We start from the raw sequence: 226,511 nt of genomic DNA, 5'->3' as shown, positions 1-226,511 counted from the left end.
GCCCCGCCGAAGTCCGTCTTCCTCGGCAGCACCGCCTTTGGCGGAAAGGTCACCTTCGTTGTGACCGGCTCCGGCCATATCGCCGGCGTCGTCAATCCGCCCGATAAGAAGAAGTACCAGTTCTGGACGGGACCGGCGCCGAAGGGCGAGTACGAGGAGTGGCTCGCAAAAGCCGAGGAGACGCCGGGCTCCTGGTGGCCGCACTGGCATGCCTGGATCGAGAAGCAGGACAAGCGCCGCGTTCCCGCCCGCAAGCCCGGTGGAACGATGAACACGCTGGAGGAGGCGCCTGGCTCCTACGTCCGGGCGCGGGCCTGAGGGGTGTCGCCAAGCGTCATGCCCGGCGACTGAGGCCATGGAATTTTCCCCACCGCTCGTCCCTGCCCGGCTCGTGTCGCGCTACAAGCGTTTCCTTTTCGATGCCGTGCTGGAAGATGGAAGTGCGATCACCGGCTTCTGTCCCAACACCGGCTCGATGCGCGGCCTGACGGCACCGGGGTCGCGGATCTATCTTTCGACCCACGAGACGGGGACGCGCAAATATCGCTACCAGCTGGAACTGGTCGAGGCCGATGGCACGCTGGTCGGCATCAATACCGGCCTGCCGAACCGGCTTGCGCTGGAGGCAATCCGGGCCGGCGTGGTCCCTGCCCTTGCCTCCCACGAAACGATCAAGGCCGAGCAACGCTACGCCGTGCAGTCGCGTATCGATTTCCTGCTGACCGATCATTCAGGCGCGCGGCTCTATGTCGAGGTGAAGAACGTCCATTTCTCGCGCAAGGCCGGGCTTGCGGAATTTCCCGACAGCCCGACGACCCGCGGCGCGCGCCATCTCGATGACCTCGCCGCCATGGTCGCGGAGGGGCATCGGGCGGCGATGCTCTACATCATCCAGCGCGGCGATTGCGAGCGGCTCGCCATCGCGGCCGATTTCGATCCGGCTTACGCACGGGCCTATAAGCACGCGCGGGCCGCCGGGGTGGAGGCCTATGCGGTGGCCTGCCGGGTTTCATCGCAGCAAATCAGCGCGTTGGACTTGATCCCGGTGGACGATCGGGCCATGACTGCTCTATGACATCCGCACCTTGCAGCGGGAAGTGTTCAGATGGTCACCTATATCGAGGCGGCGGCAGCGCCTCTCAAGAATACCGGCGTTATCCGCCTCTACGGGCCCGATGCCTTTGACGGCATGCGGCGCGCCTGTCAGCTGACCGCCCGGTGCCTCGACGCCCTCGTCGATATCGTCAAGCCGGGCGTGACCACCAACGAGATCGACCGTTTCGTCTTCCAGTTCGGCCTCGACAACGGCGCGCTGCCGGCAACGCTGAACTATCGCGGCTACACCAAGGCCTCCTGCACCTCGATCAACCACGTCGTCTGCCACGGCATTCCCGATGACAAGCCGCTGCGCGAGGGAGACATCGTCAATATCGACGTGACCTTCATCCTCGACGGGTGGCATGGCGATTCGAGCCGCATGTACCCGGTCGGGCAGGTCAAGCGGGCCGCCGAGCGGCTGATGGAAGTGACCTATGAATGCCTGATGCGCGGCATCGCAGCCGTCAAGCCCGGCGCGCGCACCGGCGCCATCGGCGAGGCGATCCAGATCCTGGCCGAAGCCGAGCGCTGCTCCGTGGTGCGCGATTTCTGCGGCCATGGCGTCGGCACGCTTTTCCACGATGCGCCGAACATCCTGCATTACGGCAAGGCAAGCGAGGGGCCGGAAATCCGCGAAGGGATGATCTTCACCATCGAGCCGATGATCAATCTCGGCCGCCCGCATGTGAAGGTGCTCTCCGACGGCTGGACTGCGGTCACGCGCGACCGGTCGCTCTCGGCGCAGTACGAGCACACGGTCGGGGTGACGGCCGATGGCTGCGAGATCTTCACGCTGTCGCCGGCCGGCCTTGACTGCCCGGGCCTCGCCGCACAGGCGGCCGCATGAGCAGGCAGCCGCCGGAAAAGGACGGGCTCGACACCGACGAACGCGGCTTCTTTGCCGAACAGAGGCCAAAGGCCGTATCCTCCGGACAAAAGGCGCTCGGCGGCGGCGTGGTCAAGGCGCGCCAGTCCCAGCCGGACGAGGCCCATTACCACGGCCATCGCGAGCGGCTTCGCACCCGCTACCGCGATCAGGGCGACGCGGCACTTGCCGATTATGAACTTCTCGAACTGCTGCTTTTCCGCCTCATTCCCCGCCGCGACACCAAGCCGATCGCAAAAGCCCTGCTCGACCGGTTCGGCACGCTTGCCGGTGTCTTCGGTGCGCCGCCTTCGCTTCTCATGGAGGTCAAGGGGGTTGGCGAGGCGGTGGCGACCGATCTCAAGCTCATTGCGTCGGTCGGCCAGCGCATGCTGAAAAGCGAGTTGCGCGGCAAGCAGGTGTTGAGTTCCTGGTCCTCCGTCATCGATTACTGCCACGCAGCCATGGCGCATGAACCGCGCGAGCAGTTCCGTATCCTTTTCCTCGACAAGCGCAACGCGCTGATCGCCGACGAGGTGCAGCAGACCGGCACCGTCGATCACACGCCGGTCTATCCCCGCGAAGTGGTGAAGCGGGCGCTGGAACTGTCGGCCACCGCGATCATCCTCGTCCACAATCACCCCTCCGGCGACCCGACGCCGTCGCGCGCCGACATCGAGATGACCAAAACGATCATCGACACGGCCAAGCCGCTCGGCATCACCGTGCATGACCACATCATCATCGGGCGAGACGGCCATGCCAGTCTCAAGGGGCTCAGGCTGATCTGAGGCCTTCGTCGTGATGCTTCCGACGCATCAAGCTCGCTGAAATGCCGCTGTCGCACATTGACCTTAAGGTTTTTGGCGTAGGACATTTGCGGCAGTGCACAATGATTCTCGCCCCGACCCTTACCAGCAGCGGACACCATCATGATGCAATTCGATCTCGTCGTCGTCGGCAGCGGACCTGCGGGCCGTCGTGGTGCCATTCAGGCCGCAAAGCTCGGCCGCAAGGTTCTCGTGATCGAGCAGGGCAAGCGGGTCGGCGGCGTCTCGGTGCATACCGGGACCATCCCGTCGAAAACGCTGCGCGAGACCGCGCTGAACCTGACCGGCTGGCGCGAGCGCGGCTTCTACGGGCGCGCCTACAGGGTCAAGCAGGAGATCAGCGCCGACGACCTGCGCCGCCGCCTGCTGATCACGCTCGACCATGAAGTCGAGGTGCTGGAACACCAGTTCGCCCGCAACCGTGTGCAGCACATGCGCGGCAAGGCACATTTCATCGATCCGGAAACGCTGGAGATCGTCAAGGATGACGGCGAAAGCGTGCAGGTGAAGGCGACCAGCATCCTGCTCGCCGTCGGCACCAAGCCGTTCCGGCCCGACTACATTCCCTTCGACCACAAGTCGATTCTCGACAGCGACGAACTCCTTGAGATCGAGCAGCTGCCGCGCTCCATGGTGGTCATCGGCGCCGGCGTCATCGGGATTGAATATGCGACGATCTTCTCCGCGCTCGACGCGCAGGTCACCGTCATCGATCCGAAGGCGACCATGCTCGACTTCATCGACAAGGAAATCGTCGAGGACTTCACCTACCAGCTGCGCGACCGCAACATGAAGCTCATCCTCGGCACCAAGGCCGACAAGGTGGAGAAGGATGCGGACGGGCGCTGCCGCATCACGCTCGACAATGGCCGCATCCTGCATTCGGAAATGGTGCTGTTTGCGGCCGGCCGCATGGGCGCGACCGATACGCTGAACCTTGAAGCCGCGGGGCTGACGGCCGACAGTCGCGGGCGCCTCTCGGTCAATCCCGAGACCTTCCAGACCAGCGTGCCGAACATCTATGCCGCCGGCGATGTCGTCGGGTTCCCGAGCCTCGCTTCGACCTCGATGGAACAGGGTCGCATCGCAGCGCGCGTCGCCGTCGGCGCAATCGCCAAGGAGCCGCCGAAATACTTCCCCTACGGCATCTATGCCGTGCCGGAAATCTCCACCTGCGGCCTGACGGAAGAAGAAGTCAAGCAGCGCGGCATTCCCTATGAATGTGGCATCGCCCGCTTCCGCGAGACCTCGCGCGGCCACATCATGGGGCTCGATTCGGGATTGCTGAAGATGATCTTCTCGCTGAAAACCCGCCGCCTGCTGGGTGTCCACATCGTCGGCGAAGGCGCGACCGAACTGGTCCACATCGGCCAGGCCGTGCTCAACCTCAAGGGCACCGTCGAGTATTTCGTCGAGAACACCTTCAACTATCCGACGCTCGCCGAAGCCTACAAGATCGCCGGTCTGGATGCCTGGAACCGGATGGGGGATCTGTCGCAGCCGGTGTGAGGCGGTGCAAGCCTGGAGCAGATATGCGTATCCTCTCCCTCAACTGCTGGGGCGGCGCGCTTTACGAGAGACTTTTGACGTATCTCGCCGAGGTGGATGCCGACGTGGTGTGTCTCCAGGAAGTGTCGCGCTCGCCGCGCGGCACTCCCGATTGGCTCGACTATGAGCATGACGGTGTCATCCTGCCGCAAAGAGCCAATCTTTTTGATGCCCTCAAAGCCTCGTTGCCGGACCACGACGCATTCTTCTTCCCGTTTGCACGCGGGCTGCTGCCCGCCGGATCCGGAATGCATTGGCAGTCCTTCGGGCTTGCGACCTTCGTACGCTCCTCTCTCGCCATCACGGGCCAGACGCTCGACTTCGTCCATGAGGCTTATTCGCCGAACGCATTCGGACCGCATCCGCGAGCGCGCAATGTTCACGGCGTCCGGGTCTTCGATCACGAAAGCCAGAAGAGCCTTGCCATCCTCCAATTGCACGGCCTCCGGGAGATTTCCGGCAAGGGCGATACAGCCGCGCGCGCCGGCCAAAGCAAACGTCTTGTCGAGATCATCCGGGCCTTCCAGAAGCCGAACGAGGCCGTTGTTCTATGCGGCGATCTCAACCTGTTGCCGGACAGCCAAACGTTCGATGACCTGAAGGCACTGGGTCTTGAAGACCTCGTGACGAAACTCGGTTTCACGGACACGCGCACCTCGCATTACGCGAAGTCCGGCCGGTACGCCGACTATCTCCTTGTGAACCCCCATGTTGAGTGGACAGCCTTCGATGTCGTGGCACAGCCCGAAGTGTCGGATCATCGCCCGCTTTTGCTGACGCTGCCTTGAGATGCTGGCAGACGCAAAAGGCCGCCCGGAGGCGGCCTTTTCGTCATCTCGTTGAAGTGCCGTTGATTATTCGGCGTCGCCTTCAGCGGCCTTCTTCTTGGCCGGGGCCTTCTTCTTCGGAGCCGGAGCTTCCTCGCCTTCGGCAGCGGCTTCGGTCGATGCGGCCTCGGCCTTGGCGGCCTTCTTCTTGGCGGGCTTCTTGGCAGCGGCCTTTTCGTCGCCGTCCTCGTCGTCAGCCATCAGCTCGTCCTTGGTGACGGTCTTGTCGGTGACGGATATTTCGGAGAGCAGGTGGTCGATGACCTTTTCTTCGAACAGCGGGGCGCGCAGCGAAGCGGCAGCGCCGGGCGTGTTGCGGAAGTAGTCGAGGATCTGCTTTTCCTGACCCGGGAACTGGCGCAGCTGTTCGAACAGCGAACGCTGCATTTCGTCTTCGCTCACCTCGACGCCGGCCTTCTCGCCGATTTCGGAGAGGACGAGACCGAGGCGGACGCGACGCTCGGCGAGCTTGCGGTATTCGGCGCGGGCTTCTTCTTCGGTCGTGTCTTCGTCAGCGAAGGTCTTGCCGGCCTGGGCGAGGTCGGTGTTGATCTGGCGCCAGATGTTCTCGAACTCGACATCGACCAGACGCTCGGGGGTCTCGAACTTGTACTGCTCGTCGAGCTGGTCGAGGATCTGGCGCTTGATCTTCTGGCGGGTGATCGAGCCGTACTGGCTTTCGATCTGGCCGCGGACGATTTCCTTCAGCTTGTCAGCCGATTCGAGGCCGAGCTTGGTGGCGAGTTCGTCGTTGATCTCGATGGCGCCGGGGGCGGCAACGTCCTTGACGGTGATGTCGAAGGTGGCGTCCTTGCCGGCGAGGTTGGCAGCCGGATATTCGGCCGGGAAGGTCACGGTGATGACCTTTTCGTCACCGGCCTTCACGCCGACGAGCTGGTCTTCGAAGCCGGGGATGAAGCGGCCGGAGCCCAGAACCAGCTCGGCATCTTCGGCCTTGCCGCCGTCGAAGGCAACGCCATCGACCTTGCCGAGATAGTCCATGGTCACGCGGTCGCCGTTCTCGGCCTTGCCCTTCTTGCTTTCGTAGGCACGGGCGCTTTCGGCGATCTTGAGGATCTGCTCGGTCACGTCCTCATCCGGAATCTCGACGACTTCGCGGGTAACCTTGATGCCGGAGACGTCGCCGAGCGTGATTGCCGGGATGACTTCATAAGCAACGGTGAATTCGAAATCGGCCTGGGCGGCGAGGATCTTTTCGGCTTCGGCCTGGTCCTCGGTCATCGCCACTTCGGGCTGCGTCGCAGACTTTTCGCCGCGCTCGTTGAGGATTTCGGTCGGCTTTTCGCGCACCAGCTCGTTGACGAGTTCGGCCATGACGGACTTGCCGTAGACCTTCTTGAGGTGCGCCATCGGCACCTTGCCCGGACGGAAACCGTTGATGCGGACGCGATCCTTGACCTCGACGAGGCGCTCGTTCATGCGCGCTTCCATGTCCTTGGCCGGGATGACGATCTTGAGTTCGCGCTTCAGCCCTTCAGCGAGCGTTTCGATAACCTGCATGTTCAAACCTTCATTTCACGTTGCGATGCCCAGGCGCTGGACGAGCGCGGGCATCTGGGCCGATCCTTTTGCCGGGTGTGGCTTTACGCATTTCACGGGCCGTTTTGCAAGCAAAATGCCTGCATACCCTCCGTCCGGCCACGGAAATCCATGCTCTGGCCTGCGCGAGCGCAGACCCAAAATGCCATCTTCCTGGAAGCACCGGAGGCGATCCCGGACATATCTGTTGTCCGCCGCCCTCCGTGCCCCGCCGGTCGCCATCGTGGGCGACCCATCATCTGGTGCGGGTAGAGAGACTTGAACTCCCACGCCTTTCGGCGCCAGAACCTAAATCTGGTGTGTCTACCAATTCCACCATACCCGCATGCGCCTGGAACCCTGCCCCGGCGCGGGCGTGTCTATAACACCGGCTCCGGTGGGCGCAAAGGAAAATCGTGACGGCACCATGACGGGGCTGCCGTGGACGGGCGATGTGTAGCGTCTGCGAAAATCAGAAGAGCGGTTCATCGTAGACGGGCTTGCCGTCGATCGACAGGGCGGCAATCTGCGCCGTCCCGGCGTCGGAAACCCGGACAGTGACGGCGAGCGAGCGCGCGATGACGGCATCTTCCAGCGCACGCCCCTCGCCTTCGGGCACGTAGTAGCGCTCGATACCGTAGGAGACAAAGTAGCTGGAGGTCGTGCCGGGCGCCGGCGGATACCAGGCGAAGGGTTCGGTGAGGAGAATGACGCTTCCCGGACGTTTCGCCAGAGGCTCGAACGAGGCTTCGCTCACCGTCCAGAAGCCATCCGCACCGGGCGCAATGCGCACATGCAGCCGCGCGGGCGTGGTGGCATCCGGCGTCGGGCCGACGATGCGATCGGAATCGATGGTGGCGATCTCGTAGGAGAGGACGACATAGTCGCCACGCAGGAGGTCGCGCGGATCGACGGGCGCCGTCTTTAGAACCACCGGATCACCCTGACGCAGGATCGTCGCGCGCTGGGCGATGGCCCAACCGACAATGCCGGTCTGCAGAAGTGCAACGACAAGGGCGGCAAGCAAGGGCGCAAGGAGGGGCTTGCGGGTTGCGGGGTCCGGGGCTGCTGTCGTCATGGTCATGCTGTCATCTCCTTGCGTCGGTCAGACAGTCTCTTTTCTATGCGCACGACGAGAAAGGCGAGCAGCGCAACGCCAAAGCCCGACAGAAGGAAGAAGCCGGAAGTGCCGAGAATGGAACCGACGGTTTCCGATGCCAGATAGAAGCATTCGACGGCGAAGATGAGGTAGGCGAGATAACGCACAGGCCCATTGAGGCGGCCCGCAAGAGCGATCCCGCCGAGCGCATAGACCAAGGTGACGATGCCCAGCCCGAGCATCGTCGAGCGGGCGGTTGATGCGAGATCGAAGGAGAGATGCAGCGCCAGCAGGCCAAGCGCGCCAAGGAGGTAGCTGTAGAAAGCCGGCGCAGCGCCCGTCCGGCTGGCAAGGCTCGAGAGGGGCGATACCGGCAGGACGGAAAGGAGAAAGCCGGCTGCGCCGATCGCTACATAGGCGATGGCCGTGCCTGCCGCATCGACTTCGGAATACAGCCAGCCAAACCAGGTGATCATGGTGAGGTAGACGATGTGGCGCGTGCGATCGGCGCCGGTGTAGCGCACCAGGGCAAGGACGATCACAAGCGCCAGCGGCACATACCAGGCGCCCTGCCCGGCGATCGCGATATAGGCGTCATCGAAGACCAGGGTCGCAAAAAGCGCGGCGAGCAGAACGGATGACAGCGTGGTGAGCGCCGGCATGCGGAACAGCGCGGCGGCAAGGCAGGACACGGCAAACCAGATTGCCAACGCATCGGCCGCGTCGCCCGACAGGTGATACATCTGTCCGACAAGCGCGATGGCACCGCCGAAGCTCACGGTGGCGACCAGTTGACAGCATTGGGCGAGCACGCGGGCACCCCGCATCTGGAAGACGGCACCTGCGCCGTAGCCGCACCAGATCAGCCCCAGGATAAGCCCCACCCGCAGCGGCCGGGAAATCGCCTCCCAGTTGGCAGCAACCAGCAAAAGGACAGACGCGGCGATCAGCAGGGCAGCGATCAGCATCAGCACGCGCCCCAGACTGAAACTCGATTCGCGTTGATCGAACTCGGTCAGCATGGCGGCGACAGCGGGTTCGGAAACCAGCCCGAGACCGGCCCAATGCCTCAGATCCTTCTCCAGCCTCGATCGATACATGGATGTTTCCGACCTTTCTGTCCTTCGCGCGCGCACCCGCCAGGGCGCATCGTCGGGACGTGAATCCCCTCGCCCGTCACGCGAATGGAAGCACTCCAACGCGACCGTGTCCACAGGAGCGCAGGAACGGTCATGCTACAAGCCTGAAATTGTTCAGAGTTGGCAATGCGACGCAACACAGCTCAACATCATGCAGAGAGCGCATGGCATCCATTCGCGTATTGCACTGCACAAACGGACTGGCATGGAATATGTATGACTTATCGAAACGGCGCCGACGATGGCGACGTAGACGAAGGGCCCGGTCAGCCCGCGAAAGCACAGGCCCCGGACTGAAAGGTTCGTGAATGAGTTTCGGGAGCGCGCACTCCTCCTCCTCCCAGCGCGCCCCGATTGGATCGGCGGCACTCCTCCTCCCAGTCGCCGATCATCCCAAATGACGCCCGCTGCTCCTCCCGCAGCGGGCGTTATTGTTTTGGGCCGCGGGCTGGCATGCGAGATGGCTGCCGATTTCAGGATCCCCGCGTTGGCCACTGGCAAGACTGGTCGCCTCGTTTCGCGCTGGAGCGGCACGCCAAGCAAAGCGACGAGGCTGCCCAAAGGCGTTCGCGACGGCGTGAGAGACGATCTTGATCTTTTTTTAAGCATTTTTTCTCGCGCGGCCACGCACCTATGCATTTGGCGCATAGGTGCCATTCTCAAACATCTCTGGAAAAATGCAGGGGTGCGCCTTATCTTCACATCATCTGCAAGCGCACTCCTCCTCCCAGCGCGGCCGATGGGACTGACAACGTTCCTCCTCCCAAGTTGTCAGTCGGAACAAGCGACGCCTGCCGGATCTCCTCCCCCGGCAGGCGTTGTTGCTTTCAGGCACCTGCTGACACGCTTCCGATCAACTGCCGCTGGCCGCCCACGCGGCGCCTAGCGCAGATCATCCTTAAAATCCGGTAAATCTTTCCTAAACAGAGATGCGCTCTCTGCATGGGTGCGATGCAGCATAAGCGCTGGGGAACGGCCATCACATCGATTATATTCAGTCCATCAGATGAGGCCAGCGAGAGATAAAAGGCTGGCGACGGATCTTGGAAAGGAAGAGATCATGAACCTGGCACGCTCCTTCAGCACCTGGCGCAAGTACCGTCAGACCTGCAACGAACTCGGCCGCATGACGGACCGCGAACTGAACGACCTCGGCATCGGCCGCGACGACATCCCGCAGGTTGCCCGCCGCGCCGTGAAGTAAGTCTTCTGGGTCAGCGACCCGCATTGCCTTCAAACGCCTGCCGGACTTGTCCGGCGGGCGTTTTTCGTTTGGCGCCGTAGTTGAGTTACGGAATGACTGCGCCGGCGTCACCCCCGCTCCGGACCGAAACGCCTGCAAGACCGCGCGCACCAACCCGCCCCGGCCGGCTGTCGCCGCCTCGACACCATCAGCGACCGCCGGAATTTCAATCACTCGGGATGTCTGCCTCGAATTCATGCATCGTCCTGCACATTTGCATGGCAGATGCCTTTTCTTTGCACTCCATCTGGCGTGCGGCCGCGCGTATAAGCACGGTCAAGAGAGCGCGCGGCGCTCCAACACGTCTTTCGAGGAAACATCCATGAACCCGATTCGCATTGCCAAGAGCTGGATCAACTACCGCCGTACGATGGCCGAGCTGGCCAGCCTGCCGACCCACACGCTCGCCGACATCGGCATCACGCGGTACGACATCCGCAACATCGCTTCCCGTTCGTTCCGCTAAGCAGCCGGACCGGGACTGACCGCTGCGGCGCCTTCGGGCGCCGTTTTGCGTTTCGGGCGTCTGTCTGTTCACGCAAACGCCATCGGCCGGCGTGCTGCGGCATCACAAATCGATTCCGCTTTCCGGGGCGTTGGTGTAGGAGGCTTGGCATGCAGAACACATCCTCCTTCGCTCCCATCCATGTCGTCGGCGGCGGGCTGGCCGGCTCCGAAGCCGCCTGGCAGATAGCCCAGGCCGGCGTGCCGGTCGTGCTCCACGAAATGCGCGGCGTACGCGGCACGGACGCCCACAAGACCGACGATCTCGCCGAACTCGTCTGTTCCAACTCCTTCCGCTCCGACGACGCGACCAGCAATGCGGTCGGCGTGCTGCATGCCGAGATGCGGCTGGCGGGTTCGCTGATCATGCAGGCTGCCGATCGCCATCAGGTGCCTGCTGGCGGGGCGCTGGCGGTCGATCGCGACGGATTTGCACAGGCGGTGACGGCCGAGATCGCGGCGCATCCGCTGATCACGGTCATGCGCGAGGAAGTCGCTGGCCTGCCGCCAGCGGACTGGGGTCTGTCGATCGTCGCCACGGGCCCGCTGACCGCGCCGTCGCTGGCGGAAGCGATCCGTGCAGAAACCGGCGAGGATGCGCTGGCCTTCTTCGACGCGATTGCGCCCATCGTGCATTTCGACACGATCGACATGGACATCTGCTGGTTCCAGTCGCGCTACGACAAGGTTGGCCCCGGCGGCACGGGCAAGGACTATATCAACTGCCCGATGGACGAGGCGCAGTATAATGCCTTTGTCGATGCGCTGATCGCCGGGGACAAGACCGGCTTCAAGGAATGGGAAGGCACGCCCTATTTCGACGGCTGCCTGCCGATCGAGGTCATGGCCGAGCGCGGCCGCGAGACGCTGCGCCACGGGCCGATGAAGCCGATGGGCCTGACCAATGCGCATAACCCGACGGTGAAGGCCTACGCGGTCGTGCAGCTTCGCCAGGACAATGCGCTCGGCACGCTCTACAACATGGTCGGCTTCCAGACCAAGCTGCGCTATGGCGCGCAGGCCGAAGTCTTCCGCATGATTCCCGGGCTCGAGAAAGCGGAGTTCGCGCGGCTCGGCGGCCTGCACCGCAACACTTACATCCACTCGCCCACCCTGCTCGATCCCACGCTGCAGCTCAAGTCGCGGCCTGGCCTGCGCTTTGCCGGCCAGATCACCGGCTGCGAGGGCTATGTGGAAAGCGCCAGCATCGGGCTCCTGGCCGGCCGTTTCGCCGCTGCCGAGCGCAAGGGGCTGACGCCCGTCGTCCCGCCGCAGACGAGCGCGTTTGGCGCCCTGCTCGGCCATATCACCGGCGGGCACATCGTTTCTGACGAGGAGCCGGGCAAGCGCTCCTTCCAGCCCATGAACGTCAATTTCGGCCTCTTCCCGCCGCTGGAGCCGGGTGCGATCACCCGGCCGGAAGGCGTCAAGCGGTTCCGGGGCAAGGAAAAGGCGGTCGTGAAGAAGAACCTGATGGCGGAACGGGCATTGTCGGACTGCGCCGCCTGGCTGTCAGCCAATCCAGTCTGATCGCGCAACCGGGAGCATCAGCAGGCCGGGAGCATCAGCCGGCCGGCTGCTCGCCGTTCCCATCGCCATCGGCCAGACCAGCGGGATCGCGGGGCACAAGCGTTTCCAGAAGCAGCAGTGACACTTCCGCCGCATCCGCCTCGCTGCGGAAGCGGTAGATACCGTCGAGATAGGCGAAATCCGGAAAATGGGCGCGGATCGACCGATCATCCGGGCCGGGGCTCACCTGCACGCTGCCGGGGCCCAGGAGATGGCAGAGATAGTGGGCACCGTGAGCCTGCATGAAGCCGGCCTTGCCGTCGTGCAGGCGCAGGAAATAGGCGCCCTCGTCTTCCGTCATGTGAATGGAGCGGATCGCTTCCTCGGGATAGGCGCGACCGAAATCGAGGATGGCAAGGCCGGTGTCCGCTTCGCTGGCATCGCGCGCCGCGCGGTTCAGCATGCGGTCACGGAAGAACAGCGCGCCGATCACCACCGCGGCCAGCAGGCCAATCCACAGGGTGGACTCCAGATCCAACCGTCTATCCTCTTTCCGGAAGGACGCCGCGCCGGTGCCGATGATCGGCGCAGTCCTTCCACTACCTGTTCCTGTCGCGCATGCAGGGATCAGAGAACCCGCAGCGCGGCGCGACTCCTGCCCCATTCTTGCGCCGTTGACAGGCATGCGGCAAGGGTCACGCCGTCAACGGCTCGAAACGTGCTTAAGGAAGACCGTCAACGACGACAGTGCAGGAGCATGCCCCACCCTACCAGCGGCCACTGCGCGCGGTCCGCCACATCCACCATTGCCGCCGCCACTGGGATGGGAGCGGGCTCTCCGTCAAAAGCCGGTGGCCAGCCTTCTCGGCCCGGTCCAGCACGTGGGCGATCGGACCAAGGACGGCAAAGGCGGCGCGATTGGCGGCACTGACTGTGCCGGCCGACCGGCGGCTGGCGGCCAGATGATCGCGTCCCAAGGCAACGAAGGCACGGATCGCCGTATCGATCGCCGACGGGTCATCGGCTGCGAGAAGGCGGTCGCGGTCAAGACCGATGGCTTCCAGCAGATCGGCCGGCAGGAAGACCTGCCCGCGGGCGCGGTGTTGCGGCAGAAGCAGCAGCGCGCCGGCAATCGCCTGTGCCACTCCGCCATGGCCGGCGGCATCCGATGAGGCTCCGGCGCCCTTGGGATCGAGGATCAGGCAGGCAAGCTGGATCAGCGCCGAGGCGGTCTCGCCGGCATAGGCCTCGAAGGTGGCGCGATTGCCCATGGGATCGTCGTAGAGATCGAAGACACGCGCGTCGATCATCGCGTGCAGGGCCGGCAGAGGCAGCGCGTGGCGGGCGATTGCGGCCCTCAGGGCATCGGCGATCGGGTGGCCCGTGCGCGTGCCCTCGGGACCATCGATGGCATCGCGCCACCACTGCAGGCGGATTTCGCCGGCCATGGGTTCGCGCACCACATCGCGCAGCCGGGCGATCTCGGCATTGAAGGCGTAGAGGGCGGCGAGATCGGCGCGATGGCCGGCGGGCGCCAGCAGGCAGGCGAGATACCGGTCCCGATCGAGATCGCGCAGCTCTGCCAGCATGTCGTCGCCGGCAACGGCCACCTTTGCGTCAGGCCCGCTCATACGGCGATCAGCGCGGCAGCGACGGCGCGCGATTCGGCGAGCATGACGTTGTAGGTGCGCACGGCGGCACCCGTGCTCATCGGGTCGGACGAGATCCCGGAGCCCTTGAGGACATCCTTCAGCGGCAGGGGCAGGCGACGCAGATCCTTGCCCGTACCGACCAGAAGAACCTCGATGTCGCGCGCCTCGTCGATCACGCGGCGGAAACGCTCGACGCCGAGCGGATCACCCTCCTCCGCCTCCCAGGCATAGATGCCCGACGGCAGAAGCAGGATGGAACCGCGATGCGACATGTCGGCAAAGCGGAAGCCGCCATTTCCATAGGCATCGATCGGTGCCCTGCCGGGAAAATGCGCCGCTTTCATTTCAATTCCGCTGGGCATTCGGGGTCAGGCCTTTCGCGTCTCGGTCGCGCTGTCCTTCGACCGGAGGCCGAAGAAGATCAGTGCGGGGCCGGCAACGTAGATGGAGGAGAAAGTGGCGACGGCAATGCCGAACAGCATGGTCAGCGCAAAGGTGCGGATGACCTCGCCGCCAAAGAGGAAGAGGGCCGCCAGCGCGATCAGCGTCGTGGCCGAGGTCAGCACGGTGCGCGACAGCGTCTGGTTGATGGAAGCGTCAATCAGCACCGGCAGCGGCATTTTAGGGAAGCGTTTCAGGTTTTCACGGATACGGTCATAGACGACCATCGTGTCGTTCAGCGAATAGCCGACGACCGTCAGGAGAGCCGCAACGCTGCCAATGCCGAATTCCATGCCGGTCAGCGCGAAGAGGCCGAGGATCAACGCAATGTCATGCAGGGTTGCGATCAGCGCGCCGGCCGCGAACTGCCAGCGGTACCGCACCCAGATGAAGGCCAGCAGCGCCGCAAGCGAGGCGACGATGCCGAGGGTTGCGGCGCGGGCCGTATCCAGCGAGGCCGAGGGCGCGATGACATCGATGCGGCGGAAATCATAGGCATCTTCCAGCTCGCCGCGCACCAGAATCAGCGAGCTCTGCTCCGCCTCCGGTCCGGCCTGCTGGGAGGGAATGCGTACGCGCGCGCCGGTCGCGCCGCCGCTTTCGCGCACGTCGATCGCGCCGAGATTGAGGCCCGCAAGCCTGTCCCTGATATCTTCGAGATCGGCATTGCCCTTCTTGGCGCGCAGTTCGATGATCGAACCGCCGCGGAAATCGGCGCCGAGATTGATGCCGTAGATCGAAGCGGCCGCGAAACTCGCGAAGGCGAGGACGGCGAGCGTGCCGAAGACCTGCCGGCGCAGCGACATGAAATGCAGGTGGATGCGGTCAAAGACGCGGGTGCGCAGGCCGGCGCGCAGTTCGCGTCCCGTGCCGTTGACGGCGACCCACAGTTCCACCAGCCAGCGGCTGAACAGGAAGGCCGAAAACAGGGTGGTGAAGAGACCGATGATCATGGTGGCCGCAAAGCCGCGCACCGCGCCCGTCATCAGTTCCAATACGATGAGGCCGGCCGCCAGCATGACGATCGCGGCATCGCGCACTGTCCGGAAGGCCCGGCCGAAGCCGCGGCGTACCGATTCGGCAAAGGTCGCACCGGCCTTCATTTCATCGCGCAGGCGCTCGTAGATCAGCACATTGGCATCCACACTCATGCCGACGGTCAGTACCAGGCCAGCAATGCCCGGCAGGGTCAGGGGAATGCCGAGAAGCGCCAGCAGGCTCAGCACCAGCGCGAGATTGGCAATAAGCGCCACGGAGGCGATGGCGCCGAGCACGCCGAAGAAGCCGATCATGAAGAGGGCGACGGCGATAATGGCGAAGATCGCCGACAGGAGGCCTGCGTCCATTGAATCGGCGCCGAGGCCGGGCGCGACCGTCCGCTGCTCGATAATGGTCAGCGGCGATGGCAGCGGGCCTGCGCGCGCCAGTGCGGCGAGATTGTCGACGCCTTCGAAGGCAAAGCCGCCGGAAAGCGTGAAGGCGTCTGCCTTGATGGCCTGCGGCAGATCGACGGCGGCGATCACGCCATTGTCGAGCACGAGCACAGCACGCTGCGTTCCCGCAGCCGCGGCATCGGCGAAGCGCTTGATCGCGGCCGGGGACAGGCTGAGAATGAGGGTCGGCTCGTTGTTTGCGGGATCGAGAACCGCGCGGGCATCGGTGATATCGGCCTCAGCCGCCAGCGGCTCGGCGGCGACGCGATAGGCAACGGGTGTCTCGTCCAGCGAGAAGAGCTGTTCGGAGCCGGCTGGCGCGGCCTGGGTGCCATCGGCATTCTGGCTGACGGGCAGCACGGCGCGGATCGAAAGGGCGCCGACCTGATCGAACATCAGACGCAGCCGCTCCGGGTCCGTCTCGCCGCTCAGATGCACCGTTACCTCGCCGCGCCGGCCGATGGCGATCTCGGGGATACCGAGGCCGGCTTCGGCAAAGCGCCGCTTCAGGGCTGCCGCGATATCGTCGAGCAGCGCGCGCGACGTCTTGCTCGCGTCCGGCGCACCGATGGCGAGCGTCAGGACGGCGGGATCGCCAGTCGCGGTCTGCGGCGGGGTGAGCGTGACGGGAAGCGCCGCTGCATCAAAGGCCTTGCGCAGCCGCTCGGAGGCCTCGCCCATCCGGGCCGGATCCTCGAGCGTCAGCAGCAGACCGTCATTGCTTTCGGCGAGATCGGCATAGGCGATGCCGGCATCATCGAGGGTCTTGGCGGTGAGGTCGATGACGGTGCGGCGCGTGCGATCGATGACGGCGCTGTCGTCCACCTTGACAACAACGCGGTTGCCGCCCTCGAGATCGATGCCGAGCGTCAGCGGACGTTCCGTCAGGATGGCGGGCAGACCGGCGCGGCCGGAGGGCGACAGGAAGGCGGGCAGCGCAAACAGAAAGCCCGCGATGACCACGAGAAGGATCAGCGCGCTCTTCCACCAGGAGAGAAATGGCATGGTCGGTCCGCCCGTTTGCATGGTTACGGCCGAACCGGGCATCCCCGCCCCTGTCGGCCTGCCGCCGGAAGTCTCAGAGAGCAGCGCCGCCCTGTCAATGCCGCACAGTCGGCGGCCGGGCAGCGGGAGGCGGAAGGGCCGTCGGACGCCTTCCGCCGTAGGGGCTTATTCCTTGACCGGCTCGCCCTTGACGCGGACTTCGGAGATGCCGCCACGCACGACGCGGATCTTCACGCCCTCGGCGATTTCGACTTCGAGTTCGTTATCGTCGATGACCTTCGTGACCTTGCCGACGATGCCGCCGCCGGTGACGACCTGATCGCCGCGGCGGATGTTCTTCAGAAGCTCCTCGCGGCGCTTCATCTGGGCGCGCTGCGGACGGATGATCAGGAAGTACATGACCACGAAGATCAGCAGGAAGGGGAGAACCGACATCAGGATATCGATACCGCCAGCGGCAGGAGCCGGTGCAGCGGTCTGCGCGAAGGCCTCGGTAATGAACATTCAAAACTCCATGATTCTCGAAAGGGCGGGCAGGATGAGCGACCGCCGATATATAGGAAGCGGCAAACCCCGTGCAACGTACTCAACGCCTTACGCGCCTCGCCTGTCGCCTGCCCTGCCCGGTTCTTTCTGCCTCTGACATGAAAAGAGGTGGCCGAGAAGTCTTTTCTGGCCGGAGCCGTCCTTTTCGCTGCCCTTTCCCCATGCTAGCCCAAGGCCCGCAGGCTTGGGAACGGAGGCGGAAATGGCACTTGCCGACACGAAAATCGACACGTTGATCGCGGAAGTGCGGCGCCTCTCGGATGCGCTGGAGCGACTGGCCGGGCCGAAGCCCGCCGATAACGATTTCGTCAACGCGGACTGTTTCGTCTGGTCCGCGCCCCGCCTGCATCTTGTGCCGGTCCCGCGTCCCAACCGGATCGAACTTTCGCTGATCCAGGGCGTCGATCACGTGCGCGATATTCTCTTCGACAACACCGACCGTTTCGCCGCCGGCTTTCCCGCCAACAACGTGCTGCTCTGGGGCGCGCGCGGCATGGGCAAGTCCTCGCTGGTGAAGTCCGTGCATGCGGCCGTGACGGAGACGGTGGACCACCGGCTGAAGCTCGTGGAGGTGCACCGCGAGGACATTGCCAGCCTGCCGGCCCTGATGGAGATCCTCAAAGCGGCTGACGAGCGCTTCATCGTCTTTTGCGACGATCTTTCCTTCGACCATGACGACACCGCCTACAAGTCGCTGAAGGCGGTGCTGGACGGCGGCATCGAGGGGCGGCCGGACAATGTGCTGCTCTATGCCACCTCCAACCGCCGGCACCTTCTGCCGCGGCACATGATGGAGAACGAGCAGTCCACGGCGATCAATCCGTCCGAAGCGGTGGAGGAGAAGGTGTCGCTCTCGGATCGCTTCGGCCTCTGGCTGGGCTTCTACAAGTGCAGCCAGGATGACTATCTGAAGATGATCGACGCCTATGCGGAGCGCTTCAAGCTGGCCGACGATCCGCTGACCCTGCATGCCGAAGCGCTGGAATGGGCGACAACGCGCGGCTCGCGTTCGGGGCGCGTCGCCTGGCAATATATCCAGGATCTCGCCGGCCGGCGCCGGGTGGCGCTTTCCTGAAACGCAAAGGGCGGCCCAGCGGCCGCCCCGGATCTGTCGTCTGCCGCGTAGCGACCACCCTATTCGAGGAAGGTGGTCGGGTTGACGGCGGTGGCGTTCTTGCGCACCTCGAAGTGAACCTGCGGCTGCGTGGCCTTGCCGGTCATGCCGGAGGAGGCGAGCGTCTGGCCACGCTGCACCTTCTGGCCGCGCTGCACCTTCAGTTCGGACGCATTGCCGTAGACGGTGACCGTCCCGTCGTCGTGGCGGACGAGAACGGCATTGCCGAGTTCCTTCAGGCTGCTGCCGGAGTAGATGACCACGCCGTTTTCGGCAGCCTTGATCGGCGTCCCCTCGGGTACGGAGATGTTGATGCCGTCATTGCGGTTGCCATCGACATTGGCGCCGTAGCCGGCGATCACCGCGCCGCGCACCGGCCAGCGGTACTTGTCGATGCCGGTGCCCTTCGGCGAAGCTTCCGTCACGTCGGACTTTTCTTCCGCTTCGGTGACACTCTGCTTCGGCTCGACCTTGGCGACTTCGACCGGTTTCTGCTGCTGGGCAGCCGGCTTTTGATCGGCGACGACCTTCTGCTGGCCAGCCGGAACGGTCGCGGTCTTCATCGGGTCGGGCTTGGCCGTATCGGCCTTCGTTTCGTTCTTGGCAACGACCGTGCCGGCGCCCGGAATGGCGAGCTTCTGACCGATGCGGATCGAGGCGTTGTCGAGACCATTTGCCTGCTTCAAGGCGTCGACGCTGATGCCGTGGGCCTTGGCGATCTTGTTGAGCGAATCGCCGGGCTTGACCTCGTAGCCGCCCTCGCCGGACGTGCCGGCATTCTGCTTGCCGGCTGCAACGTCCGTGCGGCCGCCGTTCTTGTCGCGCTGCTGCGACTGGCCGGGCAGGATCGCGACGTCACGCTGACCGGCCGGCAGCGGCGACGGCTTCTGCTTGTTGATATCGAGCGCCGTTGCCTGATCGGAGGCGGACGCCTTGGCGGCGCTTCCGGGCACGCCGAAGGTCGGCACTACGATGCGCTGGCCGGGTTCGATGGCAGACGCCGTCTTCAGCCCGTTCGCCTTCATCAGCTCCTTTTCCGGAACACCGAAGCGGCGCGCGATCGAAGCAACCGTGTCGCCCTGGCGAACCATGACGGACGGAGCGCCAGCCGTCGTCCAGCCGCTCTTCGACCCGCCCGTCGTCACCGGATCGGGCGTTGCCTGCTTGGCCTGTTCGGCAAGCGTATGGCGCGCAGCCGGCATTGGCTGCGCAAGGCTTTCCTGACGCGTCGATGTGACCGAGGAGGAAGACGGGTCGGCGAGCGCCACACGCTGGACGCTCACCGGCGTCGAGGCCATGCGCGCACCGGAGACCGGCGTCGTCGCGGTATTGACGGGATCATAACCCTGCTGCGGAACCGGATCCGGGAACGGCTGGTTCAGCGCCTCATTGCGCGCCATCTGCTGCTGCGGCGCGGCGTAGGAGCCGGCACCCGCCACATCCTCGGCCGGGATCGGCGCATTGCCACCACGGCCCGGAATGGACGCGGTGGTCATCGCATCGGGGCGGGAAAAGATGCCGCTGAAGCGCGACGTATCGGAACTGCAGCCGGCGGCGGAGCCTGCCAGAAGGACGGCCGCACAAAGGCGGATCAAAGACTTGGATGCAGTCGAAGAAACACGATGACGCATGACGCTTACCCACAAGGAACGCAACTTCATGGGATTTATTAAAACGCATTAGAGTTACCGCGCCGTTAAGGCGCAGCGCCGCTCAGGATTTTTTTGGCGTTTTGATAACCATGCCGGCAACGGTGTGGCGGCGCGATGCGCTTCCTGCTGGACGGTCGCGCGTCCTTGCGATGCTCAGAAGGTCTCGGAATAGAGCTTTACGAATTCCGAGACCCCGCTGCCCTTCTCGTTCGGATCAGCAAGGGTGATGCGCGTCGTATCCCAGGCGCGATAGGTGCCATCATCGTCGTTGCTGACGGGCGTCACCGTGTCATCCAGCGTCTTTTCGCTGTCGAGCATGACGCTGACGAGGCGGTGGAATTCCGGCTCGACGACCGAGCCGCTTTCGTCACTGTATTCGAAGGACCGCAGCCCGGCGACGGCGGCCTCGCGGGTACCGAAGTAACGCAGGCTATTCTGGTCCTCGCTGCGCAGCGAATCGTAATATTCGATGAAGGCACGGTAATAGGCCCTGTAGTCGCCGGTCTCTCCGAAGCGTCCGAAGGCCTGGTGCTCGCGGCGCGCCAGTTGCGGGGTCAGCACGTTGGACCACTCCTCGCGGGTCAGGGGCGGCTGGCGCTCGGCGGTGCGGCGGGTGCGGCTCAGATAGAGCAGCGCGTCAGCCGAAAGCTGGATGCGGCTCGGCGTTTCCAGATAGGCATTGGCGGCGGCAACGGCAGCGGCAGTCGTATCAGCCACGGCCGCGACTGGTGCCGGCTGTGCCTGACGACCGGATGGGTTACCGCGACCGTCGGCTGCCGTATTCGGGATCAATCTGCCATCGACCTGCATGAGCCTGCCTCACCATCTGACCGGAAAGCTCTGCGGCGCCCGGCGTCCTGACTTCAAGACTTTCCAGCATCATGGGTTGCGCCGCAAAGCTTGCGCGAGGCTGACCATTCCTAACAAAAGGTTAACGCGTTGAATTTCAGAAAGAAATGAAATGCAGGGATGCGCTGCGGCCTGCGCCGGCGTCCTGTCGGCCCGCAGGCCCGGCACGGAATCAGGATGAAAAGCGATCAAAGGAAGGCGGCGAGCTTCGGTACGATCGGCAGGTAGGGCGCGTCGAAGAGGTCTTCCCGGTCGAAACGGCTGCCGGTGCGCGAGAGCCGCACCATGCGGCAGGTGGTTTCCGACAGCATGATCGGCAGGATCAGCATGCCGCCGGAGACGATATGCTCGGAATAGACGCGCGGCAGGCTGTCGAAGGCGGCCGTGACGAGGATGCGATCGAAGGTCCCCTCGCCCAGAAGACCCGCGCTGCCATCGCCGTGGCGGGCCACGACGTTGCGGATACCGAGGCGGTCGAGGTTCTTCTGCGCGCCGTTGACCAGCGTGCGGTAACGGTCGATGGTCAGCACGCGCTCGACGATGCGAGCCATGACCGCGGCGGTAAAGCCGCTGCCCGTGCCGACTTCCAGCACCCGCTGGCCGGGTTTCAGGTTCAGCGCGTTGAGAAGTTTTACGGTGAAATCGAGGCCTTCCATGAAGGCCCCGCAATCAAGCGGCAGGGTACGCGAGGAATAGGCATCGGCCTGGAACTGGGAGAGCACGAATTCGCTGCGCGGGGTCTGCTCGACCGCATTGAGAAGCGCGGCCGAAGCAATGCCCTCTGCCCTCAGACGCAGCAGCAGAGAAGCCATGCCTTCCTGAACGGCGACCCGCTGCGGCATCAGGCGTCTTCACCTTCCAGGAGCGCGCGGGCGACCCTATCCTGAACCGCGTAATCGGTGAGGTCGAGTTTCAGCGGCGTGACCGAGATCTTCTTGTCGCGCACGACCTGGATGTCCGTGCCGGCGCGGAAATCGCCGATGCGTTCGCCAAAGCGTAGCCAGAAATACGGGTGGCCCCGGCCATCGGAGCGTTCGTCGATGGTCAGGCCGAAATCGAGCTTGCCCTGGCTTGTCACTTCCGTGCCCTTCACATCCTCGGGAAGGCAATCCGGGAAATTGAGGTTCAGGAAGGTCCAGTCGGGCAGTTCGATCTTCATCAGCTTGCGGATCAGCGCCGGCGCATGGGTTTCGGCCACCTCCCACGGAACCGGGCGCATGGTGCCGTGGCCGTAGGCCTGGCTGAGCGCAAAGGAGCGAACCCCTTGCAGCGTACCTTCGATGGCGCCGGCAACGGTGCCGGAATAGGTCACGTCATCGGCCATGTTGGCGCCGACATTGACGCCGGAGAGGACGAGATCGGGCGCGCGGTCCAGCACCTTGCGGATGCCCATGATGACGCAGTCGGTCGGCGTGCCGCGCAGCGCGAAGCGCTTGTCGTCGATCTGGCGCAGGCGCAGCGGTTCCGACAGCGTGAGCGAATGGGCAAGGCCGCTCTGGTCCGTCTCCGGCGCGACGATCCAGACATCGTCCGAAAGCGCCCGGGCAATGCGCTCGAGAACAGCCAGCCCTTCCGCGTGAATGCCGTCGTCATTGGTCAGAAGGATGCGCATGCCGCTTGCTCCTCAGGCTGCCTTTTCGATCCGGGTCAGGCCGCCCATGTAGGGCAGAAGAACATCCGGAATGGAGACGGAGCCGTCCTCGTTCAGGTAGTTTTCAAGCACGGCAATCAGGCACCGGCCGACAGCCGTGCCGGAGCCGTTCAGCGTGTGAACGAACTTCGTCGCCTTCTCGCCCTTGCCGCGATAGCGGGCATCCATGCGCCGCGCCTGGAAATCGCCGCAGACCGAGCAGGAGGAAATTTCACGGTAGGTATTCTGCCCCGGCAGCCAGACTTCGAGGTCGTAGGTCTTGCGCGAGCCGAAGCCCATGTCGCCCGTGCAGAGCGTCATGGTGCGGAAATGCAGGCCGAGGCGCTTAAGCACCTCTTCGGCGCAGGCGGTCATGCGCTCGTGTTCGGCAATCGAGCTTTCGGCATCGGTGATGGAGACGAGTTCGCACTTCCAAAACTGATGCTGGCGCAGCATGCCGCGCGTGTCGCGACCGGCCGATCCCGCTTCCGAGCGGAAGGACGGCGTCAGTGCAGTGAAGCGCAGCGGCAGCTTTTCCTGCTCGAGAATTTCCCCGGCGACCAGATTGGTCAGCGTCACCTCGGCCGTCGGGATGAGGTAGCGGCCATCGGTGGTCTTGAAGAGGTCTTCCTCGAACTTCGGGAGATTGCCCGTGCCATAGAGCGTCTCGGCCCGCACCATCAGCGGCGAGGAGACTTCCGTATAGCCGTGCTCTCCGGTGTGCAGATCGATCATGAACTGGCCGAGCGCGCGCTCCAGACGCGCAATCTGGCTCGTGAGCACGGTAAAGCGCGAGCCGGAAAGTTTGGCGGCGCGATCGAAATCCATGTAGCCCAGCGCTTCGCCGATCTCGAAATGCTCCTTGGCCGGATGGCTCCAGCGCGGCTTTTCGCCGACAACGCGGGCGATGACATTGCCCGTCTCGTCCTTGCCGACGGGGACGTCGTCATGGGGAATGTTGGGGATGCGGGCCAGAATATCGTTCAGTTCCGCTTCGAGCGTCCGGCTTTCCTCTTCCAGCGCCGGGAGCGTGGTCTTGAGGTCGGCGACCTCGGCCTTCAGGCTTTCGGCCAGCTCGGAATTCTTCGCGGCCATGGCGGCGCCGATTTCCTTGGAGGCGCTGTTGCGGCGCGACTGCTTGTCCTGAAGCTCCTGGAGGATGGCGCGGCGGCGCTCGTCCAGCGCAATCAGGCTTGCAGCCTGCGGCGCGGCACCGCGCTTGGCGAGCGCCGCATCCAGCGCGTCGGCGTTGTCACGGATCCATTTGATGTCGAGCATGATCGTTCCAGACGGTTCTTGGCCGGGCCCGCAAGGCCGTTTCCGGGCGCTACGGCGCGAACGGCGACCTGCCGGCTACGACATGAAAAAGCGATGCGGCATCCGCCGGGGTCGTGGCCGGATCAGGTCTCGGCCAGCTCCCGCGCGGCCGCTTCCTCTTCCCGCTTACGCTCCACGAGTCGGGCGGTGTAGATGGAAATCTCGTAGAGAATGAGCGCTGGCAGCGCAAGACCGATCTGGGAGACCGGATCCGGCGGGGTCAGCACGGCAGCGACGATGAAGGCGATGACGATCGCGTATTTGCGCTTTTCCCTGAGTGTTTGGCTGGTCAGGAAGCCGGTACGGGCGAGAAGCGTGGTGATGACCGGAAGCTGGAAGACCAGGCCGAAGGCAAAGACCAGTGACATGATCAGGCTCAGATACTCCGAGACCTTCGGCAGCAGCTGGATCGCAACCTGCCCTTCGCCGCCGCCCTGCTCCATGGACAGGAAGAACCACATGACCATCGGCGTGAAGAAGAAATAGACGAGCGCCGCGCCGAGCAGGAAAAGCAGCGGAGAGGCCACCAGAAACGGCAGGAAGGCGGCGCGCTCGTTCTTGTAGAGGCCGGGCGCCACGAACTTGTAGACCTGGGTCGCGATCATCGGGAAGGCGATGACGAGGGCGCCGAACATGGCGACCTTGATCTGCGTGAAGAAGAATTCCTGCGGCGCCGTGTAGATCAGTTCCACATTGCGGTGGCTGAGGCCTGCCCAATGCACAGCCCACTTGAAAGGCTGCACCAGCACGTTGAAGAGCTGCTTGGCGAAATAGAAGCACACGAGAAAGGCGACGAAGAAGGCGCCGACCGCCCAGATCAGGCGGGCACGCAACTCGATCAGGTGCTCGATAAGCGGCTGCGGCTTGTCGTCGATATCGCCGCTCATGCCTCATCTCCTGTCGTCGTCTTTGTCTTGCGGGGGGCACGCGGCTTTTTCACCGGCGGCTCTGCTAGGGACACCGTCTCGGCCGCGGGCTCGGCGACGGCCTTCTTTCGGCTGCGCGGTTTCTCTGCCTTCGGCTCGGCTTCCTTGGCGAGCTTGACGCTCTTGCGGCCGGCCTTGACCGGCTTGTCAGCGTCAGCCGTACCGGAAGCGATCGCAGCCGCCTCCGCCTCATCCAGGCGCTTCAACTGTTTTTCGGCAGACGCGCGTGCGGCGGCGGCGACCGTCTCGACCTTGGCGGGCTCACCCTTGATGGAGGGCGCGGCAGGCTTTGCAGCCTCGGCGGGCGCGCTGGTCGAGATTGCACCGGATGACAGCGGCATCGGATCGGAATGCAGCGTCTCTCCGACCGGCACTTCCGGCAGACCGAGACCCGCAGCAACGCTATCGGTTGTCAGGGCCTCAGGAGCAGCGGCAGGGGTTGCCGTCGGCGCAGCGGCCGGCGTGGTCGGACGCGCGGCGTTCTGCAGATCGTTGCGGATATCCTGTCCGGCCTGGCGCAGCGGGTTGATGGCCTCGCGAATGGCGTTGGCTGGATTGAGGCGCCGGGCATCGTCGATCGTCTTCTTGACGTCATCGAGTTCGGCTTCGCGCAGGGCCTCATCGAACTGCTGGCGGAAATCCGATGCCATGCCGCGCAGCTTGGTCGTCATTCGACCGAAGGCACGCAACATGGGCGGCAGGTCTTTCGGCCCGACCACCACGATAAGCACGATGGCAATCACAACCAGCTCGGTCCAGCCGATATCCAGCATGTCGAAGCATTCCTTGCGCGACGGCGGCCACCCGCGAGACGGGGTGGCCTATCCGTGAACCAAGACGAAGATCAGCGAACTTCGTCGGACTTGTGTTCCACGGTCTTGGCGTCCACGCCGGCCTGCGGGGTGGCGTCGTCGTCGTTCATGCCCTTCTTGAAGTTCTTGATGCCCTTGGCAACGTCGCCCATCAGTTCCGGAATCTTGCCACGGCCGAAAAGAAGCAGAACGACGACCAGAACGATCAGCCAGTGCCAGATGCTAAAGGAACCCATTACCTTATCTCCCAGTCAGGACCTTCACCCATATGGGGCGATCCCTGTTCCAATTACCAGTCGCTACGCGCCTGAATTCAACGATATTTCCAGCCTAGCGCATCGCCGCGAAGATCGAAATCGATTTTCACTGCGCGCGCTGCGCAGATTCAAGACGTTAGACCGTCATGCGGGCGTCCGGAAGGATGCATGTCGCTCTATGCGGTCACATTTGCTTTTTCAAACAGCAATATGTCCCTGTCGTCAACGGAAAGCGTAACCTCTCTCAGTCCCTGGGGCAGATCATCGGCGCGCACGCGGGCGCGAACGGGAGTCTCCGAGCCCGGAACGGCGAAATTAAGGAGTTCCACGACACCCAGGAAGCGACGTGACAAAATGCGCGCGGGAATGGCTCCGCCGCGCTCGCTGACGGTCACGCTCGACAGCCGCACCGCCGCCGACAGGGGAACACCCTCGGCAAAGCCGGGAGCCTGGACGGTGCCCAGCGGCGTTTCGACGCGCCCTCCCCTGACGACGCAATCGAACTCGTTGATCTCGGAAAAGAAGCCGGCGGCAAACAGGCTCTTCGGCTGGCGATAGAGCTCGTCGGCGGTGCCATGCTGGATCAGCCGCCCGTCCTTCAGAAGCGCGATTCGATCGCCCATGCGCATCGCTTCCTCCGCATCATGGGTGACAACGATTGCGGTGGCCCGAGTCTCACGCAGGATGGCGAGCGTATCGGCGCGGATCGTGTCCTTGAGGCGGGAGTCGAGCCCGGAGAAGGGCTCGTCCATCAGCAGCACGGCCGGACGCGGCGCAAGCGCACGGGCCAGCGCCACGCGCTGCTGTTCGCCGCCGGAGAGCACATGCGGGTAGCGATCGCCATAATGGGAAAGGCCCACGCGCTCCAGCGCCGCATCGGCTTCCGCAAGTGCAGCGGTCCGCGACATGGCGGTGAGACCGTAGCGGACATTGTCGCGGATCGTCAGATGCGGGAAAAGCGCAAAATCCTGGAACATCAGCCCCACGCCGCGTCGTTCCGGCGGCACGAAGACCTCGGGACCGGCAATCTCGAGCCCGTTCAGCCGAACGCGGCCGGCGGACTGGGCCTCGATGCCGGCGGCAATTCTCAGAAGCGTTGTCTTGCCCGAGCCCGAGGGACCGAGCAGGCACAACACCTCGCCGGCCTCGGCCGTCAACGATACGCCGCGAATCGTCTCGCGCTGGCCGTAGCGATGGTGGATGTCCTCGAACTCGAAGCGGCCGGCAAAGGTCACCCCGGCGGTACGTCGTGCCCGTGCGGTCTGCGCCCTTTGTGTTTCTGCCACCATCCCGACCTGCTACCCCGATTGCGCCACCAACGCCTGCCGGCCGTTTCGGGTCAGCAGAGTGGCAAAACAAGACACATTCAATCAGGTATGGTCTTCTGCCTCTTCCCCGCGCGGTGTCAAGAGGCCGAGTTCCTCAAGATCGAGCTGGGTAATGGGGTCTTCGTCCTCGGTGAGGTCGTCGTCGCGGGGCGACGGGATGGAGAGTGTCGGGGGAATGCGGCCGGAGAGCAGCCCTGCCCCTTTCAGCTCTTCCAGGCCTGGCAGATCACGAATTTCCTCCAGGCCGAAATGATCGAGAAAATCGCGCGTGGTGCCGAAGGTGACCGGACGGCCGGGTGTACGACGCCGGCCGCGAAAGCGCACCCAGCCGGCCTCCAGCAGCACGTCGAGCGTGCCCTTGGAGGTCTGGACGCCCCTGATGTCCTCGATTTCCGCACGGGTCACGGGCTGGTGGTAGGCGATGATGGCGAGCACTTCGAGGGCGGCCCGGGAGAGCTTGCGCACCTCACCTTCGTCGCGGCGCAGCTGGAAGCTCAGATCGGCGGCGGTCCGGAAGGCCCAGCAGTCTGCGACCTGGACGAGGTTGACGCCGCGGGAGGCGTAGCGCGCCTTCAGCCGCGCCATGATGTCGGGAACGATGACGCCCTTGGGCAGCCGATCGGCCAGGAAGCCTTCCGTCACCGGCTCGGCGGAGGCGAAGACCAAAGCCTCGGCAATGCGTTCGGCTTCGCTCAGCATGGCCTCGCGCACCGTCTCGGCGGCCGTCATGGCCTCGGTGTCGTCCTGCTCCATCGTCTCACTCATCGGCGGTTTCCAGCGCGGCGATTTCCGCAGGCGTCATCGGCCGCGGCCCCGTCTTCAGATAGATCGGCGCAAAGGCATCAGCCTGGCGGATTTCCAGGCGGCCTTCACGCACCAGTTCAAGCGTCGCGGCAAAAGAGCTGGCGAGCGCCGTTGCGCGCTGGCGCGGATCGGTGAGGTAACGCAGGAGATAGCTGTCGAGCGCCACCCAGTCGTGGCTCTCGCCGAGCAACCGGGCGAGCACGAGACGGGCGGAGGCGAGCGACCAGACCTGCCGCTTCTCGATGGTCACCTGGGTGATCGCCTGGCGCTGGCGCAGGCCTGCATAGGCCGAGAGCAGATCGTAGAGCGAGGCATCGAAGGCCTGCACGCGTTCGACCGGCACATGCTCGGGCGCGCCACGGGCAAAGATGTCCCGTCCCAGCCGGTTGCGGTTGACGAGACGGGCAGCCGCGTCGCGCATCGCTTCGAGCCGCTTCAGGCGGAAGGCAAGCGCCGAGGCCAGTTCCTCCCCCGACGGACCGTCATCCTTCGCCTGCTGCGGGATCAGCAGGCGCGATTTCAGGAAAGCCAGCCAGGCGGCCATGACGAGGTAATCGGCCGCAAGCTCGAGGCGGATGCTGCGGGCCTGTTCCACGAAGGCCAGATACTGCTCGGCAAGCGCCAGAACCGAGATACGGGCGAGATCGACCTTCTGGTTGCGGGCGAGATGCAGGAGAAGATCGAGCGGGCCTTCGAAGCCGGCGATATCGACCACCAGCGCTTCGTCCACCGTGTCGACGTCAGCTTCCGGAGACCAGAAGCTGTCCATCGGCGCTGCTGTCGCGGATCGCTTCTGCCCGTCTGACGCCGCCATGCCGCCTGCCCCCTGTTTCTGCCCATCGGATGAATGTGCCTCTTCATCCGATACGCCGAGTTTCAGGCGATGGGAAGAAGCGCGGCAAACTCGGCGCGCAAGGCGTCTTCATCGCTGTCGTCGGCCGGCCTGAAGGCGGCAAGGGCGGCATCGGCGCGACGCTTGCTGTCGCCGGAAAGCTCCGGTGCGGCGGCGGCCACCTGCACCATCTCCTCCATGATGCCATGGCAATGCAAGACCATGTCGAGGCCGGCCGCGTAGATGTCGCGCGCACGTTCGCCGATCGTGCCGGCCAGCGCATTCATGGAGACATCGTCGGACATCAGAAGGCCATCGAAGCCGATGAGGCCGCGGATGATCTCGCGAACCACCACCGGCGAGGTTGTCGCGGGGCGCTCGGGGTCAATGGCCGTGAAGAGGAGATGTGCAGACATGCCCATCTTCTCGTCCTTCATGGCGATGAACGGTCGGAAATCGGACTGTGCGAGAACATCGATCCCGACCTCGACCACCGGCAGTTTGTGGTGCGAATCGACCATCGTCCGCCCATGGCCCGGCATATGCTTCATGACCGGCATCATGCCGCCCGCCTTGAGGCCTTCCGCAGCGGCGCGTCCGAGCGCGATCACATCATCCGCGCTGGTGCCGTAGGAGCGGTTGCCGATGACGTCGTGGCCGCCTTCCACAATAACATCGAGCACCGGCAGGCAATCGACGGAAATGCCGAAACGGGTCAGATCGAAAGCATGCAGGCGCGACATCAGCCAGGCGGCGCGCAAGCCCTTCTCGTGATCCTGCCGGTAGAGCGCGCCAATCGAGGCTGCGTTCGGGTAGGCTGCGGCGATCGGTGGGCGGATGCGCTGCACGCGGCCGCCTTCCTGGTCAATCAGGACCGGGGCATCGGGCCGGCCAATGCTGTCGCGCAGCGCGGCGACAAGGTCGGAAATCTGAGAGGCCTCGCCGATGTTCCGGCCAAAGAGAATGAAACCCCACGGCCGCTCGTCGCGGTAGAAGGCGATTTCGTCTGCAGTGAGCGTCAGGCCTTTGCAGCCCGAGATGAAGGCTTTCGATTCGGTCATGCTGAAACCATAGGAAATGGCGCGTCTGCGCGAAAGATGGACGGGCGGCCCCCGGCCCGCGATCAGGCGCGGATCGGACACCGGATAAGAAAAGGGCGCCGTGTGGCGCCCTCATCGGTTGTCTGGCTGGCCCCTCAGCGGGTGACGAGGCAGCTGCCGCCGGCGCTCTTGTAGCGGGCGCAGAGCTGGTTGGCTTCTTCCTTCGAGCCGACCGGCACGCGGACGCGGTAGAAGGTGCCCTTGCCCTGAATGTCGGCGCGCTTGATATCGACGCCGCGGCCGCCAATCACGCTGCCGAACTTGGACGACAGGTTGTTGTAGGTCTTCTGGGCATCCGCTTCGCTCGGAACCGACGCGATCTGGATCACGTAAGTGCCGGGTGCAACCGTGGCGTTGGCTGCGGCAGCCGTCGCGGACTGCGACGGTGTTGCGGCGGCGACCTGCTGCTCGGCGGCGGCTGTCGGACGCAGATTGCCGTTCTCCGTCACGGTCCCGACGACATTGACGGGCTGCTCGGCCGGACGCATCTGCGGCACCGGCGTGTTGACAGGCGTGTCGACAACGGGGGTGGTGGTCGCGGCCGGCGCTGTTGCGGCTGCCTGCGTTGCAGCGGCGTCCGTTGCGGCGGTATCCGTTGCGTTGGGGGTCGCGGCCGTGGTCGTTGCTGCATCGCCGGTCGTCGGCTGAGCCAGGGCGACTTCGGCGCCTGTGGTGGCCGGGGTCGTCGCAGTGGCGGCGGGCTGGGTTGCGAGCGCAGGCGTCGCAGGCTCGGCGACGGTTTCCTCGCGGGCGACCAGCGTTCCGTCAGGCTTGACGATCATGGTGCGGACCTTGCGGGGTGCCACAGCCGGGCTCTGCTCGTCCTTGGCAACGTCGGTCGGGGCCTGCCCTTCCGGCAGGAGGCGGCTGTCGGCACCATCCGGAGCGGCATCGGCCGTTGCGGCTCCACCATCCTCTTCGTCGGGCAGCGGCAGGGTCTCGGGCGTCAGCGTACGCTGCACGACATCGAGCGGCTCTTCCTTGGTCGAGACCAGCGCGTCCTGGCGCGGTGCTTCGTCCTGCGTACCGGCGACGCGATCGTAGACGGCCTTGTCCTGGTTCGGGACGGTCTTGCCGCCCTTTTCCTCCGGAACGACCTTGACCGGATCCTTGTCTGCGAGGATCACCTTCGGGCCTTCCGCCGTCAGGGCAGCATCGCTGCCACCCATCCAGGCATAGACACCGACACCGCCGAGGAGCAGCAGGATGGCTGCGGCCGCCGCATAGATCGGCAGTCGCGACCGCTCCTTCTCCACGTGAAGCGGCGCAACGTCCGAATCCGTCTCGAAGCTGAAGGCATCGCCGCGCTGGGGGGCCTGGCCAAACTGTGCACGCTGGGCCTCGAAGGCACGGCGCAAATCTTCATCGATCTGGAGATCGAGGGAAGTAGCTGCGGGCGTGGCCTTGGCGAAGGGGGCAAAAGCCGCCGTCGCTTCGATCGCCTCGCTGCCAGTCGCGGCGCGGCTGACCGGTGCGGACTGATGCTCGGCAAAGAGCTGCGCCATCTCCGCGTCGAGATCGAGATCGAAATCGACATGCTGCGGGACAACGGGTGCCGGCTCCTCGTGCACGGGAAGCGCCGGTACATCCATTTCCGCAATGGGAGCGGGGTGCTCGTCTGTCTCGGCAATCATCGAGGGATCGAACGGAAGCTGCTCGTCGAGCGTCTCTTCCGGAACGAAAGGCTCGGCGAATGCGGCAGGCTCCTCGCGGCGCGGTTCCTGCACCACGTCCGGGCGGTCCTGCGAAACCACGGACGCATCGAACCCGTCGAGCGGCTCATCCAGGCTGTCGAAATCGAACTGGATGGCCGAGAGTTCCTGCTCGAAATTCGCCAGATCGAAATCAGGCTCCGCCTCGGAAGCCGAGGTCGGCGCAACATCCGGCTCGGGCAGTGATGGCGCGAAGGCTTCCGCTGCGACCGGGGCAGCCAGAGGAGCGGCAGCGGCTGCCAAAGGAGCCCGCGGCGTCTCGACCGGCATTTCCGCCGGTGCCGGTGTCGCATAGGAGCGCGCTCCGCTCGCGCCGGCAACGGGCGTCGCGCGGCTGAAGACGGGGGTGAAAGGATAGTTCTGCTTGCGACCGGGCTGAGCAGGCTCGGCCTGGACCGGAGCCGCAGCAGAGGCGCGCACCGGCGCCGGCGGCACCGGGAAGCGGGCCACGTCGGCAAGAAGCTTGTCGACTTCGCTGATATCAGGCTCTGCGCTTGCCGCAGGAGACGGCGGCGCAACAACCTCGGGGCGGGCAGCCGTGAACGAGATCGGCTGCTCGAAACTCGGCTCGACACGGCTTGCGACTGGCGCACCCTCAACCGGCACGGACCGGCGCTGCTCCGCAGGCGCGACCGCGACGGGCTCCGGCTCGGCATCGATGGCGACATCATCAAAGACCGACATGTCGAAGGCCGGCGCGTTGAAGACGGGCTCTTCGTCGAAAGCCGGCGACGCCGTCGTTTCGGCACGCATCGAAAGCTCGAGTTCACGGGCAAGATCGAAGACATCGGACGGATCTGCCGTCGGTGCCGGCGCAGCCGCAAGCTCGGGCTCAGCAATGAAGGCCGGTGCCGGTGCGAAAGACGGCTCCGCACGCGCGGCCACCGGTGCATGCGACGGCTCAACAACCGGCGCCGGGGATTCGTCCCCGGCATAGCGATCGAACTCGCGAAGCAGCTCCTCCTCCAGATTGAAGGGCGGATCGATCTTCACGGTTTCCTGATGGCGCTTGAGTTCCTTCAGCGTTTCCACGGCAGGGCGCGCATCGTAACCGACAATCCGCGCCAGCTCGCTCAAGGGATCATCCTCAGCGAGCGCCGCGAACTTGTCGGCTTCATTCCGGGCGAACTGTTTTTCTGCCATGCTGCTCCACTCACAACTCGCGTCTACTGACCTGCCAGCGCATTGTGGGGAATTGGTGACGCCGTTATCGCATTTCCTCGGGCGCAGCCGTGCCCGTAATGGACAGACCAGACCTCAGCACCGACGCGACGGCGTGCACCAGACCGAGCCTGGCGAGCGTGGATTCTCTGTTTTTATCATTAACAAAGCGTAAGTCTGGAAACTCTTTACCTTTATTCCAGTGCGCGTGGAAGGCGCTGGCGAGATCATACAGGTAAAACGCCACGCGGTGGGGCTCCTGTGCGGCCGCAGCGGCCTCGATCATGCGCGGATATTCGGCAAGCTTCGCAATGATCTGCAACTCGTTCGGATCACTGATCTGCCCGGCCACAGACGCGGAAAGATCAATCGAATCAATGTCGAGATCCGGGAAGGCCTCCTTCGCCTGCCGGAACACGGATGCGCAGCGCGCATGCGCGTACTGCACGTAGAAGACCGGATTGTCCTTGGATTGCTCAGTAACCTTCGCGAAGTCGAAGTCCAAGGGTTCGGAGTTCTTGCGGTAGAGCATCATGAAGCGCACCGAATCACTGCCGACCTCGTCAACCACCTCGCGCAGCGTGACGAAATCGCCGGAGCGCTTGGACATCTTCACAGGCTCGCCATCGCGGTAGAGCTTCACGAGCTGGCACAGAAGAACGGTGAGCTTGACGGAGCCGCCCGAGACGGCACGCGCCAGCGCCTCCAGCCGCTTCACGTAACCGCCGTGGTCGGCGCCGAGCACATAGACCATCTCGCTGAAGCCGCGCTCGTACTTGTCCTTGAAGTAGGCGACATCGGCGGCAAAATAGGTGTAGCTGCCATCGGACTTGATCAGCGGGCGATCGATGTCGTCGCCGACCTCGGTCGAGCGGAACAGCGTCTGCTCGCGGTCTTCCCAGTCTTCCGGCAACTGGCCCTTCGGCGGCGGCAGCGTGCCCTTGTAGACATGGCCCTTGAAGGTCAGGTCGTTGATGGCGGTGCGGATCGGGGTCGCATTGTCGGCATGCAGCGAGCGCTCCGAATAGAACACGTCGTGCCGCACGTTCAGCGCCGCCAGATCCTCGCGGATCATCACCATCATGGCATCGATGGTGCGGTCCTTGACAAGCGGCATCCACTTGGCTTCCGGCATGGCGCGCAGGCTCGAGCCGAATTCCTCGGCCAGGCTGCGGCCGACCGGCACGAGATAGTCGCCGGGATAAAGCCCGGCCGGGATCTCGCCGATCTCCTCGCCCAGCGCCTCGCGGTAGCGCAGGAAGGCCGAGCGGGCGAGCGTGTCGATCTGCGAGCCGGCATCGTTGATGTAGTATTCCTTGACGACCTCGTAGCCGGCGAAGGCGAGCAGATTGGCGAGCGCATCGCCGACCACGGCGCCACGGCAATGGCCGACATGCATCGGGCCTGTCGGGTTGGCCGAGACATATTCGACGTTGACCTTGCGCCCTGCCCCGACGGTGCCGCGGCCGTAATCGGTGCCGCTCGCGATCATGTCGGCGAGCAGCTTCTGCCAGTAACCGACCGACAGGCGCACATTGATGAAGCCGGGGCCGGCAACGGAAATCTCGGTAATTTCAGGATCGGCCTTCAGCGCCTCCACGATCTTTTCGGCAAGCGCGCGGGGATTGGTGCCGAGCGGCTTGGCCAGAACCATGGCGGCGTTCGTTGCGACGTCACCGTGGCTGGCATCGCGCGGTGGCTCCACGGCGACGCGGGACAGATCGACCGGCGTTTCGCTGCCTCGGACGAGATCCAGACCCTGAAGCGCGGTCGTGATCTTGTCCTGAAAGTCGCTGAAAAGGTTCATCGGTTCCATCCGCGCAGGCGTCTTGCGCGTCCTTCGGCCTGCCGGCCATCTGATCGTCTCGAATGGGGTTCAGACCCCGGTGAAATCGGCGCGGTCACTAACGCAAATCGGGGGTATGGTCAAACAAGCGCCTGTGAACCGTGACCGCAAAGGTGTCCGTCATCCCGGCGATATAATCGCCGACATGGCGCGCCTTGGCCGCTTCGGCCATGCCTGGCAACTGGTTCACCCAGTAGTGCCCTTCCATCAGGACGGGGTCGGCGATGAAGGCCTTGTAGAGATCGACGACGATTTCGGCGGCGTTCTGGCGCACGCGCATCACGTCCGGGTGACGGTAGATGCGCTTCATCAGCATTGCCTTGATCTGCCGATCGGTCTCGGCCATCGCCGCCGAAAAGGTCGCGATCGTGATCCCCGCCTGGCGCACATCCGTTGCGCTTTCCGGCCGCGCTTCGCGCAGATTGGCCTGGGCGACGGAAATGACGTCCTCGACCATGGCCGTGATCTGCCGGCGCATGATCTCGTGAGTGAAGCGCGAGGCCTCCAGCCCCGGATAGCGATCATGAACGATCCGCATCAGGCCCGCGAGGAAGGGAATGTCTTCCAGCATGTCGAAGGTGAGATAGCCCGAGCGCAGGCCGTCATCGATATCGTGGGTGTTGTAGGCGATATCGTCAGCGATGGCGGCCACTTGCGCCTCGAGGCTGGCGTGACTTGCCAGTTCCAGGTCATGCAGCGCGCAATAATCGAGGATCGGCTGCGGCACCGGGCCCTTGATGCCGGTTCCGTCGGATGTCATCAGCGGACCATTGTGCTTGACGAGGCCTTCGAGGCTTTCCCAGGTCAGGTTCAGCCCGTCGAACTCGGCGTAGCGGCGCTCCAGCTTGGTGACGATGCGCAGCGACTGGGCATTGTGGTCGAAGCCGCCATAGGGCTTCAGCATCTCGTGCAGCGCATCCTCGCCCGTATGGCCAAAGGGCGTGTGGCCGAAATCATGGACGAGCGCGACCCCCTCGGCGAGATCCTCGTCGAGCTTCAGGGCCCGCGCCAGCGCACGCGCGATCTGGGCCACCTCCACCGTGTGGGTCAGGCGCGTGCGGTAGTGATCGTGATCGGCGGCGATGAAGACCTGCGTCTTGTGCTTGAGGCGCCGGAAGGCCGTGGTGTGGACGATGCGGTCGCGGTCGCGCTGGAAGTCGGAGCGGGTCAGGCTGCTCGTCTCGGGATAGAGGCGGCCGCGCGAGCCCCAGGGGTCGGATGCGTAGATCGCCCGCTCGCCATAGCCGAACCCCAGAGATTTGCTGTCCACCGTCATTTGCATGTCCTGATCCGTACGCCCCATTGACGCCCTTTGGGGCCATTCATACCTATGGAAGAACACCGGGGGAAGAACGACCTTCGAAAGCCTTCATAGGCAAGCGATTTCAATGTGTTGACGATCGCGATTGAGAGATGGGGGCAGATCGTTCATGCTTCGGACACGGACAACAGGCGAATCTGCCCGCCTTGACCGGGCAGCAGGAGTAACATGATGAGCGAAACGACCGTTACCCTTTCCGATGCCGCCGCAAAGCGCATCGGCACGATCCTCTCCAAGGAGCCCGGCAAGGATGCCATGCGCGTTTCCGTCGAAGGTGGCGGCTGCTCGGGCTTTTCCTACAAGTTCGACCTGGTGTCCGGCGGTGCCGACGACGACATCGTCATCGAAAAGAACGGCGTGCGCGTTCTCATCGACAGCCTGTCGCTTGTCTATATGAGCGGTTCCGAAATCGACTTTGTCGACAACCTGCTCGGCCAGTCCTTTCAGATCAAGAATCCGAACGCAGTCGCAAGCTGCGGATGCGGAACAAGTTTTTCGATCTGAACGGACTTTTGCCCGACCTTGAGAAAATGAGTCCGGATATCAGGCCAAAAGGCTGATTTCGGACTCTTTTTCGTTTCTGCTTACAGGTAGGGCGAGCCGAGCCAGAAAATCCGGTCGATGAGGCGGACGAGGAAGGGACGGGCGCGCAGCTTCTCGACCGTCACCTCTTCCGCGCCACGCGCCAGATGGCGCACGCGTTCCTCGATCGTGCGGGCGAAGCCCGTGTCGTAGATCTCCAGATCAATCTCGAAATTGAGCCGCAGCGAGCGTGGGTCGATGTTGGAGGAACCGACGAAGCTCCAAGTCTCGTCGATCACGAAGAGCTTGGAGTGATTGAAGGCGCCTGCGGAACGGAAGATGCGGCAGCCGCCCGCAAGAATCTGCTCGAACTGAGCGGTCATCGCCCGGTCCACCAGCGTGAGATTGTTGACGGCCGGCACGATGATATCGACGGCCACGCCGCGCCGCGCGGCCGTGACCAGCGCCCCGATGAGTTCGCGATCCGGCAGGAAGTAGGGCGACATGATCGTGATCGACGCATCGGCAACGGAGATGGCGCCGCAGAGAAGCTTGTGGTTGGTTTCGTTGGCCTGGTCGGGGCCTGTCGCGACGGCACGTGCCAGAACCGGCGCCTCGCCCTCGGCATGACCAAGCGGCGAATAAGCCCAGGCCTCGCCTTGAAGCGGCCTGCCGCTCGCATAATGCCAGTCGTCGCCTGCGATGCGAAAAAGGTCGGCGACGACGGGGCCGGTCACGCGGAAATGGGTGTCAAGGGCGGCACCCGCGCCTGCACATTCCCGGGTGAATTCGGCGCGGATGTTCATGCCACCGGTAAAGGCGATGGCGCCGTCCACGATCATGATCTTGCGGTGCGTGCGCAGATTGGCATAGGGCAGTCGAAGACCCATGACGATGTTTCCGTTGAAGACGGCGACGTCAATGCCGGCATTGCGCAGCGCGCCGACGATGCTCGGAACGGAATAACGCGCACCGACCGCATCGATCAGCACCTTCACCTCCACGCCCCGCCGGCGTGCCGCGCCCAGAGCCTCCACGAAGCGGAGGCCGATGGAGTCGCGGGAGAAGATGTAGGTTTCGAGGAGCACGCTCCGTTTGGCCGCCGCGATGGCCGCCAGCATCGCAGCATAGGCCGTGTCGCCATCGAGCAGAGGGGTTACCACGTTGCCGTCGGTGAGCGGCGCGCGCGTCACCTTGTCGGAAAGCCGTTTCAGGGACCCCACGCGGCGGCCGAACTTCTCTGCCACAGTTGCTGCACCGATCGGCCCGGTGACGGTCGTGAGATCCGCGGTGCGGGCAAGCTGCATGCGCTGCTGTCCGACAGTGTGGCGGCGCATGCGGTTGATTCCGGCGACGGCATAGAGCAGCGCGCCGACGATCGGCGAAAGCAGGATGACGCCGACCCAGCCGACAGCGGAGCGCACCTCACGCTTCGTCATCGTCGCGTGAATGGCCGCCGGGACGCCCATCAGGACGGAGAGGACCGCAAGGACATGCGGCCAGTAGGCTGAGAGCGTGTCGAACATGGGTCTCATATAGGTTGTGGTCGAAAGCCGGCAACGGCGGGAACAGCTTGGCTGGCCGTCTGTGCATATCCGGAAGCCGATCTGGCCGCCGGTCGAAAAGCGATACCGCCGGCGGCGACAATCCGCTACAGGGAAGAACATGCCGCTACAGGGAAGAACGGAATGGCGCAGAGCGGGCGCCGGAAGGGACCATGGCATGAAGATCGCGACCTGGAACATCAACGGCGTCAAGGCGCGCATCGAAAACCTCGTCGCCTGGCTGAAGGAAAGCCAGCCGGACATTGCCTGCCTGCAGGAAATCAAGTCCGTCGACGAAGGCTTCCCGCGGCTGGAGATCGAGGCGCTCGGCTATCACGTGGAGACGCACGGCCAAAAGGGCTTCAACGGGGTTGCGCTTCTCTCGAAGATGCGCCCGGACGAGGTGTCGCGCGGCCTGCCGGGCGACGAGAGCGACGAGCAGGCGCGCTTCATCGAGGGTGTCTTCTCGGTCAAGGGTGGCGCGCTGCGTGTCGCCTCGCTCTACCTGCCGAACGGCAATCCGGCGGGCACCGAGAAATACAGCTACAAGCTCGCCTGGATGGATCGTCTTGCAGCGCACGCCCGGACATTGTTGGCGCTGGAGGAGCCCTTCGTGCTTGCCGGCGACTACAATGTCATCCCCCAGCCGCATGATTGCTGGGACCCGGCCGTCTGGGCGGAGGATGCGCTCTTCCTGCCGCAAACCCGCCAGCGCTTTCACGCGCTCGCCAATCTCGGCCTCACCGACGCTTTGCGCGCCTCAAGCGATGCCGTCCCGCTCTATACGTTCTGGGATTATCAGGCCGGCTGCTGGCCGAAGAACCAGGGTATCCGGATCGACCACCTGATGCTGTCGCCGGAGGCTGCCGACAGGTTGCGCGGTGCGTCTGTGGAAAAGCATGTCCGCGCCTGGGAAAAGCCGTCCGATCACGTGCCGGTCGTCGCGCATCTCGCCTTCGACCCGCTCTGACAGCGGGGATCATGCCGGGAACGCCTGGAAGAGACTGTCGGCTCAGTCGTCGTCGGAACCGGGATGAATGCCCTGCGCCATGCTGATCGCGGTCCGGCGCTCGTCCTCGGAAGCGATCGAGAAGGCCTGCTCCTGCATGGGCTGCAGCCAGGTCCGCTCCTTCGGGGCGCACTGGTTGAGCGCGGCCGTCATGTAGGCGAGCCCGCGCACGGCGTGTCCTTCATTGAAAAGGACGTTGCCGAAGACGCCCATGGCGCCGACATGGCCGCTCTTGCGGGCGCGGTTCAGCCATTTCTTGGCCTGCTGCACGTTGACCGCGCCGCCCTCCCCGGCCAGCAGCATGCGGGCCAGCTGGAACTGGGCTTCGGCCACGCCAAAGGTGGATGCCGCCTGGAAGTAGAGCTGGCGCGCCTGGGCGAGATCGACGGAAACGGGGCTGTCGGGAATGCCGCGGCGATAATAGCCTGCGAGCGAAATCAAGGCATTGACGAAGAAGCCGGTGTTTTCCGAGCCGGGTTCGACGCCTTCGCGAGCAATTTCGCTGTAGATCTTGAAGGCTTCGAGGTCGTTTTCGGCAACGCCGTCGCCGGCCGCATACATATTGGCCAGTGCCCAGCGCGAGCCCGTATGGCCCTTCTCGGCCGCATAGCGGTAGGCCTCGACGGCCTCGTCCTTGCGGCCATCCTTGTAGGCGGAAAAGCCGAACTTGAAGAGGGCGAAGGGCCCGGAATCCTTGTTGACGCTGTCCTTCGGGTCAAAGGCAAAACAGTGGGTGGACGCAAGCGGCACGGTGGCAATGAGTGCTGCACCGATCACAAAGGCCCTTGCCGAAAGAAAATCGCCAATGCGCATTTTTCCGCGTGTGTCCGTATCCACTGTTTGCCGGGCGTCCTGAAAACGAAAGCCCGCCATCACCCCGCCGCTGTCGTCAGCAACGCCATCCGCTGGCACCGAATCTTGCGATCCCGGCACGCCGGCACGGATGAATAGGGGGAGTTTGGTCTGTGTCCGTCTCATCAGGCCTCAACGCCGCAGGCGCAAAACATATTATGCAGGTTTGCCTGCCGCATGACCTGCGCTCCGTTTGTGGCGGGAAATGGACATCGGCCTCCCCGCCGATGCTGATAGCAAACCATAATGGAAAATGTGTTGCGGAATCGTCACATTGCTTTGACACAGACGCAATGGACAACCGCACCGGCGATGCGGAAGAAACCTTATGCTTATCAGAACATTAAAAGGCCCGGCATTTTCAGCCGAGCCTTTCTTCATGTCTGCCGATACTGGCTGAGGGTCAGAACTTGACCTTGAGCGAGGTCGAGACGGCGGTGACGATATCGGTGCCAAAGTCGTAGGAAAGGCGGCCACCGTAGGTGCGGCCGTCCTTCGTGATCTGGCCCGAAGAGCCGCTCGTCAGCAGGCCGACGGCACCCGCCAGGCGGAACTCGACGTTCTCGGTCGGGGTGTAGGAGACGCCGGTCCCGAGCGTCCAGGTGTCGGTGAGCGAACCGATACCGGTGCTCACGCCACGATCCCAGGTCAGGCTGACGGCACCGCTCCACTGATCGTTGAACTTGTGGCCAACGCCGCCGGTGACAGTCCAGCCGTCACGATACAGAAGATCGAGCGACGTTGCTTCCGGGCTAAGATTGGTGGGCGTCCGCGTCGTGCAGGCTGCGAGACCCTTCGTGGAGGTCGGGCAGAAGGGCACGCTCTGGAGCTGGCTCCAGTCGGTCCACTTGACAGAGCCGAAGACGAGCCAGCCGGGGGCCACGCCGGTCTGCATCTTGATTTCGAGGGAGTCCGGCATGCTGGCCGAGCCGTAGACCGGAATATTGGCCGCCGGAAGCGGTGCAACGACGGCGCCCGGAACCTGACGCAGGTCAAGGGTACCGGTAATGTTGTCCAGATCGACGGCGCTGTTGTACACGACGCTGGCGCGAAGCGCATATTCCGGGATTTCGTAGGCGACACCCGTGCGCCAGCCCCAGCCGTGACCTTCGAGCGACAGGCGGCCGACACCGGTCAGCGGTGCGCCGGCAGGAAGATCGAATACAAGGCGATCCTTGAAGCCGGAGACTTCCTGGTAGAAGGCACCGCCGAGAACGCGGAACTGACCCTGACCCAGATCGAAGGAATAGGAGCAGGTCGCGCCGTAATTATCGCTGTCGATCTTGGTTTCGATGTTGTCGTTGGCGCCGGCCCAGTTGCGGCCCGGATTGAGATGCGCACCCCAAGGCTGCGAATAGTCCAGAAGGCAGTCGACACGATCGCCGATGCCGGCCTTCAGGCCGATGCGCGGAACCCAGTAGCCCTCGGTATCGCGAACATCGTTGTTCTTCAGGCCATTCAGATTGCCATCTGCCGGCACGTTATCGCGCACGTTTTTGAGGTCGCGCTGCGGGTTGACGTAGGTTGCTGCCGCCTCGGCTGCATAGTCTGCGGGATCGAACAGGAGATCGATATTGTAGCCACCGCGCTCCAGACCGCCAGCATGCGCTGCCGTGGAAGCAAGAACTGCCGCAGCCGCAATCAGTACGCCGCGACGCATTTTGTTGTTCAGCATGAAGTCCTCCCAATGCCTGTAGGATGCGGCAGCCGCCACTGCCCTCATCCGAGACTTGCGAGTATCTTTGCCTTGTCGCAGGTTTGCAAACCGCGAAATATGGCGAGATCGGTCAAAATGCGCCCAGAAATTGACGTAAGAAATTCAAATCGGCGCCGCATTCCGTTCGTCTCGGAATAAAATTCCCCTCAAGCAACAAAATCAACGCCTCACTGAAATTTCATTCCAGATCACCCATGGGGTGTTACCATTCAACAACATTCATCATTTTTGCAGGTGACAACCGGCGACCTTGGAACCCGCGGGCGTTTCCGTGCGGGCCATCGCTTCCGCAGGAAATACAAGAGCCGCCCGCACCTTTCGGCGGGCGGCTCACTGGTCGATTCGGTCGCTTGCGAACGCTGGGCGAGCGTACCGCTCAGCCGGCTTCGGCCACGCGGGCGAGCGCGGTATCGAGCGCGGCTTTCTGGAGGTCGAGCTCGGCCAGACGCTCGCGTTCCGCCTCCACGACCTCGGGCTTGGCGTTTGCCACGAACTTCTCGTTCGACAGCTTCGACAGGATGCGGTCGCGCTCGGCATCGACCTTGGCGCGGGCCTTTTCCAGCCGCTGCTTCTCGGCCGCCAGATCGATCAGCGCGCCGAGCGGCAGGCAGACGATGGCCTCGCCCGAGACGATCTGGGCGCTGCCCTTCGGCGCTTCGGCAGCGTGGCTGATCGCCTCCACGCGTGCGAGACGGCCGATGGCGGACGCGTGGCGCTCCAGACGGTCCTTCGTCAATTGCGCGGCGCCAACGACGACCAGCGGCGCGGTCGCGCCCGGCGGCACGTTCATCTCCGCACGCACCGAGCGGATGCCGGAGACAAGATCGATCAGCCAGTTGATCTCTGCTGCGGAGGCATCATCGGCGTAAGACGCCGCCGGCCAGTCGGCATGGCAGAGCAGGCCGGCGCGCGGCTGCGCTTCGGGCGCGGTCTTTTCCCACAGCTCCTCCGTCATGAAGGGCATGAAGGGATGCAGGAGCTTGTAGATCTCGTCGAGAACATAGGCGACGGAGGCCTGCGATTCGGCCTTGGCGGCCTCGTCCGACCCGGCGAAGACCGGCTTCAGCAGTTCCAGATACCAGTCGCAGACCTGATTCCAGACAAAGCGGTAGAGGCTGCCGGCCGCATCGTTGAAGCGGTAGGCCTCGATCGCTTCCGTCACGTCGCGCACGGTGCGCGACAGTTCAGTGAGGATCCAGCGGTTGACCGTCAGCGTTGCCGCCTCCGGCACGAAGGCGGGATCGGCCTTCACGCCGTTCATGCCGGCAAAGCGCGTGGCGTTCCACAGCTTGGTGCCGAAATTGCGGTAGCCGGCGATGCGGGCCGGGTCTAGCTTCACGTCACGACCCTGCGCCGCCATGATGGCGAGCGTGAAGCGCAGCGCATCGGCGCCGTACTGGTCGATCAGTTCGAGCGGATCGATGACGTTGCCCTTCGACTTCGACATCTTCTGCCCGTTCTTGTCGCGTACCAGCGCATGGACATAGACGGTGTGGAAGGGTTCGACCGGCGTGCCGGCCTCGTCCTTCATGAAGTGCAGGCCCATCATCATCATGCGGGCGACCCAGAAGAAGATGATGTCGAAGCCGGTGACGAGCACGTCGGTCTGGTAATACTTCTCCAGTTCCGGCGTCTCATGCGGCCAGCCGAGCGTCGAGAAGGGCCAGAGCGCGGAGGAGAACCAGGTGTCGAGCACGTCCTCGTCGCGGGTCAGGATTTCGCCCGGACGGAAGTTCTCGATCTTCTCCTCGACCCAGGCCTTCCAGGGGCCTTCATGGGCGAGATAGTGCTGGATGGCCGCGTGCAGCGCCTCTTCTTCCGTCTTTTCGACGAAGACCTGACCGTCCGGACCGTACCAGGCGGGGATCTGATGGCCCCACCAGAGCTGGCGCGAGACGCACCAGGGCTGGATGTTTTCCATCCATTCGAAGTAGGTCTTTTCCCAGTTCTTCGGGACGAAATTGGTGCGGCCTTCGCGCACGGAGGCGATGGCGGGCTTGGCGAGCGTTGCAGCATCGACATACCACTGTTCCGTCAGGCGCGGCTCGATCGGCACGCCGCCGCGGTCGCCGTGCGGCACCATGTGCTTGTGCGGCTCGATCCTGTCGAGAAGACCGGCCTCCTCGAAGATCTCGACGATGATCTTGCGGGCCTCGAAACGGTCCTTGCCTTCCAGCCGGTCCCAGGCACCGTGGAGAGCGGCCGGATTGTCCAGCCCTTCCAGAAACTCCTCATTGTCCTTGATGGTGATCTTGCCATCGATGGTGAGGATGTTGATCTGGCGCAGGCCCTGGCGCTTGCCGACCTCGAAGTCGTTGAAATCATGGGCAGGCGTCATCTTGACGGCGCCGGTGCCGGCGGTCGGGTCCGGATACTCGTCGGCAACGATCGGGATCTTGCGACCGACGATCGGCAGGACGACGTGCTTGCCGACGATCGCCTTGTAGCGCTCGTCTTCGGGGTGAACGGCGATGCCGGTATCGCCGAGCATGGTTTCAGGCCGCGTGGTGGCGACGACGAGATAGTCGCGCGTTTCCCACTCCGTCGCCTTGCCCTCTTCATCGAAGGCGACCGGGTGCTGGTAGGTCACACCCTCTTCCAGCGGATAGCGCAGGTGCCAGAGATTGCCGTTGATCTCGACCTGCTCGACCTCGAGATCGGAGATGGCCGTCAAAAGCTTCGGGTCCCAGTTCACAAGGCGCTTGTCCTTGTAGATCAGGCCTTCCTTGTAGAGCGAGACGAAGACTTCGAGCACGGCCTCGGACAGGCCCTCGTCCATGGTGAAGCGCTCGCGCGACCAGTCGCAGGAGGCACCGAGGCGCTTCAACTGGTTGAAGATCAGGCCACCGGATTCGGCCTTCCACTCCCAGACCTTCTCGATGAAGGCCTCACGGCCCATCTCGCGGCGGCTCATGTTGGACTTGTCCTGCGCCAGACGGCGCTCGACGACCATCTGGGTCGCGATGCCGGCATGGTCCATGCCCGGCTGCCACAGCACGTCCTTGCCGCGCATGCGTTCGAAGCGGACCATGATGTCCTGTAGCGTGTTGTTGAGCGCATGGCCCATGTGCAGCGAACCGGTGACGTTCGGCGGCGGGATCACGATGCAGAAACTGTCGGCACCGGGCTTGGCGCCCGCACCGGCCCGGAACGCATCGGCCTCATCCCATTTGCGGGCGATGTCGGGTTCGATGGCGGCGGAATCATAGGTTTTATCGAGCATTGCCTTGCCTATCCGGGTCTTAAAGCGCTGTGCGTGCAGCAGGACGCACCAAGGACGCTTTATCACTTTGAATCTACATATCGTGCGTTCCGAAATTCGATGTCGATTTTCGCGCCGATGCTCTAAAGCGCGTCGCGATCTTTCGGATTCGCTCCTAACGCTTTCAGCCTTTTTTATCGCATGTCGTTATCGCAAAACCGCGGCACACTTTTGCGCGACATGCTCTAGAAAGTGGGTTCGTGTAAACCGGAACGGGGTTTGGCTGTCAACACGAACGACGAAAAAGCCGCGGCGTCATGCGCCACGGCTCTCAAGAGGCGTCAAACGAGCTTTCGAAAATCAGCGGCTGCCGCCGCGGGCCACGCGCTCGATCTCTTCGCGTACCAGACGCTCCACCAGTGTCGGCAGGTTGTCATCCAGCCACTCCTGCAGCATGGGGCGCAGCATCTCGCGCGCCATCTCGTCAAAGGAGGTGCGGTTCTTGTACTCGACGGCCTCGGCAAGGGCGCCGAAGGACTGTGCGACCTGGCTGCCGACGCTTGGCGAGACCAGTGCGCCGACGGAGGCAGTAAGTGCCGCGACGCCGGCGCCCGTTGCGGCCGGTGCAGGTGCAGGTGCAGCGGCGTCGCGGACGACAGGTTCGGCCACGGGCGCAACCGCCTGAGGCTTTTCGGCGACCACTGCCTGACGTTCGACGCTGCGTTCCTCGGCCTCGACAACCGTAGTCGCAATCGCAACCGCAGCAGGAACGGGCGCCTCTTCTACCACCGGGGCAATCTGCACTGCCGGCTGCTCATCGCGTCGCGTTTGCGCCGCAACGGACGCTTCGGCGACGGCGGCGGATTCTGCCTCCTGACGCGTGGCTTCGGCATCGTCGAGGGCGCCAGCAACCGCCTCTTCCGCGGCTTCGGCGAAGCTTGCGAGCACGGCCGCCAGCTGGTCTTCCATTTCCTCGCCGGTACTGTTCGGTTCGTCGTCGAAATCCGCCACGCTCTCCAACGCATCGAATGCGTTGCGCGGGGTTGGCGTCTGTTCGCGGGATACTGGCTGAGGCGCAGCCGCAACGGGGGCGACGCCCGGGGCCGGCTCGCCAGAAACGACGGTGGCGCGTCCCTGCTCGGGAGCAGCAGCGACCGGTACGGTTCCTGCCGAAGGCGCGGCTTCCCGCAGCGCGCTTGCATTGCGCTCGGAGGCGGCACGGACGCGCGCGGCGATGTCGGCGAGCGAGAGGGGCGACTGCTGCGAGGTTCCCGGTGTCCGGGCCGGTTCAGCCGACTGCGCGCGGGCGGCCGGCGTCACCGCCGGCTTGTCCATCTGCGGCGCCTGGCCGGAAAAATCGTGAGCCAGCAGAGCGTCGTCGATCGTAAGGCCGATCTCCTCGTCGCGTCGCCGATCCTCGATTTCGATCTGCGGCTGCGGGCGGCTTGTGGAAGACCCCTGGGTGGTGTTGCGGGCGGAAATCTCGATCGCGGCCTGCGCCGGCTCGTTGCTTTCGATGATCTTGCGGATCGACGCAAGGATTTCATCCATCGACGGTTCACGCGCTACATTCGGCTGTGCCATGGTCATCCTCGTTGATTGCGCCTGCCCTCGCCGCTCGCTTCATCGACAGACACCCGGACTCTAGGCGACTTCATTCCACGGGGAAATCGCCACGAATCACGCACTTCCGATCATGCACAGATTTGTTGCAAGCGTCACGGCTCTTTCCCGTGATCGGCCAGGGGCTCATGAAGACGGGGGATTTGCAGCCCGGGCAAGAAAAATGGCGCGGTCCGGAGAACCGCGCCATGGTGTCAGGCCGTGATCGGCGAGACGTGACAGCGTCAGAACACAAATTCCGGCGTCGGCGCAAAGCCCGGCAGCGACTTGACGGCGGTGTTGAAGACCGGGCGGCTGGCAATCACGCCGCGTTCCTTGATGAACAGCGTGGCGCGCGAGGCATTGCCTTCGCCGATCACGGCCACCAGACGCCCGCCATCGCGCAGCTGGTCGAAGAGGGCCTGTGGGATCAGAGCGACAGCGCCGTGCAGGAAGATGACATCGTAGGGCGCCTCGGCCTTGTACCCGGCTTCCAGCGGACCGGTCACGACAGCGACGTTGTCGTAGCCGAGGCGCGAGAGGTTACCCGTTGCGGCGGCGGCCAGCGCCTCGTCGCTTTCCAGCGCCACGACGGCGGTTGCGAGCGTCGATAGAACAGCCGAGCCGTAGCCGGTATTGCAGCCGACTTCGAGGACAACGTCCTCCTTGCGGATCGTCGCCATCTGCAGAAGCTTGGCGAGCGGCGACGGCTCCATCACGTAACGGCCACCGCCAACGGCGATGTCGGTGTCGATATAGGCCAGCGGCTTCTTGTCGGCCGGCACGAATTCCTCGCGCGGCACCGACAGGAAGGCGGAAAGGATCGAATGCGAGGTGACGTCCGTCGGGCGAATCTGGTTGTCGACCATCTTCACGCGCTGCGCTTCGTAATTGATCATGTCGTCCTCTTTGCCCTGCCGGAGGGAGATGGAATGTGTCGGCGCTTCGCCGCCCTCACCATCGCTCTTAATTCCGCAGGCAGCGGGATTCAAGACCGCATTCCCGCAAGCAGCCCGCAGCGCACAAAAAGCCGACCTGTACGGTCAGTTGGCAGGCGCCCCTTCGAGGCCCACAAGCGCGATCTTCGCATAGCCGGCCCGCTGAACGAGGTTCATGACCGTCATCAGTTCGCCATAGGGCACCGCCTTGTCGGCGCGCAACAACACGCGCGTGTCGCGGTTACCGCCGGTGATGGTCTGAAGAGCCGTGACGAAACCGGCGCGCGCCGTCTCCTCATTGCCGATGGCGAGCGTCAAATCCGGCTTCAGCGTCACGAAGACGGGCTTGTCGTCGCGCGGCGTCGGGCGGGCGGCGGATTGCGGCAGGTCCACCTTCATGTCGACCGTCGCAAGCGGGGCGGCCACCATGAAGATGATGAGGAGAACGAGCATGACGTCAATGAAGGGTGTGACATTGATGTCTGCAGTCTCAGGCAGCTCATCCTCGCTGCTATCAGAAATCTTCGTAGCCATGGCGACTATCCAATCCGGGCGATCGCGGCTTCGGCGCGGCGCTCGCGCGGGCGGCTTGCGGCGCGGAAGTCGAGGTCGCGGCTGACAAGGCGCTCGACAGCGGCGCGAGCGTCGGCGAGCGCGGCACGATAGCCGCCGATGGAGCGGGCAAAGACATTGTAGATCACCACCGCCGGAATGGCGGCGACGAGGCCGATCGCGGTCGCGAGCAGCGCTTCGGCAATGCCCGGCGCGACAATTGCAAGATTGGTCGTCTGGGACTGACTGATGCCGATGAAGGAATTCATGATGCCCCAGACGGTGCCGAACAGGCCGACGAAGGGCGAGATGGAGCCAATGGTGGCAAGAATGCCCGTACCGATGGCGATTTTCTTGCCAGCGCCGACCTCGATGCGTGCCAGGCGGGAGGAAACCCGTTCCTTGACCCCGTCGGCCGGTACGTGATCGAGGGCGGCATCCGATTTTGCCAGCTCGTCTGCGGCGGCGACCAGCATGGTGCGGGCCGTGCCCTCGCCTGCCAGCCGCTCGTCGGCGGCGCGCAGGCCCTCCGAATGGGCCAGGACATGGGCGGCGAGACGGATGCGGTGGCGGGCCACCGCGACCTCGATCCCTTTCAGCACCAGCACGGCCCAGGTGACGACGGAGGCGGCGGCCAGAAGCAGCATGACGCCCTTCACCACAATGTCGGCGGCCATGAACATGCCGATCGGCGAGAGATCATGCGGGAGCGTCGCTGTCGGGACCGCTCCGCTCGCGACCAGGGGCTCCGGCTGCACCGGCTCCGCCTGAACGGACATCGTTCCCGTCTCTGATATCTGCATCGCCTCGCCAACAGGTGTCGGTATCGGGTCACCTGCTGCGGCCGGCATGGGCTGAGGCTGAGCGGTCGTCTGGGCCAATGCGGGCAGGCCGGCGAGTACGATCATCGTCGCAATGACGAAAGACAGACGCATCGGTTCGCTCCTTGAAGAGAGAATGCGGGTTTCGCGCCGTCGCAGGCGGCACCTCGAGCCCCGGAATACCCGGCTCTTACGCGGATCGCGGCCTTGGCGCAATATTCTTGATTATAAAAATCATGTTTATCGATCGTCGCCTTCCGGCACGTCTTGATCGGAGAAGCGGCCTGTGCGCCAGTCATAGGCACGGTGCCGCTGCCAGCTTCGGGCTAGGCCCTGGAACACGGGGCGAATCGAAGGATGGCCATCCTTGTCGGAAAGGATTTCGAGGGCGCCGGTGAGACGCAGCGTTCGGGCGGTGAAGAGCTGCGCACCGCTGCGGCAGGTCGTGAGCCGCAACGCCCGGCCCGTCACCACGATCCGAGCGGCATCGCAGGCCGCGCCGAGAAGGGCTGGATGGTCAAGGGTGACGATGGTCCAGCCTTGAGGCGTCACGGCCGCACAGGCCAGATCTGCCCGACAGGCGAAGCGCTTTCGGTCCGATGCAGCCTTTGCGAGGAGATCCGCGAGGATGGCGCGGGCCTGTTGCGGCTCGATATCGGGGCTGTCCTGAGGCCTCGCCCCACCATCCGCCGGGACCGCTCCGGGCTTTGGCTTCTCGTCACCCGAGGGTTTCGTGACGGTATCGACCGCCAGCGCGGCGGTCCACTGGTCCAGAACGAAGGCCGGTGGACGCGAGCGGTTCAGCGCTATCGTCGCTCCGTCGATGAAACCGAGCAGACGGCCATCCTCGGAAATCGCCAGGGCCGGGCGCGGCAGCGGAATGGCGACGATGCCGGCGAGGCCGAGGGCTGCCAGAACGAGCCCGAGCGCCGCAAGCCGCGTGCGCAGGATGCAGACGACCACGCCGCCAACGGCGATCAGCGCGACACCCGGAAGCCAGAGCCGTCCTATGGCAAGCGGAGCGCCCCAACTGGCGACCAGTTCGGCGGCCGCGACCATCCAGTGGATACCCAATGCCATCAGCCAGAGAAAGGGCTGGTCGAGACCGAAGGGCATGGCGAGCATCGCCGCCACGCCCGCCGGCATGACCACGGCGCTGACGACGGGCATGGCAAGGATGTTGCCGGCAAGACCGTAGAGGGTGACGGTGTGGAAATGGGCAACCGAATAGATCATCGTCGAGATGCCGCCGAGAAGCGACGTGGCGACGAGGCCGCCCGTGAAGCGGGCTGCGAAAGCGAGGCCCGGAACGGCGTCGATCAGGGCATTTCGGTCGCGTGGCGGCCGGGCACGCCAACGCTCGTAGCCAGCCACCAGCGCCAGTGTCGCGGCAAAGGACATCTGGAAACCGGGACTGAGGACTGCCGATGGCGTGACGACGATGATCAGCAGCGCAGAAAGAGCGATGTTGCGCAGGCTGATCGATGGGCGATCGATCAGGACGGCAACGAGCATGATGGAGATCATGATCCAGGCACGCACGGCCGACACGGCGCCGCCCGACAGGAGGCCATAGAAACCGACCATGACGAGCGCACCGAGGGCGGCGATCTTGCGCACGGGCAGACGGTGGGCAAGACCGGGGACCATGGCGAGAAGCGTGCGCGCGCCAATTAGGAAAGTGCCGGCGGCGAGGACCATGTTGAGACCCGAGATCGCCAGCACATGAGCCAGACCCGCCGTGCGCAACGTCTCTACCGTCTGCCGGTCGATCGCGCGTTCCTCATTGGTCACAAGCGCCGCGGCGATCGCCCCCGCATCGCCCGGAACACTTGCGCGGATCCGGTCGCCGATCGCCTGGCGCAAGCGCGCCGTGGTCTCCAGCAGCCATCCGACACGATCCGTCTTGCCGGCGCTATCGGCATCGGGCGGCGGAACGCCAAGGGGAATGCCATAGGCAAAGCCAAGCGCGCCGATACCGCGCATGTAGGAATCAAAGGCAAAGTCGTTGAGGCCGGGCAAGGCGGGGCCCGACGGCGGCGAAAGCCTTGCACGCACCCGCATCCAGGCACCGGGTGAAAAACCCTGGTGGCGGGCCCGGACGATAAGGGTGATCCGCTGCGGCGCGCGCTTCACCACCGGTGCTGCCGTTGCTACGACATCGAGCACATAGCGAAGGCTGCCCCGCGCCGCGACCTCGCGCGAGACAACGCGACCCACGATCTCCGTCGTGACGGGACTGTCGAGAAGGACGGTGCCGCGCCGGAAATCCTCCAGCGCGGCGAGCGCCATGCCAAGGCCGAATACCAGCAGGGCCGCGGATCCCGCAAGCAAAGGGGCGGCCGCCGCCCCTGCCCGCACCGATCTGTATCCAAGTGCCAGACCCATGAGAGAAACGCAGATCAGCAATGCAACAGACGCATGGGGTGGCGCGACAGGCATCGTGAACCATGCGGCTGCGCCAAGCGCCAAGACAAGCGGCAGCAACAGAAAGCGGTGGCCGTAGTCTGCCTCGACCGCCCAGGCAGCCGCGATGGCGGAGGCGCAGAAGTGAAGGCTCGAGGATGGGCTCGTGCGACTGTAAGACCCGGAAAAGACCGGCAATGCGGGCGGCGTCTGCGGACGTGAAGACAACGGGTGGACCTGCCGGGCGGGCACGGGCTGTGCTGCTGTTTCGTCAACACGCACAGCCTGCCAGAAGCCATCCTCGACATGCCTCGCCAAATGCCTGCCCCATGCATAACCGGCTGCCCCGCTCGCCCAGACTGCGCGCCTTTGCAATCGAATACAACCCTGGGATAAGCGCCTAAAATTTCAGCAGAAGCCGTCCCCAAAGTGGCGACCATGGCGAAAATCGGACAAGTTGGTGGTGGACAACTCCTTCAAACATGTAATTATTGCGCCGCCGCACATGCGGTACCGCAACGCACAAATCGCCTTTCGTTGAACTTGGCAGTTCGCTGTAAATCAATTAGCAAATTCACGAGCTTAAATTGGGCGCCAAACGGTGTCTGAAATACTGCAAACGGAGGATCCCATGGCGGATAAAAGCGCAGTCGTCACACTCGACAGCAAAACGGTCGAACTGCCGGTACGATCGGGGTCCATCGGTCCCGATGTCGTTGACATCGGTTCGCTGTACAAGCAGACGGGTGCCTTCACCTACGACCCCGGCTTCACCTCGACGGCATCGTGCGAGAGCAAGATCACCTATATCGACGGCGATGCCGGCGTGCTGCTGCACCGCGGCTACCCGATCGACCAGCTCGCCGAACATGGCGACTTCCTGGAAGTCTGCTACCTGCTGCTCTACGGCGAACTGCCGACCAAGGCGCAGAAGGCCGACTTCGACAACCGTGTCACGCGCCACACCATGGTGCATGAGCAGATGAGCCGCTTCTTCACCGGCTTCCGCCGCGACGCACACCCGATGGCCGTCATGTGCGGCACGGTTGGCGCGCTCTCGGCCTTCTACCATGACTCGACCGACATCACCGATCCGCACCAGCGCATGGTCGCGTCGCTGCGCATGATCGCGAAGATGCCGACGATCGCCGCCATGGCATACAAGTATCATATCGGCCAGCCCTTCGTTTACCCGAAGAACGACCTCGACTACGCGTCCAACTTCCTGCGCATGTGCTTTGCCGTGCCGTGCGAAGAGTACCATGTGAACCCGGTTCTGGCGCGCGCCATGGACCGCATCTTCATCCTGCATGCCGACCACGAGCAGAACGCCTCGACCTCGACCGTTCGCCTCGCCGGCTCTTCGGGTGCCAACCCGTTCGCCTGCATCGCGGCCGGTATCGCCTGCCTCTGGGGCCCGGCCCATGGCGGCGCCAATGAAGCGGCGCTCAACATGCTCGCCGAAATCGGCTCGGTCGACCGCATTCCGGAATACATCGCCAAGGCCAAGGACAAGAACGATCCCTTCCGCCTGATGGGCTTCGGCCACCGCGTCTACAAGAACTACGATCCGCGCGCCAAGATCATGCAGAAGACCTGCCACGAGGTCTTGAGCGAACTCGGCATCAAGGACGATCCGCTGCTCGACGTTGCCGTGGAACTGGAAAAGATCGCGCTGACGGACAGCTACTTCATCGAGAAGAAGCTCTATCCGAACATCGACTTCTATTCCGGCATCACGCTGAAGGCGCTGGGCTTCCCCACGACCATGTTCACCGTGCTCTTCGCGCTTGCCCGCACCGTCGGCTGGATCGCGCAGTGGAACGAGATGATCGAGGATCCGGAACAGCGCATCGGCCGCCCGCGCCAGCTCTATGTCGGCGCCCCCGAGCGCGACTACGTGCCGGTCTCCAAGCGCTGATCGGTTTTCGAACGCCAGACGACAAAGCCCGGCCATCGCGCCGGGCTTTTTTGTTGGAGGTTATGGGAGGTATGGTCTTGAGCCGCAGCGTGCGGCGTGTGGGTCAGCGGCGCGCCTCAAGCAGCGCCAGAACCACCTCTGCCGCCCGTTCGCCGGCTGGGACCTCCGTTGCCATCAGGGCTTCCACCCTGTCGAAGCCATTCAGCATGGCAGCACGTTCCGGCGTGTCGGCTATCAGCCGCTCCACCCAGCGCACAAGGCTGCCGGGGCGGATCGCTTCGTTCAGATATTCCGGGATGAAGGGGTAATCGGCGATGAGGTTCGGGAGGGCGCCGGTCCATGTCTTTATCCGGGTATGCATGAACCGGATCAGAATATCGACCTTGTAGGTCGAAACCGTGGGAATGCGGCAGAGGCCGAGTTCGAGGATGACCGTGCCGGAGGCGGCGATGGCGGCGTCGGCCTGTGCGAAGGCGCTCCACTTGCCGGCAGTGCCGACGCGGATGTCCGGCTGCTCCGGCCAGGTGGCGACGATGGCGCGAATACGGGCTTCCTGGCGTGGCACGGCCGGCAGCACGAAGCGCATGTCAGGGTGGCGGCGGCGCAGCTCCTGCATCGTCTCGCCGAAAACCGGCAACAGCTTGTCGATTTCGCTACCCCGCGAGCCGGGAAGCAGGAGGCAGGTGGGCGCGCGGCGGCCGGCGGCGGGGGTTCGAGCCCTCTGCGCATCGCGAACCGCCTGCACATCGGCATCCGCGACCAGGCGATGGCCGACATAGGTGGTTGGCGGGCCGCCAAGCGCCCGCATCGCTTCCGGCTCGAAGGGAAGCACGGCGAGCACGTGATCGACATAACCGAGCATCTTCGTCGCCCGTTCCGGCTTCCACGCCCAGACGCTCGGGCAGACGTAGTTGACGACAGGCAGGCCCGGCAGCGCCTTGCGCACCCGCCTTGCGACCCGGTGGGTGAAATCCGGGCTATCGATGATGACAAGCAGGTCGGGCTTTTGCGCAATGATGCGCTCGGCCGTCTGGCGGATGCGGGCCAGCAGTTGCGGTAGGCGCTTCAGCACCTGCGCGATCCCCATGATCGACAGTTCGGAATAATCGAAGAAGGAAGAGAGCCCTTCGGCTTCCATCGCCTCGCCGCCGACGCCGACGAAGCTGAGGGCGCCGCCGTGGCGGCGCTTCAGCGCCGCCATCAGGTCCGCGCCGAGGAGGTCGCCGGAGACCTCGCCGGCAATCATCGCGATCGTCAGGGGGCGCTCCGCGTCCGTCATGCCATCGTCTCCCGTTCGATACCGGCGAGGAAAAGGCCGAGGCGGTCTGCCGTCCCGATCACGGCGCGGCGGTCCAGCACCAGCGCCCTGCCCGCCTCCACCACCACGCCGGCCAGTCCGGCCGCATGGGCATTCTCGATCGTGGCCGGCCCCACCGACGGAAGATCGGCGCGCACATCCTGTTGCGGCTTGCAGAGCTTGACGAGCACGCCGCGCCGGCGGGCGGAAATGCGGCCCTCCGCCTTCAGGCCGGCAACGCGCGCCAGCATCGCATCGGTTCCTTCCGGCCCCTCCAGCGCCACGACGCGGCCGCCGACGGCAATGGCGCCCTGACCGATATCGAGGCGGCCAAGCGCGGTTGCGGCCTCTGACGCCGCCCTGATGTCGGCAAGAGCCGCGTCATCCGGCGAAACGGCGCCGATCGGCCCGGTCTCGGCCAGGAGCGAGGGAAGGATGTCCTGCACGCCGACGACGCGGGCGCCGGCCGATTCGATAAGGTCGATCACCATTTTCAGCACGGTGTCGTCGCCGCCCTTCAGAAGGGTGCTGACGACGCGCGGCATACGGAACAGAAAGGGGATCGTCGGGCGTATGCCGCGCCAGTCCGGCCGCCGGCGCACGCCGCCCGAAAGGACGACGCGATCCACACCACGGGCGCGGAAGGCCCGTGTGACGCCTGCGAAATCGCCGACGAAGAGCGGTTCGTGATCAAAGCCCGTCCAGTCGCCGTCCGCCTCACCGGTGAGCGGGATGATGAAGGGATCTTCGCCCGCCTCCCGCGCGGCTTCCGCCACGTGATGGGGCAGCCGCCCGCCACCGGCGATGATGGCGAGGCGTCCGCCGGTCGGCGTCATCGGCTCAGGCCTTGCCGCGATTGGGCGAGGACAGGGCGCGATCACTGTCGACGGCGATGAAATCGAGGATTTCCATGGCCTGCGGGCAATCGGCATAGTCGTCGCGGATGGCGGCGGCATTGGCGCGGATGGAGCCCTCGCCTTCGAAGATCTGCTTGTAGGCGCGGCGAACGCGGTGCAGCGTCGGCTTGTCCATGCCGGCGCGCGTCATACCGACGATGTTGAGGCCGCTGAGCACGCCCGGATTGCCGTTCAGCATGCCGTAGGGAATGAGATCGTAGCTGACGGCCGAGAGGCCGCCGACAAAGGCCTGCCGGCCGATGCGGGTGAACTGGTGGACGGCCGAACCGCCGCCAAGGATGGCGCGGTCCTCGACCGTCACATGGCCGGCAAGCATCACGTTGTTCGACAGGATGATGTTGTTGCCGAGGCGGCAGTCATGGGCGACATGCGCATAGGCAAGGAAGAGATTGTTGTCGCCGACCACCGTCTCGCCGCCGAATTCGACGGTGCCGGTGTTCATGGTGACACCTTCGCGGATCGTGCAGTTCCGGCCGATGGTCAGCTTCGTATCGACCGCGCTGTGATGGACGCTCTGGCTGTCGCCACCGATGACGGCAGAGGGGAAGATCTTGGTTCCGGCGCCGACGCTGGTCACACCCAGCACCACGACGTGGCTGATGAGTTCGACACCGTCGCCAAGCGTCACCTTCGGTCCCACATGGCAGAAGGGACCGACCGTCACGTTCTCGCCGATCACCGCCCCGTCCTCGATGACCGACAGGGGATGGATCCTAGCGCTTTTCGCAATCATTTTCCGGCAGCATCCTTGCTTACAATCATGGCGCCGATATCAGCTTCGGCGACAAGTTGCCCGTCAACTTTTGCGTCGCAATGAAATTTCCAGATATTGCCGCGATGCTTGACCTTGGTGACATGCAGTTCCAGCCGGTCTCCCGGCACGACGGGCTTGCGGAAGCGCGTGTTGTCGATCGTCATGAAGTAGACGAGATTGCCGGTCGTGCCGACCTTGCGCACGCAGATCGCGCCTGCCGTCTGGGCCATCGCCTCGATAATGAGGACGCCGGGCATGATGGGCTGTTCCGGGAAATGACCGGTAAAATGCGGCTCGTTGACCGTCACGTTCTTGATGCCGATCGCGCTGTCATCGCCGTTGATCTCGATGATGCGATCGACCAGCAGGAAGGGATAGCGATGGGGAAGCAGCTTCAGGATTTCCTGAATCTCAGCAGTCCCCAGCACCGTTGCCGTCGTTTCAGTCATTCTTCGCTCCCTTTTTCGTCTGCCGCGCCCCGGAACGAATCGCAATCTCCGATGCTTCCCGGAGGAAATCCCGGATCGGACGCGCCGGGATCCCGCCGACGCGCTCGCCGGCTCCAACCGAAACCATGACGCCGCTCATGGCGGCAATCTGCGCGCGGTTGCCAATGGTAATGTGACCGTTGATCGCCGCTGCGCCGCCGATCATCACGCCGTCGCCGATGCGTGTGCTGCCGGCGATACCGACCTGGCTGGCAATGCCGCAATGACGGCCGATGCGCACATTGTGCGCGATCTGGATCTGGTTATCGAGCTTTGTGCCTTCCCCGACGACCGTATCGTCCATGGCGCCGCGATCGATCGTCGTGCCTGCGCCGACCTCGACATGGTCCTGGAGAATGACGCGGCCGACCTGCACGACCTTGATCATGCCGCCCTTCGGACCCGGCGCATTGCCGAAGCCGTCCTGGCCGATACGCGCGCCGGGGTGAATGATCACGTGATTGCCGATGAGTGCGCAGAGCACGCTGGCGCCGGTCGCGACCGTGCACTCGCGGCCGATCCTGACACCCGGGCCAATGACCGCGCCCGCACCGATGCGGGTTCCAGAGCCGATTTCCGCACCGGCGCCGATGACGGCGAAAGGCTCGACCTCGACATCGGCTTCAAGCCGGGCGGTCGGATCCACCACCGCCTGCGGTGAAATGCCCGCGCCGGCCGTCAGGCGCTCCGGCCGCATGGCTTGCGGGTAAAGGTGAGCGCCGGCCAGGGCAAAGGCGGTGAAGGCATATCGGGTCTGAAGCACCGCGATACCGGGTGGCACGAGGCGTGCCGTCGCCTCGTCGCAGATGATCGCCGTTGCCTCGCATGTCGCAAGTTCGTCCGCATGGCGCGCGTTGGCGATGTAGCAGACATCGCCTTCCTTGGCACGATAGACGGGAGCAAGGGATCGCACGACGCGATCCGCCGCATCGGCATCGCTGAGCGACGCACCGACCAGGCCGGCGAAATCGCCCAGCCGTATCCCCTGATGCGGCGGGAAGAACCAGTTCGATTCCATGGCGGACACTCCAGAACAGGGCGTCAGCAGTTCTGGACTGCCTGGATCAGAACGACGACGAGATGCCGAACTTCAGGTTCTGCACGCGGTCGTAATCTTTCTTGGCGACCGGGACGGCGTAATCGACACGCAGCGGACCGAAGGGCGATGCCCAGATCAGACCGATGCCGACCGAAGCACGCAGGGAAGCCTCGGTGCCGACGACCTGATCGGCCGCGTTGACCGCAACCTCGTTGCCGTAAAGCGTGCCGGCATCCGCGAAGACCGCGCCACGGAAGCCCGCATCCTGCGGAACACCCGGAAGCGGGAAGGTCGCTTCGGCCGATGCCGTGAAGTAGGTCGTGCCACCCAGCGCTTCGCCGAAGGCATTGCTGCGCGGACCGATACCGTTCCGCTCGAAGCCGCGGATGTCGCTCGTGCCGAACTGGAACTGGTCGAAGACTTCCATGGATCCGGTGGTCTTGACGAGGTGACCGGCGCTACCCGCGATCGAACCGATCAGGTCGGCTTCGTCGTTCAGCGTGTAGAACAGACGCGCCTTGCCCGAAATCTTGTAGAAATCGGAGGTGCCACCGACACCGGCAAATTCCTGAGTCAGCGAAGCGGTCATCCCGTCGCGCGGCAGCGTCATGTCGTCCAGCGAGTTGTAATTGAAGCTGTGCGAGATCGAAGACCGCGTCCACGGCCCCTGGGTCACCGCAGTCACGTACGGCGACGCAAGGCTTGCCAGATTGTTGCTGTTGAACTTCAGCTCGGTGTAGCTGTACTTCAGCGTGGTCGACAGGCGCTCGGTGATCGGCGCCGTCATGCGAAGCGCAAAGCCCTGATCTTCCTGCGAGTATTCGTAGTCCTTGTACTCGTTCTCGTTCTTGAAGACGTCGAAGCCCGCGGCCAGACGGTAACCGAGGAAATAGGGTTCGGTGAACGAGACGTTGTAGGTCTTGGCGCTTTCGCCACGACCGGCGGACAGGCGGATGTACTGGCCACGGCCAAGGAAGTTCTTTTCCTCGATGGAGGCTTCGAGCAGGAGGCCGCCGCCGTTGCCGGCTGCGTAGCCGCCACCGATGCCGAAGCTGCCGGTGGACTGGTCCTGCACGTCAACCACGACGACGACGCGGTCCGGAGCCGAGCCCGGAGCGGTCGTGATGTTGACGGCCGAGAAGTAGCCGAGGGCATCCAGACGGCGCTTGGCGCGGGCGATCATTTCCTGGTTGAAGGCATCGCCTTCGCTGATGTCGAATTCGCGGCGGATGACGTAGTCGCGGGTGCGGGTATTGCCGCGGATCTCGATACGCTCGACATAGGCCCGCTCGCCCTGATCGACGAGATAGTCAACGGCGATGGTGCGGTTGCCGAGGTCGCGGTTGCCGCGCGGTGTTACGCGGGCGAAGGGATAGCCGGCAGACGCCACGCGCTTGGAGATCTCGGTGATGGTCTCCTGAACGTCACGGGCCTTGTAGACCGAACCCTCGTGGCTCTGGACCAGACCCTTGAGGTCGTCGGCGTTCACGCCATCGACCGTCGATTCGACGTTGATGGCGCCGAAATCGTAGCGCTCGCCTTCATCGACCGTGATGGTGATCGTGTATTCGTTGGTCGCTTCGTTCAGCGTTGCGTCGGAGGACACGACGCGGAAGTCGGCATAGCCGCGATTGAAATAGAACTGGCGCAGCAGCTCTTCATCGGCACGCAGCTTGTCCTCGTTGTAGACGTCCTTGCGGGTCAGGAACGAGAAGATGCCGGATTCCTTGGTCGCGATGACCGACTGGAGACGGCTGTTGCTGTAGGCGTTGTTGCCGACAAAATTGATCGCGGTGATCTTGGTGCGCTCGCCCTCATTGATGACGAAGGCGATGTTGACGCGTCCCTCGCCGACCGTCGCGGTCTGCGTGGTGACCGTCACGTCGTTACGACCGATCGCGGCATAGGCCTGCTTGATCGATTCGATGTCGGCATTGATCTGGTTCTGGTCGAACGGACCAAGCGCCCGGGTCTTCACGATCCCCTCGAGCTTGTCGTCCTTGATCTTGCGGTTGCCGTTGAAGACCACGGCGTTGACCAGCTGGTTCTCGTTGACGGTCACGACGAGGGAGCCGCCGGAAACGGCGATGTTCACGTCGGAGAAGTAGCCGGTTGCATAGAGGCGACGGATCGACTCGTCGATGTCGGCATTGGAGAAGGTCTTGCCCGGGACGATGCTGACATTGGCCCGTACCGTTTCGGGGCTGACGCGGGTTGCGCCGCGAACCACGACGTTGCGGATCACAGCGGCCTCAGCTGCGGTCGCGCTGGCAAACATCGCGACACCGGCGCCCGTCGTTACCATGCTCGCCGAAAGAGCAACCGCCGACACGGCGTTCAAAAACCTTGAACCAGCTTTCATTTCACTTCTTACCTTTTTCCAACGTCCCGCAGCGTAAGCACGCGCCGACTCCGGTCATGTTTGCCGTTTTACCGGCTTTTCCCATACAAGCAAGCCAGCTCGTTAATTTCTATTTACTTCAATCGCAGCCGTGTCCTCAGGGTCACTACCACGTGGTTTTATCGTAAACAAATCCTTGCCTTGCCGCCTCCCGGACGAGCGCCCAATCCCCTGCTTTCGCAGGAGGAATCAGCCATGCAGAGGCATGCTTACCCCAGCAGCATGCTGATGTCGTTCCAAGTGGCGAAAACCATGAGGCTCAGCACCAGCGCGATGCCCACACGGTAGGCAATCTCCTGCGCATTCGGTCCAACGGGCTTTCCGCGCACGGCCTCGACGGCATAGAAGACCAGATGTCCACCGTCGAGCACCGGAACCGGCATCAGATTGAGGAGACCGATCGAGACCGAGAGCATGGCGGCCAGTTGCAGCACGGCGGCAACGCCAAGCGTCGCCATCTGGCCGGACGCCTGGGCCACACGGATCGGACCGCCGAGCTGGTCAGCCTTCATGCGGCCGGCGATGAGGTTGGAGATGTAGTCAAAAGTGCCGGTCACGATATGCCAGCTCTGCACCGCGCCTTCCGCGACGGCTTCCAGCGGACCGTAGGTGACCGTGCGGAAGGAGCCGGCGGTCTCATCCGTCACGACGCCGATGACGCCGAGTTCCATCTTGTTGCCGAACTGGTCCGTCAGTTCCGTGCGCTTCGGGACCATGGTCAGATCGCGCTTTTCGCTGCCACGCTGGATCGTCACGACGATCGACATTTCCGGGCGCACGCTGACGTAACGGCGGACGTCGTCAAAGGTGGTGACGGTGTGGCCGTCGATCGCGATCAGCCGATCGCCGGGTATGATTCCTGCTTCCTGCGCCGCGCTGCCGGCGCGAACCTCGGAGACGACGGGGTCGGCGATGCGGCGGCCGTAGATCGAAAAGAGAACGGCGAAAATGGCGATGGCCAGGATGAAATTCGCAATCGGCCCGGCCGCGACCGTGATTGCGCGCTTCCAAAGCTTTGCGCCGGAGAAGGTCCGTGCCCGGATCTCCGGCGGCATCTCGTCCAGCGCCTGCTGATCGACCGACGAGGAGGACACATCCTCGTCGCCGAAGAACTTCACGTAGCCGCCGAGCGGGATGGCGCACAGTTTCCAGCGCGTGCCATGGCGATCATTGAAGCCGAGGATCTCCGGTCCAAATCCGATCGAGAAGGCGGTGATGCCGATACCAGACCAACGGCCGGCAAGATAATGGCCCATTTCGTGAACGAAGACGATGAGCGTCAATACGACAAGAAAGGGAAACAGCGTGCCCGCCACAAACTGCCAGGCATCAACCAGAAAAGCCATGTATCGCCTCCGTGAAGGCCGCGCCGACTACTGTCCGAGGAGCAGCGCACCGACCGGCCGCGCCTGCCCTGCGTAAAGATAAGTCTCAGCGACCGCAAGCAACAAGGCCGCAAAACACGCGAAAACAAGGCCATCCACGCGGTCCATCACGCCACCGTGACCGGGAATGAGATGGCTGGAATCCTTGACCCCGAACCGGCGCTTGATGAAAGATTCGAAGAGATCCCCGACCTGGCTGGCACAGGACAGCGCCAGCGCCAGAAGAGCGATTCGCACGCTGAAGGTCGAGAAGTAGGAAAGGTAGACCGCCACACCGCCGACGATGCCGAAGAACGCGCCGCCGATCGCGCCGGACCAGGTCTTGCCGGGGGAGATGCGCGGCGCAAGTTTCGGGCCGCCGATGGCGCGTCCGACGAAGTAGGCCAGGATATCCGTCGACCAGACGACGGCAAAGACGAACAGCATGGCGACGAGGCCAACGGCCGTATCCCCGCGAATCGCTGCGAGCGCCACGGCCGTCAGGCCGGAATAGAGGACGCCGCCGGTCAGCCAATGGCTACGGCCGCGCGCCTGAGCCCACGCCCCGGCCAGCAGGACGAAGGCCAGGAGTGTCACCAGCGTCGTCTCGAGGTCGGCGAGGAGAACCGTTGCGCCTGTCGCGGCGACGGCTAGCCAGCCAAGCGCCCTGCCCTCCGGGTCGGTTTCGCCAAGGCGCGTCATGCGCGACCATTCGAAAAAGACGAGAAGCCCGATCAGGACAGCAAGGACCGCGAATGCCGTCGCGCCATACCAGGTGGCAGACAGGACGAGCACGGCGAGCACGATACCGGAAAGGATGCGAAGCTTGAGTTCCTGGGACATTACGAACCGACCGCCAGCGACGGGGCTGTCACGCCGCCAAACCGGCGTTCGCGTCGCTGGAAGCGCTCGATCGCATGAATCAGGGTTTCGCGGGTAAAATCGGGCCACAATTCCGGCAGGAACATAAGTTCCGAATAGGCGGCCTGCCACAGCAGGAAGTTCGAGAGCCGCTCCTCGCCGCTCGTGCGCAGGATAAGGTCGGGATCGGGAATACCCGACGTATCGAGGCTGGCGGAAACGCGTGCCGGCGTGATGTCGTCCGGCGACATGGTACCGGCTGCCACTTCCGCTGCAAGCCGGCGCATGGCGCGGACCATCTCGTCGCGGGCACCGTAGTTGAAGGCGATCAGCAGCGTGATCCCGGTATTGTTTCGGGTCGTTTCTTCCGCCTCCAGAAGCAGCGGCATGATATCGCCGCGCAGGTTGGTGCGGTCGCCGATGATGCGGATGCGGACGTTTTCGCGGTGGAGTTCAGCCAGATCGCGCCGGATGAAGGCCTTCAGGAGGCCCATGAGGTCGTTGACCTCGGCCTCCGGCCGCGACCAGTTTTCCGAGGAAAAGGCATAAAGCGTGAGATAGCTGATGCCGAGGTCGCCGGCCGCGCGCACCGTTTCGCGCACGGCCTCCACGCCCTTGCGATGCCCCATGGAGCGCGGCAGGCCCCGGGCCTTCGCCCAACGCCCGTTGCCATCCATGATGATGGCAACATGCTTCGGCGGGCAGATCATGTGACGGTCGGACATCGGATGCCTTGGCTTTGGACTCAGATCGTGGCCTGTAGCCTAGACCTGCATGATTTCCTTTTCCTTGTCGGCGAGCAAGCGGTCGACTTCGGAAATCGTTTCGTCCGTCATCTTCTGAACTTTTTCCGAAAGGCTGCGGCTTTCGTCCTGCCCGATGTCGCCGTCCTTCTCCGCCTTTTTCAGAGCGTCCATGCCGTCGCGGCGCACGTGGCGCACGGCAACCTTGCTCTTTTCGGCGTAATCATGGGCGAGCTTGACGAGCGAGCGGCGGCGCTCTTCGTTGAGTTCGGGCAGCGGAATGCGCAGGTTCTGGCCGTCCACGATCGGGTTCAGCCCAAGATTGGACTCGCGGATGGCGCTGTCGACCGCCCGGACCATGCCCTTGTCCCAGATGGACACGGCCAGCATGCGGGGCTCGGGCACGGAGATGTTGGCAACCTGGTTCAGCGGCATGCGCGAACCATAGGCCTCGACCGTCACCGTATCGAGAATGTTCGGCGAGGCGCGGCCGGTGCGCAGCGACGCGACGTCGTTCTTGAATGCCGAAACGGCGCCGTCCATGCGGCGCTTGATTTCCTTGAGATCGATATCCTGGCTCATATCCTGCACTCCCTGTCGGTCATGGCGGGCCGTGAAACCGGCCAGCCTCTCTCCGGTCCTGTAATTGATTGTCTCAGTTGTCGGTCACGATGGTGGCGCGACCGCCGCCGGTCAAGATTTCCGCGAAACCACCCTTCTCGTGGATGGAGAAGACGATGATCGGAATGGCGTTTTCACGCGCCAGCGCCACCGCGGCAACGTCCATGACGGCAAGGCCCTTTTCCAGCACTTCGCTGTGGGTCAGGCGATCGAAGCGCGTGGCATCCGGCACTTTCTTGGGGTCTGCCGAATAGATGCCGTCCACCTGCGTGCCCTTGAAGATCGCCTCGGCACCCATTTCGGCCGCGCGCAGCGCTGCGGCGCTATCGGTGGTGAAGAAGGGATTGCCGGTGCCGCCGGCGAAGATGACCACGCGACCGAGGCCGAGATGATAAAGCGTGGCGCGCTGCGAGAAGCTTTCGCAGATCTCCGGCATGGCAATCGCCGAGAGAACGACGGTATCGATGTCCAGCTTGCGCAGGGAGGTCGCGAGCGCCAGCGCGTTGATGACGGTGGCGAGCATGCCCATGTGGTCGCCGGTCACGCGGTCACCGCCCTTGGACGCAACGGCAACGCCCCGGAAGATATTGCCGCCGCCGACGACGACGCCGACCTCGACGCCCATGGCGCGCGCTTCGGCAATATCGGAGGCGATCCTGTCGGCCACGGCAACATCGATACCGAAGCCCTGGCTGCCCATCAGCGCCTCACCGGAAGCCTTCAGCAGCACGCGCTTGTAGAGAGGTTTGCCCGCCATGGTAACTCCTTGAATGAAAACGCGCCGAGCGCCGAAACTTAAAAGTCGATCGGCCGGCGCGGTCGCACCCGAGGGGTTCCGGGCGGCCAGCGCGACCGGAGCGGGACACAGGCTGCATCCGCTCCGAAAATGCCCGATACACGAAGGGCACCGCGTTGTCACGCGATGCCCTCTGCATTTCCGTAAAGATGAAGGGGAAATCAGCCCTTGGCGACAGCAGCCACTTCGGCTGCGAAGTCGGAGGCTTCCTTCTCGACGCCTTCGCCGAGCAGCAGGCGAGCCATGCCCTTGACGGCGATCGGCGCGCCAACGGTCTTTTCGGCTTCCTTGATGGCAGCTTCAACCGTCAGGTCGGGGTTGATGACGAAAGCCTGCGAGAGAAGGGCGACTTCCTCGAAGAACTTGCGCATGCGGCCTTCCACCATCTTCTCGATGATGTTGTCCGGCTTGCCCGAGGCGCGGGACTGCTCGATGAACACGTTGCGCTCGCGCTCGGCGACAGCGGCATCGACTTCGTCAGCGCGCACGGCCAGCGGGTTGGTGGCGGCGATGTGCATGGCAACCTGGCGGCCGATGGCGTTCAGCGCATCCTTGTCGCCGGTCGATTCGAGCGCGACGAGAACGCCGAGCTTGCCGAGGCCGTCGGCAACGGCATTGTGGATGTACGTCGCGACGACGCCGTCGGTGACGGAGAGCGACGCGGCACGGCGCAGCGTCATGTTCTCGCCGATGGTGGCGATTGCGTCGGTGATGGTGTCGTGAACCGACTTGCCGGTCGCCGGATACTGGGCAGCGCTGATGGCTTCGACGGAACCGTCGGTGGAGAGCGCAACCTGGGCGACGCCGCGGACGAGGTCCTGGAAGGCATCGTTACGGGCAACGAAGTCGGTTTCGGAGTTGATTTCGACGACAACGGCCTTGGTGCCGGCCGAAGCGACGCCGATGAGGCCTTCGGCAGCCGTGCGGCCCGACTTCTTGTCGGCCTTGGCGATGCCCTTGGCGCGCAGCCAGTCGATGGCGGCTTCCATGTCGCCATTGGTCTCGGCGAGTGCCTTCTTGCAATCCATCATGCCTGCGCCGGTCTTTTCGCGCAGTTCCTTCACGAGAGCAGCAGTGATTTCAGCCATTGTGTGCCTCTTTAGACTGTTGGGCGGCCGTACGATGCGTGTCGGCTGCCGGAAGAGAGTGAGCCGGGATTTGCCCGGTCTGTATGACGGCGTGATGACCGAGTGTCCCACACCTGCCGCGCTTGGCGTCCGCTGGCGGCTCGCCGCGGCGGTGCCGTCGCTTACAAAAAGCGGAAGGCCGTTCACCCTTCTCGGACGCAAACGGCCTTCCGACACATGATCAGGTTCGTGAGAACCCGAGCTATCAGGCCTCGGCGGCTTCTTCGAGAGCCGGCTCGATCGGGGCTTCGGCGGAGGCGCCGATATCGCGACCAGAGGCGCCCTGCTGGCGAGCGATGCCGTCGATGGCAGCGCGCGAGATCAGGTCGCAGTAAAGAGCGATGGCGCGCGAGGCGTCGTCATTGCCCGGGATCGGGTAGTCGATCAGGTCCGGATCGCAGTTCGAGTCGATGATAGCAACGACCGGGATGCCCAGGCGCTTGGCTTCTTCGATCGCGATCTTTTCCTTGTTCGTGTCGATGATGAACATCAGGTCCGGAACGCCGCCCATATCGCGGATACCGCCCAGCGCACGCGACAGCTTTTCGCGTTCGCGCTCGAGGTTCAGGCGTTCCTTCTTGGAGTAGCCCGAGCCTTCGGAAGCCAGGATCTCGTCGAGCTTGCGCAGGCGCTGGATCGAGTTGGAGATCGTCTTCCAGTTGGTCATCATGCCGCCGAGCCAGCGGGCGTTGACGTAGTACTGGGCCGAACGCTTTGCAGCGTCAGCAATGATTTCCGAAGCCTGGCGCTTGGTGCCGACGAAAAGAACGCGGCCGCCCGAAGCGACGGTGTCGGACACGACCTGCAGAGCGCGGCTCAGCATCGGAACCGTCTGGGCGAGGTCGATGATGTGGACGTTGTTGCGGTCGCCGAAGATGTACGGCTTCATCTTCGGGTTCCAGCGGTGGGTCTGGTGGCCGAAGTGAACACCAGCTTCCAGAAGCTGGCGCATGCTGAAATCAGGCAATGCCATGCCTTTTTCTCCTTTTCCGGTTGAACCTCCGCGGGGCGAACAGCCCAGGCAACCGCCCGAGCCACCGGCGGAACCCGACGGATTTCTCCCGTCAGACCCCATGCCCTACGTGTGGAATGGCGTGGCCCCTAAAGGATAAGAGCCGCAAAAGCAAGAGGTGCCGGCAAATTTGGTCTATTTGCACTCGGCCAGCTTGAAGACTTCGAGGTCGGCGAGCTTGCCCGACAGCACGAAGTCACCGTAGTCCATCGTCAGATCGCGGATGATGCCGTTGTCGTAGAGCTTGAACGACATGCGGTAGAGCGGCAGGCCATCGCCGGCCTTGTCGTCGTTGTAGTAGGCGATGGTCACCGGCCAGTATTCGGCTTCGGCAAACTGCCCGGCCTTGGCGGCGTCGGGCTCGCCGGCCACCGGCTTGGTGCGCTTTCCGACCATCGTGGTGGTCAGGAGCGTGCGATCCCCCGAATCGGAGCCGTCGAAGATGCGCGATTCGAAGAAGGTGTCGCCGCGGCGGGCGTGATCGAGCACGTCCAGCATGTGCTCGGTGGGGAAGCGGCTTTCCGCCAGATCGACTTCCTTCTTGTCCGGCGCGCTCAGTTCGACCCGCACACCGTCCTTGTCGTCATGGGCGAGCCCGCGCACTTCCTTGTCCAGCTGCTCGTCGGTGAAGGAGCGGCTGAGGAAGCGGAAATTGCCGTTCTTCAGGTCTTCGAAGGTGGTGGTCTGGAGGTCCGTCATCCGGCTGTCTTCGCCCGTGTCCACCTTGGTGACGAAGCGGAAGGACACGGTATAGCCCTCGCAGGCCGAGCCGTTGAATTCGTAGACCATGCGGCCATACATGCCGGAAATGCCGGAACGTTCCGAGGCATCCTTGAGTTCGAGGTCGTAGACGGCGCGGTGCGGCATGAGCAGGCCGGAGGCTTGCGCTGCGGCTGGGCGTGCCGGCATGACATAGCCGAGCGTGGCACACGTGAGCGCTGCGACGATCGATGTCCGCAACATCGGTTTCCTCCTGTCGTCCGGGCAAGGGATGCGCTAAGACCATCACCTGACTCCCTGACGGGAGGCAAGGTTCCGGCAAACGCAGCCGTCAAAGCGCCTGCATGCCGGATTTCCGATAAAATGACAACATCTCTGGAGCACCCCATGTCCGATGTGATCGATGCCCTTCTCGCCGAACTCGGGATCACGCTGCCCGTGGCCGCAGCGCCGGCCGCCAATTACGTGCCGTGGGTCATCAGTGGTTCGCACCTCTACATCTCCGGACAGCTGCCGATGGAAGACGGCAAGATCGCGGTGACCGGCCATCTCGGCCGCGACGTCAGCGTCGCGGAAGGCCAGCGGGCGGCGGAACTGTGCGCCATCAACATTCTCTCGCAGGCCAAGGCGGCGCTCGGCGGCGATCTCGGCCGTGTGCGCCGCGTCGTCAAGCTCAACGGTTTCGTTGCTTCGGACCCGGCCTTCATCGAACAGCATCTCGTCATCAACGGCGCGTCGAACCTGATCGCCAAGGTGCTCGGCGATGCCGGCAAGCATGCACGTGCGGCGGTCGGCATGGCCTCGCTTCCCTTCAATGCCGCCGTCGAGATCGACGCCGTCATCGAAATCGCCTGAGGCACTCATGCGCGACATTTCCTGGCTGAAGGCGCAGCCGATTGCGCATCGCGGCTATCACGACCTGAACCGGACGGTGTGGGAAAACACGCTGTCTGCGGCACGGCGCGCGGTCGAGAAGGGCTTCGCGATCGAATGCGACCTGCACTACACGGCCGACAGCGTGCCGGTGGTCTTCCACGATGACGACCTGCAGCGGCTTTGCGGCATCAGGGGCGACGTCAGGGCCCGCACGGCCGGCGAACTCGGCCTGCTGTCGATCGGTGGCACGACGGACAAGGTGCCGACGCTGCGCCAGCTTCTGAAAACGGTGGGCGGCAAGGTGCCGCTTGTCATCGAGCTCAAGGGCCGCGAGGGCGACGACGAAGGCTTTGCCGAATCGGTGCTCGACGAGCTGGAAGGCTACAAGGGGCAAGTCGCGCTGATGAGCTTCGACCACTGGCTGCTCAAGGACCTGAAGGCTCTCGGCGCGCCCTACCCGCTCGGCCTGACCGCCGAAGGATCGAGCCCGGAGACCTTCTTCGTCCACGAGGAAGCCATGCAGCTCGGCCTGGATTTCATCTCCTATTTCTACGGCGATCTGCCCAACAGCTTCATCAGCAAGGAAAAGACCCTTGGCCGCACCATCATCACCTGGACGGTGAGGGATGAAAACGCCATGCGCCATACCTATCTCCATGCCGACCAGATGACGTTCGAGGGTTTCGACCCGACGGAGATGCCGACCGCGTGACAGAGGGCGATCTTACGCTGCATGTCGAAACGAGCTTCGCGGAGATCCGCGAGGCGGAGTGGCAGACACTCGCCGGTGCGCGGCCGGGCGCGCCCGGCTACAACCCTTTCATCTCGCACGCTTTTCTATCTGCGCTGGAAGAGTCTGGCTCGGCGGATGCCGACACCGGCTGGCTTGGACAGCATCTCATGCTGAGGGATGGCGACGGGCAGCTGATCGGGGCGCTGCCCTGCTATCTGAAATCCCACAGCCAGGGCGAATATGTCTTCGACCACGCCTGGGCAGATGCCTTCCAGCGTGCCGGCGGGCGCTACTATCCGAAGCTCCAGTCCTGCGTGCCGTTCACGCCAGCCACGGGCCCTCGCCTTCTTTCGCGGTCAGCAGACGGCGCGGATGCGCAGGTCGTGCGCCTTTCGCTCGCCGAGGGGCTGAAGACGCTGGCGGATCGGCTCAAAGTCTCGTCCGCCCACACGACCTTCTTGCCCGAGGCGGAGATGGCGGCGTTCGAGGCAGCCGGCTATCTGCATCGCACCGACCAGCAGTTTCACTTCACCAATGACGGCTATGGCTGTCACGACGACTTTCTCGCGACCCTTGCCTCGCGCAAGCGCAAGGGCCTGAAGCGGGAGCGCCGCGACGCGGTTGCAAACGGCATCACCATCGACTGGCTGACCGGGCGTGATCTCACCGAGGAGATCTGGGACCAGTTCTACGCCTTCTACATGGATACCGGCAGCCGCAAATGGGGCCGGCCATACCTCACACGGTCCTTCTATTCGCTGATCGGCGAGCGCATGGCCGACGACATCCTTCTCGTCATGGCGAAGCGCGGCGGGCGCTACATTGCCGGGGCCATCAACTTCATCGGAGCCGATGCGCTTTATGGCCGCCATTGGGGCTGTATCGAGGATCACCCCTTCCTGCATTTCGAGGTCTGCTATCACCAGGCCATCGACTTTGCGATCGACCGCAAGCTGAACCGCGTCGAAGCGGGCGCCCAGGGCGAGCACAAGCTGGCCCGCGGCTATATGCCCGTCACCACCCATTCCGCCCACCACATCGCCCATCCGGGCCTGCGCCGTGCCGTAGCCGATTATCTGGAGCGCGAGCGGCGCGAGGTGGAGGCGGTTTCCGACATGCTTTCCGAGCACGGACCCTTCCGGCGCGGCGAGCGCGAACAGGACTGAAAGCAAGGACAACACCCATGGCAGACCACGACTACGACGACGGCAATATCTTCGCGAAGATTCTCCGGGGCGAGATCCCCTGCCACAAGGTCTACGAGACCGACGATGTGCTGGCCTTCATGGATGTGATGCCGCAGGCGGAGGGCCACTTGCTCGTCATCCCCAAGACGCCGTCTCGCAACATTCTCGATGCGACCGACGCGACGCTGGCGCCGCTGATCGCGGCCGTCCGCAAGCTTTCGGTGGCGGCCAAGGAGGCCTTCGAGGCGGACGGAATCACCATCATGCAGTTCAACGAGGCGCCGGCCGGACAGTCGGTCTTCCACCTGCATTTCCACGTCATTCCGCGCAAGGACGGGATTGCGCTTTCGCCCCATAGCGGCCGGATGGCCGACAATGCCGTTCTCGCCGCCCATGCCGAGAAAGTGCGTCAGGCGCTTTGAGCCGAGCTGAGGCTCAAACCCATCTTGCTGCCAGGATCGGTGATTCCGCCGTGACAGCCGTCACGCGGCGCAACACAGAGCGTGCCACGAAATAGGCGAGCGCGAAGACCGCCATGCCACCGGCGATGTCCACGAGATGGTGCCCGCCCTGGGCCAGCGTTGCCGGCAGCATGACGAGGTTCAGCGCGTAGAGGGTGGCCCTTGCCGGCCACCAGCGCGGCGCAAAGACGACAGCGAGGCAAGCCATGACGATGTGGAAGGAGGGAAAGGCGATGAGACCCATCATTTCCCTGGGATTGATGATGGACGGTCCTTCCGCGGCGAGTCTGAGCAGTTCGCGGCCGTAGGCCGGCGTGACCGCAAGAGGAATGGAGGCCTCGACCCAGTCCGGCAAGGTCGCGTAGGCCTTGGCGCCGAAACTCGGGAAGCAGGCCCAGAAGATGATCGACAGGAGTGCCGCCGTCATGCCCGTCAACATCAGATGGTGCAGGCGCTCGATCCGGTCGCTAAATGCCCACCAGGCGTGAATGAAGATCAACTGGACGAGCGACGTGCCGTAGACGATGTTGAGGGCAATGCCCAGCCAGGGATGCCGTGCCGTTGCCGTGACGAACGTCGCCCAGTCATATCCGAGAGCCGCATCGATACGGATGAGCAGCGGATCGATCGGCGCCAGCGGATTGGGCAGGAAAACGTAGTTGAACGTCGCGCCGGCCAGCGTAAAGAGGATGAACAGCCCAACGGCCATGAGGACATGCGCCAGCCGCTTGTCGCGTTCGCAGAAGCGGTAGATCTGCGCCAGCATGACGAGCCCGCAGCCGCAGGTGAGGCAAAGAAGCATGGACCCGAGGTCGAAACCGACACCGCGCGCGGCAAGAACGGCGCAACTGACGACCAGCAGACTGGCGGTCATCACTAGGATCACACGTTCGATCGGCAAGAGAAGCACAACCCAGCCCCTTCCCTTTTGACGTCCTCTGTCGATCGGTACGTGTCACGCAGCCGTCACAGGCACGCCATCCTGCAAGCACCAAGGGGTCGCAGCCCAGCCCCGGGCAACGAGACCCCCGCCATCTGATGCTTGCAGCGTGCAAAAGAGAATCTAAGAAAATGCGAAAGAATGATGGTTAGATTTCGCGCGAATATGGCAGTGACTTGTTTACCATAGCGCCGAGATCCTCAGCTTTCTCATTCTCTGCAATATCGAGTAATGGAGGCAATCGCTGATCGCAGTGCCTTGCCGCGCGTTATCATCCGATCCCTGCGCGAGACGCGGCGCTAAAGCTGGCGCGAGGCCAGCCGGCCGTCAAACCGAGGTCTAAGGGTCTGCGTCACGACGATGAGGCGTTCGGCGCACATGCGGGCTACCAGAAAGACGGCGATGCCCCCGCCAATGTCGACAAGATGATGTCCGCCCTGCACGAGAACGGCCGGAAACATGAGCAGGTTCAAACCGTAGAAGAACAGGCGGAGCGGCAGGACGCGCGGCGCGAAGGCCAGCGACATGCATGCCATCACCGTATGGAATGATGGAAAGGCTATCAGCCCGATCATCTGGCTGGGATCAATGACATCAGGGCCGTCTGCAGCGATACGGAGCAGCTCGCGCCCATATGCAGTTCCGCCAGCAACGGGAATTGTCTGCTCGACCCATCCCGGCAAATTTGCGTAGCTCAGTGCTCCAAAGCTTGGGAACAGGACCCAAATGACCATTGCGAACGCAAATGCGATCATTCCCGACAGCATCATCAAGTGAAGTTGCGTCGCGTCACCGCGAAAGCCGAACCAGCAGTTCAGGAACACAAGCTGCAACAGGGAACTTGAGTAGACGAAGAACAGGACATGCCCGATCCAGGGATGAGTCGCTGCAAAGGTGACGGTGGTCGCCCAGTCGTAGCCAAGCATGGCGTCGATGCGGATCAGGAATGGATCGATCGGCGGAAAGGCGATGGGCAGAAAGACGTAGTTGAAGATGCTGCCGGCCAGCGTGAAAAGGATGAAGAGGCCGGTCGAGACCGCGGCAAGCGCAATCCTGTCAGAGCGGCCGGAGACCCGATAGAAAAGGCCGATCGCAATCGGCACCGCACCGGCGATGAGACATGCACCGATCCTGTCCAGGGCGAAGGCAACCCCGTCGAGCCACAGCACGAAGCAGCTGCCACAAAACAGCAGCGTGATGACGATCAAAATCCATCGTTCCAACGGCAGGAAGAGCATTGCCGAATTCCAAACCCCTCGCGGTGCACGCTGACCATGCCAAGATGCCGTGAAGGCGCTTAAGGAAGCTTGAATGTAGGCTCGGGTCGGCCTGATCCCCCGTCAGAACCCCAGCCACCACAGCCCGAGCGCGAGAGTGGCGATTGCCGTCGCGATTCCGACCGGCGGGCGGCGACCGAAGGCGAAGAAAGCGGCGGCACCGGCGGCGATCGCCCCCACACGCAGCCATGCCGGTGAGTGCTCCAGCGTTCCCGTCGGGAAAAGGATGAGCTTCGCGACGACGGCGGCCACCAGTGCGGTGGCGACAGCGCGCACCCAATTGAGCGCTTCGGAGGTTTCGTCAAGGCGATTTCCGGCGACGACGCCGAGCCAGCGCCAGATGTCGGTCGCGAGAAAGCCGGCAATGGCAATGAACACGAAACCCCACCAATTGTCCGCCCACGTCCAACTCATGCTTCGCCCTCCGGTTCTGTCGTCCTTGTCGGCAGTCCAGCGGCGAGCTTGCGTCCCTCCCGCTGCCGCATCGCCCGTTCGATCGCCCAGGCGATCGTCCCGCCACCGATGCCGGTGATGAGGATATCGATCTCGGGCGCAAGCAACGTGGCGACAGGGCCCATGATCAGGCCGACGACGAGCGCGACGTGGATGACACGCTGGCGCGCGGAGGCCCAGATGGAGGCCAGGAAGTAGACCGGCGTCAGGAAGAAGAGGCAGCCGGCAAGGATCGGCGGAAAGGTGACGACGAGATTGTAGACGATGCCGACAAGGATCATGTTGGCGAGGACCAGCGTGATGCCGAGGCCGGCGCAGAAAACCACGCGCCGCTCCCGCGGAACCTCCGGCACGCGTTGCATGGCATAGACCCAGGCCGTGATCGCGACCGTATGGGAAAGGGCGAGCAGACTGAGCGTGCGGGTCTTCTCCCCCCGGATTTCGGGCACGAGGGCAGCCACCATCGGCATCATGCGGATCGAGGAGAGTGTCACGGCCAGGAAGGCGGCGGCGATGTTGGCACCGCTCGCGATGGAACTGACGAGGATCATTTTGGCCGGAAGCGCCCAGACGATACCCACCATGAAGACCACCTGGTCACGGGGCATTCCCGTCTCGACGCAGAAGGCGGCAAAGCCGACGAAGGACAGCATCAGGATGATGCCCGGAAGGCTGAACAGGCCGGCCGCACCGCGGAAGAACCAGTATCCCGGCGAACCGTCCCTCGTCTCTGTCGTCATGTCACCGGTCTCATTTGCGGTGCGATCCGCATGGGCGCGCCGTCACGCTGCTGGTATCGCTTCGATCCTGTGCCTTGTAGCATCGGCGATCGCCGCGGCAGAAGCAAAAAGCTGCACCGCAACATTCATTATTGCGCAGCTTCCTGTGACACGGACGACGGCTGCAGCATCCTGACCAGCAGGTTTCTGATATGAAAATGCCGGGCACGGGGCCCGGCATTTTCTATTATCCGGCCTCTCGGCCTTACTTCTTGCGCGGCACTTTCGGAACGGTGCTGCCCTTGCGCGGCGGCTCTTCGGGCTTGTCGTCCGGCTCGGCCTTCTTCGCCCGTGCCTTTGCTTCGGCAGCCACCAGCTCCGGCTCGCCCTTGGGCTTGGCGGACTTGCGGGCCGGGCGCACGATTTCCGGCTTCGGCTTGATCGGGGCGGTTTCCGACACGGCTTCCAGCAGAATGCCCTGCTTGCCATCCGGCTTCTCGCCGATCGTGACGCGGACCACGCCGCCCTTCTTCAGCTTGCCGAAGAGGATTTCCTCGGCGAGCGGCTTCTTGATGTTTTCCTGGATGACGCGCGAGAGCGGGCGTGCACCCATCTTCTCGTCGTAGCCCTTCTCGGCAAGCCAGGCGATTGCCTCCGGCGCGAGGTCGAAGGTCACGTTGCGCTCGGCGAGCTGCGATTCGAGCTGCATGACGAACTTCTGCACGACCTGATGGATGACCGGCGTCGGCAGCGAGCCGAAGGGGATCACCGCATCCAGACGGTTGCGGAATTCCGGCGTGAAGAGGCGGTTCAGTGCCTCGACGTCCTCGCCTTCCCGCTTCGACGAACCGAAGCCGATGGCCGCCTTCTGCATGTCGGCGGCGCCCGCATTGGTCGTCATGATCAGGATGACGTTTCGGAAATCGATCTTCTTGCCGTTGTGGTCCGTCAACTGGCCATGGTCCATGACCTGCAGCAGGATGTTGAAGAGGTCCGGGTGGGCCTTCTCGATTTCATCGAGCAGGAGCACGCTGTGCGGATGCTGGTCGATGCCATCCGTCAGCAGGCCGCCCTGATCGAAGCCGACATAGCCGGGAGGTGCGCCGAGAAGCCGCGAGACCGTGTGGCGCTCCATGTATTCCGACATGTCGAAGCGCAGCAGTTCGACCCCGAGCGAGCTTGCGAGCTGCTTGGCGACCTCGGTCTTCCCGACGCCCGTCGGGCCGGAAAAGACGTAGCAGCCAATCGGCTTGTTCGGCTCGCGAAGGCCTGCACGGGCGAGCTTGATTGCCGAGGACAGCGCCTCGATGGCAAGATCCTGGCCGTAGACGACCGAGCGCAGTTCCTTCTCGAGGTTGGCGAGCACCTGCTCGTCATCCTTGGAGACGGTCTTCGGCGGAATGCGAGCCATGGTGGCGATGGTCGCCTCGATCTCCTTTTCGGTGATCAGCTTGCGGCGCTTGCCGGCCGGCAGCAGCATCTGCGCCGCCCCGGTCTCGTCGATCACGTCGATCGCCTTGTCCGGCAGCTTGCGGTCTGAGATGTAGCGGGCGGAAAGCTCCACGGCCGACTTGATCGCCTCGTTGGAGTATTTCAGCTTGTGATAATCCTCGAAATAGGGCTTGAGGCCCTTCATGATCTCGATGGCATCATCGATGGACGGCTCGTTGACGTCGATCTTCTGGAAGCGGCGCACGAGTGCACGGTCCTTCTCGAAGAACTGGCGATATTCCTTGTAGGTCGTCGAGCCGATGCAGCGGATGGCGCCCGACGAGAGCGCCGGCTTCAGAAGGTTCGATGCATCCATCGCGCCGCCAGAGGTGGCGCCGGCACCGATGACCGTGTGGATTTCGTCGATGAAGAGGACGGCGCCCGGATATTCCTCGAGCTCCTTGACGACCTGCTTCAGGCGCTCCTCGAAGTCACCGCGATAGCGGGTGCCGGCCAGAAGCGTGCCCATGTCGAGCGAAAAGATCGTCGCATCCTGCAGGGCTTCCGGCACCTTCTTCTCGATGATGCGCTTGGCCAAACCTTCGGCAATCGCCGTCTTTCCGACGCCGGGATCGCCGACATAGAGCGGATTGTTCTTGGAGCGGCGGCACAGGACCTGGATCGTGCGGCTGACCTCCGCGTGACGGCCGATCAGCGGGTCGATCCGGCCGGTCTTGGCCTTCTCGTTGAGGTTGACGCAATAGGCCGTCAGCGCATCCTGCTGCTTCTTGGCCCCGGCAGCATCTTCCTGCTCACGCTGGCCCTTCGGCTCGGCATCCTGCTCGTCGGCGCCGCGCACCGGCCTGTTTTCGGATGTGCCGGGCCGCTTGCCAATGCCGTGCGAGATGAAGTTGACGGCGTCGTAGCGGGTCATCTCCTGCTCCTGCAGGAAATAGGCCGCGTGGCTCTCCCGTTCGGCAAAGATCGCGACAAGCACGTTGGCACCCGTCACTTCTTCGCGTCCGGAGGATTGCACATGGATCACGGCGCGCTGGATGACGCGCTGGAAACCTGCGGTCGGCTTGGAATCCTCGTCGTAGCCCGTGACGAGATTGGCAAGCTCGTTGTCGACATAGTCGCTGACAGTCTTTCGCAGCGCATCGAGATTGACGTTGCAGGCGCCCATGACGGCGGCGGCATCGCCGTCTTCGATGAGCGCCAGCAGCAGGTGTTCGAGCGTTGCATATTCGTGGTGACGCTCATTGGCAAAGGTGAGCGCCTGGTGCAGTGCTTTTTCAAGGCTTGGTGAAAATGTCGGCACGATCGTTCCTCATTTCTTTTCCATGACGCACTGCAGCGGGTGCTGATGCTGCCGGGCGAAATCCATCACCTGTGTCACTTTGGTCTCGGCAATCTCGTAGGTAAACACGCCGCACTCGCCGACACCATGGTGATGGACATGCAGCATGATTCGTGTCGCCGCCTCGCGGTCCTTCTGGAAGAAGCGTTCGAGGATATGGATGACGAAATCCATCGGCGTGTAGTCGTCGTTGAGCAGCAGGACACGATAGAGGCTTGGCTTGCGGGTCTTGGGCTTGGTGCGCGTGATGACCGAGGTACCGCGACCGGGCGTCTGCCCGTTGCCGTTGTCACCCTCATCCTGCATCCGAACCGGATTGGCCTTCATTGCCCGTCATTCCCTTACCAAGCGCGCCACCGGCTCCTCTGGGAGATTGTCGCCCTTGCGTCGCGTTAAGCCTAAGTTAGGTTCTTTCGTCGCGATTTTAAGACCGTTTGGCCGCACTGCAACGAAATTTACCAGGTTCATGACAGGATCGTTGCACATTCTTGAGCGGGCCTGACCGGGCGAAAAGCCCTGCCACGCGGGCGCTCGCGCATCCCGCCGCACCAAAACAAAAAATGCCGGACGCTAGACGCGACCGGCACACACCGCCTCGGCGGCAAACTCATTTACTCGCGATCCTGGACGCTCAGGCGTCCGGCGCCTCAGGCAGCAACGGCAGCCTTGGCAGCAGCGGTCGCCTTGGCAACCGGCGCTTCGTAGGGCTTGTAGGCGCCCTTGGCGAGGTCGGCATACATTTCGCCGATCTTCTGCGCTTCAGCCACATAGGCTTCGTAGGCGGACTTCGCATAGCTCGTCTGAAGCTCGAAGACGGCCTCGACGCTCTTCACCTTCGACAGCTTGTCGAGGTGGGCGACGCTCTCGTCGAACGACTTCTTGGTGAACTCGGCCGTTTCGGAGGCGATTGCCTGGAAACCCTTGGTCATGGCCGAATAGCTCTTGAGCATGAGATCAAAAGCTTCCTTGCCCTGCTTGTTGGCGTCTTCAAAGTTGAACATTGCGTCACTCCCACGTTGGTAAAACCGATGACCTAGACTTAGGTGCAGCGCACAATTTTGTCAATGTGCAGCGCAATATCCGAATAGCGCGCAAGCATAACATGTTGATGACCCTGTCGTAATTTTTGGGTTCTCCAAGAACGATTGACAGTGTCCGGGCCAGAATTGACAAAAGCCCAGGTTGATTTCTCAACCCGGGCTTTTGTCTTCCATTCGCAATGTCGAATGGACCGATCTCAGAGGTCGATGTCGAGGATCGCCATCGAGAAATTGTAGGAGAGTTCGCCGTCCTCGTCGTCGCGGAAAACCACGCCCAGGAACTCATCCTCCAGATAGACCTCTGCCGATTCGTCCTTCTTGGGGCGCGCCTTGACGGTGATCTTCGGGTTGATGTTGCGCTTGAAATAGGCTTCGAGCTTGCGGATTTCCTCAGGCTTCAACGGTCTTCTCCGTGGGTTTTCATCAATCGGCGCCGCTTGTCGCACGGCGCATGTCGGGCTGTAAACCCCGCCGGAGGGACCGGCCGGCCGCGTCCTCAGATATCGCTGCCGGCGAGAATCTGGTCCATGGAACGCGACGGCTCGGAGCAGCCGGCCTCGCCGACGACGCGGGCCGGCACGCCGGCGACCGTTGTCTTCGGCGGCACCGGTTTCAGCACCACGGAGCCGGCGGCGATCCGCGAGCAATGGCCGATATGGATGTTGCCGAGGATTTTCGCACCGGCGCCGATCAGCACGCCATTGTCAATCTTCGGGTGGCGGTCGGCCCCCTCCTTGCCGGTGCCGCCAAGGGTGACGCCATGCAGGATCGACACGTTGTCGCCGATCGTCGCCGTTTCGCCGACGACCAGTCCGGTGGCATGATCGAGGAAGATGCCGCGGCCGATTCGGGCGGCCGGATTGATGTCGGTCTGGAAGACGCTCGATGCCCGGCTCTGGAGATAAAGGGCAAGGTCACGGCGGCCCTTACCGAGCAGCCAGTGGGCCAGCCGGTGGGTCTGGATGGCATGGAAGCCCTTGAAGTAGAGAACGGGTTCGATGAACCGGGTGCAGGCCGGATCGCGATCGTAGAAGGCCTGGATATCGACGCGCAGGATCGTCGACCATTCCGGCCAGTCTTCGAGCATTTCAAGGAAAGCCTGACGCAACGGGGTCGCGTCCAGATCACGGTGGTCGAGCCGCTCCGCGATGCGATGGATGACGCTTTCCTCCAGCGAACGCTGGTTGATGACGGTGGAATAAAGGAAGGCCGACAGCAGCGGATCGTGATCGGCAGCCATGCAGGCTTCATCGCGCATGCTGTCCCAGATCGGGTCCAGGGCCTGGATGCTGTCGCTGAAGCGAATGTCGCTGATGGCGACCATGGTCGCTCTCCTTCTCACGTTTCCTGCTATCTTCCGGCGCGCCGACAGGTCGCGCATTCCGCAAGCGGCGTTCATCATAGGACAAATCGACCTTGACATAAATGGGCGCGCAAACGCCATCCGCCAGAGCGACTGTCGCCGAAAATTCACGAAAGCGGGTGTTTGGCCAGGAAGGCGATCACCGCGGCCTTGAAGACACGGTCGCCGACCGCCAGCATGTGGTCGCGGCCGGGAATGTCGAGCGCGGTCGCCTGCGGCATCAGGGCGGCGAGCGCCTGCGGCGAGCCGGCAATATCGTCCGTAGTGCCGACCCCGATCAGCGTCGGCGTTGCAATACGGGCGACATCCGCCTCGGTCAAAAGATCGCGCGAGGTCGAGATGCAGGCCGCCAGTGCCTGCCGGTCGCTGCGGGTCTGGTCGGCAAAGGCGCGGAACATGCGGCCGCGGGCATGGGTCACATCGTCGAGCGAGGGCGCCAGGAGCGCGTCGGCAATCGGATCCCAGTCGCCGACCCCTTCCACCATGCCGATGCCGAGACCGCCAAGGATGAGCGTTGCGGGGCGCGCGGGATAAGCGAGCGTCAGGAAGGCCGAGATGCGCGCGCCCATGGAGTAGCCCATCAGATGGAAGCGCCCGAGGCCCAGATGATCGGCCAGCGCCAGCACATCGCCCGCCATGATCTGCGGGCGGTAGGCTTCGGGGTCATGCGGGCGGCTGCTTTTGCCGTGGCCGCGATTGTCGAGGGCGATGACGCGGTAGCCGGCGTCGGCGAGCGTCTTCAGCCAGCCGGGATTGACCCAGTTGACGATCGCGCTGGACGCAAAACCGTGCACGAGGACAATCGGCTCACCGGACGGATCGCCCTCGTCGAAGAAGGCCAGGTCGAGCCCGTCGTGCTGAAAGTGCTCGAAGCGCGGCGTCTTCAGGTCCATGGTCGCATCTCTCCGGTTTGCGCGGCAAGGCGGCTGTCATAAAGCTTCGCGAGGACGGGAAAAAGAGTGAAATCGAAAATCCCGCAAACTGGGAAAAGCCGCCGCTGCGGCATCTTTGGTGCTACACATTGTCTGCGAAGCTGATTATGGTGCGGCGCAAATCGACTTGGGCTGCAGGACGAGTGGCCGCGACGACGGAGAATGAGCATGGCTGGGCACGGTATTCCCCACTTTCAGAACGATGGCGGTCACGCGGTGATCGAGATCGGCGCTAAGGAATTCATGTGCACGGGTGCCTCCTCCCCCTTCGATCACCCGCATATCTTCATCGATATGGGTGACGATAACGAGAAGGTCTGCTCCTACTGCTCGACGCTTTATCGCTACAATCCGGCGCTGAAGATCGAGGATACCGTTCCGGCCGGCTGCACCTATCACATCGCCGCCTGATTTTCTCTCCAGACGAAACGACACGCCATGACGCGCCGTCCGCAGCGGGTTGCCATCATCGGCGCCGGCATTGCGGGGCTTGCGGCTGCGCTTTCCCTGGCGCGCAAGGGCATTGCCGTCGATCTTCATGAACGGGCCGAAGCGCTCCACGAGGTCGGCGCCGGCCTGCAGGTCTCGCCGAATGCCAGCCGCATTCTCGGCGCACTCGGCCTTCTTCCCGCCCTGCAATCGGTCTGGCTTTCGCCGCGCTCCGTCGCGCTGATCGATGGCCGGACACAGCGGACCCTGACCGAGATCGCCACGGGCCCAACGGCCGAACAGCGCTGGGGCGCGCCCTATGGCGCCCTGCACCGGGCAACGCTGCAAAGGGCACTTGCCGACGCCGTCGGGGCGCATGACCTCTGCCACCTCCACCTCGGCCAGGCTATCATGCCGGGCGCCGTCCTCAACGAGCTTGTCCGCGATGCCGATCTGGTGATCGGGGCCGACGGCGTCTGGTCGCGGCTGCGCGCATCCGTGCCCAGCGCTGGAACGGCTGATTTCAGCGGCTATGTTGCCTTCCGCATCACCCTCCCCTTCGCGACGGCACCGGCGTGGATCGCGCGTGACCGGGTCAGCGCCTTCGTCGGCCCCGGCGCGCATCTCGTGGCCTATCCGCTCGTGGATGCCGGGCTGGTGAATGTGGTGGCGATCGTCGCCGGTCTCTCGGCTCCGGCAGCGTGGGATGCTGCCGCCGACGCGGCGATGCGCGCCAGGCTCGCTCGCGCCTTTGCGGGCTGGCATGCCGACATTGCTGGCTGGGTCGGCGCGCAGGCAGCCGGGCCCCTGCTCTGCTGGCCGCTTTACGGCGTCGGGGAAGGCCGCTGGTACGATGACCGCCGGTTGATGCTGATCGGCGATGCGGCGCATGCCATGACGCCCTTTGCGGCACAGGGGGCGGCCATGGCGATCGAGGACGGGTACGAGCTTGCCGAAGCCGTCAGCGCCGACGGCGACACGCTTGCGGAGCGCCTGCGGCGCTTCGAGCGGCAGCGGCGCGAGCGCGTGGCGCGGGTGCGCGGACGCGGCGCCTTCAACAGTTTCGCCTATCACGCCCGCGGTCCGGTCAGGATCGCCCGCGACATCGTCTTCGGACTGACCCCGCCAGATCGGCTCGCCGCCGGGCTGGACTGGCTCTACGGCTACCGCGCCACAGGACTTTAGAGCGACGCTCGATCTGACGGCATCAGATCGGCGCTCTAAGGGCTCGTTTTTAAAGCATAATCTTGTCGATCCTCGTTTCACTCCGGTCGGATTATGCTCTAGACAGCCGACGCCGCAGCGAGACCCGCTTCGATGTCGCGCCTGATATCGGCGACATCCTCCAGACCGATCTGCAAGCGGATCACCGGGCCCTCTTCCGGGACCTTCGTCACCTTGCGATCGCTTAGCCCCACATGCACCGCCAGTGATTCGTAGCCGCCCCAGGAATAGCCGAGGCCGAAGAGCCGCAGCGCATCCAGGAAAGCATGGGCGCGCGGCTTGAACCGATCGGCCGACGGTGCCTTCAGCACGAAGGAGAAGATGCCGCTGGAGCCCTTGAAGTCGCGCTTCCAGAGGGCATGGCCGGGAAAACTCTCGAGTGCGGGATGCAGGACGCGGGCGACCTCGTCGCGCGTTTCCAGCCAGCGGGCGATCTCGAGCGTGCTCTGCTGGTGGCGCTCCAGGCGGATGCCCATGGTGCGCAGCCCCTTCAGCACCTGGTAGCTGTCATCCGGCGAGCCGCAGATGCCGAGCGTGATGGACGCCTCCTTCAGCCGCGACCAGGTCTCGCGATTGGCCGAGACAGTGCCCATGAGGATGTCGGAATGGCCGGCCGGATATTTCGTGGCCGCATGGATGGAGATATCCACACCGTGGTCGAGCGGCCTGAAGAAAAGCGGCGTCGCCCAGGTATTGTCCATGGTCACGACCGCGCCGCCGGCATGGGCAATGCGCGAGACGAGGCCGATATCCTGCATCTCGAAGGTGTTCGAGCCCGGCGCTTCCGTATGCACGAGGCGGGTATTGGGACGCATCAGGGCGGAAAGCCCTTCGCCGAGCGCCGGATCGTAATACTCCACCTCGATGCCCAGCCGGGTCAACATGGTGTCGCAGAAGTGCCGGGTCGGCGCGTAGACCGAATCGACGATCAGCGCATGGTCACCCGCCGAGAGGAAGGCGAGGAAGGGGACGGTCACTGCTGCCAGCCCGCTTGGCACGATGATCGTGCCGGCCGAGCCCTCAAGCGCGTCCATCGCCTCCGTCAGCGCATCCGTGGTCGGCGTGCCGCGCGTGCCGTAGGTGTATTTCTGCGCGCGCGTTTCCATGGCGCGGGCATTGGGGAAAAGCACGGTGGACGCATGCACGACGGGCGGGTTGACGAAGCCGTGGTAGTCGGCCGGATCCGGTCCGATATGGGCCAGTTGCGTGTTGACGCCCGCCTCCCGGAAAAACTCAGACTTGTCCGCCATGCCGCTTCCTTCCTGTGCGCCCCAGGCCCGCCTCTTTCACGTCTTCGCGAGACACGGCCCTGCTTCAAATCGGCGCTGACTTTTGAGCAGGCGGCCGGACCGGGTCAAGGCCTGCAGCCGACACGGATTGTCACCGATACAGTCCTGCAAGCGCTATGGATGCACAAATAGACACCAACTGCCTAAATTGCATGCATTCACAGGGTTTCATGCATCTTCTGAGGGCATTTGCGAGCGGTGGCACTAAAATTCGGCATTAATGCTTGACCGTGCCTGCGTTTGCGCCTTGAAATATGGTCACTCGCGCCAGGAGGGTGGCGGGGGCTGCGGGCCTGAGACCGGGTGTCTCGGCAGGCAGGACGCAATTCAACGACAAAGATAAAGGCTCAATGATGGCTAAGAAAATTCTCTCGACGCTGATCGGCGCGGCCGTGCTGGGAATGGGCGCGCAGGCCGCGTCCGCCGGCACGCTGGACGACGTGAAGGCGAAGGGCTTCGTTCAGTGCGGCGTCAACGGCTCCAACCTCGCCGGCTTCGGCGCCCAGGATTCGTCCGGCAACTGGACCGGTCTCGACGTCGATCTCTGCAAGGGCATTGCAGCCGCCATCTTCGGCGATGCGACCAAGGTGAAGTTCACCCCCCTTTCGGCCAAGGACCGTTTCCCTGCGCTGCAGTCCGGCGAAATCGACATCCTCGCCCGCAACACGACCTGGAGCGCCAGCCGCGACAGCCAGCTCGGCTTCGACTTCCGCGCCATCAACTACTATGATGGCCAGGGCTTCATGGTCCGCAAGGATCTCGGCGTGAACTCGGCGCTTGAGCTCAACGGCGCCTCGATCTGCGTCCAGTCGGGCACGACGACCGAGCTCAACCTCGCCGACTACTTCCGCGCCAACAAGATCGAGTTCAAGCCGGTGGTCTTCGAACAGCAGAGCGAAGCCGACGCCGCCTACAAGGCCGGCCGCTGCGACGCCTACACCACGGATGCTTCGGGCCTCTACTCGATCCGCCTGAAGATGGACAATCCCGACGATCACGTCGTCCTGCCGGAAATCATCTCCAAGGAGCCGCTCGGCCCGGCCGTTCGCGGCAATGATTCCAAGTGGTTCGACGTGGTTTCCTTCACGCATTACGCCATGGTGACGGCTGAGGAATTCGGCATCACCCAGGCAAATGTCGAGGAAATGAAGAAGTCGGAAAACCCCGACATCAAGCGCTTCCTGGGCGAGGAAGCCGACAGCACCATCGGCGCCGATTTCGGCCTGCCGAAGGACTGGGCCGTGCAGATCATCAAGGCCGTCGGCAATTACGGCGAAGCCTTCGAGCGCAATGTCGGCGAAGGCTCGCCGCTGAAGATCAAGCGTGGCCTCAACGCGCTGTGGAACAAGGGCGGCCTGCAGTACGCTCCGCCGATCCGCTGATCCTCGGCGATCGATACCAGGAGGGACGGCGCCAGCGCCGCCCCTCCTTCCAATAAGGGCCCGGTACAAGGGCTTGGCTTGATACAGGGGAAAAGAATGGCAGCGACCGACGCCCACAATCCGGGCGGGACGGAACGACCTTCCGTATCGCTTATCTACAATCCTGCACTGCGCAGCGTCCTCTATCAGGTCGTGACGCTCGCCATCATCGTCTGGGCGGTCTATTTCGCCGCGACCAACGTCATCCAGAACCTCGCGCGGGCCAACATGACGGCGGGCTTCGGCTTCCTCAACAGCCGCGCCGGCTTCGACATCGCGCAGACGCTGATTGCCTACACACCCGACGACACCTTCTTCCGGGCGCTGGAGGTCGGTCTTCTCAACACGCTGCTGGTTTCCTTCTGGGGCATCATCACGGCGACCATCGTCGGCCTTCTGGTCGGTATCGGGCGCCTGTCCAACAACTGGCTGATCGCCAGACTCTGCACGGCCTATGTGGAACTCTTCCGCAACCTGCCGCCGCTGCTTGTCATCTTCTTCTGGTATCTCGGCGTTCTCGCCCTGCTGCCCACGGTGCGCGAACTGTTCCAGACCATCAAGGACAATCCTGACAAGATCTTCTTCCTCAGCAATCGCGGCCTTTACATGCCGGCCCCGGTCTTCGGCGAGGGTTTCTCTTTCGTCGTCTATGCGCTGATTGCCGGCATCGTCGCGGCGATTGCATTTGCGATCTACGCCGGCAAGCGGCAGTTGGCGACCGGCCACCGCCCGCCGGTGCTTCCCGTCAACATCGCGCTCATCGTCCTGCCGCCGCTTCTGGTTTTCCTGGCGCTCGGCATGCCGCTCAGCTTCGACTATGCCATTCCCGGCAATTTCAACATGCGCGGGGGTATGTCGATCGGGCCGGAATTCATCGCGCTCTATCTGTCGCTTTCGCTTTATACCGCCTCGTTCATCGCCGAGATCGTGCGTGGCGGTATCCGCGGCATTTCGCGCGGCCAGACGGAGGCCGCCTTCGCACTCGGCCTGCGTTCGGGCCATGCCACGCGGCTCGTCGTGCTGCCGCAGGCGATGCGGATCATCATTCCGCCGCTGACCTCGCAATATCTGAACCTCATCAAGAACTCCTCGCTTGCTGTTGCCGTGGGCTATGCGGATCTGGTCGCCGTCGGCGGCACGATCCTCAACCAGTCGGGACGCTCGATCGAGATCATCGCGATCTGGATGCTGATCTATGTGTCGATCAGCCTCACGACCTCGCTGTTCATGAACTGGTTCAATGCCAAGATGGCCCTGGTGGAGCGCTGAGATGACGGACCAGAACACTTCCTTTGTCCGCCGTGACTTCATCGCACCCGCAGCGCCGCCCACCAGCGATGCCTCCGCCTTCGGCTGGGTGCGGCGCAATCTCTTCGCCACGCCAGTGGATGGCGCACTGACAATCATCGCGGCACTCGCCATCCTCTGGTATCTGCCGCCGGCCATCCACTGGCTGTTCATCTCCGCCGTCTGGACCGGCGCCGACCGCGCCGCCTGCACCACCGTGGTCGCCGGCGGTATCCAGCCGGAAGGCTGGAGCGGCGCCTGCTGGGCCTATGTGGGCGACCGCTTCGTGCAGTTCATGTTCGGTTCCTACCCGCGCGACCAGCTGTGGCGGCCACTGACGGTGCTGGTGATCGCCGTGGCGCTGCTCGTGCCGCTGCTGATGCCGAAGGTGCCGCGCAAGGGGCTGAATGCGATCCTGCTTCTCGTCGTGATGCCGGTCATCGCCTTCTTCCTGCTGCTCGGCGGCTCCTTCGGCCTTTCCTATGTCGAGACCTCGCTGTGGGGCGGGCTGATGGTGACGCTGATCCTGTCCTTCGTCGGCATCGTCGTTTCCTTCCCGCTCGGCATCCTTCTGGCGCTCGGGCGCCGGTCGCAGATGCCGATCATGAAGACGGTCTGCGTCGCCTTCATCGAGCTGATCCGCGGCGTGCCGCTGATCACGGTTCTCTTCATGGCGAGCGTGGTTCTGCCGCTCTTCCTGACGCCGGGCAACAACATCGACAAGTTCCTGCGCGCCCTCATCGGCGTATCCATCTTTGCCTCCGCCTATATGGCGGAAGTCATCCGCGGCGGTCTGCAGGCCATTCCGAAGGGACAGTACGAGGCAGCCGATGCGCTGGGCCTCAGCTACTTCCACAAGATGACCTTCATCATCCTGCCGCAGGCCATCAAGCTCGTCATTCCCGGGATCGTGAACACCTTCATCGGCATGTTCAAGGATACCTCGCTCGTCGCCATCATCTCGATGTACGACCTGCTCGGCATCGTGAAGGCGAGCTTCAACGATCCCACCTGGGGCACGCCCGTCACACCCTTGACCGGGTTGATCTTTGCGGGTTTCGTGTTCTGGATCTTCTGCTTCGGCATGTCGCGCTATTCGCTCTTCATCGAGCGACGCCTCGACACCGGCCACAAACGATAACCAAAGGGGAAAACAATGGCTGAAGCCTCCCGCAAACTGAACGTCTCGGCAACGGAAGTCGCCATCGAGATCACCGGCATGAACAAGTGGTACGGCGATTTCCACGTGCTGCGCGATGTCAATCTGAAGGTCATGCGCGGCGAGCGCATCGTCATCGCCGGCCCGTCGGGCTCCGGAAAATCGACGATGATCCGCTGCATCAACCGCCTTGAGGAGCACCAGAAGGGCACGATCGTCGTTGACGGTATCGAACTGACCAACGACCTGAAGAAGATCGACGAGGTGCGGCGCGAAGTCGGCATGGTGTTCCAGCACTTCAACCTCTTCCCGCACTTGACCATCCTCGAAAACTGCACGCTGGCGCCGATCTGGGTGCGCAAGATGCCGAAGAAGGATGCCGAAGAGATCGCGATGCACTTCCTGAAGCGCGTCAAGATCCCGGAACAGGCCAACAAATATCCGGGCCAGTTGTCGGGCGGGCAGCAGCAGCGCGTGGCGATCGCGCGCGCGCTCTGCATGAAGCCGAAGATCCTGCTCTTCGACGAACCGACATCGGCGCTCGACCCCGAGATGGTCAAGGAAGTGCTCGACACCATGGTGAGCCTCGCCGAAGAAGGCATGACGATGCTCTGCGTGACCCACGAAATGGGCTTCGCCCGCCAGGTGGCCAACCGCGTCATCTTCATGGACCAGGGTCAGATCGTCGAGCAGAACAACCCGACCGATTTCTTCGACAATCCCCAGCACGAGCGCACCAAGCTCTTCCTCAGCCAGATCCTGCACTGAGGCATGGCATAACGAAGTAACGCGAACGGCCCGGATTTCCGGGCCGTTTTGCTGTGATGGGCATTGGATGCCCTCGATAGCGCGGAGCTCGACGCGCTGATCCACCGGGCCTCCGCGTCTGCAAGATGGATCCTCGGCTCGCGACCGAGGATGGCGAAGCGTGGGGTAAAGTCCCTTCCCTATCGCAAGGACCGCAGCAGCCTTGGCGCTTGAGGTGTTGACGAAATGACGGCGGCTCCGGCGCTATCCGAATCCTCGAGCTTGACCCGAGATACAAGCGGCCCTCCGCATCACCGTCGGCGCACCCTCAGCTCGGGGGCCGAGAATAGCTGGGGCCGAGATCATGTGCGCTCTCGACCGCAGGCGCCGCGCCCCTACCCCGCCGGCTATTCGACCGTATATTTCAGCGTGCCCATCGACCACTTGATGCCGCGGGTGTCGAGATCGCCGGTCCAGGTTTTCTGGAGCTTGCCGACGATGGTCGCCACCGTGTCGCGGGCGGCGGTGGGCGCCTTGAGGCCGCGGGTGGCGGGGGCCACGTCCTTCAGATCGACGGGATCGCTGACGACGAGGGCCACGAAGACGCTCTCACCATTGCCGTCCGCCTCGAAATCGAAGCCGTAATAGTCGTCCGGGATCGTCAGGGTCTTGCCCGGCTTCAGCGGCGTGATCTTCTTGGCAAACTCGTTCGGAAAGATCTGGGTCGCTTCACCCTTGCCGTTGACGTCGAGCAGGATGAGGTTGCCGGCCTGCTTGCTGGTCACGGAGACGTGGAACACGTCGCCCTTCTTCATCGCACCGGCATGATCGATCTTGACGACGACGTCGCCGGTGTCCGGCTTGCCGACGATATCGGTCACGGCGGCGACGGGATTGGCATCCACATAGGCCGGGGCTGCGGCATAGGCCGTCGTGGCTGCCGGCGTCGTCGTCTGTGTCGTGGTCTGCGGTGTGGCGGCATAGGCGGCGTCGGCCGGCGGTTCGACCTTGTTGTTCTCGATCTTCACCGGCGCGACCACGGTCTGAGGCTTCGCCTCCGGCTTGGCGACGCTCGCGCCGAGGGCGCCGGTCTGCGTCTCCAGTTGCGGATCGAGGTTTTCGCAGTTCTTCTGCGTCTTGCAGTAGGCGGCGCTCTCGGCCTTCACGAATTCGAAGAGTTCGGCATTCGAGATCAGGCCATTGCCGTTCGCATCCGCCTTGCCCGGCTGCGAGCCAGCGATATAGGCGGTGGTGAAGACGCCGTTGCGCTTGTCTTCCGGCAGGCGCGTATCGTCCCAGGCGACCTGGTAGGGCGCGGCGGCACTCCAGGTGGTGATGCCCGCCTCGGTCAGCTTGGCGGGCTTGTCGATCACGCCGGTGTCGATGCGGATGCCGCGCGTCAGCTTTTGATCGACCGGCTTGGCAAAGGGGCGCGGCAGATAGCGGGCACCCTCGATCCCCTTTGCGACATCGACGGTAAGCGAGCGCGAAATCGTTCCGGAATGGCAGGCATCGATGACGACGGTCACCTGCCGGTCCTTCAGCTTTTCCAGCAGCGGCTCGAGATCGTCGTCGAGGATGGTGTTGGTGAAGTCGGTGTCGCCGGGCTTGATGTCGAAGGGCGCCAGCGCCTCATCCATGCCGTCTTCCTCGTCGCCGTTCAGATCCTTCACCTGGAGACCGTGGCCTGAGAAATAGAGATAGACGCGATCGCCGGGCTTGGTGCCGTCGATCAGCCAGGACTGGATCTGGCCGAGAACGGCGTCGCGGGTCGCCTCCCCGTCCTTCAACACCTTCACGGTGTCGGGCGCGTAGCCGAGCGTCTTCGTCAGCAGGCCCTGAATAGCAAGGATGTCGTTCTTCGGCCCGTGCAGGAAGAGGTCCGGCGGCAGGTTCTGATAGGTGCCGATGCCGATCACCAGGGCACGATCCGCCGCGGCCGCGCCCGTCGCGGCAAGCCCGGTGGCAGCGACGCCGGCACAGGACAGGGCAAGGCCGGACAGGAACGGACGAAGGCGGCGGATCTTCGAAACCATCATGGATTTTCCCGTGTGTAGAGGGGCTGGATGGCGACGGCCGTGTCCGTGCCTTCGAGCTGGCCGCGCAGCATGGCAAGCAGGGTCGCCGGCGGCAGGCTGCCATTCGCCATGGCATCCCCGATCGGCTTCAACTGCTCATTGGTGGACAGCACGATCAGGTGGTCGGCGCCGTAGGGCTCGGTCACTTCCACCTGCTGCAGCGCCGGCGGATTACCGGCCGCCGCACCGATCTGCAGATCGAGGAACTGCACCTCGCCCGTATTGGCGAGGTTGAAGACCAGGCGGTTGCGGTAGCCACTGTCGGGCACCGAAAACTTCATCTGGTCGCCGCGCACATAGATGTCCTTGAAGGGGGTCAGCGACACCTCTCCGGGATTGCGCAGCGACATGGACTTCAGGAAATCGAGCAGGATGAACTTGTCGATCACCGACTGGATGCGATCGGGGCCGATGTTCTCACCGGCCACATCGCCATTCGGCGTGCGGAACACACCACTCGCCACGTCCCATTCATAAGGCACGCCGTCGCTTGCGACATTCTGGAGCGGGGGCGCATTCCCCACCACCTTGAGGGACAAAACGGGCCGCCACTGCTGCCCGTCCGTCGCTGCTGCACTCACGGATGGGGTGGACGCTGCCGGCTCGGTCTGTTCGGTCGTCGTCTGGGAGGCGGTCTCTGCGGTCCCGGCACTTGCAGACGCCTGCTCCTGCTCACTTTGCGTGGTCGCACCCTGACCGGAGACAGGTTGCTGCACCGCCGGATCGGCCGTCGATTGCTGGGTGGTCTGGGGCTCCGTCGCCGGCTGGGTCTCGGCCTGCTCAATCGCCGGCTGCTGCTGGCTGGTCGTCTGGCCCTGCGGCGTCACGGCGCGGGAATCGAGGCGGATGACGACCTCATCCTCCGAGCGGGGCAGTTGCGGGGTGAAATTCGGCACCTGCAGCGCTTCGGATTCGGACTTCACGACCGCAAAGACGTATTTCTCGAGCTCGACGCGGGTGATGATCCTGTCGCCATTGCGATCGGCAGCGCCTTCCAGAGCGCGGGCGAAACTCCAGCTCAGGGCGCCGCGCGGCTTGTTGCCGATCACCACCTCCGGCGTCGGCTGGCTTTCGAGCGAGGCGGCGAGAACCGTGGCGAGCTGGAAATTGCTTTCCTTCAGCTTCGCGCCCTCCACCGCCTCCGGCGTGGTGATCGGCAGCTTGACCTTCAGGGGCGCGGCAAGACGCAGCTTGCCGGTCGCCGCCCGGCTCATGCCGCCGGAAAAGCAGCTGTCGGAAACGAAGAGCACATGCACGCCCTTGGCTTCCGCCTCCTGGAACCAGCTGTTCAGCTCATTGTCGATGATGATCTCGGATTTGGTCTCGTCCGGTCGCGTGCGGTCGAAGCCCGGCAGCTGGAGATATTCGTCGAGACCATCCGCCTCGTCTCCGGCAATGAGCTCCGGCATCTGCGCGCCGTGGCCGGCATAGTGGAAGATGATCGTGTCACCAGCGACGGCACGCGCCACCTCGTCTTGCCATGCCTTGCGGATATCGGCTTTCACCGCCTTTTCGTTCAGGAATTCCGCGACATTGGCGATACCGGCCTTGCGCAGCGCCTGGCCGACATCCTCGGCATCCTGCAGGGCGCCATCGAGGCTGACATCGAAAGGGTAATGGTTGATGCCGACGACGATGGCATAGGTCTCGGCCCGCGCGCCGGCCGCGCCGGACAGCAGAAACGCAGCCGCGCCGAGGGCCAGCGGACCGGCCAGACGACGGAGACTGCGGCCGAAGGAAGCGCTGCAAGCCACGGCCTACTTCCCCGCCTTCAGCACATCGACCTCGACGCGCCGGTTGAGCTGGTTCAACTGGTCGGTCGTGTAGGCGCTTGCATCATCCGGCTTGAACGGCTCGCTCTCGCCCTTGCCCACCACCTTCCAGCCGCCGGCATAGCCGGCCTGCGCCAGATATTTGCCGAGCGCATCGGCACGCGCGATGGAAAGCGCCATGTTTGCCTCGTCGGAGCCGACCGGATCGGTATGGCCGATCAGCACGATGTCGCTCGCATCCATGGAGCGCAGGCATTCGGACAGGTCCTTGGCGGCGGCCTCGCCTTCCGGCGTGAAGTCCGCCTTGCCGAAGACGTAGCGCACCGGGGTCGATTTCTTCTTCAGCGAAACGCCACGGAAATTGACCTTGCAGGGACCGCGCGAGGCGAGCTTTACCGGCTCGCTGGAGAGCAGCCGCATTTCGGACGCGAGCTTGTCGAGACGCACGATATAGTCCTTGTCAGGCGCCATCCAGTCCGGCGTGACACTCATATCCGAGCCGATCTCAAGCGCGCTCTGATAGGCATCAGCCGCAGCGGCATATTTCTTCTGGCTGCGATAGATGTCGCCCAGCGCATCGCGCACCTGCCAGGGCGAGGCAAAGTCGGTCTGGATCGACTGGAGCTTTGCTTCGAAGCCTGCGAGCGGGGCGCCGCCGGCCACGGCCGTGGCAATCTCGTTGAAGGCGGCGACACCGGCAACGCGCAGCGCGATCGTCTGCTCCTCCGTCGAGCATCCCTCGGTCTTCGCGGCTGCGGCAGCTGCGTCCGCAGGCTTGCCTGCATTCATGGCATCGACCGCCGACTGAATCGCCGAGCAGGCCGCAGCCGCGGGTGCGGCCGGCAACATGGCGAGGATCGATGCGAGGATCAGATGTTTCGTGCGCATGGTGTCCGTTCCATCTGCAAGGGACAATTGGAGATCCGCGCCAGCCGCGGCATTCGATCAAACCCGCTCCGGCTTCACGTCGCCGGACGGTGCCCATAGGCCAATGCCGGACCGACGCTTTCCGAAACGTACTGACAGGCTTTTACCGTCTTTCCGCCGATCGGCCCTGTCTCCGGGGATACACTTACATCCGGAAACAGGGCCGACCAAGATCATATCAGCCAGCGCATGAGGCTGGCCCCAACAGAAAACGGGCGGCCCGAAGGCCGCCCGCAGTGTCCGTCACTTCACGTCGAAGGTCACCATGTTCAGCGTGCTGGCGCCGTTGTCAGCCTCCGCCTTCTTGGCGAGGTTGATGGCGATGCCCTTCGTGGCCGGCTGGTTGGACTGGGCCACCAGGCGGCGGGCGTCGTCGGCGCTCATCCGCTTGTCGCCGAGCCCGCCGACGCGGCAGAAGGCGATCATGGTCTCGGCAGGCGCCGGCGCATCGAAGGTGATGGAGCCGGAACCGGGCTGCGGGATCTGCCGGCGCTCGCCCGGCTGCAGCGTCGTGTTGCCGATCATCGCCGCCGGGATTTCCTCGACGTTGCCGGTCGATTCCACATAGAGCACCTGCAACTCGCAGGCCTCGTTCGCCGACAGCTCGAAGGAGAGCGGATCGCCGACCTTCACCGAAGTAGAGCCCACATAGGCGCCAAGCGTCAGCTTGGAAGGCTGCGGGTCCTGCTTGTAGGCGAGAACCGGCGGCGTGTAGGCCACAGCCTGCTGGGTCTGGGCGGGAGCCTGCTGCTGCGTGGCCTGCTGCTGGGCGGGCTGCGCCTGCTGCACGCCATTCGGCTGGGCCAGCAGTTCGGGGTTGCCGCCCTGAAGGGCCACGCCGCTCTGCGGATTGACGAGTGCCGTCGGGTCATAGGTGTAGCTGCCGTCGGCGGCCGTGTAGACCTTCTTCACGTCCAGCGGCTCCAGCTGCATCAGCGGGTAGAGCAGCACGGCATATTGCAGCTCGACTTCCAGGCGCGGGATCGTGCCGCCGGCTTCCAGCGTCGTGATCCAGTCGAGACCGAGGCGGAGCGCATCCACATCCTGCACGCGGCGGATCGATTCGGAGAAGTCCTTCGGCGTCATGTCGAACTCGGCCGCCACCGCGTCGAAATCGAGTTCATCCTCGTACTTGTCGGCGAAGTAGGTCACGAGCTCGGTATTGCCGGGCGCCTGCATGCTCTGCGCCAGACCGTCAGGTGTCGGCTCCGTCACGCCGAGCTTTTCGAGAGCCGCCACGAAGCGCTGGCGGTCCTCATTATAGGCGGCGTCGAGCTTTTCCTGCGGCACGTACATTTCGAGCAGCAGGTCGCGCTGGTCCTTCGTGAAGAGCGTGGACTTGGTGACGATGTCGCGCAACTGGTCGCGCTTCGACAGGATGCCGTTGGCATGGCAATCGAAGCAGGACCGGGCATTGACGATCTCGACACCCTTGCCGATCGGCCGCTTGCGGAAGGAGACGATGGCGGTCGGGCCGACATCGAGCTGCTTGCCGAGGTTGGTCGAGAGGTAATAGCCCTGCAGGCCATTCGGGAGCGAGAAGATCATCTCGCCACCGTCATGTTCGAAGGCGGTCAGGCCGGTATCGAGCGGCTCGAGCTCCTTCGGGCCATGCGGGAAGCGGGCCAGAACCTGACGGCCGGCATCGCCTGCAAAGTCGTAGGACTTCCAGTAATAGCCGCCGAAGGGCATGTCGTGGCGTTCCAGCATGCGGTTGTGGTCGGACACGCCCGAGGAGCCGTCGGCAAAGCCGGCGCGGATGACCTGACGACGGCGGATGTTTTCGTCCACGTTGACACCGAAGCGGGTTTCGAGATCCCGGATCTGCGTCGGCAGCTTCATCAGGTAGTTGTAGAGCTTGGGCTTGGCGGCATTGGCCATGAACCAGTCGATGCGCATGATCGGCAGCACCGTCTGGGTTTCCTTGGCAAGCGCCCGCAGCGTCGGATCACTGGCGGGATCGACGCCGTAGAAGTACTCGCTGATCAGCGCGTCATAATCCTTCTGCGACCATTGCAGATCGCGCAGGTCGATGCGCACCAGAAGGCCGTTCGTGCCATCGACTTCCGTCGGCAGAACCAGCTTCGGGCCGTAGGACAGCGAGTTCAGCAGCTTCTTGAAGCCGCCGGCCAGCACGTTCATGCGCTTCATGAAGGTCGCGTCGCTCTCGCAGCCCATCATGCCGTTATACTGGTTGCGGTAGGAGAAGTAGCGGATATAGGGCCGGTCGAGTTCGTTGACCTTGCCGATGTCGTTGACGGCGGCTTCGATGAAGTCGCGGTACATCAGCATCGGGCGGGTGCGTTCCTGGGCGGAGGCCGCCGTTGCCTGCGGCACATCGGCCTTGGAGAGCGAGTTGATCCAGTCTTCCAGCGCCTTGACCTCTTCGCCGGTCGGGCGCTTGCCGAGCGGCATGCGGCCGCTGGAGATCGAGGTATAAAGGCGTGACTTGGAGGCGTCGCCCGGCACAACGAAGGCAGCGTCGGCGGCAATCGAAGCGAGGTCGCCGCTCGAATAGCTGCCTTGCGAGCTTTCGCCCGGGCCATGGCAGTTGCGGCAGTATTTGCCGATGAAGGCATCGGCCTGCTGGGCAAGACCCGCATTGCCGCCCGCCAGCCCCGCATCGGCGGTCTTCTCCGTGCAGACGGGCGTCGGCGACTGCTCGACGCGCTCCGGCGCCTTCTGCTCCTTGTCGGAGAGATAGGCGAACATGGCCGCACGGTCCTCATCGCTGAGGATAGACAGGCCCTTGGCGATGTGGCGCATGGTGGGATCATTGATCGGCGAGCCCGAGAGCTTCTTGCCCTCGTCGATGAGGCCGACCGTGAAGGCCTTGGGATCGGCGGACGCCATCTTGTTCTTGCTGATGTCGGGCGCCACCGCACCCGTCAGGCCCTTTTCGCCCTGATAGGCGCGTTCGAGATCGAGGCCGTAGGTGGTGGTGCGCGGCGTGTGGCAATCACCGCAGCCGCCGACATTCTCGACCAGATAGCGGCCCCGCTCCTTCTGCGTTTCCTCGCGTGCCTGGTAGCTCGCTACGGTGAAATGGCTGCGCTTCCAGAGCGTGATCGTCGTCTGGCGGCTGAAGGGGAAGGCGATCTCGTGTTCCTTCGAAGCGGCATCCGACTGCGGCAGCGTGTCGATATAGGCCTTGATATCAAGCACATCCTCCGGCTTCATGCCGCCATAGGAGGTGTAGGGCATGACCGGATAAAGATTGTTGCCCTCGCCGTCCACGCCGACCATCACGGCATTCAGGAAGCGGGCGTTGCTCCAGCCGCCGATGCCGGCGCCGCCGGGCGAGATGTTCGGCGCGTAGAACTTGCCGATGGCCGTATCCATGACCATGCCGCCCGACAGAAGCTCGGTATTGTCGCCCGAGCCATGGCAGGCGCCGCAGCCGGCGGCGTTGAAGAGATATTTCCCATTGTCCGGATTGGCCTTGTAGGTCGCGAAAGCATCATCCGCGAAAGGCTCCGGCGCGGCGCTTGCAGGCGAACAGTGGACGAGCGCGGCGAAACCGACGACCAGCAGGGCAAAGACCCCGGTGGACCGCGGCTCGGACGAATGCTCCTGCGACATCTTGCGGAACAGCCCCATGGCATGCCCTCCTTTTCAAAGAAACACGTCTGACATCAGCATTTCGGGGCCGATACCGCCGTTCCCGCGGGAACATGAAGGCCGGCCGACAGCGTCTCAGCGGAACTGGAACTGCTCGAACTCGACCCGGCGCGGCTTCTTGCCAAGCTCCGCCAGGCCCTTCTCGATCGCCATGCGCAGCGGTGGCGGGCCGCAGAACCAAAGATCGGATTCAGCGGGATCAACGGCGCTCTTCGCCGCGAGCTTGGCGGCATCGAGGCGCCCATCCACGGCCGAATCATGCAGCACGAAGCTGAAATTCGCCAGCTTCTCCGCCTGCGCCTGAAAGGTCTCAAGCCCGATCGCCTCATTGCGGTCGCGCACGCAGTAGACCATGTGGATATCCTGGCCTTCGTCGCCCTTCAGGCGGCTGGCCATGGCGAGGAAGGGCGTGACGCCGATGCCGCCGGCAAGCCAGATCTGCTTCTTGCCGCCGCGGCGATGGTTGAAATGGCCGTAGCCGCCTTCGAGCGTCAGGCTGTCACCCACGGCCACGGCCTCTCGCAACGCCTTGGTGTAGTCACCGAGCGCCTTGATGGCGAAGCGCACCGTGCCATCATCGTCGATACCGGCGATGGTGAAGGGATGCGGCTCGCGCAGGCCCGGCTTGTTGACGCGGAAGAAGCCGAACTGGCCGGGCTTGGCCTTCAGCGGGCGGCTGACCGGACGCGCCGAAATGATCGTCGCGCCATCATGGCGCACCACATCGAAGACCGTGTAGGCGCGCGTGCGAATCCAGGGCAGCGCCTGCGTGTAGATGTAGCTTGCAATGCCAAGCAGCGCGAAGATGTTGAGGTAGGTCGCAACCAGCGCCGTGCCGTCATAGGGGCGCTTGATGAACATCTGGTGGAAGGCGACGAGAATGAAGAGCACGCCGATCAGCCGGTGGCTCCACCGCCAGATATGGTAGGGAAACTCGAACTTGGTACGCGGCACCACCTTGATCAGGCTCAGGGCCAGCAGCACCACGAAACCGTAGAAGGCGTAATTGCCGAAGTCGGCGGCGATCTCGTTCAGCCCGCTCGTCAGCGCCAGCCCCTTGAAATTCGGGGTGACGAAATAGTGCACGAGAATGAATACCAGCACGGAGATACCGATCTTGCGATGCAGCTGGTAGATGCGGTCGAGGCCACCGAAATAGGGCTCAATGAAGGGCGGCCGCGTGGCGAGAAACTGTGCGATCGCCATGCCGACAAAGGCCATGGATGAGGCCATCAGCGAGATCGTCGTCTCGAGATTGGTTGCGCTGACGGGCGAAAAGACCGTTAGCAACCCCGCAAACACAATCAATGCCCAGACAATAACGGCGCCCATGACTACGCCTGCCCCCAAATCTACGTGGCGCAAGCGCGCCTGTTCCCCGAGGGAAAGACTGGCAACAGGCCGCACATTCGTCAACTGCATTTGTGAGGAAGATCAAAGAGCGACCAGTTTTCTTCGGGTTGAATGTCTACATTCGAGACATCGAAGAAACGTAGGTGCGGATCGATTGTTTGAACGCGCCCCGCGCCTCACCTGATCCCTCCCGGACTGCAGATCCTGCCAGCCATCCCCTGCCCGGCAACCTCCAGCCAAACCGACGCAGCTGGCTGCCGGATCCTTGCTGCTGCTACAGCCTGCCGCCTGATTCGGAATTCACGCGACTGCTTTAACATCTTGCCTTTGCGTATCTTTCTTCCGAAGCCGAGACACTTTCAGGACAGATGCTTAAAACGCGAAAACGCCGGACCTTTCGGCCCGGCGTTTGCAATCATCCCTGTCGCTTGCAGCGAATTACGCGGCTTCGGCAGCTTCGGCTTCGGCAGCCACGCGGGCGGCATCCTTGGCGCCCTTGGCCGAGGTGTCGCGGTCGACGAACTCGATGACGGCCATGGCGGCGTTGTCGCCGTGGCGGAAGCCGGCCTTCATGATGCGCAGGTAGCCGCCATTGCGGGTGGCGTAGCGGGTTGCGATCGCATCGAACAGCTTCGAAACGACGGCAACGTCACGGATCTGCGAGATGGCCTGGCGGCGAGCGTGCAGGTCGCCGCGCTTGCCGAGGGTGACCAGCTTCTCGACGATCGGACGGATTTCCTTCGCCTTCGGCAGGGTCGTGACGATCTGTTCATGCTCGATGAGCGAGGCAGCCATGTTGGCAAACATCGCCTTGCGGTGGCTGGCGGTCATCCCCAGCTTGCGACCGGCTTTGCGGTGACGCATTGTTTTTCTCCTTCACTTGCAGACTGCGAGCCTGCAGTTTGACGTGTTAGTACTGGTCTTCGTAACGCTTGGCGAGATCTTCGATGTTCTCCGGCGGCCAGGCCGGTACTTCCATGCCGAGGTGCAGGCCCATGGAGGCGAGCACTTCCTTGATCTCGTTCAGCGACTTGCGACCGAAGTTCGGCGTGCGCAGCATTTCGGCTTCCGTCTTCTGGATCAGGTCGCCGATGTAGACGATGTTGTCGTTCTTCAGGCAGTTTGCCGAACGGACCGACAGTTCGAGTTCGTCTACCTTCTTGAGCAGCGCCGGGTTGAAGGCGAGCTCGGTAACCGATTCCTCTTCGGTTTCCTTCTGCGGCTCGTCGAAGTTGACGAAGACCGACAGCTGGTCCTGGAGGATGCGGGCGGCGAAGGCGATGGCGTCTTCACCGGTAACGGAACCGTCCGTCTCGATCGACATGGTCAGCTTGTCATAGTCGAGAACCTGGCCCTCGCGGGTGTTTTCGACCTTGTAGGAGACCTTCTTGACCGGCGAGTAGAGGCTGTCGACCGGGATGAGACCGATCGGAGCGTCTTCGGAACGGTTGCGGTCGGCAGGAACATAGCCCTTGCCGTTGTTGACCGTGAATTCCATGCGGATTTCCGCGCCCTCGTCGAGGGTGCAGATCACATGGTTCGGGTTCAGGATCTCGATGTCGCCGACCGTCTGGATGTCGCCGGCGGTCACGATGCCCGGACCCTGCTTGCGCACGACCATGCGCTTGGCGTCGTCGCCATCCATCTTGATGGCGATTTCCTTGATGTTCAGGACGATGTCGGTGACATCTTCGCGAACACCCGGGATCGACGAGAATTCATGCAGAACGCCATCGATCTGCACCGCCGTCACGGCAGCACCGCGCAGCGACGACAGAAGCACGCGCCGCAGCGCGTTGCCGAGCGTGAGGCCAAAGCCCCGCTCCAGCGGCTCGGCGACGAGCGTCGCCTTGGTCCGGCCGGAAGAGGTGAACTCGACCTTGTTCGGCTTGATCAGTTCCTGCCAGTTCTTCTGGATCATGTATTTTGCCTTCCGTTCGCCGCCACCATCCAATCGTGACGGCCGAGCCCTGAAGCGCCTGACCGCCACGGCGAACCGTGACGACCGGCTCCGATGAATGCACTGATCAGACGCGACGCTTCTTGCGCGGACGGCAGCCATTGTGCGGGATCGGGGTCACGTCGCGGATGGACGTGATCATGAAGCCGGCAGCCTGGAGGGCGCGCAGAGCCGATTCACGGCCGGAACCCGGACCACAAACTTCGACTTCGAGAGACTTCATGCCGTGTTCCTGGGCCTTCTTGGCGCAGTCTTCCGCAGCGATCTGGGCAGCAAACGGGGTCGACTTGCGCGAACCCTTGAAGCCCTTTGCACCGGCCGACGACCAGGCAATCGCATTGCCCTGTGCATCGGTGATGGTGATCATCGTGTTGTTGAACGACGAATTGACGTGAGCGACGCCAGACGTGATGTTTTTGCGTTCGCGACGACGGACGCGTGTGGCTTCCTTGGCCATTTTATACCTTTCCTGATCTCTTCGCCGCCGTAATGCCAGCGGCTCCACCTTCGGAGCGAACAGAACAGCGAATAGCGAATAGACTGTCTCTATTCGCTATTCGCCAATCGCTATTCGCCCAGAAATTACTTCTTCTTGCCCGCGATTGCCTTTGCCGGACCCTTGCGGGTGCGGGCATTGGTGTGCGTGCGCTGGCCGCGGACCGGCAGCGAGCGGCGATGACGCAGGCCGCGGTAGCAGCCGAGGTCCATCAGACGCTTGATGTTCATCGAGGTTTCGCGACGCAGGTCACCCTCGACCTGGTAATCGCGGTCGATGGTTTCGCGGATCTGCAGGACTTCTGCGTCCGTGAGCTGATGCACGCGGCGATCGGCCGGAATACCGACCTTCTCGATGATTTCCTGTGCAAATTTCGGGCCGATCCCGTGAATATAGGTCAGCGCGATGACTACGCGCTTCGCCGTCGGGATGTTGACGCCAGCGATACGTGCCACGTCTCTTCTCCTTGCCTTCCCGCTGCCATCCGGCATGGGGATTTTCGTTACGCAGCCTTTCGGCCACTCGTTCAACAACTGGTGTCCGCGACACGTCGAAAACGACCGCGCCCGGATTCCTCGATATGGAAGTCCGCGCCGATCGCAAAAATGTCGCGAGTTGGTGCGGTCCATAACCGAAAGGCTGCGCGAATGCAACCTTTCGGCCCGACTATTTTACCCTGCGATGGACGTGTCCAGGCAACAGGCGGGTAGCGGCGTCACGCCGGCCCCATCTCAGATCGAGGCGAGAATCGCTTCGATATCCGCCGTCACTTTGTCGATATCGGCCATGCCGTCAATCGACTTCAGCTTGCCCTTGGCATGATAGTAGCCAATCAGCGGCGAGGTATCCTTGTAGTAGGCCTGGAGGCGGGTGCGGACCGTCTCCGGATTGTCGTCGGCGCGGCGCTTGAAGTGGGTCGAGCCACACTTGTCGCAAACGCCCTCCACCTTCGGCTTCAGGTTTTCATCGTGATAGCCGGCGCCGCACTGGGCGCAGGTGTAACGACCCGAGACACGGCCAACGAGGATTTCGTCCTCGACACGCAGCTCGATCACGACGGAAAGCTCGATGCCCTTCGCGGACAGCATGGCCTCGACCGAATCGGCCTGCACGAGCGTGCGCGGATAGCCGTCGAGGATGAAGCCGTTGGCGCAGTCGGCCTGGTCGATTCGCTCCGAGACGATCGCATTGACGATATCGTCCGAAACCAGCTTGCCGGCGTCCATGACGGCCTTGGCCTGCTTGCCGACCTCCGTGCCGGCCGAGACGGCGGCACGCAGCATGTCCCCCGTGGAGAGCTGCGGAATGCCGTGCTTCTCCACGATCCGCTGGGCCTGGGTTCCCTTCCCCGCGCCCGGCGGTCCTAACAGAATAAGTCTCATCGTCCTCCCCTTTTGCCCCCGCGCAGCTTCGAGCGCTTGATCAGCCCTTCATATTGCTGGGCGATCAGATGGCCTTGAATCTGTGCTACCGTATCAAGGGTGACGCTGACAACAATCAAAAGCGACGTACCACCAAGGTAGAACGGCACGCCTGCCTCAGCGATGAGAATTTCCGGGAAGACGCAGACGACGATCAGGTAGATCGCGCCGAGCACGGTGATGCGCGTCAGCACGTAGTCGATGTACTCGGCCGTACGCTCGCCCGGACGGATGCCCGGAATGAAGCCGCCATGCTTCTTCAGATTGTCGGCCGTGTCCTTCGGATTGAAGACGATCGCCGTGTAGAAGAAGGCGAAGAAGGCGATCAGCGCGGCATAAAGCGCGATATAGATCGGCTTGCCGTGACCGAGCGACGCGATGATCGCGGTCGCCCAGGTGGGCAGGTTCGACGTGTTGGTGAAACCGGCGAGCGTGGCCGGCAGCAGCAGCAGCGACGAGGCGAAGATGGCCGGAATAACGCCTGCGGTGTTCAGCTTCAGCGGCAGGTGCGAGGTGTCGCCCTGGAACATGCGGTTGCCGACCTGCCGCTTCGGATACTGGATCAGAAGACGACGCTGCGCGCGCTCGACGAAGACGATCAGCGCGATGATGGCGACTACCATGACGAGGACGCCGAGAATGAGCGGCGTGGACAACGCGCCGGTGCGGCCAAGTTCGAGCGTGCCGGCCATGGCCTTCGGCAGCGCGGCGACGATGCCCGCGAAGATGATCAGCGAAATACCGTTGCCGATGCCGCGCGAGGTGATCTGTTCACCGAGCCACATCAGGAACATCGTGCCACCGAGCAGCGAAATGACGGTGGAGACGCGGAAGAACCAGCCTGGATCGAGCACGAGGCCATTGCCGCTCTCGAGACCGACCGCGATGCCATAGGCCTGCAGCGTGCCGAGGAAAACCGTACCGTAGCGGGTGTACTGGTTGATGATCTTGCGGCCCTGCTCGCCTTCCTTCTTCAGCTGCTCGAGTGCCGGGATGACCGACGTCATGAGCTGCACGATGATGGAGGCGGAGATGTAGGGCATGATGCCCAGCGCGAAAATCGCCATGCGCTCGACGGCGCCGCCGGCAAACATGTTGAAGACACCGAGAATGCCGCCCGCCTGGCTCTGGAAGGCGTTGGCGACCGCGTCGGGATTGATGCCGGGAAGCGGGATATGCGTCCCGAGGCGATAGACGAGGAGCGCTCCAAGCGTGAACCAGAGCCGCTTCTTCAGATCTTCCGCCTTGGCGAAAGTCGAGAAATTGAGATTGGATGCGAGCTGTTCCGCTGCAGACGCCATGCGTATCTCCGCCTGACCTGTTTCGGAGGCGGAATGACCGGCATCTCCGAAGAGGCGATTGATTTCGTAAAGGAGAACCGGCGCGAAGACGTCTGCTGGTATCGCAGGCGCGTGCCTCTACGCGGTTTCCGTTCAACCCGGCCGGCGAAGGGTCCGACGGCCTGATCCGTGAGGCTCACATATGGGAGCAAGGCCGCCCGGAAGAAAAGCCCGGGCGGCCCTCATTTTCAATTTATTCCGAAGCTTCTGCAGCGACGGGCAGCTTGACCGCGCCGCCGGCCTTCTCGACCTTCTCGACGGCGGCCTTGGAGGCGCCGACGACTTCGAGCGTGACCTTCGAGGTCAGTTCGCCGCCCGAGAGAACGCGAACGCCGTCCTTGACGCGACGGATGACGCCGGCTGCCTTGAGGGCAGCGCCGTCGATCGTAGCGGCAGCATCGAGCTTCTTGGCATCGATCGCAGCCTGGATACGGCCGAGGGAAACCTCGGCGTAGTCGGCGGCGAAGATGTTGTTGAAGCCGCGCTTCGGCAGACGACGGTAGATGGGCATCTGGCCGCCTTCAAAACCGTTGATGGCAACGCCGGAACGGGCCTTCTGACCCTTCACACCGCGACCACCGGTCTTGCCGGAGCCCGAGCCGATACCGCGGCCGAGACGCTTGCGGTTCTTGGTAGAACCTTCATTGTCCTTGATTTCGTTGAGCTTCATAGAACCCACTCCCTCACTTCTCGTCGACGACGGCGACGAGGTGCTGGACGGCGCGGATCATGCCACGCACGGCCGGCGTGTCTTCCAGCGTCCGTTCCTTGTGCATCTTGTTCAGACCGAGGCCGATCAGCGTCTGGCGCTGAATGGCCGGGCGGCGGATCGGGCTGCCGATCTGCTTGACGGTCAGGGTCTTCTTTGCTGCTTCCTTCTTGGCCATGGTCGAAACTCCTTATTCTTCGGAGGCGACGCCGGCGGCAGCGCGACGAGCCTGGAGCGTTGCATACTTGATGCCACGCTGTGCCGCGATGTCCTTCGGGTGCTGCTGGTTCTTCAGGGCATCGAAGGTGGCGCGAACCATGTTGTAGGGGTTCGACGAACCGGTCGACTTGGCGACGACGTCATGCATGCCGAGCGTTTCGAAAACGGCGCGCATCGGGCCACCGGCGATGATACCGGTACCGGGCTTGGCAGCGCGCAGCAGGACCTTGCCGGCGCCGTGGCGGCCGTGCACGTCGTGGTGCAGCGTGCGGCCGGAGCGCAGCGGAACGAAGATCAGGTCGCGCTTGGCAGCTTCGGTTGCCTTGCGGATGGCTTCCGGCACTTCACGTGCCTTGCCGTGGCCGAAACCGACGCGGCCCTTCTGGTCACCAACGACGACGAGGGCTGCGAAGCCGAAACGACGGCCACCCTTCACCACCTTGGCGACGCGGTTGATGGCGACCAGCTTGTCGACGAACTCGCTGTCGCGTTCTTCACGGCTGCCGCGATCTTCGCGCGGTGCCCGCTTTTCCTGTGCCATTGTCCTTTACCTTTTTCTTTTCCGGTTCAAACGGCTGACATGGATCAAGGCCGCGAGGTAACGTTGCCTGGAGGCAACGGCCTATCGCGGCCCGGTGAGTTCCGGCCGGTTACCCGGCCGGAAAAATGTTAGAAGCTCAGGCCGCCTTCGCGGGCAGCTTCTGCCAGTGCCTTGATGCGGCCGTGATAGATGAAGGCGCCGCGATCGAACACGACTTCCTTCACACCGGCCTTGGAGGCACGCTCGGCGATCAGCTTGCCGACTTCCGCAGCAGCGGCAACGTCAGCACCGGTCTTGAGCGAACCACGCAGCGACGCTTCCAGCGTCGAGGCAGCGGCGAGCGTCTTGCCGGCAACGTCGTCGATAACCTGTACGTAGATGTTCTTCGACGAGCGATGAACCGACAGGCGCGGACGACCGTTGGCGACCGACTTGATGTGGCGGCGCACGCGAGCGGCGCGACGCGCGAGGGTATCTTTCCTGCTAGCCATTTCGCGTGATCCTTACTTCTTCTTGCCTTCTTTGCGGACGATCCGCTCTTCGGCATACTTGACGCCCTTGCCCTTGTAGGGCTCCGGACCGCGGTATTCGCGGATCTCGGCGGCGACCTGGCCGACCTGCTGCTTGTTGATGCCGGTGATGATGATTTCAGTCGGCTTCGGAACAGCGATCGTGATGCCCTGCGGCGGCTCATACACAACGTCATGGCTGAAGCCGAGCGCCAGCTGCAGGTTCTTGCCCTGCATGGACGCGCGGTAACCGACGCCGTTGATTTCGAGCTTGCGCTCGTAGCCGTCCTTGACGCCCTTGAAGATGTTCTCGATCATCGTGCGGGACATGCCCCACTTCGAACGAGCATCCTTGCTGTCGTTTGCCGGCTGAACCGACACGGCGCCATCTTCCATTGCCAGCTTGATTTCGTCGTTTGCGACGAAAACCAGCTCGCCCTTGGGGCCCTTTGCAGTGACCTTCTGGCCGTCGACCGACGCGGTTACACCTGCCGGAACCTGAACGGGCTTTTTACCGATACGAGACATGTTTTTATCCTGTCTGTTCGCTAGGGAGATCTCTGCGCTGCCTTAGAAGACAGAGCAGAGAACCTCGCCACCAACATTCTGTTCGCGTGCCTGGTGATCGGCCATCACGCCCTTCGGGGTCGAAAGGATGGTGATGCCGAGGCCGTTCGCGACCTGCGGGATGGACTTCACCGAGACATAGACTCGGCGGCCCGGCTTGGACACACGGTCGATCTTGCGGATCACCGATGCGCCTTCATAGTACTTCAGCTCGATGCTGAGCTCCGACTTGCCGTTGTCGAAAGCGACTTCGGAATAGCCGCGGATGTAACCTTCGGCCTGGAGAACATCGAGAACGCGGGCGCGCAGCTTGGAAGCCGGGGTCGAAACCGAGGACTTCCGGCGGGCAGCGCCGTTGCGGATGCGGGTGAGCATATCGCCCAAAGGATCAGTCATGGTCATGTGCCCGTCTCCTTACCAGCTCGACTTCACAACGCCCGGCACCTTGCCGAAGTTGCCCAGCTCGCGAAGCGCGATACGCGACATCCCGAGCTTGCGGTAGAATGCACGCGGGCGACCGGTGACTTCGCAACGGTTGCGGACGCGGGTCTTCGAGCCATCACGCGGAAGCGATGCCAGCTTGAGGGTCGCCTTGAAACGCTCTTCAATCGAAAGAGACTGGTTCATGATCACGGCCTTCAGCGCGGCGCGCTTGGCGGCGTGCTGGGAAACCAGCTTGCGGCGGCGCTTGTTCTTTTCAACTGCGCTCGTTTTCGCCATCTCAGTTATCCTTCTATACGCTTGTCGTTACGGTTACTGGCGGAACGGGAAGTTGAACTCTTTCAGAAGAGCCCGTGCTTCGTCGTCCGTCTGTGCCGTCGTGCAAACGATGATGTCCATGCCCCACATCTGATCAACCTTGTCGTAGTTGATCTCCGGGAACACAATGTGCTCCTTGATGCCCATGGCGAAGTTGCCACGACCGTCGAAGGACTTCGGGTTCAGGCCGCGGAAGTCGCGAACGCGCGGCAGCGCGATGTTGACCAGGCGATCGACGAACTCGAACATGCGGGCGCCGCGCAGCGTCACCTTGGCGCCGATCGGCATGCCTTCGCGGACCTTGAAGCCAGCGATGGAGTTGCGTGCGCGGGTGATGACCGGCTTCTGGCCGGCAATCGCTGCGAGGTCGGCAGCAGCAACGGTCGGCTTCTTGGAGTCACCGGTTGCTTCGCCAACGCCCATGTTGATCACGACCTTTTCCAGGCGCGGGATCTGCATTTCGTTGCTGTAGGAGAACTGCTCCTGCAGAGCCTTGCGGATGCGCTCCTGATAGATCTTCTTCAGGCGCGGCTCGTATGCGGTATCAGCCATCGATCACTACTCCCGAACGCTTGGCCACACGGACCTTCTTCTCGCCTTCGATCTTGAAACCGACGCGGGTCGGCTTGCCGTCCTTGGGGTCGGCGATGGCGAGGTTGGACAGGTGAACCGAGGCTTCCTTGGAGATGATGCCGGCTTCCTGGGTCTGGGTCTGGCGCTGATGGCGCTTGACGACGTTCACGCCACGGACGACCGCACGGTCTTCCTTCGGCAGAACCTGGAGAACTTCACCGGTGCGGCCCTTGTCCTTACCGGTGAGAACGACGACCTTGTCGCCCTTGCGAATCTTCTGCATCTCGTTTCGCTCCTTACAGTACTTCGGGAGCCAGCGAGATGATCTTCATGTGGTTCTTGGCGCGAAGTTCGCGCGGAACCGGTCCGAAGATACGGGTGCCGATCGGCTCTTTCTTGTTGTCGATGAGGACGGCTGCGTTGTTGTCAAAGCGAATCACGCTGCCATCGGGACGACGGATATCCTTGGCGGTGCGAACCACAACCGCCTTCATCACGTCACCCTTCTTCACGCGGCCGCGCGGGATGGCTTCCTTGATCGATACGACGATGATGTCGCCGATCGAAGCGTACTTGCGCTTGGAGCCGCCCAGCACCTTGATGCACATGACACGACGTGCGCCGGAATTATCCGCCACGTCGAGGTTTGTTTGCATCTGAATCATGTCAGGTCGCCTTCTTGTTGTGACCGGACCGGTTGGGCATCCCGGATAAGGAAGCCCCCTGTTCCAGCTTATGAAAGTTCATGTTTTCGCGCGGGATCGATCGTTGCCAAGGTGGTTTCCCAAGGGACCATCGGGTTCGGGGAACCTCCGGCCGGGACCTTCCGTGCGCTAAAAGCAAAAGACGCTCGAATGCACCGAGCGTCCTTGCGGCTCTTCATACCGATTTTCGCGCGAAGGGCAAGAGCCCCTCGCCTCGAAAACCCGAGAAATCAGGCCTGGGCGGCCGAAATGACGACCCAGCGCTTGTCCTTGGAGATCGGCGCGCACTCTTCGATCGACACCACGTCGCCAACCTTGAACTGGTTGGCTTCGTCGTGGGCCTTGTACTTCTTGGAGCGGCGGACGGTCTTCTGGAAGATCGGGTGAGCGAATCGACGCTCGACCCGGACGACCACAGTCTTGTCGTTCTTGTCGGAGACGACGGTGCCCTGCAGAATGCGTTTCGGCATTTTTCTTGGTCCTTAGGCCTTGGCTTCTGCCGCCTTCTGGCGGGCAATGGTCTTGATGCGCGCGATGTCCTTGCGGACTTCGGTGATGCGCGAGGGCTTTTCGAGCTGGCCGGTGGCCTGCTGGAAGCGCAGGTTGAACTGCTCCTTCTTCAGCTTGGCGAGCTCGTCGTTGAGTTGGTCGAGGCTGAATGCCCGAACATCTGCGGCTTTCATCGGCTTTACTCCTTACTCTGCGATACGCTGCACGAAGCGCGTCTTGACAGAGAGTTTCGCAGCACCGAGACGAAGCGCCTCGCGGGCGATTTCTTCGTTGACGCCGTCGATTTCAAACATCATCCGGCCGGGCTTGACCTTGCATGCCCAGTATTCGACCGAACCCTTACCCTTACCCATGCGGACTTCGGTGGGCTTTGCCGTCACCGGCACGTCGGGGAACACACGGATCCAGACGCGGCCGGCACGCTTCATGTAACGCGTGATCGCGCGGCGGGCCGCTTCGATCTCGCGTGCGTTGACGCGGTTCGGTTCAAGAGACTTCAGGCCGAATTCGCCGAAGGCCAGGTCGAAACCGCCCTTTGCGACGCCCTTGATGCGGCCCTTGAACTGCTTGCGGTACTTTGTACGCTTTGGCTGCAACATTTTTTTACTTCTCCGATATTGGCTGCCAAACGCGACTGTTACGCGTTTTCACGACGACGGTCGCCACGGTCACCGCGGTCGCCACGTTCGCGGCTTGCGGGACCCTGTGCATCATTTTCGCTTGCGCGACGCTCGGAGGCCATCGGATCGTGCTCAAGGATTTCGCCCTTGAAGATCCAGACCTTGATGCCGCAGATACCGAATGCGGTTTCGGCTTCAGCCGTACCGTAGTCGATGTCGGCGCGCAGCGTGTGCAGCGGAACGCGGCCTTCGCGGTACCATTCGGTACGGGCGATTTCAGCGCCACCCAGGCGGCCGGCGCAGGTGATCTTGATGCCTTCGGCGCCAAGACGCATGGCCGACTGAACCGAGCGCTTCATGGCGCGGCGGAAAGCCACGCGGCGCTCGAGCTGCTGGGCGATCGACTGGGCAACCAGCGTCGCATCCACTTCCGGCTTGCGCACTTCAACGATGTTGAGGTGCGTTTCGGAGTTGGTCATCGTGGAGATCTTCTTGCGAAGCTTCTCGATGTCCGCACCCTTCTTGCCGATGATGAGACCCGGGCGAGCCGAGTGGATCGTGACGCGGCACTTCTTGTGCGGGCGCTCGATGACCACCTTGGAGATGCCGGCCTGCTTGAGTTCCTTCATCAGGTAGGCGCGGATCTTCAGGTCTTCATGCAGCAGCTGGCCGTATTCGGCGTTGTCGGCGAACCAGCGGCTGTCCCAGGTACGGTTGATGCCGAGGCGGAAACCGATCGGATTGATTTTCTGACCCATTATGCGGCCTCCCCTTTGGCTTCGACTTCGCGCACGACGATCGTCAGGTGCGAGAAGGGCTTCTCGACGCGCGATGCACGGCCGCGACCGCGGGCATGGAAGCGCTTCATGACGATCGACTTGCCGACGAATGCCTCGGCGACGATCAGCGAATCCACGTCGAGATCATGGTTGTTCTCGGCGTTGGCGATTGCGCTTTCGAGCGTCTTCTTGACGGTGTCTGCAATCCGCTTGCGCGAGAATTCCAGTTCCGCCAGGGCGCGATCGACCTTCTTGCCGCGGATCATGGCCGCGACGAGGTTCAGCTTCTGCGGGCTGACGCGGATCGTGCGCGCAACGGCCTGCGCCTCGTTGTCCTTGAGCCGGCGTTCGGCTTTAGCCTTGCCCATTGTTACTTCCTCTTCGCCTTCTTGTCCGCACCGTGACCATAATAGGTCCGGGTGGGAGCGAATTCACCAAACTTGTGGCCGACCATGTCTTCATTGACGGCCACCGGGATGTGCTTCGAGCCATTGTAGACGCCGAAGGTGAGACCCACGAACTGCGGCAGGATCGTGGAGCGACGGCTCCAGATCTTGATCACTTCACTGCGGCCGCCTTCACGAACCTTCTCAGCCTTCTTGAGAAGATAGCCGTCGACGAACGGACCTTTCCAAACTGAACGAGCCATATCTAGACTATCCTCTTACTTCTTGCGCTGATGGCGCGAACGCATGATGAACTTGTCGGTCGACTTGTTCGAACGCGTACGCTTGCCCTTGGTCGGCTTGCCCCACGGAGAAACCGGGTGACGGCCACCAGAGGTGCGGCCTTCACCACCGCCGTGCGGGTGGTCGACCGGGTTCATGACGACACCGCGGTTGTGCGGGGTCTTGCCGCGCCAGCGGGTACGACCGGCCTTGCCGTCGTTGATGTTGCCGTGGTCCGGGTTGGAAACGGCGCCAACGGAAGCGAGGCACGAGGCGTGAACGAGGCGCTGTTCGCCCGAGTTCAGGCGAAGGATCGCCATGCCTTGGTCACGACCGACGAGCTGGGCATAGGCACCAGCCGAACGGGCGATCTGGCCACCCTTGCCGGGCTTCATTTCCACGTTGTGGATGATGGAGCCGACCGGGATGTAGGCGAGCGGCATGGCGTTGCCGGGCTTGACGTCAACGGCGCCGGTGGACGCGATGACCTTGTCGCCGGCAGACAGACGCTGCGGAGCCAGGATGTAGGCCAGCTCGCCATCCGTGTAGCGGATGAGCGCGATGAAGGCCGTGCGGTTCGGGTCGTATTCCAGACGCTCGACCGTGCCTTCGACGTCGAACTTGCGACGCTTGAAGTCGACCAGGCGGTAGGTACGCTTGTGACCGCCGCCGATGAAGCGGGCGGTGATGCGGCCGAGGTTGTTACGTCCACCGCTCTTGGTAAGACCCTCGGTCAGCGCCTTGACCGGCTTGCCCTTGTAGAGCGAAGACCGATCCACGATGACCAGCTGGCGCTGGCTCGGGGTCGTCGGATTGAAGCTTTTCAATGCCATTGTTCTTATCCTCAAAGACCGGTGGAGACGTCGATCGTCTGGCCTTCAGCCAGCGTGACGATGGCCTTCTTGACGTCCTGCTGCTTGCCGATGAAGCCGCGGAAGCGCTTGACCTTGCCCTTGCGGACCAGCGTGTTCACAGCCGTGACCTTGACGCCGAATAGAGCTTCGACGGCGGCCTTGATTTCCGGCTTGCTGGCGCGCTTGGCGACGTTGAAGACGACCTGGTTATGATCGGAGACCAGCGTCGACTTTTCGGTGATCGAGGGAGACACGATCACATCGTAATGGCGAAGATCCGTCACTTGAACCGCTCCTCAAGGGCTTCTACCGCAGCCTTGGACAGCACGAGCTTGCCGCGGCGCAGGATGTCGTAAACATTGATGCCCTGGATCGGCAGAACGTCCACGTTCGGGATGTTCTTGGCAGCGAGCTTGAAGTTGTTGTCGAGCTCGGCGCCACCGATGATCAGCGCGTTGGTCAGGCCGAGCGATGCGAACACACCGGTCAGGGCCTTGGTCTTGGCGTCGGCCGCGACGAGGTCATCAACGACGATCAGGTCTTCCGACTTCAGCTTTGCGGAGAGTGCGTGGCGCAGGCCGAGCGCACGAACCTGCTTGGGCAGGTCATGGGCGTGGCTGCGGGTCACGGGGCCATGAGCCCGGCCGCCGCCGCGGAACTGCGGAGCGCGTGCCGAATGGTGGCGGGCGCGACCGGTGCCCTTCTGCTTGTACATCTTGGCGCCCGTGCGGGAGACTTCGCCGCGGGTCTTGGTCTGGTGCGTGCCCTGCTGGCGCTTGGCAAGCTGCCAGCGAACGACGCGGGCAATGATGTCTTCGCGGGGCTCAAGGCCGAAAATGGCGTCAGAAAGGGAAACCTTTCCCGCGTCCTTGCCCTCGAGGGTTTTGACGGTGAGATCCATGTGATCCGGCTCCCTTACTTAGCTTCTGCAGCGCGCAGGCCGGCCGGGCGCGGAGCGCCTTCCGGAGTGCCCGACTTGATGGCGTCGCGGACGACGATCCAGGCACCCTTGGAACCGGGCACGGCGCCCTTCACGAGGATGAGACCACGGTCTTCGTCGGTGGAGACGACTTCCAGGTTCTGGGTGGTGACGCGGGTCTGGCCCATGTGGCCGGCCATGCGCTTGCCCTTCCAGACCTTGCCCGGATCTTGGTTGTTACCGGTCGAACCGTGCGAGCGGTGCGAAACCGACACACCGTGCGTGGCGCGAAGACCGCCGAAGTTGTGGCGCTTCATGGCGCCGGCAAAGCCTTTACCGATCGTGGTGCCGGTGACGTCGACCAGCTGGCCGGCGACGAAGTGGGCAGCCGTCAGCTCGGAGCCGACGTCGATCAGGTTGTCGGTCGATACGCGGAACTCGACGACCTTGGCCTTGGGCTCGACGCTGGCAGCAGCGAAATGGCCGCGCAGCGCCTTGGAAACGTTCTTGACCTTCTTCTGGCCCGCGCCGAGCTGAACAGCGGTGTAGCCGTTCTTCTCTTCCGTCCGCTGGCCAACGACCTGGCAGTTCTCCAACCGCAGGACCGTCACCGGGATATGCTCGCCGGCGTCGTTATAGACGCGGGTCATTCCCACTTTCTGTGCAATCACACCTGAACGCATGGTTCATTCCTCTTGAGAGTCGCTGCCGGCTCAGGAGAACCGGCTTGCCTCTTGTTTAAGGATTCCTGTGAGCCCTTCCAGACTTTCAGGTTTCCCGTTTCGAGAAGTCGTTGGCAGGACCTGCCACGTACCTTCCTTGTTATTTCGGCTCTCGCCGGAATTCTTAGAGCTTGATCTCGACGTCCACGCCGGCAGCCAGGTCGAGCTTCATCAGCGCATCGACGGTCTGAGGGGTCGGGTCAACAATATCGAGAAGGCGCTTGTGCGTGCGCATTTCGAACTGTTCACGGCTCTTCTTGTCCACGTGGGGCGAACGGTTGACCGTAAACTTTTCAATGCGCGTGGGCAGCGGCACGGGACCACGGACCGAAGCGCCCGTGCGCTTGGCCGTCGAAACGATTTCCCGCGTCGAGGCGTCAAGAATCCGATGATCAAACGCCTTGAGGCGGATGCGGATATTTTGGCCGTTCATTCGACTTGTCCTTATTCTTGTTAAGCGAATGCCTCGAGACGAGGCGGTTCGTCATTTCGTAATCCGGGTGCTGCTGCTTCAAAGATCACAGGGAGCGAAGCACCCTGTCGGTAATCTCACAAAACGACCCGCCACATATACGGAATCGGCGCCCGATACAATGCTCGGACGCCCGCGGAAGGACAAATATTTTGCCCTTCCGTCAATTCGAGAGGCACACGGTCAAAACCCGCGTGCTTCGCCCAGCAATAGAGGGTCTGGCGGCAAGGAAACCTCGCCGCCAGGCACCAAATTACTCGATGATCGAGGCGACGATGCCGGCGCCGACGGTGCGGCCGCCTTCGCGGATGGCGAAGCGCAGCTTTTCTTCCATCGCGATCGGAACGATCAGCTCGACGTCAACCGTGACGTTGTCGCCCGGCATCACCATTTCCGTGCCTTCCGGAAGCGTCACGATACCCGTCACGTCCGTCGTGCGGAAGTAGAACTGCGGACGGTAGTTCGTGAAGAACGGCGTATGACGGCCGCCTTCTTCCTTCGTCAGGATGTAGGCTTCGGCCTTGAACTTCTTGTGCGGCTTGACCGAACCCGGCTTGCACAGGATCTGGCCACGCTCCACGCCGTCACGGTTCACACCGCGCAGCAGCGCACCGATGTTGTCGCCGGCCTGGCCCTGGTCGAGCAGCTTGCGGAACATTTCAACGCCCGTGCAGGTCGTCTTCGTCGTCGGACGGATGCCGACGATTTCGATTTCTTCGCCGACCTTGACGATACCGCGCTCAACGCGACCCGTCACAACCGTACCGCGGCCCGAGATCGAGAACACGTCTTCGATCGGCATCAGGAAGGGCTGGTCGATCGGGCGTTCCGGCGTCGGGATGTAGGCGTCGACCTGAGCCATCAGCTCGCGGATCGCGTCTTCGCCGATCGTCTTGTTGGAATCTTCCAGAGCGGCCAGAGCCGAGCCCTTGACGATCGGAATGTCGTCGCCGGGGAAGTCGTAGGACGACAGCAGTTCGCGCACTTCAAGCTCGACGAGCTCGAGGAGTTCGGCGTCATCGACCTGGTCGACCTTGTTCAGGAACACGACGATGGCGGGAACGCCAACCTGGCGGGCCAGCAGGATGTGTTCGCGCGTCTGCGGCATCGGGCCGTCAGCGGCCGAGCACACCAGGATCGCGCCGTCCATCTGGGCAGCACCGGTGATCATGTTCTTGACGTAGTCGGCGTGGCCGGGGCAGTCAACGTGAGCGTAGTGACGGTTGGCCGTCTCGTACTCGACGTGCGCCGTCGAGATCGTGATACCACGGGCCTTTTCTTCCGGAGCGGCGTCGATCTGGTCATACGCCTTGAACTCGCCGAAGTACTTCGTGATCGCAGCCGTCAGGGACGTCTTGCCGTGGTCAACGTGGCCGATCGTGCCGATGTTGACGTGCGGCTTGTTGCGCTCGAATTTGCTCTTTGCCATTTCCGGCTCTCCTATCTGCCCCCGGAGGGGCCCCCTTGGCGGGGGATTGTTCTGACTGATTCAGCAGTTCTTATCGGGGTATTCCGGTCACTTCTGACCGGAATACTTGGCCTGGATTTCCTGCGCCACGTTGTTCGGAACCGGCGCATAGTGATCAAAGACCATCGAGTACTGGGCGCGGCCCTGCGACATGGAGCGCAGGTTGTCCACGTACTTGAACATGTTCGCCAGCGGCACATGCGCGCTGATGACGATCGCGATGCCGCGCTGTTCCTGGCCCTGGATCTGGCCACGACGCGAGTTCAGGTCGCCGATGACGTCGCCGACATAGTCTTCCGGCGTCACGACTTCAACCTTCATCATCGGCTCCAGAAGCTGGGCGCCGGCTTCGCGGGATGCTTCACGGAAGCAGGCGCGCGAGGCGATTTCGAAGGCCAGAACCGAGGAGTCCACGTCGTGGAAGGCGCCGTCGATGAGGGTCGCCTTGACGCCCAGCATCGGGAAGCCGGCCAGCGGACCAGCGGACAGAACGCTTTCGATGCCCTTCTGAACGCCCGGGATGTATTCCTTGGGAACAGCACCGCCGACGATCTTCGATTCGAACTTGAAGTCTTCGCCGTCCGGGTTCGGTTCGAAAACGAGCTTCACGCGGGCGAACTGGCCGGTACCACCGGTCTGCTTCTTGTGCGTGTAGTCCTTTTCGGTCAGGCGCGTGATGGTCTCGCGGTAGGCAACCTGCGGAGCACCGACGTTGGCTTCGACCTTGAACTCGCGACGCATGCGGTCAACGATGATGTCGAGGTGAAGTTCGCCCATGCCGGCGATGATCGTCTGGCCGGATTCCTCGTCGGTCTTGACGCGGAAGGACGGGTCTTCCGCTGCCAGACGGTTGAGCGCGAGGCCCATCTTTTCCTGGTCGCCCTTGGACTTCGGCTCGATGGCGATCTGGATGACCGGCTCGGGGAATTCCATGCGCTCGAGGATAACCGGCTTCAGGGGATCGCAGAGCGTATCGCCCGTCGTGGTTTCCTTGAGGCCTGCGAGAGCCACGATGTCGCCGGCGAAGGCTTCTTCGATGTCTTCACGGGAATTCGAATGCATCTGCAGCATGCGGCCGACGCGCTCGCGCTTTTCCTTGACCGTGTTCATGACCGACGAACCCTTCTCGAGCTTGCCGGAGTAGATGCGGGCGAAGGTGAGCGAACCGACGAAGGGGTCGTTCATGATCTTGAAGGCGAGCATGGAGAGCGGCTCGGCATCGTCTGCGTGACGCTCGATCTCGGCTTCGGTCTTGACGTCGATGCCCTTGATGGCCGGAATATCGACCGGCGACGGCAGGTAGTCCACGACGGCGTCGAGCAGCGGCTGAACGCCCTTGTTCTTGAAGGCAGTGCCGCAGAACATCGGGTGGAACTTCACATCGATCGTGCCGCGACGGACGAGCGCACGGATCTGGTCGTTGTCGGGCATGACGCCTTCGAGATAGGCTTCCATCGCAGCTTCATCGGCTTCGACGACCGTCTCGATCAGCTTTTCGCGGTATTCTTCCGCCTGGTCACGCATGTCTTCCGGGATCTCGACGACGTCCCACTGGGCGCCGAGCGATTCGTCGCGCCAGACGAGCGCGTTCATCTCGATGAGGTCGATGACGCCCTTGAACTCGGTTTCTGCACCGATGGGGAGCTGCATGACGACCGGGATCGCGCCGAGGCGCGACTTGATCATCGAGACGGAGCGGTAGAAGTCGGCGCCCGTCTTGTCCATCTTGTTGCAGAAGATCATGCGCGGAACGTTGTACTTCTCGGCCTGACGCCAGACGGTTTCCGTCTGCGGCTCAACGCCGGCGTTGGCGTCGAGAAGGGCGATCGCACCGTCGAGAACGCGCAGCGAACGCTCGACTTCGATGGTGAAGTCGACGTGGCCGGGGGTGTCGATGATGTTGAAGCGGCGCATCTTGCCGTCACGGCCCTTCCAGAAGGTCGTGGTCGCAGCGGACGTGATCGTGATGCCGCGTTCCTGCTCCTGCTCCATCCAGTCCATCGTGGCAGCGCCGTCATGGACTTCGCCGATCTTGTGGGACTTGCCGGTGTAGTAGAGGATGCGTTCAGTGGTCGTCGTCTTGCCGGCATCGATGTGAGCCATGATGCCGAAGTTGCGGTAGTCTTCGATTTTATATTCGCGGGCCATGAAGGCGTCCTTTCGAAAGGCGTTCGTCGATTACCAGCGGTAGTGCGAGAAGGCGCGGTTGGCGTCGGCCATCTTGTGGGTGTCTTCGCGCTTCTTCACTGCGCTGCCGCGGTTGTTGGCGGCATCCATGAGTTCGCCGGACAGGCGATCGACCATGGTGGTTTCATTGCGCTTGCGAGCTGCGGCGATCAGCCAACGGATGGCGAGAGCCTGACGGCGCTCCGGACGCACATCGACCGGAACCTGGTAGGTGGCACCACCGACGCGACGCGAACGGACTTCGACGTGCGGGGCGATGTTGTCGAGAGCAGAATGGAAAACGCCGATCGGCTCCTGCTTGGTCTTGGTCTGAACGACGTCGAACGCACCGTAGACGATGGTTTCGGCGACGGACTTCTTGCCGTGCAGCATGATGGCGTTCATGAACTTCGTGACGACGAGGTCACCGAACTTGGGATCCGGGTTGATCTCGCGCTTTTCTGCTTTATGGCGTCTGGACATACTTCTCGTCTCTTCAATGGTTGGCGGCGCTTTATCACGCGGAGAACCTCGCGCAGCGCCCGGAAATCGTTTCGTACCGAAGGCTTACTTCGGACGCTTTGCACCGTACTTGGAGCGGCGCTGCTTGCGGTTCTTCACACCCTGCGTATCGAGAACGCCGCGGATGATGTGGTAACGCACACCCGGAAGGTCCTTCACGCGGCCGCCGCGGATCATGACCACGGAGTGTTCCTGAAGGTTGTGGCCTTCGCCCGGGATGTAGCCGATGACTTCGAAGCCATTCGTCAGGCGGATCTTGGCGACCTTACGCAGAGCCGAGTTCGGCTTCTTCGGGGTCGTGGTATAAACGCGGGTGCAAACACCACGCTTCTGCGGGTTTTCCTGCAGGGCAGGAACCTTGTTGCGCTTGACCTGTGCCTGACGCGGCTTGCGGATCAGCTGGTTTACGGTAGGCATATAACCATCCCTTAATTCGTGTCGTTACCCTTGCGGGCGGGTCGGTGCCGTCGCCGGCTTGCGTACGTCATCAAAATGCGCAAAACGAGGGCCTATCCGCTTGCCTGCGGATGGCCCCTGTCAAAAGCAGAGGACGCCCTGATTTTGGCGTCGTGCGAGCAGCACTTTTCGTCGTCAGCGTTTGTTCTGGACCTGTTTGAAGCGGTGTGCTGCGCCGAAAAGCCCAAAAACACCCTGCCCCGCATGGGCCCTGATGGCGCGCGGTGTACTGATTTCAACCCGTTGCGTCAAGGGCGGATCGGCGCGCGCGGCCAAAGAATCTCGGCATTTGCGGGCTTTGATCCCGGCATTGGAGGAATATGCGGCGCGTTTGCGGTGTCAAAACAGCGTCACGGGCGGTAACGCATCTTCAAGACACACAAGCGATTCCCCTCCCCCTCCGGGCGAGTCGAAAACTGGAGAGAGCCGACGTTTTTCCCTCGCGCGAGACCTTCAGTTCGGCCATAGGGTAGTGAAAGACCAGCAAAGGAGCATCCATGGCCAACGCCCATGACAACGACAACAAGGCCGATGACGTTCTCGTCTTCATCGTCATCGGCACGGCCTATGAAGAGCCCGAGACGGAGGGCGTGTCCATTCACGTGATCCTGCGGGCGGCGGACGACGACAGCGCGGTGCGCGAGGCGCTCGAGGCGCTGGCGGAAGAAGGCTTCCTGGAGGCCGATCTCGACCAGATCGGCACGCTGATGGGCGAGCCGGAAGAAGAGCCGCACGCATCGGCCTATCGCGGCGCGCTTGCCGGCGAGGTTGCGATCATCCGCTTTGCCTGACGGGTGACAGGCGCACGCCCTGCGTGGGCCATCGGCGCCTGCCCGCGGTCGGCCGACCTCCCCTGCCCGACCGCGCCTTCCAGCCTTCCCCTGCCCGACCGCGACGTGCAGCACCCAACCCGCGCTCCGATGACATCCAATCAAAAAACCCGCCCGGATCGCTCCGGGCGGGTTTTTGCTGTTTAGATGATACCCGGCCTTATTCGGCGGCCGGGGCGTTCTCTCCGGCGAGGTCGGCGAGCATCGGGGTCGCGGTATCCGCACCCGTGGACTTGCGGCGCTCGTCGAGGATCATCTCGTCGCGCGAGGTGGCGATGCGGCGGATCTGCGTCATCGTACCACCGGTACCGGCCGGGATGAGGCGACCGACGATGACGTTTTCCTTCAGGCCCTGCAGGCCGTCCATCTTGCCGGCAACGGCCGCTTCCGTGAGAACCTTGGTGGTCTCCTGGAAGGATGCCGCCGAGATGAAGGACGGCGTCTGCAGCGAGGCCTTGGTGATGCCGAGCAGGACGGGGTCGCCGGAAGCCGGCTTCTTGCCCTGTTCGATCAGCGCATCGTTGACGTCCTCGAGTTCGATCCGGTCCACATTGTCGCCGACAATGTAGGTCGAGTCACCCGCATCGGTGATTTCCACCTTCTGCAGCATCTGGCGAACGATCACCTCGATGTGCTTGTCGTTGATGACAACGCCCTGCAGACGATAGACTTCCTGGATTTCGTTCACGAGGTAGGAAGCAAGTGCTTCCACGCCCTTGATCGCCAGGATGTCGTGCGGCGCCGGGTTGCCGTCGAGGATGTAGTCACCCTTTTCGATGTAGTCGCCATCCTGAAGGTGGAAGGGCTTGCCCTTCGGGATCAGGTATTCGACCGGCTCCACACCGTCTTCCGCCGGCTCGATGATGACGCGACGCTTGTTCTTGTAGTCGCGGCCGAAGCGGACCGTACCATCGATCTCGGCGATGATGGCGTGGTCCTTCGGACGACGGGCCTCGAACAGTTCGGCCACGCGCGGCAGACCACCGGTGATGTCCTTGGTCTTGGCGCTTTCGAGCGGCGAACGGGCGAGAACGTCGCCCTGGCTGACCTTCTGGCCCGGCTCGACCGACAGGATCGCATCCACCGACAGGAAGGAGCGGGCCTCGCCGCCACGCGACAGCTTGGCCACGTTGCCGTTCTTGTCCTTGATGACGATCGCCGGCTTGAGGTCCGTACCGCGCGGGGTCGAACGCCAGTCGATGATCTGGCGCTTGGTGATGCCCGTCACTTCGTCGGTCTCTTCCTTCACCGAGATGCCGTTGACGACGTCTTCGAAGGCAACGACACCTTCGACTTCGGTCATCATCGGACGGGTGTAGGCGTCCCATTCGGCGAGACGCTGGCCGCGCTTCACCTTGTCGCCATCGTCCACGAAGATGCGCGAACCATAGGCGACGCGCTGCGAGGAGCGTTCCACACCGCGCTCGTCAAGGATCGTCACCGCCATGTTGCGGCCCATGGCAATCAGGTTGCCTTCGGAGTTGCGCAGCATGTTGCGGTTCTTGATCTGGACCGTGCCCTCGTAGGAGGCTTCCAGGAACGACTGGTCGACCACGTTTGCCGTACCGCCGAGGTGGAAGGTACGCATGGTGAGCTGGGTGCCCGGCTCGCCGATCGACTGCGCCGCGATGACGCCGACGGCTTCGCCCATGTTGACGGGCGTGCCGCGTGCAAGGTCACGGCCATAGCAGACCGAGCAGACACCGGTCTGCACTTCGCAGGTCAGTGCCGAACGGATGCGGATCGACTGGATACCGGCCTTCTCGATCTCGATGACATCGGGCTCGAGGATCATCTTGCCGGCATCGACGAGGCGTGCGCCGGTGACGGGATGATCGATGTCGTCAAGGGCGGTACGGCCAAGGATGCGGGCGCCGAGCGAGGCGACCACCTGACCGGCATCGACGATGGCGGTCATGGTGAGGCCGGTCTGCGTGCCGCAATCGACCATGTTGACGATGCAGTCCTGGGCGACGTCCACGAGACGACGCGTCAGGTAACCGGAGTTCGCCGTCTTCAGGGCGGTGTCTGCCAGACCCTTACGAGCACCGTGCGTCGAGTTGAAGTACTCGTTCACGGTCAGGCCTTCCTTGAAGTTCGAGATGATCGGCGTCTCGATGATCTCGCCCGACGGCTTGGCCATCAGGCCACGCATGCCGCCCAGCTGGCGCATCTGGTTCGGCGAACCACGGGCACCGGAGTGCGACATCATGTAGATGGCGTTCATCGGCTTCTGGCGGTTCGTTGCCGGATCGAACTCGACGGCCTTAATGCGGGCCATCATGTCTTCGGCGACCTTTTCGGTGGCCTTGCCCCAGGCGTCGACGACCTTGTTGTACTTTTCGCCCTGGGTGATCAGGCCGTCATTGTACTGCTGCTCGTATTCCTTCACCAGGGTTTCGGTGTCACCGACGATCTTCGCCTTGGTTTCCGGAATGATCATGTCGTCCTTGCCGAACGAAATGCCGGCACGGCAGGCATGGGTGAAGCCGAGCTGCATGATGCGGTCGCAGAAGATGACCGTGTCCTTCTGGCCGCAGTGGCGGTAGACGGTGTCGATCATCTTGGAGATGTTCTTCTTCGTCATTTCCTGGTTGCAGGTCTCGAAGGGAACATTGACGTTCTTCGGCAGAAGTTCGCCGATGATCATGCGGCCGGGGGTCGTTTCATAGATCTTCGAGACCGGCTTGCCTTCGGCGTCCACGGTCTTGAAGCGCCCACGGATCTTGGCATGCAGCGTCACGGCCTTGGTTTCGAGTGCGTGATGCAGCTCGCCCATGTCCGAGAAGGCCATGCCTTCGCCCGGCTCGTTCTGGTTCATGATCGACAAGTAGTACAGGCCGAGAACCATGTCCTGCGAGGGAACGATGATCGGTGCGCCGTTGGCCGGGTGCAGGATGTTGTTGGTCGACATCATCAGCACGCGGGCTTCGAGCTGGGCTTCGAGCGACAGCGGCACGTGAACGGCCATCTGGTCGCCGTCGAAGTCGGCGTTGAAGGCCGTGCAGACGAGCGGATGCAGCTGGATGGCCTTGCCTTCGACCAGGATCGGTTCGAAGGCCTGAATGCCCAGGCGGTGCAGCGTCGGTGCGCGGTTCAGGAGAACCGGATGCTCGCGGATGACCTCGTCCAGGATATCCCAGACCTCAGGCTTTTCCTTTTCAACCAGCTTCTTGGCCTGCTTGACGGTCGAGGAGAAACCCTTGGCGTCGAGGCGGGCGTAGATGAACGGCTTGAAGAGTTCGAGCGCCATCTTCTTCGGCAGGCCGCACTGGTGCAGCTTCAGTTCCGGGCCCGTCACGATGACCGAACGGCCGGAATAGTCGACGCGCTTGCCGAGCAGGTTCTGGCGGAAGCGGCCCTGCTTGCCCTTCAGCATGTCGGAGAGCGACTTCAGCGGACGCTTGTTCGCACCCGTGATGACGCGGCCGCGACGGCCGTTGTCGAACAGTGCATCCACCGATTCCTGAAGCATGCGCTTCTCGTTGCGGATGATGATGCCCGGTGCGCGCAGCTCGATGAGGCGCTTCAGACGGTTGTTGCGGTTGATGACGCGGCGATAGAGATCGTTGAGATCCGAGGTCGCGAAACGGCCGCCGTCGAGGGGAACGAGCGGGCGCAGGTCCGGCGGGATCACCGGAACGACCTTCATGATCATCCACTCCGGACGGTTGCCGGACTCCATGAAGTTCTCGACGATCTTCAGGCGCTTCATCAGCTTCTTCTGCTTGAGATCCGACGTGGTGTCGGCCATCTCGGAGCGCAGGTCGCCGGCGATCTTCTCGAGGTCCATGGACGCGAGCATCTCGTAGATGGCTTCCGCGCCGATCATCGCCGTGAACTGGTCTTCGCCGAATTCATCGACGGCGATCATGTACTCTTCTTCGCTGAGGAGCTGGTTTTCCTTCAGCGATGTCAGACCCGGTTCGGTGACGATGTAGTTCTCGAAATAGAGAACGCGCTCGATATCCTTCAGCGTCATGTCGAGCAGCGTCGAGATGCGGCTCGGCAGCGACTTCAGGAACCAGATGTGGGCAACGGGCGCGGCGAGCTCGATATGGCCCATGCGCTCGCGGCGAACGCGCGACAGCGTGACTTCGACGCCGCACTTTTCACAGATGATGCCCTTGTACTTCATGCGCTTGTACTTGCCGCACAGGCACTCGTAGTCCTTGATCGGCCCGAAGATGCGCGCGCAGAAGAGACCGTCACGCTCCGGCTTGAACGTACGGTAGTTGATCGTTTCCGGCTTCTTGATTTCGCCGTAGGACCACGAAAGGATCTTTTCCGGCGACGCGATCGAAATCCGGATGGAATCGAAGGTCTGCGCGGGGACCTGCGGGTTGAAAAGGTTCATGACCTCTTGGTTCATGCCTGTCTCCTTTACGGGCGGATCGCCCTGAGCTTGGCGGGATGGCCGGCCGATAATCCCGGGATGCCGGCTCCCCTGCCCTTAAACCGATGAGACCGCGCGGTCCGCGCGGCCACTTTCCCGCCCTGCCGGATCTGCCGGCTCAGGGACGGGAAGCGGTGCGCGCCGGGAGCCGGCACGCACCTTCTTGGTTCATCATTCCGCCGCGTCGGGCAGCTGGGTCGTCGCGTTTTCGTCCGGCTTGGAGTTTTCCAGCTCCACCGACAGGCCGAGAGAGCGCATTTCCTTGACGAGAACGTTGAAGCTCTCCGGAATGCCTGCCTCGAACGTGTCGTCGCCACGCACGATCGCCTCGTAGACCTTGGTACGACCGGCCACGTCGTCCGACTTCACCGTCAGCATTTCCTGCAGGGTGTAGGCAGCGCCGTAGGCTTCGAGCGCCCAGACTTCCATTTCCCCGAAGCGCTGACCGCCGAACTGCGCCTTGCCGCCCAGCGGCTGCTGGGTAACGAGCGAGTAAGGACCGATCGAACGGGCGTGGATCTTGTCGTCGACCAGGTGGTTCAGCTTCAGCATGTAGATGTAGCCGACGGTCACCTGACGGTCGAAGGCTTCGCCGGTACGGCCATCATAGAGCGTCGACTGACCGGAGACCTTGAGGCCGGCCATGGCGAGCATCTCGTTGACGTCCTTCTCGACGGCGCCGTCGAAGACCGGCGTCGCGATCGAGACACCACGGCGGGTCTGCTCGGCCAGGCGGACGATCGACGCGTCGTCGTAGTCCTTGATCGGCTCGCCCTTCGGACCGGTACCCATGACGCCGTCGATCGTGTCGCGCAGCGGCTGGATGTCGCCCTTCTCGCGATAGGCGTCGAGCATCTGGCCGATCTGCTTGCCCATGCCGGCGCAAGCCCAGCCCAGGTGCGTTTCAAGGATCTGGCCGACGTTCATGCGCGAGGGCACGCCGAGCGGGTTCAGAACGACGTCCACATGCGTGCCGTCTTCGAGGAACGGCATGTCCTCGACCGGTACGATGCGCGAGACGACACCCTTGTTGCCGTGACGGCCGGCCATCTTGTCGCCCGGCTGGATCTTGCGCTTCACGGCGACGAAGACCTTGACCATCTTCATGACGCCCGGGGGCATTTCATCGCCGCGCTGGACCTTCTCGACCTTGTCCATGAAGCGCTGTTCGAGGCGCCCCTTGGATTCGTCGTACTGGCCGCGCAGCGCCTCGATCTCGCCCTGCGCCTTTTCGTTCTCGACGGCGAACATCCACCACTGCGAGCGGGGATATTCGGAGACGACGGCGTTGGAGAGCTCGGTGCCCTTCTTGAAGCCCTTCGGACCTGCAACGGCCACGTGGCCCCGCAGCATGTCGATCAGGCGGGCGTAGACGTTACGGTCGAGGATCGCCTGCTCGTCGTCGCGGTCCTTGGCGAGACGCTCGATTTCCTCGCGCTCGATCGCCATCGCACGTTCGTCCTTCTCCACGCCATGGCGGTTGAAGACGCGAACTTCGACGACGGTGCCGAAGGTGCCCGGCGGCATGCGCATGGAGGTGTCGCGCACGTCGGAGGCCTTTTCGCCGAAGATGGCGCGCAGAAGCTTTTCTTCCGGCGTCATCGGGCTTTCGCCCTTCGGCGTGATCTTGCCGACGAGGATATCGCCCGGCTGGACTTCCGCACCGATGTAGACGATGCCGGCTTCGTCGAGGTTCTTCAGCGCTTCTTCCGAGACGTTCGGAATGTCGCGCGTGATTTCTTCCGGCCCAAGCTTCGTGTCACGCGCCATCACTTCGAATTCCTCGATGTGGATGGAGGTGAACACGTCGTCGGACACGATGCGCTCGGACAGCAGGATCGAGTCTTCGTAGTTGTAGCCGTTCCACGGCATGAACGCGACGAGCGCGTTGCGGCCAAGTGCCAGATCGCCGAGATCGGTCGACGGACCGTCCGCGATGATGTCGCCCTTGTTCAGAACGTCGCCGACGTTGACCAGCGGGCGCTGGTTGACGCAGGTGTTCTGGTTGGAACGCTGGAACTTCTGCAGGCGGTAGATATCGACGCCGGACTTGCCGGGATCGAGGTCTTCCGTGGCGCGGATAACGATACGCGTCGCATCCACCTGGTCGACCACGCCGCCACGGCGGGCTGCGATGGCCGCACCGGAGTCACGGGCAACGACCGGCTCCATGCCGGTGCCCACGAAAGGCGCCTCGGCACGCAGCAGCGGAACGGCCTGACGCTGCATGTTCGAGCCCATGAGAGCGCGGTTGGCGTCGTCGTTTTCCAGGAACGGGATGAGCGCGGCTGCGACCGAAACGAGCTGCTTCGGCGAAACGTCCATCAGGTTGATCTGGTCGCGCGGCGCCAGCATCACTTCGCCCGCATGGCGGCAGACGACGAATTCTTCAACGAAGGACTGGTCTTCGTTGAGTTCGGAGTTTGCCTGGGCAACGTGGTACTTGGCTTCTTCCATGGCCGAGAGATAGACCACGTCGCGCGTCACCTTGCCGTCCACGATCTTGCGGTACGGGCTTTCGATGAAGCCGTACTTGTTGACGCGGGCAAAGGTTGCGAGCGAGTTGATCAGACCGATGTTCGGGCCTTCCGGCGTCTCGATCGGGCAGATACGGCCATAGTGCGTCGGGTGAACGTCGCGGACTTCGAAGCCGGCGCGCTCGCGGGTCAGACCACCCGGGCCAAGGGCCGAAAGACGGCGCTTGTGGGTGATTTCCGAAAGCGGGTTCACCTGGTCCATGAACTGCGACAGCTGCGAGGAGCCGAAGAATTCGCGAACGGCTGCGGCAGCCGGCTTCGCGTTGATCAGGTCCTGCGGCATGACGGTGTCGATCTCGATCGACGACATGCGTTCCTTGATGGCGCGCTCCATGCGCAGGAGGCCCAGGCGGTACTGGTTCTCCATGAGTTCGCCGACCGAGCGCACACGGCGGTTGCCGAGGTTGTCGATGTCGTCGATTTCGCCCTTGCCGTCGCGCAGGTCAACGAGCATCCGGACCACGGCCAGGATGTCTTCCTTGCGCAGAACGCGCACGGTATCGGCGGCGTCGAGGTCGAGACGCATGTTCATCTTGACGCGGCCGACGGCCGAGAGGTCGTAGCGCTCGGCATCGAAGAACAGCGACTGGAACATGGCTTCGGCCGAATCCATGGTCGGCGGCTCGCCCGGGCGCATGACGCGGTAGATGTCGAAGAGAGCGTCCTGACGGTTCTCGTTCTTGTCCACGGTCAGCGTGTTGCGGATGTAGGCGCCGACATTGATGTGGTCGATGTCGAGAACCGGGATCTCATCGAAACCGGCGCCCAGAATGACCTGCAGCGTCTTTTCGTCGATTTCGTCGCCGGCTTCGAGATAGATCTCGCCCGTGCCGTAGTTGACGAGGTCTTCGGCAAGGTAGTTGCCGTAGAGGTCGTCGTCCGTCGCCTTCAGCGCCTTCAGACCCTTTTCCTGGAGCTGGCGCAGCAGACGCGGGGTCAGCTTCTTGCCGGCTTCCACCACGACTTCGCCGCTGTCGGCGTCCACGAGGTCGGAAACGGTCTTCTGGCCCTTCATGGCGTTCGGCTGGAAGGGGATGCGCCAGCCCTTGCCGTCACGCTGGTAGAGCGACTTCGTGTAGAAGGTCTCGAGGATCTCCTCGCCATCCATGCCGAGGGCCATCAGCAGGGAGGTGACGGGGATCTTGCGGCGACGGTCGATACGCGCATGGACGATGTCCTTGGCGTCGAACTCGATGTCGAGCCAGGAACCGCGATAAGGAATGACGCGGGCGGCAAACAGCAGCTTGCCCGAGGAGTGGCTCTTGCCCTTGTCGTGGTCGAAGAACACGCCCGGCGAACGGTGCATCTGCGAGACGATAACGCGCTCGGTGCCGTTGACGATGAAGGTGCCGTTGTCGGTCATGAGCGGCATATCGCCCATGTAGACATTCTGTTCCTTGATGTCCTTGATGGACTTCGCGCCCGTATCCTCGTCAATATCGAACACGATGAGGCGCAGCGTCACCTTGAGTGGCGCTGCGTAGGTCAGGTCGCGCTGACGGCACTCGTCGACGTCGAATTTCGGCGGTTCGAACTCGTAGGAAACGAATTCGAGCATGGAGGCGCCCGAAAAGTCGGTGATCGGAAATACGGACTTGAAGACGGCCTGCAGGCCTTCGTCGGGACGCCCGCCCTTGGGCTCCTCGACCATGAGGAACTGGTCGTAGGACGCCTTCTGGACCTCGATGAGGTTCGGCATCTCTGCGACTTCTGGGATCTTACCGAAAAACTTGCGTACGCGCCTACGACCGTTAAACGAAAGGGTCTGAGCCATCGTCGCTCCTTTGATTTTTGCACCCGGGCCTGCAAGAGACGGGAACCGCTGGCCAGTCGGACCCGTCAGATCAATGGGTTGGATCAATCTCGTCTCATGTGCCGAAGGCGCCGGCCGGATTGCCTGCGCCTTATGCCTGAAACCATCCTCTTGAAGAACCCATTACCCAAAAGCCTGACACGAAGGGGCCCTTGGGTAATAGTTTCCGAAAAAGACCAAAGAGAGGCAGCCCTGACAGGGCTACCTCCCTTCGTAAATTCCGAAGAATTACTTGACGTCGACCTTGGCGCCGGCGTCTTCGAGCTTCTTCTTGAGGTCGGCAGCTTCACCCTTGGAGATGGCTTCCTTGACGGCCTTCGGAGCGCCTTCGACGAGGTCCTTGGCTTCCTTGAGGCCGAGGCCGGTGATGGCGCGGACTTCCTTGATGACGTTGATCTTGTTGGCGCCAGCGTCAACGAGGATAACGTCGAACTCGGTCTTTTCTTCTTCGACCGGAGCAGCAGCAGCAGCGCCGCCAGCAGCAGCAACGGCTACCGGAGCAGCGGCGGATACGCCCCACTTTTCTTCGAGCAGCTTGGAAAGCTCAGCAGCTTCCAGAACGGTCAGCGAGGAGAGGTCTTCAACGATCTTTGCGAGATCAGCCATTTTACTAGTCCTTTGTTCAGTTCGAACCGGGTTGGTTTCTGTTCAGTGAAAAACCGCCTTATGCGGCTTCATCCTTCTTCGCATAGGCCGCAAAAACGCGGGCGAGCTGGGCGGCCGGTGCCTGGACGACACCTGCAATGCGCGTTGCCGGCGTCTGGATCATGCCCAGAAGCTTGGCGCGCAGTTCATCCAGCGAAGGCAGGGTCGCAAGCGACTTGACGCCTTCCGCGTTGAGCGTGGTCGTGCCCATGGCGCCGCCGAGGACAACGAGCTTGTCGTTGGTCTTGGCGAAATCCATGACGACCTTCGGAGCCGTGATGGGATCATTGGCATAAGCAATGAGCGTCTGACCCTTGAAGAGGTCCGACATTCCCTCGGATTCCGTACCCTGAAGAGCGATCTTGGCCAGGCGGTTCTTCGCGACTTTGACGGTGCCGCCAGCAGCGCGCATCTTGGAACGGAAGTCGTTCATCTGCGCGACGGTGACACCAGCATAGTGGGCCACGACAACCGAACCGGAAGCCTTGAAGACTTCGTTCAGCTCCGTGACGAATTCGCGTTTTTCCGCTCTTTCCACTGTCTGTCTCCAGTTGACGGGATGGCCTTTGAGGGCTTCTCCCGCCGGGTTGCCTTTGTCGCTCGGGATCTTCATGTCGATCCCAAGCAACGCTTGAGGATCCTGTCCCTTGGCGTTGCCGGCTCAGGCCGGCTCGGACACAAGGCAAGCGAGGTTCGAACCAAAATTCGCGTCTCCGACGCTTTGAATGAATTTGGCTCTTACCCGTCTCATGCAGGTCTATGGATTAAGGCCAGCACCCGAAGGCGAAAGGCCACCCGCAATCTCGGACAGGAACTCCGGATTTCTCCGGAATTTCCCGGCCCCGAAGGACCGGGAAAGGGATGTCCGGACCCTTGAGCGGGTCCGGCAAAATCATGCCGTGACGGTGGCGGGGTCGATCTTGACGCCCGGGCCCATCGTCGAGGAAATGGCAACGCGCTTGACGTAGTTGCCCTTGGCGCCAGCCGGCTTCGCCTTGACGACAGCGTCGGCGAAGGCCTTGATGTTTTCCTCGAGTGCCTTGGCATCGAAGGAAGCCTTGCCAATACCGGCGTGGATGATGCCGGCCTTCTCGACGCGGAACTCCACAGCGCCGCCCTTGGATGCCTTGACGGCACCGGCAACGTCCATGGTGACCGTGCCGACCTTCGGGTTCGGCATCATGCCGCGCGGGCCGAGAACCTTACCGAGACGGCCGACGAGCGGCATCATGTCCGGGGTCGCGATGCAGCGATCGAAATCGATCTTGCCGCCCTGGACGATTTCGACGAGGTCTTCGGCGCCGACGACGTCTGCGCCGGCAGCCTTGGCTTCGTCAGCCTTGGCGCCACGGGCGAAGACGGCGACGCGAACGTCGCGGCCGGTGCCGTTCGGCAGGTTGACGACGCCGCGGACCATCTGGTCGGCATGGCGCGGGTCAACGCCGAGGTTCATGGCAACTTCGATCGTTTCGTCGAACTTGGCCGTTGCACGCTCCTTGACGAGAGCGATTGCGTCCGAGAGAGCGACGAGCTTCGTCGGATCGATGCCCTCACGGGACTTCTGTACGCGCTTTGCGAGCTTTGCCATGGTCTTAGCCTACCACTTCCAGGCCCATGGCGCGGGCGGAGCCCTCGATCATGGCCATTGCGCCTTCGATATCGGCGGCGTTGAGATCCTTCATCTTGGCTTCGGCGATCGTCTTGATCTGAGCCTTGGTGAGCTTGCCGACGGAAGCACCCTTACCCGGCGTCTTGGAACCGGAGGTGATCTTCGCTTCCTTCTTCAGCCAGTAGCTGACCGGAGGCTGCTTCATCGCGAAGGTGAAGGACTTGTCCTGGTAGTAGGTGATGACGACCGGGATCGGCATACCCTTTTCCATTTCCTGCGTGGCGGCATTGAACGCCTTGCAGAATTCCATGATGTTGATGCCACGCTGACCAAGCGCAGGACCGATCGGCGGCGACGGATTCGCCGAGCCGGCCTTGACCTGAAGCTTGAGGTGGCCTGCTACTTTCTTAGCCATTTCTCTCTGCCTTCGTTACGCCCGGAAACCGAAGATCTCCAGACCGTTGCGGAGCGCCATCCGGCGGCTCCCTTCTGCCATCCGACGCTGCGGATGGCGGCTGCGGTTGCGTGGTTCGGGTCACCTGCCCGGCTTAAGGCCAGGCCCCTCCCACGCGGGGTGCGGCAAGCGCCGCGCGACATCCGCCGAAGCGGACGCCGGAAACCGGAGAGCGCAAGCCCTCCGGAAAACTGTCAGACCTTTTCGACCTGGCCGTATTCGAGCTCGACCGGCGTGGCGCGACCGAAGATCGAGACCTCGACCTTGAGGCGCGAGCGCTCTTCATCGACATCCTGTACGATGCCGTTGAACGATGCGAAGGGACCGTCGGAGACGCGAACCTGCTCGCCGATCTCGAACGACACGGACGGCTTCGGACGCTCGACGCCATCCTGCACCTGACCGAGAATACGATCTGCCTCGTGATCCGGAATCGGAACCGGCTTGTTGTCGGAACCCAGGAAACCCGTGACCTTCGGCGTGTTCTTGATGAGGTGATAGGCCTCATCCGTCAGGTTGGCGCGCACCAGCACGTAACCCGGAAAGAACTTGCGCTCGGCATCGACCTTGCGGCCGCGACGGACTTCGACAACCTTTTCGGTCGGAACGAGGATCTTTTCAAAGAGATGCTCGAGCCCCTTCTGGCGAGCCTTCTCCTCGATCGATTCAGCAACCTTCTTCTCGAAGTTCGAATAGGCGTGAACAATATACCAACGAGCAGCCATGACCCTCTCCCCTCCGATCAAGCGCCAAGGTGCAGGGCGAAATTGACGACCCACCCCATGAGCTGATCGGCAGCAAAGAAAAATGCCGCAGCAACGATCGCCATGATGAAGACCATCAGCGTCGAGATCATCGTCTCGCGCCGGCTCGGCCACGTCACTTTGGACGTCTCGGTGCGGACCTGCCGCAGGAACGTCATCGGGTTGGTCTTGGATGCCATTGACTATTCACGCCTTTCGCTGCCTGGGCAGCCTGATCACCGCCATCGTGCGAAGCGAATCACCTTCACTCCATACGATATCGACGCGTAAGGCTGAACTCTCAGCCCCACGCGCCGCGTGTCTGTTGCGGCTCGTATAACGCCCGATTCCAATTTCCGCAAGGGCTACGCATCGACTTTTAAGAGTTTCGAAATTCCCGTCGCCATGCGCCCGATTCGCCCTGCCACATCAGGGCAAATGCCCGCTTATCGCGGCTCCCATCCGATATAGTCAAAGCCTGCGCGCACCACAAGCAGCATAGCCTGCGAGGCAACCACGAGCGCGTGATCAAACGCTGCGCCTGTCAATGTCATTGGTATCGGACGGGGCTTCTGTGGGAAATGGCAGGGGCAGAGGGGCTCGAACCCCCGACCTGCGGTTTTGGAGACCGCCGCTCTACCAACTGAGCTATACCCCTAGAACCCGGCTGCGCGATCCGCGCTTCAGGCATGGCGCTCCCTTTAAGATGGGATCGCGGGCTTGGCAAGAGAATTTCGATGACTGGCGACGAATTTCCCTCTGCTTGCGGAAGATGTTAGGATGCTTTCTTAGCGTCATCCCGGCCAAGTGCGCAGTCGCGGTTTTCGCCGGCGCCGGGCGCGTTCTCAAAGGTACAGTGCGTTTCCGGCGGAATGCCGCAGACCTTGTCGAGCGCCTTGAAGCCGACACAGCGTCCGTCCGGTCCGCGATAGCCCGGCCCGCCCTTGCAGCCGCACCCGCGACAGGCCGGCCGATCCGGGCAAGCGGCAAAGGCCACCTTTCCCGCGTCAGGCAAAACGAGGCTGCAGAGAGCCATCACAAAAAGAAGAGCGCCTCGCAGGAGAAAGCCACCCGTCAGGGCCATTCCGGGGCGCGCGAATCGCCGCGTCGTAAATCCACCGTCCTGCATTCAGCGTCCTCCGCGCCGGATGCCATTCTATCGCGCTTCCCTCGGAAAGCCACAAATGACAAAGGCCCCGCCGTTTCCGGCGAGGCCTAGTAGATAAAAGTCAGTATCGATTACTCGATGATCGAGGCGACGATGCCCGCGCCGCGTTCAGATCGCGCTTGCGCGCCATCTGAACATCTTTAGCGCCGTCGGCAGGCTTTCGGCCCGCCGCCCCTGATCACCGATTACTCGATGATCGAGGCGACGATGCCGGCGCCGACGGTGCGGCCGCCTTCGCGGATGGCGAAGCGCAGCTTTTCTTCCATCGCGATCGGAACGATCAGCTCGACGTCAACCGTGACGTTGTCGCCCGGCATCACCATTTCCGTGCCTTCCGGAAGCGTCACGATACCCGTCACGTCCGTCGTGCGGAAGTAGAACTGCGGACGGTAGTTCGTGAAGAACGGCGTATGACGGCCGCCTTCTTCCTTCGTCAGGATGTAGGCTTCGGCCTTGAACTTCTTGTGCGGCTTGACCGAACCCGGCTTGCACAGGATCTGGCCACGCTCGACGCCGTCACGGTTCACACCGCGCAGCAGCGCACCGATGTTGTCGCCGGCCTGGCCCTGGTCGAGCAGCTTGCGGAACATTTCAACGCCCGTGCAGGTCGTCTTCGTCGTCGGACGGATGCCGACGATTTCGATTTCTTCGCCGACCTTGACGATACCGCGCTCAACGCGACCCGTCACAACCGTACCGCGGCCCGAGATCGAGAACACGTCTTCGATCGGCATCAGGAAGGGCTGGTCGATCGGGCGTTCCGGCGTCGGGATGTAGGCGTCGACCTGAGCCATCAGCTCGCGGATCGCGTCTTCGCCGATCGTCTTGTTGGAATCTTCGAGAGCCGCCAGAGCCGAGCCCTTGACGATCGGAATGTCGTCGCCGGGGAAGTCGTAGGACGACAGCAGTTCGCGCACTTCGAGTTCGACGAGCTCGAGGAGTTCGGCGTCATCGACCTGGTCGACCTTGTTCAGGAACACCACGATGGCGGGAACGCCGACCTGGCGGGCCAGCAGGATGTGTTCGCGCGTCTGCGGCATCGGGCCGTCAGCGGCCGAGCACACCAGGATCGCGCCGTCCATCTGGGCAGCACCGGTGATCATGTTCTTGACGTAGTCGGCGTGGCCGGGGCAGTCAACGTGCGCGTAGTGACGGTTGGCCGTCTCGTACTCGACGTGTGCCGTCGAGATCGTGATACCACGGGCCTTTTCTTCCGGAGCGGCGTCGATCTGGTCATACGCCTTGAACTCGCCGAAGTACTTCGTGATCGCAGCCGTCAGGGACGTCTTGCCGTGGTCAACGTGGCCGATCGTGCCGATGTTCACGTGCGGCTTGTTGCGCTCGAATTTGCTCTTTGCCATGGGCTGTTATCCTATGATCCATCAAATGCGTCAGCCGGCCCGGGCCGGTTTGCGGAGGCGTTTAAGGGTTTCGTCCCGTTTGCGCAAGGACTAAATGCGACGGGCGACCGAGCCGGGGTCTGGCAGGGTGCGGCACGCGCGACGGGCGAAGGCGCAAAGCGTCGATCGAGCGCACCGCAAGGCGCACTTGCGTTCGGCTTCAGCCTGTTGACATTCTGAAAGTCTTGGAGCGGGTAGCGGGAATCGAACCCGCGTATTCAGCTTGGAAGGCTGCTGCTCTACCATTGAGCTATACCCGCGGTCTTTCGGACAGTCCTCGTCAGAATGGTGGAGGGAGTTGGATTTGAACCAACGTAGGCTGAGCCAACGGATTTACAGTCCGTCCCCTTTAACCACTCGGGCATCCCTCCAGTATTCCGGCGGGACTATCGTCCAAGCATGTTCGCGTGTCTCGAAGGTCGAGGCCGTCTGGCCCTCCCCGATCCGCGCCGGGTATATGACCGCCCAGCTTCGCCCTGTCAACACGAGCCGTCACAAAAAATCGATGTTTTTGGAGCCGCTTGTGGACAGCGCGCGTCGCGTGGCATTTGCCCTCGCGGCTGCAGGGTCTATAAGGCGGCAAACGCAGGGATGAACGATGACCAAGGACGAAACCGGCGGCCGCTCCGCCAAGGATACGCATTTTGCAAAGCTGCGCCGCCAGCACCGCGACCAGAAGCGCGAGCGCGGCGAAATTCCGACACCGAAGGATGACCGGCGCCGGCGCAATGCGGAAAACTGGACAGCGCCTCAGATCGCGCCGGATCAGGTCTTCCTCTACGGCATCCACACCGTGCGCGCCGCGCTCGACAATCCGGCGCGTACGATCGTCAAGCTCTCCGTGACGGCCAATGCCACCGCCCGCCTCGGGCTCGACGACCTCGCCGCCCTGCCCTACCCGGTCGAAACCGTGCAGCCGAGCCAGCTCGACAAGCATCTTGGCCCCGATGCCATCCACCAGGGCGTGATGCTTGAAACACGGCCGCTGCCGGTGCGCCGGCTGGATGCGCTGAAGGAAAGCCGGATGCTGCTGGTGCTTGACCAGGTCACCGACCCGCACAATGTCGGCGCGCTGATGCGGTCGGCCGTCGCCTTCGATGCCGGCGCGGTCATCACCACCATGCGCCATTCGCCGACCGAATCGGGCGTGCTGGCCAAATCCGCGTCCGGGGCGCTGGAGCTCATTCCCTATATCCAGATCACCAACCTTTCGGACGCGCTGGAAGAGCTCCATGCGCTGGGCTTCCAGACGATCGGCCTTGATTCGGAAGGCCCTGCCCCGCTCGAACAGACCCTTGAAGGCGGCCGCATCGCCCTCGTACTCGGCTCGGAGGGCAAGGGACTGCGACAGAAGACGCGGGCCACCTGCAAGGCGCTTGCCCGCCTCGACATGCCCGGCGCCATCAAGTCGCTCAACGTCTCGAACGCCGCCGCCATCGCCATGTATGCCGCCCGCCAGCATCTGGCAAAGGCGTGAGACGATCCCCGCGCGCGGGGGCGTCAATGCGTGCATCGGTGCGTTTTTTGACTTTACAGCCAGCGGGGATGTGGTAACTCCGCAGCATGTCGATCATGGATGGCTGCGCCGTCCATGATGTCGACCGCCCTTATAGCTCAGTTGGTAGAGCACCTGATTTGTAATCAGGGGGTCCCGGGTTCGAGTCCTGGTGGGGGCACCATCGTCTTTCTCCTCGATACCGCGAAGTCCCAGCCGCACATTCGTCGGCGTGTCGCGTCCTTCTACAAAAGAAGGCGATGAATTTAATTTTCGGCTTTCCGTTAGCCGTCATTTACAAAATATGCGGTACAGATCTCGGCATCATCTCCATGCCAAGAGCGCCACTGCGATGCTGACCCTGCTGTCTCGATTGACGTCCTGTGAAAAGGGAAATTTCGGTATTCTGTATGCAGCCGTGGTACCGCTGATCGTGGCAGGGTCCCTGACGGTCATCGACATCACGCGCGCCACGGGCGTGCGGATGGAGGCACAGGGCGCGCTTGATGCGACGACGCTGCAGCTCGCCATCTCGACGACAGCAGACACCCCGAAACTTGATGAGCTCGGCGCCACCACGCTGCAAGGCAATCAGGCCAATGTCGGGGCGACACTGGTCTCGACGGACTTCGGGAATATCGACAACGGATTGACGGTGCGCGGCACGGCCACCTTTTCGTTGACGCCGCTTGTCTATGGTATCTTTGCCAAGGATCAGCTGAAGGTCACCGTGACGTCGGAAGTGAAGCGCTCGGCAAAGAATGTCGAGGTTTCGCTGGTCCTCGACACGACGGCATCGATGGCCGGACAGCGGATCAGCGACCTCAAGGCGGCCGCCAAGGAACTCGTCGATATCGTTGTTACCGACAGGCAGACACCGACCTATTCGAAGGTCGCGCTCGTGCCGTATTCGATGGCTGTCAATGTCGGCTCCTATGCCGAAGCCGCTCGAGGCAGCATTCACAACGGAACCTGCAACAGCCCCGGCTGCGCCAATTATCGTTTCGTCAATCCCTATGGCGATGCGGTGACGTTCGGCATCAGCACCTGTGTGTCAGAGCGCACAGGCACCGAGCGCTTCACCGATGCGGCACCCTCGACGGCGAGTTTCGGCTACAATTATCCAAGCCCGGCCAATCCATGCCTGACGAACACCATCAAGCCGCTCAGCGACGACAAGGCGAGCCTCAACTCGGCCATCGACGCCCTCAGCGCCTCGGGATCGACAGGCGGCCATATCGGTGTCGGCTGGGGCTGGTACCTCGTTTCCCCGAATTTCAGCTATCTGTTTCCCAAGGCCAACCAGCCCGGCCCCTACGATATTGAAAAGACGAAGAAAATTGTCGTCCTGATGACGGATGGGGAATATAACAGCGCCTATTGCAACGGCGTCATTGCACGCGATTCGTTGACGGGCAGCGGCTCCGCAGCCCATCACATCAATTGCAACGCGCCGAATGGCGGGGCCTATGCCCAGGCGCAAGCGCTCTGCACGAACATGAAGGCAGCGGGCGTGACCGTCTACACGGTCGGTCTTGAGCTCGTGAACACCCAGGCCGCCCGCGACCTCGTGGCGAACTGCGCGACGAGCGCCAAGCACGTCTACTACCCAAATTCCGGAACCGCGCTCAAGGAAGCCTTCCGCGACATCGGGCGTGACATCTCCGGGCCCGTGGTCTCCCGCTAACCGCCACCGCCGACATCTTCACTCCTGCCTCTCCTTGCGCCCACGGCAAGACGTCGAGCGATTCGCACGCGCTTGACATCATGGCGAAAGCATGAGAACAAAATAAGAACAAAACCTCAGGGAGAGTGCCATGCAGGAGACGCAGAAGGTTGTGGAACGGGCTTTAGCCGCCGTGCAGCAGTCTCGGGCGCTTCGTGAAAAGCAGCAGGCGCGTCGAAAGGCCGTGTTCGGTCGGATCGAGGCCGCGAGCGTCAAGATCACGCATATTCCAAAGGGCATACAGCTGCCGCTGAACCTGCAATAGGACGGCCCAACCGGAACCGGTTTCCGGCATCGTGCGGTCATGGCCTGCCGGTCAGGTTCCGGAGTGTCCGTGCCGCCAGTCCCATAGCCGACGGGTCCGGCAGCCAGCCGTCCGGATACGTCCAATTGCGCCATCTGGCCGCAGCACGCCTTGTGCAGGAGATCGAGCCCGATTAAGTCTTTCGCGTCGCGGTGATTTTCCGCTCGACGATGCCCTGCGCGGCGCGGGGTGTATCAGGGGGTCGTGGTGCGCAGTTTCAAATCCCTCGCCTTCGTCGCCTCGCCTTCCGAGGATGCGCAGAATGCGCTGCGAGACCTCGAAGCACGCTACGGCTTGACGCCTCCGGAGGAAGCGGACGTGATCGTGGCGCTCGGCGGCGACGGCTTCATGCTGCAGACGCTTCACCAGACGATGAACTCCGGCAAGCTCGTCTATGGTATGAACCGTGGCTCCGTCGGCTTTCTGATGAACCGCTACAGCATCGAGGATCTGGAAGACCGGATTTCCGAGGCCGTGGCGAACGTGCTGCATCCGCTCGAGATGCAGACGGTGGATGCCGACGGCAACCGGTTTCGGGCGCTCGCCATCAACGAGGTCTATCTCTTCCGGCAATCCTATCAGGCCGCCAAATTGCAGGTTGTCGTCGACGGGCGCGTGCGGCTCGACGAATTGATCTGCGATGGCTTGCTGGTCGCCACGCCGGCCGGCTCCACGGCCTATAATCTTTCCGCGCACGGGCCGATCCTGCCGCTGGAGGCGCCATTGCTCGCCCTCACCCCGGTCAGCGCCTTCCGCCCGCGCCGCTGGCGGGGCGCGCTTCTGCCGAACCGGGTCACGGTCGATCTGTCGATCCTGGAAGCCGAAAAGCGCCCGGTAAACGCGGTCGCCGATCACCGCGAAGTCAAATCGGTCGTGCATGTGCGCATCGCCCAGTCGGAAAACACCACGGCGACCATCCTGTCGGACCCCGACCATTCCTGGTCGGACCGCATTCTCTCGGAGCAGTTTTCCAATTGACGCCGGGCAGCGCGCTTGGGACAGTCGTGGCGACGTTGTGGCAGGCCGGTGCCAAGATTTCGGGTTGCGAAGACAGGCGATCATCACAGCGGTGGTCGGCGGCGCCGCCGGAACCCTTCCGAGACGTCGTCGGTCGAACCGCCGCCATCGGAGGCAGAATGATGCGGATGCGCAACCGAGCCATGGCTTTAGTGGTGCTTGCCTTTTTGCCCGCAGCGTTCCTGTCGGCTGCCGAATGCGCATCGGCGCAAGAGGCGGCGCTTCCGGCGCCGGACGTGACATTCGTCATCAGCTCCGGTTTCTGGGAGCAGCCGGGCGACGGGACCTCGGTTCCTGCCGAGCGCGGCTATTACAAGCTGATCGCGCTGCGCCAGCCCGATGGCACGGCCCACATCCATCTCCAGCAGATTGCCCAGACGCCGCAGGGGCCGCGTGTCCTCACATCCGCGGAACTGGAGGAGTTCTCGGAGCTGAAGGCCTTCGTCACCGATATCAGGCCGGAATCCTCGTCCGGCGTGACGACCCAACCCGGTCTCTTCGCGACCATCTACCTGAAGACAGACCCTACTGCCTCGGAAGCGGAAAGCTGGACGGTGCTGATCGACGATCTCGGTGACATCCGGGTCGAGCGCGCCACGAACTGACGCAGCGTCGGGCACCCATGAAAAAAGGCGCCCCGGAGACCGGAGCGCCTTATTCCGTTTGATCTCTCGACGTCGCCTCAGGCGATATCTTCCACCACACCGTCGCCGCCGTTGACGCGGTGGGCGAGCGCCGCTTCCATGAAGGGGTTCAGCGCGCCGTCGAGCACGTCGCCCGGCGCCGTGCTTTCCACGCCGGTGCGCAAATCCTTCACCAGCTGGTAGGGCTGCAGCACGTAGGAGCGGATCTGGTGGCCCCAGCCGATATCCGTCTTGGAAGCGGCCTCGGCGTTGGCGGCCTCTTCGCGCTTCTTCAGCTCGGCCTCGTAAAGGCGGGCGCGCAGCATGTCCCAGGCCTTGGCCCGGTTCTTGTGCTGCGAGCGCTCCTGCTGGCACTGCACGACGATGCCCGACGGCATGTGCGTGATACGCACGGCCGAGTCGGTCGTGTTGACGTGCTGGCCACCGGCGCCGGACGAGCGGTAGGTGTCGATGCGGCAATCGCTCTCGTTGATGTCGATCTGGATCGAGTCATCCACCACCGGGTAGACCCAGATGGACGAGAACGAGGTGTGGCGGCGCGCATTGCTGTCATAGGGCGAGATGCGGACCAGGCGGTGGACGCCCGATTCGGTCTTCAGCCAGCCATAGGCGTTGTGCCCCTTGACGAGCAGCGTCGCGGACTTGATGCCCGCTTCTTCGCCGTCATGGATTTCCAGAAGCTCGACCTTGTAGCCCGAGCGTTCGGCCCAGCGGGTGTACATGCGCAGGAGCATGTTCGCCCAGTCCTGGCTTTCCGTGCCGCCGGCACCCGAATGCACTTCGAGATAGGTGTCGTTGCTGTCCGCTTCGCCGGAGAGCATGGCTTCCACCTGCTTCTTGGCGGCTTCGGCCTGCAGCGCCTTCAGCGCGGCTTCGGCTTCGGTGACGATCGTCTCGTCGCCCTCTTCCTCGCCCATCTCGATCAGCTCGACATTGTCGGAAAGCTGCTGCTCGATGCGCTTCACGGCAGAGATGCTGTCATCCAGCTGCTGGCGCTCGCGCATCAGCTTCTGCGCCTCGGAGGCGTCGTTCCACAGTGTCGGGTCTTCGGCCTTGTTGTTCAACCAGTCCAGTCGTCTTATCGCCTGGTCCCAGTCAAAGATGCCTCCTCAGCAGGCTTATGGCCTGCTTGATGTCGTCGATGATACCAAGGGTTTCGTTTCTCATTGCTATCCTGCCATGATTTCGGGCGTGACGCGTCAATAGCGACGCCCGCCACCGAAGTAAAGGCGACGGGCGACAGGCTGCGCACCCCTTGTCTAGAAGAGGCCGTTGGATCCGGAGGTCACGGCCTGGTTGGCCTGCGGCGAGGCCTTCAGGATTTCTTCCGGCGCCTGGAAACCTTCCATGCCGCCGATCACCGAGAAGGTGTCGGCAGGGCCCGTTCCGGGCTTGAAGGCCTCCATGATCGTGTCCGGGTCGCCCTCGGCGGCTGCCATGCCCGTCTTGCGGTTCACGGCAACAAGGCTCATGCCTTCCGGCACGACGAACTTGGTCGGGCGCGTGCCCTTTACCGCTTCCTGCATGAAATCGTTGAAGATCGGCGCCGCGAGGCCACCGCCCGTCGCACCACGTCCGAGCGGGGCTGGATTGTCGAAGCCGATATAGAGGCCGGCGACCAGATCCTGCGTGAAGCCGACGAACCAGGCGTCCTTCTCGTCATTGGTCGTGCCGGTCTTGCCGGCGACGGGACGATCGAGCTTGATCTTGCCGGCTGCGGTGCCGCGCGTGACGACGCCTTCCATCATCGAGGTGATCTGGTAGGCGGTCATGGGGTCGAGCACCTGCTCCCGATTGTCGACGAGCTGCGGTTCCGGCTGCTCTTCCCAGTCGGCTGCGTTGCAGTTGTCGCAGGTGCGGTCCTCGTGGCGGAAGATCGTCTTGCCGTAGCGGTCCTGGATGCGGTCGATCAGCGACGGCTTGATCTGCTTGCCGCCATTGGCGATGACCGAATAGGCCGACACCATGCGCATGACCGTGGTCTCGCCCGAACCGAGCGACATGGCGAGCAGCGGCGGCATCTTGTCGTAGATGCCGAAGCGCTCGGCATATTCCGCAACGATGTTCATGCCCATGTCATTGGCCAGACGCACCGTCATCAGGTTGCGCGACTTCTCGATGCCGAGACGCAGCGTGGACGGACCGGCGGATTCGCCGCCGTAGTTTTCCGGACGCCAGACCTGGCCGCCGGACACGATCTCGATCGGGGCATCGAGGATCACCGAGGCCGGCGTATAGCCATTGTCGAGGGCAGCAGCGTAGACGAATGGCTTGAAGGACGAGCCCGGCTGGCGCATCGCCTGGGTCGCGCGGTTGAATTCCGACTGGGCGTAGGAGAAGCCGCCGGCCATGGCGAGCACGCGGCCCGTATGCGGGTCCATGGCAACGAGACCGCCCTGGACGCGCGGCGGCTGGCGCAGGCGGTAGCTGCCATCGTCCTTCTTCTCGACGTAGACGACATCGCCGGCGCCGAACACGCCATCCGGCGACTTCGCGGTCTTGCGGCCGTCGGAGGAGCGGAAGGCCCAGCGCATATCTTCCGACGCGATGCGGCCCGTCTCGCGTTCCGCGACCACCTTGCCGGAGGCATCCTTGGCGGGCTGGAGACCGATATCGGCACCCTTGCCATCGACGGCCAGAACCACGGCCAGACGCCATTCGGGAACGTCGGCAAGCGCCGGCACCTCGGCTAGCGGCACGCCCCAGTCACCACCGATCTCGATCGTCTTGATCGGACCATGGAAGCCGCGGCGCTCGTCATAGGTCACGAGACCGTTCTGCAGCGCCTTGCGGGCAGCCAGTTGCAGACGCGGATCAAGCGAGGTGCGAACGGAAAGACCGCCTTCGTACAGCGCATCCTCTCCGTATTTCTGGATGATCTGGCGGCGGACTTCCTCGGCAAAATAGTCCGAGGCGAAGAGGTGGGCGCCGCTGCGGCGCGGCTTTACCCCGAGCGGCTGCTTCTTGGCGTCGTCGCCGTCTTCCTTCGTCACGTAGCCGTTCTCGACCATGCGGTCGATGACCCAGTTGCGGCGCTCGATGGCGGCCGCGGTCCGGCGGAACGGATGGTAGTTTGCCGGCCCCTTCGGCAAGGCGGCGAGGTAAGCCGTCTCGGCGATCGTCAGTTCGGTAACGGACTTGTCGAAATAGGTGAGCGCGGCACCGGCGATGCCGTAGGAATTCAGGCCAAAGAAGATCTCGTTCAGATAGAGCTCGAGAATGCGGTCCTTGCTGTAGGCCTGCTCGATGCGGAAGGAAAGGATCGCTTCCTTGACCTTGCGGTCGATGGTCTGGTCCGACGTCAGCAGGAAGTTCTTGGCGACCTGCTGCGTGATGGTGGAGGCGCCGACCGGGCGGCGGCCGGAGCCGAAGTTCTGCAGGTTGACCGCGATGGCACGGGCAAGGCCGGTGATGTCGACGCCGGGGTGGTTGTAGAAATTCTTGTCTTCGGCCGAGATGAAGGCGGCCTTCACACGGTCCGGAATGGCCTGGATCGGCAGAAACAGACGGCGCTCGCGGGCATATTCGGCCATCAGGTCGCCGTCGCCGGCATGGATGCGGGTCGTTACCGGCGGCGCATATTTCGCCAGCACTTCGTAATCCGGGAGATCCTTCGAGACATGGCCGAGATAGATGGCCACGACGGCTGCCAGGCCGAGCACGAGGAAACATCCAATCCCGAAGAAATAGCCAATGAGCCTGATCATTCGTCCGATACCGGTTCCGAGTTATCCCGCCACGCCCATTGCGCGGCACCATACGCGATGCGCAACAGCGCTCGCCTTGCACCACTTCTCACCCAAAGGCAAATGGCACGGCCGGCAAATGTTGAAGAATCTCGCGCTTTGCCGACACACTAGCCGATAGCAGCTTGAATGTGTGGAAAATGCGGCCCCTCGGCACATCACCTTTTGTCGTCAACGGAAACATTATGCCGTGTTGTTGCAGCGACACAAATCAAGATCGTGTCGCAGAGGCGCTAACCGCCATTCGCAACGACGGTGGCGCGATACTGGCCGATGGCATTGGCGATGCGTTCTGCCACCTTGCGCCGCCAGGCGGGATCCAAAAGCAGCTTCTCATCCTCGGGATTGGAAAGAAAGCCGAGTTCCAGAAGCACGGATGGCACATCGGGCGCCTGCAGCACGCGAAACCCGGCATGGCGGTGAGGATTGTTGATCAGGTTGATCTGGCCCTCGAAGGACGACACGACCGAGCGGGCGAGATTGACCGAGAAGGCCTGCGTCTCGCGTCGCGTCAGGTCGATCAGGATATCGGCGACCTCGGCGGGGCCGTTGTCGAGCGGCACGCCTGCGATCTCGTCGGAGAGGTTTTCCCGCTCGGCAAGGCTGGCAGCCAGATGGTCCGACGCCTTGTCGGAGATGGTATAGACGGTGGCGCCGCGGATATCCTTCTGCTTCAGCGTATCGGCATGCAGCGAGATGAAGAGCTTGGCGCCCTGGTTGCGGGCGAGTTGCACCCGCTGGGAGAGCGACAGGAACTCGTCCTTGTCGCGCGTCAGCATCACGCGGACCCCCTCCTGCCCGCCGAGAACACCGGCGAGCTCGCGCGCGAAGGCGAGTGTGACATCCTTTTCCGGCGTGTTGGTGGTCGCTCCGGAGGCGCCTGCATCGATGCCACCGTGTCCCGCGTCGATGGCGACGACGAATTTGCCGTCGTCGCCCGCCGATGGCGGGGCAGCGACATGGCCCGTCGTTGCTGCCTGGCTCCAGGTCTGCTTGCCGATGCGGTCGGCAAAATCCGCCTCGGTGCTGATCGCCGTATCGACCACAAGACGATATCCCCTGCCGTCAGGCTCGGCCTGCACGTCATCCAGCGTGACGAGAACCGGACGCGTCGCAGTCAGGACGATGCGCGCGGCGCCGCTGCCCATGGCGCCGTAGCGCACATCGCGGAACAGGCCGCGTGCCGCCATATCCTCGGGCTTGATGCCGAAGGCTGTCTCGGGAAGATCGACGACCACACGATAGGGATTGGCGAGGTAATGGATCTTGTAGTCCGGCTTGCGGTCGAAGCTGATCACAAGGCGCCCGCGGGCATCGTCACCGGCGAGGCGCGCTTCATAGGCCAGAAGCGGGCCGGCCATCACAGCCGTGGCCGCCCCGTCGGTTGCCGGTGCGACAGCCGCACCGCCCGACACCGCCAGCGAAAGCGCCAGTACGGCAGCATGAATGAGGGGGCGCCTGATCACCGCTGTCATCGTCTCCTGTGAGGACATCATCCGCGACGTGCAGACATGCTTGCCGCTTTCTGTCCTGCCGCTTCGCGCCCATCGGCCGCATCCTGGCCTCCGCCATCCGGCACAAACATGGCGAAAGACCGGCAGAGCCTGCCCTTTCCCACAGAAGCGCACGCATGGTTAACGAAGGGTTGACGGGCAATGCAGCCGATACGCGCAAGCAGCGGAATTGTACCAAATTGTGACAGCCGGGCTTTTCCCTTGCCATTGTGACATGAAAACCATAAAAGCGTCGTGAGGAGAAAGTGTAGTCGGGATAGAATCATGGGCCGGGCTGTATCAACGCTCATCTTCGAGCGCCGCGCCTGACCGAAAGAAGAGCCAAGACGCAATCATCGCGTGATACGGCCCATCTTCCGTTTTCGTCCATGTCATCCGCCGACGTCGGACTTTCTTTTCGCACGCAGGATCGCGCATCCCGGCGGTGGCCGGCAGCATTCAAGGTGGCTTGTTCCACCAAACGCCCTCAAGGGGCGATTTCATCGGGCCCAAAGGCCTTTTAACATTGGCATTCTTGCTCGGCGTAAGACGATGAGACGGCAGGTCAAGGCAATGACAGGGATCACGGAGCGCACCGACGCTCCCGTTCCTGCCGAGCCTGCACGCCACCGCCGCGTCCCGGCAGGAACATTACTATCCGGCGTACAGATCGACCCTCCCGCCCCCCGTCTCGACGGGCATGGACGGGTCGCGGCCTTGAGCCTGCGCCGAGGAGCTCAGCTTACATGGCAGACAAAATGCTTATCGACGCGTCTCACGCAGAAGAGACGCGCGTCGTTGTCGTTCGCGGTAACCGCATAGAAGAGTTCGACTTCGAGTCGGAACACAAAAAGCAGATCCGCGGAAATATCTATCTCGCCAAGGTCACGCGCGTCGAACCCTCGCTGCAGGCGGCCTTCGTCGATTACGGCGGCAACCGCCATGGCTTCCTCGCCTTCGCGGAAATCCATCCCGACTACTACCAGATCCCGCTGGCCGACCGGCAGGCGCTCCTGCGGGCCGAGGCAGAGGAAGCCCGTCGCGAGCGCGACGATGACTTCGAGCCGGTAGAAACAGCACCGATGCCCGCGCACAAGCCGGTGGAAACGGTTGCCGAGATCGCCGAGGCGAGCGAGGCCGTCGAAGCAGTGGAGGCTTTGGAGGCCCCCGCGGCCGAAGCTGTGGAAAACGTCGCCGCCGAGACTTCTGTCGTTGAGGAAGAGGCTCCGAAGAAGCCGAAGCGCGTGCGCAAGCCCCGGGCCAAGAAGGCAGCAGCCGAAGAAACCGAAGCTTCGTCCGAGGCTGGTGAGGTCGAGGCTGCAGCCGAGGCCGGCAGCGACGAGACGCCCGACGAAATGGCCATGGCCGTGGACCTCGATGACGACACGGTGTCCGAGCGCGTCAGCAACAAGCAGCGCGGCCGCCGCCGCCGCGATGACGACGAGGACGAGGAAGAAGAGGTTATCGAATCCGTCGGCGCCGAAGACGCCATGGAAGAGGTGCCGGATCGTCATGTCCGCAAGCCGCGCAAGCAGTACCGTATCCAGGAAGTCATCAAGCGCCGCCAGATCCTGCTCGTGCAGGTCGCCAAGGAAGAGCGCGGCAACAAGGGCGCGGCGCTGACGACCTACCTGTCGCTGGCCGGCCGCTATTCCGTCCTGATGCCGAACACGGCGCGCGGCGGCGGCATTTCCCGCAAGATCACCAATCTCCAGGACCGCAAGCGCCTGAAGGAAATCGCCCGCGAGCTGGAAGTGCCGCTCGGCATGGGCGTCATCCTGCGCACGGCCGGTGCCAACCGCACCAAGGTCGAGATCAAGCGCGACTTCGAATATCTGATGCGCCTGTGGGAGAACGTCCGCACGCTGACGCTCGCCTCCACGGCGCCCTGCCTCGTCTACGAGGAAGGCTCGCTCATCAAGCGCTCGATCCGCGACCTCTACAACAAGGATATCGGCGAGATCATCGTTGCCGGCGAGGAAGGCTATCGTGAAGCGAAAAGCTTCATGAAGATGCTGATGCCGAGCCACGCCAAGGTGGTGCAGCCCTATCGCGACGTGCACCCGATCTTCTCGCGCTCGGGCATCGAAGCCCAGCTCGACCGCATGCTGCAGCCGCAGGTGACGCTGAAGTCGGGCGGCTACATCATCATCAACCAGACCGAAGCGCTCGTTTCCATCGACGTCAACTCGGGCCGCTCGACCCGCGAGCACTCGATCGAGGACACCGCGCTCCAGACGAACCTGGAAGCGGCGGAAGAAGTGGCGCGCCAGCTGCGTCTGCGTGACCTCGCCGGCCTCATCGTCATCGACTTCATCGACATGGAGGAGAAGCGCAACAACCGCTCCGTCGAGAAGAAGCTGAAGGACTGCCTGAAGAACGACCGCGCCCGCATCCAGGTCGGCCGCATCTCGCATTTCGGCCTTCTGGAAATGTCGCGCCAGCGCATTCGCGCTTCGGTGCTCGAATCCACGATGCAGACCTGCCCGCACTGCAACGGCACGGGCCATGTGCGCTCGCAGTCGTCCGTTGCGCTGCATGTGCTGCGCGGGGTCGAGGAATATCTCCTCAAGAACACCACCCACAACATCTCGGTGCGCACGATCCCCGAGATCGCGCTCTACCTGCTCAACCACAAGCGCGGCACGATCATCGATTATGAAAACCGCTTCGGCGTCGAGATCATCATCGAAGCCGACGCTCATGTCGGCGCCTCGCACTTCGCCATCGACAAGGGCGAAGCCGTCGAGAATCCGGTGAAGATCGAACAGATCATCACCTTCGAGCCGGAAGAGGAAGACGACGATATCGTCATCGAGGACGAAATCGACGAGGAAGCCGAGGCTGCACCCGCCGAGCGGAGCGAACGGGCGGAACGCCCGGAGCGCGCCGAACGCACGGATGGCGACGACCAGAACGGCCGCAAGCGCAAGCGCCGCCGCCGCCGTCGCGGTGGCCGCAACGGCGGTAATGGCGAAGGCCAGGCCAACGGTCATGCGGACGAGCTTTCCGGCGAAGAGGACGGTGATGATGGCGCCGACGACGCCTCTGAAGGCGGATCCGACGGCGAGGAGCCGATCGCAGCTGCTGCCGACGCGAATGGCGACGGCGAACAGCGCCGCAAGCGCCGCCGTCGCGGCAAGCGTGGTGGCCGTCGCAATCGTCCCGAGGGCGAAGAAGGTGCCGTGTCCGCTGCTGGCGAGGACGGCGACGGTGAAGAAGGTGACGACGAGGCTGCGGAAACCGGAGACGCCGTGACCGAGACGACCGACGACGCACAGCCGGAAGCCGAAGCGACACCGAGCGACGAGGCCGAGCAGCCCGCCGCCAAGCCGCGCCGTAGCCGCCGCAAGGCTGCCGCCAGCGAAGCGTCGGCGGAAGCCGAGGTTGTCGCTGCGCCGGAGGTGATCGAAGAGACAGCGGTCGCGTCCGAGCCGGTCACCGATGCCGTCGTCGCCGAAGAGGTGGTGCCGGCAGAGACCGCTGCCGAGCCCGAAGAGGCCCGCCCGCAGCGCGCCAATCGCGACATCGAAAACATCGCAAGCGAGCCGGTGATCAAGTCCTCTACCGCCGCCAGCGACGATGCCGATGCCGGCAAGCCCAAGAAGGGCGGCTGGTGGCAGCGCCGCGGTTTCTTCTAGGACACCGACATATCCTTCGATATCTGCAAGGGGCCCGGTTTTCGCCGGGCCCTTTTCGTTTGCCCCTGCTTCTGTCTCAGCCGGAGGGCGCGATCAAAGTCCGTCGGCACGAAAGGCGAGCTTGCGATGTCTTGCCTTGCTCTTCCCGCCAGTCGTCAGCAGCCGCTGGAATTGCGGACATTCGAGATGGGACGGGGCTGCGCAGGCAGCGACGTGGCGCAGCGTATCGCGAAGGACCGTCAGTTCGCGAAGCTTGCGGTCAATCTCGTCCGCCTTGTCTCTTAGCGCCGACCGGTCCAGGGCCGGCAATCCGTCGCGGCCGAACATGCCGGCAATCTCTTCCAGGGAAAATCCGGCCGACTTGGCGAGCGCGATCAGTTGCAATTGCATGAGAACCTCTGGGGCGAACTGCCGCCTCAGGCCGTGGCGTGTAATGGAGGTGATCAGCCCCGCCTCCTCATAGTATCGAAGCGCGGATGGCTTGAGGCCACTGCGGCGCGAGACCTCGCCAATATCCAGAAATTTCATGCTTGACCTCAAGTGAACTTGATTTCGCAAACTGCACATCGACGTTCACGGAGACAAGAAGAAAGATCATGAAACAGACAGAAGAGCTTTTGACGACCACACCACCAGTCCGCTTGTCCATCGCGCTCGGATCGGCAGTCCTGCTCGGCGCGCTCGGCACCAGCATCGCCAACATCGCGCTGCCCGCCATGACGGCGAGCTTCGAAGCGCCCTTGGAGGCGGTCAAGAATGTCGTGGTGTCCTATCTCGCAGCACTGACGCTCATGGGTTTGGCAGCCGGCCGGCTCGGGGACCGATACGGCTCCAAGACCGTCCTTGTCATCGGCTTTGCCGTGTTTGCCACGGGGTCGCTGGCAGCACTTTCGGCGCCCGGGCTCGGTTGGCTCGTTGCGGCGCGTTTCGTGCAAGGCGCCGGTGCCGCCGTGGTGATGACCTTGCCGATGGCCTTGATCCGCGAAACAACGCCGAAGGACCGCATGGGCCGTGCCATGGGCCTCATGGGCACCCTGTCCGCGCTCGGCACGGCGCTTGGCCCCGTCATTGGCGGCGCCCTCGTGCCGCTCGGCGGCTGGCGGGCAATCTTTGCCCTGCTTTTCGCGCTCTCGCTGCCAGGCCTGCTCCTCGTCACCCGTTTGCCGAAGGCGCAGGGCGGCGCATCCGGCGGTCCCACCAGCCTCAGCGCCGTGCTGAGCTGCGGCCTCGTGGCAAAGCTGATCGTCAATGGGCTCGTCGCCATCGTAATGATGGCGACGCTGGTGGTCGGGCCCTATGCGCTGGAGTCCGGGCTTGGACTTCGGCTCGGCATTGTCGGGCTCGTGATGGCGGTCGGGCCGATCCTCTCCATGGTGTCGGGGATTGTCTCCGGCCGCCTTGTTGACCGCTTCGGTACGCGCATCGTTCTCTTGACGGGACTGGTCCTGCTCGCCTGCGGTGCAGCGTTGTTGGCGATGCTGCCGATCGCGCTCGGCGTCTCGGGCTATGTCCTGGCGCTTGTGGTTCTCACACCCGGCTACCAGATGTTCCTCGCCGCCAACAACACGGAAGCCCTCGCTGCCCGCTCAAGCGCCGAGAGCGGCACGGTCGCCGGATTGCTCAGCCTGTCGCGAAATCTCGGCCTGATGGCCGGCGCGTCCTTGATGGCGACCATTTTTGCACGCGCCAGTGGGGCGGTTGACCTTCATGCGGCTTCGCACTTGCAGGTCCTTGAGGCTATGCGAACCACGTTCCTGATCGCAGCCGCGCTGGCGCTCACGGGCCTTGCGATCACGGTGCTTTCAGCGTCTCATCCGCCAAAAACGGTGTGAGGCGTCTGTTTGCCGGCAAACTTCAGAAACAGAGTCAACGCGCTCACACACTGATTCCGGTTCCGGCTCCAAGCCGCTGACGGAGAATCACTTCTTTCAGGCGAGCCAGCGGGCAATCCGTTCAACGGCTTCCTCTATATCGGCAGGGCTTCCGGCATAGGAGAAGCGCATGGTGCGGTGGCCGCCAATGGGATCGAAGTCGCGGCCGGGGGTGGCAGCGACATCGATCTCGGCCAGCATGCGGCGGGCGAAGGCCATGCTGTCATTGGTGAAGCGGCCGACATCCATATAGGCGTAGAAGGCACCGTCCATGGGCGACGCGATGGCGAGGCCAAGCTTCGGCAGGCGGTCCAGCAGCAGGGCACGGTTCGCAGCGTAGGCGTCGCGGTGGGTGTCCAGCTCATCCCGCGCGCCAAGCGCTGCTTCGGCGGCGATCTGGGAAAGCTCCGGCGGGGAAATGTAGAGGCTCTGGGCGATGCGCTCGAAGCCGCGCACCTGATCCTCCGGCAGCACCATCCAGCCGATCCGCCAGCCCGTCATGCAATAGTATTTCGAGAAGGAATTGATGATGACGGCGCGGTCGGTGACGGCAAGTGCCGTGGTCTCCTCGCCGGCGAAGGTCAGGCCGTGATAGATCTCGTCGGAGATGAAGGCGATGTCGCGGGCCTCGCAATAGCGGGCGAGTGCGGCAAGCCGTGCCCGGCCCGTGACGGTCCCGGTCGGGTTGGCCGGGCTCGCCAGCAGCACGCCCTTCAGCCGCACGCCTTCGGCCTTTTCCGCCTCTTCCAGCCCTTCGGGGGTGAGCGTGAAGGCATGCTCCTCACCGGCATCGACTTCGATGACACGCAGCCCGAGCGCCATCAGGATGTTGCGATAGGCGGGGTAGCCGGGCCGCGCGATGGCAACGGCATCGCCGGGGTCGAAGAGGGCGAGGAAGGCCAGGTTGAAGCCGGCAGACGAGCCCGTCGTGATGGCGATCCGCGCGGGATCGACGCTGACGCCGTGCCGCTCTGCGTAATCGCGGGCGATGGCCTCGCGCAGCGAGCGGGTGCCGAGCGCATCGGTATAGCCTAGACGGCCGGTCTCCAGCGCCTTGCGGGCGGCTTCCAGTGCCTTCTGCGGGGCGGGTGCGGCCGGCTGTCCGACGGCAAGCGAGATCACCGGGCGGCCTTCGGCGCGGCGGCGGATTCCCTCCGCCAGGATATCCATGGCGTGGAAGGGTTCGATCTCGCTGCGGCGGGACAGCAGGGACATGGCGGCACCTCTTATCGTTTGAACTTAGGGCCGCATCTGCCTGATGACTTGCGGGATCACAAGAGATGCCCGGTCTTCATTCGGCCGATTTTTGAGGTTTCTTCAGGGACGCGCCACCGCTAAGCTGGCAAGATCCGCTTTCGCGCCGGCCGACCGGCGCCGCATCCCGAGGAAACCATGATCCGCTCGACCCTCCGCCTTGTCACCGCATCGCTGCTCGCCGGCACCACCCTCTTCGCCACCGGCCCGGCCGCCGCGCTGGATGCCAAGCAGAAGGAGGAGTTCGGCGCCTACATCCGCGAATATCTGCTCGCCAATCCGGAAGTGCTGATCGATGTGCAGAAGGCGTTGCAGGAAAAGCAGCGCGTGGCGCAGGCAGCCGCCTCGGAAGCGGCGGTGACGAACAACAAGGACGCGATCTTCAATTCCGAGCATGACGTGGTGCTTGGCAATCCCAAGGGCGACGTCACCATCGTCGAGTTCTACGATTACAATTGCGGCTACTGCAAACGCGCGCTGTCGGACATGAACGCCATTCTCGACACGGACAAGAATGTCCGCTTCGTCTTGAAGGAACTGCCGATTCTCGGCCCCGATTCGCTTGCCGCACACCGCGTCAGCGCCGCCTTCCGCAAGATCGCGCCGGAAAAGTATGGTGAATTCCACCGCGCGCTGCTCGGTGGCGAGGATCGTGCAACGGAGGAGACGGCGATTGCCGTTGCCGAAAAGCTCGGCGTCAAGGAGGCGGACCTGCGCGCGCACATGGAAAAGAATCCCAAGGACGCGGCCGTGATGGAATCCTACCAGCTCGCCAATGAACTCGGCATTTCCGGTACGCCGTCCTACGTGATCGGCAACGAGGCCGTCTTTGGCGCCGTCGGGCTCGAGGAATTGCAGGGCAAGGTCGCCAATATCCGCGCCTGCGGAAAGACGACCTGCTGAACCAAAGATTTACCGAAGTTTGTGGACAAGCCCCGCCAGCGCCGGCGGGGCTTTTTTTCGAATGCCGCCCGGTCTATAGCTGTGGCACATAAAGTAAACCGGACCCCGCATGACACAGACATTCTTCGTCCTCAACGGACCGAACCTCAACGCGCTCGGCAAGCGGGAGCCCGGCATCTATGGCGGCCAGACGCTCGCCGATATTGGCGAGATGTGCCGCAAGGAGGGCGAAGCCCTTGGTTTCGCTGTTGATTTCCGGCAGAGCAATCATGAGGGCACGCTGGTAGACTGGCTGCACGAAGCCGGCGATACGGCCGCCGGCGTTGCTATCAATGCCGGCGCCTATACCCACACGTCGATTGCGCTCCACGATGCGATTCGGGCGATTTCCGTTCCGGTCGTCGAACTTCACCTGTCCAATGTCCATGCCCGCGAGGAATTTCGCCACAAATCCATGATTGCCCCTGCGGTAAAGGGCGTGATCTGCGGCTTTGGTGCGCAGAGCTATATCCTCGCGCTGCATGCGCTGCGGTCACTGACACAGACAACGAGATAAGAAGAACAAGAGGCTCCATCCATGGCTGACAAGAAATCCGGCATCGACCAGGCGCTGATCCGCGATCTGGCGAATATCCTCAAGGACACGGACCTGACCGAAATCGAAGTCGAGCAGGAAGATCTTCGCATCCGCGTGTCGCGCACGATTCCGGCAGCACCCGCGCCGACCTATTATGCACCGGCGCCCGCTGCCGCCGCACCGGCCGCAGCCCCGGTGGCCGCCGTTGCCGAGGCTGCTGCTCCGGCTGCACGCAACAACAAGAATGCCGTCACGGCCCCGATGGTCGGCACGGCCTATCTGTCGCCTGCTCCGGGCGCGCGTCCCTTCATCGAGGTCGGCGCCACCGTCAAGGAAGGCCAGACGATCCTCATCATCGAAGCGATGAAGACGATGAACCAGATCCCGGCGCCGCGTTCGGGCAAGATCACCGAAATCCTCGTGCAGGACGCTTCACCCGTCGAATACGGCGAACCCCTCCTCGTTATCGAATAAGGCGGCCGCCCCATGATCTCGAAGGTTCTCATCGCCAATCGCGGCGAAATCGCGCTCCGGGTCCTGCGTGCCTGCAAGGAACTCGGCATTGCGACGGTCGCCGTGCATTCGACGGCCGATGCCGACGCCATGCATGTGCGCCTTGCCGACGAAAGCGTGTGCATCGGCCCGCCGCCGTCGCGCGACAGCTATCTCAACATCCACCAGATCGTCGCGGCCTGCGAGATCACCGGTGCGGATGCGGTGCATCCCGGCTACGGCTTCCTGTCGGAGAACGCCAAATTCGCCGACATTCTCGAAGCCCACGGCATCACCTTCATCGGGCCGACGGCCGAGCATATCCGCCTGATGGGCGACAAGATCACCGCCAAGCAGACGGCCATGGAACTCGGCATTCCCGTCGTTCCCGGCTCGGATGGCGAGGTGACGGCCGAAAACGTGCTGGAGACGGGCCGCAAGATCGGCTTTCCGGTGCTCATCAAGGCCACTGCCGGCGGCGGCGGTCGCGGCATGAAGGTCGCCAAGACCGAAGACGACCTGATGGAAGCCTTCGACACCGCGCGCTCCGAAGCCTCAGCCGCCTTCGGCAATGCCGCCGTCTACATGGAAAAATACCTCGAAAAGCCGCGCCACATCGAAATCCAGGTGGTGGGCGATGGCGAGGGCAATGCGATCCATCTCGGTGAACGCGACTGCTCCCTGCAGCGTCGCCACCAGAAGGTCTGGGAAGAGGCCAACTCCCCTGCCCTCAATGTCGAGCAGCGCATGAAGATCGGCCAGATCTGCGCCGACGCCATGAAGAAGATGAAGTATCGCGGCGCCGGCACGGTCGAGTTTCTCTACGAAAACGGCGAGTTCTATTTCATCGAAATGAACACGCGCCTGCAGGTGGAGCATCCGATCACCGAAGCGATCACCGGCATCGACCTCGTACATGAGCAGATCCGTGTTGCTTCCGGCGGCGGTCTTTCGGTCACGCAGGAGGATATCGTCTTCTCCGGCCATGCGATCGAGTGCCGCATCAATGCGGAAGATCCACGCACCTTCACGCCCTCGCCGGGCACGATCACGCATTTTCATGCGCCGGGCGGACTTGGCGTGCGCGTCGATTCGGGCGCCTATGCGGGCTACAAGATCCCGCCCTACTATGACAGCCTGATCGGCAAGCTCATCGTGCATGGCCGCACGCGCGTCGAATGCATGATGCGCCTGCGCCGCGTGCTCGACGAATTCGTCGTTGATGGCATCAAGACCACCCTGCCGCTTTTCCAGGATCTCGTGTCCAATCAGGACATCGCCAATGGCGACTACGACATCCACTGGCTGGAAAAGTACCTGGCAGCCAAGACCGATTGAGGCACTGAAGGACAGGATGCGCAGCAAGGAACCGGATATAACGCCCGAACTCCTGCTGCGCGCCTATTCGATCGGCCTGTTTCCGATGGCCGATTCGGCTGACGATCCGGAGCTCTTCTGGGTCGAGCCGGAAATTCGCGGCGTCATCCCGCTCGATGATTTTCACGTACCGCGCAGCCTTTCCAAGGCGATGCGCAAGGCCCCCTTCGACATCCGCATCAACACAGCCTTCGAAGGGGTGCTGAGGGGCTGCGCCGCACCCGCGCCGGGGCGGGAAAACACCTGGATCAACAGCAAGATCGTGAAGCTCTACTCCATGCTGCACCGCATGGGTTACGCGCACAGTGTCGAGGCTTTCGAGGGCGACGAACTGGCGGGCGGCCTCTACGGTGTTTCGCTCGGCGGCGCCTTTTTCGGCGAGAGCATGTTCTCGCGCCGCACCAATGCTTCGAAGATCGCGCTCGTGCATCTGGTCGAGCGCCTGCGCCAGCGCGGCTTCGTGCTCCTCGACACGCAGTTCACCACCGAACACCTGAAAACCTTCGGCGCCATCGACGTGCCGAAGCAGCGCTACGAGAAGATGCTGGCGCGGGCGGTGTCGATGCCGAATATTCCGTTCGGGTGAGAGCCGTCCCGGCGATGGTCGCCGTCAGCGATTATTGCTTCGCGGCCGTGTCCGGAGCCGGCAGGTCGGACTGCTGCTTGCAGCCCTTGAGCCAGACGTCATAGACGGGATGCTCGACGGCGTTGAGGCCCGGGCTGTCTGCAAACATCCAGCCGGTGAAGATGCGACGGATCTTGCGGTCGAGGGTGATTTCATCGACCTCGACGAAGGTCGTCGTCTTGGCGGTCTCCGTGTCGTCGCGGGTGTAGCAGACGCGCGGCGTGACCTGCAGCGCGCCGAACTGCACCGTCTCGCCGATATAGACATCGAATGTGGTGATGCGGCCGGTGATCTTGTCGATGCCGGAGAAGATGGCGACCGGATTCTTGATCTGGGCGGCGCTTGCCGCTGCCGGGCCCATCATCAGGCAAGCCGCAACAGCGCCCGCCGCCATGAAGAGCTTTCCCGTGATGCCGCCCGCCGATGCCATGGATCGTCCGTTTCCTGTCTGTCCGTCCCGCCTGCCGGACACAGCCGGCCGGGACGCTTCCCGCCTTCTTCGCGAGACGTTGGCCTAGGGGGCAATTATGGCCGGCCCATGATGGCCGACCCCTCGCCTTCCCTCTGCCGTGGCGCCGCTCAGGCGCCGGGGGTCCAGGCGTCGTAGTCGCCGGTGACCTTCGGGCGCTCGCCGGCGCGCGCAATCGAGCCCTGCGGACGATAGGCATCGGCCGTGCCGGTCGGGTTGGCGCGGTGCGGCTTCTGCCAGTCGCGCGCCACATAATTTTCCTTGCTCGGCGGAGTATCGGTGCGGTGGTGCATCCAGCCGTGCCAGCCCGGCGGAATAGCGGAGGCTTCGGCGTAGCCCTTGTAGATCACCCAGCGGCGCGTGCGGCCTTCGCTGTCCTTGCGGCCGCCTTCATAATAGACGTTGCCGAACTCATCCTGACCGACCTTGGTCCCGAAGCGCCAGGTGTGGAAGCGCGTTCCGATGGTCTGGCCGTTCCACCAGGTGAAGATCTGCGTCAGCAAAGACATGAGCACTCGCCCTTAATCGGTCGCGCGGCGCGCTTGCACCGCACCATTTTCTCATCTGCGCTTATGCCGCTCCGGGCCGGGATTGTCCAGCGTTTCGAAGGATCGCGCACTTATTTCAGGGCACGTTTGAAACCGAGATGCGAGCGCGCGAAACCTAGGCGTTCGTAGAAGCGGTGCGCGTCGGCGCGGGCGGCGTTGGAGGTCAGCCTGAGGGTGGCGGCACCAGCCTTACGCGCCAGCCGCTCGGCCTCTGCCACCATGGCCTCGCCGATCCGCTGGCCACGACGGTCGGCACGCACCTGCACGGCCTCAAGAATCATGGCGCTGCTGCCGCGCCCGGTCAGCGTCGTCGTCAGCGTGGTCTGGAAAGTGCCGACGATGACGCCATCCTGCTCGGCCACGTAGAGCGCCTCGACAGGCGATGCCGAAATCCGCTCGAAGGCGGCGACGTAGGCCGGGAAGGCCTCCGCCGCCAGCGTATCGCCATGGCCGCCAAGGACGTCGTCGGCAAAGAGGGCAATGAGGTCACGCAGATCGCCGCGTCTGGCCGGGCGAATGATGAGAGGAGATGCGGGAGACATTGCTTTCCGGACCTGACATGCGATGATCCGGCCCTACACCGCCTTCGGAGACAGTTTGATGACACGCCGCATCGCCACCGTTCTGATCGCCCTGTTAGCCCTTTGCACCGGTGCTTCGGCACAGGATGGCCGCAAGGGCATCGCCTTCGTGCAGGCGGTGGAACAGGGTGGCGGTGTCTGCACCGGCGCCACGCCCAAGGACGCATTTGCCTGCGCGAAGAAGAAGTGCGTGGCGGAGGGTGCTGCGGCCGAAGACTGCATGGAGCAGGCTTGGTGCTATCCCGGCTTCTGGAGTGTCGATCTCTTCGTTCAGAGCAGCGATGGACCGCACTGGCACGAATATTTCTGCGGCTGGAACACGAAAGAGCTGGCGCTCGCCGCGGCAAAGGCCGCCTGCGACCCCAAGGTGCGCAAGGATGTCATGGAATGCGCACCCGTGGCGCTCTACGACGAGGACGGCAAGCAATATCCGGTCGATCCTTGAGCGACCACGGACCGGGACGCTGCGCTCAGCCGAGCGCCTTTTCGTAGATCAGGGCTGGAATGGCCGAATCCTCGGCGCCGCAATTCTGCGTTTGACCCGTCTCGACAAAACCGTGTGCCTCGTAAAAGGCGATGGCAGACGCATTTTGCGGCTCGACCTCGAGGCGCATCCGCTTGGCGTCGGGAAAACAGGTCTCGAGCTCGGCAAACAGGTCGCGACCAACGCCCATGCGCTGGCAATCCGGGCGGACATAGAGCTGATGCAGTTGCACCGTCTCGGTGTCGCCCTTCACCGGGGCGGCAAAGGCCATGCCGCCAAGGCGCCGGCCATCATCGGCCACCAGGAACTCGCCTTCCGGCCGCGCCAGCTGCCGCTTCAGCGCCGCTGGCGAATGCCAGTCGGCGGTGATGGCGGCGACTCGCTCCGCACCGTAAAGCGCGTCGTAGGTCGCATGCCACGTCTCGCCGAGAAGCGTGCTGACAGCGGCCATATCCTTTTCGGAGGCGCTGCGGACGAAGAACATCAGGCTTCGTCCTCAATGCCGAGCTTGGCCTTGACGAGAGCCTGAACGGCCTGCGGATTGGCCTTGCCGCCGGTGGACTTCATCACCTGACCGACGAACCAGCCGGCGAGCGTCGGCTTTGCCTTCACCTTGGCGACCTGATCCGGGTTGGCGGCGATGATGTCGTCCACGGCCTTTTCGATCGCGCCGGTATCGGTCACCTGCTTCATGCCGCGGCTTTCGACGAGTTCGGCGGGATCGCCGCCTTCGTTCCAGACGATCTCGAAGAGGTCCTTGGCAATCTTGCCGGAGATCGTTTCGGCCTTGATGAGGTCGATGATACCGCCGAGCTGGGCGGGGGAAACCGGAGTCTCTTCAATGCCTTTGCCGGCTTTGTTCAAGGCGCCCAGGAGATCGTTGATGACCCAGTTGGCGGCCGTCTTGCCATCGCGGCCGGCAGCGACGGCCTCGAAATAATCGGCAATCGCCTTTTCGGAAACGAGGACGGACGCGTCATAGACGGACAGCCCGAGCTCGGCCACGAAGCGCGCCTTCTTGTCATCCGGCAGTTCCGGCAGGGTCTCGGCGAGCTTTGCCACGAAGGCATCGTCGAACTCGAGCGGCAGCAGGTCCGGATCGGGGAAGTAGCGGTAGTCATGCGCATCCTCCTTGGAGCGCATGGAGCGCGTCTCGCCCTTGTTGGGGTCAAAGAGGCGCGTTTCCTGATCGATCGAGCCGCCGTCTTCCAGAATCGCGATCTGGCGGCGTGCCTCGTACTCGATCGCCTGGCCGATGAAGCGGATCGAATTGACGTTCTTGATCTCGCAGCGCGTGCCGAAGGCTTCGCCGGGGCGGCGGACGGAGACGTTGACGTCGGCGCGCATGGAGCCTTCGTCCATGTTGCCATCGCAGGTGCCGAGATAGCGCACGATGGAGCGCAGCTTCGTCATATAGGCCTTGGCCTCGTCGGAGGAGCGCATGTCGGGCTTCGACACGATCTCCATCAGCGCCACGCCGGAGCGGTTCAGATCGACATAGGACATGGTCGGATGCTGGTCGTGCATGGACTTGCCGGCGTCCTGTTCGAGGTGCAGGCGCTCGATGCCGATCTCGATATCCTCGAACTGGCCTTGCCGGTCGGGACCGAGCGAGATGACGATCTTGCCCTCGCCGACGATCGGATCCTTGTACTGGGAGATCTGGTAGCCCTGCGGCAGGTCCGGGTAGAAATAGTTCTTCCGGTCGAAGACGGAGCGCTTGTTGATCTCAGCCTTCAGGCCAAGGCCGGTGCGCACGGCCTGGGCCACGCATTCTTCGTTGATGACGGGCAGCATGCCGGGCATGGCGGCATCGACCAGCGAGACATTGGCGTTCGGCGCATTGCCGAAGACGGTGGCGGCGCCCGAAAACAGCTTGGAATTCGAGAGAACCTGCGCATGCACCTCCATGCCGATGATGACTTCCCAGTCGCCGGTGGCGCCGGGGATGAGCCGCTTCGGATCGGGGGTGCGTACGTCGACGATGGTCATGGAATGCCCTCGAAATGCCCTTGAAGATGCAGGTTTGGTTCCGGACCGGGTTAGAGCAAAGACACCGGCGGCGCAAGGCTTGGCGCACGACTTGGACAGGCGGTTGATCGGGATCAAGGCGCGTTGCGCGCCGCTGGCAGACAATGGCTGCGGCTTGAACGGGAGAAGCACGCCATGGGCATGATCCGGCAGTTTGTGACGACAGAGGAAAGCGGGCTGGTGGATGCGATGATCCGCAAGCTTGGTCTTGGCGAGACGATGCGCCGCCTGCCCGACCGGCGCGCGGTGCTGGCGCGCGCCGTGCAGCGCTGCGCCGGCTGTTCGCAACCCGATGCGTGCCGGCACTTTCTGGCTGAAACGGAGCCTGCGGACGAGGCGCCATCCTACTGCACCAATCACGATCTCTTCGAGCGGCTGTTCGATCGTCCCGGCCTGCGGGACTGGCAGGCTGACGCTTCGGGAGCCTCGCATGCGCCCTGATCGCCCCGGCCTGCCGGCGCGGTCCGGTCCGGCCGGCTTTGCGGGCGCCGCGCTCTGCCAGAAGCTCGACACCTGTCATCATGCGCTGCGCCACGGGACTTGCCCCGCGGCACCGGGCCCGGAGGACGGCATGGCGCGGCACCAGCTCTGCCGCGTGCTTGCCGTACCCGGAGGAAGCGCGGCCAGGCGGATGACCGAGCCGACCGCCTGACGCGGATCAGAGAGCGGCATATGCTGCGCCCTCGGGCGGGCGCGGGACGATGTCGCGGATCATCCCGACCGATTCGACATTGCGATCCATACGGGCCGAATATTGCGTCGAGAGCCAGTGAATGCGGTAGCCATGATGCTGGAAGAAGGCGATCGCCGGGGAATTCTGGGCATGGGTCAGCATATCCGCCGTCTCTAACCCGGCCGCACGCATATCCGCCTCCAGCGCCAGAAGCAGGGCACTCGCCACCCCCTGCCGCTGGAAGGCGGGATCAATCCAGAGATCGCTGATCGTCCCGTCATATTTCTCCCGCGCCGCCCAGCCGACGGGCACGCCGTCGCGCTCGGCCACGGTGACCGCCGGGGCGTGATCCCGCAAAAAGTAGAAGAAGGCGCGCTCTGCCCTCGCCCGCATGGCCTCGACGTCCGCCAGGCCTGCGACGGCACCGGCCCAGGCCCTCAGTCCGATTACCGCGAGATGGGCCGCTTCTCTCGGCTGCGCGATGCGGATGGTGACCATGGCATTCCTCCGGGCGCGACGTGCTGTGTTGCCAGACTATAGCGCCGGAGCGCGCGATGACGGCACACCGTTTTCAGTCTTCAGACAAAAATGGCGCACCGGGACCGATGCGCCATTTGAGACTGTGAAGGAAGCTTAGGCGCGTCAGATGCTTACCACCACTTGGCCGGCGTGAACCGGCCGGCCGCCTGTTCGATGACATGGGCGGTCTTGAAGAGGGTTTCTTCCTCGAAGGGCTTGCCGATCAGTTGCAGGCCGAGCGGCAGGCCCTTGTGGTCGAGGCCAGCCGGAACCGAAAGACCCGGCAGGCCGGCCATGTTCACCGTCACCGTGAAGATGTCGTTCAGGTACATCTTGACGGGATCGGAGGCGAGCTCCTCGTCGGCAATGCCGAAGGCGGAAGACGGGGTGGCGGGCGTCAGGATCGCATCGACGCCGGCGTCGAAGGCGAGCTCGAAGTCGCGCTTGATCAGCGTGCGTACCTTCTGGGCCTGCAAGTAGTAGGCATCGTAATAGCCGGCCGAGAGCACGTAGGTGCCGATCATGATGCGGCGCTTGACTTCCTTGCCGAAGCCCTCGGCCCGGGTGTTTTCGTACATCTCGACGATGTCCTTGCCGGGCACGCGCAGGCCGTAGCGCACGCCGTCGTAGCGGGCGAGGTTCGAGGAGGCCTCGGCCGGGGCAACGATGTAGTAGGCCGGCAGCGCATATTTCGTGTGCGGCAGCGAGATATCGACGATCTCGGCGCCGGCATCCTTCAGCCAGGCGATGCCCTGCTGCCAGAGCGCCTCGATCTCGTCGGGCATGCCGTCAACGCGGTACTCGCGCGGGATGCCGATCTTCATGCCCTTCAGCGAGCCGCCGAGCGCCTTTTCGTAATCCGGCACCGGCAGATCGACCGAGGTCGTGTCCTTGGCATCGACGCTCGCCATGGCCTTGAGCAGGATGGCGGCATCACGCACGTCGCGAGCGATCGGGCCGGCCTGGTCCAGCGAGGAGGCGAAGGCCACGATGCCGAAGCGCGAGCAGCGGCCATAGGTGGGCTTGATGCCGACTGTGCCGGTGAAGGCGGCCGGCTGGCGGATGGAGCCGCCGGTGTCGGTCGCGGTCGCGCCGGCGCAAAGGAAGGCCGCCACGGCAGCGGCAGACCCACCCGAGGAACCGCCGGGCACGAGATCGGCGTTCGAGCCCTTGGCGCGCCAGGGGTTCTTCACCGGGCCGTAATAGGACGACTCGTTGGAGGAGCCCATGGCGAACTCGTCCATGTTGAGCTTGCCCAGCATGACGGCGCCCGCATCCCAGAGGTTCTGGGTGACGGTCGATTCGTATTTCGGCTGGAAGCCATCGAGAATGTGGCTGCAGGCCTGGGTGTGGACGCCTTCGGTGGCGAAGAGATCCTTGATGCCCAGCGGAATGCCTTCGAGCGCGCCGGCCTTGCCTGCGGCGATGCGGGCGTCGGATGCCTTGGCCATGGCGCGGGCCTTCTCCGGCGTCACCGTCACGTAAGCGTTGATCGCGGGGTTGGCGGCTTCGATCGCGGCGATATAGGCCTCCGTCATTTCGACGGCGGTGACGTCCTTTGCGGCAAGGCGTTCGCGGGCTTCGGCGATGGTCAGGCGGGTCAGGTCGGTCATCTCAGGGACTTTCGGTGGTCAGCGGACAGAGCGGGCGGCGGGACAAGCCGTGGCCTACTCGACGACCTTCGGGACGAGGAAGAAGTTGCGGTCGGTGTTCGGGGCATTGGCGACGATGTCGTCGGCCTTGTCACCGTCCGTCACGATGTCGGCGCGCTTCTTCATCTGCATGGGGGTGACCGAGGTCATGGGCTCGACGCCCGTGACATCCACCTCGCCGAGTTGCTCCACGAAGCCGAGGATGGCGTTCAGCTCGCCCATCATGCGGGTGGCATCTTCCTCGTTCACGGCAATGCGGGCAAGCCGCGCGACGCGCTTCACGGTGGCAAGGTCAACGGACATCGGGCTCTCCGGGTCTTTCGAATGTGAGACCCGCTATAGCCAGCGACGCTGCGGGGCGCAACGGGTGACCACCGTCGCGCCCCGGAAATCGGCGTCCTGGGAATGCGCGGCCCCGCCTTATGCTTCGAAGGTGGCGCCGGAGGCCAGCACTTCCACCTTGGTCGTCGTGCCGTCCATGGCGGCGACGAAGGTATCGGCGGTCTTGTCGATGATGCCGAAGGAGCCGTAGTGGCAGGGAATGACGTGCTGGAAATTGAAGAAGCGTTGGCAGGAGAGCGCCGCGACGGCACCGCCCATGGTGAAGCGGTCGCCGATCGGCACGAGGCCGATTTCCGGCTGGTGCAATTCGTTGATGAGCCCCATGTCGGAGAAAATGTCGGTATCGCCCATGTGATAGACGGTCGCCTCGTCCTCGATGTGCAGCACGAGACCATTGGCATTGCCGAGCGCATGCGAGACGCCGTCCTCGGTGATCTGCGCCGAGGAATGCAGGGCATTGACGAAGGTGGCGGAAAAGCCGTCGAAATGCACGGTGCCGCCGGTATTGCCCATCTCGAGCTTTTCGACGCCCTTGGAGCCCAGCCACGCCGCAAGATCGGCATTGGCGAGCACGGTGGCGCCGGTTTCCTTGGCAATCGCGATCGTGTCGCCGACATGGTCGCCATGGCCGTGGGTCAAAAGCACATGGGTCAGATCGGCTGCCGCCTCCTTGCGCAGCGCCTCGTCGAAAGCCGGGTTGCCGGTAAAGAAGGGATCGATGAGGATCTTGGCTTTCGCCGTCTCGATGCGGAAGGCGGAATGTCCGAGCCAACGGATTTTCATGGGGTTCTCCAGGGTGGTCAGGGGAATGCAGGCAGGATATGGGGGCTGAACGGCCTTTGAAAAGCCGGGGATGCGGAGAAAGACAATGAGCGTCATCACGATCGAAGAGCTACACGCCGCCCTGCAGCCGGGACAGCCGGTGGCCGGGCTCGATCTCGGCACGAAGACCATCGGCCTGTCGATCTCCGATCTCGGACGCCGTTTCGCCACGCCGCGGCCCGTGCTCAAGCGCGTGAAGTTCGGCGCGGATGCGCAGGCGCTGCTTGCCTTTGCGGAGAAGGAGAAGGTCGCGGCCTTCGTGATCGGGCTTCCCGTCAACATGGACGGCTCCTCCGGCCCGCGCGTGCAGGCGACGCGCGCCTTCGTGCGCAACATGGAGGCACTGACGCCGATCCCCTTTGTCTATTGGGACGAGCGCCTGTCGACCGTTGCCGCCGAGCGGGCGCTTCTCGAAATGGATGTGTCGCGCGCCAAGCGGGCTGAACGCATCGATTCGGCTGCCGCCTCCTTCATCCTTCAGGGGGTGCTGGACAGGTTGGCGTCGCTGGCGAGGGGAACGGGCGACGACTGAGGGACGCGGGCGTCGCGCCGGCGGCGGTACCAGGCGGCGATCTCGCGACGCTTGCGGAAGGCAATGATGCCGAAGACGATGAGGCTGTCGAAGGCGATGGCGCGGGCGACCAGCGGCGGAATGGTCTCCGGCGCTATCCCGAGGATCTTGCCGTAGATCGCGAAGACGAGATCATGGGCCTCCCGCGTCAGCATGAAAATGCCGAAGCTCATGTCGTAATAGGACAGCGTGTACCACCCGATCAGGAGCGATACGGGCCCGGCCCACAAGATCAGCAGCCACTTCATGCGGCCCTCTCCTCCATGCCTGCCTCCGGCATGCCGTTCAACAGCAGCCATCGGCAAAGCGCCATGACGGACAGGACCGTCGCGGGAACGGTGATATCGAGCGCCAGCCCGGCGAAAAATGCCGTTGCCAGCGCCAGGTGAGCCATCCGGACCATCATGGTCGCAACCCTGTCGTTAACACTTTCTTAACCGTAACATGGCGCGCTGGCACCCCACCCTCAAGGTAAAGCCGAAAACATGGTTAACATCGACAGGCTGGCCCGAACGGGCGGCGTCGGATTGGGGGTGCACTGCCGGGTACCGGACGCTATAACGGCGGGACCTTCCGCATCGCGCTTCGCTGACGCGCGCTCTTGCCTCTCCCACGGCCGCCACCTGAGCCGCCCCTGGACTCCCATGACCGTCATCTTCGAAAGCATCGTGCCGATATTCCTTCTCGTGCTGATCGGCGTCTTCCTGCGGCGGGCACGATTTCTGGATCAGGCGATCTGGCCGGGGCTCGAGCAGTTCGGCTATTTCGTGCTGTTCCCGTCGCTGCTGTTTTCGACGCTGGCGCAGGCGAATTTCTCAGGCCTCACGCCCGATGCGACCGCCCTGGCCTCTATCGGCAGCATTGTGACCATGTCGGCGCTGGTGCTTGCGCTCTGGCCTCTTCTCAAGGCGCGGGGCGTCTCGGCACCGGCCTTCACATCCGTTTTCCAGACGGCAACGCGCTGGAACGGCTTCATGGCGCTCGCCATCGCCGACAAGCTCTATGGCCATACGGGACTTTCGATGATCGCGCTCATCATGACGCTGATCATCATCCCCATCAATTTCTTCAATATCGGCGTACTGGTCTGGTTTGGCGGTCAGTCGCGCGGCTTCGGCACCTTTGCGCTCAGGATCATCTCCAATCCACTGATCGTCGCCTCGGTTGCCGGCATCATCGTCAATCTCGCCGGCATCCCCGTCTACGGCCCCGTGATGACGACCATCGACATGCTGGCGAAAGCATCGCTCAGCCTTGGTCTCGTCATGGTCGGTGCGGGACTGAAAATCGGTGACGCCTTGCGGCCAAAGCCGGTGACACTCATCGGCGTCGGGCTCAAGCTCATTCTCATGCCGGTCTTCATGGTCGGCTTTGCGCTCGCCTTCGGCATTGGCGGCAACGCACTGATGGCCATCGCGCTCGGCGCCGCCGTGCCGACGGCCATGAACGGCTATCTTCTGGCCAAGCAGATGGGCGGCGATGCGCCCCTCTACGCGGCGATCGCGACCGTGCAGACGGTCGTCTCCTTCTTCACCATCCCCATGGTACTCGGCGTGACCGCCTATTTCGTCTCGGGATAGAGAAGATCGAGCATAAAGTTCGAATCAAAGCGCGAATCGAGCATGCCGTAGGTGGCGCGCCAGCCGCCGGCAAAGCGCGATTCGAGGAAGGCATCGGCGAGCCGCCCTGCCCCGATGCGGTAGAGTTCTGCTGCCGCGGCGGCAAGCGCCAGCTGCTCGACCAGCATGCGGGCCGCGCCCTCGTCGCGTTCGCATAGCGAGATGGCGGCGCGCAGCACGTCGATGGTCTTGGCGGCGGCCGGGCCGAGATCGCGGCCGATCACCACGAAGAGCTGTTCGAAGAGATCCCGGCCGCGGGTGAGCACGCGCAGCACGTCGAGCGCCATCACATTGCCGGAGCCCTCCCAGATCGCATTGACGGGTGCTTCCCGGTAATGGCGGCCGATCGGCCGTTCCTCGACATAGCCGCTGCCGCCCAGGCATTCCATCGCCTCGTAGATCAGCGGCGGCGCGCTCTTGCAGACCCAGTATTTCACGACGGGCGTCATGATGCGGGCATAGGCCGCCTCCTCCGCGCTGGTGCGGGCCCGGTCGAAGGCGTCGGCCAGCCGGAAGGTCAGCGCGCTGGCGGCGGCGACATCGAGCGCCATGTCGGCGAGGACGCGGGTCATCAGCGGCTGGTCGACCAGCGCCTTGCCGAAGGCCTTTCGGCCACGCACATGGTGGATCGCTTCGGCGAGCGAGGCCCGCATCATGCCGGCGGAGGCGACCGCACAGTCGAGGCGCGTCAGCGTGACCATGTCGAGAATGGTGCGCACGCCCTGGTCGGTCGGTCCGAGCGCGAAGCCGAAGGTTTCGGTAAACTCTACTTCGGAAGAGGCATTGGAGCGATTGCCGACCTTGTCCTTGAGGCGCTGGAAGCGCAGGCCGTTTGCCGTGCCATCCTCCAAGAGGCGCGGCACGAGGAAGCAGCCGAGACCCTCGCGGGTCTGGGCGAGCATCACGAAGGCGTCGCTCATCGGGGCGGACAGGAACCATTTGTGGCCGGCGAGACGGTAGATGCCCTCGCCGACCTTCTCCGCAGTCGACGTATTGGCGCGCACATCCGTGCCGCCCTGCTTTTCCGTCATGCCCATGCCGATGGTGACGGCGGATTTCTCCGTCCAAGCACGGTTGGCGCTGTCATATTTGCGCGACAGGATCTTCGGTGCCCAGTCCTTTTGCACGGCGGGATTGGCCGCAAGCGCGGCAACGGAAGCGCTCGTCATGGTCAGCGGGCAAAGATGGCCGCATTCGAGCTGCGCGGTCAGATAGAAGCGGATAGCGCGCGTCTTGTGGACGCGGCCGCGCTCGTCGTCGCGGTTTTCCCAGACGGAGGAATGCAGGCCAGACGCCATGGAGCGGCGCATCAGCGCGTGCCAGGCGGGGTGGAACTCAACGACATCGAGACGTTCGCCGCGCGGCCCATGGGTGCGCAGCTTCGGCACGCCCTCGTTCGCCATGCGGGCGAGATCCTGTGCCTCCGGCGAGGTCACATAGCGGCCGATCTGCTCGAACTCGTCCTTCAAGGCCGCCGACATCGGATTGGTGAGATCCACCAGCAGCGGATCGGTCCGATAGGCATTGATGCCCGACCAGGGGGCCGGCTGGTTGAGGTCGAGGAGCTTCTGTTCGCTGCGGGTCGTGCGTGTCATGAAGGGGCTTCTAGCGAAAAGATTTGCGACGCGATACGGGCGCGCCCTGCCCCGCCGCGGCTCTTCACCGATATTCCTGTGACGAGCCCCGGTCACGGGTGCCGACGCGCTTGCCGCACCGCCCCCCAGCCTCTATAGAGCGGGCCATTCAGACGAAAGCAAGGGCGGACCATGCATTCCTTTCCGCATCGCCACCTGCTCGGCATCAAGGGTCTCAACGAGCAGGATATCACCCTCCTGCTGGACCGTGCCGACGAGGCCGTGAAGATCTCCCGCCAGCGGGAGAAGAAGACGTCCACCCTTCGGGGTCTCACCCAGATCAACCTCTTCTTCGAGGCATCGACCCGAACGCAATCCTCCTTCGAGCTGGCCGGAAAGCGGCTGGGCGCGGATGTGATGAACATGTCGGTCGGCAATTCCTCGGTGAAGAAGGGCGAGACACTCATCGACACCGCGATGACGCTGAACGCCATGCACCCCGACGTGCTGGTCGTGCGCCATTCCTCGGCCGGTGCCGCAGCCCTCCTGGCGCAAAAGGTCTCCTGCTCTGTCGTCAATGCCGGTGACGGCCAGCACGAGCATCCGACGCAGGCGCTGCTCGATGCGCTGACCATCCGCCGCGCCAAGGGCAAGCTGTCGCGCATCATCGTCGCCATCTGCGGCGACGTGCTGCATTCGCGCGTGGCCCGCTCCAACATCCTGCTGCTCAACCAGATGGGCGCGCGGGTGCGGGTCGTGGCCCCCGCCACGCTGCTGCCGACCGGCATCGCCGACATGGGCTGCGAGGTCTATCACTCCATGGCCGAAGGGCTGAAGGACGCGGATGTGGTGATGATGCTGCGCCTGCAGCGCGAGCGCATGTCCGGCGCCTTCGTGCCGTCGGTGCGCGAATATTTCCACTATTTCGGCCTCGATGCCGAGAAGCTGAAAGCCGCGAAGGAGGATGCGCTCGTCATGCATCCCGGCCCCATGAACCGCGGCGTGGAAATCGCCTCGGAGATTGCCGACGGTCCGCAGAGCGTCATCGAAAGCCAGGTTGAAATGGGCGTTGCCGTGCGCATGGCGGTCATGGAAACGCTGCTTGTCTCGCAGAACCAGGGGCCGCGCGCATGAAGCCTGTCGTCATCGACAACGTCCGCATCATCGATCCCTCGCGCAATCTCGATGAAACCGGCCGCATCATCATCGTGGACGGCAAGATCGAGGCGGCGGGTGCGGATGCGCTCTCCCGCCCTGTCCCTCCCGGCGCCACGCTGCGCGACGGGCGCGGTCTCGTTGCCATTCCCGGCCTTGTCGATGCCCGCGTGTTCGTCGGCGAACCCGGCGGCGAACATCGCGAGACGGTCGCTTCTGCCGCGCGCGCGGCTGCGGCCGGCGGCATCACCTCCATCATCACCATGCCGGACACAGACCCCGTCATCGACGACATCGCGCTGGTGGAATTCATCCGCAAGACGGCCCGCGACCGTGCCATCGTCAATGTCTATCCCGCTGCGGCCCTGACCAAGGGCCTCAAGGGCGGAGAAATGACGGAGTTCGGCCTTCTGAAGGATGCCGGTGCCGTCTGCTTCACCAATGGCCGCCATGGCCTTGACGATGCGCAGGTGCTGCGCCGCGCCATGACCTATGCCAAGGCCTTCGGCGCCGTGGTGTCGCTGGAAACCCGTGACGCGCATCTCGGCGCGACCGGTGTCATGAACGAGGGGCTTCTGGCAAGCTGGCTCGGCCTGTCAGGCATTCCGCGCGAGGCGGAGATCATCCCGCTTGAACGCGACCTGCGGATCGCGGGCCTCACCGGCGGCGCCTACCACGCCGCGCAGCTTTCGGTGCCCGAATCGGTCGAGGCGGTGGTGACCGCCCGCAGGCGCGGCGCAAACGTCACCTGCGGCGTGGCGATCGCCAATCTGACGCTCAACGAGAACGACATCGGCGAATACCGCACCTTCTTCAAGCTTTCGCCGCCGCTGCGCAGCGAGGCCGACCGGGTCGCCATGGTGGATGCCCTTGCACGCGGCGAGATCGATATCATCGTCTCCTCGCATGATCCGCAGGATGTCGATACCAAGCGCCTGCCCTTTGCCGATGCGGCCGATGGCGCCATCGGGCTCGAGACCATGCTGGCGGCGGCGCTGCGTCTCTACCACAGCGGCCATGTGCCGCTGATGCGGCTCGTCGATGCCCTCTCGACGCGGCCGGCCGCGATCTTCGGCCTTCCGGGCGGCACGCTGAAGCCGGGTGCGCCGGCCGACATCACGCTGGTCGATCTCGACGAGCCGTGGATCGTCGCCAAGGAACAGCTTGTTTCGCGCTCGAAGAACACGCCCTTCGAGAATGCACGCTTTACGGGCCGCGCGGTGGCGACCTATGTTGCCGGCGCCTGCGTCTACGGCGCCTGAGCGGGAACGAACCGGGAGGACATCATGGACACGCTTTCCTGGACACTCGGCTCGGCCGCAACGCTCGGCGTTCTGGTCTTCGGCTACCTGCTCGGCTCGATCCCGTTCGGCCTTATCCTGACGCGCGCGGCCGGTCTCGGCGACGTTCGAAAGATCGGCTCGGGCAATATCGGTGCGACCAATGTGCTGCGCACCGGCAACAAGAAGCTTGCCGCCGCGACCCTTTTGCTCGATGCGCTGAAGGGAACGGCGGCCGCCGCGCTCGCCGGTCTTTATCTCGGCCCGGACGCGGCACTGGCCGGCGGCTTTGCCGCCTTCCTCGGCCACCTCTTCCCGGTCTGGCTGGGCTTCAAGGGCGGCAAGGGTGTCGCAACCTATATTGGCGTGGCGCTCGGCGTCGTGCCGTGGCTGGTGCTGGTCTTCGCCGCCGTCTGGCTCGGCGTTGCCAAGATCAGCCGCTATTCCTCCCTGTCAGCCCTGGTTGCAACACTCGTCATTCCGGTTGTATCGTGGTTCGCGATTTCGGAAAAGACAGCGCTCCTGTTTGCGGTGATGACCATCATCACCTGGATCAAGCACAAGGCGAACATCCAGCGTCTTCTGGCCGGAACCGAAAGTAGGATCGGGCAAAAGGGATGAGGGCATGGCCGACGGAACGAGGCGCACGGGCATAGTCCTCTCCGACCGGCAACGCATCTCCTGGCTCCGGCTCATCCGCAGCGACAATGTCGGCCCGGCGACCTTCCGGGATCTCATCAATACCTTCGGCACCGCCGAAACGGCGCTCGCTATGCTGCCGGAACTGTCCGCGCGTGGCGGCTCCACCCGCGCGTTCCGGGTCGCAAGCGTGGATGAGGCCGAACGGGAACTTGCGTTCGCGCAGCGATTCGGTGCGCGCTTCGTCGGCATCGGCGAGCCGGACTATCCGCAGGCACTGCGACAGATCGATGCCGCACCGCCGCTTCTCGCGGTCAAGGGCGATACGGCCGCGGGCCTGCGCCCCTCCATCGGCATCGTCGGTTCGCGCAATGCCTCGGTCAGCGGCGCGAAATTCGCTGCGATGATCGCGCGCGAGGCCGGGCGTGCGGGCTACACGATCACCTCGGGCCTTGCGCGCGGCATCGATGCCGCCGCCCATCATGCCAGCCTCGATACGGGAACGATCGCGGCCATGGCCGGGGGGCTCGACCAGCCCTATCCACCCGAAAATGTCCAACTCCTCGGTCAGATCATCAGCGGAGGCGGTCTTGCCGTCAGCGAAATGCCCTTCGGATGGGAGCCGCGTGCGCGCGACTTTCCGCGTCGCAACCGCCTGATCGCCGGCATCAGTCTCGGGCTTGCGGTGGTCGAGGCAGCGGTCCGGTCCGGCTCCCTGATCACGGCGCGCTTTGCAGCCGATTTCGGACGGCTTGTCTTTGCCGTTCCCGGCTCGCCGCTCGATCCACGCTGCTACGGCACGAATCGCCTGATCCGGGACGGTGCGACGATCGTTACGGAGCCGGCCGATATTCTCGAGGCCCTGCAACCGCTGACCCGTATCGATCTCTTCACGCCCCGCGAAATGAACGAGCCCATCGAAGACGGTGACCGGCGCATGGCCGTGCCGCCCGACGACAGCGAGCGTCAACGGATCATTGATGCGCTTGGCCCGACCCCGGTCGAGATCGACGACATCATCCGCCACACCGGGCTTTCTGCGGCGCAGGTCTACCTCGTCTTGCTAGAGCTTGATCTTGCCGGGCGTCTGCATCGCCACGCGAACAGTCTGGTCTCGATCACGAGCTTCTAGAAAGCGGCGGCCGGTATCGACCTCGCTGGCCTCCAGGTAGGCCATTTCCAGGAGGTAGCACAGCATGCTGGCGCCCTCGGCTTCTGCGACGGTGCGAAGCTCTGCCAGCATCTCCCGTATGTAGGTCAGATTCTCGCGGCCCGTCGTTTTCGGGGATCCCGATGATGGCAAAGTCGTCATTATGTGTCCTGTTGTGGAACAACCCACAGCCTCCCGGCACCCCTGACGGAAGCGCCAGGGATTCAATCAAGGAGAGCATTTTTCAACTTATGTTTTGCAAAGCTCGTTCTTTAAGACGATAATACAAACATCTTTAATTGCAACATAGAATAAATCCCTCTCAGGTTGCATTGCGTTGCATCCGACAGATTTTCCCCGAAAACCCTTGACCGCGGGGCTTTCTCTCTTCATTTCGGGAGAACGTTTCCTGAATTTGCAGCGCCGCCGACCGGTCTCCGGCCTGCTCCGTCGCCGACCGAACAGAGTGTCCACATGAACGTTGTCGTGGTTGAATCGCCGGCCAAGGCCAAGACGATCAACAAATATCTGGGGCCCGGTTACAAGGTTCTCGCTTCCTTCGGCCATGTGCGCGACCTGCCGGCGAAGGATGGTTCCGTTCGTCCGGACGAGGACTTCGAAATGTCCTGGGAGGTCGATACGGCCTCTGCCAAGCGCATAAAGGACATTGCCGACGCGATGAAATCCGCCGACGGCCTCATTCTGGCGACCGACCCGGATCGCGAAGGCGAAGCGATTTCCTGGCACGTACTCGATCTCCTGAAGAAGAAGCGGGTCATCGGCGACAAGCCCGTGCAGCGCGTCGTCTTCAACGCCATCACCAAGAAGGCGGTGCTGGAAGCCATGGCCGCGCCGCGCGACATCGATGGCGCGCTGGTCGATGCCTATCTCGCCCGCCGCGCGCTCGACTATCTCGTCGGTTTCAATCTTTCGCCGGTGCTGTGGCGCAAGCTCCCCGGTGCGCGCTCTGCCGGCCGTGTGCAGTCTGTGGCGCTGAGGCTTGTTTGCGACCGCGAAAACGAGATCGAACGGTTCGTCGCCGAGGAATACTGGAACCTGTCGGCGCTCCTGAAGACGCCGCGCGGCGATGCCTTTGAGGCAAAGCTGTCGATGGCAGACGGCAAGCGCCTGCAGGGAAAGTCGATCAAGACGGGCGATGACGCCAACCGGCTGAAGGCGCTTCTGGAAGGTGCCTCCTTCGTGGTCGACAGCGTCGAGGCCAAGCCGGTCAAGCGCAATCCGGGTCCGCCCTTCACCACCTCCACCCTGCAGCAGGCCGCCTCCTCGCGTCTCGGGTTCTCGGCATCCCGCACCATGCAGGTTGCACAGAAGCTCTATGAGGGCATCGATATCGGCGGCGAGACGGTCGGTCTCATTACCTATATGCGTACCGACGGCGTGCAGATGGCGCCCGAAGCGATCGACGCCGCCCGCCGCGCCATTGGCGAGCAGTTCGGCGACCGCTACGTACCTGAGAAGGCCCGCTTTTACTCGACCAAGGCGAAGAACGCCCAGGAAGCCCACGAAGCGATCCGCCCCACCGACTTCAACCGCACGCCGGACCAGGTGAAACGCTTCCTCGACGCCGACCAGATCCGTCTCTACGACCTCATCTGGAAGCGCGGCATTGCGAGCCAGATGGCATCCGCAGAGATCGAGCGCACGACGGTCGAAATCCTCGCCGACAACAAGGGCGAGAAGGCCGGCCTGCGTGCCGTCGGTTCCGTCATCCGATTCGACGGCTTCATCGCCGCCTATACGGACCAGAAGGAAGACGGCGAACAGAGCGAGGATGCCGAGGACGATGGCCGCCTGCCGGAGATCAACGCCCGCGAAAATCTCGCGAAGGAAAAGATCAACGCCAGCCAACACTTCACCGAACCACCGCCGCGCTATTCGGAAGCCTCGCTCATCAAGAAGATGGAAGAACTCGGCATCGGCCGTCCCTCCACCTATGCCGCGACGCTGAAGACGCTGAGCGACCGCGAATACATCGTCGTCGACAAGCGCAAGCTTGTTCCGCATTCGCGCGGCCGGCTGGTGACGGCGTTCCTCGAGAGCTTCTTTGCAAAATATGTCGAATACGACTTCACCGCCGATCTCGAGGAAAAGCTCGACCAGATCTCCGCCGGGGAACTCGACTGGAAGACGGTTCTCAGGGATTTCTGGAAGGATTTCTTCGCGCAGATCGAGGACACCAAGGAACTGCGCGTCACCAACGTGCTCGACGCGTTGAACGAAGCGCTGGCCCCGCTCGTCTTCCCCAAGCGCGAGGACGGGTCGGATCCGCGTATCTGCCAGGTCTGCGGGACCGGCAAGCTGTCGCTGAAGCTCGGCAAGTACGGCGCCTTTGTCGGCTGCTCGAACTATCCGGAGTGCAATTACACCCGCCAGCTCTCCTCCGATGGCGGGGATGCGGAGGCGCAGGCCTCGAACGAGCCGCAGGCGCTCGGCAAGGATCCGCATACGGGCGAAGAGATCACGCTGCGCAGCGGCCGTTTCGGACCCTATGTGCAGCGCGGCGACGGCAAGGATGCCAAGCGCTCCAGCCTGCCGAAGGGCTGGACGCCTGCAACCATCGACCACGAAAAGGCGGTTGCGCTGCTGTCGCTTCCCCGCGATATCGGCGCCCATCCCGAGAGCGGCAAGATGATCTCGTCGGGCCTTGGCCGCTACGGGCCCTTCGTGCTGCATGACGGCACCTATGCCAATCTCGAATCGATCGAGGATGTCTTCTCGATCGGCCTCAACCGCGCCGTTTCCGTGCTTGCCGACAAGGCCAGCAAGGGTCCGGGCGGACGCGGGCGCGGTGCGGCAGCCGCGGCGCTGAAGGAACTCGGCGACCATCCGGATGGCGGCGCGATCACGGTTCGCGACGGGCGTTACGGTCCCTATGTCAACTGGGGCAAGGTCAACGCCACCCTGCCGAAGGGCAAGGATCCGCAGGACGTCACCGTCGAGGAGGCCTTGGCGCTGATCGCTGAGCGGGCCGGCAAGTCCGGCGGCAAGACGAAGGCGAAGGCGACCAAACCGGCGGCAAAGACCACCAAGGCAGCGAAGGCGGCCGAGGATGGCGCGGAAGCCCCCGCCAAGGCGAAAGTGGCGAAGGCGGCCGGCGCGAAGAAAAGCACCGCAGCCAAGAGCACTGCAACGAAGACTGCGGCCAAGCCCAAGGCAGCCGCCAAACCAAAGGCTGCCGGCAAGACGGCCGCCGGGAAAGGCTGATCTTGGCACGCATTCCGCGCGACCCGACCGAAGGCTCCAGACGGCAGCGGCCGGGCCGCCAGAATGACAGGCCCGCGCCGCGGGGCAGCGAGACAGCGCTTGCCGCGGCGGATCAGCCGATCATCCATGGCGCGGTGCCGCCGCGCGACGTGCTGCTGCGGTTCATCACGGAAAATCCCGACCGTGCCTCCAAGCGCGAGATCGCCAAGGCCTTCGGCCTGAAGGCCGAGGCGCGCGTGGAACTGAAAGATGCGCTGCGCGCCCTTGAGGACGAAGGTTACGTCGAGAAGAAGCGCAAGTCGCTGACGCGGCCCGGCGCCCTGCCCCCGGTCACGGTTCTCGACATCACCACCCGCGACAAGGATGGCGAACTGATCGCCCGGCCTGCCGACTGGCCGGACGATGGCGGCGTGGCGCCGGCCGTACTGATCCGGCAGTCCTCGCAGGCCCGTTCCAAGGGCAAGACGCCCGTCGGAGGCGTTGGCGACCGAGTGCTGGCGAAGATCTTCCCCGCCAAGGAACGCGGCGGCCCGGCCTATACGGGCCGCATCATCAAGGTTCTCGACAAGAAGCGCGATGCCGTTCTCGGCGTCTTCCGCCTGCATGGCGAAGATGGCGGCGGGCGCATCCTGCCGATCGAGAGGCGCGGCGACGAGCTGGCGGTTCCCGCATCGGGTGTCGGTGACGCCAAGGACGGCGATCTGGTCGAGGTCGAGGTCTCCCGCGCCGGTCGCTACGGCCTGCCGCTTGCTTCGGTGCGCACCGTCATCGGTTCCGTCGCGTCGGAAAAGGCGATCTCGATGATCGCCATCTATGCGCATGGCATTCCGCATGTCTTCCCGGCCCGCGTCACCGCCGAGGCCGACGAAGCCGGCCCCGCCTCCATGGCGAAGCGCGAGGACTGGCGCGCCCTGCCCCTCGTCACCATCGACCCGGCGGATGCGAAAGACCATGACGACGCCGTGCATGCCGAACCCGATCCGTCCGAGGACAATCCAGGCGGGGTGATCGTCACCGTCGCGATCGCCGACGTCTCCTGGTATGTGCGCCCCGGCTCGGCGCTCGATCAGGAAGCGGCCAAGCGCGGCAATTCCGTCTACTTCCCCGACCGCGTCGTGCCGATGCTGCCGGAGCGGATCTCCAACGACCTCTGCTCGCTGAAGGAAGGCGTGGAGCGGCCGGCGCTCGCCGTGCGCATGCGCTTTTCCAAGGAAGGCCGCAAGGCGGGCCATACCTTCCACCGCATCATGATGAAGAGCGCGGCGAAGCTCTCCTACCAACAGGCCCAGGCCGCCATCGACGGGCGCCCGGACGACAAGACCGGGCCGATCCTCGAGACGATCCTCAAGCCGCTGTGGGATGCCTACCGGATCATGACCATCGGTCGTGATCGCCGCCAGCCGCTCGAACTCAACATGCCCGAGCGCAAGATCCTGCTGAAGCCCGACGGCACCGTGGACACCGTCATCGTGCCGGAGAGACTAGACGCCCACAAGCTCATCGAAGAGATGATGATCCAGGCGAACGTGGCCGCCGCCGAGACGCTGGAAGCCAAGAAGCAGGCGCTGATCTACCGCGTCCACGACCAGCCCTCGCTCGCCAAGCAGGAGACCCTGCGCGAGTTCCTGGCAACGCTCGACATTTCGCTCGCCAAGGGCGGCAACATGCGCTCCAACCATTTCAATGGCATTCTCTCGAAAGCGGAGGGCAAGCCCTTCGAGACCATGGTCAACGAGATGGTGCTGCGCTCCCAGAGCCAGGCGATCTACAGTCCCGAGAATATCGGCCATTTCGGCCTCAACCTGCTGCGCTACGCGCATTTCACCTCGCCCATCCGTCGCTACGCCGACCTCATCGTGCACCGCGCGCTGGTGGGGTCTCTCGGCCTCGGCGAAGGCGGCATCACGCCGAAGGAAGAGGCCGCGCTGGACGATATCGCGGCGGAAATCTCGACCTTCGAACGGCGCGCCATGGCGGCCGAGCGCGAGACGGTGGACCGGCTGATCGCCCATCATCTGGCCGATCGCGTCGGCCAGGAATTCGACGGGCGCATCTCGGGCGTGACAAAATCGGGACTATTTGTCACCCTGCCGGCCTATGGTGCGGATGGTTTCGTCCCTGTATCAACGCTCGGACGCGACTACTTCATCTATGACGAGGCGCATCAGGCGCTGACGGGCGAGAAGACCGGCCTCGGTTACAGGCTCGGCGATCCTGTCCGGGTCTCCTTGGCGGAAGCCGTGCCGCTTGCCGGCGCGCTGCGCTTCGAGATGGTCAGCGAAGGTCGCAAGATGCCGACGGCAATCCGTTCGTTCCACAAGTCGGGACGGCGGGACAGGGCCTTCGGGCGCAAGCAGCCCGGAACACGCCCGCCGCGCGGCAAACGATAGAGCGCTGCTCGATCTGACAGGATCAGATTGGCGTTCTAAGCTCTTTTGTTTGAAGCATAATCCTGTTGGCGCTCGTTTCATTGAGGTCGGATTATGCTCTAACGCCCGCCAGAAGGCGGGCCGAAAGGCAATGCCATGACTGTCGTCGAAACCCGCAAGATCGCCCTTGGAGGCGCCGTGACCGCCCCGGAAGAGCGGCCCGTTGCGCGCAGCATGCGCCGCGGCTTCCTCAACCGTTGCCCGGCCTGCGGCCAGGGAAGGCTGTTCGGGGGCTTCCTCAAGACGGTCGATCACTGCGCGTCATGCGACCAGCGGCTCGACGACCACCGAGCCGACGACCTCCCGCCCTATATCGTCATCACCATTGTCGGCCACATCATGGTCGGCGGCTACATGGCGACCGACCTCGTCTGGACACTGAACACCTGGCAGCATCTGGCGATCTGGGCACCGTTGACGGTGCTGGCGTCGGTCGCCCTCATGCAGCCCGTCAAGGGTGCGGTGATCGGCCTGCAATGGGCGCTGCGCATGCATGGTTTTGGCGATCACCCCGATGCGCCGGAGGACCCGCTGCCGGACACCGATCCGGCACGGTGAGGCCGTTGCGGCCTCCTTTGCCTGAAGATCCGGACCGGGTATCGGACGCTTTGCGTCCGCGCCGCGTGGTGCCGCGCGATGCGGCCAGCCTGATCCTGATCGATTCGAGCGGGCCCATGCCGAAGGTGCTGGTCGGACGGCGCGCGGCGGCGCACCGCTTCATGCCCAATCTCTACGTCTTCCCCGGCGGACGGCGTGATCCCGGCGATCACCGCATCAAGGCACTGGACGCCCTGCCCGCTCCCGTTGTCGATCGTCTGGCGCGGCGTGTCGCCAAGCGCCGCTTGGCCTGCGCCCGCCATGGTCTTGCCGTGACGGCGCTGCGCGAACTCTATGAAGAGACCGGCCTTTTGATCGGCCGCCTCGATGACCAGCATGACGACAGGACGACAAGCCACGGCCCAGCCCTTCTTCCAGCCCTTGGGCAGCTTCGCTACGTCGCCCGTGCGGTGACGCCGGCGACGTCACCCATGCGCTTCGACACGCGCTTCTTTGCGCTTTTTACCCACGAGGCCGGTATCGACCCCGCCGCGGTGCGTGACAGCCGCGAACTGGAAGACCTGCGCTGGATGGCGATCGACGACCGGCAGTCCGTGCCTCTACCGGCCATCACGGCGACGATTCTAGACGATCTCGCCGCCCGGCTCGCCATGGACCCGCATTTATCGTTTGAGCCCGGCGTGCCCTTCTACTACACAGTGCGCGGACGTTTTGTCCGCACCATGCTCTGAGGACTGACCGCGCATGCACCAGCCGTCACCCGGCCTTTCCAAGCCGGCCGAGGAACAGATCCACTGGCCGTCGCTCATCGCCGCCGTCGCGGCGATCTCTGCCGTCGGCATCGCGATCGGACTCGGTCTGCCGCTGCTCAGCATCATCATGGAAAAGCGTGGCATCTCCTCGACCATGATCGGCCTGAACTCGGCGATGGCGGGGCTTGCCTCCATGGCCGCCGCGCCGCTGACGACGAAGCTCGCCCACAAGATCGGCGTCGTCCCGGCCATGTTGCTGGCTATCCTCGTCGCGTCCATCTCCGCGCTCGGCTTTTATGCCATCGAGAATTTCTGGCTATGGTTCCCCCTTCGTGTCGCCTTCCACGGCGCGATCACGGTGATGTTCATCCTCTCCGAATTCTGGATCAACGCCACCGCCCCGCCACGCAAGCGCGGCCTTGTGCTCGGCATCTACGGCACGGTGCTGTCGCTCGGCTTTGCGACCGGCCCGCTGCTCTTCTCGATTCTCGGTAGCGAGGGCATCCTCCCCTTTGCGGTGGGCGCTGGCGTCATCCTGCTCGCCGCCATCCCGATCTTTATCGCCCGCAACGAATGTCCCGTCATCGACGAAAAGCCGGAACGGCATTTCCTGCGCTACGTCTTCCTCGTCCCGACCGCCACCGCTGCCGTCTTTATCTTCGGCGCTGTCGAATCAGGTGGCCTCTCCCTATTCCCGATCTTCGGCACGCGTGCCGGCTTTACGGAAGCGCAGGCAGCCCTGCTTCTGACCGTGATGGGCATCGGCAATGTGGTGTTCCAGATCCCGCTCGGCATGCTCTCCGACCGGATCAAGGACCGCCGCACGCTGCTCTCCATCATGACGGTCATCGGCCTCATCGGGGCTCTCAGCCTGCCGCTGCTGGTGCATAGCTGGCTGCTGACAGCCGTCGTGCTGCTGTTCTGGGGCGGCTGCGTCTCCGGGCTCTATACGGTGGGGCTCAGCCATCTCGGTTCGCGGCTGACCGGGGCGGATCTCGCAGCCGCCAATGCGGCCTTCATCTTCTCCTACGCGGTGGGCACGGTCGCCGGCCCGCAGGTCATCGGCGCGTCCATGGATGTCACCGGAAACTCCGGTTTTGCCTGGGCCATTGCCGGATTCTTCGCGATATACATCGTTTTGACCATCGGCCGCATGGTTTTGCGGCCCAAACAGGGTTGACTTTTCGGGCGCGATTTGTAGTTTCGCGCCACCTCAGACCGTGGCTGCCCAGGCCGTCCACGGCAACATCCATTTAAAGGCAGGACGACCATGGCAAAGGCAACCACCATCAAGATCAAGCTTCTGTCGACGGCCGACACGGGTTTCTTCTACGTCACGACCAAGAACAGCCGTACGATGACGGACAAGATGACGAAGACCAAGTACGACCCGATCGCCAAGAAGCACGTCGAGTTCAAGGAAACGAAGATCAAGTAATCTTCGCTTCATCCTTCGTGATTGCAGAGAGCGCCGTGTCATCCGACCGGCGCTTTTTTGCTGTCCGCGAGTCGGACAGGCCGGGTGTATGGAGAGATGCCGGATCAGGGACATCAGCCTTCAGCCACATTCGCAGCCGCATGTCGTCCAAAATGCAAAAACGCCACTCCTTTGTTCAAGGAGTGGCGTCTGAATGGGGGTCGGCTGGCTAGCCGCTACGGCACGAGGAACCGATATTGCGGAGAACCAACCGACCGACCCCACGACCCAGGAGATGCGGCGGACCTGAGCATCATGGGGTAACCGGATAAATGCAGAGAGTTGCTGTCTCTCTTCTATGCAAAGGATTACGCGAAATCGGCAGAAAAGCAACGGTTTCTTAACCAAGGCCAGCCGGAAACACATTTATGGTTAAAACGCAGGTAAGCTTTGCCGCTCGCGGCCGGGAATGGGCATGGAGCGCGACTATAGGCGCTCAAAACCCGCCGCTATAGTGCAAGGCCAATCCACTCTACCTCGATACCGGCAGGGAAAGACTCGGACCCGCAGCGGTGCAGCGCGAGGCGCATCGCCCAACATCCAACGGACCACATATTTTTCAATGCCTTATGGGAAATTGGTCACTCAGCCCGCCATGGCTGACGCTCGGCAGGAGCCCGCCGAACAAAGCGGCGCGCTCCGGCTGCTGCATCAGGCCGCAGCGGCGACCACGCGGTTGCGGCCGCTGTTCTTGGCTTCGTAGAGGGCCCGATCGGCGCGGCGCACCAGCGTCTCCGGCGTATCTTCGCCGGGCACCAGCGATGCGATCCCGAGCGAGGCGGTGATCGAGAGCGGCCCCTCTCCTCCGGGAATCGTAAAGGGAATCGATTCGACGATGAAGCGTAGCCGCTCGGCGACCGATTCGGCCGTCTCGCGCGTGGTATCCGGCATGACGACGACGAACTCTTCTCCGCCGTAGCGGCAAGCGAGGTCAGCGCCACGCACCGTCGAGCGAATGCGGCGGGCAAATTCCCGGATGACGGCATCACCGACATCGTGGCCATAGGTATCGTTGACGGACTTGAAGCGGTCGATATCCGTGATGCAGAGCGACAGTTCGCGGCCGCGGGCAACGGCGCGATCGATCAGCAGCTTCAGGTGGTTGTCGAGATAGCGGCGATTGTGGAGGCCGGTCAGTCCGTCTGTCACGGCCAGCTCGATCGTTTCCTGCAGGCTGGTGCGCAGGCGATCATTGTAGCGCTTTCGGCGGATCTGCGTCAGCGAACGCGCCACCAGTTCATTGGGGTCGAGCGGACGCATGATGTAGTCGGTGACGCCCAGTTCGAAGGCGCGAACCACCGTATCGTCGGCGCCCTGCTCCACGACAAGCAGCACGGGGATGTAGCGGGTCCGCTCCAGCGATCGCAGTTGCGAGCACAGGCGCAGCGGATCGTAATCCTCGAAGTTCGAGTTGACGATCACGAGGTCGAAATTGCTTTCGGCGGCCTCGAAAAGGGCGGCCTGCGGATCGGAGAGCGCCGTTACCTCGGCGATGGGCGCCAGCGCCTTGTGGATGCGTTCCTGCGAGCTCGCACGCCCATCCACAACCAGCACGCTGCCGGGCTCTTCCTGCCGGTCGCGCGCCGCCATGTCCTGCAAGGCGATCGCATGCGCCGTTTCGGCACGGTGGCGCAGTTCGTCGCTCACATTCTTCAGCCGGACCAGGCTCTTTACCCGCGACATCAGTTGCAGATCATTGACGGGCTTGGTGAGGAAGTCGTCCGCGCCGACCTTGAGCCCGCGGACGCGATCCGAAGGCTGGTCGAGGGCGGTGACCATGACAACGGGAATGTGGGCCGTACGGCTGTTTGCCTTCAGGCGCTCGCACACCTCGAACCCGTCAATGCCGGGCATCATGATGTCGAGAAGCACAAGATCGACCGGGCAGGTCTCGCAGATCGCAAGTGCCTCATAGCCGTCACGTGCGGTCAGCACCTCGTAATAGTCGGCGATCAGCCGGGCTTCCAAGAGCTTCACATTTGCGGGGATGTCGTCAACGACGAGGATACGGGCTGTCATTGATCTGGTCCGGCCTCACGCATCACCGAGATAAGTCTTTATTGTTTCAATAAATTTCGGAACTGAAATCGGTTTAGAAACATAGGCCTCGCACCCGCCCTGCCGAATGCGCTCCTCGTCGCCCTTCATGGCGAAGGCCGTGACCGCGATCACCGGAATGACGTGCAGCTCATCGTCTTCCTTGAGCCACTTCGTCACCTCCAGGCCGGAGACTTCCGGCAGCTGGATGTCCATGAGAATCAGGTCGGGGCGATGGCGGCGGGCGAGTTCGAGCGCCTCCATGCCATTGCGCGTCTGGATGGTGCGATAGCCCGATGCCTCGATCAGGTCGCGAAAGAGCTTCATGTTCAGCTCGTTGTCTTCGACAATCATGACCTGTTTCGGCATCTGGATGTCCTGATAAGGGCGATGGACTTGAAACCCGTTAGGCTGTCGATAAGTTCAGCCAGACGGGACACAAACCATCCTCTTTGCCGAACGCTAGAGGCATTTGGTTGAGAAATCGGAAACTTCCCCCGGGAAGGAACAGCATCTTGGAAGGAACTCATAAAGTGAGCGACGCTGAACAGATCGCCATCAACGCGCTCGCCTGGCTTGCTCACGAGCCGGAACAGTTGTCACGGTTCCTGGCGCTGACCGGCAGCGATGTCGGCGACCTCAGGCGGCAGGCATCCTCGCCCGGTTTCCTTGCCGGCGTGCTCGACTTCCTGATGGGGCATGAGCCGACGCTGATCGCCTTTGCGGCGGCAAACGACATCGCGCCGGAGCGTGTGGTTTCGGCCGCCCATGCGCTCGGCGGCGCGCCCCATCAAGGAGGCTACTGAGCCATGGTGTCTTCAGTGGGCGCAGTCAGGGAGCAATTGAGGGATCGGCCACTGCTGGTCTGCGATATTGACGAAGTGGTCCTCGAATTTCTGGGCCCGTTTCGCCGTTTCCTGGCGGCGTCCGGGCTGAAGCTTCTGCCGCGCTCCTTTCGTCTGCATGGCAATATCGTACATATCAACACGGGGGAACCGATCCCGGACGACGCCGTTCACCCGCTCATCGAGCGCTTCTTCGAGGTTCAGTGCGACTGGCAGACGCCGGCCTGCGACGTGGCCGCGACGCTCGCAGCGCTTGGCGAGAAGGCGGACGTCGTTTTCCTGACAGCCATGCCGCCGCGTCATCATGATCTGCGCCGTACGCTTCTGAACGGCTTTGACCTGACCTTCCCGATGATCGCGACGGAGGAACCGAAAGGCCCGGTGGTTGCGGATCTGCATCGCAATCGCGATCTGCCCCTCGCCTTCATCGACGATATCGCCCGCAATCTCGCTTCCGTCGGTGCCAGCGTTCCGCAATGCCTGCTGGTGCATCTGATGGCCGACCGGGAATTCCGCGCGCTGATGCCGGAGCCGGAGGCGCCGGTGGTCTGCGCGGAGGACTGGGCCGGTGCCCGCCTGCTCGTCACCAACCATTTCTGGGCCGACGCATCCCACTGATCCGCCCGCTGCGGTATGGACCTTCTCGTGCCGCCCCTTGAAGGCGGGCGGCACGGCGCGTAAGGTCGCGATGTTCAATCTTTGTTCCCGAGATGACCACCGAGACCCCGCCCCGCCCAGGCTTTTGTCGTGACTGTCTCGCGCCCCAGCGCGAAGGCGAACGGCGTTGCCGCGCCTGCGGCAGCCCGCGGCTTCTCTTCCATTCCGAACTCTTCGACCTTTCCATCGCCCACATCGACTGCGACGCATTCTATGCCTCCGTCGAAAAGCGCGACAATCCGGATCTCGCGGACAAACCCGTGATCATCGGCGGCGGCAAGCGCGGTGTCGTCTCCACCGCCTGCTACATTGCCCGCATTCGCGGAGTCCGCTCGGCCATGCCGATGTTCAAGGCGCTCGATGCCTGCCCCGACGCCATCGTCATCAAACCGGACATGGAGAAATACAGTCGTGTCGGGCGCGAGGTGCGCACCATGATGCAGGAGCTGACGCCGCTCGTGCAGCCGCTTTCGATCGACGAGGCCTTCCTCGATCTCTCGGGGACCGAGCGCCTGCACCACGATCCCCCGGCCCGCACGCTGGCGCGGCTCGCCGCGCGTATCGAGGCAGAGATCGGCATTACCGTTTCCGTCGGCCTGTCCTACTGCAAGTTCCTCGCCAAGGTCGCTTCCGACCTGCAGAAGCCGCGCGGCTTTTCCGTCGTCGGGCAGGCAGAAGCGATCGACTTCCTGCGCGACCGTCCCGTCACCACCATCTGGGGTGTGGGAAAGGCCTTTGCGGAGACGCTGTCGCGCGACGGCATCCGCACCATCGGACAGTTGCAGACGATGGAGGAAGGCGACCTCATGCGCCGCTACGGCACGATGGGGCAGCGGCTGTTCCATCTGTCGCGCGGCGAGGATGACCGGCGCGTGGAGATCGACGGCGAGGCGAAAAGCGTGTCGGCGGAGACGACCTTCAACGAGGATATCCACAGGCTGGACGAGCTGACGGTGCATCTGCGGCGGCTCAGCGAAAAGGTCGCCTTTCGTCTGCGCCGCTCGTCCATTGCGGGTCACACCGTGGTGCTGAAGCTGAAGACGACCGACTTCAAGATCCGCACCCGCAACCGGCGGCTCGACAGCCCGACCCAGCTCGCCGACCGCATCTTCCGCACCGGGCTTTCCATGCTGGAGCGCGAGGCGGACGGGACGCGGTTTCGCCTGATCGGCATCGGCGTCAACGATCTCGGCGATCCCGCCCGGGCCGATCCGCCCGATCTCGTGGACCGCCAGGCAGCCCAGCGCGCCAAGGCGGAAGCGGCGATGAATGCGCTGCGCGACAAGTTCGGCCGCGATAGCGTCGAGACCGGCTATACGTTTGGCCGGCAACGCAAGCCCGAGCCCCCGACCACCGAATAATGCGCCCGCCTCACCCGTTCATCAGGCAAACGTGATCGCTCCAGGCGGGCGATCGGTCAAACTTCATTAAACCTCTAGCGATAGCCTGTGCGGCAGTTTGTATTGCGTCGGATCATCACCATGTCGTTCGGTATTGCGTTGCGTGGCGGGCTCGCCGCCCTGTGTCTTGTTTCGGGAACCGCACTGTCGCCGCTGATGGCCTTTGCTGCGGGCGGAACGGCCCCTCTCCAGATCGTGGTCACCAAGGACAGCCAGTCGCTCGTCGTCTATGACGGTGACACGGTGGTCGCCACCTCGCGCGTCTCCACCGGCAAGAAGGGACACGCCACGCCGACCGGCATCTTCTCGGTGCTCGAAAAGCGGCGCATGCACCATTCCAACATCTACAGCAACGCGCCCATGCCCTTCATGCAGCGCCTGACCTGGTCGGGCATCGCACTGCACGCCTCCAACAGCGTGCCGAGCTATCCCGCCTCGCATGGCTGCGTGCGGCTGCCCAACGCCTTTGCGCCCGAGCTCTACAAGATGACGACGCGCGGCGTGCATGTGATCATCTCCGACCGTGAGGTGGTGCCGGCCGAGGTCTCCGATGCGTGGCTCTTCCAGCCGGAGAAGCCGGCGCCGCAGTTGCTCAGCGATGCGACGCTTCGTCTCGGCATGGAGCATACGGGCAGTGTCGAGGTCGCCATGAATGCCGCCCCGTCCGGCGCCGACGCGGCGAAGGTCACCACGCCGGCATCGGACGAACCGCCGATCCGCATGCTGATCACCCGGCGCGGCGAGCGCGAGACGACGGCAGCGCTGCAAGCCGTACTGCATGGCCTTGGCTACGATGCCGGCATTGCGGACGGCGTCGTCGGTCCGAAGACGCGGGAGGCGATCCGGCTGTTCCAGGGCCGCCAGGGGATGATGGTGACCGGCAAGATCAGTGACGCGCTGGTGCATGCCGTCTATATCGCTGCCGGCCAGCCGGAACCCGGCAATGCGCATCTGATGGTCCGCCAGAATTTCGCGCCGCTGTTCGACGTACCGGTCACGATCCGTGACCCCGCCGTGGCACTGGGCACCCATTTCCTGCAATTCCAGGACATCGATTCGGCAAGCGGCAAAGGCCGCTGGTTCGGCGTGACCATGGACAATGCGCTTTCGACCGCCACCAAGGCCCGCCTCGGCATCACCGCCGATGCCGACCAGAACGCGACGATTGCCGAAACGCTGGCGCGCATCACGATTTCCGCAGATGTCCGGGCCCGCATCGGCGCCCTGCTCGCGGAAGGTTCGTCGCTGACGATCTCCGATACCGGACTTGGTCCGGAAACCGGCCACGGCACGGATTTCGTGACGCTGACGCGCCCCGCTTCCAAGAGCTGAGCGGGGCCTCCGCCCCGCCCCTCGCATCAGACGAGTTCGACATCCACGATGCCGGGCGACGCGCGGAGCGCTGCTGCAATCTCCGGCGAGATGCGATAGCGCTCGGCCAGTTCCACCTCGATCTCGCGCTGGCCGTTTTCCTTGATGACGATGAAGGAGACCAGGCCTTCGCCCTTGGCATTCAGATGCGCGGCGACCGAACGCAGCGGGCCTGAATCGCGGACATAGACCCTGAGCGCCTTCTGCATCTGCAGCGACTTTTCCTCCAGCGACTGCAGCGTCTGGATCCGGAGCCCGATGCCTTCCGGGCGTTCCTCCGCCTGCACGGTCATCACCATGGATTTGCCGGCTTCGAGCAGGTCGCGATACTGGTTCAGCATTTCCGAGAAGAGCACCGCCTCGAACTGGCCGGAGGCATCGGAAAAGGTGACGATGCCCATCTTGTTGCCGGTGCGGGTCTTGCGCTCCTGCTTGGCCGTGACGGTGCCGGCCAGACGTCCGGCGGTGGCGCCCTTCTTCACCGCGACGGAGAAATCCTGGAAGGTCTGGACGCGCATCTTGGCCAGAAGGTCGTTGTAGCTGTCGAGCGGGTGGGCAGAGAGATAGAAGCCGAGCACCTGGAATTCGCGGTGCAGCTTTTCCGAGGCCAGCCAGGCGGTATAGGCGCTGAAGGAAATCCGTTCCGGCCCCGTGGCGGAGCCGGCGCCGAACATGTCGCTCTGCCCGCTCACTTTGTTGCCCTGCAGGCGCTGGGCGTAACCGAGAATGCGATCGAGACCGCCCACCAGTTCGGCGCGGTCGCGGCCGAAGCAGTCGAAGGCACCGGCGCAGATCAGGCTTTCGAAGACGCGGCGGTTCAGCAGCTTCGGGTCGATCCGGAGGCAGAAATCCTCGATGCTGTCGAAGGGCGTGTCGCCGCGCACGGCGACGATGTGCTCCACCGCAGCCTCGCCCACGCCCTTGATCGCGGCAATCGAATAATAGATGCGGTTCTCGCCCGTCTCGAAATGGCGGAAGGATGTCTGCACCGAGGGCGGAATGACGGCGATGCCGAGGCGCCCGGCATCCTGCCTGAAGTCGTTGACCTTTTCCGTATTGGCCATGTCGAGCGTCATGGAGGCCGCCAGGAACTCGACCGGGAAATGCGCCTTCAGATAGGCCGTCTGGTAGGAGACGATGGCGTAGGCGGCGGCATGCGACTTGTTGAAGCCGTAGTTCGCGAACTTCGCGAGCAGGTCGAAGATGATGTCGGACTGCGCCTTCGAGACGCCGTTCTTCATGGCGCCCTCGACGAAGCGCTCGCGCTGCTGGTCCATCTCCGCCTTGATCTTCTTGCCCATGGCGCGGCGCAGAAGGTCGGCTTCGCCGAGCGAGTAGCCCGACAGGACCTGGGCGATCTGCATCACCTGCTCCTGGTAGACGATAACCCCCTGGGTTTCCTTCAGCAGGTAATCGATCTTCGGATGGATCGATTCGATCTCCTCCTCGCCGTGCTTGCGGGCATTGTAGACGGGGATGTTTTCCATCGGGCCCGGGCGATAGAGCGCCACCAGCGCGATGATGTCCTCGATGCAGTCGGGGCGCATGCCAATGAGCGCCTTGCGCATGCCGGCACTTTCCACCTGGAAGACGCCGACCGTATCACCCTTCGACAGCATTTCGTAGGTCTTGGCGTCATCAAGCGGGATGGTGGCGAGATCGACGGTGATGCCGCGCTTGGCGATGAAATCCACCGCCGTCTTCAGCACCGTCAGCGTCTTCAGGCCGAGGAAGTCGAATTTGACGAGGCCGGCCTGCTCGACCCATTTCATGTTGAACTGGGTGACCGGCATGTCCGAGCGCGGGTCGCGATACATGGGCACGAGCTGCGAGAGCGGACGATCGCCGATCACGATGCCGGCGGCGTGGGTGGAGGCGTGGCGGTAGAGACCCTCGATCTTCTGGGCGATGTCGAGGAGGCGGGCGACGACCGGCTCCTTGTCGGCCTCCTCCTGCAGGCGCGGCTCTTCCTTGATCGCCTGCGAGAGCGGCGTGGGATTGGCCGGATTGTTGGGCACGAGCTTGCAGATCTTGTCGACCTGGCCGTAGGGCATTTCCAGCACGCGGCCGACGTCGCGCAGGGCGGCGCGGGCCTGCAGCGACCCGAAGGTGATGATCTGCGCCACCTGTTCGCGCCCGTATTTGCGCTGCACGTAGCGGATCACCTCTTCGCGCCGCTCCTGGCAGAAGTCGATGTCGAAGTCGGGCATCGAGACGCGCTCGGGATTGAGGAAGCGTTCGAAGAGCAGCGAGAAGCGCATGGGATCGACGTCGGTGATCGTCAGCGCATAGGCCACCAGCGAGCCCGCGCCCGAACCGCGGCCCGGACCGACGGGAATATCGTGTTGCTTGGCCCATTTGATGAAGTCGGCAACGATCAGGAAGTATCCAGGGAACTTCATGCGCTCGATGACACCGAGTTCGAAGTCGAGGCGTTCGCGGTACTCCTCCACCGTGAAGCCGGGTGCGGTTCCGAGAAGCTCCAGACGGGCATCCAGCCCCTCCACGGACTGGCGGCGAAGCTCGGCCGATTCGGCGCGCTCGGCCTCCTCCGCATCGTCGGTCGCGCCGGTGAAGCGCGGCAGGATGGGCTTGCGGCCCTTCAGGATGTAGGAGCAGCGCTCAGCGATCTCGACGGAGTTTTCCAGCGCCTCCGGCAGGTCGGCAAACAGCTTCATCATGTCGGCGCGGCTTTTCAGGTAGTGATCCTGTGTGAGCCGGAAGCGCTCATCGTCGGAGACCATGGCATTGTGCGCCACCGCCATCAGCGCGTCATGGGCCTCGTAATCGGCGGGCGTCGGGAAAAAAGCCTCGTTGGTGGCGACCAGCGGCAGGTCATGCCGATAGGCAAGCTCGACCAGACGGCGCTCGTGCTGCTTGTCATAGCCGCGATGGCGCTGCAGCTCGACATAGAGGCGATCGCCGAAGGCCTTCTTGAGCGCCAGCAGCCGGCTGACGGCAACCGCCTTGTGGTCCTGCAGCAACGCCATGTCGATCGGGCCCGTCCTGGCACCCGTCAACGCGATCAGCCCATCGGTGTCCTCGCCCAGCCAGGAGAGAAGGATGCGGGCCGCCTGGTTGCCCTCGCCGTCGAGATAGGCGCGGCTGACGAGATCCACGAGGCGCGTATAGCCCGCCTCGGTGGCGGCGAGCAGGATGATCGAGGGAAGTTTTTCCAGCTGGTGCTGGTGGCCGCGCCGCTCCGGCAGGCTGTCGCCATCCTCCATGTCGATGGAAAGCTGGCAGCCGATGATCGGCTGGATACCATCGCCGCTGGCCTTCTGGGCAAACTCCAGCGCGACGAAAAGATTGTTGGTGTCGGTGATCGCGATGGCCGGCTGATTGTCGGCCGCCGCCTTGCCGAGGATCTTCTTCAGCGGCAGCGCGCCTTCCAGCAGCGAATAGGCCGAATGGACGCGCAGATGTACGAAGCCGGGGCTTGCCGCGATGGGGCCTTGCCCCTCACCTGCTGCGCCTGTTGCGTCCGCCATGGCCGACCTCCTGATTCCGAAAGAGGCTAAAGGGTATCGGCAATGCCGGCTGCAGAGTCAAAGGGCGCCCGGCCCTCCTCCCCCATATCCACGATCACAAGGCGGTGCGGCGGACCTTGAGGCGGCGGAGGAGAAGGCGCCGGGCCTTCCCACATGTCCGCTTCCACGGGGAGAGGAAGACGGACGCGAGGCGGAGGATCATCCTCCGTCCGGAGGCCGTAGCGGGCGGCATCCGGAAGCTTGCGGCTGCGTGGGCGCCTGCCGGCGGCGGTGCCGGCTGACGGCCACGCTCCCGCCCGCGCCAAGGCAGGGTTCGGCGCGGACGAAACGGTGATCACATGCCCATCACGATGACGGAGAGGCTGGCGATGAAAAGGGTGATGGAGGTGAATGCGGCGATGTCACGAAGGAAGTCGGTCATGGCGTTCTCCTGTTCCGTTATGTTTTTATATTGTTCTATTTTTGTTCCAATCGTCAAGGTATTTGATCGGCATTTTCACGATTTCGGGGCGGGATGGTTAATGGAGGAGCATGGCGGCCCGGCTCGGGCGACGGAGCCACAACCGCTGGACCGGCATGCATCTTCGCTTTAGGTTCGACAGGCATGAGGAGGATAGAGAATGCGAATTGCACCGTTTGTCACCGCGCTGATGATCAGCGCCGTCGGCCTTCCCGCCCTCGCCCAGCCGATCGATCCCGACCGGATCGCGGCGGCGGCGACCGGGGATTTCGACAAGGACGGCACGAATGATCTCGTGCTTTTGGTGGCGCCGCCGGAGAGTGCCGGGAATGAGGACCACAGTGTCTACCTGTTCCTGACGGGCGAGACGGGCAAGCTGGAACTGAAGGAGATCGTGCCCAATCTGGTGTGGGGTGCCTACGAGATGGCCGGACAGAATGCGTCGCTGGAAGCCCTGCCGAACGGCTCCTTCGTCATCATCTCCCACAATGACGGGATCGGGCGCGACCGCTGGGAACAGCGGCTCACAGTCGCCTATCGCAACAACGAGTTCGCGGTCGCAGGCTACACCTATACGGCCTACGACACGCTCAATCCGGATGCCAGTCAGGCCTGTGACATCAATATGCTCACGGGCAAGGGCAAGGCGAACGACAAGCCCGTCGCCATTCCGGGCAAGCTGATCTATCTGCGCGACTGGAAGGACGAGATGGGCAGCAAGCCCTGCGGACTGGAATAGCCGCGTGACGGCCGGCCGTCTGGCCGGCACACCTCAGGAAAACGTCAGAACTCGACGACCTTGCCGTCCTCGATCGTCACGCGGCGGTCCATGAGGCCGGCGAGTTCGTGGTTGTGGGTGGCGATCATGGCGGCGAGGCCCGACTGGCGCACCAGCGCCTCGAGCGCCTCGAAGACGTAGCCGGCGGTTTCCGGGTCGAGATTGCCGGTCGGCTCGTCGGCCAGAAGCACGAGCGGCGCATTTGCCACGGCGCGGGCGATGGCGACGCGCTGCTGCTCGCCGCCGGACAGTTCGGCGGGACGATGTTCCGCACGGTGACCGATGCGCATGTAGTCGAGCAGCGCCGCAGCCCGCTCGCGCGCCTCGGCTTTCGGCAGGCCGGCAATCAGCTGCGGCATCATGATGTTTTCAAGCGCGGTGAATTCCGGCAGCAGATGGTGGAACTGGTAGACGAAGCCGATCTCGTTGCGGCGGACGGCCGTGCGCTTCTCATCCGGCAGATTGCCGCAGGACAGGCCGTTGATCTTCACCTCGCCGCCATCGGGCTTTTCCAGAAGACCGGCGATCTGCAGCAGCGTCGACTTGCCGGTGCCGGACGGCGCCACGAGTGCCACCGTTTCGCCGCTGTGCAGGCTGAAATCGGCACCCTTGAGGATCGACAGGAAGGTTTCGCCCTGCGGGTAATGGCGCTCGACGCCGGTCAATTGCAGTGCCACGCGCTGGGTCATCGGCGGGTCCTTGTGCCTTCGGGGCTTGGTCTTGTCACGAGCATTGCGGATCGCGGCATCATTCGTAGCGCAGCGCCTGCACCGGATCGAGGCGCGAGGCGCGCCAGGCCGGGAAGATGGTGGCGAGGAAGGACAGCGCCAGCGCCATGAGCACGACGGAGATCGTCTCGCCGGGGTTCATGTCGGCCGGAAGCTGGCTGAGGAAATAGAGCTCCGGATTGAAGATCGTCGTTCCCGATATCCAGGAGAAGAACTGGCGGATCGATTCGATGTTGAGGCAGACGACGACGCCAAGCGCCACACCGGCAAAGGTGCCGACAATGCCGATCGCCGCGCCGGTCATGAAGAAGATGCGCATCACGGCGCCGGAGGTGGCGCCCATGGTGCGCAGGATGGCGATGTCGCTGCCCTTGTCCTTGACCAGCATGATGAGGCCCGAGACGATGTTGAGCGCCGCCACCAGTACGATCAGCGTCAGGATCATGAACATCACGTTGCGCTCCACCTGCAGGGCGGAGAAGAAGGTCTTGTTGCGGTCGCGCCAGTCGGTGAGGAAGATCTGCCGGCCGGCGGCATCCTCGATCGGCTTCCTCAACTGGTCCACCTGATCGGGATTGCTGACGAAGATCTCGATCGACTGAACGATACCCTCCACGTTGAAGTAGAGTTGGGCTTCTTCCAGCGGCATGAAGATGATCGAGGCATCATATTCCGACATGCCGATCTCGAAGATGCCCGATACGGTATAGGATTTGACGCGCGGATTGACGCCGAGCGGCGTCACGTCGCCTTCCGGCGCCACCAGCGTGATCGTGTCGCCGGCCTTGAGGCCGAGCTGGTCGGCCATGCGCGAGCCGATGAGGAGGCCGGAGCCGGAGGCAAAGCCCACCATGTCGCCGGAGGTGATGTGGTCGGAGATCGACTTCATCTTGCCGAGGTCATCGGCGCGCACGCCACGCACCAGCGCGCCGGTGCCCGCACCACCGGCGCCGGAGGCAAGCGTCTGGCCCTCGATCATCGGGATCGCCATCGTCACACCCGGCACGGTTTCCAGCCGCTTGGCGAGATCGGCGTAATCGTTCAGCGGACTGTCGATCGGCTGCACGATCATGTGGCCGTTGATGCCGAGAATGCGGGAGATGAGTTCGGTGCGGAAGCCGTTCATCACGGCCATGACGATGATGAGGGTCGCAACCCCCAGCATGATGCCGATGAAGGAAAAGCCGGCAATGACGGAGATGAAGGCTTCCTTGCGGCGCGAGCGCAGGTAGCGCCAGGCCACCATGCGCTCGAAGGCCGAAAAGGGCCGGCTGCCGCGCGGCAGGTCGCCGCCCTGCCCCGTGCTTTCCGGTGCGGTGCCGTTCATGCTGTCGGTCGCGGCGCTCATCCCAGTCCCTTCACTTGGTCACAGCCCTCGGGCGTGCGGCCTTCCTCAGTTGGCGGCCCTCACCGGCCGGCGGTCAGGCGGTTGACGGCTGCCTCGACGGACAGGGTCTGGCGCTCGCCGGTCTTGCGGTCCTTGATCTCGACCTCGCCATTGGCGATGCCGCGCGGGCCGACGATGATCTGCTGGGGAACACCGATGAGGTCGGCGGTCGCGAACTTCGCGCCGGCGCGATCGTCGGTGTCGTCATAGAGCATGTCGAGGCCCGCATTGGACAATGCCTGATAAAGCTTGAGCGAGGCTTCGTCGCAGGCGGCATCGCCCGCCTTCATGTTGATGACGACGGCATCGAAGGGGGCGACGGAAGCCGGCCAGATGATGCCGTTGTCGTCATGGGAGGCTTCGATGATCGCCGGAACGAGGCGCGTCGGGCCGATGCCGTAGGAGCCCATGTGGACCAGGTGCTCCTTGCCGTCGGGGCCGAGAACCTTGGCGCCCATGGGCTCGGAATATTTGGTGCCGAAATAGAAGATGTGGCCGACCTCGATGCCGCGGGCCGAGAGGCGCTCGCCTTCGGGAATCGCCTCGAAGGCTTCGGCATCGTGCATTTCGGATGTGGCGGCGTAGACCGAGGTCCACTTGTCGAAGATCGCCTGCAGGCCGGCGACATCATCGAAATCGGTATCGACGGGCGGCGTGTCGAAGGTCACGAAGTCCTTGTGGCAGAAGACTTCCGATTCGCCGGTATCGGCGAGAATGATGAATTCGTGGCTGTGGTTGCCGCCGATCGGGCCGGTGTCGGCGCGCATGGGAATGGCGCGCAGGCCAAGCCGCTCGAAGGTGCGCAGATAGGCCGCGAACATGCGGTTATAGGCGTGGATCGCGCCTTCCTTGGTCAGGTCGAAGGAGTAGGCGTCCTTCATCAGGAATTCGCGCGAGCGCATGGTGCCGAAGCGCGGGCGCATCTCGTCGCGGAACTTCAGCTGGATGTGGTAGAGGTTGAGTGGCAGATCCTTGTAGGACTTCACCGAGGAACGGAAGATGTCGGTGATCATCTCCTCGTTCGTCGGGCCATAGAGCATCGGGCGCTCCTGGCGGTCCTTGATGCGCAGCATTTCCTTGCCGTAATCCTCGTAGCGGCCGCTCTCCTGCCAGAGTTCGGCAGACTGCAGCGTCGGCATCAGGAGCTCGATGGCGCCGGAGCGGTCCTGCTCCTCGCGGATGATGCGGTTGACCTTGTCGAGCACTCGCTTGCCGAGCGGCAGCCAGGAATAGATACCGGCCGACTGCTGGCGGATCATGCCGGCGCGCAGCATCAGGCGGTGGGAGACGATTTCCGCCTCCTTGGGGTTTTCCTTCAGGATCGGCAGGAAGTAGCGGGAAAGACGCATCGTAGTGTCCAGACAGGGTTACATCCGCTTGGAAGCAGATTCGGGCAAATTCAGGATATCGGAAAGCCCAGCCCAGAGCGGCGTCGGCCGCTTTCCTTGCAGCCCCGCGCTCCCATTCAGGACAGCACCCGCCGAGTCACCCGTTCTCGTTTCGTGAAGCGTTCATAGACGCTTCGCACCGGGAAGAAAACCCGCTCGAAAGCTCCGCAAGGCTGGCAAACCGGCGCGTCGCACAGGTTTCAACTGCCGTTTACGCAAACGTAAGTCATATCTGCCGGTTGTGACGGCGACACGTTTTTGTCAACAGCAAAAAAATGCCAGACTGTGTCAAAAATGCAAAAAAAGAAGATGACATAGATTAGTGGTTGGGCTAGTTTCGGCTCACAAAAGAGGCAAGGAGATTAAATTCTTGTCGAAATTCGCGGTCAAGTCTTGGGAGGATCAGATCTAAGGCGCGTTCACCCGCAGCCGCCGGAAACGGATAAGGATCACGCGAAACTTAAAAAACAAGGCTTCAAGCCTTGTTTTTTTTTGCTTTCTTGCAAATCAGCAGAGGGCGATCAACGGATCGCTACTGTCTGCACATCCGCCGCATTCTACCGATACCGACATCGGATGGCGTCTTTGCGACGTGGCCTTGGCGGCAGGATCGACCGACAGTCGGACTCAATAAAATTTGGGTGCAAATCGCGGTATGGCATCGAAGCCGAGGCCGAAGCGGTCGGACAGAATGTACCAGCCGATGTGGATGACGGCCGCGGCGATCGACGTAACGATGACGATCCGCAAGCCGCGAAACCGCGTGGGGGCGCTTTCCACCGTCCCGGGAACCACGTGATTGTCTTCCGCCTGCGTGCGCAGGCCGAACGGCAGGACCGCGAAGAGCGTGATCCACCAGATGACGAAGTAGACGGCGAAAATCGAGAACCAGGTCATGCGGACGCTCCAGACATCAGGCCGGCTTCTATACCGCGCCCGTCGGTCCGCATGAAGGGAAATCGACGCGCCCTTCTGTCACACCTCTTCGAGCTCGATCAGGCAGCCCATGAAATCCTTGGGATGCAGGAAGAGGACGGGTCGGCCATGGGCACCGATCTTCGGTTCGCCGTCACCGAGCACGCGGGCGCCCTCGCCTTTCAGCCGATCGCGGGCCGCGCGGATATCGGCCACCTCGTAGCAGATGTGGTGCATGCCGCCGGAGGGGTTCTTGTCGAGAAAGGCGGAAATCGGAGAGGCCGCGCCCAGCGGCTCCAGGAGCTCGACCTTGGTGTTCTCAAGCTCCACGAAGCAGACGGTGACGCCATGCTCGGGCAGCGCCTGCGGCGCCGAGACGGAAGCCCCGAGCGTATCGCGGTAGCGAGCGGCGGCGGCGGCGAGATCGGCGACCGCCAGTGCGATATGATTGACGCGACCGAGCATCGGCTTTCCTCCTGTCAGGCTTTCAGACCCGCCGGACGAGCCGGCGGGCGCACCGTGCTACAGCATGTCTTTTCCTGAAACCGCGGCACACTGTCAGGAGACATGCTTTACACACCAAGCCCGCTTCTTTTCCATCAGACCTTCGTCACGAAGACGGTGACAAGCGGCTTCTTGCCCCAGATCTGGTTGGCGGTGGAGCGCACGGCGCGGCGCACGGCCTCCTGCAGCATGGCGAGATCCTTGCGCTTGCCGCGCGGGATGCTCTCGACGGCGCCGAGCACGGCGTCATAGAGCGTGTCTTCCATGTCCTCGCCTTCGTCATCGAACTCGGGCAGGCCGATCGCGACGAGATCGGGGTCGGCGACGAAATCATAGCGCTCGTTGAGCACGACGCTGACCGAGACATGGCCGGCAAAGGAGAGCTTGCGGCGCTCGCCGATGCCCATTTCGTCGAAATCGCCGATCAGGTTGCCGTCCTTGAAGATGCGGCCATGCGGGGCTTCGTCCACCACGTCGGGCTCGCCCGGCGCCAGCTTCAGCATGTCGCCGTTGCGCACGCGCGGCACCTTGGCGATGCCGGACTGGCGGGCAAGCTCGCCATGCGCCGTCAGGTGCGCGGCCTCGCCATGCACGGGCACGACGATCTCAGGCTTCAGCCAGCCATACATCTGCTGCAGTTCGTTGCGGCGCGGGTGGCCGGAGACGTGCACCAGCGCCTCGCTGTCGGTGACGATCAGGATGCCCTGTTCGATCAGGCCGTTCTTGATGTCGTTGATCGCCTTCTCGTTGCCGGGAATGGCGCGCGAGGAAAAGACGATCGTGTCGCCGGCCGAAAAGGCGACATTGCGCATCTCGTCGCGGGCGATCTTGGCGAGCGCGGCGCGCGGCTCGCCCTGGGAACCCGTGAGGATCACCACGACCTTGTCGCGCGGGATATAGCCGAATTCATCCTCGTCGATGAAGGGCTTGATGCCTTCCATGAGGCCGATGTCGCGGGCAACAGCGACGACGCGCTTCATGGAACTGCCGAGCAGCAGCACTTCGCGGTCGGCGGCTTCCGCCGCGCGCGCAATCGAGCGGATGCGGCCGACATTGGAAGAAAAGGTGGTGATGCCGACCCGCCCTTCGGCATTGCGGATGATCTCCGTCAGGCTGTCGGAGACCTCGCGCTCGGAGGGGGAAACGCCATCGCGCATGGCGTTCGTGCTGTCGCAGACGAGCGCCAGCACGCCCTCTTCGCCAATGGCGCGCAGGCGGTCTTCATCCGTCAGCGGTCCGAGCGAGGGCTCGAGATCGATCTTCCAGTCGCCGGTGTGAACGACCGCACCGAGCGGCGTGCGGATGTGCAGCGCCATCGGCTCGGGGATCGAGTGGTTGACACCGATCGCCTCGATTTCGAAGGGGCCGACATTGATGCGGTCGCCCTGCTTGAAAATGGTGATGGGCAATTCGCCGCGCGTGCCCTCGTAGTTGCGCTTGGCCTCCAGCATGCCCGCGGTAAAGGGCGAGGCGTAGATCGGCACGGCAAGACCGGGCCACAGATCGTTCAGTGCACCGTAATGGTCTTCATGCGCATGGGTGATGATGATGCCCAGCAGATTCTTGCGCTCATGGGCAAGGAAGCTCACGTCCGGCAGCACGAGATCGACGCCCGGCAGATCGGGGCCCGGGAAAGTCACGCCGCAATCGACCATGATCCATTTTCGCTGCTTGGGCCAGCCGAAGCCGTAAAGCGCGAGATTCATGCCGATTTCGCCCACGCCGCCAAGCGGCAGAAAGACGAGTTCGTCTTGGTCAGCCATTGTGTCAGTCACTTTCGTTTCGGCGGCACCTCCCGGCGCGGCCTTCAATCCATAGAGTTTTCGCCGCTGGCATGGACTGCCAGACGGGACGAAGCGATCCCCAGACGACGCCCTGCGCCGTCTCCATTCGGCGCAACCGGCGGGGTCCCCGGCTGCACCTTCAAATCCTTCCGGCGAATCCCTCCGGCAAATGCCTCCGGATGCCGAAGCCGTTACCCAACTGTCCCCTGCCTCCCCGTCGCGAATGCGCCGCGCCAGGTCTCAGGCGTCAAACGGGCGTGAAGAACACGTCGCCAGCCGCAATCCGCATCACGGCGCCGTCATCCGTCTCCAGCATCAGGCGACCGGTCTCGTCGATATCGACGAAGCGGCCTGGAATGGATCGGTCGGTCATGTTGACCGTGATCGGCCGACCAATGCCGTGCGCCGCCGCGCGCCAGTCCGCAACGATCGCCTCAAGTCCGCGACCAGCATCCCACAGATGAAGCGCCGCCGCCATCTCCATGAACAGATGGGTGAAGAGTTCGTCGGGGAGAACCGTGCCGCCGGCCTCGCGGATCGTGGTGACGGGGTAGAGCGTCGCCTCGGGCGCCGTCGCGATATTGATGCCGATGCCGATGACCACGGCGTGGCGGCCGTCGGGAAGCTTCTCGCCTTCGATCAGGATGCCGCACATCTTGCGGCCGTCGATCAGGATGTCGTTCGGCCATTTGACCGCAGCCTTGGCGCCATCCGGCGGCAGCACGGCCTGCACCGCGCGCTGCACCGCCACGGCGACGGCAAGCGGCAGACTTCCGAGCGCCTCGATGGGCGCCACGTCCATCAAAAGGAGGGAAGCGTAGAGATTGCCGGGCTCGGAGGCCCAGGGACGCCCGCGCCGGCCGCGACCGCCCAGCTGGCGGTCCGCCGTGATCCAGAGATGTCCCGGATCACCCGACCGCGCCCTTTCGAGCGCGGCCGTATTCGTCGAGCCGATCTCCGGCAGATGTTCGTGGCGGAAGGCATCCAGGCGATGCCGTCCGGCAGGCGAAGCCGTGATCAAAAGAAGGTCCGTGCTGCGACTTCCGCCGCGCTGCCGAGCGGACCGCCGATCAGGATGTAACCCACCACGAAGAGCGCGGAGAGGCCGAAGACGAGGCGCAGTTCGCCGGCCGTGCGGCCGAATTCGCCCTTGGGATCATCGAACCACATGAGCTTGATGATGCGCAGGTAGTAGTAGGCGCCAACGACGGAGGCGAGTACGCCGATGATGGCCAGCGCGTAGAGCTTCGCCTCGATGGCGGCCATGAACACGAAGTACTTGGCGAAGAAGCCCGCGAGCGGCGGAATGCCGGCCAGCGAGAACATCAGGATCGTCAGCACGACGGCCATGAAGGGCTTGGTCTGCGACAGGCCGGCGAGATCGTCGGTGCTTTCCACCGCCTCGCCGTCCTTGCGGCGCATGGCGAGAATGCAGGCGAAAGTACCGAGCGTCATGACCATGTAGATCAGCATGTAGATGAGCACGCCGCGTACGCCGGCAACGGAGCCGGAGGCGAGACCAACCAGCGCATAGCCCATGTGACCGATGGAGGAATAGGCCATCAGTCGCTTGATGTTCTTCTGGCCGATCGCCGCGAAGGCGCCGAGCAGCATGGAGGCAATGGAGATGAAGACGACGATCTGCTGCCAGTCATGGCCGACCGGCTGGAAGGCTTCGATGACGATGCGGACCAGCATGGCCATGGCCGCGACCTTCGGTGCAGCGGCGAAGAAGGCCGTCACCGGCGTCGGCGCGCCTTCGTACACGTCCGGCGTCCACATGTGGAACGGCACGGCCGAGATCTTAAAGGCGATGCCGGCAAGCACGAAGACGAGGCCGAAGACGAAGCCGAGCGAACGGGTTTCCGACGTCAGCGCCTGCGCAATCTCGGCAAAGCCCGTATGGCCGGTGAAGCCGTAGACCAGCGACATGCCGTAGAGCAGCAGGCCGGACGAGAGCGCGCCGAGCACGAAGTACTTCAGGCCCGCTTCCGTGGAGCGCAGGCTGTCGCGGTTGATGGCGGCGACGACATAAAGGGCGAGCGACTGGAGTTCGAGGGCCAGATAGACCGAAATCAGGTCGTTGGCCGAGATCATCAGCAGCATGCCGAGCGTTGCGAGCACCACGAGAACCGGAAACTCGAAGCGGTCGATCTGTTCCGACTTGGCGTGGCCGACGGTCATGACGAGCGCCGTGATCGAGCCGATCAGCGCCAGCACCTTCATGAACTTGGCAAAGGCATCCGACACGAAGACGCCGCCATAGGCGACACCATCGCCGGTGCGCAGCACGAGCCAGAGGCCGGAAATGATGAGCAAGGCAACCGCCAGCCCCGTGACGGTCGAGGTTGACTTCTCGCCGGAGAAGACGCCGACCATCAACAGGAACAGCGCGCCGATGGCGAGGATCAGTTCCGGCGCCGAAAGGTGCAGGCTTGAGATGAGGGTTTCAACGGTCATTGTCCCACGGATCCTGTCGTCAGTTCACGGCCAGAGCCACGCTCTGCGCGGCCTGCAATGCAGCGGTATAGTTGTTGATGAGCTGGTCTACCGAGGCGGCCGTGGCGTCGAACACCGGTGCCGGATAGACACCGAAGAAGATCGTCAGGATGACCAGCGGATAAAGGATCAGCTTCTCGCGTGCCGAGAGGTCGAGCAGCTTCTTCAGGCTTTCCTTCTCGAGCGCACCGAAGATGACGCGGCGGTAGAGCCACAGCGCATAGGCGGCCGAGAGGATGACGCCCGTGGCGGCGAAGAGCGCGACCCATGTATTGGCGCGGAAGGCGCCGAGGAGCGTCAGAACTTCGCCGACGAAGCCGGAGGTGCCGGGAAGACCGACATTGGCCATGGTGAAGACCATGAAGGCGACGGCATATTTCGGCATGTTGTTGACGAGGCCGCCATAGGCGGAGATCTCGCGGGTGTGCAGGCGGTCATAGACGACGCCGACGCAGAGGAAGAGCGCGCCCGAGACGATGCCGTGCGAGAGCATCTGGAACAATGCACCCTGCACGCCCTGAACATTCGCGGCGAAGATGCCCATGGTCACATAGCCCATGTGGGCAACGGAGGAGTAGGCGATCAGCTTCTTGATGTCCTGCTGCATCATCGCGACCAGCGAGGTGTAGATGATGGCAACGACCGAGAGCGTGAAGACGAAGGGCGCGAAATAGTCGGACGCCAGCGGGAACATCGGCAGCGAGAAGCGCAGGAAGCCGTAGCCGCCGAGCTTCAGCAGGATGCCGGCCAGGATGACGGAACCGGCCGTCGGCGCCTGAACGTGGGCATCGGGCAGCCAGGTGTGCACCGGCCACATCGGCATCTTCACCGCGAAGGAGGCGAAGAAGGCGAGCCACAGCCAGGTCTGCATTTCCCGCGGGAAGCTGTAGGCGAGCAGTTCCGGAATGTCGGTCGTGCCGGCCTGCCAGTACATGGCCATGATGGCGAGCAGCATCAGCACCGAGCCGAGCAGCGTATAGAGGAAGAACTTGTAGGAGGCGTAGACGCGATCCTTGCCGCCCCAGACACCGATGATGATGAACATCGGGATGAGGCCGGCTTCGAAGAAGACGTAGAAGAGCACGATATCCAGCGACACGAAGACGCCGATCATCAGCGTTTCGAGTAGCAGGAAGGCGATCATGTAGCTCTTCAGGCGCTTTTCGACCGAGACCCAGCTCGCCAGCACGCAGAAGGGCATGAGGAAGGCCGAGAGCACGACGAAGAGCACGGAGATGCCATCGACGCCGAGATGGTAGGAAATGCCGGTGCCGAGCCAGGCATGCTTCTCCACCATCTGGAAGCCCGGATTGGCGCTGTCGAAATGGTACCAGATGTAGAGCGACACCACGAAGGTGACGAGCGTCGTCAGCAGCGAGACGTTCAGGATGTTGCGGCGGCCGAAGGGGCTGTCCTCCCGCGTGAAGAGCAGGAGGAGAACACCGACGAGCGGTATGAAGGTGACCGCGGAGAGGACGGGCCAGTCGATCATCACATGGAACTCCCGAGCATCATCCAGGTAACGAGCGCAGCGATACCGATGAGCATGACGAATGCGTAGTGGTAGAGGTAGCCGGTCTGCAGACGGACGACCCGGTCGGTCACATCCATCACGCGGGCGGCGATGCCGTTCGGGCCGTAGCCATCGATGACGCGGCCGTCACCTTCCTTCCAAAGGAAGGTGCCGAGCCACTTGGCCGGGCGAACGAAGATGAAGTCGTAGAGCTCGTCGAAGTACCACTTGTTGAGCAGGAAATTGTAGAGCCCGTGGTGCTGCTTGGCGAGCGCCTTCGGCGTCTGCGGCGACTTGATGTACATGTACCAGGCGGTCACGAAGCCGAGAGCCATGGCGACGAAGGGGCTCCACTTTACCCAGAGCGGCACGTGGTGGAACTCTTCCAGGATCTCGTTTTCCGCACCGGTGAAGAGGGCGCCCTGCCAGAACTCGGCATAGTGGTGGCCGAAGAAGTAGCCTTCGAAGAGCACGCCGGCGAGCACGGCACCTGCACCGAGGATGTAGAGCGGGATCAGCATGACGGCCGGCGATTCATGCACATGGTGCATGACGTGGTCGGAGGCACGCGGCTTGCCGAAGAAGGTGAGGAAGGCGAGACGCCAGGAATAGAAGCTCGTGAAGAGAGCGGCCACGACCAGCAGCGTGAAGGCGAAGCCGGCCACCGGCGAATGCGAGGCATAGGCCGATTCGATGATGACGTCCTTGGAGAAGAATCCGGCAAAGCCGATCATCGTACCGGGGATACCGACGCCGGTCAGCGCCAGCGTGCCGATGGTCATCATCCAGAAGGTGACGGGGATGTGCTTCCTGAGGCCACCCATGTAACGCATGTCCTGCTCGCCATCGACGGCATGGATGACCGAGCCGGCGCCGAGGAACAGGAGGGCCTTGAAGAAGGCGTGGGTGAAGAGGTGGAAGACGGCCGCGCCATAGGCGCCGACGCCGAGCGCCACGAACATGTAGCCGAGCTGCGAGCAGGTCGAATAGGCGATGACGCGCTTGATGTCGTTCTGTACGAGGCCGACGGTGGCGGCGAAGAAGGCCGTGATGGCACCGACGACGGTGACGACCATCAGCGCATCATGCGACAGTTCGAAGAGCGGCGACATGCGCGCGACGAGGAAGACGCCCGCCGTGACCATGGTAGCGGCGTGAATGAGGGCCGAAACTGGGGTCGGGCCTTCCATGGCGTCCGGAAGCCAGGTGTGGAGCAGGAACTGCGCCGACTTGCCCATGGCGCCGAGGAAGAGCAGCAGGCAGGTCGCGGTGATCGCATGGCCCTTGTCGAGGTGCATGCCGAAGAGCGTGATGACGGCATCGGCGCTTTCGGCAGCCCCTTCGGCCGGCAGATAGGTCTTTGCCGCAGCAAAGATTACTTCGAGGTTGATCGACCCGAAGAGCACGAAGACCGAGAAGATGCCGAGGATGAAACCGAAGTCACCGACGCGGTTGACGATGAACGCCTTCATGGCGGCCGCGCTCGCCGACGGCTTTTTGAACCAGAAGCCGATCAGGAGGTAGGACGCCAGACCCACGCCTTCCCAGCCGAAGAACATCTGCAGCAGATTGTCCGACGTCACCAGCATGAGCATGGCGAAGGTGAAGAGCGAGAGATAGGCAAAGAAGCGCGGCCGATGCGGGTCGTGATGCATGTAGCCGATGGAATAGAGGTGCACGAGCGTCGAGACGGTGTTGACCACGACGAACATGACCGCCGTCAGCGTATCGACGCGGAAGGCCCACACGACATCGAAGGTGCCGGACTGGATCCAGCGCAGCACCGCGACCTTGATCATTTCCTCCTCGCCGAGCGCGACGTGGAAGAAGGTCACCCAGGACAGCACCGCGACGATCATCATCAGACCGGTGGTGACGAACTCGGACGCCTTGGCGCCGATGGCGCGGCCGCCAAGGCCGGCCACCAGAAAGCCGATCAAAGGCAGGAAGACGATTGCCTTGATAATGGTATCCATGAGCCGTCAGCCCTTCATCATGTTGACGTCTTCGACCGCGATGGAGCCGCGGTTGCGATAGAAGACGACGAGAATTGCAAGTCCGATGGCCGCTTCGGCGGCCGCGACGGTCAGGATGAACAGAGCGAAGACCTGGCCGGTGATGTCGTTGAGGAAGGCCGAGAAGGCCACCATGTTGATGTTGACCGCAAGCAGGATCAGTTCCACCGACATCAGGATGACGATGACGTTCTTGCGGTTGATGAAGATGCCGAACACGCCGAAGACGAAGAGGATGGCGCTGACGGTGAGATAGTGGCCGATACCGATTTCCATGTGCCTGTTTCCTTGTGTCCGCGCCTCAGACGCCCTGACCGGGCTTGACCTTCACCACCTCGACGGCGGTGGCAGGCGTGCGCGCGACCTGTTCGGCAATGTTCTGCCGCTTGATGTTCTGGCGGTGACGCAGCGTCAGCACGATGGCGCCGATCATGGCCACCAACAGCACCAGGCCGGCGATCTGGAAGAAGTAGACGTAGTGGGTGTAGAGCACGTCGCCGAGCGCCTGCGTGTTCTGGCGCTCAGAGAGCGGCGGGATGGGCATGGAGACGGTCTTGGCGATCTCGGGCGAGAAGACCGAACCCGCTACCACGATGATCAGCTCCGCTGCCAGCACGATGCCGACGAGGAAACCGACCGGGGCGTATTCCATGACCCCTGCCCTCAATTCGGCGAAATCGACGTCGAGCATCATGACCACGAAGAGGAAGAGAACCGCGACGGCGCCGACATAGACCACGAGCAGGATGAGCGCGAGGAATTCGGCGCCGGTCAGCAGGAAGAGACCGGCCGCATTGAAGAAGGTGAGGATCAGGAACAGGACCGAATAGACCGGGTTCCTGGCCGAGATCACCATGAAGGCCGACGCCACAGCGACGAAGGCGAAGAGATAGAAGAATAGAGTCTGCAGACCCATGGTCGGTGCCTTTTCGTCTTCCCCGGCGCAGATCCCAAACGGATCCGCCCCATTGCGGAGCCTGCCTGCGATGCCGCTGGCCAACCCCTCTCGTCACGAACGTCCGCCGATTTCCATCAACCGGCGGAACGGGAATGTCACATGCCCCCGCCTGCTCAGCGGTAGGGCGAGTCGATTGCGATGTTGCGGGCGATTTCCCGCTCCCAGCGATCACCGTTCGAAAGCAGCTTGTCCTTGTCGTAGTACAGCTCTTCGCGGGTCTCGGTGGCGAATTCGAAGTTCGGGCCCTCGACGATGGCATCGACCGGGCAGGCTTCCTGGCAGAAGCCGCAATAGATGCACTTTACCATGTCGATGTCGTAACGCACCGTGCGGCGGGTGCCATCGTTGCGGCGCGGGCCGGCCTCGATGGTGATGGCCTGGGCGGGACAGATGGCCTCGCACAGCTTGCAGGCGATGCAGCGTTCCTCGCCGTTCGGATAACGGCGCAGCGCATGCTCGCCGCGGAAGCGCGGGGAGACCGGGCCCTTTTCGAAGGGATAGTTCACCGTCGCCTTCGGCTTGAAGAAATAGCGCATCGACAGGAAGAAGGCCCCGACGAATTCCTTCAGGAACAGCGATCCGACGGCCTGGGAAAGACTTGCCATCTGCATTCTCCAGTTTTGCCGGACAAGCCGGCCGGGTGGTGAGGCGCGGAAGATCCGCGCCTTACGCCATGCCCGTGAATTTCAGAACGAAGGCGGTGATGACGACCATCGCCAGCGAAATCGGCAGGAAAACCTTCCAGCCCAGCCGCATCAGCTGGTCGTAGCGGTAGCGCGGCACGAAGGCCTTCACCATGGCGAACATGAAGAACACCATCGAGGCCTTCAGCACGAACCAGATGATGCCCGGCACCCAGTTGAGGAACCACACGTCCACCGGCGGCAGCCAGCCTCCGAGGAAGAGGATCGTGGTCAGCGCGCACATCAGGCAGATGGCGGCATATTCGCCGAGCATGAACATCATGTACGGCGTGGAGCCGTATTCCACCATGAAGCCGGCGACGAGTTCGGATTCGGCTTCCGGAAGGTCGAAGGGCGGGCGGTTCGTCTCGGCGAGCGCCGAGATGAAGAAGATCACGAACATCGGGAACAGCGCCAGCCAGTGCCAGTCGAGGAAGGACGGCGGCAGGCCGAGACGCGTGCCGATGCCGTCATGCTGCGCATTGACGATGTCGGTGAGGTTCAGCGAACCGACGCAGAGCAGCACGGTCACGATCACGAAGCCGATCGAGACTTCGTAGGACACCATCTGCGCGGCGGAGCGCAGCGCACCGAGGAAGGGATACTTCGAGTTCGAAGCCCAGCCGCCCATGATGATGCCGTACACTTCGAGCGAGGAGATCGCGAAAATGTAGAGGATGCCGATGTTGATGTTGGCGATCACCCAGCCATTGTTGAGCGGCACGACCGCCCAGGTGGCGAGCGCCAGCGTCACGGAGACGAGCGGCGCCAGAAGGAAGATCACCTTGTTGGCGCCCGCCGGGATGACCGGCTCCTTGAAGACGAACTTCAAAAGATCGGCGAAGGACTGGAAAAGTCCCCAGGGGCCCACCACATTCGGTCCGCGGCGCAGCTGCACGGCGGCCCAGATCTTGCGGTCTGCCAGAAGAATATAGGCGATGAAGACGAGCAGCGCGACGAGCAGAAGCAGCGTCTGCCCGATCATGATGGCCGCCGGCCAGACATAGGTCGAAACGAAAGAGTCCATCTTTATCGGTCCCCCGAGCCTATTCGGCCGCAGCCTTGAAGTTGTTGCGCGCCAGAGCCGAGCACTCGGCCATGACGGCAGAGGCGCGGGCTATCGGGTTCGTCAAATAGAAGTCTTTGACCGGCGACGCAAACACGGATTTGCCCATGTCACCGGCTTTTTGTGCAAGTGCAGCAATCTGGCCAGCATCGGCAGGCGCAATCGCGTCGATCTCGCCCAGATGCGGGAAGTCAGCGACCATCTTCGAGCGCAGTTGCGCCAGCGAATCAAACGGCAGGCGCTTGCCCAGCACGTCGGAGAGTGCACGCAGGATCGCCCAGTCCTCGCGCGCTTCGCCCGGCGCGAAGCCGGCGCGGTTGCCCTGCTGGACCCGGCCTTCCGTATTGACCCAGGTGCCGGACTTTTCGGTATAGGCGGCGCCCGGCAGGATGACGTCGGCGAAATGGGCACCGGCATCGCCATGCGAGCCGATATAGACGGTGAAGCCCTTGCGTGCCGAGAGATCGATTTCGTCGGCGCCGAGGAGGAAGAGGACAGACGATCCGGCGACGATGTCGACCGCCGTCTTGCCGGCCGTGCCGGGCACGAAGCCGATGTCGAGACCGCCGACGCGGGAGGCCGCCGTGTGCAGGACCGCAAAGCCGTTCCATTCGTCGGTGACGGCACCAACGGCCTGAGCAAGCTTCGCCGCCGCCGCGAGAACCGCTGCGCCGCCGTTACCGGTGAGAGCCCCCTGCCCCACGATGATCATCGGGCGCTTGGCATTGGTGAGAACACCATGGAAGCCGAGCGAACCGGCGACGAGGTCGTTCAGCGTATCAGTGCCGGCGCCGAGATAATCATAGGGGTAGCGCAGCTCGCCGCCTTCGCCGATCACGCCGATCGGGAAATTGCCGAGACGGTAGCGCTTGCGGATGCGGGCGTTGAGAACGGCCGCCTCATAGCGCGGGTTTGCGCCGATGATCAGCAGCGCATCCGCGCTTTCGATGCCAGAGATCGTCGGGTTGAAGATGTAGGAGGCGCGGCCGAGAGACGGATCGAGCGCAACGCCATCCTGGCGGCAATCGATATCTGTGGAGCCGAGCGAGGCAATCAGGGCCTTCAGCGCATACTGTTCCTCGACGGAGGCCAGATCTCCGGAGATGGCGCCGATGGACGTGCCGGCCGACGCGACCGCAGCCTTGACGGCGGCAAAGGCCTCACCCCAGCTCGCGGGCTGCAGGCGGCCGTCCTTCTTCACATAGGGGCGGTCGAGACGCTGCGTCTTCAGGCCGTCCCAGATGAAGCGGGTCTTGTCGGAAATCCACTCTTCGTTGATCTCCTCGTTGACGCGCGGCATGATGCGCATCACTTCGCGGCCGCGGGTATCGACGCGGATCGCCGAGCCCAGCGCATCCATAACGTCGATCGATTCGGTCTTGCCGAGCTCCCACGGACGGGCGTGGAAGGCGTAGGGCTTGGAGGTCAGGGCGCCGACCGGGCAGAGATCCACGACGTTGCCCTGAAGCTCCGAGGTCATGGCCTGCTCGAGGTAGGTGGTGATTTCGGCATCCTCGCCGCGGCCGATGAGGCCGAGTTCTGCGATGCCGGCGACCTCGGTCGTGAAGCGGACACAGCGCGTGCAGTGAATGCAGCGGTTCATGACCGTCTTGACGAGCGGGCCGATATACTTGTCCTCGACGGCGCGCTTGTTCTCACGATAGCGCGTCGAATCGATACCGAATGCCATGGCCTGGTCCTGCAGGTCGCATTCACCGCCCTGGTCGCAGATCGGGCAGTCGAGCGGGTGGTTGATCAGCAGGAATTCCATCACGCCTTCGCGCGCCTTCTTGACCATCGGCGTGGTCGTGAAGACTTCCGGCGCCTCGCCATTCGGGCCGGGGCGCAGGTCGCGCACGCCCATGGCGCAGGATGCCGCCGGCTTCGGCGGGCCGCCCTTCACCTCGATCAGACACATGCGGCAGTTGCCGGCGACCGACAGCCGCTCATGGAAGCAGAAGCGCGGCACCTCGGCGCCGGCTTCCTCGCATGCCTGCAGCAGCGTGAAGTGATCCGGAACCTCGATCTCTTTACCGTCGACTTTGAGCTTTGCCATCTTCGCACTCAATCCTGTGTTTCGAACCGGATAGCATCCGGCAGTCATTCCTTGGGCCTTCCGGCCCTACCCGTCCGGTGCCTTTCGGCTCCGGCCCGATCAGGCCCCGGCGACGATCGCCCTGGCCTTTCCAATCCAGTCATCGCGCAGCACGCGGCCCGAAAGCCCAAGCTCCGCATCAATCCGCTCGGCCTCCTCCGCCGACCAGCCGGCGATCACGGCGATCCGTGTCACGCCCTTGGCGAGCAGCTCCTGCTCCACCCGTGGACCGATGCCGGCGATCTTCTTCAGATCATCCGGTCCGTCCGCGGTCTTTGCCTTCGGCGCCTTTGCGGCTGCCTTGCGCTGCGGCTGCGCGGCAGCAACAGCCGGCGCAACCGCCTTTTTCTTCTCGCCGGCCGCGCCCTTGGCTGCGATCCCGGCCGTTTGTTTTGCTGCCGCGACTGGCGCCTGCGGCGTTGCGGCATCCTTCGCGCCGCTTGACCGTGCCGCCGGTCGAGGCTTTGCCGCCGCGACAGGCTTTGCAGCCACCGCGGCCGTCCCGTTGCCAACGCCGGCAGCCTTGGTCACCGAAACCGGCGCGGCTGCCGGATCTTTCTTCCGGACGCTTTCAGTCGGTGGCGTTTTGCCATCGGCCGCGACGGTCGAAGCCGCCTTTTCCGCCTTGTCCGCCTTGACCGGCGCTGCAGCCTCGGCCTTCTCGATCCCGGCGGCGGCAAGCGCCTCCGCCTGCTGGGCTGCCGTCTTTTCCATCGACGCCGCAACACCTTGCAGCATCCCGGCCATAACACCGGCCCACTGGCTGGCGATGCCGAGACCGATGGCCGTTGCCGCGGCCATGGCGGCGGTCGGATGCGTCATCAGCGGCGGGATCTTGACCGATGCGAGATCGGCGCTCCCCTCACCTGCCGCGAAAGCCGGACGGGCGGTGGAACCGGCGCCCTTATCAGCGTCCTTGTCCTCTGCGCCACGTGCACCGGCTTTCGTCATCGGCTTACTCCGCTGCCTCCAGCACCGCGCCATGCGGCGTGGCGTTGCGGGTGTATTCGTCGATCCGGTTTTCCATCTCCGGGCGGAAATGCTTGATCAGGCCCTGGATCGGCCAGGCGGCCGCATCGCCCAGCGCACAGATCGTGTGCCCTTCGATCTGCTTCGTCACGTCGAAGAGCATGTCGATCTCGCGCTTCTGGGCGCGGCCCTGAACCATGCGTTCCATGACGCGCATCATCCAGCCCGTGCCTTCGCGGCAGGGCGTGCACTGACCACAGCTCTCATGCTTGTAGAAGGCCGAGAGCCGCCAGATGGCCTTGATGATATCGGTCGACTTGTCCATGACGATGACGGCGGCGGTGCCGAGGCCGGAGCCCAACGCGCGCAGACCGTCGTAGTCCATGATCGCGTCCTTCATCTGCGCGCCGGGCACGCAGGGAACCGACGAGCCGCCCGGGATAACGGCGAGCAGGTTATCCCAGCCGCCGCGAATGCCGCCGCAGTGACGCTCGATCAGCTCTTCGAAGGTGATCGACATGGCTTCTTCGACGGTGCAGGGCCGGTTGACGTGGCCGGAGACCGAGAAGAGCTTGGTGCCATGGTTGTTCTGGCGGCCGAAGGACGTGTACCAAGCCGCGCCGCGACGCAGGATGGTCGGGGCAACGGCGATCGACTCGACGTTGTTGACCGTGGTCGGGCAACCATAAAGACCCATATTGGCCGGGAACGGCGGCTTGAGGCGCGGCTGGCCCTTCTTGCCCTCGAGGCTTTCGAGCAGCGCGGTCTCTTCGCCACAGATATAGGCGCCGGCGCCGTGATGCACGAAGATGTCGATGTCGTAGCCGAGCTTGTTGTTCTTGCCCAGCAGGCCGTAATCGTAGCACTCGTCGATCGCCGCCTGCAGTGCCTCACGCTCGCGCATGAACTCGCCGCGCACATAGATGTAGGCGGTATGTGCGCCCATGGCGAAGCTCGCGATCACGCAGCCTTCGATCAGCGTATGCGGATCGTGGCGCATGATTTCGCGGTCCTTGCAGGTGCCGGGCTCCGATTCGTCGGCATTGACGACGAGGTAGTGCGGGCGACCGTCGGATTCCTTCGGCATGAAGGACCACTTGAGCCCGGTCGGGAAGCCGGCGCCGCCGCGGCCGCGCAGGCCCGACGCCTTCATCTCGTTGACGATCCAGTCACGACCCTTTTCGAGGATTTCCTTGGTGCCGTCCCAATGGCCACGCGCCATGGCGCCCTTCAGGGACTTGTCCTTGAGGCCGTAGATATTGGTGAAGACGCGATCCTGATCCTTAAGCATGATTCACCTCTTTACCGCGGCTTCTTTCCGAAGACCCTGATGTACTCGGCTTCGCCGCCCGTTGCGAGAGCATCCGCCTGGCGGATCCAGTCGTCGCGCTCGATGCGTCCCTTGAAATTCAGATAGCCGTCCACCCATTCGCTCTCGGCCTTCGTCCACTTCGCGATCTGCGCGTAGGTGAAGATGCCGAGGTCGTGCAGGGTCTGCTCGATCTTCGGACCGACGCCCGAGATCAGTTGCAGATCGTCAACCGTTGCCGGCCGCTCGATGCCGGCCGGGCGGGCCGCGTCGTCGAGCGACGGCTTGACGGTCGCATGGTTGACCTCGGCCGGCTCGACCGGAGTCTTCGCGTTTTCGGCGCTTTCTGCCTTTGCCGTCAGCGGCGTCTTGACCGTCGGATCGGCTTCCTCGGCATCCGTCTTCGGCTTGGCGGCATTTTCTGCCGACGGTGCCGGCTCGGAATTGCCGGCCGCCGTGCCCGCCTCGGCTTTGGCGGGGGCATCAGCCTCCGTCAGCGAGGTCAGGCCGCCGACGGGGGCGGAGAAGATGCGATCGATCTGCGGGCCCGGCTTGATGTCTGCGCCGCGGCCGTTTTCAAAGCGGTCGATAATGTATTCGAACTGCGGAACCGTCAGATCCTCATAGGCGTCCTTGAAGATCATCACCATCGGTGCGTTCACGCAGGCGCCCTGACATTCCACCTCTTCCCACGACAGCGTGCCCGTTTCGTTGAGGTGGAAAGGCTCGGCATGGATCTTTTTCTTGCAGATCTTGATCAGATCTTCCGCGCCGCGCAGCATGCAGGGCGTGGTGCCGCAGACCTGGATATGGGCGTGCCTGCCGACCGGCTTCAGCTGGAACTGGGTATAGAAGGTCGCCACTTCGAGAACGCGGATATAGGGCATATCCAGCATCTTTGCGACGGACTCGATGGCGGCCTTGGTGACCCAGCCATCCTGTTCCTGCGCCCGCATCAGAAGCGGGATGACGGCAGATTGCTGGCGGCCTTCCGGATATTTCCGGATGGTCGCTTCGGCCCAGGCCGCATTCTCGGCCGAAAAGGCGAAGCTTTGCGGCTGGACGCTCTCATCGGCAAGTCGACGAACGGACATTCTCGAACCCTATCAATTGATCGACCCGCACCGCGATTTCGCCAGGGTGGCGAAGTCGCAGGCATAGGCCGACTTGTCTTTCTGCAGAAATACGACGGTGCGGTCACCGTGGCGAACCGCCGCCTTGATCTCATAACCCTGGGCGACCAGCGCACCGACGCCGATGCTTGCGCTGCCCTGGCTGTCGGCGCTGGCGGCGTCCGTCGACGCCTCCTGCGCGGCGGCATTGCCCGCGAAGGCCAGAAGCAACAGACACGCGGCGGCGCAATGACGCATCAGCGGTCAACCTCTCCGAACACGATGTCGAGCGAGCCGAGGATGGCCGACACGTCGGCAAGCTGGTGGCCGCGACAGATGTAGTCCATCGCCTGGAGATGCGCATAACCCGGCGCGCGGATCTTGCAGCGGTACGGCTTGTTGGTTCCGTCGGAGACGAGGAACACGCCGAACTCGCCCTTCGGTGCCTCGACGGCGGCGTAAACCTCGCCGGCCGGCACGTGATAGCCTTCGGTGTAGAGCTTGAAGTGATGGATCAGTGCTTCCATCGACTTCTTCATCTCGCCCCGCTTCGGCGGCACGACCTTGCCGTCCAGCGAAGAGACCGGACCGGTCTTGGCGACGCCCAGCAGGCGATCGACGCACTGGCGCATGATCTTTGCCGATTCGCGCATTTCGATCATGCGGATCAGATAGCGATCGTAGCAGTCGCCGTTCTTGCCGATCGGGATGTCAAAGTCGAGGTCGGAATAGCACTCATAGGGCTGCGAGCGGCGCAGGTCCCAGGCAGCACCCGAACCACGCACCATCACGCCCGAGAAGCCCCAGGCCCAGCAATCCTCGAGGCTGACAACGCCGATATCGACGTTGCGCTGCTTGAAGATGCGGTTGCCGGTCAGAAGCTCGTCGATATCATCCACGGTCTGAAGGAAGGGATCGATCCACTTGCCGATGTCTTCGACAAGCTGCTGGGGAATGTCCTGATGGACGCCACCGGGGCGGATATAGGCGGCATGCATGCGCGAGCCGCAGGCACGCTCGTAGAACACCATCAGCTTTTCGCGTTCTTCGAAGCCCCAGAGCGGCGGCGTCAGCGCGCCGACGTCCATGGCCTGCGTCGTGACGTTCAGCAGATGCGAGAGAATGCGGCCGATTTCGGAATAGAGCACGCGGATCAGCTGGCCGCGGATCGGGACCGAAATGCCGAGCAGCTTTTCAACCGCCAGCGCGTAGGCATGCTCCTGGTTCATCGGCGCCACGTAGTCGAGGCGGTCGAAATAGGGAACGGCCTGCAGGTAGGTCTTGGTCTCGATCAGCTTTTCGGTGCCGCGGTGCAGAAGCCCGATATGCGGGTCGACACGCTCGACGATTTCACCGTCCAGCTCCAGCACGAGACGCAAAACGCCGTGCGCCGCCGGATGCTGCGGTCCGAAGTTGATGTTGAAGTTACGAACGTTGTGTTCTGTCATTATCGGCGCGCTCCGCGCTTGATGGGGTTAGCCAACAGACAATCGATGCCTGCCGGCCCATGCCAACTGCTTTTTAAACTTTCGCCTTTTCATCACCCGGCAGCACATAATCCGTGCCTTCCCAAGGGGAGAGGAAGTCGAAGTTGCGGAATTCCTGCTTCAGTTCGACCGGCTCATACACGACGCGCTTGGCTTCATCGTCATAGCGCACCTCTACATAGCCCGTCGTCGGGAAGTCCTTGCGAAGCGGATAGCCCTCGAAACCGTAGTCGGTGAGGATGCGGCGCAGGTCCGGATGGCCGGTGAAGAGGATGCCATACATGTCGTAGGCTTCGCGCTCGAACCAGTCGGCGCCCGGGTAGACGGCCGTTGCCGACGGAACCGGATCATCCTCGCCGGTCGCGACCTTGACGCGGATACGCAGGTTCTGGCGCGGCGACAGAAGGTGATAGACCACGTCGAAGCGATCCGGACGCGCCGGGTAATCGACGCCGCAAATGTCGACAAGGTTCACGAAGCCGCACTGCACGTCGTCGCGCAGGAAGGTCAGCAGCGCGATGATCGAGGCGGCATTGGTCTCCAGCGTCAACTCGCCATAGGCCAGCGTCGCATTCGACACGAGCGCGCCACGCGTCTCGCGGATGTAGGAGGAAAGCTCGTTCAAGGCTTCACTCATGGTCGCGTCCCCTCGCCTTACCGTTCGATCGTGCCGGTGCGGCGGATCTTCTTCTGCAGAAGCAGCACGCCGTAAAGCAGCGCCTCTGCGGTGGGGGGACAGCCCGGAACGTAGATATCGACCGGCACCACGCGGTCACACCCACGCACCACGGAATAGGAATAGTGATAGTAGCCGCCGCCATTGGCGCAGGAGCCCATGGAGATCACGTAACGCGGCTCGGGCATCTGGTCGTAGACCTTGCGCAGGGCCGGCGCCATCTTGTTCGTCAGCGTGCCCGCGACGATCATGACGTCCGACTGGCGCGGCGAGGCGCGCGGCGCAAAGCCGAAACGCTCAACGTCGTAGCGCGGCATGGAAAGCTGCATCATCTCGACGGCGCAGCAGGCCAGACCGAAGGTCATCCACATCAGCGAGCCGGTACGGGCCCAGTTGATGAGTTCGTCCGTCGAGGTGACAAGGAAGCCCTTGTCGGCGAGCTCGTTGTTGATCTCGCCGAAGAAAGCGTCATTCGCGCCCACCGGCTTGCCGGTCGCGGGATCGATGATCCCCTTCGGCTGCGGGGCAACGAGGGTGGTGCCGGTTGCTACTCCCATTCGAGTGCTCCCTTCTTCCATTCATAGATAAAGCCGATGGTCAGCACGAAGAGGAAGACCATCATAGACCAGAAGCCGAACCAGCCGACCGAGGAGAACGACACGGCCCAGGGGAAAAGGAAGGCCACTTCGAGGTCGAAGATGATGAAGAGAATCGACACCAGATAGAAACGGATGTCGAACTTCATGCGCGCATCGTCGAAGGCGTTGAAGCCGCATTCATAGGCCGACAGCTTCTCGGCGTCCGGCGCCTTGAAGGCAACCGCGAAGGGCGCAATGAGAAGCGCGAGGCCGATCACCAGGGAAATGCCGATGAAGATCGCGATCGGAACGTAGGAGCCGAGAAGGTCAGTCATCTTGTCCGTCCACGCCTGCAGGGATGCGCCTTGGGAATGCGCTTCCGTCAAACATATTGCAGGCAGAAAATATGTTGCAACGCCAGAGTGGTTAGCGCAGCCTTCGTTTCGGCGCAAGCCTCGTGACAGGTTTTCCGACGCTTCCCGCCTCAGTCGCGACACACTTGTGAAAGCCTTGCGGCGCAGCCGGTCCACGCCCGCACGACGATGCGATTACCGCCGGCTTTGCGCGGACAAATTGACGCAGCGCAAAATTGCCCGGACAACTCGGTAAATGTCATAATGATGATATGGAGGAGGAAGAGAATGGCGCGAGTGACGGGGCTCGAACCCGCGACCTCCGGCGTGACAGGCCGGCACTCTAACCGACTGAGCTACACCCGCGCATTTCTTGGTGAACCGCTTGGCGGCCCGCCGTTTCGAAGCGGCAGCGCCGTTTCGATGAGCGGCTAACTACGGGGTTCCCTTTTGAGTGTCAAGCGCGTCGAAAGACAAAATCGTGACATTTTTCGTGGAGCAGCCGCAAAGCCCTGCAAAGCAAGGAAACAGACCTTCGATTTTTTTCGCAGCCGGACGAAAGGCTTCCCGTCCGCTCATCCTTTCAATGGCTTAATAACCTGAGCCTCTTCAGGCGACAGCGTTCCCGCCTCCGATTTCGCGACCACCTTTCCAATCCCGACATGGAAAAACGCGCTTCCGGCGGACTTATCCACAGCTGCCGGAGCCCCACGATCGCTTTCTGCACGCCGTGTCAAAAAAAACGAACAAATCGGCAAAAAGCCCCTTGCGCATCGCCGGGGATCCGCATAGATCACGGCCACCAACGCGGCGGGCGATTAGCTCAGTTGGTAGAGCGCCTCGTTTACACCGAGGATGTCGGGAGTTCGAGTCTCTCATCGCCCACCATTCTTTCCCTTGATTTGCATAATCTCCGCATAGTCCACGACGTGTCTCACCCCGTCGCTTGCGTGGTTCTTCGCCAGAGGCGCGTCCACCCAGTCGCAATCCAGCAATTGCTCGTCCAGCGGCGGGGACGGCCGAAACGTTGCGGGGACCGAGTGCGCTATCGATTCTGCTTCAGAATCGTTTCCGCAGCCACATAGCCCCAGGTCAAGTTGGGGCCGATGGTGGTGCCGGCGCCGACGGCGCGGGTGCCGAAGGGGTTGGCCATGGCGAGACCTGCGGCGTAGAGGCCGGCGATGACGGAGCCGTCGGGGCGCAGCACCTGGCCGCGGGCGTTGGTTCGGGCGCCACCCTTTGTGCCGAGAATCGAGCGGTTCAGCGTCATGCCGATATAGGGGGCCTTGTCGATCGGCTTCAGGCGGTTTTCCGGCCCATGGGCCTTGTAGTCTTCCCAGCCGCTTTCGCCGCGGCGGAAATCCTCGTCGCGACCCGTCTTGCAGAAGGCGTTCCAACGGTCGATGCTTGCCTGCAAGGTATCGGCTGGAAGCCCGAGTCTGCGGGCGAGTTCGGCAATCGAATCGGCTTTCTTCACCCATTCCGGCTCGTAGGACGCGTACCAGCGGAACGGCAGCGACGTCGTGAGGAACCGGTGATCGCCGACGAGATAGCAGGGCAGATGGATCGGCTGCCCCTTCTCGTCCCGAGCATCAAGCGCTTCGCCGATATTGAAGTCGTTTTCGCTGACGAAGCGTTTGCCATGACGGTTGACGACGATGGAGTGCGGTTCGGCCTGGAACGTCATGGGCAGGCCGTGCGGACGGCCCTGGTAACGGGTCGGCAGGCAGGGATAGACATTGGCCTGGTCCATGCGGTCGAGCTCGGCACCCACGCTGGCGGCGAGTTTCTGGCCATCGCCCTCGTTGCTTCGGGGGCTTCCCAACCGGTCGAACGGGCCGGGAAAATGCCGAGCGCGCATTTCCGGATCCCATTCGAATCCACCGGAGGCGATCACCACGCCACGCGCGGCCGAAATCGTGACACGCATTCCATCCCGCTCGACGTCCGCGCCGATGATCCGGTCGTCATGATCCTGCGTCAGGGAGACGGCACGGCTTTTCAGCCAGAAGGTGACGTTTGCATCAAGGCAGCCGCGAATGAGGCCGGTCATCAGCGCCGTGCCCTGCCCTCCCGAATTGGTGAGCCATCGGATCAAAAGTTTCGGCCACAGCTTCAGGCCGGCACGAATCGGATGGTGGTAAAGGTCGTGGTCCACGACCTCCTGATAGGTAAAGATGTGCGGCAAGGTGGAGCGGCGCAGCCTGCTTGCGAAGGCGCCGAGCAGGCGCCGGCTCAGCGGCATGGGCGAGACCATGCGCCCCACCAGCTTTCCGCCCGGTGCTTCGGAGAAGGGATCGGGCTCGTTGATGACGCGGAAGTCGAGCGGCGTGCAGGATGAGAGGAATTTGAGCATGTCCGGCGCATGCTCCACGAAGGAGCGCCAGCGCTCGTCCTCCGCCTCTGCCCATCCGTCCGGCGTCACGGCGCGCAGATAGGTTATCGCTTCCTCGCGGCTGTCGGCATGCCCGGCAGCGGCGGCCACATGGTTGGCGGGGATCCAGACGCCCGAACCGGACATGGCCGAGGTGCCGCCCAGCCATTCGCTCTTTTCGATGACGAGGACTTTCAGCCCGCCGCGGGCGGCACGAAGCGCGGCCGAACACGCGGCAGAGCCCGAGCCGATCACCAGCACGTCGCAGCTTTCCATGAACATCTCCTGTCATCCCGGCATAAGGTGTGCGGCACTATAAAAGCCGCCGCTCCAATCTGTCTACTATTGTGTAGACACTTTTTGCGTTGTAGCTTCCGCCTATGGAAAGCCCTGCCGGCGCGCCTTCCGGACCATGGTCAGGCGCCCGCGAGAAGGAGGATTGCTGCATGGACGATCTCGCCCCCAACCCGGCAGCGGCCGGCGTTCACGTCTCCGGCCCGGAGGCACGCGAAAGCTACTGGCAGCCCGTTCCGGCGAACGGGCATGTGGACGTGGCGCTTGCGCCACACATCGTCGGCAGCATGGAGCATCCCTTCGCGCTTGGCACGCAGTCCGTTGCGCCGGGCGGGTATGTGCGCGAGCATACGCATGAGCGCAACGAGGAGGCCATCTACGTGATCGAGGGACACGGCCGCGCGATCATCGACGGGAAGGAATACAAGCTCGAGCCGGACAGTGCCGTCTTCCTGCCGAAGAGCGTGCGGCACATGTTCATCAATGATGGCGAGACAAAGCTGCGCTGGGTTTGGCTGATCGTGCCCAACGGGCTCGAGGACTTCTTCCGGCTGATCGGCAAGCCCCGCAAACCGGGCGACCGCGTGCCCTCCAACTTTCCGCGACCGGAGAACGTGCTGGAAATCGAGCGGCAGACGGTTTTCGGCGCCGATCTCACCGACAAGTTCGATCCGGTGAAGAATAGCTGACCCCATGCCAGGCGCGCCACCCGTCATGATCGGACTGATCGGTTTCGGCGCCATGGCGCGCGGCATTCATGCGTGCCTGCCGGCCGATGGCATCGCCTGGCGCGTTCTGCGCAAGGCCGAGGCGCCGGGCGACCTGCCGGATGGGCTAACGGATGCCGGAAGCCTCGATGCCCTGATCGCGGCGCGCCCCAGGGTCATCGTGGAGGCCGCCGGACAGGACGCGGTCGCGGCCTATGTGCCCGCCGTGCTCGCCGCCGGAATCCCGGCCGTGGTCGCCTCGGTCGGAGCGCTGGCGGATGCCGCGACGTTTGCTGCCGTCGAGGCTGCGCGCCGGGCGTCCGGCGCCGCCCTGATCCTGCCGGCGGGCGCGGTTGGCGGGCTGGATTATCTTGCTGCCATCGCGCATCTTCCCGATGCCAGCATACTCTATACGGCGCGCAAACCGCCCTCGGCCTTCGGCGAAGAACTCGCGGCGCGCGGGATCGAGGTCGGACATGACGCCGTTACGCTGTTTGAGGGATCGCCTGCCGATGCTGCCCGTCGGTATCCGCGCAATCTCAATGTCGCCTTTTCCATCGCGCTCGCCGCGCGGCCGGCTCCCGTCACGGTCCGGGTGATCGCAGATCCCGCAGTCGGCGGCAACCAGCATGAGATCGAAGCATCCAGCGGCGCCGGCACCGCCTCCTTCCGCTTCACCAATGCGCCCTCCCCGGACAATCCGAAGACCTCCGCCGTGACGGCGATGAGCGTCGCTGCTGCGATTCGCCCGTTCCTAAACCGGCAGGTGGCGCCATGAGGATCCTCTTCACCGCCGCGGACGGCTGCCGCATTCACGTGGAGACCTTCGGCTCGGTGGGGCCGCGTCTTCTTCTCATTCCCGGACTTGGCGGCGACGGGCGATTCTTTTCGGGTGTTGTGGCCGATCTTCAACGCGACCACCGGCTCATCCTCATGGATCACCGGGGCGCCGGGCGCAGCGACAGGCCGGACACAGGCTATTCGATCCCGCTGATTGCTGCAGATGCGGCAGCGCTCCTGACGCAGACGGGCGGTGCGGCCCATGTCATCGGCCATTCGACCGGCGGCGCAATCGTGCAGGATCTCCTGCTCGATCACCCCGATCTCTGCCTCAGCGGCACGATCAGCAGTTCCTGGGCGCGGGCAGATGCGCGGTTTCGCGCACTCTTCACGGCAAGGGCCGAACTGCTCGAGGCCGGGCTGGCGGGGTCATACCAGCGGCTTACGCATGTTTTCTGCCATGATGCTTCAACGCTGGAGCGCGAGGCGGACAGGCTCGATCTCGCCGTCTCCGATGCGGCTACCGCGCTGGCGCCCCTTGCGGTCGCTGCCCGGCGGGTGCGGATGCTTCTTCACCACGACCGCCTCGCCGACCTTCACCGAATCACGAGGCCGGTCCAGGTCATTGCCGCCGAAGACGACATTCTGACGCCACCGGCGCTGACACAGGCGGTGGCGGAGGCCATTCCCGACGCCAGCTTCGTGATGGTGCCGGGTGCCCATTTCCATCCCATGGCGCGGCCGACCGCCTTCGCGGCGGCGGTGCGCAGCTTCCTTGCAAGGCATGCCCATGACCGCTGACGCCGGCCCCGCCCTCACCGATTCGCGCCTGACGCCGGGCGCAGACCTTGTCGCGGCGGGCCGCGGCATGGCGCGCGACTGGCGCGTCGGCTCAAACATCTTCCTGACCGAGACCGGCATGCCCTCGGAAGCGGCTTGGAAACGCAAGGCGGTCGGCGAGAAGCGCATCATGCAACATGCGCATATCGGCTTTCGCGACGTGAACCGCACCATCGAAGCGATCCGCAGCGTGCACGGCGACTGTGCGAAAGGCGGCGTCACCGTCGATCGGTTCGGCATCACGCTCGACTGGTCGATGGGCTATCCGGAGGCGATGCGGGCCAAGGCTTCACGCGGCACCGGCATCGTACTGTCCGGACCGGAGGATTTTGCCCGCATCACCAATGCCGCACCGGCGGCTGCGCATTTCGGCGACTTCATGCTGGGCCTGCCGGGAGCGGTGGAAAACACGCGCGCAGCGCTCGCTGCGGGCTGCACGGCGGTCGGCAATCTCGGGCAATATTTCACCTTCCGCCTGCCCTACTGGGACGATGATGTGGCCACCACGGAGGCGACCGTGACGGCGCTCGGGCTGATTGCCGCGCAGGACGCGGAAGTGCTCGTTCATTCGAACCTCGACGACGGCTTTGCGGGACTTTTCATCGACATGGCCTGCGCGCTCGGCATGGTCATCATCGAAAAGCACATCGTCAACGGGCTGATCGGCGCAACGATCTCTCATTGCTACGGCCATCATTTCAGCGATCCGCTGTCGCGCACGGCCTTTCATGCAGCGCTGGTGCGGGTCAACGACACGCCGGGCACGATGATTTTCGGCAATACGGTCGCCTACCAGTCCACCCCGGCCGGCAATTATGCGAGCCTCGCAAGCTATCTGACGGCCGATATCCTGGCACTCGGCCGCTGGCCGTCCGGCCATGCCATCAATCCGGTGCCGGTGACCGAGAATCAGCGGATCCCCGATGTCGATGAAATCATCGATGCACAGACCTTTGCGCACCGGCTTTGCCTTCACGCACCCTATTATGACCCTGTGTTCGACTGGTCACGGGTCGAGTCCATGGCGGACGTGCTCGTCGAAGGGGGCGAACGATTCGCGGGTGCCGTGCTGGCCGGCCTTGCCGATCGCGGTGTGGCAACGGACGACCCGGCCGCCCTCATGCTTGCCATCCGCCGGCTGGGGCCGAAGCGCATGGAGGCGCTGTTTGGCCCGGGCCTCACAGGCCCGCGGGGTCGCAAGCCACTGATCCATGCGGAATGGGCGCGCGAACTGAACGAGAAGGCAAGCCACTGGGTCGCGGCGCAGGCGCCGCTTGTCACGCCCGCGCCCCTGACGGTCTGCATCGGCACCACAGATGTGCACGAGCACGGCAAATACCTGGTCGAGCAGGCGCTGGAGGGGCTCGGCCTTGCCATTGCCGATGCGGGCGTCGCGGTCGATCCGGAACATCTCGTTGCCCATGCGGCAGACAGCGGCGCCGATGCGATCGCGATCAGCACCTACAATGGCGTGGCCCTCTCCTATGCCGAGGCCGTTCTCAGGGCGATGGCGGCGCGCGGGCTTTCCCTGCCGGTGCTGATCGGCGGGCGGCTGAACGAAATCCCCAAGGATTCCAACTCCGGCCTGCCGGTCGATGTCAGCCGGGAGATTGCGGCGCTCGGCTGCCGGCCCTGCGCCGATCTCGACGCCATGCTTTCGGCTTTGCGCGAGACGGCGGCGGCACCGTGACGCGGTGCCGCTTTTTCACCACGCGGTCATGCCGCCATCGACGGTGAGAATCGAGCCGGTGGCATAGGAGGCTTCGCCACTCGCCAGCCAGAGGATGGCTTCGGCGATCTCCACCGGTTGGGCGAGCCGGTTCATGGGCGAGCGGGCATTGAGACCGGCGATGAAGCCTTCCGGGTCCTCATGCGTCGCAACCATCTGGTCGAAATAGGTGGACCAGGTTGTGCCGGGCGCCACGGCGTTGACGCGGATGTTCTGTTGGGCGTGATCGAGCGCCATGGCGCGTGTCAGCGCGGCGACCCCGCCCTTCGAGGCGACATAGGCCGCCCGATCCGCCAGGCCGACATCGGCAACATTGGAGGCCGTGTTGACGATCGCGCCGCCACCGCCCGCCGCCATGACCGGGATGACATACTTCGAGCAAAGGTACACACCCTTGAGGTTGACGGCCATCAGCCGGTCCCAGTCATCGGCCTGCGTCGTCACCACCGAACCGCGAATGCCATAGCCGGCATTGTTGACGAGGATATCGATCCGGCCGAAGCGCGCCGCCGTCGTCTCGACCATTCCGGCGACGGCCCTCTCGTCGGAGACATCGACGGCGAGCCAGTCAGCCCCGATCTTGGTGGCAACAGCTTCGGCCTTCACCCCATCGCGATCGACCACCATGACGCGGGCGCCTTCGCTGACGAAACGCTCGGCCGCCGCCGCGCCGATGCCGGCCCCTGCCCCCGTGATGATCGCCATTCTGTTCTTCAGCCGCATGGGAGCCCCCTTCAAAAATGTTCAGGGGCTTATTGTGCAGAACGGCTTGCAAAGTGTCGACACTTTTGTATTAAATTCCTTCATGCAATTGGAGGCGGCCGTGAAGAACTCTCCTTCCGTCGAGGAACACCTCGAAATCTATCGCAAGATGCTGCTTGTCCGGCATCTGGAGGAAGGGCTAGGCGCCCTCCACAAGCAGGGCCAGACGCGCGGGCCGATCCACCGCTGCGACGGGCAGGAAGCCGTCGGCATTGCGGCCACCGCCGTGCTGGAAGCCGGTGACAAGGTGGCCACCACCCATCGTGGCCACGCCGTCTACATCGGCAAGGGCATGGCGATGCATCCGGTCATCGCGGAGATTTTCGGCCGCGCCACGGGTGCCTGCGGCGGTCGGGCCGGGCACATGCTGGTGGCGGATGCGGAAAAGGGCGTGATCGGGGGCAATGCGATCGTCGGCGCCGGCATTCCCGCTGCCGCGGGCATGGCTCTTTCGGCCCAGATCAAGGGCGAGAAGACGGTTGCCATGTGCGTCTTCGGCGATGGCGCGGCACAGACCGGCATCTGTCATGAAGCCATGAACATGGCAGCACTCTGGAAGCTGCCGATGGTCTTCGTCCTCGAGCACAATCAGTTCGGCCTGACTGTTCCGACCGAGGTTCAGTCTCCCGTCGATGACCTCTCCATCCGTGCCGCCGGATACGGCATGCCGGCGGAGATCGTTGACGGCAACGATGCCATCGCCGTCTACCGCGCCGTTGGCGCCATGGTGGAGCGGGCGCGACGGGGCGACGGGCCAGGCATGGTCGAATGCAAGACCTATCGTCTCGAAGGCTTCTCCACCTCCGACATGGGCGGCTACCAGAAGCCGGAGGATATCGCGGCCTGGAAGGCACGCGATCCCCTCACACTTTCACGTGCGGCCCTTCTCGTGGATGTCGGTGCAGCGCGGCTTTCCGAGGTCGAGGCGGCGGCAAAGGCGGAAGTCGATGCCGCCTTTGCCGCCGCGCTTGGCGATCCCTTCCCGGTCTTTGCGGTCGATGCGGCCTGTGATCCCTATTCCACCCTCCATTCGGGCGAGGCGCACTGAGATGGCGATGATGCGATATGCCGAGGCGCTGAATGCAGCGCTGCGCGAGGAGATGCAGGCCGACCCGACCGTCTTCCTGTTTGGCGAGGATGTCGGCCGCTATGGCGGCGTCTTCAAGGTCAGCAAGGGGTTGATGGAGGAGTTCGGCGAACTGCGCGTGCGCGACACGCCGATCTCCGAGCAGGCGCTGACGGCCATGGCCGTGACGGCGGCGATGACGGGCACGCGGCCGATCCTCGAAATCATGTATGCGGACTTCATTCCGCTAACGCTGGACGCCCTCGTCAACCAGGCCTCGATCTACAATTATATCTGGGATGGCCAGGTGAAGATGCCCTTCGTGCTGCGGACACAGGGTGGCGGCGGCGCCGGTGCCGGTGCGCAGCATTCCAAGGCGCTCGATTCCATGCTGGCCCACATTCCGGGCATCAAGGTGGTCGCCCCCTCCACGCCGGCCGATGCCAAGGGCATGCTGAAGGCGGCGATCCGCGATGACCAGCCGGTCGTCTTCCTCGAGCACAAGCTGCTCTACAATGTGCGCGGCGAGGTGCCCGACGGCGACGTGATCGTGCCGCTCGGCAAGGCCGCCACGGTGCGGACCGGCAAGGATGTCTCGATCTTCGCCACCTCGAAAATGGTGGTGGAGGCCACCAAGGCCGCCGATCTTCTCGCCGCCGATGGTATCTCGGCCGAAGTGATCGACCTGCGCTCGCTGCGCCCGCTCGACGTCGGCGCCATCGTCGCCTCCATCGCCAGGACGCATCATGCCGTGGTGGTGAACGAAGGCTGGCGCTTCTGCGGCTATGCAGCCGAGCTTTCTGCGACGATCATGGACCATGCCTTCGACGAGCTGGATGCGCCCGTCGCGCGCGTCACGCTGCCCGACATGCCGATCCCCTATTCCGAACCGCTGGAAACCGCGATGCTGCCCAATGCGGAAAAGATCCGCGCCGCAGCCCTCGCCACCCTGAAGTGAACGAGGCGAGCATGGCGACCTTCCCCATCAGCATCGACAGCGCCGGCGGCGAATATATGGAGAGCGTGCTCATCGTCAGCTGGGCCAAGCGGCCCGGCGATGCCGTGACGGCCGGCGATCTGCTGGTGACGGTAGAAACCGCCAAGGCTGCGACGGAGATCGAGGCCGAGCGCAACGGCTACCTCGCCGCCATCCACTTCACCGAAGGACAGGAAGCGCCCGTTGGCGCCGTGCTCGGCACGCTGTCCGATACTGAACCTCTTCCCGCCGGTGCCGCCGTCCCAACCACGGCTGAGCCAATGCCCGGCGGAGAGCCGGACGCCGCCCAACTGCCGGCCCCTGCCGCGGTCGCGGCGTCCGCAGCCTCATTCCCACATCGGCCGATCGCAAGTCCGCTGGCGCGCAGACTGGCGAAGGCTTCCGATCTCGACCTTGGAGCCTTGTCCGGCAGCGGCCCCAACGGCCGCATCAAGCAGCGCGACATCGCCGCGGCACTCGCCGCACGCACGACGCCCGCGGCGATCCGTGTCAACGAGGCGCCGGATGCCTCCTCCGGCCCGCTCGGCCCACCGCCCGTGGCAGCGCCGACGCGCCCGCTGGATCCGATCGTGCTGCTGCACGGCTTCGGCGCCGATCGCAGCCTGTGGCGACAGGTCATTCCGCTTCTGCCGGCTTCGCGCGATGTGATTGCGCTGGACCTGCCCGGCCATGGCAGCGAGGCGGCGACAGCCGTGTCGAGCATCGACGCCATCGCGCTTGACCTGTCGGATCGACTGGAAGCCCTCGGTGTTTCCCGTGCCCATCTGGTCGGCCACTCGCTCGGGGGCGCAGCCGTCCTCGGCCTGTCGGCCCTTGGGCGTGTTGCGGTGCGCTCCGTGACGCTGTTTGCGCCGGGGGGACTCGGACCAGAGATCAACGGCGGCTTCATCAACGGCCTCAGCAGCGCGACCAGCGCAGAAGCCCTCGACCCCTGGCTTGGCGTGATGGTTGCGGATCGCGCGGTGCTGCCCGCCGGCTACGCGGCTGCGGCTTTCCGGCAGATGCAGCGCACCGGCAACGCCGCGACGCTTGCCGCCATCGCGGAAGCGCTGTTTCCGGGCGGCACACAGGGCTTTACGCTTCAAGCCGCGCTCCTGGCGCTTACCGTGCCGACCCGGATCGTCTGGGGCCGGATGGACCGCGTCGTGCCGCCAGTGCATGCGCAGACGGCGCCCGGCTTTGCTGCTGTCCATCTTCTCGATGGCGTCGGCCATGTGCCGCCGATCGAGGTGCCCGCCCTTGCGGCCCGCCTGATCACGGAAACGGTGCTCAGCGCCGGCTGACGTCTTTGTCCCTTCGCTTCCGCGCAGGCGGGAGCGGTCCTGTCACGAGAGAGCCCGCGCGGGCAAAGGAGCCGACCATGATCTTCGACCATCGCACCTACACGGCCCGGCCAAACAAGCTGCAGCACTTTCTCTCGCTCTACGAAGAGGTCGGGCTGCCGATGCAGCGGCATTACCTCGGCGAGCCCTTCGGCTTCTTCCAGACCCATATCGGCGATCTCTCCCGCACGGTGCACCTGTGGAAATATGACAGTCTTGCCGATCGCGAAGTGCGTCGCGACCAGATGGAGGCTGATCCAGAATGGCAGGCCTACCGGCGCAAGGTGATCGAGACCGACTACCTGCTCGACATGCGAAACCAGATCCTGAAGCCCGTTTCCTTCTTCAATCCCGGCAAATGAGCATGGATCTCCTCTTCTCCGCCGAAGGCCAGAGCTTTCCGATCCGGCTCGTGGACGGCGCGCCACGCACGCTGGCGGCCCTTGTCGCAGCGCTGCCGATGACGCTCCAGCTGCACACGCCGAAGATCGCCGGCAGCCACATCTTCTGGCACGCGCCCTTCGTGGAGGATGTGGAGGGCTCCACCCACGTGCTCGACGCCAAGGCCGGCGCCTTCATCTACTGGCCGGTGCGGCAGTTCCTGGAGATTACCTTCGCGCCCCTGCAGGCCGAGACCGCGCATGTCACCGTACTCGGCCATCTCGATGCACCGGTCGAGGGCATCGCGGCGCTTGCTGCGGTGCTAAAGCGTGACCAGGGCCGACGGATCCTTTCGGGTTCGCTCAGCGCGACGACACAGACCGCGCCCATTCCCGCACCGACGCGCCTGCCGCAAGACATCGTTTCCGCCCGCAAGGCGCTCTGGGCGGAGATGCCCCAGGACATCGCCGGCATCACGGCGTCGCGGGCCATCATGCATCCGGCCGGTCCGGTCTTCATGGCGGAATCGGAAGCGCGTGTGCTGCACGAGCTTCTCTGGTGGCTCCGCAGCGCCATCGGCCGGCGCGACGAGGCGGTGCTGCGCCAGTCCGCGGCCATCGCGCTCGACAAGACCGCGACGCGTCTGCGCGACTTCTGCCATCTGGACACGACGCCGGCGCTCCTCTTCCGGCTGGCGACAGCCATGGAAGAGCCGCACGACTTTTCGGTCCTCATCGATGAGGCCATCCTTGCGGCCGGGCGCATCGGAGCCTGGATCGATCTGCTCATTCCCTGGAACGACCTCAACGAGGCCTTCCGCACCGCCATCGACTGAACATCCTGATCTGAGGAAAGGCTGACCATGGAAAAGCTTCGTATCGGCCTTGTCGGGTTCGGCGTCATCGGCCAGCGTTGGGCAGCGGCCTTTGCCCATGCGGGGCACGATGTGCAAGCCTACGATCCCGGCGGCGGGCGCGAGGCTGCCTTTCAGGACAGCCTGCCGGGCCTTATGGCCGATCTCGACGGACTGCGCGGACCGCAGGCAGCACCGGGTTCGATCCGGCTCTCTCCGACGCTCGCCGAAGCGCTTGACGGCGTGGCATTCGTGCAGGAGAGCGGGCCTGAGGACATCGCGCTGAAACGCAAGCTGCTGGCCGAGATCGAAGCGCATGTCGGCGACGACGTTGTCATCGCCTCGTCCTCTTCCGCCCTGCTGGTGTCAGAGATGCAGGCCGATTGCCGCCTTCCGGGGCGCATCGTTCTCGGCCATCCCTTCAACCCCGCGCATCTGATGCCGCTTGTGGAAATCGTCGGGGGCAAGGCGACGGAGCCAAGGGCGATCGAAACGGCACGTGCCCTTTACGAAGCGATCGGCAAGAAGCCCGTCTGCCTCAATCGTGAAATCACCGGTCATCTGGCGTTGCGGCTGATGGGCGCCATGTGGCGCGAGGCAATTGCGCTGGTGCGCGACGGTGTCGCGAGTGTGGAGGATGTCGATCGTGCCTTCATGTACGGCCCGGGTCCGAAATGGACGCTTCAGGGTGCTTTCATCTCCAATCAGCTGAACGCCGCCGGAATGGCGGATTTCCTGAAGAAATACGGACCGACCTACGAGGCCATCTGGGACACACTGCTCGATGCCCGCCTAGACGCCGAAACCGTCAATGCCGTGGTCGCATCCACCACCGAAGCC

The 226,511-nt window shown here is 63.5% G+C and carries 215 protein-coding genes, 7 tRNA genes and 1 pseudogene (2 of these 223 only partly in view); 70 read left to right on the top strand and 153 right to left on the bottom strand.

Annotated features, from left to right (window positions below; all coding sequences use genetic code 11):
• The 6 genes from ACED18_RS02445 to ACED18_RS02420 all read left to right on the top strand — a co-directional run.
• A protein-coding gene (locus ACED18_RS02445) for a PHA/PHB synthase family protein (protein ID WP_377290987.1) crosses the window boundary here: on the top strand, nucleotides 1-318 show its end. The gene continues 1,530 nt to the left of window position 1, outside the view; only the last 318 of its 1,848 coding nucleotides appear in the window; its start codon lies beyond the left edge, outside the window; its stop codon occupies nucleotides 316-318.
• Between the two features lie 37 nt (nucleotides 319-355).
• Nucleotides 356-1,075 (top strand): DNA/RNA nuclease SfsA, encoded by a 720-nt coding sequence (sfsA, locus tag ACED18_RS02440; RefSeq protein ID WP_377288654.1) that lies wholly within the window; start codon nucleotides 356-358, stop codon nucleotides 1,073-1,075.
• Between the two features lie 30 nt (nucleotides 1,076-1,105).
• Nucleotides 1,106-1,945 carry a type I methionyl aminopeptidase gene (gene map / locus ACED18_RS02435; RefSeq protein WP_377288652.1) on the top strand — a complete coding sequence of 280 codons (840 nt, stop codon included), beginning with the start codon at nucleotides 1,106-1,108 and terminating at the stop codon, nucleotides 1,943-1,945.
• Nucleotides 1,942-2,754 (top strand): DNA repair protein RadC, encoded by an 813-nt coding sequence (radC, locus tag ACED18_RS02430; RefSeq protein WP_377288650.1) that lies wholly within the window; start codon nucleotides 1,942-1,944, stop codon nucleotides 2,752-2,754. Before map ends, radC begins: the two co-directional genes overlap by 4 nt.
• A 141-nt stretch (nucleotides 2,755-2,895) precedes the next feature.
• Nucleotides 2,896-4,302 carry a Si-specific NAD(P)(+) transhydrogenase gene (gene sthA, locus ACED18_RS02425; protein WP_377288648.1) on the top strand — a complete coding sequence of 469 codons (1,407 nt, stop codon included), beginning with the start codon at nucleotides 2,896-2,898 and terminating at the stop codon, nucleotides 4,300-4,302.
• A 23-nt stretch (nucleotides 4,303-4,325) separates the two neighbouring features.
• Nucleotides 4,326-5,129, top strand: a complete 804-nt coding sequence (locus ACED18_RS02420; RefSeq protein ID WP_377288646.1) for an endonuclease/exonuclease/phosphatase family protein — start codon at nucleotides 4,326-4,328, stop codon at nucleotides 5,127-5,129.
• A 66-nt stretch (nucleotides 5,130-5,195) separates the two neighbouring features.
• Here ACED18_RS02420 and tig read toward each other — a convergent pair whose 3' ends face one another.
• The 4 genes from tig to ACED18_RS02400 all read right to left on the bottom strand — a co-directional run bounded on the left by tig (nucleotide 5,196) and on the right by ACED18_RS02400 (nucleotide 8,906).
• Entirely contained in the window at nucleotides 5,196-6,689 is a 1,494-nt protein-coding gene (gene tig, locus ACED18_RS02415) for a trigger factor (RefSeq protein WP_377288644.1), read from the bottom strand.
• Between the two features lie 279 nt (nucleotides 6,690-6,968).
• Nucleotides 6,969-7,053: transfer RNA gene (locus ACED18_RS02410), tRNA-Leu, on the bottom strand.
• Between the two features lie 126 nt (nucleotides 7,054-7,179).
• Nucleotides 7,180-7,785 (bottom strand): GDYXXLXY domain-containing protein, encoded by a 606-nt coding sequence (locus ACED18_RS02405; protein WP_377290985.1) that lies wholly within the window; start codon nucleotides 7,783-7,785, stop codon nucleotides 7,180-7,182.
• A gap of 2 nt (nucleotides 7,786-7,787) precedes the next feature.
• A complete protein-coding gene (locus tag ACED18_RS02400) occupies nucleotides 7,788-8,906 on the bottom strand; it encodes a DUF2157 domain-containing protein (RefSeq protein ID WP_377288642.1) in 1,119 nt (372 codons plus the stop codon).
• A 1,099-nt stretch (nucleotides 8,907-10,005) separates the two neighbouring features.
• Here ACED18_RS02400 and ACED18_RS02395 point away from each other — a divergent pair.
• The 3 genes from ACED18_RS02395 to trmFO all read left to right on the top strand — a co-directional run bounded on the left by ACED18_RS02395 (nucleotide 10,006) and on the right by trmFO (nucleotide 12,222).
• Nucleotides 10,006-10,149: a DUF1127 domain-containing protein gene (locus ACED18_RS02395; protein WP_377288640.1), complete on the top strand. Its 144-nt coding sequence runs from the start codon at nucleotides 10,006-10,008 to the stop codon at nucleotides 10,147-10,149.
• A gap of 361 nt (nucleotides 10,150-10,510) precedes the next feature.
• Nucleotides 10,511-10,654, top strand: coding sequence for a DUF1127 domain-containing protein (locus tag ACED18_RS02390; RefSeq protein WP_377288638.1), 144 nt, complete (start codon nucleotides 10,511-10,513; stop codon nucleotides 10,652-10,654).
• A gap of 149 nt (nucleotides 10,655-10,803) precedes the next feature.
• On the top strand, nucleotides 10,804-12,222 hold the full coding sequence (gene trmFO, locus ACED18_RS02385; RefSeq protein ID WP_377288636.1) for a methylenetetrahydrofolate--tRNA-(uracil(54)-C(5))-methyltransferase (FADH(2)-oxidizing) TrmFO: 1,419 nt from the start codon (nucleotides 10,804-10,806) through the stop codon (nucleotides 12,220-12,222).
• A 34-nt stretch (nucleotides 12,223-12,256) separates the two neighbouring features.
• On the opposite strand, the gene ACED18_RS02380 is transcribed toward trmFO, so the two are convergent.
• The 5 genes from ACED18_RS02380 to yajC all read right to left on the bottom strand — a co-directional run bounded on the left by ACED18_RS02380 (nucleotide 12,257) and on the right by yajC (nucleotide 17,236).
• Nucleotides 12,257-12,664 (bottom strand): hypothetical protein, encoded by a 408-nt coding sequence (locus ACED18_RS02380; RefSeq protein ID WP_377290983.1) that lies wholly within the window; start codon nucleotides 12,662-12,664, stop codon nucleotides 12,257-12,259.
• 304 nt (nucleotides 12,665-12,968) lie between these two features.
• Entirely contained in the window at nucleotides 12,969-13,832 is an 864-nt protein-coding gene (locus ACED18_RS02375) for a phytoene/squalene synthase family protein (RefSeq protein WP_377288634.1), read from the bottom strand.
• A complete protein-coding gene (locus tag ACED18_RS02370) occupies nucleotides 13,829-14,215 on the bottom strand; it encodes an Mth938-like domain-containing protein (protein ID WP_377288632.1) in 387 nt (128 codons plus the stop codon). Before ACED18_RS02370 ends, ACED18_RS02375 begins: the two co-directional genes overlap by 4 nt.
• Before the next feature lie 6 nt (nucleotides 14,216-14,221).
• Complete coding sequence (gene secD / locus ACED18_RS02365) at nucleotides 14,222-16,732, bottom strand: protein translocase subunit SecD (protein ID WP_377288630.1); 2,511 nt, start codon at nucleotides 16,730-16,732, stop codon at nucleotides 14,222-14,224.
• 165 nt (nucleotides 16,733-16,897) lie between these two features.
• Nucleotides 16,898-17,236 (bottom strand): preprotein translocase subunit YajC, encoded by a 339-nt coding sequence (gene yajC, locus ACED18_RS02360; protein ID WP_377288628.1) that lies wholly within the window; start codon nucleotides 17,234-17,236, stop codon nucleotides 16,898-16,900.
• Between the two features lie 244 nt (nucleotides 17,237-17,480).
• Here yajC and ACED18_RS02355 point away from each other — a divergent pair, with 244 nt between their 5' ends.
• Nucleotides 17,481-18,353, top strand: coding sequence for an ATP-binding protein (locus tag ACED18_RS02355; protein ID WP_377288626.1), 873 nt, complete (start codon nucleotides 17,481-17,483; stop codon nucleotides 18,351-18,353).
• Between the two features lie 59 nt (nucleotides 18,354-18,412).
• Here ACED18_RS02355 and ACED18_RS02350 read toward each other — a convergent pair whose 3' ends face one another.
• The 15 genes from ACED18_RS02350 to ACED18_RS02280 form a co-directional block, all read right to left on the bottom strand.
• Nucleotides 18,413-20,023: a LysM peptidoglycan-binding domain-containing protein gene (locus ACED18_RS02350; RefSeq protein WP_377288624.1), complete on the bottom strand. Its 1,611-nt coding sequence runs from the start codon at nucleotides 20,021-20,023 to the stop codon at nucleotides 18,413-18,415.
• 174 nt (nucleotides 20,024-20,197) lie between these two features.
• On the bottom strand, nucleotides 20,198-20,761 hold the full coding sequence (locus ACED18_RS02345) for a biotin biosynthesis protein BioC (RefSeq protein WP_377288622.1): 564 nt from the start codon (nucleotides 20,759-20,761) through the stop codon (nucleotides 20,198-20,200).
• A 320-nt stretch (nucleotides 20,762-21,081) separates the two neighbouring features.
• Nucleotides 21,082-21,735 carry a protein-L-isoaspartate(D-aspartate) O-methyltransferase gene (locus ACED18_RS02340; RefSeq protein ID WP_377288620.1) on the bottom strand — a complete coding sequence of 218 codons (654 nt, stop codon included), beginning with the start codon at nucleotides 21,733-21,735 and terminating at the stop codon, nucleotides 21,082-21,084.
• Complete coding sequence (gene surE / locus ACED18_RS02335) at nucleotides 21,735-22,505, bottom strand: 5'/3'-nucleotidase SurE (RefSeq protein WP_377288618.1); 771 nt, start codon at nucleotides 22,503-22,505, stop codon at nucleotides 21,735-21,737. The genes ACED18_RS02340 and surE overlap by 1 nt, the downstream gene beginning before the upstream one ends.
• A 12-nt stretch (nucleotides 22,506-22,517) precedes the next feature.
• Entirely contained in the window at nucleotides 22,518-23,801 is a 1,284-nt protein-coding gene (serS, locus tag ACED18_RS02330; protein ID WP_377288616.1) for a serine--tRNA ligase, read from the bottom strand.
• Nucleotides 23,802-23,923: 122 nt separating this feature from the next.
• On the bottom strand, nucleotides 23,924-24,727 hold the full coding sequence (gene tatC / locus ACED18_RS02325; RefSeq protein ID WP_377288614.1) for a twin-arginine translocase subunit TatC: 804 nt from the start codon (nucleotides 24,725-24,727) through the stop codon (nucleotides 23,924-23,926).
• Complete coding sequence (gene tatB, locus ACED18_RS02320; RefSeq protein WP_377288612.1) at nucleotides 24,724-25,539, bottom strand: Sec-independent protein translocase protein TatB; 816 nt, start codon at nucleotides 25,537-25,539, stop codon at nucleotides 24,724-24,726. The genes tatC and tatB overlap by 4 nt, the downstream gene beginning before the upstream one ends.
• A 71-nt stretch (nucleotides 25,540-25,610) precedes the next feature.
• Nucleotides 25,611-25,814 (bottom strand): twin-arginine translocase TatA/TatE family subunit, encoded by a 204-nt coding sequence (locus ACED18_RS02315; RefSeq protein ID WP_377288610.1) that lies wholly within the window; start codon nucleotides 25,812-25,814, stop codon nucleotides 25,611-25,613.
• Nucleotides 25,815-26,011: 197 nt separating this feature from the next.
• Nucleotides 26,012-27,124, bottom strand: a complete 1,113-nt coding sequence (locus ACED18_RS02310; RefSeq protein ID WP_377288608.1) for an ABC transporter ATP-binding protein — start codon at nucleotides 27,122-27,124, stop codon at nucleotides 26,012-26,014.
• An 81-nt stretch (nucleotides 27,125-27,205) separates the two neighbouring features.
• Nucleotides 27,206-27,892: an SMC-Scp complex subunit ScpB gene (gene scpB, locus ACED18_RS02305; RefSeq protein ID WP_377290981.1), complete on the bottom strand. Its 687-nt coding sequence runs from the start codon at nucleotides 27,890-27,892 to the stop codon at nucleotides 27,206-27,208.
• Nucleotides 27,893-27,920: 28 nt separating this feature from the next.
• Nucleotides 27,921-28,781 carry a segregation and condensation protein A gene (locus tag ACED18_RS02300; protein WP_377288606.1) on the bottom strand — a complete coding sequence of 287 codons (861 nt, stop codon included), beginning with the start codon at nucleotides 28,779-28,781 and terminating at the stop codon, nucleotides 27,921-27,923.
• Between the two features lie 62 nt (nucleotides 28,782-28,843).
• The gene (gene nagZ / locus ACED18_RS02295; protein ID WP_377288604.1) at nucleotides 28,844-29,860 is read right to left on the bottom strand and encodes a beta-N-acetylhexosaminidase; all 1,017 of its coding nucleotides are present in this window, start codon (nucleotides 29,858-29,860) and stop codon (nucleotides 28,844-28,846) included.
• A gap of 134 nt (nucleotides 29,861-29,994) precedes the next feature.
• Nucleotides 29,995-32,754 carry an SPOR domain-containing protein gene (locus tag ACED18_RS02290; RefSeq protein WP_377288602.1) on the bottom strand — a complete coding sequence of 920 codons (2,760 nt, stop codon included), beginning with the start codon at nucleotides 32,752-32,754 and terminating at the stop codon, nucleotides 29,995-29,997.
• A gap of 64 nt (nucleotides 32,755-32,818) precedes the next feature.
• Nucleotides 32,819-34,579 (bottom strand): arginine--tRNA ligase, encoded by a 1,761-nt coding sequence (argS, locus tag ACED18_RS02285; RefSeq protein ID WP_377288600.1) that lies wholly within the window; start codon nucleotides 34,577-34,579, stop codon nucleotides 32,819-32,821.
• Between the two features lie 97 nt (nucleotides 34,580-34,676).
• The gene (locus ACED18_RS02280; protein WP_377288598.1) at nucleotides 34,677-35,894 is read right to left on the bottom strand and encodes a deoxyguanosinetriphosphate triphosphohydrolase; all 1,218 of its coding nucleotides are present in this window, start codon (nucleotides 35,892-35,894) and stop codon (nucleotides 34,677-34,679) included.
• Between the two features lie 216 nt (nucleotides 35,895-36,110).
• Here ACED18_RS02280 and erpA point away from each other — a divergent pair, with 216 nt between their 5' ends.
• Nucleotides 36,111-36,443, top strand: a complete 333-nt coding sequence (erpA, locus tag ACED18_RS02275; RefSeq protein ID WP_377288596.1) for an iron-sulfur cluster insertion protein ErpA — start codon at nucleotides 36,111-36,113, stop codon at nucleotides 36,441-36,443.
• A gap of 80 nt (nucleotides 36,444-36,523) precedes the next feature.
• Here the strand turns inward: erpA and cls are convergent, their stop codons facing one another.
• Entirely contained in the window at nucleotides 36,524-37,987 is a 1,464-nt protein-coding gene (cls, locus tag ACED18_RS02270) for a cardiolipin synthase (RefSeq protein ID WP_377288594.1), read from the bottom strand.
• A 196-nt stretch (nucleotides 37,988-38,183) separates the two neighbouring features.
• On the opposite strand from cls, the gene xth reads away from it, so the two are divergent.
• Entirely contained in the window at nucleotides 38,184-38,975 is a 792-nt protein-coding gene (gene xth / locus ACED18_RS02265) for an exodeoxyribonuclease III (RefSeq protein WP_377288592.1), read from the top strand.
• 42 nt (nucleotides 38,976-39,017) lie between these two features.
• Here xth and exoR read toward each other — a convergent pair whose 3' ends face one another.
• The 8 genes from exoR to ACED18_RS02225 form a co-directional block, all read right to left on the bottom strand.
• The gene (gene exoR / locus ACED18_RS02260; protein WP_377288590.1) at nucleotides 39,018-39,827 is read right to left on the bottom strand and encodes an exopolysaccharide production regulator ExoR; all 810 of its coding nucleotides are present in this window, start codon (nucleotides 39,825-39,827) and stop codon (nucleotides 39,018-39,020) included.
• A 442-nt stretch (nucleotides 39,828-40,269) separates the two neighbouring features.
• A complete protein-coding gene (locus ACED18_RS02255) occupies nucleotides 40,270-41,541 on the bottom strand; it encodes an outer membrane protein transport protein (RefSeq protein WP_377288588.1) in 1,272 nt (423 codons plus the stop codon).
• A 418-nt stretch (nucleotides 41,542-41,959) separates the two neighbouring features.
• Nucleotides 41,960-44,806 (bottom strand): valine--tRNA ligase, encoded by a 2,847-nt coding sequence (locus ACED18_RS02250; RefSeq protein ID WP_377288585.1) that lies wholly within the window; start codon nucleotides 44,804-44,806, stop codon nucleotides 41,960-41,962.
• Between the two features lie 339 nt (nucleotides 44,807-45,145).
• On the bottom strand, nucleotides 45,146-46,369 hold the full coding sequence (locus ACED18_RS02245; protein ID WP_377288583.1) for a PopZ family protein: 1,224 nt from the start codon (nucleotides 46,367-46,369) through the stop codon (nucleotides 45,146-45,148).
• Nucleotides 46,370-46,632: 263 nt separating this feature from the next.
• Nucleotides 46,633-47,283, bottom strand: a complete 651-nt coding sequence (locus ACED18_RS02240) for a protein-L-isoaspartate O-methyltransferase (protein ID WP_377290979.1) — start codon at nucleotides 47,281-47,283, stop codon at nucleotides 46,633-46,635.
• A gap of 147 nt (nucleotides 47,284-47,430) precedes the next feature.
• Nucleotides 47,431-47,859 carry a TonB system transport protein ExbD gene (exbD, locus tag ACED18_RS02235; RefSeq protein ID WP_377288581.1) on the bottom strand — a complete coding sequence of 143 codons (429 nt, stop codon included), beginning with the start codon at nucleotides 47,857-47,859 and terminating at the stop codon, nucleotides 47,431-47,433.
• 5 nt (nucleotides 47,860-47,864) lie between these two features.
• On the bottom strand, nucleotides 47,865-48,812 hold the full coding sequence (gene exbB / locus ACED18_RS02230) for a tonB-system energizer ExbB (RefSeq protein ID WP_377288579.1): 948 nt from the start codon (nucleotides 48,810-48,812) through the stop codon (nucleotides 47,865-47,867).
• Between the two features lie 126 nt (nucleotides 48,813-48,938).
• Entirely contained in the window at nucleotides 48,939-51,170 is a 2,232-nt protein-coding gene (locus tag ACED18_RS02225; protein WP_377290977.1) for a ComEC/Rec2 family competence protein, read from the bottom strand.
• Between the two features lie 565 nt (nucleotides 51,171-51,735).
• Here ACED18_RS02225 and gltA point away from each other — a divergent pair.
• On the top strand, nucleotides 51,736-53,025 hold the full coding sequence (gene gltA, locus ACED18_RS02220) for a citrate synthase (RefSeq protein WP_377288577.1): 1,290 nt from the start codon (nucleotides 51,736-51,738) through the stop codon (nucleotides 53,023-53,025).
• Nucleotides 53,026-53,128: 103 nt separating this feature from the next.
• On the opposite strand, the gene lpxB is transcribed toward gltA, so the two are convergent.
• The 14 genes from lpxB to ACED18_RS02150 all read right to left on the bottom strand — a co-directional run bounded on the left by lpxB (nucleotide 53,129) and on the right by ACED18_RS02150 (nucleotide 67,408).
• Nucleotides 53,129-54,304: a lipid-A-disaccharide synthase gene (gene lpxB / locus ACED18_RS02215; protein WP_377288575.1), complete on the bottom strand. Its 1,176-nt coding sequence runs from the start codon at nucleotides 54,302-54,304 to the stop codon at nucleotides 53,129-53,131.
• Complete coding sequence (locus ACED18_RS02210) at nucleotides 54,301-55,179, bottom strand: LpxI family protein (protein ID WP_377290975.1); 879 nt, start codon at nucleotides 55,177-55,179, stop codon at nucleotides 54,301-54,303. The genes lpxB and ACED18_RS02210 overlap by 4 nt, the downstream gene beginning before the upstream one ends.
• Nucleotides 55,163-55,972, bottom strand: coding sequence for an acyl-ACP--UDP-N-acetylglucosamine O-acyltransferase (gene lpxA, locus ACED18_RS02205; RefSeq protein ID WP_377288573.1), 810 nt, complete (start codon nucleotides 55,970-55,972; stop codon nucleotides 55,163-55,165). Before lpxA ends, ACED18_RS02210 begins: the two co-directional genes overlap by 17 nt.
• Nucleotides 55,969-56,442, bottom strand: coding sequence for a 3-hydroxyacyl-ACP dehydratase FabZ (gene fabZ, locus ACED18_RS02200; protein ID WP_377288571.1), 474 nt, complete (start codon nucleotides 56,440-56,442; stop codon nucleotides 55,969-55,971). Before fabZ ends, lpxA begins: the two co-directional genes overlap by 4 nt.
• Complete coding sequence (gene lpxD, locus ACED18_RS02195; protein ID WP_377288569.1) at nucleotides 56,435-57,499, bottom strand: UDP-3-O-(3-hydroxymyristoyl)glucosamine N-acyltransferase; 1,065 nt, start codon at nucleotides 57,497-57,499, stop codon at nucleotides 56,435-56,437. The genes fabZ and lpxD overlap by 8 nt, the downstream gene beginning before the upstream one ends.
• A 46-nt stretch (nucleotides 57,500-57,545) precedes the next feature.
• Complete coding sequence (gene bamA / locus ACED18_RS02190; RefSeq protein ID WP_377288567.1) at nucleotides 57,546-59,882, bottom strand: outer membrane protein assembly factor BamA; 2,337 nt, start codon at nucleotides 59,880-59,882, stop codon at nucleotides 57,546-57,548.
• A gap of 248 nt (nucleotides 59,883-60,130) precedes the next feature.
• Nucleotides 60,131-61,267 (bottom strand): RIP metalloprotease RseP, encoded by a 1,137-nt coding sequence (rseP, locus tag ACED18_RS02185; RefSeq protein WP_377288565.1) that lies wholly within the window; start codon nucleotides 61,265-61,267, stop codon nucleotides 60,131-60,133.
• Between the two features lie 27 nt (nucleotides 61,268-61,294).
• The gene (locus ACED18_RS02180) at nucleotides 61,295-62,128 is read right to left on the bottom strand and encodes a phosphatidate cytidylyltransferase (RefSeq protein ID WP_377288563.1); all 834 of its coding nucleotides are present in this window, start codon (nucleotides 62,126-62,128) and stop codon (nucleotides 61,295-61,297) included.
• On the bottom strand, nucleotides 62,128-62,871 hold the full coding sequence (locus ACED18_RS02175) for an isoprenyl transferase (RefSeq protein WP_377288561.1): 744 nt from the start codon (nucleotides 62,869-62,871) through the stop codon (nucleotides 62,128-62,130). The genes ACED18_RS02180 and ACED18_RS02175 overlap by 1 nt, the downstream gene beginning before the upstream one ends.
• A 39-nt stretch (nucleotides 62,872-62,910) precedes the next feature.
• The gene (gene frr, locus ACED18_RS02170) at nucleotides 62,911-63,471 is read right to left on the bottom strand and encodes a ribosome recycling factor (protein WP_377288559.1); all 561 of its coding nucleotides are present in this window, start codon (nucleotides 63,469-63,471) and stop codon (nucleotides 62,911-62,913) included.
• A 73-nt stretch (nucleotides 63,472-63,544) separates the two neighbouring features.
• Nucleotides 63,545-64,267: a UMP kinase gene (pyrH, locus tag ACED18_RS02165; RefSeq protein WP_377288557.1), complete on the bottom strand. Its 723-nt coding sequence runs from the start codon at nucleotides 64,265-64,267 to the stop codon at nucleotides 63,545-63,547.
• Nucleotides 64,268-64,467: 200 nt separating this feature from the next.
• Entirely contained in the window at nucleotides 64,468-65,394 is a 927-nt protein-coding gene (gene tsf, locus ACED18_RS02160) for a translation elongation factor Ts (RefSeq protein WP_377288555.1), read from the bottom strand.
• A gap of 244 nt (nucleotides 65,395-65,638) precedes the next feature.
• Nucleotides 65,639-66,406: a 30S ribosomal protein S2 gene (gene rpsB, locus ACED18_RS02155; RefSeq protein WP_377288553.1), complete on the bottom strand. Its 768-nt coding sequence runs from the start codon at nucleotides 66,404-66,406 to the stop codon at nucleotides 65,639-65,641.
• A gap of 174 nt (nucleotides 66,407-66,580) precedes the next feature.
• A complete protein-coding gene (locus ACED18_RS02150) occupies nucleotides 66,581-67,408 on the bottom strand; it encodes a cell envelope integrity EipB family protein (protein ID WP_377288551.1) in 828 nt (275 codons plus the stop codon).
• 144 nt (nucleotides 67,409-67,552) lie between these two features.
• Between ACED18_RS02150 and ACED18_RS02145 the strand changes: the two genes are divergently transcribed.
• From ACED18_RS02145 to ACED18_RS02130, 4 genes are read left to right on the top strand one after another with little or no spacing between them, the layout of a single operon-like run.
• Nucleotides 67,553-68,020, top strand: a complete 468-nt coding sequence (locus ACED18_RS02145) for a RidA family protein (RefSeq protein WP_377288549.1) — start codon at nucleotides 67,553-67,555, stop codon at nucleotides 68,018-68,020.
• 7 nt (nucleotides 68,021-68,027) lie between these two features.
• Nucleotides 68,028-68,753 carry a glycerophosphodiester phosphodiesterase gene (locus ACED18_RS02140; protein ID WP_377288547.1) on the top strand — a complete coding sequence of 242 codons (726 nt, stop codon included), beginning with the start codon at nucleotides 68,028-68,030 and terminating at the stop codon, nucleotides 68,751-68,753.
• Complete coding sequence (locus ACED18_RS02135) at nucleotides 68,750-69,940, top strand: GNAT family N-acetyltransferase (protein ID WP_377288545.1); 1,191 nt, start codon at nucleotides 68,750-68,752, stop codon at nucleotides 69,938-69,940. Before ACED18_RS02140 ends, ACED18_RS02135 begins: the two co-directional genes overlap by 4 nt.
• A 17-nt stretch (nucleotides 69,941-69,957) precedes the next feature.
• Nucleotides 69,958-70,383, top strand: coding sequence for an HIT family protein (locus tag ACED18_RS02130; RefSeq protein WP_377288543.1), 426 nt, complete (start codon nucleotides 69,958-69,960; stop codon nucleotides 70,381-70,383).
• Between the two features lie 13 nt (nucleotides 70,384-70,396).
• On the opposite strand, the gene ACED18_RS02125 is transcribed toward ACED18_RS02130, so the two are convergent.
• The 10 genes from ACED18_RS02125 to ACED18_RS02080 all read right to left on the bottom strand — a co-directional run bounded on the left by ACED18_RS02125 (nucleotide 70,397) and on the right by ACED18_RS02080 (nucleotide 79,898).
• Nucleotides 70,397-71,296 carry a phosphatase PAP2 family protein gene (locus ACED18_RS02125; protein WP_377288541.1) on the bottom strand — a complete coding sequence of 300 codons (900 nt, stop codon included), beginning with the start codon at nucleotides 71,294-71,296 and terminating at the stop codon, nucleotides 70,397-70,399.
• 365 nt (nucleotides 71,297-71,661) lie between these two features.
• A complete protein-coding gene (locus tag ACED18_RS02120) occupies nucleotides 71,662-72,600 on the bottom strand; it encodes a phosphatase PAP2 family protein (protein ID WP_377288539.1) in 939 nt (312 codons plus the stop codon).
• A 102-nt stretch (nucleotides 72,601-72,702) separates the two neighbouring features.
• Nucleotides 72,703-73,053: an AzlD domain-containing protein gene (locus ACED18_RS02115; RefSeq protein ID WP_377288537.1), complete on the bottom strand. Its 351-nt coding sequence runs from the start codon at nucleotides 73,051-73,053 to the stop codon at nucleotides 72,703-72,705.
• Nucleotides 73,050-73,832 carry an AzlC family ABC transporter permease gene (locus tag ACED18_RS02110; protein WP_377288535.1) on the bottom strand — a complete coding sequence of 261 codons (783 nt, stop codon included), beginning with the start codon at nucleotides 73,830-73,832 and terminating at the stop codon, nucleotides 73,050-73,052. The genes ACED18_RS02115 and ACED18_RS02110 overlap by 4 nt, the downstream gene beginning before the upstream one ends.
• 244 nt (nucleotides 73,833-74,076) lie before the next feature.
• Nucleotides 74,077-76,563 carry an ATP-dependent Clp protease ATP-binding subunit ClpA gene (gene clpA, locus ACED18_RS02105; protein ID WP_377288533.1) on the bottom strand — a complete coding sequence of 829 codons (2,487 nt, stop codon included), beginning with the start codon at nucleotides 76,561-76,563 and terminating at the stop codon, nucleotides 74,077-74,079.
• A gap of 9 nt (nucleotides 76,564-76,572) precedes the next feature.
• Complete coding sequence (clpS, locus tag ACED18_RS02100) at nucleotides 76,573-76,929, bottom strand: ATP-dependent Clp protease adapter ClpS (RefSeq protein WP_377288531.1); 357 nt, start codon at nucleotides 76,927-76,929, stop codon at nucleotides 76,573-76,575.
• 320 nt (nucleotides 76,930-77,249) lie between these two features.
• Entirely contained in the window at nucleotides 77,250-77,603 is a 354-nt protein-coding gene (locus tag ACED18_RS02095) for a phasin family protein (protein WP_377288529.1), read from the bottom strand.
• Between the two features lie 236 nt (nucleotides 77,604-77,839).
• A complete protein-coding gene (locus ACED18_RS02090) occupies nucleotides 77,840-78,043 on the bottom strand; it encodes a DUF3126 family protein (RefSeq protein ID WP_377288527.1) in 204 nt (67 codons plus the stop codon).
• 95 nt (nucleotides 78,044-78,138) lie between these two features.
• Nucleotides 78,139-78,966 carry a serine O-acetyltransferase gene (gene cysE / locus ACED18_RS02085; protein WP_377288525.1) on the bottom strand — a complete coding sequence of 276 codons (828 nt, stop codon included), beginning with the start codon at nucleotides 78,964-78,966 and terminating at the stop codon, nucleotides 78,139-78,141.
• Nucleotides 78,967-79,112: 146 nt separating this feature from the next.
• Nucleotides 79,113-79,898, bottom strand: coding sequence for an alpha/beta fold hydrolase (locus ACED18_RS02080; RefSeq protein WP_377288523.1), 786 nt, complete (start codon nucleotides 79,896-79,898; stop codon nucleotides 79,113-79,115).
• A 207-nt stretch (nucleotides 79,899-80,105) separates the two neighbouring features.
• Between ACED18_RS02080 and ACED18_RS02075 the strand changes: the two genes are divergently transcribed.
• On the top strand, nucleotides 80,106-80,348 hold the full coding sequence (locus ACED18_RS02075) for a zinc-finger domain-containing protein (RefSeq protein ID WP_377288521.1): 243 nt from the start codon (nucleotides 80,106-80,108) through the stop codon (nucleotides 80,346-80,348).
• Between the two features lie 27 nt (nucleotides 80,349-80,375).
• The gene (locus ACED18_RS02070) at nucleotides 80,376-81,551 is read left to right on the top strand and encodes an FAD-dependent monooxygenase (protein WP_377288519.1); all 1,176 of its coding nucleotides are present in this window, start codon (nucleotides 80,376-80,378) and stop codon (nucleotides 81,549-81,551) included.
• A gap of 98 nt (nucleotides 81,552-81,649) precedes the next feature.
• On the opposite strand, the gene ACED18_RS02065 is transcribed toward ACED18_RS02070, so the two are convergent.
• On the bottom strand, nucleotides 81,650-82,840 hold the full coding sequence (locus ACED18_RS02065; protein ID WP_377288517.1) for a cystathionine beta-lyase: 1,191 nt from the start codon (nucleotides 82,838-82,840) through the stop codon (nucleotides 81,650-81,652).
• A gap of 392 nt (nucleotides 82,841-83,232) precedes the next feature.
• On the opposite strand from ACED18_RS02065, the gene ACED18_RS02060 reads away from it, so the two are divergent.
• The 4 genes from ACED18_RS02060 to ACED18_RS02045 all read left to right on the top strand — a co-directional run bounded on the left by ACED18_RS02060 (nucleotide 83,233) and on the right by ACED18_RS02045 (nucleotide 87,514).
• On the top strand, nucleotides 83,233-84,261 hold the full coding sequence (locus tag ACED18_RS02060; protein ID WP_377290973.1) for an amino acid ABC transporter substrate-binding protein: 1,029 nt from the start codon (nucleotides 83,233-83,235) through the stop codon (nucleotides 84,259-84,261).
• Between the two features lie 96 nt (nucleotides 84,262-84,357).
• Nucleotides 84,358-85,569 (top strand): amino acid ABC transporter permease, encoded by a 1,212-nt coding sequence (locus ACED18_RS02055; RefSeq protein WP_377288515.1) that lies wholly within the window; start codon nucleotides 84,358-84,360, stop codon nucleotides 85,567-85,569.
• 1 nt (nucleotide 85,570) lies between these two features.
• On the top strand, nucleotides 85,571-86,728 hold the full coding sequence (locus tag ACED18_RS02050; protein WP_377288513.1) for an amino acid ABC transporter permease: 1,158 nt from the start codon (nucleotides 85,571-85,573) through the stop codon (nucleotides 86,726-86,728).
• Nucleotides 86,729-86,743: 15 nt separating this feature from the next.
• Nucleotides 86,744-87,514, top strand: coding sequence for an amino acid ABC transporter ATP-binding protein (locus ACED18_RS02045; protein ID WP_377288511.1), 771 nt, complete (start codon nucleotides 86,744-86,746; stop codon nucleotides 87,512-87,514).
• Nucleotides 87,515-87,900: 386 nt separating this feature from the next.
• On the opposite strand, the gene ACED18_RS02040 is transcribed toward ACED18_RS02045, so the two are convergent.
• The 36 genes from ACED18_RS02040 to rpsL form a co-directional block, all read right to left on the bottom strand.
• Entirely contained in the window at nucleotides 87,901-89,532 is a 1,632-nt protein-coding gene (locus tag ACED18_RS02040; protein WP_377288509.1) for a caspase family protein, read from the bottom strand.
• The gene (locus ACED18_RS02035; protein WP_377288507.1) at nucleotides 89,529-91,325 is read right to left on the bottom strand and encodes a caspase family protein; all 1,797 of its coding nucleotides are present in this window, start codon (nucleotides 91,323-91,325) and stop codon (nucleotides 89,529-89,531) included. Before ACED18_RS02035 ends, ACED18_RS02040 begins: the two co-directional genes overlap by 4 nt.
• 3 nt (nucleotides 91,326-91,328) lie before the next feature.
• Nucleotides 91,329-92,231, bottom strand: coding sequence for an OmpA family protein (locus ACED18_RS02030; protein ID WP_377288505.1), 903 nt, complete (start codon nucleotides 92,229-92,231; stop codon nucleotides 91,329-91,331).
• 282 nt (nucleotides 92,232-92,513) lie between these two features.
• On the bottom strand, nucleotides 92,514-95,870 hold the full coding sequence (locus ACED18_RS02025) for a c-type cytochrome (RefSeq protein WP_377288503.1): 3,357 nt from the start codon (nucleotides 95,868-95,870) through the stop codon (nucleotides 92,514-92,516).
• A gap of 96 nt (nucleotides 95,871-95,966) precedes the next feature.
• A complete protein-coding gene (locus tag ACED18_RS02020; protein WP_377288501.1) occupies nucleotides 95,967-97,223 on the bottom strand; it encodes a ferric reductase-like transmembrane domain-containing protein in 1,257 nt (418 codons plus the stop codon).
• A gap of 459 nt (nucleotides 97,224-97,682) precedes the next feature.
• The gene (rplQ, locus tag ACED18_RS02015) at nucleotides 97,683-98,108 is read right to left on the bottom strand and encodes a 50S ribosomal protein L17 (RefSeq protein ID WP_377288499.1); all 426 of its coding nucleotides are present in this window, start codon (nucleotides 98,106-98,108) and stop codon (nucleotides 97,683-97,685) included.
• Between the two features lie 46 nt (nucleotides 98,109-98,154).
• Nucleotides 98,155-99,165 carry a DNA-directed RNA polymerase subunit alpha gene (locus ACED18_RS02010; RefSeq protein ID WP_377288497.1) on the bottom strand — a complete coding sequence of 337 codons (1,011 nt, stop codon included), beginning with the start codon at nucleotides 99,163-99,165 and terminating at the stop codon, nucleotides 98,155-98,157.
• A gap of 106 nt (nucleotides 99,166-99,271) precedes the next feature.
• Complete coding sequence (gene rpsK / locus ACED18_RS02005) at nucleotides 99,272-99,661, bottom strand: 30S ribosomal protein S11 (RefSeq protein ID WP_003536496.1); 390 nt, start codon at nucleotides 99,659-99,661, stop codon at nucleotides 99,272-99,274.
• A gap of 125 nt (nucleotides 99,662-99,786) precedes the next feature.
• Nucleotides 99,787-100,155, bottom strand: a complete 369-nt coding sequence (rpsM, locus tag ACED18_RS02000) for a 30S ribosomal protein S13 (protein WP_149736851.1) — start codon at nucleotides 100,153-100,155, stop codon at nucleotides 99,787-99,789.
• Nucleotides 100,156-100,431: 276 nt separating this feature from the next.
• Nucleotides 100,432-101,082, bottom strand: a complete 651-nt coding sequence (locus ACED18_RS01995) for an adenylate kinase (RefSeq protein WP_377288493.1) — start codon at nucleotides 101,080-101,082, stop codon at nucleotides 100,432-100,434.
• On the bottom strand, nucleotides 101,079-102,422 hold the full coding sequence (secY, locus tag ACED18_RS01990; RefSeq protein WP_377288491.1) for a preprotein translocase subunit SecY: 1,344 nt from the start codon (nucleotides 102,420-102,422) through the stop codon (nucleotides 101,079-101,081). The genes ACED18_RS01995 and secY overlap by 4 nt, the downstream gene beginning before the upstream one ends.
• Before the next feature lie 232 nt (nucleotides 102,423-102,654).
• Nucleotides 102,655-103,131, bottom strand: coding sequence for a 50S ribosomal protein L15 (gene rplO, locus ACED18_RS01985; protein WP_377288489.1), 477 nt, complete (start codon nucleotides 103,129-103,131; stop codon nucleotides 102,655-102,657).
• Between the two features lie 13 nt (nucleotides 103,132-103,144).
• Entirely contained in the window at nucleotides 103,145-103,348 is a 204-nt protein-coding gene (gene rpmD, locus ACED18_RS01980) for a 50S ribosomal protein L30 (RefSeq protein WP_377288487.1), read from the bottom strand.
• 12 nt (nucleotides 103,349-103,360) lie between these two features.
• Nucleotides 103,361-103,930 carry a 30S ribosomal protein S5 gene (gene rpsE, locus ACED18_RS01975; protein WP_149736846.1) on the bottom strand — a complete coding sequence of 190 codons (570 nt, stop codon included), beginning with the start codon at nucleotides 103,928-103,930 and terminating at the stop codon, nucleotides 103,361-103,363.
• Between the two features lie 128 nt (nucleotides 103,931-104,058).
• Entirely contained in the window at nucleotides 104,059-104,421 is a 363-nt protein-coding gene (gene rplR, locus ACED18_RS01970; protein WP_149736845.1) for a 50S ribosomal protein L18, read from the bottom strand.
• 12 nt (nucleotides 104,422-104,433) lie between these two features.
• Nucleotides 104,434-104,967 carry a 50S ribosomal protein L6 gene (rplF, locus tag ACED18_RS01965; RefSeq protein WP_377288484.1) on the bottom strand — a complete coding sequence of 178 codons (534 nt, stop codon included), beginning with the start codon at nucleotides 104,965-104,967 and terminating at the stop codon, nucleotides 104,434-104,436.
• A 42-nt stretch (nucleotides 104,968-105,009) separates the two neighbouring features.
• A complete protein-coding gene (gene rpsH / locus ACED18_RS01960; protein ID WP_377288482.1) occupies nucleotides 105,010-105,408 on the bottom strand; it encodes a 30S ribosomal protein S8 in 399 nt (132 codons plus the stop codon).
• A gap of 12 nt (nucleotides 105,409-105,420) precedes the next feature.
• Nucleotides 105,421-105,726: a 30S ribosomal protein S14 gene (gene rpsN / locus ACED18_RS01955; protein WP_149736842.1), complete on the bottom strand. Its 306-nt coding sequence runs from the start codon at nucleotides 105,724-105,726 to the stop codon at nucleotides 105,421-105,423.
• A gap of 33 nt (nucleotides 105,727-105,759) precedes the next feature.
• Entirely contained in the window at nucleotides 105,760-106,317 is a 558-nt protein-coding gene (rplE, locus tag ACED18_RS01950; RefSeq protein ID WP_377288479.1) for a 50S ribosomal protein L5, read from the bottom strand.
• Nucleotides 106,310-106,621, bottom strand: coding sequence for a 50S ribosomal protein L24 (gene rplX / locus ACED18_RS01945; protein WP_377288477.1), 312 nt, complete (start codon nucleotides 106,619-106,621; stop codon nucleotides 106,310-106,312). Before rplX ends, rplE begins: the two co-directional genes overlap by 8 nt.
• Nucleotides 106,622-106,634: 13 nt before the next feature.
• Entirely contained in the window at nucleotides 106,635-107,003 is a 369-nt protein-coding gene (rplN, locus tag ACED18_RS01940; protein WP_007770138.1) for a 50S ribosomal protein L14, read from the bottom strand.
• Between the two features lie 269 nt (nucleotides 107,004-107,272).
• On the bottom strand, nucleotides 107,273-107,512 hold the full coding sequence (gene rpsQ / locus ACED18_RS01935; RefSeq protein ID WP_149736839.1) for a 30S ribosomal protein S17: 240 nt from the start codon (nucleotides 107,510-107,512) through the stop codon (nucleotides 107,273-107,275).
• Nucleotides 107,513-107,524: 12 nt separating this feature from the next.
• A complete protein-coding gene (gene rpmC, locus ACED18_RS01930) occupies nucleotides 107,525-107,725 on the bottom strand; it encodes a 50S ribosomal protein L29 (RefSeq protein ID WP_149736838.1) in 201 nt (66 codons plus the stop codon).
• A gap of 12 nt (nucleotides 107,726-107,737) precedes the next feature.
• Nucleotides 107,738-108,151, bottom strand: a complete 414-nt coding sequence (gene rplP, locus ACED18_RS01925) for a 50S ribosomal protein L16 (protein WP_149736837.1) — start codon at nucleotides 108,149-108,151, stop codon at nucleotides 107,738-107,740.
• 38 nt (nucleotides 108,152-108,189) lie between these two features.
• A complete protein-coding gene (rpsC, locus tag ACED18_RS01920) occupies nucleotides 108,190-108,930 on the bottom strand; it encodes a 30S ribosomal protein S3 (RefSeq protein WP_149736836.1) in 741 nt (246 codons plus the stop codon).
• Nucleotides 108,930-109,319, bottom strand: a complete 390-nt coding sequence (gene rplV, locus ACED18_RS01915; protein ID WP_149736835.1) for a 50S ribosomal protein L22 — start codon at nucleotides 109,317-109,319, stop codon at nucleotides 108,930-108,932. Before rplV ends, rpsC begins: the two co-directional genes overlap by 1 nt.
• Before the next feature lie 2 nt (nucleotides 109,320-109,321).
• Nucleotides 109,322-109,600 carry a 30S ribosomal protein S19 gene (gene rpsS, locus ACED18_RS01910; protein ID WP_023517272.1) on the bottom strand — a complete coding sequence of 93 codons (279 nt, stop codon included), beginning with the start codon at nucleotides 109,598-109,600 and terminating at the stop codon, nucleotides 109,322-109,324.
• A gap of 15 nt (nucleotides 109,601-109,615) precedes the next feature.
• The gene (rplB, locus tag ACED18_RS01905) at nucleotides 109,616-110,452 is read right to left on the bottom strand and encodes a 50S ribosomal protein L2 (protein WP_377288472.1); all 837 of its coding nucleotides are present in this window, start codon (nucleotides 110,450-110,452) and stop codon (nucleotides 109,616-109,618) included.
• An 11-nt stretch (nucleotides 110,453-110,463) separates the two neighbouring features.
• The gene (locus tag ACED18_RS01900) at nucleotides 110,464-110,757 is read right to left on the bottom strand and encodes a 50S ribosomal protein L23 (protein ID WP_377288470.1); all 294 of its coding nucleotides are present in this window, start codon (nucleotides 110,755-110,757) and stop codon (nucleotides 110,464-110,466) included.
• Complete coding sequence (gene rplD, locus ACED18_RS01895) at nucleotides 110,754-111,374, bottom strand: 50S ribosomal protein L4 (protein WP_377288468.1); 621 nt, start codon at nucleotides 111,372-111,374, stop codon at nucleotides 110,754-110,756. The genes ACED18_RS01900 and rplD overlap by 4 nt, the downstream gene beginning before the upstream one ends.
• Before the next feature lie 14 nt (nucleotides 111,375-111,388).
• A complete protein-coding gene (rplC, locus tag ACED18_RS01890) occupies nucleotides 111,389-112,075 on the bottom strand; it encodes a 50S ribosomal protein L3 (RefSeq protein ID WP_149736831.1) in 687 nt (228 codons plus the stop codon).
• Between the two features lie 163 nt (nucleotides 112,076-112,238).
• Nucleotides 112,239-112,547 (bottom strand): 30S ribosomal protein S10, encoded by a 309-nt coding sequence (rpsJ, locus tag ACED18_RS01885; protein WP_003507767.1) that lies wholly within the window; start codon nucleotides 112,545-112,547, stop codon nucleotides 112,239-112,241.
• 292 nt (nucleotides 112,548-112,839) lie between these two features.
• Complete coding sequence (tuf, locus tag ACED18_RS01880) at nucleotides 112,840-114,015, bottom strand: elongation factor Tu (protein WP_377288445.1); 1,176 nt, start codon at nucleotides 114,013-114,015, stop codon at nucleotides 112,840-112,842.
• A gap of 87 nt (nucleotides 114,016-114,102) precedes the next feature.
• On the bottom strand, nucleotides 114,103-116,202 hold the full coding sequence (fusA, locus tag ACED18_RS01875; protein WP_377288465.1) for an elongation factor G: 2,100 nt from the start codon (nucleotides 116,200-116,202) through the stop codon (nucleotides 114,103-114,105).
• A 30-nt stretch (nucleotides 116,203-116,232) separates the two neighbouring features.
• Nucleotides 116,233-116,703, bottom strand: coding sequence for a 30S ribosomal protein S7 (gene rpsG / locus ACED18_RS01870; RefSeq protein ID WP_149736829.1), 471 nt, complete (start codon nucleotides 116,701-116,703; stop codon nucleotides 116,233-116,235).
• A gap of 84 nt (nucleotides 116,704-116,787) precedes the next feature.
• Nucleotides 116,788-117,159 carry a 30S ribosomal protein S12 gene (gene rpsL / locus ACED18_RS01865; protein ID WP_003507760.1) on the bottom strand — a complete coding sequence of 124 codons (372 nt, stop codon included), beginning with the start codon at nucleotides 117,157-117,159 and terminating at the stop codon, nucleotides 116,788-116,790.
• A gap of 536 nt (nucleotides 117,160-117,695) precedes the next feature.
• On the opposite strand from rpsL, the gene ACED18_RS01860 reads away from it, so the two are divergent.
• Nucleotides 117,696-117,989 (top strand): transcriptional regulator, encoded by a 294-nt coding sequence (locus tag ACED18_RS01860; protein WP_377288463.1) that lies wholly within the window; start codon nucleotides 117,696-117,698, stop codon nucleotides 117,987-117,989.
• Between the two features lie 199 nt (nucleotides 117,990-118,188).
• Here the strand turns inward: ACED18_RS01860 and rpoC are convergent, their stop codons facing one another.
• From rpoC to ACED18_RS01795, 13 genes are all read right to left on the bottom strand, one after another.
• On the bottom strand, nucleotides 118,189-122,400 hold the full coding sequence (gene rpoC, locus ACED18_RS01855) for a DNA-directed RNA polymerase subunit beta' (RefSeq protein WP_377288461.1): 4,212 nt from the start codon (nucleotides 122,398-122,400) through the stop codon (nucleotides 118,189-118,191).
• Between the two features lie 195 nt (nucleotides 122,401-122,595).
• Complete coding sequence (gene rpoB / locus ACED18_RS01850; protein WP_377288459.1) at nucleotides 122,596-126,735, bottom strand: DNA-directed RNA polymerase subunit beta; 4,140 nt, start codon at nucleotides 126,733-126,735, stop codon at nucleotides 122,596-122,598.
• A 267-nt stretch (nucleotides 126,736-127,002) separates the two neighbouring features.
• On the bottom strand, nucleotides 127,003-127,380 hold the full coding sequence (rplL, locus tag ACED18_RS01845) for a 50S ribosomal protein L7/L12 (protein ID WP_377288457.1): 378 nt from the start codon (nucleotides 127,378-127,380) through the stop codon (nucleotides 127,003-127,005).
• 58 nt (nucleotides 127,381-127,438) lie between these two features.
• Nucleotides 127,439-127,957: a 50S ribosomal protein L10 gene (gene rplJ / locus ACED18_RS01840; protein ID WP_149736824.1), complete on the bottom strand. Its 519-nt coding sequence runs from the start codon at nucleotides 127,955-127,957 to the stop codon at nucleotides 127,439-127,441.
• 354 nt (nucleotides 127,958-128,311) lie between these two features.
• A complete protein-coding gene (gene rplA / locus ACED18_RS01835; RefSeq protein ID WP_377288454.1) occupies nucleotides 128,312-129,007 on the bottom strand; it encodes a 50S ribosomal protein L1 in 696 nt (231 codons plus the stop codon).
• Nucleotides 129,008-129,011: 4 nt separating this feature from the next.
• Entirely contained in the window at nucleotides 129,012-129,443 is a 432-nt protein-coding gene (rplK, locus tag ACED18_RS01830) for a 50S ribosomal protein L11 (RefSeq protein WP_377288452.1), read from the bottom strand.
• Nucleotides 129,444-129,676: 233 nt separating this feature from the next.
• Nucleotides 129,677-130,207 carry a transcription termination/antitermination protein NusG gene (nusG, locus tag ACED18_RS01825; RefSeq protein WP_377288450.1) on the bottom strand — a complete coding sequence of 177 codons (531 nt, stop codon included), beginning with the start codon at nucleotides 130,205-130,207 and terminating at the stop codon, nucleotides 129,677-129,679.
• A 17-nt stretch (nucleotides 130,208-130,224) separates the two neighbouring features.
• Nucleotides 130,225-130,425, bottom strand: a complete 201-nt coding sequence (gene secE / locus ACED18_RS01820; protein WP_149736819.1) for a preprotein translocase subunit SecE — start codon at nucleotides 130,423-130,425, stop codon at nucleotides 130,225-130,227.
• A gap of 382 nt (nucleotides 130,426-130,807) precedes the next feature.
• Nucleotides 130,808-130,883: transfer RNA gene (locus ACED18_RS01815), tRNA-Trp, on the bottom strand.
• Nucleotides 130,884-131,000: 117 nt separating this feature from the next.
• Nucleotides 131,001-131,354: a hypothetical protein gene (locus tag ACED18_RS01810; protein ID WP_377288447.1), complete on the bottom strand. Its 354-nt coding sequence runs from the start codon at nucleotides 131,352-131,354 to the stop codon at nucleotides 131,001-131,003.
• A 224-nt stretch (nucleotides 131,355-131,578) separates the two neighbouring features.
• Nucleotides 131,579-132,754, bottom strand: coding sequence for an elongation factor Tu (tuf, locus tag ACED18_RS01805; protein ID WP_377288445.1), 1,176 nt, complete (start codon nucleotides 132,752-132,754; stop codon nucleotides 131,579-131,581).
• A 225-nt stretch (nucleotides 132,755-132,979) separates the two neighbouring features.
• A tRNA-Gly gene (locus ACED18_RS01800) sits at nucleotides 132,980-133,053 on the bottom strand.
• A gap of 26 nt (nucleotides 133,054-133,079) precedes the next feature.
• A tRNA-Tyr gene (locus ACED18_RS01795) sits at nucleotides 133,080-133,164 on the bottom strand.
• Nucleotides 133,165-133,391: 227 nt separating this feature from the next.
• Between ACED18_RS01795 and ACED18_RS01790 the strand changes: the two genes are divergently transcribed.
• From ACED18_RS01790 to ACED18_RS01765, 6 genes are all read left to right on the top strand, one after another.
• Nucleotides 133,392-134,270 (top strand): TrmH family RNA methyltransferase, encoded by an 879-nt coding sequence (locus tag ACED18_RS01790; protein WP_377288443.1) that lies wholly within the window; start codon nucleotides 133,392-133,394, stop codon nucleotides 134,268-134,270.
• A 126-nt stretch (nucleotides 134,271-134,396) separates the two neighbouring features.
• Nucleotides 134,397-134,472: transfer RNA gene (locus ACED18_RS01785), tRNA-Thr, on the top strand.
• Nucleotides 134,473-134,520: 48 nt separating this feature from the next.
• Nucleotides 134,521-135,975, top strand: coding sequence for a hypothetical protein (locus ACED18_RS01780; RefSeq protein WP_377288441.1), 1,455 nt, complete (start codon nucleotides 134,521-134,523; stop codon nucleotides 135,973-135,975).
• Between the two features lie 130 nt (nucleotides 135,976-136,105).
• Complete coding sequence (locus tag ACED18_RS01775) at nucleotides 136,106-136,279, top strand: hypothetical protein (RefSeq protein WP_377288439.1); 174 nt, start codon at nucleotides 136,106-136,108, stop codon at nucleotides 136,277-136,279.
• A gap of 243 nt (nucleotides 136,280-136,522) precedes the next feature.
• Nucleotides 136,523-137,296 carry an NAD kinase gene (locus ACED18_RS01770; RefSeq protein WP_377288437.1) on the top strand — a complete coding sequence of 258 codons (774 nt, stop codon included), beginning with the start codon at nucleotides 136,523-136,525 and terminating at the stop codon, nucleotides 137,294-137,296.
• 167 nt (nucleotides 137,297-137,463) lie between these two features.
• On the top strand, nucleotides 137,464-137,940 hold the full coding sequence (locus ACED18_RS01765) for a hypothetical protein (protein ID WP_377288435.1): 477 nt from the start codon (nucleotides 137,464-137,466) through the stop codon (nucleotides 137,938-137,940).
• A 77-nt stretch (nucleotides 137,941-138,017) separates the two neighbouring features.
• Here ACED18_RS01765 and prfB read toward each other — a convergent pair.
• The 3 genes from prfB to ACED18_RS01750 form a co-directional block, all read right to left on the bottom strand.
• Nucleotides 138,018-139,146, bottom strand: a protein-coding gene (gene prfB, locus ACED18_RS01760) for a peptide chain release factor 2 (protein ID WP_377288433.1) whose coding sequence is annotated in 2 segments (ribosomal slippage) — nucleotides 138,018-139,076 and nucleotides 139,078-139,146 — 1,128 coding nt in all. Because the reading frame shifts where the segments join, the coding sequence is not laid out codon by codon here.
• A 92-nt stretch (nucleotides 139,147-139,238) separates the two neighbouring features.
• Nucleotides 139,239-141,686: a penicillin-binding protein 1A gene (locus ACED18_RS01755; RefSeq protein WP_377288431.1), complete on the bottom strand. Its 2,448-nt coding sequence runs from the start codon at nucleotides 141,684-141,686 to the stop codon at nucleotides 139,239-139,241.
• Between the two features lie 272 nt (nucleotides 141,687-141,958).
• Nucleotides 141,959-143,200 (bottom strand): N-acetylmuramoyl-L-alanine amidase, encoded by a 1,242-nt coding sequence (locus tag ACED18_RS01750; protein ID WP_377288429.1) that lies wholly within the window; start codon nucleotides 143,198-143,200, stop codon nucleotides 141,959-141,961.
• 764 nt (nucleotides 143,201-143,964) lie between these two features.
• Between ACED18_RS01750 and ACED18_RS01745 the strand changes: the two genes are divergently transcribed.
• The gene (locus ACED18_RS01745) at nucleotides 143,965-146,859 is read left to right on the top strand and encodes a ribonuclease E/G (protein ID WP_377288427.1); all 2,895 of its coding nucleotides are present in this window, start codon (nucleotides 143,965-143,967) and stop codon (nucleotides 146,857-146,859) included.
• A 93-nt stretch (nucleotides 146,860-146,952) separates the two neighbouring features.
• Here the strand turns inward: ACED18_RS01745 and ACED18_RS01740 are convergent, their stop codons facing one another.
• Nucleotides 146,953-147,387: a helix-turn-helix domain-containing protein gene (locus tag ACED18_RS01740; protein WP_377288425.1), complete on the bottom strand. Its 435-nt coding sequence runs from the start codon at nucleotides 147,385-147,387 to the stop codon at nucleotides 146,953-146,955.
• A 68-nt stretch (nucleotides 147,388-147,455) separates the two neighbouring features.
• On the opposite strand from ACED18_RS01740, the gene ACED18_RS01735 reads away from it, so the two are divergent.
• Nucleotides 147,456-148,691, top strand: coding sequence for an MFS transporter (locus ACED18_RS01735; protein WP_377288423.1), 1,236 nt, complete (start codon nucleotides 147,456-147,458; stop codon nucleotides 148,689-148,691).
• Between the two features lie 96 nt (nucleotides 148,692-148,787).
• On the opposite strand, the gene ACED18_RS01730 is transcribed toward ACED18_RS01735, so the two are convergent.
• On the bottom strand, nucleotides 148,788-149,945 hold the full coding sequence (locus ACED18_RS01730) for a pyridoxal phosphate-dependent aminotransferase (RefSeq protein ID WP_377288421.1): 1,158 nt from the start codon (nucleotides 149,943-149,945) through the stop codon (nucleotides 148,788-148,790).
• Nucleotides 149,946-150,122: 177 nt separating this feature from the next.
• On the opposite strand from ACED18_RS01730, the gene ACED18_RS01725 reads away from it, so the two are divergent.
• From ACED18_RS01725 to aat, 5 genes are all read left to right on the top strand, one after another.
• Entirely contained in the window at nucleotides 150,123-150,887 is a 765-nt protein-coding gene (locus ACED18_RS01725) for a DsbA family protein (RefSeq protein ID WP_377288419.1), read from the top strand.
• Between the two features lie 109 nt (nucleotides 150,888-150,996).
• A complete protein-coding gene (gene aroQ, locus ACED18_RS01720) occupies nucleotides 150,997-151,443 on the top strand; it encodes a type II 3-dehydroquinate dehydratase (protein ID WP_377288417.1) in 447 nt (148 codons plus the stop codon).
• Nucleotides 151,444-151,464: 21 nt separating this feature from the next.
• A complete protein-coding gene (gene accB, locus ACED18_RS01715; protein WP_377288415.1) occupies nucleotides 151,465-151,938 on the top strand; it encodes an acetyl-CoA carboxylase biotin carboxyl carrier protein in 474 nt (157 codons plus the stop codon).
• A gap of 12 nt (nucleotides 151,939-151,950) precedes the next feature.
• A complete protein-coding gene (accC, locus tag ACED18_RS01710; RefSeq protein ID WP_377288413.1) occupies nucleotides 151,951-153,294 on the top strand; it encodes an acetyl-CoA carboxylase biotin carboxylase subunit in 1,344 nt (447 codons plus the stop codon).
• A gap of 16 nt (nucleotides 153,295-153,310) precedes the next feature.
• Nucleotides 153,311-153,919: a leucyl/phenylalanyl-tRNA--protein transferase gene (aat, locus tag ACED18_RS01705; RefSeq protein ID WP_377288411.1), complete on the top strand. Its 609-nt coding sequence runs from the start codon at nucleotides 153,311-153,313 to the stop codon at nucleotides 153,917-153,919.
• Between the two features lie 31 nt (nucleotides 153,920-153,950).
• Here the strand turns inward: aat and ACED18_RS01700 are convergent, their stop codons facing one another.
• From ACED18_RS01700 to ACED18_RS01690, 3 genes are all read right to left on the bottom strand, one after another.
• Entirely contained in the window at nucleotides 153,951-154,322 is a 372-nt protein-coding gene (locus tag ACED18_RS01700; RefSeq protein ID WP_377290971.1) for a DUF2155 domain-containing protein, read from the bottom strand.
• A gap of 215 nt (nucleotides 154,323-154,537) precedes the next feature.
• Nucleotides 154,538-154,936, bottom strand: a complete 399-nt coding sequence (locus ACED18_RS01695; RefSeq protein ID WP_377288409.1) for an NADH:ubiquinone oxidoreductase subunit NDUFA12 — start codon at nucleotides 154,934-154,936, stop codon at nucleotides 154,538-154,540.
• 110 nt (nucleotides 154,937-155,046) lie between these two features.
• Nucleotides 155,047-155,517, bottom strand: coding sequence for a GNAT family N-acetyltransferase (locus tag ACED18_RS01690; protein ID WP_377288407.1), 471 nt, complete (start codon nucleotides 155,515-155,517; stop codon nucleotides 155,047-155,049).
• 58 nt (nucleotides 155,518-155,575) lie between these two features.
• Between ACED18_RS01690 and ACED18_RS01685 the strand changes: the two genes are divergently transcribed.
• Nucleotides 155,576-156,001 (top strand): hypothetical protein, encoded by a 426-nt coding sequence (locus tag ACED18_RS01685; RefSeq protein ID WP_377288405.1) that lies wholly within the window; start codon nucleotides 155,576-155,578, stop codon nucleotides 155,999-156,001.
• Nucleotides 156,002-156,026: 25 nt separating this feature from the next.
• On the opposite strand, the gene ACED18_RS01680 is transcribed toward ACED18_RS01685, so the two are convergent.
• Entirely contained in the window at nucleotides 156,027-156,524 is a 498-nt protein-coding gene (locus tag ACED18_RS01680) for a GNAT family N-acetyltransferase (protein ID WP_377288403.1), read from the bottom strand.
• Nucleotides 156,524-158,032: an Asp-tRNA(Asn)/Glu-tRNA(Gln) amidotransferase subunit GatB gene (gene gatB, locus ACED18_RS01675; protein WP_377288401.1), complete on the bottom strand. Its 1,509-nt coding sequence runs from the start codon at nucleotides 158,030-158,032 to the stop codon at nucleotides 156,524-156,526. The genes ACED18_RS01680 and gatB overlap by 1 nt, the downstream gene beginning before the upstream one ends.
• Nucleotides 158,033-158,206: 174 nt before the next feature.
• Between gatB and ACED18_RS01670 the strand changes: the two genes are divergently transcribed.
• Complete coding sequence (locus tag ACED18_RS01670; protein WP_377288399.1) at nucleotides 158,207-158,512, top strand: DUF6455 family protein; 306 nt, start codon at nucleotides 158,207-158,209, stop codon at nucleotides 158,510-158,512.
• The gene (locus ACED18_RS01665; RefSeq protein ID WP_377288397.1) at nucleotides 158,502-158,723 is read left to right on the top strand and encodes a hypothetical protein; all 222 of its coding nucleotides are present in this window, start codon (nucleotides 158,502-158,504) and stop codon (nucleotides 158,721-158,723) included. Before ACED18_RS01670 ends, ACED18_RS01665 begins: the two co-directional genes overlap by 11 nt.
• A 6-nt stretch (nucleotides 158,724-158,729) precedes the next feature.
• Here the strand turns inward: ACED18_RS01665 and ACED18_RS01660 are convergent, their stop codons facing one another.
• The 4 genes from ACED18_RS01660 to ACED18_RS01645 all read right to left on the bottom strand — a co-directional run bounded on the left by ACED18_RS01660 (nucleotide 158,730) and on the right by ACED18_RS01645 (nucleotide 162,040).
• Nucleotides 158,730-159,242: a GNAT family N-acetyltransferase gene (locus tag ACED18_RS01660; protein ID WP_377288395.1), complete on the bottom strand. Its 513-nt coding sequence runs from the start codon at nucleotides 159,240-159,242 to the stop codon at nucleotides 158,730-158,732.
• Nucleotides 159,243-159,394: 152 nt separating this feature from the next.
• Entirely contained in the window at nucleotides 159,395-160,876 is a 1,482-nt protein-coding gene (gene gatA / locus ACED18_RS01655) for an Asp-tRNA(Asn)/Glu-tRNA(Gln) amidotransferase subunit GatA (protein WP_377288393.1), read from the bottom strand.
• Between the two features lie 54 nt (nucleotides 160,877-160,930).
• The gene (gene gatC, locus ACED18_RS01650) at nucleotides 160,931-161,218 is read right to left on the bottom strand and encodes an Asp-tRNA(Asn)/Glu-tRNA(Gln) amidotransferase subunit GatC (RefSeq protein WP_377288391.1); all 288 of its coding nucleotides are present in this window, start codon (nucleotides 161,216-161,218) and stop codon (nucleotides 160,931-160,933) included.
• Nucleotides 161,219-161,335: 117 nt separating this feature from the next.
• Nucleotides 161,336-162,040: a metal-dependent hydrolase gene (locus ACED18_RS01645; protein ID WP_377288389.1), complete on the bottom strand. Its 705-nt coding sequence runs from the start codon at nucleotides 162,038-162,040 to the stop codon at nucleotides 161,336-161,338.
• 85 nt (nucleotides 162,041-162,125) lie between these two features.
• Here ACED18_RS01645 and ruvX point away from each other — a divergent pair, with 85 nt between their 5' ends.
• Nucleotides 162,126-162,611: a Holliday junction resolvase RuvX gene (ruvX, locus tag ACED18_RS01640; protein WP_377288387.1), complete on the top strand. Its 486-nt coding sequence runs from the start codon at nucleotides 162,126-162,128 to the stop codon at nucleotides 162,609-162,611.
• Here ruvX and ACED18_RS01635 read toward each other — a convergent pair.
• Complete coding sequence (locus ACED18_RS01635) at nucleotides 162,557-162,898, bottom strand: DUF6105 family protein (RefSeq protein ID WP_377288385.1); 342 nt, start codon at nucleotides 162,896-162,898, stop codon at nucleotides 162,557-162,559. The genes ruvX and ACED18_RS01635 overlap by 55 nt on opposite strands.
• Nucleotides 162,895-163,056: a hypothetical protein gene (locus tag ACED18_RS01630; protein WP_377288383.1), complete on the bottom strand. Its 162-nt coding sequence runs from the start codon at nucleotides 163,054-163,056 to the stop codon at nucleotides 162,895-162,897. The genes ACED18_RS01635 and ACED18_RS01630 overlap by 4 nt, the downstream gene beginning before the upstream one ends.
• A 238-nt stretch (nucleotides 163,057-163,294) precedes the next feature.
• On the opposite strand from ACED18_RS01630, the gene ACED18_RS01625 reads away from it, so the two are divergent.
• Nucleotides 163,295-164,230: an AEC family transporter gene (locus tag ACED18_RS01625; RefSeq protein ID WP_377288381.1), complete on the top strand. Its 936-nt coding sequence runs from the start codon at nucleotides 163,295-163,297 to the stop codon at nucleotides 164,228-164,230.
• Here ACED18_RS01625 and ACED18_RS01620 read toward each other — a convergent pair.
• Complete coding sequence (locus ACED18_RS01620) at nucleotides 164,212-165,864, bottom strand: acyl-CoA dehydrogenase family protein (RefSeq protein ID WP_377288379.1); 1,653 nt, start codon at nucleotides 165,862-165,864, stop codon at nucleotides 164,212-164,214. The genes ACED18_RS01625 and ACED18_RS01620 overlap by 19 nt on opposite strands.
• Nucleotides 165,865-166,035: 171 nt before the next feature.
• Between ACED18_RS01620 and ACED18_RS01615 the strand changes: the two genes are divergently transcribed.
• The 10 genes from ACED18_RS01615 (at nucleotide 166,036) to rpmG (ending at nucleotide 178,469) form a co-directional block, all read left to right on the top strand.
• Nucleotides 166,036-166,977 (top strand): aspartate carbamoyltransferase catalytic subunit, encoded by a 942-nt coding sequence (locus tag ACED18_RS01615; protein WP_377288377.1) that lies wholly within the window; start codon nucleotides 166,036-166,038, stop codon nucleotides 166,975-166,977.
• On the top strand, nucleotides 166,974-168,260 hold the full coding sequence (locus ACED18_RS01610; RefSeq protein ID WP_377288375.1) for a dihydroorotase: 1,287 nt from the start codon (nucleotides 166,974-166,976) through the stop codon (nucleotides 168,258-168,260). Before ACED18_RS01615 ends, ACED18_RS01610 begins: the two co-directional genes overlap by 4 nt.
• Nucleotides 168,261-168,284: 24 nt before the next feature.
• Nucleotides 168,285-168,899 carry a glycerol-3-phosphate 1-O-acyltransferase PlsY gene (gene plsY / locus ACED18_RS01605; RefSeq protein WP_377288373.1) on the top strand — a complete coding sequence of 205 codons (615 nt, stop codon included), beginning with the start codon at nucleotides 168,285-168,287 and terminating at the stop codon, nucleotides 168,897-168,899.
• 4 nt (nucleotides 168,900-168,903) lie between these two features.
• On the top strand, nucleotides 168,904-170,049 hold the full coding sequence (gene dprA / locus ACED18_RS01600) for a DNA-processing protein DprA (RefSeq protein WP_377288371.1): 1,146 nt from the start codon (nucleotides 168,904-168,906) through the stop codon (nucleotides 170,047-170,049).
• A 492-nt stretch (nucleotides 170,050-170,541) separates the two neighbouring features.
• On the top strand, nucleotides 170,542-173,292 hold the full coding sequence (gene topA, locus ACED18_RS01595; protein ID WP_377288369.1) for a type I DNA topoisomerase: 2,751 nt from the start codon (nucleotides 170,542-170,544) through the stop codon (nucleotides 173,290-173,292).
• 119 nt (nucleotides 173,293-173,411) lie between these two features.
• Nucleotides 173,412-175,682, top strand: coding sequence for a ribonuclease R (gene rnr / locus ACED18_RS01590; protein ID WP_377290969.1), 2,271 nt, complete (start codon nucleotides 173,412-173,414; stop codon nucleotides 175,680-175,682).
• Nucleotides 175,683-175,817: 135 nt separating this feature from the next.
• Nucleotides 175,818-176,279 (top strand): DUF983 domain-containing protein, encoded by a 462-nt coding sequence (locus ACED18_RS01585; protein WP_377288367.1) that lies wholly within the window; start codon nucleotides 175,818-175,820, stop codon nucleotides 176,277-176,279.
• Nucleotides 176,280-176,329: 50 nt separating this feature from the next.
• Nucleotides 176,330-177,010 carry an NUDIX domain-containing protein gene (locus ACED18_RS01580; RefSeq protein WP_377288365.1) on the top strand — a complete coding sequence of 227 codons (681 nt, stop codon included), beginning with the start codon at nucleotides 176,330-176,332 and terminating at the stop codon, nucleotides 177,008-177,010.
• A gap of 13 nt (nucleotides 177,011-177,023) precedes the next feature.
• Nucleotides 177,024-178,211: an MFS transporter gene (locus ACED18_RS01575; RefSeq protein WP_377288363.1), complete on the top strand. Its 1,188-nt coding sequence runs from the start codon at nucleotides 177,024-177,026 to the stop codon at nucleotides 178,209-178,211.
• A 90-nt stretch (nucleotides 178,212-178,301) separates the two neighbouring features.
• On the top strand, nucleotides 178,302-178,469 hold the full coding sequence (rpmG, locus tag ACED18_RS01570; protein WP_003587245.1) for a 50S ribosomal protein L33: 168 nt from the start codon (nucleotides 178,302-178,304) through the stop codon (nucleotides 178,467-178,469).
• 690 nt (nucleotides 178,470-179,159) lie between these two features.
• Here rpmG and ACED18_RS01565 read toward each other — a convergent pair.
• Both ACED18_RS01565 and ACED18_RS01560 read right to left on the bottom strand, forming a co-directional pair.
• Nucleotides 179,160-180,527: a PleD family two-component system response regulator gene (locus tag ACED18_RS01565; RefSeq protein ID WP_377288361.1), complete on the bottom strand. Its 1,368-nt coding sequence runs from the start codon at nucleotides 180,525-180,527 to the stop codon at nucleotides 179,160-179,162.
• A 15-nt stretch (nucleotides 180,528-180,542) separates the two neighbouring features.
• A complete protein-coding gene (locus tag ACED18_RS01560; protein WP_149736776.1) occupies nucleotides 180,543-180,914 on the bottom strand; it encodes a response regulator in 372 nt (123 codons plus the stop codon).
• 164 nt (nucleotides 180,915-181,078) lie between these two features.
• Between ACED18_RS01560 and ACED18_RS01555 the strand changes: the two genes are divergently transcribed.
• From ACED18_RS01555 to ACED18_RS01540, 4 genes are all read left to right on the top strand, one after another.
• Nucleotides 181,079-181,351, top strand: a complete 273-nt coding sequence (locus tag ACED18_RS01555) for a DUF3572 domain-containing protein (protein ID WP_377288358.1) — start codon at nucleotides 181,079-181,081, stop codon at nucleotides 181,349-181,351.
• A 3-nt stretch (nucleotides 181,352-181,354) separates the two neighbouring features.
• On the top strand, nucleotides 181,355-182,008 hold the full coding sequence (locus tag ACED18_RS01550) for a hypothetical protein (RefSeq protein WP_377288356.1): 654 nt from the start codon (nucleotides 181,355-181,357) through the stop codon (nucleotides 182,006-182,008).
• Between the two features lie 92 nt (nucleotides 182,009-182,100).
• Entirely contained in the window at nucleotides 182,101-183,408 is a 1,308-nt protein-coding gene (locus ACED18_RS01545; RefSeq protein ID WP_377288354.1) for a DNA polymerase IV, read from the top strand.
• A gap of 120 nt (nucleotides 183,409-183,528) precedes the next feature.
• Nucleotides 183,529-184,779, top strand: coding sequence for a L,D-transpeptidase family protein (locus tag ACED18_RS01540; RefSeq protein ID WP_377288352.1), 1,251 nt, complete (start codon nucleotides 183,529-183,531; stop codon nucleotides 184,777-184,779).
• A gap of 26 nt (nucleotides 184,780-184,805) precedes the next feature.
• On the opposite strand, the gene dnaE is transcribed toward ACED18_RS01540, so the two are convergent.
• A complete protein-coding gene (dnaE, locus tag ACED18_RS01535; RefSeq protein WP_377288350.1) occupies nucleotides 184,806-188,309 on the bottom strand; it encodes a DNA polymerase III subunit alpha in 3,504 nt (1,167 codons plus the stop codon).
• 338 nt (nucleotides 188,310-188,647) lie between these two features.
• On the opposite strand from dnaE, the gene ACED18_RS01530 reads away from it, so the two are divergent.
• Nucleotides 188,648-188,902: a hypothetical protein gene (locus ACED18_RS01530; RefSeq protein WP_377288348.1), complete on the top strand. Its 255-nt coding sequence runs from the start codon at nucleotides 188,648-188,650 to the stop codon at nucleotides 188,900-188,902.
• Nucleotides 188,903-188,929: 27 nt separating this feature from the next.
• Entirely contained in the window at nucleotides 188,930-189,508 is a 579-nt protein-coding gene (locus tag ACED18_RS01525) for a hypothetical protein (RefSeq protein WP_377288346.1), read from the top strand.
• A 44-nt stretch (nucleotides 189,509-189,552) separates the two neighbouring features.
• On the opposite strand, the gene ACED18_RS01520 is transcribed toward ACED18_RS01525, so the two are convergent.
• The 24 genes from ACED18_RS01520 to ACED18_RS01405 all read right to left on the bottom strand — a co-directional run bounded on the left by ACED18_RS01520 (nucleotide 189,553) and on the right by ACED18_RS01405 (nucleotide 213,932).
• On the bottom strand, nucleotides 189,553-190,236 hold the full coding sequence (locus ACED18_RS01520) for an ABC transporter ATP-binding protein (RefSeq protein ID WP_377288344.1): 684 nt from the start codon (nucleotides 190,234-190,236) through the stop codon (nucleotides 189,553-189,555).
• A gap of 58 nt (nucleotides 190,237-190,294) precedes the next feature.
• The gene (locus ACED18_RS01515; protein WP_377288342.1) at nucleotides 190,295-191,623 is read right to left on the bottom strand and encodes a lipoprotein-releasing ABC transporter permease subunit; all 1,329 of its coding nucleotides are present in this window, start codon (nucleotides 191,621-191,623) and stop codon (nucleotides 190,295-190,297) included.
• Nucleotides 191,624-191,682: 59 nt separating this feature from the next.
• Nucleotides 191,683-193,011: a proline--tRNA ligase gene (gene proS / locus ACED18_RS01510; RefSeq protein WP_377288340.1), complete on the bottom strand. Its 1,329-nt coding sequence runs from the start codon at nucleotides 193,009-193,011 to the stop codon at nucleotides 191,683-191,685.
• Nucleotides 193,012-193,677: 666 nt separating this feature from the next.
• Complete coding sequence (locus ACED18_RS01505; RefSeq protein WP_377288338.1) at nucleotides 193,678-193,947, bottom strand: DUF1467 family protein; 270 nt, start codon at nucleotides 193,945-193,947, stop codon at nucleotides 193,678-193,680.
• A gap of 78 nt (nucleotides 193,948-194,025) precedes the next feature.
• Nucleotides 194,026-194,430 carry a methylmalonyl-CoA epimerase gene (gene mce, locus ACED18_RS01500; protein WP_377288336.1) on the bottom strand — a complete coding sequence of 135 codons (405 nt, stop codon included), beginning with the start codon at nucleotides 194,428-194,430 and terminating at the stop codon, nucleotides 194,026-194,028.
• A 134-nt stretch (nucleotides 194,431-194,564) separates the two neighbouring features.
• The gene (locus tag ACED18_RS01495) at nucleotides 194,565-196,232 is read right to left on the bottom strand and encodes a ribonuclease J (RefSeq protein WP_377288334.1); all 1,668 of its coding nucleotides are present in this window, start codon (nucleotides 196,230-196,232) and stop codon (nucleotides 194,565-194,567) included.
• 268 nt (nucleotides 196,233-196,500) lie between these two features.
• Entirely contained in the window at nucleotides 196,501-197,274 is a 774-nt protein-coding gene (locus tag ACED18_RS01490) for a biotin--[acetyl-CoA-carboxylase] ligase (protein WP_377288332.1), read from the bottom strand.
• On the bottom strand, nucleotides 197,271-198,713 hold the full coding sequence (gene nuoN / locus ACED18_RS01485; protein WP_377288330.1) for an NADH-quinone oxidoreductase subunit NuoN: 1,443 nt from the start codon (nucleotides 198,711-198,713) through the stop codon (nucleotides 197,271-197,273). Before nuoN ends, ACED18_RS01490 begins: the two co-directional genes overlap by 4 nt.
• Nucleotides 198,714-198,732: 19 nt before the next feature.
• Nucleotides 198,733-200,244, bottom strand: a complete 1,512-nt coding sequence (locus ACED18_RS01480) for an NADH-quinone oxidoreductase subunit M (RefSeq protein WP_377288328.1) — start codon at nucleotides 200,242-200,244, stop codon at nucleotides 198,733-198,735.
• Nucleotides 200,244-202,241, bottom strand: coding sequence for an NADH-quinone oxidoreductase subunit L (gene nuoL / locus ACED18_RS01475; protein ID WP_377288326.1), 1,998 nt, complete (start codon nucleotides 202,239-202,241; stop codon nucleotides 200,244-200,246). The genes ACED18_RS01480 and nuoL overlap by 1 nt, the downstream gene beginning before the upstream one ends.
• Before the next feature lie 6 nt (nucleotides 202,242-202,247).
• Complete coding sequence (gene nuoK, locus ACED18_RS01470; protein ID WP_149736759.1) at nucleotides 202,248-202,556, bottom strand: NADH-quinone oxidoreductase subunit NuoK; 309 nt, start codon at nucleotides 202,554-202,556, stop codon at nucleotides 202,248-202,250.
• 25 nt (nucleotides 202,557-202,581) lie between these two features.
• A complete protein-coding gene (locus ACED18_RS01465) occupies nucleotides 202,582-203,196 on the bottom strand; it encodes an NADH-quinone oxidoreductase subunit J (RefSeq protein WP_377288324.1) in 615 nt (204 codons plus the stop codon).
• Nucleotides 203,197-203,351: 155 nt separating this feature from the next.
• Complete coding sequence (nuoI, locus tag ACED18_RS01460) at nucleotides 203,352-203,843, bottom strand: NADH-quinone oxidoreductase subunit NuoI (RefSeq protein ID WP_149736757.1); 492 nt, start codon at nucleotides 203,841-203,843, stop codon at nucleotides 203,352-203,354.
• A 61-nt stretch (nucleotides 203,844-203,904) separates the two neighbouring features.
• Entirely contained in the window at nucleotides 203,905-204,948 is a 1,044-nt protein-coding gene (gene nuoH, locus ACED18_RS01455) for an NADH-quinone oxidoreductase subunit NuoH (protein ID WP_377288321.1), read from the bottom strand.
• Nucleotides 204,949-204,967: 19 nt separating this feature from the next.
• Nucleotides 204,968-207,043, bottom strand: a complete 2,076-nt coding sequence (gene nuoG / locus ACED18_RS01450; protein ID WP_377288319.1) for an NADH-quinone oxidoreductase subunit NuoG — start codon at nucleotides 207,041-207,043, stop codon at nucleotides 204,968-204,970.
• A gap of 99 nt (nucleotides 207,044-207,142) precedes the next feature.
• On the bottom strand, nucleotides 207,143-208,033 hold the full coding sequence (locus ACED18_RS01445) for a hypothetical protein (protein ID WP_377288317.1): 891 nt from the start codon (nucleotides 208,031-208,033) through the stop codon (nucleotides 207,143-207,145).
• 4 nt (nucleotides 208,034-208,037) lie between these two features.
• Entirely contained in the window at nucleotides 208,038-209,342 is a 1,305-nt protein-coding gene (nuoF, locus tag ACED18_RS01440) for an NADH-quinone oxidoreductase subunit NuoF (protein WP_377288315.1), read from the bottom strand.
• Between the two features lie 11 nt (nucleotides 209,343-209,353).
• Nucleotides 209,354-210,454 carry an NADH-quinone oxidoreductase subunit NuoE gene (gene nuoE / locus ACED18_RS01435; RefSeq protein WP_377288313.1) on the bottom strand — a complete coding sequence of 367 codons (1,101 nt, stop codon included), beginning with the start codon at nucleotides 210,452-210,454 and terminating at the stop codon, nucleotides 209,354-209,356.
• Nucleotides 210,455-210,466: 12 nt separating this feature from the next.
• Nucleotides 210,467-210,730, bottom strand: a complete 264-nt coding sequence (locus ACED18_RS01430; RefSeq protein WP_377288311.1) for a hypothetical protein — start codon at nucleotides 210,728-210,730, stop codon at nucleotides 210,467-210,469.
• Nucleotides 210,730-211,920, bottom strand: a complete 1,191-nt coding sequence (locus tag ACED18_RS01425; RefSeq protein WP_377288309.1) for an NADH-quinone oxidoreductase subunit D — start codon at nucleotides 211,918-211,920, stop codon at nucleotides 210,730-210,732. The genes ACED18_RS01430 and ACED18_RS01425 overlap by 1 nt, the downstream gene beginning before the upstream one ends.
• A 73-nt stretch (nucleotides 211,921-211,993) precedes the next feature.
• Nucleotides 211,994-212,596: an NADH-quinone oxidoreductase subunit C gene (locus ACED18_RS01420; RefSeq protein ID WP_377288307.1), complete on the bottom strand. Its 603-nt coding sequence runs from the start codon at nucleotides 212,594-212,596 to the stop codon at nucleotides 211,994-211,996.
• Between the two features lie 17 nt (nucleotides 212,597-212,613).
• Nucleotides 212,614-213,192: a NuoB/complex I 20 kDa subunit family protein gene (locus tag ACED18_RS01415; protein ID WP_377288305.1), complete on the bottom strand. Its 579-nt coding sequence runs from the start codon at nucleotides 213,190-213,192 to the stop codon at nucleotides 212,614-212,616.
• Nucleotides 213,183-213,548, bottom strand: a complete 366-nt coding sequence (locus tag ACED18_RS01410; protein WP_377288303.1) for an NADH-quinone oxidoreductase subunit A — start codon at nucleotides 213,546-213,548, stop codon at nucleotides 213,183-213,185. The genes ACED18_RS01415 and ACED18_RS01410 overlap by 10 nt, the downstream gene beginning before the upstream one ends.
• Nucleotides 213,549-213,855: 307 nt before the next feature.
• Nucleotides 213,856-213,932 (bottom strand) — tRNA-Asp (locus ACED18_RS01405).
• Nucleotides 213,933-214,378: 446 nt separating this feature from the next.
• Between ACED18_RS01405 and ACED18_RS01400 the strand changes: the two genes are divergently transcribed.
• Nucleotides 214,379-214,454 (top strand) — tRNA-Val (locus tag ACED18_RS01400).
• Between the two features lie 157 nt (nucleotides 214,455-214,611).
• Here the strand turns inward: ACED18_RS01400 and ACED18_RS01395 are convergent.
• Nucleotides 214,612-216,216 (bottom strand): FAD-dependent oxidoreductase, encoded by a 1,605-nt coding sequence (locus tag ACED18_RS01395; RefSeq protein WP_377288301.1) that lies wholly within the window; start codon nucleotides 216,214-216,216, stop codon nucleotides 214,612-214,614.
• Nucleotides 216,217-216,386: 170 nt separating this feature from the next.
• Here ACED18_RS01395 and ACED18_RS01390 point away from each other — a divergent pair, with 170 nt between their 5' ends.
• The 4 genes from ACED18_RS01390 to ACED18_RS01375 are packed head-to-tail and all read left to right on the top strand — an operon-like array spanning nucleotide 216,387 to nucleotide 220,251.
• Nucleotides 216,387-216,923: a cupin domain-containing protein gene (locus tag ACED18_RS01390; RefSeq protein WP_377288299.1), complete on the top strand. Its 537-nt coding sequence runs from the start codon at nucleotides 216,387-216,389 to the stop codon at nucleotides 216,921-216,923.
• 25 nt (nucleotides 216,924-216,948) lie between these two features.
• Nucleotides 216,949-217,719, top strand: coding sequence for an aspartate dehydrogenase domain-containing protein (locus ACED18_RS01385; protein WP_377288297.1), 771 nt, complete (start codon nucleotides 216,949-216,951; stop codon nucleotides 217,717-217,719).
• Complete coding sequence (locus tag ACED18_RS01380) at nucleotides 217,716-218,522, top strand: alpha/beta fold hydrolase (RefSeq protein ID WP_377288295.1); 807 nt, start codon at nucleotides 217,716-217,718, stop codon at nucleotides 218,520-218,522. The genes ACED18_RS01385 and ACED18_RS01380 overlap by 4 nt, the downstream gene beginning before the upstream one ends.
• On the top strand, nucleotides 218,512-220,251 hold the full coding sequence (locus tag ACED18_RS01375) for a cobalamin-dependent protein (RefSeq protein ID WP_377288293.1): 1,740 nt from the start codon (nucleotides 218,512-218,514) through the stop codon (nucleotides 220,249-220,251). The genes ACED18_RS01380 and ACED18_RS01375 overlap by 11 nt, the downstream gene beginning before the upstream one ends.
• Before the next feature lie 15 nt (nucleotides 220,252-220,266).
• On the opposite strand, the gene ACED18_RS01370 is transcribed toward ACED18_RS01375, so the two are convergent.
• Nucleotides 220,267-221,013, bottom strand: coding sequence for an SDR family oxidoreductase (locus ACED18_RS01370; RefSeq protein ID WP_377288291.1), 747 nt, complete (start codon nucleotides 221,011-221,013; stop codon nucleotides 220,267-220,269).
• A 100-nt stretch (nucleotides 221,014-221,113) separates the two neighbouring features.
• Here ACED18_RS01370 and ACED18_RS01365 point away from each other — a divergent pair, with 100 nt between their 5' ends.
• The 7 genes and pseudogenes from ACED18_RS01365 to ACED18_RS01335 all read left to right on the top strand — a co-directional run.
• Nucleotides 221,114-222,100 (top strand): thiamine pyrophosphate-dependent dehydrogenase E1 component subunit alpha, encoded by a 987-nt coding sequence (locus ACED18_RS01365; RefSeq protein WP_377288289.1) that lies wholly within the window; start codon nucleotides 221,114-221,116, stop codon nucleotides 222,098-222,100.
• A 1-nt stretch (nucleotide 222,101) separates the two neighbouring features.
• Complete coding sequence (locus tag ACED18_RS01360; RefSeq protein ID WP_377288287.1) at nucleotides 222,102-223,076, top strand: alpha-ketoacid dehydrogenase subunit beta; 975 nt, start codon at nucleotides 222,102-222,104, stop codon at nucleotides 223,074-223,076.
• A gap of 11 nt (nucleotides 223,077-223,087) precedes the next feature.
• A pseudogene (locus ACED18_RS01355) lies at nucleotides 223,088-223,549 on the top strand (biotin/lipoyl-containing protein); the annotation flags it as partial.
• A 102-nt stretch (nucleotides 223,550-223,651) separates the two neighbouring features.
• Nucleotides 223,652-224,398 (top strand): alpha/beta fold hydrolase, encoded by a 747-nt coding sequence (locus ACED18_RS01350; RefSeq protein WP_377290967.1) that lies wholly within the window; start codon nucleotides 223,652-223,654, stop codon nucleotides 224,396-224,398.
• A gap of 77 nt (nucleotides 224,399-224,475) precedes the next feature.
• Entirely contained in the window at nucleotides 224,476-224,799 is a 324-nt protein-coding gene (locus tag ACED18_RS01345) for an NIPSNAP family protein (RefSeq protein WP_377288285.1), read from the top strand.
• A gap of 2 nt (nucleotides 224,800-224,801) precedes the next feature.
• A complete protein-coding gene (locus ACED18_RS01340) occupies nucleotides 224,802-225,653 on the top strand; it encodes a hypothetical protein (protein ID WP_377288283.1) in 852 nt (283 codons plus the stop codon).
• Between the two features lie 27 nt (nucleotides 225,654-225,680).
• Nucleotides 225,681-226,511 carry the 5' portion of a 3-hydroxyacyl-CoA dehydrogenase NAD-binding domain-containing protein gene (locus tag ACED18_RS01335; protein ID WP_377288281.1) on the top strand. It continues 93 nt past the right edge of the window, so 831 of the gene's 924 nt are visible here — the first part of the coding sequence; it begins with the start codon at nucleotides 225,681-225,683; its stop codon lies beyond the right edge, outside the window.

This window comes from Rhizobium sp. SG2393, from assembly GCF_042610495.1.
In the GTDB taxonomy this organism is placed as follows: Bacteria; Pseudomonadota; Alphaproteobacteria; order Rhizobiales; family Rhizobiaceae; genus RU20A.
This window is presented reverse-complemented; position numbering and strand designations above follow the sequence as displayed.

Coding starts and splice junctions, on each gene's coding strand:
- aat (WP_377288411.1), top strand. CDS start 153,311: ATGCGCAGCAAGGAACCGGATATAACGCCCGAACTCCTGCTGCGCGCC.
- rplN (WP_007770138.1), bottom strand. CDS start 107,003: ATGATTCAGATGCAAACAAACCTCGACGTGGCGGATAATTCCGGCGCA.
- ACED18_RS01340 (WP_377288283.1), top strand. CDS start 224,802: ATGGATCTCCTCTTCTCCGCCGAAGGCCAGAGCTTTCCGATCCGGCTC.
- ACED18_RS02070 (WP_377288519.1), top strand. CDS start 80,376: ATGACGCGCCGTCCGCAGCGGGTTGCCATCATCGGCGCCGGCATTGCG.
- ruvX (WP_377288387.1), top strand. CDS start 162,126: ATGAGCGTCATCACGATCGAAGAGCTACACGCCGCCCTGCAGCCGGGA.
- ACED18_RS02060 (WP_377290973.1), top strand. CDS start 83,233: ATGGCTAAGAAAATTCTCTCGACGCTGATCGGCGCGGCCGTGCTGGGA.
- ACED18_RS02380 (WP_377290983.1), bottom strand. CDS start 12,664: ATGCTGAACCGCGCGGCGCGCGATGCCAGCGAAGCGGACACCGGCCTT.
- ACED18_RS02395 (WP_377288640.1), top strand. CDS start 10,006: ATGAACCTGGCACGCTCCTTCAGCACCTGGCGCAAGTACCGTCAGACC.
- ACED18_RS01410 (WP_377288303.1), bottom strand. CDS start 213,548: ATGACTGACCTTCTCGGCTCCTACGTTCCGATCGCGATCTTCATCGGC.
- trmFO (WP_377288636.1), top strand. CDS start 10,804: ATGCAGAACACATCCTCCTTCGCTCCCATCCATGTCGTCGGCGGCGGG.
- ACED18_RS02095 (WP_377288529.1), bottom strand. CDS start 77,603: ATGTTCAACTTTGAAGACGCCAACAAGCAGGGCAAGGAAGCTTTTGAT.
- fusA (WP_377288465.1), bottom strand. CDS start 116,202: ATGGCCCGCGAATATAAAATCGAAGACTACCGCAACTTCGGCATCATG.
- tig (WP_377288644.1), bottom strand. CDS start 6,689: ATGCAGGTTATCGAAACGCTCGCTGAAGGGCTGAAGCGCGAACTCAAG.
- ACED18_RS01415 (WP_377288305.1), bottom strand. CDS start 213,192: ATGGGAGTAGCAACCGGCACCACCCTCGTTGCCCCGCAGCCGAAGGGG.
- ACED18_RS01385 (WP_377288297.1), top strand. CDS start 216,949: ATGATCGGACTGATCGGTTTCGGCGCCATGGCGCGCGGCATTCATGCG.
- rpsK (WP_003536496.1), bottom strand. CDS start 99,661: ATGGCCAAGGAAGCCACACGCGTCCGTCGTCGCGAACGCAAAAACATC.
- ACED18_RS02310 (WP_377288608.1), bottom strand. CDS start 27,124: ATGGTGGCAGAAACACAAAGGGCGCAGACCGCACGGGCACGACGTACC.
- ACED18_RS02030 (WP_377288505.1), bottom strand. CDS start 92,231: ATGCGCACGAAACATCTGATCCTCGCATCGATCCTCGCCATGTTGCCG.
- ACED18_RS01615 (WP_377288377.1), top strand. CDS start 166,036: ATGCATTCCTTTCCGCATCGCCACCTGCTCGGCATCAAGGGTCTCAAC.
- rpsQ (WP_149736839.1), bottom strand. CDS start 107,512: ATGCCGAAACGCATTCTGCAGGGCACCGTCGTCTCCGACAAGAACGAC.
- ACED18_RS02340 (WP_377288620.1), bottom strand. CDS start 21,735: ATGCCGCAGCGGGTCGCCGTTCAGGAAGGCATGGCTTCTCTGCTGCTG.
- ACED18_RS02250 (WP_377288585.1), bottom strand. CDS start 44,806: ATGCTCGATAAAACCTATGATTCCGCCGCCATCGAACCCGACATCGCC.
- ACED18_RS01750 (WP_377288429.1), bottom strand. CDS start 143,200: ATGACAGCGGTGATCAGGCGCCCCCTCATTCATGCTGCCGTACTGGCG.
- ACED18_RS01345 (WP_377288285.1), top strand. CDS start 224,476: ATGATCTTCGACCATCGCACCTACACGGCCCGGCCAAACAAGCTGCAG.
- ACED18_RS02315 (WP_377288610.1), bottom strand. CDS start 25,814: ATGGGTTCCTTTAGCATCTGGCACTGGCTGATCGTTCTGGTCGTCGTT.
- topA (WP_377288369.1), top strand. CDS start 170,542: ATGAACGTTGTCGTGGTTGAATCGCCGGCCAAGGCCAAGACGATCAAC.
- rpsB (WP_377288553.1), bottom strand. CDS start 66,406: ATGGCATTGCCTGATTTCAGCATGCGCCAGCTTCTGGAAGCTGGTGTT.
- ACED18_RS01775 (WP_377288439.1), top strand. CDS start 136,106: ATGCAGGAGACGCAGAAGGTTGTGGAACGGGCTTTAGCCGCCGTGCAG.
- yajC (WP_377288628.1), bottom strand. CDS start 17,236: ATGTTCATTACCGAGGCCTTCGCGCAGACCGCTGCACCGGCTCCTGCC.
- ACED18_RS01740 (WP_377288425.1), bottom strand. CDS start 147,387: ATGAAATTTCTGGATATTGGCGAGGTCTCGCGCCGCAGTGGCCTCAAG.
- rseP (WP_377288565.1), bottom strand. CDS start 61,267: ATGGCTTTTCTGGTTGATGCCTGGCAGTTTGTGGCGGGCACGCTGTTT.
- ACED18_RS01625 (WP_377288381.1), top strand. CDS start 163,295: ATGACCGTCATCTTCGAAAGCATCGTGCCGATATTCCTTCTCGTGCTG.
- ACED18_RS01755 (WP_377288431.1), bottom strand. CDS start 141,686: ATGATCAGGCTCATTGGCTATTTCTTCGGGATTGGATGTTTCCTCGTG.
- ACED18_RS01645 (WP_377288389.1), bottom strand. CDS start 162,040: ATGAAAATCCGTTGGCTCGGACATTCCGCCTTCCGCATCGAGACGGCG.
- ACED18_RS01560 (WP_149736776.1), bottom strand. CDS start 180,914: ATGCCGAAACAGGTCATGATTGTCGAAGACAACGAGCTGAACATGAAG.
- rplA (WP_377288454.1), bottom strand. CDS start 129,007: ATGGCAAAGCTCGCAAAGCGCGTACAGAAGTCCCGTGAGGGCATCGAT.
- ACED18_RS01670 (WP_377288399.1), top strand. CDS start 158,207: ATGGGCATGATCCGGCAGTTTGTGACGACAGAGGAAAGCGGGCTGGTG.
- tuf (WP_377288445.1), bottom strand. CDS start 132,754: ATGGCAAAGAGCAAATTCGAGCGCAACAAGCCGCACGTGAACATCGGC.
- surE (WP_377288618.1), bottom strand. CDS start 22,505: ATGCGCATCCTTCTGACCAATGACGACGGCATTCACGCGGAAGGGCTG.
- ACED18_RS01370 (WP_377288291.1), bottom strand. CDS start 221,013: ATGCGGCTGAAGAACAGAATGGCGATCATCACGGGGGCAGGGGCCGGC.
- rplE (WP_377288479.1), bottom strand. CDS start 106,317: ATGGCTGATACCGCATACGAGCCGCGCCTGAAGAAGATCTATCAGGAG.
- ACED18_RS02150 (WP_377288551.1), bottom strand. CDS start 67,408: ATGTTGCGGACATCGATCGTCGCAGCGCTCACGTGTGCCACGCTCGGC.
- ACED18_RS02145 (WP_377288549.1), top strand. CDS start 67,553: ATGTCCGATGTGATCGATGCCCTTCTCGCCGAACTCGGGATCACGCTG.
- accC (WP_377288413.1), top strand. CDS start 151,951: ATGATCTCGAAGGTTCTCATCGCCAATCGCGGCGAAATCGCGCTCCGG.
- ACED18_RS02370 (WP_377288632.1), bottom strand. CDS start 14,215: ATGCCCAGCGGAATTGAAATGAAAGCGGCGCATTTTCCCGGCAGGGCA.
- clpS (WP_377288531.1), bottom strand. CDS start 76,929: ATGAAGGCCAATCCGGTTCGGATGCAGGATGAGGGTGACAACGGCAAC.
- ACED18_RS02065 (WP_377288517.1), bottom strand. CDS start 82,840: ATGGCGGACAAGTCTGAGTTTTTCCGGGAGGCGGGCGTCAACACGCAA.
- ACED18_RS01565 (WP_377288361.1), bottom strand. CDS start 180,527: ATGACAGCCCGTATCCTCGTCGTTGACGACATCCCCGCAAATGTGAAG.
- tuf (WP_377288445.1), bottom strand. CDS start 114,015: ATGGCAAAGAGCAAATTCGAGCGCAACAAGCCGCACGTCAACATCGGC.
- ACED18_RS02420 (WP_377288646.1), top strand. CDS start 4,326: ATGCGTATCCTCTCCCTCAACTGCTGGGGCGGCGCGCTTTACGAGAGA.
- ACED18_RS02255 (WP_377288588.1), bottom strand. CDS start 41,541: ATGCTGAACAACAAAATGCGTCGCGGCGTACTGATTGCGGCTGCGGCA.
- ACED18_RS02025 (WP_377288503.1), bottom strand. CDS start 95,870: ATGGGGCTGTTCCGCAAGATGTCGCAGGAGCATTCGTCCGAGCCGCGG.
- ACED18_RS02400 (WP_377288642.1), bottom strand. CDS start 8,906: ATGTATCGATCGAGGCTGGAGAAGGATCTGAGGCATTGGGCCGGTCTC.
- proS (WP_377288340.1), bottom strand. CDS start 193,011: ATGCGTCTTTCCCGCTACTTCCTGCCGATCCTGAAGGAAAACCCCAAG.
- exbD (WP_377288581.1), bottom strand. CDS start 47,859: ATGGCTACGAAGATTTCTGATAGCAGCGAGGATGAGCTGCCTGAGACT.
- ACED18_RS01395 (WP_377288301.1), bottom strand. CDS start 216,216: ATGGAAAGCTGCGACGTGCTGGTGATCGGCTCGGGCTCTGCCGCGTGT.
- rpoB (WP_377288459.1), bottom strand. CDS start 126,735: ATGGCTCAGACCCTTTCGTTTAACGGTCGTAGGCGCGTACGCAAGTTT.
- rplL (WP_377288457.1), bottom strand. CDS start 127,380: ATGGCTGATCTCGCAAAGATCGTTGAAGACCTCTCCTCGCTGACCGTT.
- nusG (WP_377288450.1), bottom strand. CDS start 130,207: ATGGCTGCTCGTTGGTATATTGTTCACGCCTATTCGAACTTCGAGAAG.
- lpxA (WP_377288573.1), bottom strand. CDS start 55,972: ATGATTGCGAAAAGCGCTAGGATCCATCCCCTGTCGGTCATCGAGGAC.
- ACED18_RS02280 (WP_377288598.1), bottom strand. CDS start 35,894: ATGACGGTGGACAGCAAATCTCTGGGGTTCGGCTATGGCGAGCGGGCG.
- ACED18_RS01480 (WP_377288328.1), bottom strand. CDS start 200,244: ATGATCGACTGGCCCGTCCTCTCCGCGGTCACCTTCATACCGCTCGTC.
- scpB (WP_377290981.1), bottom strand. CDS start 27,892: ATGACGGCCGCCGAGACGGTGCGCGAGGCCATGCTGAGCGAAGCCGAA.
- ACED18_RS02290 (WP_377288602.1), bottom strand. CDS start 32,754: ATGGCAGAAAAACAGTTCGCCCGGAATGAAGCCGACAAGTTCGCGGCG.
- ACED18_RS01380 (WP_377288295.1), top strand. CDS start 217,716: ATGAGGATCCTCTTCACCGCCGCGGACGGCTGCCGCATTCACGTGGAG.
- rpsL (WP_003507760.1), bottom strand. CDS start 117,159: ATGCCTACCGTAAACCAGCTGATCCGCAAGCCGCGTCAGGCACAGGTC.
- ACED18_RS02110 (WP_377288535.1), bottom strand. CDS start 73,832: ATGACGACAGAGACGAGGGACGGTTCGCCGGGATACTGGTTCTTCCGC.
- ACED18_RS01860 (WP_377288463.1), top strand. CDS start 117,696: ATGGCCAACGCCCATGACAACGACAACAAGGCCGATGACGTTCTCGTC.
- rpsE (WP_149736846.1), bottom strand. CDS start 103,930: ATGGCACAGGAAAAGCGGGCACCGCGCGAAGATCGCGGCAGCCGTGAA.
- aroQ (WP_377288417.1), top strand. CDS start 150,997: ATGACACAGACATTCTTCGTCCTCAACGGACCGAACCTCAACGCGCTC.
- ACED18_RS01620 (WP_377288379.1), bottom strand. CDS start 165,864: ATGACACGCACGACCCGCAGCGAACAGAAGCTCCTCGACCTCAACCAG.
- lpxD (WP_377288569.1), bottom strand. CDS start 57,499: ATGGAATCGAACTGGTTCTTCCCGCCGCATCAGGGGATACGGCTGGGC.
- ACED18_RS01375 (WP_377288293.1), top strand. CDS start 218,512: ATGACCGCTGACGCCGGCCCCGCCCTCACCGATTCGCGCCTGACGCCG.
- ACED18_RS01585 (WP_377288367.1), top strand. CDS start 175,818: ATGACTGTCGTCGAAACCCGCAAGATCGCCCTTGGAGGCGCCGTGACC.
- ACED18_RS01390 (WP_377288299.1), top strand. CDS start 216,387: ATGGACGATCTCGCCCCCAACCCGGCAGCGGCCGGCGTTCACGTCTCC.
- ACED18_RS01730 (WP_377288421.1), bottom strand. CDS start 149,945: ATGTCCCTGCTGTCCCGCCGCAGCGAGATCGAACCCTTCCACGCCATG.
- sfsA (WP_377288654.1), top strand. CDS start 356: ATGGAATTTTCCCCACCGCTCGTCCCTGCCCGGCTCGTGTCGCGCTAC.
- exbB (WP_377288579.1), bottom strand. CDS start 48,812: ATGCGTCTGTCTTTCGTCATTGCGACGATGATCGTACTCGCCGGCCTG.
- radC (WP_377288650.1), top strand. CDS start 1,942: ATGAGCAGGCAGCCGCCGGAAAAGGACGGGCTCGACACCGACGAACGC.
- rplD (WP_377288468.1), bottom strand. CDS start 111,374: ATGGATCTCACCGTCAAAACCCTCGAGGGCAAGGACGCGGGAAAGGTT.
- rplK (WP_377288452.1), bottom strand. CDS start 129,443: ATGGCTAAGAAAGTAGCAGGCCACCTCAAGCTTCAGGTCAAGGCCGGC.
- tatB (WP_377288612.1), bottom strand. CDS start 25,539: ATGCTGGATATCGGCTGGACCGAGCTGGTTGTGATTGCCATCGTGCTT.
- rplB (WP_377288472.1), bottom strand. CDS start 110,452: ATGGCATTGAAAAGCTTCAATCCGACGACCCCGAGCCAGCGCCAGCTG.
- ACED18_RS01515 (WP_377288342.1), bottom strand. CDS start 191,623: ATGAGCGCCGCGACCGACAGCATGAACGGCACCGCACCGGAAAGCACG.
- ACED18_RS01425 (WP_377288309.1), bottom strand. CDS start 211,920: ATGACAGAACACAACGTTCGTAACTTCAACATCAACTTCGGACCGCAG.
- ACED18_RS01445 (WP_377288317.1), bottom strand. CDS start 208,033: ATGACGAAAGCCGGTGCACGTGGCGCAGAGGACAAGGACGCTGATAAG.
- ACED18_RS02130 (WP_377288543.1), top strand. CDS start 69,958: ATGGCAGACCACGACTACGACGACGGCAATATCTTCGCGAAGATTCTC.
- ACED18_RS02010 (WP_377288497.1), bottom strand. CDS start 99,165: ATGATCCAGAAGAACTGGCAGGAACTGATCAAGCCGAACAAGGTCGAG.
- rplR (WP_149736845.1), bottom strand. CDS start 104,421: ATGGCTAGCAGGAAAGATACCCTCGCGCGTCGCGCCGCTCGCGTGCGC.
- fabZ (WP_377288571.1), bottom strand. CDS start 56,442: ATGACTGAAACGACGGCAACGGTGCTGGGGACTGCTGAGATTCAGGAA.
- rplC (WP_149736831.1), bottom strand. CDS start 112,075: ATGCGTTCAGGTGTGATTGCACAGAAAGTGGGAATGACCCGCGTCTAT.
- ACED18_RS02080 (WP_377288523.1), bottom strand. CDS start 79,898: ATGGACCTGAAGACGCCGCGCTTCGAGCACTTTCAGCACGACGGGCTC.
- ACED18_RS01765 (WP_377288435.1), top strand. CDS start 137,464: ATGCGCAACCGAGCCATGGCTTTAGTGGTGCTTGCCTTTTTGCCCGCA.
- tatC (WP_377288614.1), bottom strand. CDS start 24,727: ATGAGCGGCGATATCGACGACAAGCCGCAGCCGCTTATCGAGCACCTG.
- ACED18_RS02050 (WP_377288513.1), top strand. CDS start 85,571: ATGACGGACCAGAACACTTCCTTTGTCCGCCGTGACTTCATCGCACCC.
- rpmC (WP_149736838.1), bottom strand. CDS start 107,725: ATGAAAGCCGCAGATGTTCGGGCATTCAGCCTCGACCAACTCAACGAC.
- ACED18_RS01465 (WP_377288324.1), bottom strand. CDS start 203,196: ATGGGTCTGCAGACTCTATTCTTCTATCTCTTCGCCTTCGTCGCTGTG.
- tsf (WP_377288555.1), bottom strand. CDS start 65,394: ATGGCTGAAATCACTGCTGCTCTCGTGAAGGAACTGCGCGAAAAGACC.
- ACED18_RS02180 (WP_377288563.1), bottom strand. CDS start 62,128: ATGTCCCAGGAACTCAAGCTTCGCATCCTTTCCGGTATCGTGCTCGCC.
- ACED18_RS02120 (WP_377288539.1), bottom strand. CDS start 72,600: ATGCTCTTCCTGCCGTTGGAACGATGGATTTTGATCGTCATCACGCTG.
- ACED18_RS02350 (WP_377288624.1), bottom strand. CDS start 20,023: ATGCGTCATCGTGTTTCTTCGACTGCATCCAAGTCTTTGATCCGCCTT.
- ACED18_RS02245 (WP_377288583.1), bottom strand. CDS start 46,369: ATGGCACAGCCGAATGTAGCGCGTGAACCGTCGATGGATGAAATCCTT.
- nuoK (WP_149736759.1), bottom strand. CDS start 202,556: ATGGAAATCGGTATCGGCCACTATCTCACCGTCAGCGCCATCCTCTTC.
- ACED18_RS01630 (WP_377288383.1), bottom strand. CDS start 163,056: ATGATGGTCCGGATGGCTCACCTGGCGCTGGCAACGGCATTTTTCGCC.
- ACED18_RS01810 (WP_377288447.1), bottom strand. CDS start 131,354: ATGCAGGACGGTGGATTTACGACGCGGCGATTCGCGCGCCCCGGAATG.
- ACED18_RS02040 (WP_377288509.1), bottom strand. CDS start 89,532: ATGATGGTTTCGAAGATCCGCCGCCTTCGTCCGTTCCTGTCCGGCCTT.
- ACED18_RS01525 (WP_377288346.1), top strand. CDS start 188,930: ATGCGAATTGCACCGTTTGTCACCGCGCTGATGATCAGCGCCGTCGGC.
- nuoE (WP_377288313.1), bottom strand. CDS start 210,454: ATGTCCGTTCGTCGACTTGCCGATGAGAGCGTCCAGCCGCAAAGCTTC.
- ACED18_RS01420 (WP_377288307.1), bottom strand. CDS start 212,596: ATGAGTGAAGCCTTGAACGAGCTTTCCTCCTACATCCGCGAGACGCGT.
- ACED18_RS01520 (WP_377288344.1), bottom strand. CDS start 190,236: ATGACCCAGCGCGTGGCACTGCAATTGACCGGCGTCGAGCGCCATTAC.
- rpsN (WP_149736842.1), bottom strand. CDS start 105,726: ATGGCGAAAACGAGCGCAGTTGAAAAGAACAAGCGCCGCCGCAAGCTG.
- ACED18_RS01735 (WP_377288423.1), top strand. CDS start 147,456: ATGAAACAGACAGAAGAGCTTTTGACGACCACACCACCAGTCCGCTTG.
- ACED18_RS02045 (WP_377288511.1), top strand. CDS start 86,744: ATGGCTGAAGCCTCCCGCAAACTGAACGTCTCGGCAACGGAAGTCGCC.
- ACED18_RS01360 (WP_377288287.1), top strand. CDS start 222,102: ATGGCGATGATGCGATATGCCGAGGCGCTGAATGCAGCGCTGCGCGAG.
- rplV (WP_149736835.1), bottom strand. CDS start 109,319: ATGGGCAAGGCTAAAGCCGAACGCCGGCTCAAGGACAACGAGGCGCAG.
- map (WP_377288652.1), top strand. CDS start 1,106: ATGGTCACCTATATCGAGGCGGCGGCAGCGCCTCTCAAGAATACCGGC.
- rpmG (WP_003587245.1), top strand. CDS start 178,302: ATGGCAAAGGCAACCACCATCAAGATCAAGCTTCTGTCGACGGCCGAC.
- ACED18_RS02355 (WP_377288626.1), top strand. CDS start 17,481: ATGGCACTTGCCGACACGAAAATCGACACGTTGATCGCGGAAGTGCGG.
- ACED18_RS01575 (WP_377288363.1), top strand. CDS start 177,024: ATGCACCAGCCGTCACCCGGCCTTTCCAAGCCGGCCGAGGAACAGATC.
- gltA (WP_377288577.1), top strand. CDS start 51,736: ATGGCGGATAAAAGCGCAGTCGTCACACTCGACAGCAAAACGGTCGAA.
- ACED18_RS01700 (WP_377290971.1), bottom strand. CDS start 154,322: ATGATGGGCCCGGCAGCGGCAAGCGCCGCCCAGATCAAGAATCCGGTC.
- nagZ (WP_377288604.1), bottom strand. CDS start 29,860: ATGACCGAATCGAAAGCCTTCATCTCGGGCTGCAAAGGCCTGACGCTC.
- accB (WP_377288415.1), top strand. CDS start 151,465: ATGGCTGACAAGAAATCCGGCATCGACCAGGCGCTGATCCGCGATCTG.
- ACED18_RS02140 (WP_377288547.1), top strand. CDS start 68,028: ATGCGCGACATTTCCTGGCTGAAGGCGCAGCCGATTGCGCATCGCGGC.
- xth (WP_377288592.1), top strand. CDS start 38,184: ATGAAGATCGCGACCTGGAACATCAACGGCGTCAAGGCGCGCATCGAA.
- dnaE (WP_377288350.1), bottom strand. CDS start 188,309: ATGGCGGACGCAACAGGCGCAGCAGGTGAGGGGCAAGGCCCCATCGCG.
- rplF (WP_377288484.1), bottom strand. CDS start 104,967: ATGTCTCGTATCGGTAAAAAGCCCGTTCAGGTTCCGGCAGGTGTAACC.
- ACED18_RS01745 (WP_377288427.1), top strand. CDS start 143,965: ATGGCAGACAAAATGCTTATCGACGCGTCTCACGCAGAAGAGACGCGC.
- cls (WP_377288594.1), bottom strand. CDS start 37,987: ATGTTCGACACGCTCTCAGCCTACTGGCCGCATGTCCTTGCGGTCCTC.
- ACED18_RS02125 (WP_377288541.1), bottom strand. CDS start 71,296: ATGACCGCCAGTCTGCTGGTCGTCAGTTGCGCCGTTCTTGCCGCGCGC.
- secE (WP_149736819.1), bottom strand. CDS start 130,425: ATGGCATCCAAGACCAACCCGATGACGTTCCTGCGGCAGGTCCGCACC.
- argS (WP_377288600.1), bottom strand. CDS start 34,579: ATGAACCTTTTCAGCGACTTTCAGGACAAGATCACGACCGCGCTTCAG.
- nuoG (WP_377288319.1), bottom strand. CDS start 207,043: ATGGCAAAGCTCAAAGTCGACGGTAAAGAGATCGAGGTTCCGGATCAC.
- ACED18_RS01505 (WP_377288338.1), bottom strand. CDS start 193,947: ATGACCTGGTTCTCGATTTTCGCCGTCTACTTCGTCATCTGGTGGATC.
- secD (WP_377288630.1), bottom strand. CDS start 16,732: ATGCCATTTCTCTCCTGGTGGAAGAGCGCGCTGATCCTTCTCGTGGTC.
- ACED18_RS01695 (WP_377288409.1), bottom strand. CDS start 154,936: ATGTCTTTGCTGACGCAGATCTTCACCTGGTGGAACGGCCAGACCATC.
- ACED18_RS01530 (WP_377288348.1), top strand. CDS start 188,648: ATGCCCATCACGATGACGGAGAGGCTGGCGATGAAAAGGGTGATGGAG.
- ACED18_RS02175 (WP_377288561.1), bottom strand. CDS start 62,871: ATGTCCGACCGTCACATGATCTGCCCGCCGAAGCATGTTGCCATCATC.
- ACED18_RS02390 (WP_377288638.1), top strand. CDS start 10,511: ATGAACCCGATTCGCATTGCCAAGAGCTGGATCAACTACCGCCGTACG.
- ACED18_RS01690 (WP_377288407.1), bottom strand. CDS start 155,517: ATGTCTCCCGCATCTCCTCTCATCATTCGCCCGGCCAGACGCGGCGAT.
- ACED18_RS01790 (WP_377288443.1), top strand. CDS start 133,392: ATGACCAAGGACGAAACCGGCGGCCGCTCCGCCAAGGATACGCATTTT.
- ACED18_RS02405 (WP_377290985.1), bottom strand. CDS start 7,785: ATGACGACAGCAGCCCCGGACCCCGCAACCCGCAAGCCCCTCCTTGCG.
- plsY (WP_377288373.1), top strand. CDS start 168,285: ATGGACACGCTTTCCTGGACACTCGGCTCGGCCGCAACGCTCGGCGTT.
- rpoC (WP_377288461.1), bottom strand. CDS start 122,400: ATGAACCAAGAGGTCATGAACCTTTTCAACCCGCAGGTCCCCGCGCAG.
- gatC (WP_377288391.1), bottom strand. CDS start 161,218: ATGTCCGTTGACCTTGCCACCGTGAAGCGCGTCGCGCGGCTTGCCCGC.
- ACED18_RS01685 (WP_377288405.1), top strand. CDS start 155,576: ATGACACGCCGCATCGCCACCGTTCTGATCGCCCTGTTAGCCCTTTGC.
- exoR (WP_377288590.1), bottom strand. CDS start 39,827: ATGCGCATTGGCGATTTTCTTTCGGCAAGGGCCTTTGTGATCGGTGCA.
- ACED18_RS02055 (WP_377288515.1), top strand. CDS start 84,358: ATGGCAGCGACCGACGCCCACAATCCGGGCGGGACGGAACGACCTTCC.
- ACED18_RS01550 (WP_377288356.1), top strand. CDS start 181,355: ATGGTGTCTTCAGTGGGCGCAGTCAGGGAGCAATTGAGGGATCGGCCA.
- nuoF (WP_377288315.1), bottom strand. CDS start 209,342: ATGCTTAAGGATCAGGATCGCGTCTTCACCAATATCTACGGCCTCAAG.
- ACED18_RS01610 (WP_377288375.1), top strand. CDS start 166,974: ATGAAGCCTGTCGTCATCGACAACGTCCGCATCATCGATCCCTCGCGC.
- ACED18_RS01660 (WP_377288395.1), bottom strand. CDS start 159,242: ATGGTCACCATCCGCATCGCGCAGCCGAGAGAAGCGGCCCATCTCGCG.
- nuoH (WP_377288321.1), bottom strand. CDS start 204,948: ATGGACTCTTTCGTTTCGACCTATGTCTGGCCGGCGGCCATCATGATC.
- bamA (WP_377288567.1), bottom strand. CDS start 59,882: ATGAAAGCTGGTTCAAGGTTTTTGAACGCCGTGTCGGCGGTTGCTCTT.
- gatA (WP_377288393.1), bottom strand. CDS start 160,876: ATGACCGACCTGACCCGCCTGACCATCGCCGAAGCCCGCGAACGCCTT.
- rplO (WP_377288489.1), bottom strand. CDS start 103,131: ATGAAGCTCAACGAAATCAAGGACAATGAAGGTTCTACCAAGAACCGC.
- ACED18_RS02115 (WP_377288537.1), bottom strand. CDS start 73,053: ATGAGTTGGACGTGGGCGGACAATTGGTGGGGTTTCGTGTTCATTGCC.
- cysE (WP_377288525.1), bottom strand. CDS start 78,966: ATGGTCGCCATCAGCGACATTCGCTTCAGCGACAGCATCCAGGCCCTG.
- ACED18_RS02020 (WP_377288501.1), bottom strand. CDS start 97,223: ATGGGCGCCGTTATTGTCTGGGCATTGATTGTGTTTGCGGGGTTGCTA.
- pyrH (WP_377288557.1), bottom strand. CDS start 64,267: ATGGCGGGCAAACCTCTCTACAAGCGCGTGCTGCTGAAGGCTTCCGGT.
- ACED18_RS01495 (WP_377288334.1), bottom strand. CDS start 196,232: ATGGCTGACCAAGACGAACTCGTCTTTCTGCCGCTTGGCGGCGTGGGC.
- ACED18_RS01635 (WP_377288385.1), bottom strand. CDS start 162,898: ATGAAGTGGCTGCTGATCTTGTGGGCCGGGCCCGTATCGCTCCTGATC.
- nuoL (WP_377288326.1), bottom strand. CDS start 202,241: ATGGATACCATTATCAAGGCAATCGTCTTCCTGCCTTTGATCGGCTTT.
- erpA (WP_377288596.1), top strand. CDS start 36,111: ATGAGCGAAACGACCGTTACCCTTTCCGATGCCGCCGCAAAGCGCATC.
- rpsJ (WP_003507767.1), bottom strand. CDS start 112,547: ATGAACGGCCAAAATATCCGCATCCGCCTCAAGGCGTTTGATCATCGG.
- ACED18_RS02075 (WP_377288521.1), top strand. CDS start 80,106: ATGGCTGGGCACGGTATTCCCCACTTTCAGAACGATGGCGGTCACGCG.
- rpmD (WP_377288487.1), bottom strand. CDS start 103,348: ATGGCCAAGAAGGAAGCAGCAAAGAAGACCCTGACCGTCAAGCAGATC.
- rplP (WP_149736837.1), bottom strand. CDS start 108,151: ATGTTGCAGCCAAAGCGTACAAAGTACCGCAAGCAGTTCAAGGGCCGC.
- dprA (WP_377288371.1), top strand. CDS start 168,904: ATGGCCGACGGAACGAGGCGCACGGGCATAGTCCTCTCCGACCGGCAA.
- rplX (WP_377288477.1), bottom strand. CDS start 106,621: ATGCAGAAGATTCGCAAGGGCGACAAGGTCGTCGTTCTCACCGGTAAG.
- gatB (WP_377288401.1), bottom strand. CDS start 158,032: ATGACCATCGTCGACGTACGCACCCCCGATCCGAAGCGGCTCATCCCC.
- mce (WP_377288336.1), bottom strand. CDS start 194,430: ATGCTCGGTCGCGTCAATCATATCGCACTGGCGGTCGCCGATCTCGCC.
- ACED18_RS01540 (WP_377288352.1), top strand. CDS start 183,529: ATGTCGTTCGGTATTGCGTTGCGTGGCGGGCTCGCCGCCCTGTGTCTT.
- rplQ (WP_377288499.1), bottom strand. CDS start 98,108: ATGCGTCACCGCAAAGCCGGTCGCAAGCTGGGGATGACCGCCAGCCAC.
- rpsC (WP_149736836.1), bottom strand. CDS start 108,930: ATGGGTCAGAAAATCAATCCGATCGGTTTCCGCCTCGGCATCAACCGT.
- ACED18_RS01725 (WP_377288419.1), top strand. CDS start 150,123: ATGATCCGCTCGACCCTCCGCCTTGTCACCGCATCGCTGCTCGCCGGC.
- rpsS (WP_023517272.1), bottom strand. CDS start 109,600: ATGGCTCGTTCAGTTTGGAAAGGTCCGTTCGTCGACGGCTATCTTCTC.
- ACED18_RS01995 (WP_377288493.1), bottom strand. CDS start 101,082: ATGAGACTTATTCTGTTAGGACCGCCGGGCGCGGGGAAGGGAACCCAG.
- frr (WP_377288559.1), bottom strand. CDS start 63,471: ATGAGCCAGGATATCGATCTCAAGGAAATCAAGCGCCGCATGGACGGC.
- ACED18_RS01430 (WP_377288311.1), bottom strand. CDS start 210,730: ATGCGTCATTGCGCCGCCGCGTGTCTGTTGCTTCTGGCCTTCGCGGGC.
- ACED18_RS01680 (WP_377288403.1), bottom strand. CDS start 156,524: ATGTTCTTCGTCCGCAGCGCCTCCGAAAAGGATATGGCCGCTGTCAGC.
- secY (WP_377288491.1), bottom strand. CDS start 102,422: ATGGCGTCTGCAGCGGAACAGCTCGCATCCAATCTCAATTTCTCGACT.
- nuoI (WP_149736757.1), bottom strand. CDS start 203,843: ATGGCAAGTCTTTCCCAGGCCGTCGGATCGCTGTTCCTGAAGGAATTC.
- ACED18_RS02375 (WP_377288634.1), bottom strand. CDS start 13,832: ATGAGCGGGCCTGACGCAAAGGTGGCCGTTGCCGGCGACGACATGCTG.
- sthA (WP_377288648.1), top strand. CDS start 2,896: ATGATGCAATTCGATCTCGTCGTCGTCGGCAGCGGACCTGCGGGCCGT.
- ACED18_RS01545 (WP_377288354.1), top strand. CDS start 182,101: ATGACCACCGAGACCCCGCCCCGCCCAGGCTTTTGTCGTGACTGTCTC.
- ACED18_RS01665 (WP_377288397.1), top strand. CDS start 158,502: ATGCGCCCTGATCGCCCCGGCCTGCCGGCGCGGTCCGGTCCGGCCGGC.
- lpxB (WP_377288575.1), bottom strand. CDS start 54,304: ATGACGGACGCGGAGCGCCCCCTGACGATCGCGATGATTGCCGGCGAG.
- rpsH (WP_377288482.1), bottom strand. CDS start 105,408: ATGACCATGACTGATCCTTTGGGCGATATGCTCACCCGCATCCGCAAC.
- ACED18_RS02300 (WP_377288606.1), bottom strand. CDS start 28,781: ATGGCGGCGTCAGACGGGCAGAAGCGATCCGCGACAGCAGCGCCGATG.
- rpsG (WP_149736829.1), bottom strand. CDS start 116,703: ATGTCCAGACGCCATAAAGCAGAAAAGCGCGAGATCAACCCGGATCCC.
- nuoN (WP_377288330.1), bottom strand. CDS start 198,713: ATGACCGTTGAAACCCTCATCTCAAGCCTGCACCTTTCGGCGCCGGAA.
- serS (WP_377288616.1), bottom strand. CDS start 23,801: ATGCTCGACATCAAATGGATCCGTGACAACGCCGACGCGCTGGATGCG.